At 61.0% G+C, this 172789-nt stretch carries 140 protein-coding genes, 2 tRNA genes, 4 pseudogenes and 1 riboswitch (1 of these 147 running past the window's edge); of the genes and pseudogenes, 88 read left to right on the forward strand and 58 right to left on the reverse strand.

What is annotated here, in order from left to right; translation table 11 throughout:
* A protein-coding gene (locus tag ACI77I_RS03155) for an efflux RND transporter periplasmic adaptor subunit (protein ID WP_406996949.1) crosses the window boundary here: on the reverse strand, positions 1-907 show its 5' portion. Its footprint begins 266 nt before the window's first position; 907 of the gene's 1173 nt are visible here — the first part of the coding sequence; it begins with the start codon at positions 905-907; its stop codon lies off the left edge, out of view.
* 234 nt (positions 908-1141) lie between these two features.
* On the opposite strand from ACI77I_RS03155, the gene hemE reads away from it, so the two are divergent.
* Positions 1142-2209 carry a uroporphyrinogen decarboxylase gene (gene hemE / locus ACI77I_RS03160; protein WP_094949284.1) on the forward strand — a complete coding sequence of 356 codons (1068 nt, stop codon included), beginning with the start codon at positions 1142-1144 and terminating at the stop codon, positions 2207-2209.
* Positions 2210-2352: 143 nt separating this feature from the next.
* Here the strand turns inward: hemE and ACI77I_RS03165 are convergent, their stop codons facing one another.
* Entirely contained in the window at positions 2353-3588 is a 1236-nt protein-coding gene (locus ACI77I_RS03165; protein ID WP_406979634.1) for an MFS transporter, read from the reverse strand.
* Between the two features lie 157 nt (positions 3589-3745).
* Here ACI77I_RS03165 and ACI77I_RS03170 point away from each other — a divergent pair, with 157 nt between their 5' ends.
* On the forward strand, positions 3746-4639 hold the full coding sequence (locus ACI77I_RS03170; protein ID WP_242154008.1) for a LysR family transcriptional regulator: 894 nt from the start codon (positions 3746-3748) through the stop codon (positions 4637-4639).
* 57 nt (positions 4640-4696) lie between these two features.
* On the opposite strand, the gene ACI77I_RS03175 is transcribed toward ACI77I_RS03170, so the two are convergent.
* The 20 genes from ACI77I_RS03175 to ACI77I_RS03270 form a co-directional block, all read right to left on the reverse strand.
* The gene (locus ACI77I_RS03175) at positions 4697-5146 is read right to left on the reverse strand and encodes a hypothetical protein (RefSeq protein ID WP_094949281.1); all 450 of its coding nucleotides are present in this window, start codon (positions 5144-5146) and stop codon (positions 4697-4699) included.
* Positions 5147-5172: 26 nt separating this feature from the next.
* Entirely contained in the window at positions 5173-6399 is a 1227-nt protein-coding gene (locus ACI77I_RS03180; RefSeq protein WP_406996950.1) for a beta-ketoacyl-ACP synthase, read from the reverse strand.
* Entirely contained in the window at positions 6399-7127 is a 729-nt protein-coding gene (fabG, locus tag ACI77I_RS03185; RefSeq protein ID WP_242154013.1) for a 3-oxoacyl-ACP reductase FabG, read from the reverse strand. Before fabG ends, ACI77I_RS03180 begins: the two co-directional genes overlap by 1 nt.
* Entirely contained in the window at positions 7124-7585 is a 462-nt protein-coding gene (locus ACI77I_RS03190; RefSeq protein WP_083355642.1) for a hotdog family protein, read from the reverse strand. The genes fabG and ACI77I_RS03190 overlap by 4 nt, the downstream gene beginning before the upstream one ends.
* Entirely contained in the window at positions 7582-8748 is a 1167-nt protein-coding gene (locus tag ACI77I_RS03195; protein ID WP_094949278.1) for a beta-ketoacyl-[acyl-carrier-protein] synthase family protein, read from the reverse strand. Before ACI77I_RS03195 ends, ACI77I_RS03190 begins: the two co-directional genes overlap by 4 nt.
* A complete protein-coding gene (locus ACI77I_RS03200; protein ID WP_406996951.1) occupies positions 8745-9227 on the reverse strand; it encodes a hypothetical protein in 483 nt (160 codons plus the stop codon). Before ACI77I_RS03200 ends, ACI77I_RS03195 begins: the two co-directional genes overlap by 4 nt.
* A complete protein-coding gene (locus ACI77I_RS03205) occupies positions 9224-9958 on the reverse strand; it encodes a class I SAM-dependent methyltransferase (protein ID WP_094949276.1) in 735 nt (244 codons plus the stop codon). The genes ACI77I_RS03200 and ACI77I_RS03205 overlap by 4 nt, the downstream gene beginning before the upstream one ends.
* Positions 9955-11202 (reverse strand): NAD(P)/FAD-dependent oxidoreductase, encoded by a 1248-nt coding sequence (locus ACI77I_RS03210; protein WP_406996952.1) that lies wholly within the window; start codon positions 11200-11202, stop codon positions 9955-9957. The genes ACI77I_RS03205 and ACI77I_RS03210 overlap by 4 nt, the downstream gene beginning before the upstream one ends.
* Before the next feature lie 33 nt (positions 11203-11235).
* Complete coding sequence (locus ACI77I_RS03215) at positions 11236-13548, reverse strand: MMPL family transporter (protein WP_406996953.1); 2313 nt, start codon at positions 13546-13548, stop codon at positions 11236-11238.
* The gene (locus ACI77I_RS03220) at positions 13538-14128 is read right to left on the reverse strand and encodes an outer membrane lipoprotein carrier protein LolA (protein WP_263274395.1); all 591 of its coding nucleotides are present in this window, start codon (positions 14126-14128) and stop codon (positions 13538-13540) included. Before ACI77I_RS03220 ends, ACI77I_RS03215 begins: the two co-directional genes overlap by 11 nt.
* Positions 14125-14550: a thioesterase family protein gene (locus tag ACI77I_RS03225; RefSeq protein WP_094949272.1), complete on the reverse strand. Its 426-nt coding sequence runs from the start codon at positions 14548-14550 to the stop codon at positions 14125-14127. Before ACI77I_RS03225 ends, ACI77I_RS03220 begins: the two co-directional genes overlap by 4 nt.
* On the reverse strand, positions 14543-16084 hold the full coding sequence (gene hutH, locus ACI77I_RS03230) for a histidine ammonia-lyase (RefSeq protein ID WP_242154024.1): 1542 nt from the start codon (positions 16082-16084) through the stop codon (positions 14543-14545). The genes ACI77I_RS03225 and hutH overlap by 8 nt, the downstream gene beginning before the upstream one ends.
* A complete protein-coding gene (locus tag ACI77I_RS03235; protein WP_094949270.1) occupies positions 16068-17003 on the reverse strand; it encodes a glycosyl transferase in 936 nt (311 codons plus the stop codon). Before ACI77I_RS03235 ends, hutH begins: the two co-directional genes overlap by 17 nt.
* Entirely contained in the window at positions 17000-17734 is a 735-nt protein-coding gene (locus ACI77I_RS03240) for a glycosyltransferase family 2 protein (protein ID WP_406996954.1), read from the reverse strand. The genes ACI77I_RS03235 and ACI77I_RS03240 overlap by 4 nt, the downstream gene beginning before the upstream one ends.
* A 188-nt stretch (positions 17735-17922) precedes the next feature.
* A complete protein-coding gene (locus ACI77I_RS03245; RefSeq protein ID WP_094949268.1) occupies positions 17923-19593 on the reverse strand; it encodes an acyl-CoA synthetase family protein in 1671 nt (556 codons plus the stop codon).
* On the reverse strand, positions 19590-20135 hold the full coding sequence (locus tag ACI77I_RS03250) for a hypothetical protein (RefSeq protein ID WP_094949267.1): 546 nt from the start codon (positions 20133-20135) through the stop codon (positions 19590-19592). The genes ACI77I_RS03245 and ACI77I_RS03250 overlap by 4 nt, the downstream gene beginning before the upstream one ends.
* Positions 20132-20386, reverse strand: coding sequence for an acyl carrier protein (locus ACI77I_RS03255; protein WP_094949266.1), 255 nt, complete (start codon positions 20384-20386; stop codon positions 20132-20134). The genes ACI77I_RS03250 and ACI77I_RS03255 overlap by 4 nt, the downstream gene beginning before the upstream one ends.
* A 9-nt stretch (positions 20387-20395) precedes the next feature.
* A complete protein-coding gene (locus ACI77I_RS03260) occupies positions 20396-20665 on the reverse strand; it encodes a phosphopantetheine-binding protein (protein WP_032904077.1) in 270 nt (89 codons plus the stop codon).
* Positions 20643-21455, reverse strand: a complete 813-nt coding sequence (locus ACI77I_RS03265; RefSeq protein ID WP_094949265.1) for a 1-acyl-sn-glycerol-3-phosphate acyltransferase — start codon at positions 21453-21455, stop codon at positions 20643-20645. The genes ACI77I_RS03260 and ACI77I_RS03265 overlap by 23 nt, the downstream gene beginning before the upstream one ends.
* Complete coding sequence (locus tag ACI77I_RS03270; RefSeq protein ID WP_094949264.1) at positions 21431-22150, reverse strand: beta-ketoacyl synthase chain length factor; 720 nt, start codon at positions 22148-22150, stop codon at positions 21431-21433. Before ACI77I_RS03270 ends, ACI77I_RS03265 begins: the two co-directional genes overlap by 25 nt.
* A 348-nt stretch (positions 22151-22498) precedes the next feature.
* Here ACI77I_RS03270 and ACI77I_RS03275 point away from each other — a divergent pair, with 348 nt between their 5' ends.
* On the forward strand, positions 22499-23269 hold the full coding sequence (locus tag ACI77I_RS03275) for a ParA family protein (protein WP_012721840.1): 771 nt from the start codon (positions 22499-22501) through the stop codon (positions 23267-23269).
* Positions 23270-23740: 471 nt separating this feature from the next.
* Entirely contained in the window at positions 23741-23962 is a 222-nt protein-coding gene (locus ACI77I_RS03280) for a DUF6124 family protein (RefSeq protein ID WP_242154052.1), read from the forward strand.
* Between the two features lie 126 nt (positions 23963-24088).
* Here ACI77I_RS03280 and trxC read toward each other — a convergent pair whose 3' ends face one another.
* Entirely contained in the window at positions 24089-24523 is a 435-nt protein-coding gene (gene trxC / locus ACI77I_RS03285; protein ID WP_017138537.1) for a thioredoxin TrxC, read from the reverse strand.
* A 234-nt stretch (positions 24524-24757) separates the two neighbouring features.
* Between trxC and ACI77I_RS03290 the strand changes: the two genes are divergently transcribed.
* Both ACI77I_RS03290 and ACI77I_RS03295 read left to right on the forward strand, forming a co-directional pair.
* Positions 24758-25054, forward strand: a complete 297-nt coding sequence (locus ACI77I_RS03290; protein WP_406996955.1) for a type II toxin-antitoxin system HigB family toxin — start codon at positions 24758-24760, stop codon at positions 25052-25054.
* On the forward strand, positions 25051-25452 hold the full coding sequence (locus ACI77I_RS03295; RefSeq protein ID WP_406996956.1) for a type II toxin-antitoxin system HigA family antitoxin: 402 nt from the start codon (positions 25051-25053) through the stop codon (positions 25450-25452). The genes ACI77I_RS03290 and ACI77I_RS03295 overlap by 4 nt, the downstream gene beginning before the upstream one ends.
* A gap of 5 nt (positions 25453-25457) precedes the next feature.
* Here ACI77I_RS03295 and selO read toward each other — a convergent pair whose 3' ends face one another.
* The 5 genes and pseudogenes from selO to ACI77I_RS03320 all read right to left on the reverse strand — a co-directional run.
* Positions 25458-26921 carry a protein adenylyltransferase SelO gene (gene selO / locus ACI77I_RS03300; RefSeq protein ID WP_406996957.1) on the reverse strand — a complete coding sequence of 488 codons (1464 nt, stop codon included), beginning with the start codon at positions 26919-26921 and terminating at the stop codon, positions 25458-25460.
* 48 nt (positions 26922-26969) lie between these two features.
* Positions 26970-30308, reverse strand: a complete 3339-nt coding sequence (gene mscK, locus ACI77I_RS03305) for a mechanosensitive channel MscK (protein WP_406996958.1) — start codon at positions 30306-30308, stop codon at positions 26970-26972.
* Between the two features lie 58 nt (positions 30309-30366).
* Positions 30367-32109 carry a potassium/proton antiporter gene (locus ACI77I_RS03310; protein WP_094949258.1) on the reverse strand — a complete coding sequence of 581 codons (1743 nt, stop codon included), beginning with the start codon at positions 32107-32109 and terminating at the stop codon, positions 30367-30369.
* A gap of 229 nt (positions 32110-32338) precedes the next feature.
* Entirely contained in the window at positions 32339-33211 is an 873-nt protein-coding gene (locus ACI77I_RS03315) for a methyl-accepting chemotaxis protein (protein WP_371923444.1), read from the reverse strand.
* A gap of 30 nt (positions 33212-33241) precedes the next feature.
* Positions 33242-34018 (reverse strand): annotated as a pseudogene (locus tag ACI77I_RS03320) (MCP four helix bundle domain-containing protein); the annotation flags it as partial.
* Positions 34019-34243: 225 nt separating this feature from the next.
* On the opposite strand from ACI77I_RS03320, the gene ACI77I_RS03325 reads away from it, so the two are divergent.
* Positions 34244-34474, forward strand: a complete 231-nt coding sequence (locus ACI77I_RS03325) for a hypothetical protein (RefSeq protein WP_263274399.1) — start codon at positions 34244-34246, stop codon at positions 34472-34474.
* Complete coding sequence (locus ACI77I_RS03330; protein ID WP_094949256.1) at positions 34471-34764, forward strand: cell division protein ZapA; 294 nt, start codon at positions 34471-34473, stop codon at positions 34762-34764. Before ACI77I_RS03325 ends, ACI77I_RS03330 begins: the two co-directional genes overlap by 4 nt.
* Before the next feature lie 3 nt (positions 34765-34767).
* On the opposite strand, the gene ACI77I_RS03335 is transcribed toward ACI77I_RS03330, so the two are convergent.
* Both ACI77I_RS03335 and putA read right to left on the reverse strand, forming a co-directional pair.
* Positions 34768-36570: an acyl-CoA dehydrogenase gene (locus ACI77I_RS03335; RefSeq protein WP_263274400.1), complete on the reverse strand. Its 1803-nt coding sequence runs from the start codon at positions 36568-36570 to the stop codon at positions 34768-34770.
* Positions 36571-36783: 213 nt separating this feature from the next.
* Positions 36784-40737, reverse strand: a complete 3954-nt coding sequence (gene putA / locus ACI77I_RS03340; RefSeq protein ID WP_094949254.1) for a trifunctional transcriptional regulator/proline dehydrogenase/L-glutamate gamma-semialdehyde dehydrogenase — start codon at positions 40735-40737, stop codon at positions 36784-36786.
* Positions 40738-40818: 81 nt separating this feature from the next.
* Between putA and ACI77I_RS03345 the strand changes: the two genes are divergently transcribed.
* Both ACI77I_RS03345 and putP read left to right on the forward strand, forming a co-directional pair.
* Positions 40819-41055 carry a hypothetical protein gene (locus ACI77I_RS03345; RefSeq protein WP_242154062.1) on the forward strand — a complete coding sequence of 79 codons (237 nt, stop codon included), beginning with the start codon at positions 40819-40821 and terminating at the stop codon, positions 41053-41055.
* Between the two features lie 143 nt (positions 41056-41198).
* Positions 41199-42683: a sodium/proline symporter PutP gene (gene putP / locus ACI77I_RS03350; protein WP_406996959.1), complete on the forward strand. Its 1485-nt coding sequence runs from the start codon at positions 41199-41201 to the stop codon at positions 42681-42683.
* Between the two features lie 77 nt (positions 42684-42760).
* Here putP and ACI77I_RS03355 read toward each other — a convergent pair whose 3' ends face one another.
* On the reverse strand, positions 42761-43249 hold the full coding sequence (locus tag ACI77I_RS03355; protein WP_242154064.1) for a DUF2165 family protein: 489 nt from the start codon (positions 43247-43249) through the stop codon (positions 42761-42763).
* Positions 43250-43436: 187 nt separating this feature from the next.
* Here ACI77I_RS03355 and ACI77I_RS03360 point away from each other — a divergent pair, with 187 nt between their 5' ends.
* Both ACI77I_RS03360 and ACI77I_RS03365 read left to right on the forward strand, forming a co-directional pair.
* Positions 43437-45455, forward strand: coding sequence for a type VI secretion system tip protein VgrG (locus tag ACI77I_RS03360; protein ID WP_406996960.1), 2019 nt, complete (start codon positions 43437-43439; stop codon positions 45453-45455).
* A 15-nt stretch (positions 45456-45470) separates the two neighbouring features.
* A complete protein-coding gene (locus ACI77I_RS03365) occupies positions 45471-46196 on the forward strand; it encodes a DUF4123 domain-containing protein (RefSeq protein WP_406996961.1) in 726 nt (241 codons plus the stop codon).
* Here ACI77I_RS03365 and ACI77I_RS03370 read toward each other — a convergent pair.
* Positions 46182-47459 carry an O-acetylhomoserine aminocarboxypropyltransferase/cysteine synthase family protein gene (locus ACI77I_RS03370; protein WP_242154066.1) on the reverse strand — a complete coding sequence of 426 codons (1278 nt, stop codon included), beginning with the start codon at positions 47457-47459 and terminating at the stop codon, positions 46182-46184. The genes ACI77I_RS03365 and ACI77I_RS03370 overlap by 15 nt on opposite strands.
* A gap of 250 nt (positions 47460-47709) precedes the next feature.
* On the opposite strand from ACI77I_RS03370, the gene ACI77I_RS03375 reads away from it, so the two are divergent.
* Positions 47710-48546: a 23S rRNA (adenine(2030)-N(6))-methyltransferase RlmJ gene (locus tag ACI77I_RS03375; protein WP_034117387.1), complete on the forward strand. Its 837-nt coding sequence runs from the start codon at positions 47710-47712 to the stop codon at positions 48544-48546.
* A gap of 96 nt (positions 48547-48642) precedes the next feature.
* Here the strand turns inward: ACI77I_RS03375 and msrA are convergent, their stop codons facing one another.
* The 4 genes from msrA to aceE all read right to left on the reverse strand — a co-directional run bounded on the left by msrA (position 48643) and on the right by aceE (position 56679).
* On the reverse strand, positions 48643-49290 hold the full coding sequence (msrA, locus tag ACI77I_RS03380) for a peptide-methionine (S)-S-oxide reductase MsrA (RefSeq protein ID WP_094949247.1): 648 nt from the start codon (positions 49288-49290) through the stop codon (positions 48643-48645).
* A 71-nt stretch (positions 49291-49361) separates the two neighbouring features.
* A complete protein-coding gene (locus tag ACI77I_RS03385) occupies positions 49362-52055 on the reverse strand; it encodes a bifunctional diguanylate cyclase/phosphodiesterase (protein WP_094949246.1) in 2694 nt (897 codons plus the stop codon).
* Positions 52056-52372: 317 nt separating this feature from the next.
* The gene (gene aceF / locus ACI77I_RS03390) at positions 52373-54022 is read right to left on the reverse strand and encodes a dihydrolipoyllysine-residue acetyltransferase (RefSeq protein WP_406996962.1); all 1650 of its coding nucleotides are present in this window, start codon (positions 54020-54022) and stop codon (positions 52373-52375) included.
* Between the two features lie 11 nt (positions 54023-54033).
* Complete coding sequence (aceE, locus tag ACI77I_RS03395) at positions 54034-56679, reverse strand: pyruvate dehydrogenase (acetyl-transferring), homodimeric type (protein ID WP_094949244.1); 2646 nt, start codon at positions 56677-56679, stop codon at positions 54034-54036.
* A gap of 382 nt (positions 56680-57061) precedes the next feature.
* Between aceE and glnE the strand changes: the two genes are divergently transcribed.
* From glnE to ACI77I_RS03435, 8 genes are all read left to right on the forward strand, one after another.
* Positions 57062-60001 carry a bifunctional [glutamate--ammonia ligase]-adenylyl-L-tyrosine phosphorylase/[glutamate--ammonia-ligase] adenylyltransferase gene (gene glnE, locus ACI77I_RS03400; protein WP_263274404.1) on the forward strand — a complete coding sequence of 980 codons (2940 nt, stop codon included), beginning with the start codon at positions 57062-57064 and terminating at the stop codon, positions 59999-60001.
* A gap of 204 nt (positions 60002-60205) precedes the next feature.
* Positions 60206-61240 carry a lipopolysaccharide heptosyltransferase II gene (waaF, locus tag ACI77I_RS03405; protein ID WP_094949242.1) on the forward strand — a complete coding sequence of 345 codons (1035 nt, stop codon included), beginning with the start codon at positions 60206-60208 and terminating at the stop codon, positions 61238-61240.
* A 1-nt stretch (position 61241) separates the two neighbouring features.
* Complete coding sequence (waaC, locus tag ACI77I_RS03410) at positions 61242-62303, forward strand: lipopolysaccharide heptosyltransferase I (RefSeq protein ID WP_094949241.1); 1062 nt, start codon at positions 61242-61244, stop codon at positions 62301-62303.
* Positions 62303-63427, forward strand: coding sequence for a glycosyltransferase family 4 protein (locus tag ACI77I_RS03415; RefSeq protein ID WP_094949240.1), 1125 nt, complete (start codon positions 62303-62305; stop codon positions 63425-63427). The genes waaC and ACI77I_RS03415 overlap by 1 nt, the downstream gene beginning before the upstream one ends.
* Positions 63424-64230: a lipopolysaccharide core heptose(I) kinase RfaP gene (gene rfaP / locus ACI77I_RS03420; RefSeq protein WP_094949239.1), complete on the forward strand. Its 807-nt coding sequence runs from the start codon at positions 63424-63426 to the stop codon at positions 64228-64230. Before ACI77I_RS03415 ends, rfaP begins: the two co-directional genes overlap by 4 nt.
* Positions 64230-64964 (forward strand): lipopolysaccharide kinase InaA family protein, encoded by a 735-nt coding sequence (locus tag ACI77I_RS03425; protein ID WP_242154074.1) that lies wholly within the window; start codon positions 64230-64232, stop codon positions 64962-64964. The genes rfaP and ACI77I_RS03425 overlap by 1 nt, the downstream gene beginning before the upstream one ends.
* Positions 64961-65713 carry a lipopolysaccharide kinase InaA family protein gene (locus tag ACI77I_RS03430; protein ID WP_094949237.1) on the forward strand — a complete coding sequence of 251 codons (753 nt, stop codon included), beginning with the start codon at positions 64961-64963 and terminating at the stop codon, positions 65711-65713. The genes ACI77I_RS03425 and ACI77I_RS03430 overlap by 4 nt, the downstream gene beginning before the upstream one ends.
* The gene (locus ACI77I_RS03435) at positions 65713-67164 is read left to right on the forward strand and encodes a lipopolysaccharide kinase InaA family protein (protein ID WP_406996963.1); all 1452 of its coding nucleotides are present in this window, start codon (positions 65713-65715) and stop codon (positions 67162-67164) included. Before ACI77I_RS03430 ends, ACI77I_RS03435 begins: the two co-directional genes overlap by 1 nt.
* A gap of 1185 nt (positions 67165-68349) precedes the next feature.
* Here the strand turns inward: ACI77I_RS03435 and ACI77I_RS03440 are convergent.
* Positions 68350-70437: a TonB-dependent receptor family protein gene (locus ACI77I_RS03440; protein WP_406996964.1), complete on the reverse strand. Its 2088-nt coding sequence runs from the start codon at positions 70435-70437 to the stop codon at positions 68350-68352.
* 162 nt (positions 70438-70599) lie between these two features.
* Between ACI77I_RS03440 and ACI77I_RS03445 the strand changes: the two genes are divergently transcribed.
* The 8 genes from ACI77I_RS03445 to ACI77I_RS03480 all read left to right on the forward strand — a co-directional run bounded on the left by ACI77I_RS03445 (position 70600) and on the right by ACI77I_RS03480 (position 79248).
* Positions 70600-70941, forward strand: a complete 342-nt coding sequence (locus ACI77I_RS03445; RefSeq protein WP_094952900.1) for a YceK/YidQ family lipoprotein — start codon at positions 70600-70602, stop codon at positions 70939-70941.
* A gap of 153 nt (positions 70942-71094) precedes the next feature.
* Positions 71095-72852, forward strand: a complete 1758-nt coding sequence (locus ACI77I_RS03450; protein WP_094952899.1) for a carbamoyltransferase — start codon at positions 71095-71097, stop codon at positions 72850-72852.
* Positions 72836-73966 (forward strand): glycosyltransferase, encoded by a 1131-nt coding sequence (locus ACI77I_RS03455; protein WP_406996965.1) that lies wholly within the window; start codon positions 72836-72838, stop codon positions 73964-73966. Before ACI77I_RS03450 ends, ACI77I_RS03455 begins: the two co-directional genes overlap by 17 nt.
* The gene (locus tag ACI77I_RS03460) at positions 73966-74862 is read left to right on the forward strand and encodes an antimicrobial resistance protein Mig-14 (RefSeq protein ID WP_094952897.1); all 897 of its coding nucleotides are present in this window, start codon (positions 73966-73968) and stop codon (positions 74860-74862) included. The genes ACI77I_RS03455 and ACI77I_RS03460 overlap by 1 nt, the downstream gene beginning before the upstream one ends.
* Positions 74859-76274 carry a PIG-L deacetylase family protein gene (locus tag ACI77I_RS03465; RefSeq protein WP_094952896.1) on the forward strand — a complete coding sequence of 472 codons (1416 nt, stop codon included), beginning with the start codon at positions 74859-74861 and terminating at the stop codon, positions 76272-76274. The genes ACI77I_RS03460 and ACI77I_RS03465 overlap by 4 nt, the downstream gene beginning before the upstream one ends.
* A gap of 57 nt (positions 76275-76331) precedes the next feature.
* Positions 76332-77216: a DUF6625 family protein gene (locus tag ACI77I_RS03470; RefSeq protein ID WP_406996966.1), complete on the forward strand. Its 885-nt coding sequence runs from the start codon at positions 76332-76334 to the stop codon at positions 77214-77216.
* On the forward strand, positions 77213-78367 hold the full coding sequence (locus ACI77I_RS03475) for a glycosyltransferase (RefSeq protein ID WP_094952894.1): 1155 nt from the start codon (positions 77213-77215) through the stop codon (positions 78365-78367). The genes ACI77I_RS03470 and ACI77I_RS03475 overlap by 4 nt, the downstream gene beginning before the upstream one ends.
* A complete protein-coding gene (locus ACI77I_RS03480) occupies positions 78364-79248 on the forward strand; it encodes a glycosyltransferase (RefSeq protein ID WP_094952893.1) in 885 nt (294 codons plus the stop codon). The genes ACI77I_RS03475 and ACI77I_RS03480 overlap by 4 nt, the downstream gene beginning before the upstream one ends.
* Before the next feature lie 43 nt (positions 79249-79291).
* On the opposite strand, the gene ACI77I_RS03485 is transcribed toward ACI77I_RS03480, so the two are convergent.
* Positions 79292-81151, reverse strand: coding sequence for an O-antigen ligase family protein (locus ACI77I_RS03485; RefSeq protein ID WP_406996967.1), 1860 nt, complete (start codon positions 81149-81151; stop codon positions 79292-79294).
* Positions 81152-81310: 159 nt separating this feature from the next.
* Here ACI77I_RS03485 and msbA point away from each other — a divergent pair, with 159 nt between their 5' ends.
* The 3 genes from msbA to ACI77I_RS03500 all read left to right on the forward strand — a co-directional run bounded on the left by msbA (position 81311) and on the right by ACI77I_RS03500 (position 85687).
* Positions 81311-83116 carry a lipid A export permease/ATP-binding protein MsbA gene (gene msbA, locus ACI77I_RS03490; RefSeq protein ID WP_094952891.1) on the forward strand — a complete coding sequence of 602 codons (1806 nt, stop codon included), beginning with the start codon at positions 81311-81313 and terminating at the stop codon, positions 83114-83116.
* 218 nt (positions 83117-83334) lie between these two features.
* Positions 83335-84759 carry a bifunctional D-glycero-beta-D-manno-heptose-7-phosphate kinase/D-glycero-beta-D-manno-heptose 1-phosphate adenylyltransferase HldE gene (gene hldE / locus ACI77I_RS03495; protein ID WP_242154081.1) on the forward strand — a complete coding sequence of 475 codons (1425 nt, stop codon included), beginning with the start codon at positions 83335-83337 and terminating at the stop codon, positions 84757-84759.
* Complete coding sequence (locus ACI77I_RS03500) at positions 84752-85687, forward strand: NAD-dependent epimerase/dehydratase family protein (RefSeq protein ID WP_094952888.1); 936 nt, start codon at positions 84752-84754, stop codon at positions 85685-85687. Before hldE ends, ACI77I_RS03500 begins: the two co-directional genes overlap by 8 nt.
* A 136-nt stretch (positions 85688-85823) precedes the next feature.
* Here the strand turns inward: ACI77I_RS03500 and ACI77I_RS03505 are convergent, their stop codons facing one another.
* Genes ACI77I_RS03505 through ACI77I_RS03520 form a run of 4 tightly spaced genes read right to left on the reverse strand, consistent with a single transcriptional unit; the run spans position 85824 to position 89209 of the window.
* Complete coding sequence (locus tag ACI77I_RS03505; protein WP_094952887.1) at positions 85824-86792, reverse strand: metal ABC transporter ATPase; 969 nt, start codon at positions 86790-86792, stop codon at positions 85824-85826.
* 41 nt (positions 86793-86833) lie between these two features.
* Complete coding sequence (locus ACI77I_RS03510) at positions 86834-87646, reverse strand: aldo/keto reductase (RefSeq protein WP_406996968.1); 813 nt, start codon at positions 87644-87646, stop codon at positions 86834-86836.
* Positions 87643-88818, reverse strand: coding sequence for an NAD(P)/FAD-dependent oxidoreductase (locus ACI77I_RS03515; protein ID WP_406996969.1), 1176 nt, complete (start codon positions 88816-88818; stop codon positions 87643-87645). Before ACI77I_RS03515 ends, ACI77I_RS03510 begins: the two co-directional genes overlap by 4 nt.
* A gap of 55 nt (positions 88819-88873) precedes the next feature.
* A complete protein-coding gene (locus ACI77I_RS03520) occupies positions 88874-89209 on the reverse strand; it encodes a multidrug efflux SMR transporter (protein WP_094952884.1) in 336 nt (111 codons plus the stop codon).
* 103 nt (positions 89210-89312) lie between these two features.
* Between ACI77I_RS03520 and ACI77I_RS03525 the strand changes: the two genes are divergently transcribed.
* Both ACI77I_RS03525 and waaA read left to right on the forward strand, forming a co-directional pair.
* Entirely contained in the window at positions 89313-90203 is an 891-nt protein-coding gene (locus ACI77I_RS03525; protein WP_094952883.1) for a LysR family transcriptional regulator, read from the forward strand.
* Between the two features lie 23 nt (positions 90204-90226).
* Positions 90227-91504, forward strand: coding sequence for a lipid IV(A) 3-deoxy-D-manno-octulosonic acid transferase (gene waaA / locus ACI77I_RS03530; protein ID WP_406996970.1), 1278 nt, complete (start codon positions 90227-90229; stop codon positions 91502-91504).
* Between the two features lie 120 nt (positions 91505-91624).
* On the opposite strand, the gene ACI77I_RS03535 is transcribed toward waaA, so the two are convergent.
* On the reverse strand, positions 91625-93064 hold the full coding sequence (locus tag ACI77I_RS03535; RefSeq protein ID WP_094953735.1) for a TolC family outer membrane protein: 1440 nt from the start codon (positions 93062-93064) through the stop codon (positions 91625-91627).
* 196 nt (positions 93065-93260) lie between these two features.
* Positions 93261-93366, forward strand: a riboswitch (TPP riboswitch).
* Between the two features lie 148 nt (positions 93367-93514).
* Here ACI77I_RS03535 and thiC point away from each other — a divergent pair.
* Together thiC and cytX are read left to right on the forward strand one after the other, a co-directional pair.
* Positions 93515-95419 (forward strand): phosphomethylpyrimidine synthase ThiC, encoded by a 1905-nt coding sequence (gene thiC / locus ACI77I_RS03540; protein WP_406996971.1) that lies wholly within the window; start codon positions 93515-93517, stop codon positions 95417-95419.
* 136 nt (positions 95420-95555) lie between these two features.
* Positions 95556-96845, forward strand: a complete 1290-nt coding sequence (gene cytX, locus ACI77I_RS03545) for a putative hydroxymethylpyrimidine transporter CytX (RefSeq protein ID WP_242154084.1) — start codon at positions 95556-95558, stop codon at positions 96843-96845.
* Here the strand turns inward: cytX and ACI77I_RS03550 are convergent.
* Positions 96814-97560: an RsiV family protein gene (locus tag ACI77I_RS03550; RefSeq protein ID WP_406996972.1), complete on the reverse strand. Its 747-nt coding sequence runs from the start codon at positions 97558-97560 to the stop codon at positions 96814-96816. The genes cytX and ACI77I_RS03550 overlap by 32 nt on opposite strands.
* A gap of 194 nt (positions 97561-97754) precedes the next feature.
* On the opposite strand from ACI77I_RS03550, the gene ACI77I_RS03555 reads away from it, so the two are divergent.
* From ACI77I_RS03555 to ACI77I_RS03595, 9 genes are all read left to right on the forward strand, one after another.
* Entirely contained in the window at positions 97755-98372 is a 618-nt protein-coding gene (locus ACI77I_RS03555) for an NUDIX domain-containing protein (protein ID WP_094953739.1), read from the forward strand.
* A complete protein-coding gene (locus ACI77I_RS03560) occupies positions 98363-98812 on the forward strand; it encodes a DUF1249 domain-containing protein (protein WP_094953740.1) in 450 nt (149 codons plus the stop codon). The genes ACI77I_RS03555 and ACI77I_RS03560 overlap by 10 nt, the downstream gene beginning before the upstream one ends.
* Before the next feature lie 99 nt (positions 98813-98911).
* On the forward strand, positions 98912-99727 hold the full coding sequence (gene cpdA / locus ACI77I_RS03565; protein ID WP_094953741.1) for a 3',5'-cyclic-AMP phosphodiesterase: 816 nt from the start codon (positions 98912-98914) through the stop codon (positions 99725-99727).
* Between the two features lie 204 nt (positions 99728-99931).
* On the forward strand, positions 99932-100540 hold the full coding sequence (locus ACI77I_RS03570; RefSeq protein WP_094950989.1) for a YqiA/YcfP family alpha/beta fold hydrolase: 609 nt from the start codon (positions 99932-99934) through the stop codon (positions 100538-100540).
* A gap of 45 nt (positions 100541-100585) precedes the next feature.
* Positions 100586-102490, forward strand: a complete 1905-nt coding sequence (parE, locus tag ACI77I_RS03575) for a DNA topoisomerase IV subunit B (protein ID WP_094950988.1) — start codon at positions 100586-100588, stop codon at positions 102488-102490.
* Positions 102490-103485, forward strand: a complete 996-nt coding sequence (locus tag ACI77I_RS03580; RefSeq protein ID WP_263274414.1) for an esterase-like activity of phytase family protein — start codon at positions 102490-102492, stop codon at positions 103483-103485. Before parE ends, ACI77I_RS03580 begins: the two co-directional genes overlap by 1 nt.
* Positions 103482-104000 carry a TIGR02281 family clan AA aspartic protease gene (locus ACI77I_RS03585; protein ID WP_094950986.1) on the forward strand — a complete coding sequence of 173 codons (519 nt, stop codon included), beginning with the start codon at positions 103482-103484 and terminating at the stop codon, positions 103998-104000. The genes ACI77I_RS03580 and ACI77I_RS03585 overlap by 4 nt, the downstream gene beginning before the upstream one ends.
* A gap of 13 nt (positions 104001-104013) precedes the next feature.
* Positions 104014-106278, forward strand: a complete 2265-nt coding sequence (parC, locus tag ACI77I_RS03590; protein WP_094950985.1) for a DNA topoisomerase IV subunit A — start codon at positions 104014-104016, stop codon at positions 106276-106278.
* A gap of 173 nt (positions 106279-106451) precedes the next feature.
* Positions 106452-107162 carry a membrane integrity-associated transporter subunit PqiC gene (locus ACI77I_RS03595; protein WP_094950984.1) on the forward strand — a complete coding sequence of 237 codons (711 nt, stop codon included), beginning with the start codon at positions 106452-106454 and terminating at the stop codon, positions 107160-107162.
* Positions 107163-107353: 191 nt separating this feature from the next.
* Here ACI77I_RS03595 and ACI77I_RS03600 read toward each other — a convergent pair whose 3' ends face one another.
* A complete protein-coding gene (locus ACI77I_RS03600) occupies positions 107354-108889 on the reverse strand; it encodes an AhpA/YtjB family protein (protein ID WP_094950983.1) in 1536 nt (511 codons plus the stop codon).
* 134 nt (positions 108890-109023) lie between these two features.
* Here ACI77I_RS03600 and serB point away from each other — a divergent pair, with 134 nt between their 5' ends.
* Positions 109024-110238, forward strand: a complete 1215-nt coding sequence (gene serB, locus ACI77I_RS03605; RefSeq protein WP_406996973.1) for a phosphoserine phosphatase SerB — start codon at positions 109024-109026, stop codon at positions 110236-110238.
* A 144-nt stretch (positions 110239-110382) separates the two neighbouring features.
* Here serB and asd read toward each other — a convergent pair whose 3' ends face one another.
* The 3 genes from asd to ACI77I_RS03620 are packed head-to-tail and all read right to left on the reverse strand — an operon-like array spanning position 110383 to position 113668.
* Positions 110383-111243 carry an archaetidylserine decarboxylase gene (gene asd, locus ACI77I_RS03610; protein ID WP_406996974.1) on the reverse strand — a complete coding sequence of 287 codons (861 nt, stop codon included), beginning with the start codon at positions 111241-111243 and terminating at the stop codon, positions 110383-110385.
* A gap of 16 nt (positions 111244-111259) precedes the next feature.
* Positions 111260-112075: a rhodanese-like domain-containing protein gene (locus ACI77I_RS03615; RefSeq protein WP_406996975.1), complete on the reverse strand. Its 816-nt coding sequence runs from the start codon at positions 112073-112075 to the stop codon at positions 111260-111262.
* 57 nt (positions 112076-112132) lie between these two features.
* Positions 112133-113668: an HDOD domain-containing protein gene (locus tag ACI77I_RS03620; RefSeq protein WP_406996976.1), complete on the reverse strand. Its 1536-nt coding sequence runs from the start codon at positions 113666-113668 to the stop codon at positions 112133-112135.
* Positions 113669-113834: 166 nt separating this feature from the next.
* On the opposite strand from ACI77I_RS03620, the gene motA reads away from it, so the two are divergent.
* Together motA and motB are read left to right on the forward strand one after the other, a co-directional pair.
* Entirely contained in the window at positions 113835-114686 is an 852-nt protein-coding gene (gene motA, locus ACI77I_RS03625) for a flagellar motor stator protein MotA (protein WP_053254041.1), read from the forward strand.
* 3 nt (positions 114687-114689) lie between these two features.
* Positions 114690-115718: a flagellar motor protein MotB gene (gene motB, locus ACI77I_RS03630; protein WP_094950978.1), complete on the forward strand. Its 1029-nt coding sequence runs from the start codon at positions 114690-114692 to the stop codon at positions 115716-115718.
* Between the two features lie 49 nt (positions 115719-115767).
* On the opposite strand, the gene rsgA is transcribed toward motB, so the two are convergent.
* On the reverse strand, positions 115768-116799 hold the full coding sequence (gene rsgA / locus ACI77I_RS03635; protein ID WP_003171340.1) for a small ribosomal subunit biogenesis GTPase RsgA: 1032 nt from the start codon (positions 116797-116799) through the stop codon (positions 115768-115770).
* Between the two features lie 108 nt (positions 116800-116907).
* Here rsgA and orn point away from each other — a divergent pair, with 108 nt between their 5' ends.
* Entirely contained in the window at positions 116908-117450 is a 543-nt protein-coding gene (gene orn / locus ACI77I_RS03640) for an oligoribonuclease (RefSeq protein ID WP_003188046.1), read from the forward strand.
* A gap of 191 nt (positions 117451-117641) precedes the next feature.
* The gene (locus ACI77I_RS03645) at positions 117642-118259 is read left to right on the forward strand and encodes a trimeric intracellular cation channel family protein (protein WP_169875734.1); all 618 of its coding nucleotides are present in this window, start codon (positions 117642-117644) and stop codon (positions 118257-118259) included.
* On the opposite strand, the gene queG is transcribed toward ACI77I_RS03645, so the two are convergent.
* A complete protein-coding gene (gene queG / locus ACI77I_RS03650; protein ID WP_094950976.1) occupies positions 118256-119320 on the reverse strand; it encodes a tRNA epoxyqueuosine(34) reductase QueG in 1065 nt (354 codons plus the stop codon). The two genes, ACI77I_RS03645 and queG, sit on opposite strands and share 4 nt — an antisense overlap.
* Before the next feature lie 63 nt (positions 119321-119383).
* On the opposite strand from queG, the gene ACI77I_RS03655 reads away from it, so the two are divergent.
* The 13 genes and pseudogenes from ACI77I_RS03655 to ACI77I_RS03715 form a co-directional block, all read left to right on the forward strand.
* The gene (locus ACI77I_RS03655) at positions 119384-120244 is read left to right on the forward strand and encodes an NAD(P)H-hydrate dehydratase (RefSeq protein WP_406996977.1); all 861 of its coding nucleotides are present in this window, start codon (positions 119384-119386) and stop codon (positions 120242-120244) included.
* Positions 120232-120702 (forward strand): tRNA (adenosine(37)-N6)-threonylcarbamoyltransferase complex ATPase subunit type 1 TsaE, encoded by a 471-nt coding sequence (gene tsaE / locus ACI77I_RS03660; RefSeq protein WP_406996978.1) that lies wholly within the window; start codon positions 120232-120234, stop codon positions 120700-120702. Before ACI77I_RS03655 ends, tsaE begins: the two co-directional genes overlap by 13 nt.
* Positions 120703-120719: 17 nt before the next feature.
* Positions 120720-122141, forward strand: coding sequence for an N-acetylmuramoyl-L-alanine amidase (locus ACI77I_RS03665; protein ID WP_406996979.1), 1422 nt, complete (start codon positions 120720-120722; stop codon positions 122139-122141).
* A complete protein-coding gene (gene mutL / locus ACI77I_RS03670) occupies positions 122141-124054 on the forward strand; it encodes a DNA mismatch repair endonuclease MutL (protein ID WP_094950972.1) in 1914 nt (637 codons plus the stop codon). Before ACI77I_RS03665 ends, mutL begins: the two co-directional genes overlap by 1 nt.
* Positions 124054-125025 carry a tRNA (adenosine(37)-N6)-dimethylallyltransferase MiaA gene (gene miaA, locus ACI77I_RS03675; protein ID WP_242154100.1) on the forward strand — a complete coding sequence of 324 codons (972 nt, stop codon included), beginning with the start codon at positions 124054-124056 and terminating at the stop codon, positions 125023-125025. Before mutL ends, miaA begins: the two co-directional genes overlap by 1 nt.
* 93 nt (positions 125026-125118) lie before the next feature.
* Entirely contained in the window at positions 125119-125379 is a 261-nt protein-coding gene (gene hfq, locus ACI77I_RS03680; RefSeq protein ID WP_094950970.1) for an RNA chaperone Hfq, read from the forward strand.
* A 12-nt stretch (positions 125380-125391) separates the two neighbouring features.
* A complete protein-coding gene (gene hflX / locus ACI77I_RS03685; RefSeq protein WP_242154102.1) occupies positions 125392-126693 on the forward strand; it encodes a ribosome rescue GTPase HflX in 1302 nt (433 codons plus the stop codon).
* 96 nt (positions 126694-126789) lie between these two features.
* Positions 126790-127965: an FtsH protease activity modulator HflK gene (gene hflK, locus ACI77I_RS03690; RefSeq protein ID WP_094950968.1), complete on the forward strand. Its 1176-nt coding sequence runs from the start codon at positions 126790-126792 to the stop codon at positions 127963-127965.
* Positions 127965-128831 carry a protease modulator HflC gene (gene hflC, locus ACI77I_RS03695; protein WP_094950967.1) on the forward strand — a complete coding sequence of 289 codons (867 nt, stop codon included), beginning with the start codon at positions 127965-127967 and terminating at the stop codon, positions 128829-128831. Before hflK ends, hflC begins: the two co-directional genes overlap by 1 nt.
* 293 nt (positions 128832-129124) lie before the next feature.
* On the forward strand, positions 129125-130312 hold the full coding sequence (locus tag ACI77I_RS03700) for an ATP phosphoribosyltransferase regulatory subunit (RefSeq protein WP_094950966.1): 1188 nt from the start codon (positions 129125-129127) through the stop codon (positions 130310-130312).
* A 54-nt stretch (positions 130313-130366) separates the two neighbouring features.
* A complete protein-coding gene (locus ACI77I_RS03705) occupies positions 130367-131656 on the forward strand; it encodes an adenylosuccinate synthase (RefSeq protein WP_242154105.1) in 1290 nt (429 codons plus the stop codon).
* Between the two features lie 1114 nt (positions 131657-132770).
* Positions 132771-132824: pseudogene (locus ACI77I_RS03710) on the forward strand (hypothetical protein); the annotation flags it as partial.
* Between the two features lie 390 nt (positions 132825-133214).
* Positions 133215-133730 (forward strand): annotated as a pseudogene (locus ACI77I_RS03715) (methyl-accepting chemotaxis protein); the annotation flags it as partial.
* A 108-nt stretch (positions 133731-133838) separates the two neighbouring features.
* On the opposite strand, the gene ACI77I_RS03720 reads toward ACI77I_RS03715, so the two are convergent.
* The 4 genes from ACI77I_RS03720 to ACI77I_RS03735 form a co-directional block, all read right to left on the reverse strand.
* A complete protein-coding gene (locus ACI77I_RS03720; RefSeq protein WP_406996980.1) occupies positions 133839-135404 on the reverse strand; it encodes an ABC transporter permease in 1566 nt (521 codons plus the stop codon).
* The gene (locus ACI77I_RS03725) at positions 135404-136429 is read right to left on the reverse strand and encodes an iron ABC transporter substrate-binding protein (protein WP_094950962.1); all 1026 of its coding nucleotides are present in this window, start codon (positions 136427-136429) and stop codon (positions 135404-135406) included. The genes ACI77I_RS03720 and ACI77I_RS03725 overlap by 1 nt, the downstream gene beginning before the upstream one ends.
* A 158-nt stretch (positions 136430-136587) precedes the next feature.
* A tRNA-Leu gene (locus ACI77I_RS03730) sits at positions 136588-136674 on the reverse strand.
* A 176-nt stretch (positions 136675-136850) separates the two neighbouring features.
* Positions 136851-136937: transfer RNA gene (locus ACI77I_RS03735), tRNA-Leu, on the reverse strand.
* A gap of 224 nt (positions 136938-137161) precedes the next feature.
* On the opposite strand from ACI77I_RS03735, the gene rnr reads away from it, so the two are divergent.
* The 16 genes and pseudogenes from rnr (at position 137162) to ACI77I_RS03815 (ending at position 157320) form a co-directional block, all read left to right on the forward strand.
* On the forward strand, positions 137162-139795 hold the full coding sequence (gene rnr / locus ACI77I_RS03740) for a ribonuclease R (RefSeq protein WP_094950961.1): 2634 nt from the start codon (positions 137162-137164) through the stop codon (positions 139793-139795).
* The gene (gene rlmB / locus ACI77I_RS03745; protein WP_094950960.1) at positions 139792-140547 is read left to right on the forward strand and encodes a 23S rRNA (guanosine(2251)-2'-O)-methyltransferase RlmB; all 756 of its coding nucleotides are present in this window, start codon (positions 139792-139794) and stop codon (positions 140545-140547) included. The genes rnr and rlmB overlap by 4 nt, the downstream gene beginning before the upstream one ends.
* Positions 140548-140858: 311 nt before the next feature.
* Positions 140859-141281 (forward strand): 30S ribosomal protein S6, encoded by a 423-nt coding sequence (gene rpsF, locus ACI77I_RS03750; protein WP_003217491.1) that lies wholly within the window; start codon positions 140859-140861, stop codon positions 141279-141281.
* A 28-nt stretch (positions 141282-141309) separates the two neighbouring features.
* The gene (gene rpsR / locus ACI77I_RS03755; RefSeq protein WP_003171373.1) at positions 141310-141540 is read left to right on the forward strand and encodes a 30S ribosomal protein S18; all 231 of its coding nucleotides are present in this window, start codon (positions 141310-141312) and stop codon (positions 141538-141540) included.
* 36 nt (positions 141541-141576) lie between these two features.
* Entirely contained in the window at positions 141577-142470 is an 894-nt protein-coding gene (locus ACI77I_RS03760) for a hypothetical protein (protein WP_406996981.1), read from the forward strand.
* Between the two features lie 18 nt (positions 142471-142488).
* Complete coding sequence (rplI, locus tag ACI77I_RS03765) at positions 142489-142935, forward strand: 50S ribosomal protein L9 (protein WP_003171376.1); 447 nt, start codon at positions 142489-142491, stop codon at positions 142933-142935.
* 110 nt (positions 142936-143045) lie between these two features.
* The gene (gene dnaB / locus ACI77I_RS03770; RefSeq protein ID WP_064450415.1) at positions 143046-144440 is read left to right on the forward strand and encodes a replicative DNA helicase; all 1395 of its coding nucleotides are present in this window, start codon (positions 143046-143048) and stop codon (positions 144438-144440) included.
* Between the two features lie 99 nt (positions 144441-144539).
* A complete protein-coding gene (locus ACI77I_RS03775) occupies positions 144540-146843 on the forward strand; it encodes a YgiQ family radical SAM protein (RefSeq protein ID WP_094950958.1) in 2304 nt (767 codons plus the stop codon).
* A 220-nt stretch (positions 146844-147063) separates the two neighbouring features.
* Entirely contained in the window at positions 147064-147996 is a 933-nt protein-coding gene (locus ACI77I_RS03780; RefSeq protein WP_242154109.1) for an NAD synthetase, read from the forward strand.
* Complete coding sequence (locus ACI77I_RS03785) at positions 147993-148442, forward strand: hypothetical protein (RefSeq protein WP_263274419.1); 450 nt, start codon at positions 147993-147995, stop codon at positions 148440-148442. The genes ACI77I_RS03780 and ACI77I_RS03785 overlap by 4 nt, the downstream gene beginning before the upstream one ends.
* 86 nt (positions 148443-148528) lie before the next feature.
* Positions 148529-148726, forward strand: a pseudogene (locus ACI77I_RS03790) (hypothetical protein); the annotation flags it as partial.
* 220 nt (positions 148727-148946) lie between these two features.
* Positions 148947-149864 (forward strand): NAD synthetase, encoded by a 918-nt coding sequence (locus ACI77I_RS03795; protein WP_263274420.1) that lies wholly within the window; start codon positions 148947-148949, stop codon positions 149862-149864.
* Positions 149864-150307, forward strand: a complete 444-nt coding sequence (locus tag ACI77I_RS03800; RefSeq protein WP_263274421.1) for a hypothetical protein — start codon at positions 149864-149866, stop codon at positions 150305-150307. Before ACI77I_RS03795 ends, ACI77I_RS03800 begins: the two co-directional genes overlap by 1 nt.
* A gap of 187 nt (positions 150308-150494) precedes the next feature.
* Positions 150495-153785, forward strand: coding sequence for a DUF2126 domain-containing protein (locus ACI77I_RS03805; RefSeq protein ID WP_406996982.1), 3291 nt, complete (start codon positions 150495-150497; stop codon positions 153783-153785).
* A gap of 158 nt (positions 153786-153943) precedes the next feature.
* Entirely contained in the window at positions 153944-156430 is a 2487-nt protein-coding gene (locus ACI77I_RS03810) for a circularly permuted type 2 ATP-grasp protein (protein ID WP_406996983.1), read from the forward strand.
* Positions 156430-157320 (forward strand): transglutaminase family protein, encoded by an 891-nt coding sequence (locus ACI77I_RS03815; RefSeq protein ID WP_094950953.1) that lies wholly within the window; start codon positions 156430-156432, stop codon positions 157318-157320. The genes ACI77I_RS03810 and ACI77I_RS03815 overlap by 1 nt, the downstream gene beginning before the upstream one ends.
* Positions 157321-157366: 46 nt before the next feature.
* Here ACI77I_RS03815 and ACI77I_RS03820 read toward each other — a convergent pair whose 3' ends face one another.
* Entirely contained in the window at positions 157367-157549 is a 183-nt protein-coding gene (locus ACI77I_RS03820) for a hypothetical protein (protein ID WP_064450422.1), read from the reverse strand.
* A 333-nt stretch (positions 157550-157882) separates the two neighbouring features.
* Between ACI77I_RS03820 and azu the strand changes: the two genes are divergently transcribed.
* A complete protein-coding gene (gene azu / locus ACI77I_RS03825) occupies positions 157883-158329 on the forward strand; it encodes an azurin (protein WP_094950952.1) in 447 nt (148 codons plus the stop codon).
* Positions 158330-158463: 134 nt separating this feature from the next.
* Here the strand turns inward: azu and nadE are convergent, their stop codons facing one another.
* The 3 genes from nadE to ACI77I_RS03840 all read right to left on the reverse strand — a co-directional run bounded on the left by nadE (position 158464) and on the right by ACI77I_RS03840 (position 162610).
* Positions 158464-159291, reverse strand: a complete 828-nt coding sequence (gene nadE / locus ACI77I_RS03830) for an ammonia-dependent NAD(+) synthetase (RefSeq protein ID WP_263274423.1) — start codon at positions 159289-159291, stop codon at positions 158464-158466.
* 3 nt (positions 159292-159294) lie between these two features.
* Entirely contained in the window at positions 159295-160509 is a 1215-nt protein-coding gene (gene pncB / locus ACI77I_RS03835) for a nicotinate phosphoribosyltransferase (RefSeq protein WP_094950950.1), read from the reverse strand.
* Between the two features lie 1210 nt (positions 160510-161719).
* Positions 161720-162610 (reverse strand): LysR family transcriptional regulator, encoded by an 891-nt coding sequence (locus ACI77I_RS03840; protein WP_094949737.1) that lies wholly within the window; start codon positions 162608-162610, stop codon positions 161720-161722.
* Between the two features lie 154 nt (positions 162611-162764).
* On the opposite strand from ACI77I_RS03840, the gene ACI77I_RS03845 reads away from it, so the two are divergent.
* The 8 genes from ACI77I_RS03845 to ACI77I_RS03880 all read left to right on the forward strand — a co-directional run bounded on the left by ACI77I_RS03845 (position 162765) and on the right by ACI77I_RS03880 (position 172728).
* Complete coding sequence (locus ACI77I_RS03845) at positions 162765-164255, forward strand: aldehyde dehydrogenase family protein (protein WP_242154122.1); 1491 nt, start codon at positions 162765-162767, stop codon at positions 164253-164255.
* Between the two features lie 174 nt (positions 164256-164429).
* Positions 164430-165713, forward strand: a complete 1284-nt coding sequence (locus ACI77I_RS03850) for an NAD(P)/FAD-dependent oxidoreductase (RefSeq protein WP_406996984.1) — start codon at positions 164430-164432, stop codon at positions 165711-165713.
* 401 nt (positions 165714-166114) lie between these two features.
* A complete protein-coding gene (locus ACI77I_RS03855; RefSeq protein WP_094949740.1) occupies positions 166115-167251 on the forward strand; it encodes a branched-chain amino acid ABC transporter substrate-binding protein in 1137 nt (378 codons plus the stop codon).
* A gap of 191 nt (positions 167252-167442) precedes the next feature.
* Positions 167443-168357: an ABC transporter permease subunit gene (locus tag ACI77I_RS03860; RefSeq protein ID WP_094949741.1), complete on the forward strand. Its 915-nt coding sequence runs from the start codon at positions 167443-167445 to the stop codon at positions 168355-168357.
* A gap of 2 nt (positions 168358-168359) precedes the next feature.
* Positions 168360-169637, forward strand: a complete 1278-nt coding sequence (gene livM / locus ACI77I_RS03865; RefSeq protein WP_242154126.1) for a high-affinity branched-chain amino acid ABC transporter permease LivM — start codon at positions 168360-168362, stop codon at positions 169635-169637.
* Positions 169634-170509, forward strand: coding sequence for an ABC transporter ATP-binding protein (locus ACI77I_RS03870; RefSeq protein ID WP_406996985.1), 876 nt, complete (start codon positions 169634-169636; stop codon positions 170507-170509). The genes livM and ACI77I_RS03870 overlap by 4 nt, the downstream gene beginning before the upstream one ends.
* Positions 170506-171222, forward strand: coding sequence for an ABC transporter ATP-binding protein (locus tag ACI77I_RS03875; RefSeq protein WP_094949744.1), 717 nt, complete (start codon positions 170506-170508; stop codon positions 171220-171222). The genes ACI77I_RS03870 and ACI77I_RS03875 overlap by 4 nt, the downstream gene beginning before the upstream one ends.
* A 738-nt stretch (positions 171223-171960) precedes the next feature.
* Positions 171961-172728, forward strand: a complete 768-nt coding sequence (locus ACI77I_RS03880; protein WP_094949745.1) for an SDR family oxidoreductase — start codon at positions 171961-171963, stop codon at positions 172726-172728.
* The last annotated feature ends 61 nt before the right edge of the window (positions 172729-172789 follow it).

Genomic DNA, 172789 nt, shown 5'->3' on the forward strand with positions numbered 1-172789 from the left:
CTTGTTGGTCGATGGCGTGCTCCAGCCGCACACGCACAAAGCTGCCGGGCAGCAAATCGAGGTCGGGGTTGGGAAATTCGCTGCGCAGGATGATCTGGCCGGTGCCGGGGTCGACGGCGATGTCGCTGAACAGCAGCTTGCCGGGCAACGGGTACGCGCTGCCGTCGTCCTGGAGCAAGGTGGCTTTGGCCTGGCCTGGGCTCAATTGCTGCAACTGGCCGGAGCGGAATGCGCGGCGCAGTTCGTTGAGTTCACGGGTCGATTGCGTGAGGTCGACATGGACCGGGTCCAGTTGCTGGATCAGCGCCAGCGGGGTTGATTCGTTCTGGCCGACCAAGGCGCCTTCGGTCACCAAGGCGCGCCCGATACGCCCGGAGATGGGCGCGGTAACGGTGGCGTAACCCAAATTAAGACGCGCGCGTTGTACCAAGGCCTCATTGGCCGCGACGTCAGCCTCGGCCTGCCGTGCGCCCGCCCGTGCGTTGTCATATTCCTGAGCACTGATCGCATTGCCTGAGATCAACTGGCGGTAGCGCTGTTCTTGCTGGCGCGCGCGTGAAGCATCGGCTTGAGACCTTTTGAGTCCGGCCAGCGCGCTATCCAAGTCAGCTTGGAGCGGCGCCGGGTCGATGTAGAACAGCACGTCGCCCTGTTTTACGTCAGCGCCTTGCGCGAACACACTTTTGAGCACCACCCCAGCTACCCGAGCGTTTACCTGGGCCGTTCGTGGTGCCGCAATGCGCCCACTGAGCTCGCTGGTGATAGACAGGGGTTTGGCTTGCAGGGTTTCGGTGCTCACCTTTACGGGGGCGGATGCCTGCGGCTCGGTTGCCGGAGTGCAGCCGCTCACAGCAATCGCCAACACCAGTGAACCTGATGCGAAACGCAGTTCTCTATACATCGACATGCCTCCATAAAGAGGCATGGATGCTAGGAACGAGCAGTTAATTTGCTGTTAAGTCGACGTTGCAAGAGTGCGAGCAAATGTGACGCTTAGTTTCAAGTTATTGCAGCGAAGAGGCTCAAGTGCGAGGTCCAATCACCGCGACAAATTGACCCGATAGACAAAAGGCACGGCTCACTCCGTGCCTTTTGCGTCGCGCTCTGAGAAAATGCCCGTACTTTTTTTGCGGATGCCGACATGACTGCCCTCAAGAACGACCGTTTCCTTCGTGCCCTGCTCAAGCAACCCGTAGATGTCACGCCCGTGTGGATGATGCGTCAGGCCGGTCGCTACCTGCCGGAATACCGCGCCAGTCGCGCCAATGCCGGCGACTTCATGAGCTTGTGCATGAACCCGGAGTTCGCCTGCGAAGTCACGATGCAGCCGCTGGACCGCTACCCACAACTGGACGCGGCCATCCTTTTCTCCGATATCCTCACCATCCCTGACGCCATGGGCCAAGGCCTGTACTTTGAAACCGGCGAAGGCCCGCGTTTCAAGAAAGTCGTCAGCACCCTGGCCGACATCGAAGCCCTGCCGATCCCTGATCCGCACAAAGACCTCGGTTACGTGATGGACGCCGTCAGCACCATCCGCCGCGAGCTGAATGGCCGTGTGCCGCTGATTGGCTTCTCCGGCAGCCCATGGACCCTGGCCACCTACATGGTCGAAGGCGGCTCGTCGAAAGACTTCCGCAAGACCAAGGCCATGCTCTATGACAACCCACAAGCCATGCACCTGCTGTTGGACAAACTGGCCCAGTCGGTGACCAGCTACCTCAACGGCCAGATCATGGCCGGCGCGCAAGCGGTGCAGATCTTCGACACCTGGGGCGGCAACCTGTCGTCGGCGGCGTACCAGGAATTCTCCCTGGCCTACATGCGCAAAATCGTCAGCGGCCTGATCCGCGAACACGAAGGCCGCAAAGTACCGGTGATCATGTTCACCAAAGGCGGTGGCCTGTGGCTGGAAAGCATCGCCGACGCCGGTGCCGATGCACTCGGCCTGGACTGGACCTGCGACCTCGGTGACGCGCGCAGCCGCGTTGGCAACCGGGTGGCGCTGCAAGGCAACATGGACCCCACCGTGCTCTACGCCAAGCCGGAAGCGATCCGCACCGAAGTCGGCCGCATCCTGGCCAGCTACGGCAAGGGCAGCGGGCACGTGTTCAACCTCGGCCATGGCATCACGCCGGAAGTGAACCCGGAACATGCCGGCGCGTTCCTGCGCGCGGTGCATGAGCTGTCGGCGCAGTACCACGAGTAATGAAAAAGCCCGGCAGTGCCGGGCTTTTTATTAGGGTGTACACAAAACAAATGTAGGAGCTGGCGTGCCTGCGATAGCGGTGGTGAATTCACTACCGCTATCGCAGGCAAGCCAGCTCCCACATACAGCAAATCGCGTCAGGCCTATACATTCCCCAGCGGCGCCAGCTTCGCCAGCTTCAACGCCACCAACAGCGCGCCAATCAACAGCGCCACGATAAACCCACCAATCCCATTCCACCCGGCAAAATGCCAGAAGAACCCACCCGCCGTACCCGCAATACTCGAGCCCACGTAGTAGCAGAACAAGTACAGCGACGACGCCTGCCCCTTGGCCTTGACTGCGCGGCGTCCGATCCAGCTGCTGGCCACCGAGTGGGCGCCGAAGAAGCCGAAGGTAAAGATCAGCATGCCCGGCACCACCAGCCATAGCGGGGTGAACAGTGTCAGTAACATCCCCGAAAGCATCAGCACGATGGTGCCCCACAACACACGACGACGGCCGAGCCGATCAGCCAATGAACCGATTTTCGCCGAGCTGTAGATGCCCGAGAGGTACACCAGCGACAGCAGGCCGACCAGGGCTTGGCTTAATTCGTAAGGCGAAGCCAGCAGGCGATAGCCGATGTAGTTGAACATCGTCACGAACGCACCCATCAGCAGGAACGCTTCGAGGAACAACCAGGGCAGGCCCGCGTCCTTGAAGTGCATGACAAAGCCATCCAGCAGGTTGCGTGGCTTGAGGCTGCTGGCGCGGAAGTTGCGCGACTCGGGGAGGATCTTCCAGAACACCGTGGCCGCGATCAGCGCCAGGGCGCCGATGATCAGCGTGGCGGTGTGCCAACTGACGAAGTCGATCAGCACGCCCATGATCAGGCGCCCGCTCATGCCGCCAATCGCGTTGCCGCCAATGTAGAGCCCCATGGCCAGGCCGATGTGTTGCGGGTGAATCTCTTCGCTCAGGTAGGTCATCGCTACAGCGGCCAGACCGCTCAGTGACAAACCCACCAACGCGCGCATCAGCAGAATCCCTTCCCACGTCGGCATCAAGCCACTGGCGATGGTCGCCAGCGCGGCACAGAACAACGCGGACACCATCACGGGCTTGCGCCCCAGCCGGTCGGAAATCGGCCCGGTGATCAGCAATCCCAAGGCAAGCATCGCCGTGGCAACCGATAGGATCAGGCTGCTTTGCGCCGCATTGATGGAAAACTCGTGGGACAGCGCCGGCATCATCGGCTGCACGCAATACAGCAGCGCAAAGGTCGCAAACCCACCGGAGAACAGCGCCAGCACGGTGCGCATGAACATCGGCGTGCCTTTTTCGATGAACTGCTCGTTGAGCTGTGCCACCACCTCATCTAAGGCGGTAGGCGGGATGTCTTGAGCAGATGGAGCGACAGCAGATTTCACGGGGACCTCGGCGAGGGAAAGCCTGCCAGGACTGGCAATGCAAAAAAGAATATAGCTGCCTAATGATTCTTTCCAATATATTATTCGACCTGTTTGATAGCTTTAACGACCTAATGAGGTTTGCATGGAATTGCGTCACCTGCGGTACTTCATCGCCGTCGCCGAAGAGCTGCATTTTGGCCGTGCCGCGCAGGTACTGGGCATCTCGCAACCGCCGCTGAGCCAGCAGATTCAGGCGCTGGAGCAAGAGGTGGGCGCGCGCTTGTTTGAGCGGACCAATCGTCGGGTCGAGCTGAGTGAGGCGGGGCGGTTGTTCCTGCACGAGGCGCGGTTAGTGCTGGCGCAGGTCGACAAGGCGGCGGACGTGGCCCGGCGCGCGCAGTTGGGCGAACTGGGGGAGTTGAAGATTGGCTTCACCTCGTCGGCGCCGTTCAATTCCAGCATTCCGCAGGCGATCTTTGCGTTTCGTCAGGCGTTCCCGGCGGTGCACCTGAACCTGCAAGAGATGAGCAGCACCGAAGTGGCCGAGTCGCTGGTGGATGAGTCGATCCAGGTCGGGCTTATGCGGCCGCTGCCGTTGCCCGACTCGCTTAGCGTCATCGAACTGATGCGTGAGCCTCTGGTCGCCGTACTGAATGCCGGCCACCCGCTGGTGGAAGGCAGCGAGCGCGGTTTGCACCTGGCGCAACTGGCGCAGGAGCCGTTTGTATTCTTTCCGCGCACCTATGGCAGTGGCCTGTATGCGCAACTGCTCAACCTGGCCCGTGACGCCGGCTTCAGCCCGCACTTCGCCCAGGAAGCCGGAGAGGCGATGACCATCATCGGTTTGGTGGCGGCGGGGTTGGGTGTGTCGGTGCTGCCGGCGTCTTACCAGCGCATACGCATTGATGGCGTGGTGTATCGCACGTTGCTCGATCAGGAAGCGGTGACGGCCGTGTGGCTGGTGCAACGCAAAGGCGCGCAAACCCCGATGGCCAAGGCGTTTGTGGAACTTCTAACCCGTAAGGCGTTGGTATGACGGGCGAATAACCTGTGGCGAGGGAGCTTGCTCCCTCGCCACAGGAAAGCGGGTGTATCAGTTCTGCTTCGACGTCCCCGTCTGCTCAAACAACTGCGCCGCCGACCCCGGCTCATTCGCGCCATTGCTGCGCAAACCCGCCATGATGTCGCTGTCCAAGTTGTTCACCCAGCGGTTGTAGTTGCGATGGATCTTGCCGTCCTTGTAGCCCAGGTCGCGGCTGTCGCGGTAGGTGATGGCGTAGCTGTTGCGGGTGTAACGGATGTCGATGGCGGCGTAGTACTGGTTACGCACGGTGATTTCGGCCTGCACCAGTTGTGGGCTCAGGCGTTGCACGGTCCACTCGCGTTTTTGCAGGGCGTTGACGATGACCTGCTTCATTTTGTCTTCGCTGACCTGGGTGTCGGCCGGCAGCGCGTGCTGGGTGTTGAGCACCGGTTTGTTGGTGCAGCCGGCGGTGGTCAGCAACGCCAGGGTGATCAGGGTGGCGCGTAGCAAGGAAGACATTCCGTTTTCTCCAATCGATTAAAAATTCAGGACCAGCGGCGGAAGATCAGCGAGGTGTTGACGCCGCCAAACGCAAAGTTGTTGTTCATCACGTAATCGTTGTGCATTTCGCGAAAGCCACCTTGCAGGTAATCCAGCTCGCCGCATTGCGGGTCGACCGAATCGAGGTTGAAGGTGTGCACGTACTGGTCGCGGTTCATCATTTCAATGCTGAACCAGGACTCCAGTGCGCCGCACGCGCCCAAGGTGTGGCCGAGGAAACTTTTCTGCGAGCTGATGGGCATGCGGCTGCCGAACAGGCTGCTGGTCGCCAATGTCTCGGCAATATCGCCTTGATCAGTGGCAGTGCCATGGCCGTTCACGTAGCCGATGGCCGAAGGCTCAAGCCCGGCATCTTCCAGGGCCAGTTCCATCGCGCGGCGCATGGTTTTCTGCTCCGGGCGGGTGGTGTGCTGGCCGTCGGCGTTGCTGCCGAAACCCACCAGCTCGGCGTGGATGTGCGCCCCGCGTGCCAACGCGTGTTCGAGTTCTTCGAGCACCAACATGCCGCCGCCTTCGCCGATCACCAGGCCATCGCGGCCGCTGTCGTAAGGGCGTGGGCTGGTCTGTGGCGCATCGTTTTTCAGGCTGGTGGCGTACAGCGCGTCGAACACCATCGCTTCGGTAGGGCACAATTCTTCCGCGCCGCCGGCGAGCATCAACGGCAGGCGACCGAACTTGATCGCCTCGTAGGCATAGCCGATGCCTTGGCTGCCACTGGTGCAGGCGCTGGACGTCGGGATCAGCCGCCCGGTGAGGCCAAAGAAGATGCTGATATTCGCCGCCGTGGTGTGCGGCATCATGCGCACATAGGAGTTGGCATTCAGCCCCTCGGCCACGGAGTTCAGCAGCATATTGCCGAACGCCTTGATCTCATCGGTGCTACCGGTGGACGAGCCACAGGCCACGCCCATACGCCCGTCCTTGATCGACTCGTCGCCGAGCAAGCCGGCGTCCTGCAACGCCTGCTCTGCCGCCCACACGGCCAGGCGCGAGACGCGGCCCATGCTGCGCAGTTGCTTGCGCGTCCAATGGGCAGGCACCACGAAATCGTCGATGGGCCCGGCCAGTCGCGTGTTCAGTTCGGTGAAACGGTCCCACTCGTCCATGCGCCGAATGCCGCTGTGGTTGGCGCGAAAGTTGGCGGCGATGGTGTCCCAGTCGCAGCCCAGGGAGGTCATGCCGGCCATGCCGGTGACGACGACGCGCTTCATCAGCACAGGCCTCCGTTCACGGCCAACACCTGGCGCGTGATGTAGCCAGCCTCGGCCGACATCAGGAAATTCACTGCACCGGCGACTTCTTCCGGCGTGCCCATGCGCTGTGCCGGGATCATTTTCATCAGCTCTTCTACCGGCACGTTTTCATCCAGCATCGCAGTGTCGATCAAGCCGGGCGCCACACAGTTGACGGTGATTTTGCGCTTGCCCAATTCAATAGCGAGGGCCTTGGCCGCGCCGATCAAGCCGGCTTTCGACGCGCTGTAGTTGACCTGCCCACGGTTGCCGATCAGCCCCGACACCGAGGTGATGCACACGATACGGCCGGCGGCGCGACGACGAATCATCGGCATCATTACCGGGTGCAGCACATTGTAGAAACCGTCGAGGTTGGTGCGCATCACCACGTCCCAATCGTCTTCGGACAAGGCTGGGAACGCACCGTCGCGGGTCAGGCCGGCATTGAGCACCACGCCGTAGTAGGCGCCATGTTGCTCCACGTCGGCCTCAAGGATTGCCTTGCAGCTGGCGCGATCCGCCACATCGAATTGCAGCACGCGAGCCTTGCGGCCCAAGGCTTCAATTTCGACCTGCACCGCGTCCGCTTCAACGCGGCCACTGCGGCAATGCAGCACGATGTCATGCCCGGCCTGCGCCAGGCGTAGTGCAATGGCGCGGCCGATGCCACGGCTGGAGCCGGTGACCAGTACGGATTCAGTCATGGCGTTTCGTCCTTCGGTTCATCTAAATAATTGGCCGCCTGTGGCGGTCGAAATACGTTCAAGCGTGCGCTGGCCTGGATACCGTCGCCGGTGAGGTGGCATTCGAACACACCCATGCCGTTGTCGTCTTCCAGCGAGCGCAGGCCGTGGATGCGCAACTCGGCGCCTGCCGGGAAGTGTTCCACGTTGCACTCGAACTTGCGGGTGCCGAGCAGGAAGCCCAATTCCACCGCATCGCCTTTCTGGCGCGCGCGGCACCCGGCATAGGCGGCGACGCTTTGCGCCATCAGCTCGATGCCGACCCAGGCCGGCAGGCTGCCGTCCGCGCGGTTGAACAGGCCGCCGGGCTTGACGGTGAGGCGGGTGTGAATCTGCTCTTCATCGAACGACAACACCTGGTCGATCAGGATCATGTCGCCCGCATGGGGCAGCAGTTCGGCGAGTGGCCAATCGATCATGGGGCCTCTGCGATTATCAGGCTGACGTTATTACCGCCGAAAGCAAACGAGTTGCTCATCAGGCAGCGCTTTTTCAGGGTGTCGCCGGCCTGCGCCCATTGCAAGGCCGGCAGCGCCGGGTCGGCGTGGCCGTCCCACACATGCGGTGGTACCAAGCCGTGTGTCAGGCTCAGCCAGCAGAACGCCGCTTCCAGCGCGCCGGCTGCACCGAGCGTGTGGCCAGTCATGGGCTTGGTCGAAGAACAGGCCACGCCTTCGGGAAACAGGCTGGCGACAGCCAGGCTTTCCATGGCGTCATTGTGTTGGGTGGCGGTGCCATGCAGGTTCAGGTAACCGATGTGCTCGGGCGCAAGCTTCGCGCTGGCCAAAGCCTTGCGCATCGCCTGCAACGCGCCCTTGCCGGTGGGCTCGGGCGCGGAGATATGGTGCGCGTCGCAACTGGCGCCACTGCCCAGCAAAGCAATGGGTGCAGGTGTTTTAGTCATCAGAAACAGCACCGCCGCTTCGCCGATATTGATGCCATTGCGGTTCACTGAAAAGGGATTGCAGCGCTCGCTGGAGACGGCTTCCAGCGAGGTAAAACCGTTCAGCGTCAGCTTGCACAGGCTGTCGACACCGCCGCAGATCACCGCGTCACACATGCCCAGGTCCAGCAGGCGTTGAGCACTCATCAACGCGCGGGCGCTGGAGGTGCAGGCGGTGGAAATCACATAGGCCGGGCCGCTCAGTTGCAGCCAGTCGGCAAGGAAATTCGCCGGGGCGCTGAGTTCCTGTTGTTGGTAGTCGTAGTCGCCGGGGAATTGCTGGTCGCGCAGGTAATTGGCGATGCCACGGCTGGCTTCGTCAATGCCCGAAGTGCTGGTGCCCAAAACCACGCCGACTCGCGATGCGCCGTAATCGTGGATTGCCTGGCGGATCTCGCTTTCAATCTGCAACGCCGCTTCCAGCAGCAACTGGTTGTTGCGGCTGCTTTGTTGGTTCAGTTCGACAGGGATAGTCGCTAGCTCGCTGCGCACGCCACCCACCGGCAACACACGTTCCGGCACCCAGCCGCTCTCGGCGCGCATACCGGAGCAGTCGCCGGCGAACAGGCTGCGGCTGACCTCGGCCTGGCCGCGCCCCAAGGCACAGATCACGCCCAGCGCATTTAGATAAGCCGTCATCGGGCAACCCCAAGCGGCGTGATGCGGTAGCTCAACGGCTGGCCCGTCATGTTCACGCTAAACACCTCGGAAGACTGATACACGATTTGCCAATGGCCTGGCAGCGTGCGCGTGAGGTCCATGGCTTGGGCGCTGGGGTACAGCGCACGCACGTCATCCGCCGAGGTCAGGGCAAACAGCAGTGCGGCGAACAACTCGCGGGCTTGAGGGTTGGGCGGCAGCAAGCCATCGGCCTGCCACTGGCCATCTACCAGCTTTTGCCGGGCCAGGGGAATGCCCAGCGGGTCCATCATCGACCAGCGAATGGCTGCGCCTTCGCGCTGGATCACCAGCAGCCAATCCTGGCTCTGGCTGCCTGCCAGGCGCTGCACATGCAGTTGCATCGGCAAGGCCAGGGCTGGGGGTTTTTCCGGCAATGGCGGCTGGCTGACGCAGGCGCTCAGCAGCAACAGGCAGCCGATCAACAGCAGGCGGATCATGGTGCGGCGCTCACTAAAGGCTTACGCGCCACGCAGTTCACCAAGGTCTCTTCACGCTGGCCCACCGGTGGCGGGTTGCGCAGGCCCCAGCGCTCGAGCAAGCCGAAATCGCTGGAACGGCTCCACCATAAGTACGGATACGAGACGTTCTGCGGGCCGAATTCAAAGCCCTGCTCGCGCAGCATTTGCAAATACTCTTCGGCGCTTTTCTGCACGTGCATCGGGTGGCGGAACAGCCAGCGAATCACCCAGGTGTCGATGTAGGCTTCGGTGGACTCGGCAAACAGCAAGTAGCCGCCCGGTTTGAGCACGCGGTAGAACTCTTTCAAGGCGCGATGCTGTTCCACCAGGTGGTGGAAGGTCTGGTGGCAGAACAGGATATCGACGCTTTCATCCGGCACTTGCAGGGTGGCGCAGTCGCTGCCGATCAGCTCGATGGTCAGGCCCTGGCGCGCGGCTTCGGCCTTGCTCAGTTCCAGGCTGTGAGGGTCGGCGTCCAGGCCGATCAGGCGCTGCGGCGCGAACACGTGCTGTAAATACTGGAACGATTTGCCCTGGCCGCAACCGGCGTCCAGCAACACCGGCGCTACCGGTAGTGGCTCGGTGAACAAGCTGCGCAGGTCGTTGATCGCCACGCGCAACACGTGATGCTGCCAGGTGTGGCTGCGCAGGAACCAGAAGCCGAACTTGGTTTCTTCGACGTAGTTTTTACTCAGGTATTGAGTGCTCATACTGTTTCGCCCGCACAAATCTCCGACAACATCCGCAACCGCCGCTTGGGTTCGCTGACAAACGGGTTGCGCTCATCCCACGCATAGCCGGCGAGGATCGAGCTGATCATCCGGCGAATCTCCGGCGAGCTGCTCGGGTGGAAAATCACATCCTGGAAGGTGCCGGCGTACCAGCCTTCGACGTAGCAACGGAAGGTATCGACGCCGCGCTTCAACGGCTCGGCAAACTCGGTTTGCCAATCCACTGTTTCGCCCTTGAGTTGGCGATGCAGCAGCCCCGCGGCCATGCTTGCCGAGCGCATGGCGATGGTCACACCGGAAGAAAACACCGGGTCGAGGAATTCCGCCGCGTTGCCCAGCAGCGCAAAGCCCGGGCCGTGCAGGGTTTTGACGTTGGCGGAGTAGCCACCGATGGTGCGCGCGGGCGTGTCCCACACGGCGTTTTGCAGCACGCCGGCAAGGCTTGGGGTTTCTGCGATAAAGCCGCGCAGGCAGGCGTCGAGGTCGCTGTCGCGGCCGTCGAAATGCTCCTTGGCCGCAACCACGCCCACCGAGCAGCGACCGTTGCTGAACGGGATGGTCCAGAACCAGATGTCACGCTGGGTGGGGTGGGTGGTGATCAGGATCTTGGTGCGGTCGAAGCCTGGGTGGTCGATGTGGTCTTCAACGTGGGTGAACACCGCCTGGCGCAGCGGGAAATTTGACGGTGCTTCCAGGTCCAGCAGGCGCGGCAGCACGCGGCCGTAGCCGCTGGCGTCGAGCACGAACTTGGCCTTGAGGTGGTACTCGCTGCCATTCTCGCGGCGCACGTGCAGGTAGCGGCTTTCGCCGGCGAAGTCCACGCCGACAATGGTTTCGCCGTAGCGAATGTCCACGCCTTGCACGGCGGCCTGGTCGGCCAGCAATTTGTCGAATTCGCCGCGCTGCACCTGGAAGGTGGTGGGCTTGCCGTTGCTGAACGTGTCACCAAAATCAAACGCGCTGTAGCGCTCGCCCCAGGCAAACGCGGCGCCGGTTTTCAACTGAAAGCCTGCCGCCTGGACGGCCTCGAGCATGCCGGCTTCTTCGATAAAATCGATGCAGTGCGACAGCAGGCTTTCGCCAATCGAGAAATGTGGGAAATGCTGACGCTCGATAATCAATACATCATGCCCGTTGCGCTTTAACAGCGCGGCAGCGATCGCACCGGACGGGCCGGCACCAATCACCACCACCTGGCGACGTTCCATTTCAACTGTGGGCACGATGGCTCCTTGCCATTTTGGCGGTAATCACATTCATAAGGCGTGCTTCTGTTGGCCGGCCCAAGGCGCCAGCATAAAGCTGAACGCCAGGCCCAAACTGACCGACAGGCCGAAATTACTCACGGCCGGCGTACTCGACACTGCCAGCAGGCCAAACGACAACCAAGTCGTCAGCGCTGCCAGTAGCGTACCTAAAAGACTCACGGCAGGGCCGCCGATTTGCTCGCGCATCAAGATCGCGTAGTCGACGCTGATGGCCGTGACCAGCAGCAGGCCGAACAGGCTGAACAGGGTCAGCGGTTGGCCCAACCAACCCAGGCTGGCCAGGCTGCACAGCGCCGCGAGCAGCGGCAGCGCGACGATGCGCAAGGCGCCGCCGAAGCCGAACGGCAGGATCAGCAACAGCACGATCAGCACGCACGACATCAATTTCAATTCAGCGGCGCTGATCTGCGTGTCGGCGAACACGCGGTTCAAGTCGCCCAGGCGATCGACCAATTGCACGCCGGGCAGGTCCAGCGCCTGCACCCGTAGCAACGCAGGGTTGTTTAAGCCTTGCAGGCTGACCATCGCCGCCACGCCGCCGTTTACCGGGCCCAGCCACAATGTGCGCCAAGGCTCGGCCAACGGGCCTGCCAGCGCGGCATCGATGTCTTCGGTGGGCAGCGCTTGCAGCTGCGCGACTTCGGCTTGCAGCGCGCTGGCGGGCACGCCAAGGTCCAGCAGCGGCTGCCAGTGTTGCGGCAGTTGGTTCAGCGCATCGCGCAGCTGTTGTTGCTCGGCGGGCAGGCTGACCAACTGGTTGAGCGCCAGGTAGCCCTGCAACTTGTCCATATTCACCAGTTGGTCCAGGCGTTGGCCCAAGGCCGCCTGACGCTCCAGCAACTGCTGCTGATTGTCGGCCCGTACCAGGAAGAACTGGCTGGTGGGCTGGAACCCGGTGATGCGCGCCACGGCCTGGGCTTCCTGCAGCAAGTGCGGCGGGGCGCCGATCCATTGGCGGATATCGTTTTTGCTGTTCAGGTGCCACAGGCCACCGGCGCAAAACACCAGCACCAGCGCCAGCAGCACCGGGCTTGGTACGCGTTTGATCAAGGCTGCACGCAGCAGCCACAGGCCTTCAGCGATGCGCAGCGGCCATTGCGCCGGGCGCAGCTCCACGCCTTTGAGCAGCGCGGGCAACAGGCACACGGCCGACAGGTAGGCGCCGACTAAACCGGCGGCGGAGAACACCGCGATTTGCGTCAGCGCCGGGAAGGGCGTCCAGGCCAGCGCCAAGTAGCCGATGCAACTGGTGGCCAGGCTCAGGCTCAGCCCTGGTAGCGTCAGGCGCAACGCCGGCCAACTGCGCCACGGCTGCAGGCTCCAGCTTTTGGACAGGTAGTGCAGCGGGTAATCCACCGCCACGCCGATCAGGCTGGAGCCCAGCACCAAGGTCATCACATGCATATGGCCGAACAGCGCCACACAGGCCACCGCGCCAAACAGCATGCCCACCAGCACCGGCACAAAGGCAAGCAGCACGCGCCAGCGGCGGAACGCCAACAACAGCAATAACAGAATGCCCAGGGTGGCGCCGCCGCCGACCCAGGTGATTTCGCGGGTCGCCTGCTGCTGACCATTGGCCGCGTAGAGCAACCCGCTGGCGGCGAGCAATTGCGCGTCTTGTTCGCTGGCCTGCGCGCGGCTGGCCTGCAGCAGATCCGCCACTTGCAGCGGCAGTTTCATATCGAAGGCATTGCCGGTGGTACGCGCGCGCAGCAGCACCCAGCTTTTGCCGTCGGCATCGGCGATCAACGCGCCGCTGCCGATATCCAGTTGCACCGAACCGTGCTGCGGCTGGCTGTTCTGGATACGTCCGGTGAGGCCCAGCCAGTCGTCCTGGCTTGGCACCAGGCTGAACCCGGTGAACGGGTCGAACAACGCTTGCACACGCTGCTGAATGAAGGCGTCGGGGTGCTCGATCAGTTGTTCGCGGTCTTTGGCTGAGAGCATCGCCAGTCGCCCGCGCAGCAGTTGTTCGCGCAACGCCGGCAAGTCGGCTTGCAGGTTCCACTGCACTTTTTCAAACAGCCCGCTGGCTTGCCAGCGCTCGCCCAATTGCTGCGCGAGCGCCACGGCTTTTTGCCGATCGGCATGCCCCACCAACACCAGCATTTCGCGGTTCAGCGGTTCCTGCATGCGCTGTTCGGCTTTGAGCTCCAGTGCATCCGGCGTGCTGCCCGGCACCAGCTCCATCAGGTTGGCCGACAGCGGTGCACCCTGGCGCCACTGCCAGCCGGCCAGGGCCAGTACAGCCACCAGCAGGATCAGGAACAGGCGCGGTAACAGGCGCTCACTGGGCAAAGTCGTGGCTCTCCGCTTCACTCAACGGTTGGCCGGCCGTGCTGTCCTGCATGCGCAGCACGGTGCTGTCGCCTTGGGTTTCCAGCAGTTGGATGGTTTGGACCAGCTCGCCGCCGTCGATATTGATCTGGGTGAACACTTGCTTGAGCAGCAATGAGCGTGGGGTCAGCGTCAGCTTCCATTGCTTGGCCTCGCCTTGCAGTTGCAGGTCGAAGTCGCGCTGCAGGCCGCTGCTGTCGCCTTGGAGCACGGCGAGGAACAGACGGTTCTGCTCGGCACCGGCGCTCTTGTTCGGCAGCAGCTGCCAGCCGTTGGCGTCGCGGCGCGCGATGCCTTGGGTGCTGATGCGGTAGTCCTGTTGCAACGGCGTTTTCAACAGCCACAGCAGGCCGTGGTCTTTGGCGAGCACGAAGGTGCCTTTGCTGACCAAGGGTTGCGGCAGGGCGCGCAGGTGTTTTTCCTGGGTGAAGGTGCCGTGGATCACTGAGGGTTTAGCCAACTGGTCGCTCAGCTGTTGCAGGTCAAAAGCATGAGCGCTGAGGCTCAGCATCACGCTTGCAAACAGGATTAAAACTCTCATGCCAAGGCCCTTTCGACGGCGTCGGTGAATATTTTCGGCGAGGCCAACTGCATCTCGCGGCTGGCAATCTCTACCGCCACTTGCACGGTGCTGGCGCGGGTCAGGCGTTCGCCGCTGGCCAGATCAGTGATCAGGTAATTCACCTTCAAACGGTTCTCCCATTCCACCAGGCTGGCGCGCACATTGATCGTTTGGCCAAAGGTGGCGCCGCGCACGTAGCGCAGCTGCATGTCGATCACCGGCCAGGCGTAGCCGGATTCGAGCATCGCGGTGTAGTTATGGCCGAGCTTGTCCAGCAGCGCGCAGCGCGCCACTTCCAGGTACTTCACGTAATGCCCGTGCCACACCACGTTCATGGTGTCGATGTCGAAAAACGGCACGCGGATTTCAGTGTCGCAATGCAACACGCCTTGGCTACGCATGCAGCCTCCAGTGTTGCTCGGCGATACGCTTGAGGCACAGGCGCAGTTCGCCTTCCAGCGCACGGTCTTCGATGACCGGCGGGAAGTCTTTGGCGAGTGCTTCATGCATGGCTGCCAAGGCCGGCGGCAGTGGCCGCGCATCCTCAGCCTGGGCACGCAGCCACACACCTTGGTTGGCCGCGAGCAGGGTGGCGGCGGCCACCTGTTCGGTCAGTTCCAGCACGCGGATCGCATCGCGGGCGGCGATGGTGCCCATGCTCACTTTGTCCTGGTTATGGCACTCGGTGGAGCGCGAGAACACGCTGGCCGGCATGGTGTTTTTCAGCGCTTCGGCGGTCCAGGCACTGGTGCCGATCTGCACGGCCTTGAAGCCGTGGTTGATCATCGCGCGGTCGGCCGGCGCGCCGGACAGGTTGCTCGGCAAGCCGTGGTTGTAACGCACATCCACCAGCAGCGCGAGCTGGCGGTCGAGCAGGTCGGCGACGTTGGCCACCAAGGTCTTGAGGCTGTCCATCGCGAAGGCGATGTGCCCGCCGTAGAAGTGCCCGCCGTGCAGTACGCGTTCTTCTTCGGCGTCGATAATCGGGTTGTCGTTGGCGCTGTTCAGTTCGATCTCGATAAATGAGCGCAGCCAGTTCAGGCTGTCGGCCAGCACGCCGAGCACGTGGGGCGCACAGCGCAGCGAGTAGCGATCCTGCAGGCGGTGCAGCGGTGCGGTTGGCGCATCAATCGCCAGGTCTTTGCGCAGCCACGCGGCGACTTGCATCTGCCCCGGGTGCGGCTTGGCGGCGAACAGGCGCTCGTCAAAGTGTTCCGGGTTGCCTTGCAGCGCCACCACGTTCAGCGCGGTGATGCGCGTGGCCAGTTGCAGCAGGTAGTCGGCGCGGGCGAAGGCCAGGCAGGCGAGGCCGGTCATCACGGCGGTACCGTTCATCAAGGCCAGGGCTTCTTTGGGGCGTAGCACCAGCGGCTCCCAGCCGAGTTCGCGGTGCACATCGGCGGCCTGGCGACGTTCGCCACCGAACATCACTTCGCGCTCGCCGGACAAGGTCGCGGCCACGTAGGACAGCGGCGTCAAATCCCCGCTGGCGCCCACCGAGCCTTCTTCCGGGATCAGCGGCAGCACGTCGTGCGCCAGGAATGCGTGCAGACGCTCCAGCAACTCCACACGCACCCCGGAAACGCCGTGGCACAACGACTGCAAGCGCGCCGCCAGCACCGCGCGGGTGGCTTGTGCGTCGAGCAACTTGCCCAGGCCGCAGCCGTGGAAGGTGTACAGGTGACGTGGCAACGCCTCGACGTGCTGCAACGGCACCGCCACCACGCACGAGTCGCCGTAGCCGGTGGTCACGCCGTAGATCACGCCTTCCTTGTCCAGCAGCGAGTCGAGGAACTGCGCGCCTTTGGCAATGCGCTGGCGATACGCCGCGTCGCCCTGCAACTGCGTGGGCGCCTGACGGTTGGCCAAGGCCAGCACGTCTTCAATGCGCAAAGCGCGTTCGCCAAAGGTTACCGGCTCAAGATGCGTCGTCATCGGTCTTCCAGAAAGGGTAAAAGTTGAACCATTGTTGGGGCGCTTCCAGGCAGAACTGGCCCAGGCGTGCGGCGTAGCGCGCGGTCCACAGGGCGATGACCTGCTCGCGGGTGCTGCGCTTCCATTCGATCAATTGCGCGAAGGGCTCGATGGTCAAGCGATAGCGGCCCTGGTGTTTCAGGCACATCAGCAGGTTCACCGGGCATTTGAGCAGCCCGGCCAGCAGCCACGGGCCTTGGGGGAATGCTGCGTCAAAACCGAGGAAATCCACACGCACCTTGCGCCCGCCGTGCAGGGGTACGCGGTCGCCGGCAATTGCCAGCCATTCGCCGTCGTCCAGGCGCTGGCTGAGCAGCAGCATGGTCGCCGGGTCCAGTTCGCTGACTTGGATCAGGCGCAAATGCGTGGCCCCGGCTTCGCCCAGCAGGCGGTTGAAACGCTCGGCGTGCTTGGTGTGCACCAGCACGTTCATGGTGACTTGTTCACCCATTTCGGCCAGCGCGCGGCACACTTCAAGGTTGCCCAAATGCGCGCCGACCAGCATCTGCCCGCGTTCACCGCGCAGTTGCCCGCGCAATTGCGCCGGGTCGTTGATTTCGATCTGTTCCAGGTGCAGCTTGCCGTTCCACACGTCGAGCTTGTCGAGCAATGAGTCGGCAAACGCCATGAACTGGCCGAAGACTTTTTTATGCGTAGGCCGCAGCTCATCGCGCCCGCTCCAGTCGGCCAGGCGCTGCTGGTATTCCCAGGCGCTGTGGCGTGCTGTGCGGCCGAACAGGAAAAAGTACAGCACGATGCCGTACAGCAACGGGCTCAGCAGGCGGCGGCCAAGGACTTTAGCGGCGACGGCGGTGAGTTTCATCAGCCAGAAACTGCCGCGCTCTTCGCGGTCGGCCCAGTGCTTGGTGTTGTCGCTCATGCCTGCCACCGTCGCCACAGGATCATCGGCGCACGCACCAGCATGCCGAAGAACAACCGCGTGTGCATGGCCGAGATGCGCACGTTGTCGCGCAGCAGGCGGAAGTGCGACACGCCGTCGGCGGGGTAGTGCACCTTGGTCGGCAGCCAGCGCATTGGCTGGTTACGCCAAGCCAGGCGCACCAGGATGTCGGAGTCGAAATCCATGCGCGTGCCGATGTAGGCCGAGTCCATCAGGGCCAGCGTAGGCGCCAGCGGGTACACGCGAAAGCCGCACATCGAGTCGCGAATCTGCAGCGACAGGGTGTTGATCCACACCCACACGTGGGTCAGGTAGCGTGCGTAGAGGCGGCCCTTGGGCACGCTGTCGTCGTATTCGGGGTAGCCGCAGATTACGGCGTCGGGGTGCCTGCGTGAGGTATCGAGGAAACTCTCGACTTCGCGCAGGTCGTGCTGGCCGTCGGCGTCTACTTGCAGGGCATGCGTGAAGCCCAGGCGCGCGGCTTCGCGGAAACCGGCCATCACTGCGCCGCCTTTGCCTTGGTTGTTGGGCAAGGTCAGCAGGGTGACGTTTTTGAGTGTGGCCAATTGCGCCAAGACCGCCGCGCAGGCCGGGCTGCTGCCGTCGTCGACCAACAGGCACGGCAGGCCGCTGTTCAGCAGGCTGTGGACCACGGCGGGTACGGCGGCTTCATGGTTGTAGACCGGGATCAGGGCGCAGGGGTTATGCATGGCTCACCCAACCGACTGGTGGCGGACTTCCTGTGGTGAGCAGGCTTGCCCCGCGTTGGGCTGCGAAGCAGCCCCAAAACCTGCCCACTCGGTATGTCTGACACAGCTCGGTTACCTTACTGGGGCCGCTTCGCAGCCCAATGCGAGGCAAGCCCGCTCGCCACAACAATCCCGCCTGCCACAAAAGCTTATGCATGCGCGTTTACCAGTTGGATCCGGCCGCTGGAGCAGGCCGCGACGCCGTTGCGGTAGGCGAAGTACAGCTTGGCGCGTTCCTGGTCGAAGCGCAGGTGCAGTTCAACGTGGTCGCCGGGGCGTACCAGTTGCTGGAACTTGAGCACTTCCATGCCGGCAAAGGTTGTGGGCAAATCCAGCAACTGCTGGCCGAGGTTGAAGGCCCATTCCACCTGCACCACGCCTGGCAAAACCGGCGTGACCGGGAAGTGGCCGCTGAAATAGGCCAGGTCCGGCGGGATGCTCAGTTGCACGGTCCATTCACCGTTGGCTTCGACTTGCTCCAGCACTTCGGGCGCTTTTGGCCGTGGTGCGAGCAGCAGCGCCGCCACATCCGCCTGGGGCAGTTTGCCTTGAGCATTCAGTGGCAACTGGCGCAGCAACCGCCAGCGACGCGGTAGGGCCAGTGCTTCGCAGTGTTGGCTCAGGTGCTGGCGCAAGGTTTGGGTGACGGTGCGGCGGCCCTGATTGCGCAGCGCATGCAGGCCATCGGCGCTCAGCACCACCAGCGCGCCGAGGGAGGCGCGGTTTTCCTGCACCACGCCCAGGCGGGTTTCGGCGACCCAGGCGTGGGCCATCAGCGCCTGCTCCAACATGGGCAGGGAGATGCGTTTTTCTTCCAGCTTGACGATGCGGTCCAGGCGGCCCAGCAGCTCAAAGCGGCCATCGGAATGAATGCGGGCGGCGTCGGCGGTCTGTTCGATATGCCCCTCGGGCAGGTAAGGCGACGCAATGCGCAGGGCGCCGTCGGCATCCTGGCTCAGCGCTACGTCGGCGAACGGCTGCCACGGCTGCGCGCCTTGGCGCCAGGCGATGCCGCCGGTTTCCGAGCTACCGAGGATTTCCGTCGGCCATTGCTGCAAACGGTCATAAAGGCTGCCGGCGGCCTCGATAGGCAACGCGCCACCGGAGGAAAACACCCGTGCCACCTGGCTCAGCGCGGGCCAGTCGAGGTTGTCGCCCATGCGCTTGAGCAGCGCGGGGCTGGCGACCCAGGCGAATTGTGGGTGTTCGCGGCTGGCGCGCTGCATGTCTTCGGGGAAGGCCAGTTGTTTGCGCACAAAGGTGCGACCGGCGCACAACGGCCACAACACCCGGAACAACAAACCGTAGATGTGTTGGGTGGCAACGCTGCCGATGATGCACGCGTCTTTAAGGTCCGCACCCCACAGGGTTTCCAGCGCCTGAACTTCGTTAGCCAGTTGGCGCAGGGTCTTGTCGATGCGCTTGGGTTCGCCACTGGAGCCGGAGGTACACAGGCTCAGTTGGCAGGTATCCAGGTCGAGTGCGGCGGCGCTCAACGGCGGCTGATACAGCGCGTCAAGATCGGCGGCCTCAATCAGCCAGGCATCCACGGCGTCGTCCCAGCGCTGGCGCGTTTGGGGCTGCAGGTCGGCGGGCAGCAACACGCTGGCGCCGGCACGCCAGGCGCCGAGCAGGGCAATCGCCAGCAGGCCTGCGTCTTCCAGGTGCACGGCCAAACGCTGGATACCGCGCGCCTGCAAGCCTGCCGCCAGGCTCAGGGATTGCGCCCACAGCTGGGCGTGATTCATCGCAGGTTCGGTGGTGACCAAACGCTGTTCCAGCGGCTCAAGCAGCAGGTGCTCAAGTTTCAACCCATTCATACGCGGCCTCGAACCCTTTGTCGTACCAGCCATTCCACGGCAAACAACAACCCCATCAGCCCGTAGGCGATCAGGCCGTTGTACAACGTCCACCAGCTCAGCGGCGCCCATAAGGTGAGGGCGGCGGCGAGTAGGCCATTACACAGAAAAAACACACTCCACACCACGGTGACCTGGCGTGTATAGATAATTGCCTTGGGCGGCAGGTGCGGGTCGGTCATGCGCGCCAGGCGCTCGACCATTGGCGGGCCGTATTTCAGGCTCAGGCCGAACAGTGCCAGCATGAAGGCGCTGACCAGGCTGGGGTACCAGCGCAGCAGTTGCGGGTTGTCGAACCAGGCCAGCAACAGGCAAAACACAATCACCGCCACCGCCATCCAGCGGCTGCCGGGGCGTCGTGCGCCGGTCAGCGCACGCAGCAGCCACAGGCTGCCCAGCAGCAAGCCGAATTGCCACGGCGCAAAGTGCTCGGTGCCGTAATACACCGCAAACGGATACAGCAGCCCCGCCAGCAACAGGCCAAGGCCGATCAGCCGGCTCATGCGGCAGGTGTGACCAGACGGTACACCGCCTCAACCACGTCGTTTACGGTGCGCACAGCCTTGAATTCTTCGGCGGCGATCTTCTTGCCGGTTTGGCGTTTGATGTGGTCGATCAGGTCCACGGCGTCAATGCTGTCGATCTCCAGGTCCTGGTACAGGTTGGCATCGAGGGTGACGCGCGAAGGCTCCAGTTCAAACAGTTCCACCAAGGCGTCGCGCAAGGTGTTGAAAATATCGTCACGAGTTTGCATGGTCCGGTCTCAAGCTGCCTGTCTGGCCGTGACGAACGCCGCAAGGCTGGCCACATTGGTGAAGTGATTGCGCGTGTCTTTGGCGTCGGCATCGATTTTGATGCCGTACTTTTTCTGGATCGCCAGGCCCAATTCCAGGGCGTCTACCGAATCCAGGCCCAAGCCTTCGCCGAACAGGGTCTGGTCGCTGCCGATGTCGTCGACGCTGATGTCTTCCAGGCCCAGGGCCTCGATGATCAGCGTCTTTATGTCGTGCTCAAGGCGGTGTTGGTCGCTCATCTTCGGCGAGCTCCTTAATAAAATAGTGGTGCAGGTAATCGTTGAGCTTGCGTGAAGCCTGGGGCGCGGGCCCGAGTGCGGCAAAGGCGTGTGGTTCTATATCGGCACCCACGCGCAAACTGAAATGAAATCGACGTTTAGGAATGCGGTACCAGGGTTCTGCCTTGGTCAAGGTGGTGGGGCTGACCTTGATCACCACCGGGGTGATGATTGTCGCACCGCGCAGCGCAATGGCGGCGCCACCGCGATGAAAGGCGGGCGCCGCGCCAGGTGTGGTGCGGGTGCCTTCCGGAAAGATGATCAGGGTCTGGCCTTGGCGCAGTGCCTCGGCGGCGGCATCGAGCATTTCGGCGCTGCCGTCATTGCTGATATAGCCTGCATCACGCACCGGCCCACGGGTGAACGGGTTCTGGAACAGGCTCTGCTTGACCACGCAATTGGTCTGGCGCATCAGGCCGATCAAAAACACCACGTCGATCAGCGACGGGTGGTTGGCGACGATCATCTGGCCCGGGCGGCCGAGTTTTTCTGCGCCTTCGACGCTGTAGGTCAGCACGCCGGCGCGCTGCATCATGCGGATGAAGAACCAGAACAGTTTGCTGATGGTGTGGCGAGCGCGACGCTGGTGTTGTTCAGCGCTGCCCGGCAGGCAACTGAGCAACGGGAATACCAGCAAACGCAGGCACAGCCCGCCCACGCCGAACATGAAGAAGCTGGCGGCGGTGGCGAACAGGCGCCAGTAATAGGCGTCCCGTGGTTTGTCGGTCAAGGCTTGCGTTGCCAGTTCCATACACGGTTCTTCCAAGCATGTTGGCAGGCGACCTGTTCAGTGAGCAGGGTGCGCAGCAGGTTCAGGGCGTGGGGCCACTGGGTTTGACTGAGTTGGACAGCGCCGCTGTTTAGTTCCATTTGCCACTCGTCGCCCGGTGTCAGCAGCAGGCCGACGGCGTAGGGAAAGGGCACGTCATGGATCCAGCTGGCATAGGCCTCGGGCGGTTGTTCTTCGGTGATTACCAGCAACACCGCGGGGGCGCCCTCGTTGAGCAGCGCGGCGGCTTCGAGCATGCCGTGCTCCAGGCCATCGCCGGCGGCGGCTAGGGCAGTCATTTCGCTGGTTTCATTGCGCAGGATCGACCACAGGCCGATCACCGCGTTGTGCACCGACAGGCTGAACTGGGTCGGCGATAGGGGCTGATCATTGGCCAGGTCGCTGAGAATATCGAGGGTGCGCGGGGTTTCGCCGTGCCGTGAAATAAACACGAGTGGCAGGTCTTGCAGGCCTTCGGCCAGCGGCCAACCCACGCTAAAGGCCATGCGCGCCAGTCGGCTCAGGCGGCGGCGCTGCATGGCCGGCAGGAAGGATACGTCCGGCGAAGCATCGCTGGCAGGCAGCAACACCGGGGCTTGGCACCAGGCGTGCCAGTCGTGCGCACTTTCCAGGCCGGGAGCCCAGGCGCGCCATTGGGCGATGTTGAAAGTGATCACTGAGAAGTTATCCCGCCCCTGCGGGCTTCCATGTGCGGCCGTTGGCCCCGAATACCGGGACAGGGAGCAATAGCCGAGTGGCGCGCATTATCCCGGTGCTGCGGGGTTCTAGCAAACGTTGGTAAAGAATTGTTCATGGCTAATTACAATTTGGTAGTAAAGATTTACCGATTGTCCTTTACCCGATGCCGGACTGGCTTGTAGGAATATTCCTTTTTGCGTATCGGCTACGTATGGCAGTCGAGGTGAGACACGCGGTTGATGCAGCAGTGCATGAATGAACGAGGTAGCTAACAGGCGCTTTTGCCCTCTACACTCGGACATTCATTGATACACGGAGGTTTTTCCATGCGGCGTGTGGTGTTCAATCAGAAAGGCGGCGTTGGCAAGTCCAGCATTGCCTGCAACCTGGCGGCGGTCAGCGCCAGTGAAGGCTATCGAACCCTGTTGGTGGACCTCGATGCACAAGCCAACTCAACCCAGTACCTCACCGGGCTGACCGGCGACGATATCCCGATGGGCATTGCCGAGTTCTTCAAGCAAACCCTGTCTTCCGGGCCGTTTTCCAAGAAGAACCGCGTGGATATCTACGAAACGCCGTTCGACAACCTGCACGTCATCACCGCGACCGCCGAGCTCGCGGACCTGCAGCCCAAACTTGAAGCCAAGCACAAGATCAACAAGCTGCGAAAGCTGCTGGACGAGTTGAGCGAAGATTACGACCGGATTTACCTTGATACGCCGCCGGCGCTGAATTTCTATGCGGTATCGGCGCTGATTGCCGCTGATCGCGTGTTGATCCCTTTCGATTGCGACAGCTTCTCGCGCCAGGCGCTGTATGGCCTGCTGGCAGAAATCGAAGAATTGAAGGAAGACCACAACGAAGGCCTGGAAGTGGAAGGCATCGTGGTCAACCAGTTCCAGGCCCGCGCAAGCCTGCCTCAGCAGATGCTCGATGAGTTGATTGCCGAGGGCCTGCCGGTGCTGCCGGTGTACCTGGCCAGCTCCGTGCGCATGCGCGAGTCGCATCAGGAGAACAAGCCACTGATCCACCTGGACCCACGGCATAAGCTGACGCAGCAGTTTGTGGAGTTGCATAACTTGCTGGAAAACGCGTGACTCTTGCCAGCACCACAATAACCCTGTGGGAGCTGGCTTGCCTGCGATGCAGGCAACTCGGTCTGCCAGTTAGACCGAGGTGATGCCATCGCAGGCAAGCCAGCTCCCACATTTGGTTTTGCATTCCTGCAAGGGGATTTGGATTGTTCCCACAGGGGCTGTAGGAAGCCTCTGGCAAGCGGGGTTGCGCCTTGTCTCGCTGCCTACAGATAAGCCAGAATCGCCCGGCTTGTGCGTCTGGATGGGCGTCTTTAAGGTTCTTCGGTCACTGAATGTTCAGTGATCGGGTTTAGTAGCCCGTGGTGAGACGTACAGCAACTCTTCGGTCAGGACCTTCCTGAACGTGATGGTGGCTGTACGGAGGGCGCTTTCGAGCGCGCCGGTTTGCGTCTCCCCGGTCTACTAACCTGCGTACAGCTACCACCCTCCGTTTAGTAGCGGCTGGTTGCGGCTTCTACTAGGAGACGTTCCATGGTTAACCTTTATACCGTTGCACCCAACCTCCCCACCGAAACCCTCGTGCTTAACAGCTACGAAACCTTCTCGTCCGTGCGCACGCTGCTACTCAAGCTATCCAACGACCTCACCGGCGAACACCGCGACGTCGCCCTAGTCATCCACCAATTAAGCGAACTCGGCGTACAACTCGTAGGCCAGATGATGGACCGCGAAACCCCCGTACCCCAAGCTTAAAACGCGGTCAAACTGTGGGAGCTGGCTTGCCTGCGATGCAGGCAACTTGGTCTTCAGTTAGACCGAGGTGATGCCATCGCAGGCAAGCCAGCTCCCACATTTGACCGAGTTGATATTGGGTTTGGGTTACACGCCCTGGCTGCGCAACCAACTCATCAACTGCGGCAACGGAAACGCCCCGCTCTGGCGCGCCACTTCGCGGCCGTTCTTGAACAGAATCAAACTGGGAATCGAGCGAATCCCCAACTGCGCCGACAGCTGCTGATTAGCCTCGCTGTCCAGCTTGGCCAACCGACACTTACCCTCCAACTGCCCAGCCGCCTGCTCAAACACCGGCGCAAACGACTTGCACGGCCCGCACCATTCGGCCCACACATCCACCAGCAACGGCAGGTCGCCTTTTATTTGGCTCGCGTAGTCGCCTTGTTTCAGCTCAAAGGGCTTGTTCAGCAACACCGGTTGCTTACAGCGCCCGCATTTCGGCGCATCACCCAGGCGCTCGCCGGGGATGCGGTTGAGGCCGTTGCAATGAGGGCAGGGGATGACGAGAGGTTCGGACATGGTGGGCTCCTTGGAATTGGCCATGGAGTGAATTTGGAGTCAGCGACCGGGTTTATCAAGGTGTGGAGCAAATGACTCATCCACTCACAGTTTGCCCAAGCTGGTGTGAGGCGGTCTATCTAAGCTGTCAGCGCTTGTTCTGTTTTACGCCATCTGTCTGTTTGCAAATATAGCAAATTGCGATAATTCGGATTCGGGTTTAACCTTCATAGCAAGATGCGATAAGGATGTTGCATGCGAGTGATCAGCGAGAAAAGGATCTGGGAAGCAAAGGAAAAGTGGCCACGTTCAGCAACGGCTTTGGATCAGTGGTATCGGGTAATGAAGCAAAACGCCCCCAAAGACTTCGCGGCGATGAAAGCCATGTTTCCCGCCACGGATAAGGTCGGGGAGTTTCATGTATTCGATATTGGAGGCAACAAGCTGCGGCTTATTGCTGGCGTGGAGTATCGGGCGCAGCGCGTTTACATCCAGCACCTGCTTGATCACCGCGATTATGAGAAAGATAAATGGAAGGAAAAAATAAGATGAGTGCGCTTATGCGAGTAGCGGCCGAACACTGGCAATTTGTTTCGCCAGTGATGCGCAAACCAGAAAACGAGGCGGACTACGACGCGCTGGTGTGTGGTTTGGACGAGTTGTTAAGCCTGGTCGGCGAAAACGAGAACAGCCCGCTGATGAGCTTGGTAGATATCCTCAGTGACTGGATCGAAGCCTACGATCATGAGCATCGCCCAATGCCCGTCGCCAGTGGCGTCGACGTGCTGCGCTACATGATGCGCGAGCACGGTTTAAACCAGAGTGATCTGCCAGGTGTAGGTACACAGTCGGTTGTTTCAGAAATCCTGAGCGGAAAGCGCCAGCTCAACGTGCGGCAAATACGTTGGCTGGCGGAACGTTTCAGGGTGTCAGTGGAAACGTTTATCTAAAGGTTTTATGAAGAACAACTAATCTCCAAATGCTTACCCCAATCCGGCGGCCGTTGGGCGTATTGCTCCATCCCAGCCTGCTCGTCAAACGGCTTGCTCAGCACTTCATGCAGGCGCCGTACTTCGCTGTAATCGCCTGACTCGGCGGCGGCGATGGCGTTTTGCGCCAGATAGTTGCGCAGGATGTACAGCGGGTTTACCGCGTGCATGCGCTCGCGGCGTTGTGCTTCGCTGTAGTCGCCGTCCCGCGCAACGCGGGCCTTGTACTGCTCGGCCCAGGCATCGAACCCGGCGAGGTCGACAAAGTCATCACGCAGCCGCGCCACGGCCAGCGCCGCCGACTCATCGCCCAGGCGGCGGAAGAACAGCGTGTAGTCCACGCCGCTGTTTTGCATCAGTTTGAGCAACTGCTCCACCAGTTTCTGGTCATCCTCTTCGGCGATGGTCAGCCCTAGCCGGCGGCGCATCAGGTCCAGGTAATGGGCCTGATACAGCGGCAGGTACAGCCCGAGGGCTTCCTTCAAGGCGTCGACGCTGATAAACGGCGTGAGCGCCTGGGCCAGCGCGCTGAGGTTCCACTGCCCAATCGGCACCTGATTGCTGAAGGAATAACGGCCTTCGTGATCGGAGTGGTTGCAGATGAAGTGCGCGTCAAAGTCATCGAGAAACGCAAACGGCCCGAAGTCGAAGGTGATGCCGAGGATCGACATATTGTCGGTGTTCATCACGCCGTGGCAGAAGCCGTAGGCCTGCCATTTGGCGATCATTTCGGCATTGCGCTCGACGATTTCGCTGAACATCGCCAGGTACGGCTCGGGTTGCTCCATGCACTCGGGGTAGTGCAATGAAAGCACGTGTTCGGCCAATTCCTTCTGCTGCTCGGGCTTTTTGGTGTAGTAGAAATACTCGAAATGCCCGAAGCGAATATGGCTGTGCGCCAGGCGCAACACCATCGCGCCACGTTCCTGTTTCTCACGCCAAACCGGCGTGTTGGAGCCGATTACGCACAAGGCGCGGCTGCTGGGGATGCCCAAGGCGTGCAGGGCTTCGGAAGCGAGAAACTCACGAATCGAAGAGCGCAGCACCGCGCGGCCATCGCCCATGCGCGAGTAAGGCGTCAGCCCGGCGCCTTTGAGGTGCAGGTCCCAATGCTCGCCGGCTTGGTTGTACACCTCGCCGAGCAACAACCCGCGGCCATCGCCCAATTGCGGGGAGTAGCCGCCGAACTGATGCCCGGAATAGACCATCGCCCTAGGCTCCGCTTCGGCCCACAGCTTATGCCCGCTGAACAGCTCGGCAAATACTGGCGTTTCGGCCACCACCGGGTCGAGGTCGAGCAGGGCCATGGCCGCATTACTCGCCACCACCAGGCGCGGTTCGTCGAGGGGGTCAGGCAGTACGTGGGTCGAGAACGCGTCGCCCAGGCGTGCGAAGCGGTTGTCGAAGGTCAGTTCGTCGAGGGCTTTCACCGGCCATCTCCAGCAGAATGTCCGAGCATTCTGCTGGGGATAGGCGCGTTAGTCGAGTTTGCTCGGCGGCGGTTCTTGCGCGCCGCCGTCATTGGCGGGCTTGGCCGGGGTGTCGACTTCCACCAGTTTGTATTCCTGGCCGTGGAGGTTCTTGAGGTAGACCTCCATCTGGCGGAACGAGATGTTGATGTGGTGGGTCTTGAACTCGCGGTTGATAAAGCGGTTCACCTCGTCGATCACCGGGTTACGGTCACCGAGGTCGCGCACGTGCATACGCAGTTCGTGGTCGAGGGTGCTTTCGCCGAAGTTGAGGAAGTACACATGGGGTTCCGGCTCTTTCAGCACGCGTGGGTTTTCTCGCGCGGCCTTGAGTAGCAATTCCTTCACCAGGTCCAGGTCGGAGCCGTAGTCCACGCCCAGTTTCAGGGTGACCCGGGTGATGGTGTCGGTCAGCGACCAGTTGATCAACTGGCCGGTGATGAAGGTCTTGTTCGGGACAATGATGTCCTTGCGGTCGAAGTCGGTGATGGTGGTGGCGCGGATGCGGATCTTGCTGACCGTGCCCGACAGGTTGCCGATGGTGATGGTGTCGCCGATACGCACCGGGCGTTCGAACAGGATCATGATGCCGGAGATAAAGTTGGCAAAGATCTCCTGCAATCCGAAGCCCAACCCCACCGTCAAGCCTGCCGCCAGCCATTGCAATTTGTCCCAGCTCACGCCGAGCGTGGACAAGGCGGACACGAAGCCGATGCCGGCAATCATGTACGACAGCAAGGTGGTGGTTGCATACGCGCTGCCTTGGGCCAAATCCAGCTTGGACAACACCAGTACTTCGAGCAAGCCGGGCAAGTTGCGCGCCAGGGCAACGGTTATGCCGACGATGATCGACGCTCCCAGCAAGTCGCCGATACTGATCGGCACCATGCTGATATTGGCGCCGGTGCCGCTGGAGTATTCGTAAAGGGTGATGTTGTCCAGGTAGGAGAACACGGTGATCAGGTCTTTCCACACCCAATACAGCGCCGCGATGAAACCGCCGAGCAAGGCCAGGCGGATCAGGCGCATGGACTGTTCGTTGACCTGCTCGATGTCCAGGGTCGGCTCTTCGATCACCGCTTCGCCATCACCGGCTTCCTTGGCCGCCTGGCGCTTGGCCAGGGCGCGCGCGTAGGCCAGGCGCCGTGCGGCAACGCCCAGGCCACGCACGAAGGTGGCTTCGATTACCAGCCAGAACATCAGCAGGTACAGGGTGTTGATCAAGCGGTCGCTGAGTTTGAGCGCGGTGTAGTAGTAGCCAAAGCACACCGCGATGAACAGGGCGACGGGCAGGGCGGTAAACACCAGGCCCATGGCTTTACGAAACAGAGAGGCTTTTTCGTGGGTCGGGCTGTGCAGCAGCAGGCGGCCCAGCAGCCAGGCCATCAGTGCGTAGCAGGTCAGCACCACGGCGATGCCCAGCACGTCGTCGGCCAGCGCCGCCGGTTGGTGCTCGGCGATTGCCACCACGGCCACCAGGGCCAGTACCACCAGCCCGAGCTTGCGCACCCAGCCTTGGAGGAATTGGACCTGGGTTTTTTCCCAGCGGAAGTGCAGTTCCGCCACGCCGCCCTGCGCGAGGATGCGGTAAGCGGTGTAGAACACCAACCATGCCTGGGCGATTTGCAGCAGGGCCGAGCCCAGGTTGGCGTTTTGCCCACGGGCGTCGATTTGCAACGCGTAACCGCACAGCGCCAGGCCCAGGGAGACCGGCATCGCCAGCAAGATATTGATCAGGATAGCCTGCGGCGTGTGCCATTGGCTGTCGCGCTTGAAGTGGCCGATGTCCAGATGGACCTTGTTCAGCCGTTGGTACAGCGCTTTGCGCCGCCACAACAGGGCACCGATCAACAGCAGCAATGGCAGGAACAGCAGCGGGCGCTGGGTCAGGCCGTCATACAGTTCGCTGACGCTGGAGGCCCATGGCAGGGTGGTGACTTGCTTGCTCAGGTGCGCCGGTACGGTTTCCAGCCACTCGGTGTCCAGCGGCTTGTTGCTGGGGATCCAGAACATTTGCTCGTCGAGTGTCGCGCGCAGGGTGGTGGTGGTGCTGAGCAGTTGTTTTTGGTTCAGTTGCAGGGTGATGGATTCGTTCAGCAGCGCGCTCAGTTCACGGCTCAGGCGCTCCAGCAGGTCGCTACGGGTGATCGCCAGTTCCAGCAGGGTGCGGCGTAGTTGCGGGGTGACGTCATCCGGTGGCTGATTGGCCAGCAAGTTATCCACATAGGCGCTGGGGGTGTTGATTTTCTCGCGTTCCTGGTTGATCTCGAACTGGTACAGGCGAATGTTGGCGATATCGTCCGCCAGGTCGCGATCGACCCTGAGGCTTGGCAGTGCTTGTTTCTGCTTATAGAGAATCTTGGAGAGCAGCAGGCTGCCCTTGAGCACGTTGATCTGCTCGTCCAGCGCCGAGTCGCTTTGGGTCACGGTGTCCAGTTGCTGCTTGGTCTGCAGGTTTTTCTGGGTCAGGTCGTTGAGGCGGTCGGTGCTTCTGAGCAGGTAGTCGGACAGCTTCAGGTTGGCTGCGCTTTCGGTGGCCAGCAGGCTGCTGCCGCCAGCTTTCTGCGCTTCGATGGACTGTTGGGTAACGGTCTGCTGGGACTGGGCCAAGCGTTTCTGGTTGATCAGGGTTTGCAGGTCCTGGATTTCCTGCTCCAGGCGGCTGGTTTTCTCCGTCGCCAGGTCGCGCTGGCTGTTGCCTAGATCTTGCAGTTGGCTGTTGCCCGCCAGTTCCTGGCGGCGCAGAGGAATCAAGGCGTTGAGGGCGGCCAGTTCGGCGTTCAATACGTTGCGCTGGTCGCCAGTGAGGGGCTTGCCGTTATCTTTGCCCGCCTTGAGGATCGAATTGATCTGCTGGATGCGGGTCTGGCTGCTGCTGATTTCAGTCTGGGCGCGTTCGGGGCGGGTCTGGGCGGCGATAGACATGCTGTTGGCGTCAGACATGTATTTTTGCAGGTCGCCTTGCTGTGTCGTGCGCTGCACCAGTAATTGCTCAAGCTGCGGCACCGGCAGGGTGGCATAGCGTTGCGTCACTGGGATGATTTTAGTGGCCTTGAGCCTTGCCAATTCACGCTGGTTGTCGGTTGTCTGACGCGGGGCGTCTTCCAGCTGGCGCTTGAGGTCGATGAGGCGCTGTTCGTAATCCTGTTTGTTGCCCAGGTAAATCAGGGTCTGTTGCAGGATGGTTTGCAGCGCCTTCATGTCGGCGTCAGGCAGCTTGCGGTCGGGCAGCTTGTCCAGGGTTTGCTGGATGGCCTCGGCGCTGGGTGGGTCGGCGGCGTAAACGCTGCCGACACAAAGGGTCAGGCCCAGCAGGGCGGTAGCTAAAAAGGTGCGCAGAGTCGTCATGGATACCGGTCGAACAAGGTAAATAAGGTGGGGGGCGTGGCGCCAATAGCCCCGCAGTTTAGAGGAAGAGTCCAGGGCCTGGACGACTTCCTTCGGGGAATTTGACGCCGACTTTTCCGATTCTGTTCCCGTCCATGACCGCGACGGTCCACAGCGTGTTGTTCCATTCCACTTGGTCGCCCACAACCGGCGCACCGCCGACCTTCTGGGTGATGAAGCGGCTCAGTGGCATATCCGGGTCGATACCTTCGAGTTTGAGGCCGTAAAGGGCCGACACCGCGCCCAGCTGGGCGTCGCCTTCGAGGACGAAGTCGCCGAAGAAGCGCAGGTCGAGGCCGCGTTGCGGGGCCTGGCTGAACAGTTTGCCCAGGGCCGGCAAGTTGTGTTCGTGGCCGATCACGCAGAGCAAATCGTCGACTTCAAGCACCGTACTACCCGACGGATGGAGCAGTTGCTGGCCACGGAACAGCGCGGCGATGCGCGTGCCTTCGGGCATTTTCAGTTCGCGCAGGGCTGCGCCGATGCACCATTTTTCCGCGCCCAAGCGGTAGACGAATAGCTCCCACTCGCTCGTGACGTGGACTTCCAGGGCCGCGCGGGAGATCGGCGCAGGGTCCGGCGGTACGGTCACTTTCAGCAGCTTGGCTACCCACGGCAGGCTCGTGCCCTGCACCAGCAGCGAGACCAGCACGATAAAGAACGCCAGGTTGAAGTACAGCTGCGCGTGGGGCAGGCCGGCCATCAGCGGGAACACCGCCAGAATGATCGGCACCGCGCCGCGCAGGCCTACCCAGGCGATAAAGGCTTTTTCGCGACCGTGGAACGCCTTGAACGGCAGCAGGCCGACCATCACCGACAGCGGCCGCGCAAACAGGATCATCCACAGTGCCAGGCCCAACGCCGGCAGGGCGATGGGCAGCAAGTCATGGGGCGTGACCAGCAGGCCGAGTACCAAGAACATGCCGATCTGTGCCAGCCAGGCCATGCCGTCGAGCATATGCAAAATGCCATGACGGCTGCGCACCGGGCGGTTGCCGATCACCAGGCCGCACAGGTACACGGCGAGGAAGCCGCTGCCGTGCAAGGCGTTGGTCAGGGCGAACACCACCAGGCCGCCGGCGATTACCAGAATCGGATACAGGCCGGTGGCCAGGTTGATGCGGTTGACCATCTGCAGCATCAGCCAGCCGCCGCCCAAGCCGACGATGCCGCCGATGCCGAATTCGCGGATCAGGTGGGTCAGCAGGCTCCAGTGCAGGCCGGTCTGGCCTGTGGCGAGCATGTCGATCAGGGTGACAGTGAGAAACACCGCCATCGGGTCGTTGCTGCCGGATTCGATTTCAAGGCTGGCGGTGACCCGCTCGTTCAGGCCCTTGCCGCCCAGCAGTGAGAACACGGCGGCGGCGTCGGTGGAGCCGACGATGGCGCCGATCAGCAAGCCTTGAATGATATTGAGGTCGAACAGCCAAGCGGCGGCCATGCCGGTGAGGCCGGTGGTAATCAACACCCCCACCGTGGCCAGCGACAACGCCGGCCAGAGTGCCACGCGGAAACTCGCCACCCGTGTGCGCAAACCGCCGTCGAGCAGGATGACTGCCAAGGCGAGGTTGCCCACCAGGTAGGCGGTTGGGTAGTTATCGAAGATGATGCCGCCGCCGTCGACGCCGGCGAGCATGCCCACGGCCAGGATGATCACCAGAATCGGGATACCTAAGCGCGACGAAAGAGAACTCACCAGAATGCTCGCACCCACCAGCAACGCGCCGATCAAGAACAGGCTGTTGATGGTCGTCGCATTCAAAGGCAGTACTCCAGAGCTGGGAAGACGGGGCGCAAACTGACCATGCAGTCTGCGTGCCAGCGATTCTAACCTGTTGAATTGCTGCGCTGTCAAAAAGCTTTTGTGGGAAAACGCTGCTCAATGTGGGAGCTGGCTTGCCTGCGATTGCGGTGTATCAGTCACTGGGGATATTGACTGTTAGATTGCTATCGCAGGCAAGCCAGCTCCCACAAGGGGGCACCGGTGTCAGTTAAAGCCTGAACCGCCCCACCATCCCATTCAAATCCACCGCCAGGCGCGACAGCTCACTGCTCGCCGTACTCGTCTGGCTGGCGCCCGTCGCCGACTGCACCGACAAGTCACGAATATTCACCAGGTTACGGTCCACTTCGCGCGCCACCTGCGCCTGCTCTTCCGCCGCGCTGGCGATGACCAGGTTGCGCTCGTTGATCTCCACAATCGCGGTGTTGATGGTATCCAGTGACATCCCGGCGCCTTTGGCGATGTTCAGCGTCGATTCCGCGCGCTCGGTGCTGTTGCGCATCGAATCCACCGCATGCTCGGTGCCGGTCTGAATGCTGCCGATCATCCGCTCGATCTCGCTGGTCGACTGCTGGGTGCGATGGGCCAACGCCCGCACTTCATCGGCTACCACGGCAAACCCACGGCCGGCTTCACCGGCCCGCGCGGCTTCAATTGCGGCGTTCAGGGCCAACAGGTTGGTCTGGTCGGCCAAGCCGCGAATCACGTCCAGCACTTTGCCGATGTCGCGCGATTCATTCGCCAGGTCGCCAATCAGCGTAGCGGTGGCTTGCACGTCGCCGCTCATGCGTTCGATGGCGCTGACGGTTTCCTGCACCAAGTCACGGCCGTCACCGGCGGAGGTGGTGGCGGCGCGCGAGGCTTCGGAGGTGCTTACCGCATTGCGCGCAACTTCCTCGACGGCGCTGGTCATCTCGTTGACGGCGGTGGCGGCTTGTTCGATTTCGTTGTTTTGCTGGGTCAGGCCACGGGCGCTTTCGTCGGTGACGGCGTTCAGCTCTTCGGCGGCCGAAGCTAGCTGGGTAGCGGAACCGGCAATGCGTTGCAGGGTGTCGCGCAGCTTGTCCTGCATCTTGGCCATGGCAGCCAGCAGGCGGCCGGCTTCGTCGTTGCCGTCGACCTTGATCGGGCGCGTCAGGTTGCCCTCGGCGACTTCTTCAGCCGCTTCCAGGGCTTGGGCGATCGGCAAGGTGATGCTGCGGGTCAGCAACCAGGCGAACAGCAACGTCAGCGCCGTGGCAACGATCAGCAGGCCCACCACCAGCTTAAAGGCCATGTCGTATTGGTCTTTGGCTTGCTGGTTGCTGGCGTTGGCCATCGCGTTATTGATGTCCAGCAGGCGCGTCAGCACCGCGTTGACTTGCTCGGAGTTGCTCAGCAGCTCGGTGTTGAGCATGGTGCGCAGCTCGTCGATCTGGTTGGCGCGAGACAAGCTCTTCATGCGCTCTTCGATCTGGTGGTACTGGCCGAGCAAACGCACGTATTCGTCATAGGCAGCGCGTTCTTCGCTGCTCTCGATGACTTTTTCGTAGACGCCCTGGGCGGTGCGGATCTGCTGGTTGCGCAGTTCGAAGGCTTCCAGGGTCTTTTGCTGCACGTCCGGCTCGCGGTTGGTCAGCAAGCGGTACGACAACACCCGCAGGCGCAGGGTCAGCTGGGTGAATTCGTCGAGGGCGCGAATGCTTGGCACGCTGGACTGGGCGATGTCTTCCGTTGCCGCACGGATCTTGCTCATTTGGTTCAGGGCAAACACACCGAGAAACAACATGAGTGCACCAATAAACGCAAAGCCGAGGAAAGCCCTCGGAGCGATATTCATATTACGAAGAGACATGCTGGAATCCTGGGGAGAAGCGCGATCCGTGCGGCCACGAGACGGGGTGTGCATCTGTTATCGGCCATGCGACTAAAGTCTTAAGGGCGCGCGCGTTTTTATTGCATCTGACGAGGGGTTGGGGGGGGATTCAGGAACCAGATGGGGTAAATGCAGTCACTAAGGGTCGAAAGCGCGGCCCGGCCCTTAAAAATCGGGCTGCCGGCCTGGGATAACCCTGGCTTCCGAGGTGAATTTTCTTTATCGTCACCGCCCTTTTAAAAAGCCCGAGAAATCAAAATGTTAGAAGCATCCCTCAGCCAATTGGAACAACTGGTCAGCGACCTGGTACAGCAAAATCAGGACCTGCTGGGCAGCAACGAATCCCTCAAGGAGGAACTGGCCCGCGCCAAGGACGAAAACGACAGCCTGCAACTGAACCTGATGGAACAGGAAGAAAAGCATGGCGCCACCGCCGCGCGCATCCAGGCACTGGTTGAGCGTGTGAGCGCAGGTCCTGTCGGCGCATGAATGAAGGGATAAAGGTCGTTTCGATTCTCGGAGAGGATTACTCGATCAAGGCGCCGGACGGGGAAGATCAAACCCTGATGCACGCCGTGACCATGCTCAAGGCTTCCCTGGCCACCACCAAGAAAAAGTACCCGACGCTGATCGGTGACAAGTTATTGGTACTGGCCGCGCTGAACCTGTGCGCCGAGCAGATCGAAATGCAAAAGCAGCACCAGCAGGAACTCGACCGTTACCAAGAGCAAGTCAGCGCCACGGTCGACGTCATCGCCAAGGCTATCGGCCAGCCTTAGCGGTTAGAACCACGCATCCTGCATCCCCAGGCACGTGTCATCGCGTGCCTCCAGAATCGCCAGTTCATGATGGCAGCTCGGCACTTCCCAGGTCAGGAAGTACCGAGCGGCCTGGAGCTTGCCTTTATAGAAGGCAACATCGGCCGCGTTGCCCTTGGCCAAGCCTTCCTCAGCGCGAATCGCCTGCTCCAGCCAGCGCCAGCCAATCACCGTGTGCCCGAACACCTTCAAGTACAGTGCCGAATTCGCCAGGCTGCTGTTGACCTTGCCTTGGGCGAGGTCGGTCAGCAGGCCAATCGTCACGCTTTGCAGGCGGTTAACTAACTGTTCCAGGGGTTCGCGCAGCGCCGTGAGTGACGGGTACTGCTGCGCCCGCGCGCCGGTTTCTGCGATCAGGCGGATCAGTTGCTTGAGGCCCGCGCCGCCGTTCTGGGCGAGCTTGCGCCCGAGCAAATCCAGGGACTGGATACCGTGGGTGCCTTCGTGGATCGGGTTCAGGCGGTTGTCGCGGTAGTACTGCTCCACTGGGTATTCGCGGGTGTAGCCGTGGCCGCCGAGGATCTGGATTGCCAGCTCGTTGGCCTTCAAACAGAACTCCGACGGCCAGGATTTGACGATCGGTGTGAGCAAGTCGAGCAGTTCGTGAGCTTGCTTGCGCGCGGTGTCGGTTTCCAGGGTGGTGGTGTCATCGAACAGCCGCGCGGCGTACAGGCCGAGGTCAAAGGCGCCTTCCACATAGGCCTTCTGCGTCAGCAGCATGCGCTTGATATCGGCGTGCTGAATGATCGAGACCGGCGCGGTGCTGGGGTCTTTGCTGTCGGGCAGGCGACCTTGCGGGCGTTCGCGGGCGTATTCCAGTGAGTACAGGTAGCCGGCGTAACCCAGCATCACTGCGCCCATGCCGACGCCGATGCGCGCCTCGTTCATCATCTGGAACATGCAGCTCAGGCCCTGGTGCGGTTTGCCCACCAGATAGCCGACGCAGTTACCGTTATCGCCGAAGTTAAGTGCCGTGGACGTGGTGCCGCGCCAGCCCATCTTATGAAACAGCCCGGCCAGCAGCACGTCGTTGCGCGCGCCCAGGCTGCCATCGTCGTTGACCAGGAACTTGGGCACGATAAACAGCGAAATGCCCTTCACCCCGGCCGGCGCGTCCGGCAACTTGGCCAGCACCATGTGCACGATGTTTTCCGACAGCGGATGGTCGCCACCGGAAATGAAGATTTTGTTGCCCTTGAGGCGATAAGTGCCGTCAGCCGCCGGCTCTGCCCGTGTACGAATATCCGACAGCGACGAGCCTGCGTGTGGCTCGGTCAGGGCCATGGTGCCGAAGAAGCGGCCCTCGATCATCGGCTGCAGGAAGCGCTGTTTCTGCTCCTCGGTGCCGAAGCTTTCAATCAGGTTGGCGGCGCCCATGGTCAGGAACGGATAGGAAGTGGACGCTGCGTTCGCTGACTGGAAATGCGCGAAACAGGCCTGGGACAGCAGGGTGGGCAGTTGCATGCCACCGGCTTCGAAACTGCGCGCGGCGTTGAGAAAGCCGGCTTCGAGGAACGCGTCCACGGCAGGTTTGACGTCTGGGATCAGGATCGCCTTGCCGTCTTCATAGCGCGGTTCGTTTTCGTCGTTCTTGCGGTTATGCGGCGCGAAGTACTTTTCGGCAATGTTGCGCGCCGTGCTGATGGCGGCATCGAAGGTCTCGCGGTTGTGCTCGGCAAACCGCTCGCGCTGAGTCAGGCCCTCGGCATCGAGGACTTCGTAAAGCTCGAAAGCCAGATTGCGGGAACTGAGCAGCGTCTCGGACATGGCGGCTTACCTTTTAGGGAATGGCCTGAGTCTAAGCGTGCGAATAGAGGCTGGATAGCAAGATTGATTTGCGTGATGGAGAGGCAGAACAGCGGCGGGGGATTTGAAATGCGGTCAAATGTGGGGGCGGGCTTGCTCGCGAAAGCGGTGGATCAGTCAATGCATCTGGCGACTGACACTCCGCTTTCGCGAGCAAGCCCGCTCCTACATTAGTTAGCCAATGGTCATCAGGCTGGCGTTACCCCCCGCCGCAGCGGTGTTAACACTCAACGCACGCTCGATCACCAGGCGCTCCAGCGCAATCGCCGTTTCACCCTGCGACAAACCATGCACCCCAACAATCGCTCCGCCACGCTGTGCCACTTGCTGGCACACCGCACGCAGTTGGTCGGAGTCGCCGTGGTGCAGGACTGCGTCGAACACCACTTCGTCCTTGGTCCAATCGGGCACGCGCTTGATCTTCGCCTGAATTTCCTTCGGCAGGCGTGGGAACACTGCCTTGGTCAGGTCAGTTTCCGGCCATACCGCCGAACCGCCGACGGCCAACACTGCTGCCAGTTGCGTCAGCAAGTCACCTTCCACTTCCGCCAGGCACAGCACGTGCTCGCGGGGCAGGATGGCGTAACTGTTGCGCTCGCCGGTCGGGCCGGCCAGTTGGCGGGTGATACCGCTTTGCGATTGTGCGGCGAACTGATTGCACAGGGCGCTCAGGTCGCTGAACTTGTTGCTGTCGGCCCAGGTTTTCAGGGCGGTCAGCGGTTGGCTCATGGCATCACGCAGACGCACGTCCGGTGCGGTCAGCTTGTCGCCACGTACGAAGGATTGCTCGATCGCATCGGTAGGACGAGTCGACAGCAGACGGTACAGGTACAACGGCCCACCGGCTTTCGGGCCAGTGCCCGACAGGCCTTCGCCGCCGAATGGCTGCACGCCGACCACGGCGCCGACGATGTTGCGGTTCACGTAGACGTTACCGGCATGCACGTTGTCGATCACCTTGGCGATGGTCTCATCGATGCGGGTGTGCACGCCCAGGGTCAGGCCGTAACCAGAAGCATTGATCTGCGAAATAAGCTGGTCGATCTCTTTACGCTTGTAACGCACCACGTGCAGCACGGGTCCGAAGATCTCGCGTTGCAGTTCGTCGAAGCTTTCCAGCTCGATCAGGGTTGGCATCACGAAGGTGCCGCGCTTGATCTCTTCGCCGTCGGCAATTGCCACTTGGTACACATTGCGGCCTTTGTCGCGCATGGCCTGGATGTGTTTCTCGATGCCGGCCTTGGCTTCGGCGTCGATTACCGGGCCGATGTCCACCGACAGGCGCTCCGGGTTGCCCAGGCGGCATTCAGCCATGGCGCCTTTGAGCATTTCGATCACGCGGTCTGCCGAATCTTCCTGCAGGCACAGGACGCGCAGGGCCGAGCAGCGTTGGCCGGCGCTGTCGAAAGCCGAGGAGACAACGTCGATCACGACTTGCTCGGTCAGCGCCGAAGAGTCGACGATCATCGCGTTCTGGCCGCCGGTTTCGGCGATCAGCGGAATCGGACGGCCCTGGGCATCCAGACGACCGGCGACGCTGCGTTGCAGCAGGCGCGCGACTTCGGTGGAGCCGGTGAACATCACGCCTTTGACGCGATCATCACCGACCAGGCGCGCACCCACGCTTTCGCCCTGGCCAGGCAGCAGTTGCAGTACGCCTTCCGGAATACCGGCTTCGAGCAAAATGCGTACGGCTTGTGCCGCCACCAGCGGGGTTTGCTCGGCAGGCTTGGCCAATACCGGGTTGCCGGCCGCCAGTGCCGCAGCGACTTGGCCACTGAAAATGGCCAGCGGGAAGTTCCACGGGCTGATGCAGACCACCGGGCCCAGTGGGCGGTGGGCATCGTTGGTGAAGTCGTTGCGTGCCTGCACCGCGTAGTAACGCAGGAAATCCACGGCTTCGCGCACTTCGGCGATGGCGTTGGCGAAGGTCTTGCCGGCTTCGCGGGCCAGCAGGCCCATCAGCGGCTGGATCTCGCCTTCCATCAAGTCGGCGGCGCGCTCCAGGATCGCGGCGCGCTCGGCGGGCGGGGTGGCCTGCCAGATCGGGCCAGCGTTGATGGCGCACTGGATAGCATTGTCGACGTCTTCGACGGTGGCTTCCTGTACGTGGCCGACCACGTCACGCAGGTCGGACGGGTTCAGCACCGGCGCAGCCGCTTCATTGCTGGACGCGCAGCCCAGCATCGGCGCAGCTTTCCAGTCGTTATGGGCGGTGGCCAGCAAGGCGCAGGACAACGACGCCAAGCGGTGTTCGTTAGCCAAGTCGATACCGGCCGAGTTGGCGCGGTCGCTGCCATACAGGTCACGCGGCAGCGGAATACGCGGGTGCGGCAGGCCGAAGCCGCCTTCCAGCGTGGCCATCTGCTCGATGTTGGCCACTGGGTCGGCCACCAGTTCCTGAATCGAGATGGTGTGGTCGGCGATGCGGTTAACGAACGAGGTGTTGGCGCCGTTTTCCAGCAGGCGACGCACCAAGTACGCCAGCAGTGTTTCGTGGGTGCCGACCGGTGCGTACACGCGGCACGGACGGTTCAGCTTGCCATCGGAAACCTTGCCTACAACTTGCTCATACAGCGGTTCACCCATGCCGTGCAGGCATTGGAACTCGTACTGGCCGGGGTAATAGTTCTGGCCGGCGATATGGTAAATGGCCGACAGCGTGTGGGCGTTGTGCGTGGCGAACTGCGGGTAGATGACTTCCGGCACCGACAGCAGTTTGCGTGCACAGGCGATGTAGGAAACGTCGGTGTACACCTTGCGGGTGTAGACCGGGTAGCCTTCCAGGCCTTCGACTTGGGCGCGCTTGATTTCGCTGTCCCAGTACGCGCCTTTTACCAGGCGGATCATCAGGCGATGGCGGCTGCGGCGCGCCAGGTCGATGACGTAGTCGATCACATACGGGCAACGCTTCTGGTAAGCCTGGATCACGAAACCGATGCCGTTCCAGCCGGTCAGTTGTGGCTCGAAGCACAGGCGTTCGAGCAGGTCGAGCGACAGCTCCAGGCGGTCGGCTTCTTCGGCGTCGATGTTCAGGCCGATGTCGTACTGCTTGGCCAGCAAGGTCAGGGACAGCAGGCGCGGGTACAACTCGTCCATCACGCGCTCGTATTGGGCGCGGCTGTAACGCGGGTGCAGTGCCGAGAGCTTGATGGAAATGCCCGGGCCTTCATAAATCCCACGGCCGTGGGAAGCTTTGCCGATGGAGTGAATGGCTTGTTCATACGAGGCCAGGTACTTCTGGGCATCGTGTTCGGTCAGCGCGGCTTCACCGAGCATGTCGTAGGAGTAGCGGAAGCCCTTGGCTTCGAACTTGCTCGCATTGGCCAGGGCTTCGGCGATGGTTTCGCCGGTGACGAACTGCTCGCCCATCAGGCGCATGGCCATGTCGACGCCCTTGCGGATCATCGGTTCGCCGCTCTTGCCGATGATGCGGCTCAGGGACGAGGTCAAGCCCGCTTCGTTGTGGGTGGCGACCAGTTTGCCGGTCAGCAGCAGGCCCCAGGTAGCGGCGTTGACGAACAGCGACGGGCTGTTGCCCAGGTGCGGCTGCCAGTTGCCGGTGCTGATCTTGTCGCGGATCAGCGCGTCGCGGGTGCCTTTGTCCGGGATGCGCAGCAGCGCTTCGGCCAGGCACATCAGTGCCACGCCTTCCTGGGACGACAGGGAAAATTCTTGCAGCAGGCCCTGAACAATCCCGGCACGGCCGCCGGCGCTCTTCTGATTGCGCAGCTTCTCGGCAATCGAGGCGGCCAGCTTGTTGGTGGCCTCGGCCATCTGTTGCGGCAGGCGGGCTTGCTCAATCAGCATCGGCACCACTTCCGGCTCGGGGCGACGGTAGGCGGCGGTGATCGAGGCGCGCAGTACGGATTGCGGCAAGATGCTTTCGGCGAACTCCAGGAAGCACTGGTGGGCGTGGTCCGACTGGACTTCGCCTGCGTCTTCAGCGTCCTTGCTGCCCGAGCCGTTGAGCTCGGTCAGGGTTGCACCACCCTCGAGTTTCTCCAGGTAATTGAAAATCGCCTGCTTGATCAGCCAGTGCGGCGTGCGATCAATGGAGGTCGCGGCCGCCTTGAGGCGTTCGCGGGTCGGGTCGTCGAGTTTGACCCCAAGGGTGGTCGTAGCCATCTTTTTATCCTCATGGGTGCCACTACTGCGTGGCATCTGCTGGCGGCAAGATTAGCTTTGCGCATCCAGAGGTGCAACCGGGTGCAACCCAAATTGTTCAGGAAATTTTCGATCGTGATCGGGAAAAAATTCGGCCTTCGACCGAATCCGCTCCACAGTGGTGCATTTGCTTCTGACATTGGCTGTTCTTGCTCCGAAAAGGAGCAAAAAACCGCTGTTTTAGTCAAAACACACATGGGTGCAACTTATTCTCAAGAAACTGGTTGCACCTTATTTACTTTGTTGAATAGCATTCGTGCCCAAGGTGCAACCACCTGAAGGGTTCGGTTCATCGGCTGGCGGCTTTCCTGGGGAAACGTCAGTCATAAATGCGCGGCACGTCGTTTCGTCTACCCGTTTATCCACGGGTGGCCGTCTGACAGACCGTCGCTACATAAAAACAATGCCAGGGCGTCACTCTTATGAGCGTTAGCAATCCCACCCTGATCACGTTTGTGATCTACATCGCAGCAATGGTGCTGATCGGCTTAATGGCCTATCGCTCCACCAACAACCTCTCCGATTACATCCTCGGCGGTCGCAGCCTTGGTAGCGTGGTCACCGCCTTGTCGGCCGGTGCTTCCGACATGAGCGGCTGGTTGTTGATGGGCCTGCCGGGCGCTATCTACATGTCCGGCCTGTCGGAAAGCTGGATCGCCATCGGCCTGATCGTCGGCGCTTACCTGAACTGGTTGTTCGTGGCCGGCCGCCTGCGGGTGCAGACCGAGCACAACGGCGACGCCCTGACGCTGCCGGATTACTTCTCCAGCCGCTTCGAAGATAAAAGCGGCCTGCTGCGGATTATCTCTGCGGTGGTGATCCTGGTGTTCTTCACCATTTACTGCGCTTCCGGCATCGTCGCCGGCGCCCGTCTGTTTGAAAGCACCTTCGGCATGTCCTACGAGACCGCGCTGTGGGCTGGTGCTGCTGCGACGATTGCCTACACCTTTGTCGGTGGTTTCCTGGCAGTCAGCTGGACAGATACCGTACAAGCCACGCTGATGATCTTCGCGCTGATCCTGACGCCAATCATCGTGCTGCTGGCCACCGGTGGCATTGACACCACCTTCCTGGCGATCGAAGCCAAGAACCCCTACAACTTCAACATGCTGAAAAACACCAGCTTCATCGGCATCATCTCGCTGATGGGCTGGGGCCTGGGCTACTTCGGCCAGCCGCACATCCTCGCGCGTTTCATGGCGGCGGATTCGGTGAAGTCGATCGCCAAGGCACGTCGCATCTCCATGACCTGGATGATCCTGTGCCTGGGCGGCACCGTGGCAGTGGGCTTCTTCGGCATCGCTTACTTCTCGGCGCACCCGGAAGTGGCTGGCCCGGTCAATGAGAACCACGAACGTGTGTTCATCGAGCTGGCCAAGCTGCTGTTCAACCCGTGGATTGCCGGCGTGTTGCTGTCCGCGATCCTGGCAGCGGTGATGAGCACCCTGAGCTGCCAACTGCTGGTGTGCTCCAGCGCGCTGACCGAAGACTTCTACAAAACCTTCCTGCGCAAAAACGCCTCCCAGGTTGAACTGGTGTGGGTCGGCCGCGCGATGGTGCTGTTGGTGGCCCTGATCGCCATCGCCATGGCAGCCAACCCGAACAACCGTGTACTCGGCCTGGTGAGCTACGCCTGGGCCGGTTTCGGCGCTGCGTTCGGTCCTGTGGTGCTGATCTCGGTGATCTGGAAACAGATGACCCGCAACGGCGCCCTGGCCGGCATCCTGGTCGGCGCGGTCACCGTGATCGTGTGGAAGCACTTCGAGTTGCTGGGCTTGTACGAAATCATCCCAGGCTTCATCTTCGCCAGCCTGGCGATCTACTTCGTCAGCAAGCTGGGCGCACCGACTGCCGGTATGGTCGAGCGCTTTGATGCTGCGGAAAAAGACTACAACCTCAACAAGTGATTCGTCGGGTGCTGAGCGCCCGCTGAATTGAAAAAAGGCCCGCGTCCTAAGGATGGCGGGCCTTTTTTATGGGCGGTTCAGTCGGTATCCGGCTGATTAAGAAAAATCAGCACACCCAGAATCGCCATGTAGAACTTGAACGCCGCTTCCTGGCCATTCCACTGATGGGATTGCCACATCAGAAACCATTCGCCGCCCACCACCATAAAACCAAAAAACCACACCAAAAAGCCGAGCGCGAGGCCGGTGGTTGCGCCTGCTTTGGCGCGGTTGAACGCGATAGCCGGCGCGTGCCGAGCGCGCCACAACGACAGCGCACCCCAGGCCAGCAACAGTGCAGTAAGCGCCTCGCCCAGGATGATCAGCGCGTAGGCCGCGTGCCACAGCCCTGGCGTGGTGATTGAGCGGTACATAGCGGCGTTGTCGGGGAACGTGGTGTCCATGCTCAACACGTGTTTGACGAAGGCGAAGTTGGAGCCGTAGTCGGTGATGTTGTTGAACGCAACTAAGCCGGCGAAGGCCGCAAGGACGAGGGTCAGGATGATTTTTGCGTAGCGGGTGGTCATGCTTTTTCCAAAGGGCCGGCGAGGGGAGGAGCATTAACGCTAGCACGGACATGAGCGGCCTTCGACTCGGCTGAGTGAGGAATTTTGTACTCATGACGTAGGACCTTACTGATTTGCCAGCGGCACGCTCAGGTCGGCAAAAAGCTGGTGCAGAATCGGCCGCCTACCCCTCGCAGAGAAACACCGGATGTTCGCTCCTGCCAACGAAAGCGCGTTTACCCTGACCCTTGATGGGCAGCCCAGCGATCTCAAGGTCCGTGGGTTCATGGGTGATGAGTTTATTAGCCTGCCGTTTCGCGTTGACCTTGAACTGGTCAGCGAGCAAGCCGATCTGGACCTCGAGAGCCTGCTGCACCGTCAGGCGTTCCTGGGGTTTGACGCTCAGGGGCATGGCATTCACGGCCAGGTATATCGGGTGGCCCAAGGTGATTCGGGCAAGCGTCTTACCCGTTACCAGGTCACGTTGGTGCCGCAGTTGGCTTATCTGGAACACAGCACTCACCAGCGGATTTTCCAGAAAAAAACCGTGCCCCAGATCATTGCGCTGGTGTTGGAGGCCCAGGCTATCCAGGGGGACTCCTTCGCGTTTCAGCTGAGCGGCAAGTACCCCGAGCGTGAGTACTGTGTTCAGTTCGGTGAAACCGACCTGGAGTTCATTCAGCGCCTGTGTGTCGAGTCTGGCATTCATTATCACTTCCAGCACAGCCCCGAGCGCCACCTGTTGGTGTTTGGCGATGACCAGAGCGTGTTTGCCCAGCCGGCTCAAACCACCCCGTATTCGCCCGGTTCCGGGATGGTCGCTGACACGCCTGCGATCAAGCAATTTAGCCTGCGGCTAAAGGCGCGTACCACCGGTGTGAACCTGCGAGACTACGATTTCAAGAAGCGGAGTCTGGTGTTGGAAAGCTCGGCCTCCAGCGGGCAACGTCCCGCCCTGGTCGAACAGCGCTACCCTGGGCACTTTGCTGATCGTGAGCATGGTAAGTACCTGGCGCAACGCCTGTTGGAGCGTCACCGCAGCGATTATCGCCAGGCCAGCGGTTTTAGCGACCAGCCGGCCTTGGTTACCGGGCAGTTCTTGAAAATGGCCGGGCACCCTCGTCAGGAATGGAATGATTTGTGGTTGGTAACCCAATTGCACCATTCAGGGCATCAGCCTCAAGTGTTGGAGGAGTCTGTCCCCGAAGACGATGGCGATGAATCACCTCCGGGCTACAGAAATGAATTTGTTATCACCCCTTGGGACGTGCCATTTCGAACGCCCCTGATCCTGTCGCGGCCGCAAATATCCGGTTACCAAAGCGCGGTGGTCACAGGGCCTGCCGACAGTGAGATCCATTGCGACGAATACGGCCGGGTCAAAGTACAGATGGCCTGGGACCGCGACGGCGAGCACAACGACCATTCCAGTTGTTGGCTGCGAGTCGCCAGCGCTTGGGCCCATGACCGTTATGGTTCGGTGCTGATCCCCAGGGTCGGCATGGAGGTGCTGGTAGGCTTCGTGAATGGCGACATAGACATGCCGTTGGTGATGGGCTGCCTGCCCAACGCGGCGAACCCTGTGCCCCTCGACCTGCCGGCAGACAAGACCCGCAGCATCTTGCGCAGCCACAGCAGCCCGGGGGGTGGTGGCTACAACGAGCTGCGCATTGAAGACCGCAAGGGCGCTGAGGAAATCTACCTGCGCGCCCAGCGGGATTGGACCCAGCACGTCTTGAATGACCAACAGGTGCAGGTCGATAACCAGCGCCGGGTGACGGTGGGCGGCGAGTCGCACCATGAGCTTCAAGGCGAAGAGCAACGCATTACCCACGGCAACCGCCTGACCGAGCTCAAGCAGGATGATCATCTGGTGGTCGGTGGTTCGCAGCAGGTGCGGGCAGGGCGGGCCATTCAGATCGGAGCAGGGCAAAGCATTGTTATCGACGCCGGCGCCAGCGTGACGATCCAGGCGGGAGGGCAGTCGATCACGCTTTCGGCGAGCGGCATATTCAGCAGCGTGCCGATTCAGCTTGGCGGCGTGCCGGCTGCCGCCGCTGCGCCGTTAATGCCGGGCATCAAGGAAAAGCTGCTGGCGGTTATTCCCGCCCTGCTCAGCCGCGTGCAAGTGGCCAGCCTGAAACGCAGTGCACCGTTTTGCGAAGAGTGTGAGCGCTGCAAGAACGGTCAGTGTGATATTGCCGAACATCTCCAGGCTCGACCTTAAAAGGAGTTAACCCTTATGCCTCAGCCTTTGGAACCTCATGCCTGGCTGGACCAATACCCTTTGCTCGCCAATGAGCAGATTTTCGCCGTGCTGGGCAGTGCCAGCGACGCCAAGCCGTTTACCGCTTGGCAAGCGAAGACCGGTGCAATGCCGCCCCAGCCAATCTGGGCAGGCACGGCCTATGCGCAGTGGAATGAGGTGATGCCTTACGTTGGCATCATCGAGCCAGGCAGCCCCTTCCTCGACTGGATCGCAACCACCGAAGCAACGGATTGGGGGTGGTTGGCAGTGTCGTCCAGCCCGCTGGAAACAGTGGTCGCGCATCTGCAAAGCCTGACCAAGGTGTTGCTGCCTGAGGACCAGGACGTGTTTTTGCGCTTTTGGGATGGCGGCCAATTTCTGCCGATTGTGCAGAAATTGGGCGACGAGGCGGGGAAGGTGTTGCCGGTATTTCAGCGTTACCTGATCAACCGCCAACCGCTGACAGTTGCGACAGGCCCGGTGGTTGCCGCCAAAACCAGCCCATGGTGGCGCGTGCCCGCTGTGGTGTTGGAGCATCTGGCCGCGCAATCACCCCAGGTGTTGATCAATAACCTGCTGCAATGGCTCGAAGAACAACGCCCCGACCTGTACACCGCCTTCAAGCCTGTGACCTTGCAGCACAAGGTCGCCTACTTCGTGCGCGGGGCGGATGTCAGTCATGGGGCGCTGGCCGACTATTTGACCTCAGAGTTGAGTTGAACCCAGCGCCTGCTGCAGATCCTCGATCAAGTCTTCAATTGCCTCGATGCCTACCGACAGGCGAATCATTTCGGGCTTCACGCCGGCCTTGGCCTGCTCCTGCTCATTCATCTGCCGATGGGTGGTGGACGCCGGATGGCAGGCCAGGGATTTGGCATCACCAATGTTCACCAGGCGTTTGAAGATTTGCAGGGCGTCGTAGAAGCGTACTCCGGCGTCGTAACCACCCTTGAGGCCAAAGGACAGAATCGCTGACGGTTTGCCCTGCATGTATTTCTGTGCCAATGCGTGGTGCGGGTGATCCGGCAGCCCGGCATAGCTGACCCATTCCACCTCGACGTGGCCTTGCAGAAACTGCGCAACCTTCAGCGCGTTTTCAGTATGGCGCTCCATGCGCAGGGCCAGGGTTTCCAGGCCTTGCAGCAATAGGAAGGCATTCATCGGTGCGAGGGCTGCGCCGGTGTTGCGCAGTGGCACGGTGCGGGCACGGGCGATAAAGGCGGCGGGGCCGAATTTCTCGGTGTAGACCACGCCGTGATAGGCCGGCTCGGGGGTGTTGAGACCGGGGAATTTCTCTGGGTACTTCGTCCAGGGGAAGGTGCCGCTGTCGACGATGACGCCGCCCAGGGAGTTGCCGTGGCCGCCGACGTATTTGGTCACGGAGTGCACCACAATGTCGGCGCCGAACTGGATAGGTTTGCACAGGATTGGCGTTGCCACGGTGTTGTCTACCATCAGTGGTACGCCGCGTGCGTGGGCGACATCGGCCAGGGCTTCGATGTCGATGATGTTGCCTGCGGGGTTACCGATGCTTTCGCAGTAGACCAGCTTGGTGTTGTCATCGATCAATTCGGCGATGGCCTCGGCGCAGTCGTCGCGGGCGAAGCGCACATCGACGCCAAAGCTTGGCAACAGGTGCGCGAACAGGGTGTAGGTGCCGCCGTAGAGCTGCGGCGTGGTGACGATATTGTCACCCGCGCGGGTCAGCGTCTGGATCGCGTAATGGATCGCGGCGCTGCCAGCTGATACGGCTAGGGCGGCGATACCGCCTTCAAGGGCGGCAATGCGCTGCTCCAGCACGTCGTTGGTGGGGTTCATGATGCGTGTGTAGATATTACCGGGCACGTCCAGGTTGAACAGGTCGGCGCCGTGCTGGGCGTTGTCGAATTCGAAGGCGACGTTCTGGTAGATCGGCACGGCGACGGCCTTGGTGGTCGGGTCGGATTTGAAGCCATGGTGCAGTGCAATGGTGGCGTCTTTCATGATTGTTATTGACCTCCTTGGATTCCTTGAGCGCCCCGTACGCGGTGGGCGCTGGCTTGCCTGCGATAGCATCACCGCGGTGCAAGGGTAATACCGCGTCGCCTGCCTCGCGGGCAAGCCCGTTCCCACAAGCGCGATTAGACTGTTTTCGGCGGTGTGCCTGCGGTTATGACATAAGCACCGGCCGACACGCAGCCCTGCACCTTTGCCCCGGTAGAAGGTAAACTTCGCCCCCTGCGCAGGAGCAACCATGAATTATCGTCACGCCTTTCACGCCGGCAACCACGCCGATGTCTTCAAACACCTGACCTTGACCCGCCTCATCGCCCTGATGTCGCGCAAGGAGCAGCCGTTCGCCTACCTCGACACCCACGCCGGGATCGGGCTGTACGACTTACAAGGTGATCAGGCCAACCGCACCGGTGAATACCTGGAAGGCATCGCCCGCCTGTGGGGCGCGAGCGACTTGCCGCCGTTGACCGCCGACTACATGCGCGTGCTGCACGAGATGAACCCGGACGGCCAGTTGCGCTATTACCCGGGCTCGCCGGAACTGGCGCGCCGCCTCACGCGGCCCCAGGACCGTGTGTTGCTCAACGAAAAGCACCCGGAAGATGGTGTGCTGCTCAAGGACAACATGAAGGGTGATCGCCGGGTCAAAGTGCACCTGGGCGAAGGCTGGCATGTGCCGCGCGCCCTGCTACCAGTGCCGGAAAAACGCGCGCTGATGCTGATCGATCCGCCGTTTGAGCAACTGGACGAGATGCAGCGCTGCGCAGCGTCCCTCAAGGAAGCCGTCAGCCGCATGCGCCAGACAGTCGCGGCGATTTGGTACCCGGTGAAAGACCAGCGCATGTTGCGCCGCTTCTATCAGGACCTGGCCGGCACCGGTGCGCCGAAGTTGTTGCGGGTGGAGTTGCTGGTGCATCCGCTGGACACGCCCAACACCCTGACCGGCTCGGGCCTGGCGATTGCCAACCCGCCGTGGGGGCTGGAGGAGGAGTTGCGTGAGCTGCTGCCGTGGTTGTCCAAGAAGCTTGGGCAGACCCAGGGTGGGTGGCAGATGGATTGGCTCATCGCTGAGTAATTAGTCGCCTGTCAGGACGCCATCGCGGGCAAACCTGCTCCCACATTTGGAATGCATTCCAAGGTGGGAACGGGCTTGCCCGCGATGCTGTTTGCGTCAGATCGGGCAGGTCACGCCCGTGCCGCCGATCCCGCAGTACCCCTGCGGGTTCTTCGCCAGGTACTGCTGGTGATACGCCTCGGCGAAGTACACCGTCGGTGCTTCTTCAATTTCTGTGGTGATGGTGCCCAGGCCAGCCTTGGTCAGCTCACCCTGATACGCCTCGGCGCTGGCCTTGGCCGCCTCCAGATGCTCAGGTTTCACCGCGTAAATCACCGAACGGTACTGGCTGCCGATGTCGTTGCCCTGGCGCATGCCCTGGGTCGGGTTGTGCAACTCCCAAAACATTTTCAGCAGCTCTTCGTAGCTGATCTTGTCTTGGTCAAACACTACCAGTACCACTTCGCTATGGCCGGTCAGGCCCGAGCAAACTTCTTCGTAGGTCGGGTTCGGCGTGTAGCCGCCGGCATAACCGACCACGGTGCTGACTACGCCGTCGCGCTGCCAAAACTTGCGCTCCGCGCCCCAGAAGCAACCCAGGCCGAATATCGCGAACTCTACGTTGTCGACAAAGGGGCCGAGCAGCGGGTTGCCGTTGACGAAATGCGTTTGCGGCAGATTCATCGGGGTTTCACGGCCAGGCAAAGCTTGTTCTTGAGTAGGCAACACGTTTTTGTTCACCAGAATTTCCGAGCGCAAGACCATGATCAGTCCTCTCAGTCAGATTGAGTTATGTATTAAGAAGACACTCAGTGTGCCCGAGTGTTACAGCGCTGTCAGGCGATTGGCCCGCGCGGGTAGCGTTTAAGCTTCTCGAGCAGCTCTGCACCGGGGATCGGCCGGTCGAACAAATAGCCCTGGCCCACATCACAACGATGTCGACGCAGGAAGGCTAACTGTTCGGCGGTCTCGACGCCTTCGGCCACCACCTTGAGCTTGAGGTTGTGAGCCATGGCGATCACCGCCGAGGTGATTTCCATGTCGTCCTGGTTGTCCGGGATTTCGTGGATAAAGCTGCGGTCGATCTTGATGATGTCGATGGGGAATTTTTTCAAGTAACTCAGCGACGAGTAACCGGTGCCGAAGTCGTCCATGGCCAGGGTCAGGCCAAAGCTTTTGAGCTGGTCGAGCTGCAAGCGCGTGTCTTCGGTGGCTTCCAGCAGCAAGCCTTCGGTCAATTCCAGCTCCAGCAGGTTGGCCGGCAGCTGTTCTTCCTTGAGGATGGTGGCAATTGAGGCCACCAGATCCGGGTCGGAAAACTGCTTGGGCGACAGGTTGATCGCCACCTGCAAGTTGCCCATGCCCGCGGCGGTCAACTGCCGGCTCATGCGGCAGGCCTGGCGCGCGATCCACTTACCGATAGGGATGATCAGCCCAGTCTCTTCCGCCACGCTGATGAACTGGTCGGGGCGAATCATGCCCTTTTCCGGGTGGTTCCAACGCAACAACGCTTCCATGCCCAGCAGGCGGCCGCTGCGCAGGCACAGTTTGGGCTGGTAGAACACGTCCAGCTCGTTCTGGGTCAGGGCGCGGCGCAGGTTGTTTTCCACGAACAGTTTGTAACTGGCCTCGGCGTTCAGGGCTTCGGTGAACACCTGCACTTGGTGTTTGCCGTTGGCCTTGGCTTTGTGCAGTGCCAGCCCGGCGTTACGCATCAGGGTTTGCGGGTCGCGGCCGTGTAATGGCGCGCACGCCAAGCCCACGGAGCCGGTGACGCTGATTAGCTGGTTATCGACGAACATCGGCTTGTCGAGGGTCGCCAGCAGCTGGCTGGCAACCTGCTGGCCAGTCTCAAGATCAGTGTCGTCGAGCAACACCGCGAACTCGTTACTGGCAAACCGCGCCAAGCTGCCACTGGCGCTCAGGCTGTTGCGCAGGCGGCGTGCCAGGCTGATCAGCAGCTTGTCGCCGGTCTGGTGGCCGAGGCTGTCGTTGATCCGCTTGAAGTTGTCGATGTCCACCAGCAACAGGCTGATCGGGCTGTCGCTGTCGCGGGCAAAGCGCTCATCCAGGTTGCGGATAAACGCCGGGCGGTTGCCCAGGTTGGTCAGGTTGTCGGTGTAGGCCAGGCGCTCGATGCGCTGCTGGGCCAGCTTGGTCTGGGTAATGTCTTCGTAGATGCCGATGTAGTGGGTCAACTCACGGTTGTCGCCATACACCTTGGAAATCGACAGCTGGCCCCAGTAGGGTTCGAGGTTCTTGCGCCGGCTCTTGAACTCGCCCTGCCAGCTATTGCTCTTGGCCAGGCTCGACGGCGCATCGAAGAGCAACTCGCTGAGGTTCTCCAGCGCCGGCAGTTGCGCCAGGCGGTGGCCGTGGACTTCTTCGGCGCTGTATTGGGTGATCGCGGTAAAGCTGGGGTTGACGTACTCCACCACGCCGTCGCAATTGACCAGCAAAAAGGCGTTGGCACTTTGCTCCACGGCACGCTGAAACAGGTGCAGGGCGCTGGTGGCGGTGCGCCGGTTGTGGTTGTTGATCACTTGCGCGAATTGGTCCGCCAGCTCACCGGCAAAGGCGATTTCATCGGTCTGCCATGCGCGGGGGCTGCCGCTTTGTTCCAGGCACAACACGCCAATGACCTGGCCATCGACGCGGATGCTCGCGTCGAGCATCGCGTATATATCCTTAGCGCGCAGGCTCTCGGCCATTTCCCGGGTGCGCGGGTCGCGCATCGCATGGGTGGCGTCGATGGCGCGGCTCGAGTGCAGGGCTTCCAGGTAGTCCGGGAAGCCGCTGGCGTCGATCGCTTCCGGCAAATGGTGTTGTTGGTCGGCGCGGTGGTAGGCCGAGATCGGCACCAGGCGCTGGCCTTCGAGGTTCCAGATGCTCGCGCAATCGATCTGGTAGATGTCGCACGCGCTGCGGGTGATCAGCTCGGCGGCTTCCTGCAGCGAGTTAGGCGTGGTGTAGCGCTGGCGCGCGAGCAGCAGAATCAGCTCCTGTTGGGCGCGCACGCGTTCCAGGTGCTGCAACTGTTCCAGCTGGGCGCGCTGGTTGAGCTCCAGGGCGATCTGCAGGCGGCTGTTCTGGTTTTCCAGGTCTGCGGTCGGGGCGGCGGCGGGGATTTCGCTGAACAGCCCGTCGACCACCATCAGGTAGCCGCGCAGCAGGTGGCGATTGTGTTGTTTGTAGGCCTCGCCCATTTCCAGCAGGCTCAGGGGGCCGTCGTTGGTGTGCAAGGTGTAGCGCACCAGGTAATGCGGGCTCTGGGTCAGTTGTTGCTGGATGGCGTCGTGCAGTTGGTAGCGCGCCTGCGGTTCCATCAGGCTGGCGTAGGGTGTGCCGAGCAAGGCACACAGCTCAACCGCCGGCAGGCCGAATTGGCGCTCGCAATTGGGGTCGAGGTACAAGAGGGCCCAGCTTGCCTCATTAAGCCGCTCGAAACGCAGCATGCCGAGGCGCGAGGGCACCGGTAACTGCGTCACTACCTCGGCCGCCATACGGGCGACATCGGGTTGGCTTTTCATGGGGGAACTCGCTTGGAAAAATGCGCACGGCGCCGGGCTCACGCCCTCTTTACTGTCACCTGCGGCAAGGTTGCATCATGCAGCACGCACTGACAAGAGAGGATGAAGGCTAAGTGCTATATGGCTGTTATCGGCCGCGGGAGCGGTTTCTACAATCGAGGTGATGGGTGGCGCATTGACGCAGGCACGGCGGGCCTAGCTCCTACAAACCGGCAGGCCAAAAAAAGCCCCGCCAAATGGCGGGGTTGAGGTACGAGCGTGGCGCTCGGAAATCGGTGCAGCCAGGCCTCCCTGGTGAAAGGGAGGCCCGTTGAGGCTTACAGCAGGATGGTGCGGATGTCGTTCAGCAGTTGGCTCAGGCGCTGCGTGAAGCGTGCAGCGGCTGCACCGTTGATCACACGGTGATCGTAGGACAACGACAGCGGCAGCATCAGCTTAGGCTGGAACGCTTTACCGTCCCACACAGGCTGGATAGTGGCCTTGGAAACACCCAGGATTGCCACTTCCGGGGCGTTGACGATTGGCGTGAAGCCAGTGCCGCCAATGTGACCGAGGCTGGAGATGGTGAAGCACGCGCCCTGCATATCGTCTGCGGTGAGCTTCTTGTCGCGGGCCTTGGCAGCCAGCGCAGCCGCTTCGGCAGCGAGTTGCAGCAGGCTCTTCTGGTCGACGTTCTTGATGACCGGTACCAGCAGGCCGTCAGGCGTGTCGACTGCAAAGCCGATGTTCACGTATTTCTTGCGAATGATCGCCTTGCCGCTTGGTGCCAGCGAACTGTTGAAGTCCGGCAGTTCCTTGAGCAGGTGCGCGCAGGCCTTGAGCAGCAGTGGCAGCACGGTCAGTTTCACGCCGGCCTTCTCGGCCACGGCTTTCTGCGCAACGCGGAAAGCTTCCAGGTCGGTGATGTCGGCTTGGTCAAACTGAGTCACGTGCGGAATGTTCAGCCAGCTGCGGTGCAGGCTCGACGCGCCGATTTGCATCAGGCGAGTCATCGGCACTTCTTCGGTTTCGCCGAAGCGGCTGAAGTCCACGACCGGAATCGGCGGAATGCCCGAACCACCAGTAGCAGCGCCGGCAGCCGGAGCTTCCTTGGCTTTCTGCATCATGGCTTTGACGTAAACCTGCACGTCTTCTTTCAGCACGCGACCGTGAGGGCCAGTGGCCGACACAGCGTTGAGCTCAACGCCGAATTCACGGGCCAGCTGACGCACGGCAGGGCCGGCGTGAACCTTGGCACCGCTTGGCGCAGGTGCGGCAGCCGCTGGGGCCGGTGCGGCCTCAGCTTTTGCAGCCGGTGCCGGGGCGGCAGCGGCCGGAGCCGCTTCAGCCTTGGCCGCCGGGGCATCAGCGGCTGGCGCGGGTGCCGCAGCAGGCGCAGCGCCTTGTACTTTGAGCTTGAGGATGAAATCGCCAGTGCCGACTTCGTCTTCCAGCTTGACCGCGATGCTTTCCACCACGCCGGCAGCCGGCGAAGGGATTTCCATGGAGGCCTTGTCGGACTCCAGGGTGATCAGCGACTGATCGGCTTCGACGGTGTCGCCGACCTTGACCAGCAGCTCGATGATCTTGGCCTTGCCCGACGAACCGATGTCCGGAACATGAATGTCCTGGACGGTGGCGGCGGCAGGTGCAGCGGCCGGGGCTGCTGGAGCTTCGGCGGCGGCAGGCTTTTCAGCAGCAGGGGCGGGTGCAGCAGCGGCAGCAGGGGCTGGCGCAGGGGCCGCATCAGCGGCACCTTCGATTTCCAGCTCCAGCAGTTCGTCGCCTTCTTTCAGGCGGTCGCCCAGCTTCACTTTCAGGCTCTTGACCACGCCGGCTTTGGGAGCAGGGATTTCCATGCTCGCCTTGTCCGATTCCAGGGTCAGGATGCTCTGGTCGGCTTCGACTTTGTCGCCGACCTTCACAAACAGCTCGATTACTTCACCTTCACCGCTGCCGATGTCAGGTACGCGAATGAGTTCGCTCACAAAAAATCTCCTCAGCAGTCCAGTGGGTTGCGTTTTTCCGGGTTGATCCCGAACTTGACGATAGCGTCAGCCACCACCTTAGGTTCGATCTCACCACGGTCAGCCAAGGCTTCCAAGGCTGCCAACACCACGAAGTGACGGTCAACTTCGAAGAAGTGACGCAGCTTCTTGCGGCTGTCACTGCGGCCGAAACCGTCGGTGCCCAGGACTTTGAATTCCTTGGACGGGACCCACTGGCGAATCTGTTCAGCAAACAGCTTCATGTAGTCGGTAGAGGCAATGACTGGACCTTTACGGCCGGCCAAGCACTCTTCAACGTAGCTCAATGCAGGCTTCTGACCTGGGTGCAGGCGGTTGTTACGCTCCACCGCCAGGCCGTCGCGACGCAGTTCGTTGAAGCTGGTAACGCTCCACACGTCAGCGCCGACGTTGAACTCTTCACGCAGGATCTTCGCCGCTTCACGGACTTCACGCAGGATGGTGCCGGAGCCCATCAGCTGTACGTGGTGCGCCGCTTCCTTGGTGTCTTCTTCGAGCAGGTACATGCCCTTGATGATGCCTTCTTCCACGCCGGCCGGCATAGCTGGCTGCTGGTAGGACTCGTTCATCACGGTGATGTAGTAGAAAACGTCCTGCTGCTGTTCGGTCATCTTCTTCATGCCGTCCTGGATGATCACCGCCAGCTCATAGCCGTAGGTTGGATCAAAGGTGCGGCAGTTCGGGATGGTGGCAGCCAGAATGTGGCTGTGACCGTCTTCGTGTTGCAGGCCTTCGCCGTTCAGCGTGGTCCGCCCGGCAGTACCGCCGATCAGGAAGCCACGGGTACGGCTATCGCCTGCTGCCCAGGCCAGGTCGCCAATACGCTGGAAGCCGAACATCGAGTAGAAGATGTAGAACGGCAGCATCGGCTGGTTGTGGCTGGAGTACGAAGTACCGGCAGCGATGAAGGAGCTCATGGCGCCCGCTTCGTTGATGCCTTCTTCGAGGATCTGGCCCTTCTTGTCTTCCTTGTAGAACATCACCTGGTCTTTATCGACTGGCTCGTAGAGCTGGCCGACGGAGGAGTAGATGCCCAACTGACGGAACATGCCTTCCATACCAAAGGTACGGGCTTCGTCCGGGATGATCGGGACGATACGCGAACCGATTTCCTTGTCCTTGACCAACTGCGCGAGGATCCGCACGAAGGCCATGGTGGTGGAGATTTCACGGTCGCCCGAGCCGTCCAGGATAGCCTTGAGGGTATCGAGTGGCGGTGTCGGAATGTCGAAGGACTTGGCGCGGCGCTGTGGCACGAAACCGCCCAGTGCAGTACGGCGCTCGCTCAGGTAACGGGCTTCGGCGCTGTTTGGCTCTGGCTTGAAGAACGGCAGGTTTTCCAGCTCTTCGTCTTTGACGGGGATGTCGAAGCGATCGCGGAACAGCTTCAGGCTTTCAACATCAACCTTCTTGGTGTTGTGCGCGGTGTTTTTCGCTTCGCCGGCACCGGTGCCATAACCCTTGATGGTCTTGGCCAGGATGACGGTCGGTTGTTCTTTGTGGTTGACCGCTTCATGGTACGCCGCGTAGACCTTGTACGGGTCGTGGCCACCACGGTTGAGCTTCCAGATCTCGTCGTCGGACAGGTCTGCAACCATCGCCTTGAGTTCAGGCGTGTTGAAGAAGTGCTCACGTACGAACGCGCCGTCTTTGGCCTTGTAGTTCTGGTACTCGCCGTCGATGACTTCGTCCATGCGACGTTGCAGGATACCGTCGACGTCTTTGGCCAACAGTGGGTCCCAGAAACGGCCCCAGATGACTTTGGTCACGTTCCACTGAGCACCGCGGAACACGCCTTCGAGTTCTTGGATGATCTTGCCGTTGCCGCGAACCGGGCCGTCGAGGCGCTGCAGGTTGCAGTTGATGACGAAGATCAGGTTGTCGAGCTTCTCGCGGCCAGCCAGGGAGATGGCGCCCAGGGATTCCGGCTCGTCACACTCGCCGTCGCCCAGGAAGCACCAGACTTTCTGCTTGCCTTCAGGGATGAAGCCACGGGCTTCCAGGTACTTCATGAAGCGTGCCTGGTAGATCGCCTGGATCGGGCCAAGGCCCATGGATACAGTCGGGAACTGCCAGAAATCAGGCATCAGCCAAGGGTGCGGGTACGACGACAGGCCGCCACCGTCCACTTCCTGACGGAAGTTGTTCATCTGGTCTTCGGTGATGCGGCCTTCCATGAACGCACGGGCGTAAACGCCTGGAGAGGTGTGGCCCTGGAAGTAGATCAGGTCGCCGCCGTGTTCGTCGGTCGGGGCCTGGAAGAAGTAGTTGAAGCCGATGTCATACAGGGTTGCGCTGGAAGCGAAGCTGGAGATGTGACCGCCCAGGTCAGAATCTTTCAAGTTCGTGCGCATTACCATCGCCATGGCGTTCCAACGTACCAGCGAGCGAATGCGGCGTTCCATGAACAGGTCGCCAGGCATGCGTGCTTCGTGGGTAACGGGGATGGTGTTGCGGTATGGCGTAGTGATGGCGTAGGGCAGTTGCGAGCCGCTGCGGGTCGCGAGTTCGCCCATACGGGTCATCAGGTAGTGAGCACGGTCTTCGCCTTCTTTGTCGAGAACCGATTCCAGGGCGTCCAGCCATTCCTGGGTTTCGACGGGATCGAGGTCTTGCATGGCTTGCTCCAGGGCGGAAAGGCTACCAGAATCGGTTGCCTGAGTTTGCGACTGGCCTTGTGGGCAGACGACATAAATTCTTGGATGGCCGAAGGTTGCTTCGGCGTCCTGTAGTTTTACTACAAATCGTCGGCCATTTCAGCCTTTCGAATGTATATACGAGTAGTAAAACTACACAAGACTGAGCGTATGGCTCGGTCTGGCTGGTGAGCATAATCGTTATTGTTGATCTTTTGCGAACAAGAAAAGGTGAAAGTTTGATGTTGCCTGCCAAGATTAATTTAATTTCAGCTATTTATAACCTTTGTTCGACAGTCCTTCACCGAGCGTGGTTCTTGCGTTCACAGCTACAAGCCATTCACGCGCCGATCAAGGATAGACCATGAGCCTTCCAACGCTGGCCCCATTACCGGCCATTCTCTTGCCTTACGCCCAGCGGGCCGAGCAGTCATTTCGTGACGCAGTGGCCGCGCTGGACGCCGATCATGGCCTTTCTGAGTGGTCGCCGCAACGGTGGGCTGACTTCGCCCGCGTGTGCGCCGCCAGTGATTTCGTCATTGAACAGAGCCTGCGTGACCCTTTGATGTTGCTTGAACTGGTGGCCTGGGGCGAGCTGGACCGTGGCTTTGCGCCCGGCGAGCTGTGCGGCCAGATCGCCGGTGCCGTGCAACAGGCCGAAACAGAAGATGAGCTGGGCCGCGTACTGCGCCGCCAGCGCACGCGTCAACAAGTGCGCATCATTTGGCGCGACCTGACCCGCCAGGCCGACCTGGTGCAAACCTGTCGCGACCTGTCCGACATGGCCGACGCCAGCATCGACCAAGCCTACCAGTGGCTGTACCAGCGCCACTGTGTGCAATTCGGCACACCCACTGGCCGGCGCAGCGGTGAAGCTCAGCACATGGTCATCCTCGGCATGGGCAAGCTCGGCGCCGTGGAGCTGAACCTGTCTTCGGATATCGACCTGATTTTCGCCTACCCCGAAGGCGGCGAGACGGTGGGCGTGAAGCGCGCCCTGGATAACCAGGAGTTTTTCATCCGCCTTGGTCAAAAATTGATCAAGGCCCTCGACCCGATGACCGTCGACGGCTTTGTGTTCCGCGTCGACATGCGCCTGCGCCCTTACGGTTCGGCCGGGGCTCTGGTGCTCAGCTTCAATGCGCTGGAACAGTACTATCAGGATCAGGGCCGCGACTGGGAGCGCTACGCCATGATTAAGGCGCGCGTGGTCGCCGGTGATCAGGTGGCCGGTGCGCAACTGCTGGATATGCTGCGCCCGTTCGTCTACCGGCGTTACCTGGATTTTTCCGCCATCGAAGCGCTGCGCACCATGAAGCAGCTGATCCAGCAGGAAGTGCGGCGCAAGGGCATGGCCGAGAACATCAAGCTGGGCTCGGGCGGCATTCGTGAAGTGGAGTTTATCGCCCAGGCGTTCCAGCTGATCCACGGTGGCCGAGACCTGAGCCTGCAACAGCGACCTTTGCTCAAGGTGCTCGGCACTCTGGAAGGTCAGGGCTACTTGCCGGCGGCGGTCATTGCCGAATTGCGCAATGGTTACGAATTCTTGCGTTACACCGAGCACGCGATCCAGGCAATTGCCGACCGCCAGACGCAAATGCTCCCGGACAGCCCGGAAGACCAGGCACGCATTGCCTTTATGCTTGGCTTTGCCGACTGGGCCGCCTTCCATGAACGCCTGATGTACTGGCGTGGCCGGGTGGCCTGGCACTTCCGCCAAGTGATTGCCGACCCTGATGAAGCGGAGGGCGAAGAAAGCGAATTGGTCGTGGGCGGTGAGTGGTTGCCGCTGTGGGAAGAGTCCCAGGACGAAGACGCCGCGTGCCGCCAATTGCAGGAAGGTGGCTTTACCGACGCGCCCAAAGCCCTGAAAACCTTGGCCGGCCTACGCGGCAGCCCGCAGCTACGTGCCATGCAGCGCCTGGGCCGCGAGCGGCTCGATGCCTTTATCCCGCGCCTGCTGGCTCAGGCCGTCGAACACGCCAACCCGGACCTGGTGCTGGAGCGTGTGTTGCCATTGGTCGAAGCCGTCGCCCGCCGTTCCGCTTATCTGGTGCTGCTCACGGAAAATCCCGACGCTCTGCGCCGCCTGTTGACCCTGTGCGCCGCCAGCCCGTGGATCGCCGAACAGATCACGCGTTTCCCGCTGTTGCTCGACGAATTGCTCAACGAAGGCCGCCTGTTCAAGCCACCGTTGGCGCCGGAACTGGCTGCCGAGCTGCGTGAACGCCTCACGCGTATCCCCGAGGATGACCTTGAGCAGCAGATGGAAGCCCTGCGCCACTTCAAGCTGGCCCACCGCCTGCGCGTGGCCGCTTCGGAAATCGCTGGCAGCTTGCCGTTGATGAAAGTCAGCGATTACCTGACCTGGCTTGCCGAAGCCATCCTTGAACAAGTGCTGGCCCTGGCCTGGCGCCAGACCGTGGCGCGCCACGGCTCGCCGCAGCGGCTCGACGGCACCTTGTGCGACCCGGGGTTCGTCATTGTCGGCTATGGCAAAGTCGGCGGCATCGAGCTGGGCCATGGTTCCGACCTTGACCTGGTGTTTATCCACGACGGCGACCCGCAGGCCGAAACCGACGGCGCCAAGCCGATCGACGGTGCGCAGTTCTTCACGCGGCTGGGCCAGCGGATCATCCACCTGCTGACCACCCAGACCAACTCCGGCCAGCTGTATGAAGTGGACATGCGCCTGCGGCCTTCCGGCGCGTCCGGTTTGCTGGTGAGTTCGCTCGGTGCGTTTGAGCGCTATCAAGAAAATGAAGCCTGGACCTGGGAACATCAGGCCCTGATCCGCGCGCGAGTGCTGGTGGGCAGCCAGGACGTAGGCCATGCGTTCGAGCAGGTACGCGCTAAAGTACTGGGGCGCGAACGCGACTTGGCCAAGCTGCGCCAGGAGGTCGGCGAGATGCGCGCCAAGATGCGCGGCAACCTGGGCACCAAGTCTACGGCGGCCGGTACCGGCGCCAATGCCTTCGAGCCCACGGTGGCGTTCGACCTCAAGCAGGACGCCGGTGGTATCGTCGATATTGAATTTATGGTGCAATACGCGGCTTTGGCGTGGTCTGCGCAACATCCATCGTTGCTGCGCTACACCGACAATATCCGCATTCTGGAGGGCCTGGAGCAGGTGGGGTTGATGCCCGCCGCCGATGCTCATTTGCTGCGCGAGGTGTATAAGGCCTACCGTTCCGCCGCGCACCGCCAGGCCTTGCAAAACGAGGCCGGTACGGTGGCCGGGGATCAGTTCGCCGACGAACGGCGTCAGGTGATGCGAATCTGGAATGAACTGGGTTTAAGCTGAAACCCGATGAATTGAGCGATGCCAATCTAATGTGGAAACCGGCTTTATGTGGGAGCGGGCTTGCCCGCGATGCAGACGCTTCGGTGTATCAGGTATACCGAGGCGATGCTATCGCAGGCAAGCCCGCTCCCACAAAAAGCGCGATCTGCAGTAATTATCGATGCGGGGAGGCATAAGCCTCCCCGCATCGTTTGTGGAAACTACATGAATATTCTGATCGTTGGGCCCAGTTGGGTCGGTGACATGGTGATGGCACAGACACTGTTCCAGTGTCTGAAACAGCGCCATCCCGACTGCCAAATCGACGTGCTCGCCCCCGAGTGGAGCCGGCCGATCCTTGAGCGCATGCCCGAGGTGCGCAAGGCCTTGAGCTTCCCGCTCGGCCACGGAGCTCTCGAACTGGCAACGCGCCGTCGCATCGGCAAATCCCTGGCCGGCCAGTACGATCAGGCGATCCTGCTGCCCAACTCGCTGAAGTCGGCGCTGGTGCCGTATTTTGCCGGCATCCCTAAACGCACCGGCTGGCGCGGCGAGTTTCGCTACGTGTTGCTCAACGACGTGCGCACCCTCGACAAGGCGCGCTACCCGCTGATGATCGAGCGTTTCATGGCCCTGGCCTACGAGCCCGGTGCTGAGTTGCCGACGCCGTACCCGCGCCCAAGCCTGCAGATCGACCCGGTGACCCGCGATGCGGCCCTGGCCAAATTTGGCCTGATGCTCGACCGTCCGGTGTTGGCGCTGTGCCCAGGCGCGGAGTTTGGTGAGTCCAAGCGCTGGCCGTCGGAGCATTACGCCAAAGTCGCCGAGATGAAGATTCGCGAAGGTTGGCAGGTGTGGCTGTTCGGTTCGAAAAATGATCACTCGGTGGGCGAAGACATCCGCCAGCGCCTGATTCCTGGCCTGCGCGAAGAGGCGGTGAACCTCAGCGGCGACACGTCCCTGGCCGAAGCCATCGACCTGCTGTCCTGCGCCGATGCGGTGGTGTCCAACGACTCCGGCCTGATGCACGTGGCCGCCGCGCTGAACCGCCCGCTGGTGGCGGTGTACGGCTCGACCTCACCAGGGTTTACCCCGCCATTGGCCGACAAAGTCGAAGTGGTGCGCCTGGGCCTGGATTGCAGCCCGTGTTTCGACCGCACCTGCCGTTTCGGTCACTACAATTGCCTGCGCCAGTTGCTGCCGCAACCGGTCAGCGATGCCTTGCAGCGGTTGCAGGGCTCTGTGGTCGAGGTTCGTTAGTTTGCGAGTATTGGTAATCAAGACCTCATCCCTGGGCGACGTGATCCACGCCTTGCCGGCACTGACCGACGCGGCGCGGGCGATCCCTGGCATTCGCTTTGATTGGGTGGTGGAAGAAGGCTTCGCCGAAATCCCCACCTGGCACCCGGCGGTGGACAAGGTCATCCCGGTGGCGATTCGCCGCTGGCGCAAAAACATCTGGCAAACCATCAAGAGTGGCGAGTGGCGGCGCTTCAAACAGCGTATCCAGGCGACTAAATACGACTTGGTGATCGACGCTCAAGGCCTGCTGAAAAGCGCCTGGCTGACGCGCTACGTGCGTGCCCCAGTGGCCGGTTTCGACAAACACTCGGCCCGCGAGCCAATGGCCTCGCGCTTCTACTCGCGGCGCCTGGCTGTAGCCCGTGGGCAGCATGCGGTGGAGCGTTTGCGCCAGCTGTTCGCCGTGGCGCTGGGTTATGACTTGCCCAAAGGGCTGGGCGACTACGGCCTGAGCGTCGACAAACTGCTCGGCCTGCCGCCGAAGAAACCTTTTGTACTGCTGCTGCACGGCACCACCTGGGACACCAAACACTGGCCCGAAGCCTATTGGCGCGAGTTGGCTGAGCGCATGGGCCGCCTGGGTGTGGACGTGAAGTTGCCGTGGGGCAATGCCGACGAAAAAGCCCGCGCCGAACGCCTGGCCCAAGGCCTGCCAAACGCCGAAGTGCTGCCCAAGCTGAACCTGGCCGGTGTGGCCCGCGTCCTGGCCGGCGCCCGCGCTTGCGTGGCGGTCGACACCGGCCTTGGCCACTTGGCCGCTGCGTTGGACGTGCCGACCATTTCCCTGTTCGGCCCCACCAACCCTGGCCTGACCGGCGCCTACGGCAAGGGCCAGATTCACCTGGCCAGCGACTTCCCGTGCGCGCCGTGCCTGCAAAAACACTGTACCTATCAACCAACGGCCGACGACCTGCGTCGGTTCGACATCAAGCGCGAGTCGCCCCTGTGCTTCACGCGCTTGAACCCTGAGCGTGTGGCAAGCCGACTGAGCACGTTGTTACTGGCTGAGGAGCTGCACTGATGCAACTGGCTTTTGTTCTGTACAAATATTTCCCCTTCGGTGGCCTGCAGCGCGACTTCATGCGCATCGCCCTGGAGTGCCAGCAGCGCGGCCACCAGATTCGTGTCTACACGCTGATCTGGGAGGGCGATATACCGCCGGGCTTCGAAGTGCTGGTGGCGCCGGTCAAGGCGTTCTTCAATCACCGTCGCAATGAAAAGCTCAGCGCCTGGATGGAAGCCGACTTGGCCAAGCGCCCGGTGGACCGCCTGATCGGCTTCAATAAAATGCCCGGCCTGGACGTGTACTACGCCGCCGACGGCTGCTTTGAAGACAAGGCGCAAAACCTGCGTCATTCGCTGTACAAAAGCTTTGGCCGTTACAAGCACTTTGCCGAGTACGAGCGCGCGGTGTTCGCCAGGGGCGCCAAGACTGAAATCCTGATGATCTCGCAAGTGCAGCAGCCGCTCTTCATCAAGCATTACGACACCCCGCTGGAACGCTTCCACCTGCTGCCGCCGGGCATCGCCCAGGACCGCCGCGCACCGCCGAATGCCGCCGAAATCCGCGAAGGCTTCCGCAAGGAATTCAACCTCGCCGACGACGACTTGCTGCTGGTGCAAATCGGTTCCGGCTTCAAGACCAAGGGCGTCGACCGCAGCCTCAAGGCCGTGGCCGCGCTACCGGCGGAACTGAAAAAACGCACCCGACTGTTTGTAATTGGCCAGGACGACCCCAAAGTATTCCAATTGCAGAGTGCGACATTGGGGCTGGGCGATAACGTGCAGTTCCTCAAGGGCCGCAGCGATATCCCTCGTTTCCTGCTGGGCGCCGACCTGTTGATCCACCCGGCGTACAACGAAAACACCGGTACTGTGTTGCTCGAAGCCCTGGTGGCCGGGTTGCCGGTGCTGGTCTCGGCGGTGTGTGGTTATGCCCACTACATCCGCGAAGCCGACAGTGGTCTGGTGCTGGATGAGCCGTTTGAACAAACGCAGCTCAACCACTACCTGACCCAAATGCTCACCGACACTGCACAGCGCGCGGCCTGGGGCCGCAATGGGTTGGCGTTCGCCGAGACGGCCGACCTCTATAGCATGCCGCAGCACGCGGCCGATGTGATTCTGGCGGAGCCAAAGCGATGAAGTTGATGCTTGCCGAACCGTTCAAGACCCTCTGGGCTGGGCGTGATGCCTTTGCCGAAGTCGAGCGGCTGGAAGGCGAGGTGTACCGTGAACTCGAAGCCCGCCGTACCTTGCGTACCGAGGTGGATGGTCGTGGCTATTTTGTGAAGATCCACCGTGGCATCGGCTGGGGCGAGATCGTCAAGAACCTGGTCACCGCCAAGCTGCCAGTGCTCGGCGCAGGCCAGGAGTGGCAGGCCATCCAACGCCTGCAGGAAATCGGCGTGCCGACCATGACCGCCGTGGCTTACGGCGAGCGCGGCAGTAACCCGGCCGACCAGCACTCGTTCATCATCACTGAAGAGTTGGCGCCCACCGTCAGCCTGGAAGATTTCAGCATCGACTGGGTCAAGCAGCCGCCGGAGCCACGCCTCAAGCGCGCGCTGATCGCTGAAGTGGCCCGCATGACCGGCATGATGCATCGCGGTGGGGTCAATCACCGCGACTGCTACATCTGCCACTTCCTGCTGCACACCGATAAGCCGGTGACCTTCGATGACTTCAAGCTGTCGCTGATCGACCTGCACCGCGCCCAGACCCGCGACAGGATCAGCCATCGCTGGCGCGACAAAGACTTGGCCGCGCTGTACTTCTCGGCGCTGGATATCGGCCTCACGCGTCGCGACAAGTTGCGCTTCCTCAAGGGCTACTTCCAGCAACCGCTGCGCCAGATCCTCGCCGAAGAAAACGCCTTGTTGCAATGGCTGCAAACCAAGGCTGACAAGCTTTACGCGCGTAAACAACGCTACGGGGATGCGCTCTGATGGCGGGTTGGAACCTGGAGCCCGCTTACGCCGCCCTGGCGGATGATTTCGGCAGCCTTGAGGCGGTATTTGCTCTGGAAGGCGAGCAACTGACCCACGACCCGCTGTCGGAAGTGGTTCGGGTAGAGCGCGGCGGGGTCAATTACTACGTCAAGCGCTACGTCGGTGCCGGCAAAGGCCTGCGTCGCTACCTGGGCAAACCACGGGTGAAGTCCGAGTGGCAGAACCTCAAGCGCTTCGCCAAATGGGGTATTCCCACTGCTGACGTAGTGGCCTGGGGCCTGGAGCGCAAGGGCCTGGCCTACGCCCGTGGTGCGATGATCACCCGCGAGTTGCCGAAAACCGAAGACCTGTCGGTGCTGGCTGATCGCAACGATCCGTGTTTGAAAGATCCCAAGTGGGTCAGCGCGATCAGCCGCCAGCTCGCCGAATATACGCGCACCATGCACGAGCACCGCTTCACCCATAACGATTTGAAGTGGCGCAACCTGTTGGTCGATGACCAGCAAACCCTGTACCTGATCGATTGCCCCAACGGCGACTTCTGGCGTGGCTTCTGGCTCAAGTACCGTATCACCAAGGACTTGGCCTGCTTGGACAAGGTCGCCAAGTATCACTTGTCGGCCACCCAGCGCCTGCGCTTCTACATGCAATACCGCCAACGCACGCACCTGACGGCGTCGGACAAACAGCGAATTCGCCACGTGGTGAAGTTTTTCGAGGGACGCGAATGAGTGATTTCCTGGCGGCCGAAGACCGCGCCTTACTTGAGCGCAACGGCCTCGCTACCTTCGATGCCCTGTGGGCCAGGCAACTGGACGCGGTGGATGAACCCAATACCAGCAAAGGCGGCTGGAGCAGCGTGTTTCGCCTGGAGCTCGAAGGCCAGGGTTACTACCTTAAGCGCCAAAGCGACTACTTGACGCGCACACTGCACAAGCCGTTTGGCGAGCCCACCTTCGCGCGTGAATTCCGCAATATCAGCCGTTATCAGAAGCTCGGTATTCCGGCATTGCAGGCGGCGTTTTTCGGTGAGCGCAAGGTTAATGGCGAGCACCGCGCGATGTTGCTGACCCGCGCCCTGGACGGTTGGAACGACCTGGATTCGTTGCTGGAGCAATGGCCGCAACTCACGGACGCCCAGCACTGCGCGATCCTGCTGGCGTGCGGCCAACTGGCTCGTCATCTGCACAGCGTCGGCCAGGTGCATGGCTGTTTTTATCCCAAGCATATTTTTTTGCAGGCTCTCGGCGACGGCTATGCCGCGCAGTTGATTGACCTTGAGAAAACTCGCCCGCTGTTGTTCGGCCAGCGTGATCGGGTCAAGGACCTGGAGCCGCTGTTGCGCCGCGCGCCGCAATGGTCGGACGCGCAAGTGCGCCAACTGCTGGCCGCCTATCTGCAACAGCCTGAAGACAGCGCACCGGTGGCCGCCTGGTTCCAACGCCTGACGGCGCGCCGCAGCCATAAGGAGAACCGCTGATGCGTTTGTCCGAGCTGAAGAAAGCCGGCCGCACGCCTGATCTGCCGCTGACTATCGAGCTGGCGGACGCCGCAGGCCCAGGGCAGTTGCAACTGCTCAGCCTGTTGCGCGTGTTACCGGGCGAGCGCTACGTGGGTGCTGGCGTCTGGCGCGGGCGCACGGTGCTGGCCAAGTTATTGGTCGGCAGCAAGGCGGCACGCCACTTTCAGCGCGAACTCAGCGGTGTGCGCCTGCTCGCCGAGCAAGGCCTGACCACGCCATTGCTGCTTGCCGATGGCCTGCAAGAAGGCGAGGGCGGCTGGCTGCTGTTTGAATTTATTGAAGGCGCCCAAAGCCTTGCCGATGCCTGGCAGGCCGTCGAAGGCTTGCCGCCGCTGGCTGACGAACAAACCGCCGTGCTCGCTGAGGCCCTGGCGGCGATTGCCCAGATGCACGCCAAAGGCCTGTGGCAGGAAGACCTGCACCTGGACAACCTGCTGCGCCAGAACGGCAAGCTGTACCTGATTGACGGTGCCGGGATTCGTGTCGAAGAGGCGGGCAAACCGCTGTCGCGCAACCGCGTCCTGGAAAACCTCGGGGTGTTTTTTGCGCAGTTGCCGAAAAATGTTGAGCCGTTCACCGAAGAGCTGCTGGTGTACTACCTGCTGAGCAATGGCGAACATGCTGTGCCGCTGGAGGCCCTGGAAAAACAGGTGCGCAAAGTCAGCGCCTGGCGCTTGAGGGACTTTTTGAACAAGGTTGGCCGCGAATGCACGCTGTTCAGCGTGGTGCGTGGCGCCTTTGCCTTGCGCGCGATTCGTCGCGAGGAAGAGGTCGCGATGCTGCCGGTATTGGAGCGGGCTGATGCATTGCTGGATCAGGGCCACCTGTACAAAACCGGTGGTGCGGCCAGTGTGGGCAAGGTCGAGGTGGCCGGTCGGCCGCTGGTGATCAAGCGCTACAACATCAAGGGCTTTGCCCATTGGCTCAAGCGCTTCTGGCGCCCGAGCCGTGCCTGGCATTCGTGGCGCGAAGGCAACCGCCTGGCGTTTCTGGGGATTGCTACGCCCAAGCCGCTGGCGGTGTTGGAGAAGCGGTTCTTCTGGCTGCGCAGCCGTGCGTATCTGGTGACTGAGTTTTTGCCGGGGCCGGACATCATCGAGCGTTTCGCGCCTTACGTTGAGCACGGCGATGCGCCTGAAAGCGAGCTGCTGGCGCTGGATCATCTGTTTGCCGAGCTGATTCGTGAGCGCATCAGTCACGGCGACTTCAAGGGCCATAACCTGTTCTGGCACGCAGACCGCTGGGCGTTGATTGACTTGGACGCCATGTGTCAGCACAGCTCAGTCGCCAGCTTTGCGCCGGCGTATGCCAAGGATCGCGCGCGGTTTATGCGCAACTGGCCGCAGAGCAGTGCGCTGTACCAACTGATCGATCAGCGTTTGCCCAAAGAGATCGGCGTCGCCGGTTAAAGCGGGCTTTCGGCCCTATCGCGGGCATAGGTATCTACGCAACTTTTTATGGGTTGAGTTCTTTGGTTGTCGCGGGGGGGCGCTGGGTACATATCCGTTGCTGCGGTAACGGCTGATATGGGTTCCGCTCTTACAGCGGGTCACTTTTGGAAAAGAGCCCCAAAAGTAACCAAAAGGGCTCTTGCCCCACCACTCGGCACCTCGCCTAGGCTCGGTGTGCCCTCACTCCGGCTTTGGAGCGGGGGCCGCCGCGATGGGCCATCCTTGGCCCATCGCGGCTAAACCGGCGTCCTGCCGGTTTACCCCCGCTCCAAAGCCTGCGTTCGGCCAGCGTGGTTTAACGGGGCGCCTCAGATCAAGATCAAAAGCACGGCGGCCTAGTAGCCGACCTGAGTGGTTAAATCAAAAGCAAAACCGAGGCGGCCTGACAGCCGACCTGATATTTGAAACTGAACTCAATCTAATGTGGGAGCTGGCTTGCCTGCGATGGCATCAACTGGCTATGCCTGATACACCGAGGTGCCTGCATCGCAGGCAAGCCAGCTCCCACAGAAAAACAGAGTGCCACGGTGCAGGCAGCTAAACTCGGTCAAAATTGTGGGAGCGGGCTTGCTCGCGAAGGCGGTGGGTCAGTTACACATGAGCTGGCTGACCCACCGCCTTCGCGAGCAAGCCCGCTCGCACATTGGGATCTCATTACATCAGCTAGATAGGGTGGTGCTCTGCTCTGCTCTGCTCTGCTTCTGCCTTGCTTTTGCTTCTACCACTCAGGTCGGCTACTAGGCCGCCGTGCTCTTGCTTTTGATCTTGATCTTGATCTGAGGCGCCCCGTTAACCACGATGGCCGAACGCAGGCTTGAATCCGTGGGTAACCCGGCAGGACGCCGGGTTAGCCGCGATGGGCCAAGGATGGCCCATGGCGGCGGCCCACGGATTCAAGCCGGAGTGAGGGCATGCCGAGCCTAGGCGAGGCACCGAGTGGTGGGGCAAGAGCCCTTTTGGTTACTTTTGGGGCTCTTTTCCAAAAGTGACCCGCCGTAAGGGCGGAACCCATATCAGCCGTTACCGCAGCAACGGATATGTACTCATATCTACCTAAAAGCCCCGCCAAAAGCCTAGCGCAACACAAAAAATCGCGTAGATACCCATGCCGCAATAGGGCCCCCTAGGCGCCGCGTGGCCTGATCAGAACTGATATTCAGCCCCAGCCCCCGCATACCATGACCTTCCCGGTGCCGCTTCGTAATAGCGGAAGTTGCCGTCCCCGACAATCACCGAACCCACGTACTGGCGATCCAGCAAGTTATCCAAACGCAAGGTCTGGTGAAAGGTCCAGTGCTCGACCTTCTGCTCAAAGCGCGCACGCCAGTTGAATACGCTGTAGCCCGGCGCGGCGCGTTGCTGGTTGGTGTCTTCGACGTAGACCTTGCTGCGGTAAATGCCTTCGATGGCGGTGCTGACCCAGTCGCGGGGCTTCCAGTTCAGCTCGGCGAAAAGGGTGGTTTGGGGCACGCCCGGGAGGTAGTTGCCTTTGTCGATGGCTTTCCCGTTCCCGATGAAGTCACTGTCGTAGGTGGCTTGCAGTCGGGTGTAGGCGAGGCTTGTGCTCCAGTGGTCGCTGAGCTGGCTTTCAAGGCCCAGTTCGAAGCCACGGCGCAGGGTGCGGCCGGCATTTTGATAAGTGGTGCGCCCGTCCTTGGATTGCGCCACTACCAATTCATCCTCGGTGGTGATCTGGAAAAGGGCGGCGTTGAGGCGCGTGTCTTGGCCAATGCGTGCTTTCAGGCCGACCTCGTATTGTTTGCTGACGGAAGGCTTGAGCGCGAAATTGAAGCCGTTTGAGGTGCTGGAATACGCCGACTCCGCCTGAGTCGGCGTTTCGAAGCCTTTGCCCGCGCTCACGTAACCATGCAGGTCTGGCGTGAAGGCGTACATCACGCTCACTGACGGCGTGTTCTTCTGGTAGGTCTTGCTGCCGCTGTCGTTGCCGTCGCTGAGAAAGTGGTCGTCCACGTCCATCTTCAGGGTGCTGTGGCGCAGGCCTGCTTGCAGGGTCCAGTCGCCCAGCAGCCAGTTGGCTTGCACGAACGGGTCGAGGCTGGTGGCAGTGTCGATTTCGTCGCGGCCCAAGGCGCCTTTGACGCCGTGCACGCCGTTGAGGGTGTTGGAATAGCCTTGGCGATCATCCTGGCTGCGGTCGTAGTCGAGGCCGGTGATCAGGGTCAGGTCGCCGGGGGCGCTGGTGATCGGTTGCAGCCAGTGGATGGAGCCGCCGTAGAACTTGCGGTCGAAGTCCACGACGCCGCCGCGCTTGTCTGACGGCGTACCGCCGGGAATCGACAAATACTGAATCACACTCCGCCGCCCTGTATACGCGTTCACCTGCAACGTCGCATCGCCGATGTAGCGCTCGTAATTCATACCCAATTGCTGATGATCGATGCTTTTTCGCGTGTTGTACTGCAGCGCGGCGGGATCCGCAGAGCGCGGATCTGCTTTATAGGCTGCCCATTTCTGCCCCAGCGGGTCCTGCGTGCCGTTCTGCTCCAGGCTGCTGTAAATCAGCGCCAGTTTGCTGTCGTCATCCGGCTCGAAGTTCAGCTTGGCAAAGGTCTGGTCGCGACGGGCGCTGCTGTGGTCGCGGTAGCCGTCGGTGTCCATGCGCGAGGCGTCGAGCACGAAACCCGCGCCGTTGGCTGCGCCTTCGGCCGTCAGGTGGTGCTTGCTCAGGCCGTCGCTGCCCACCAGGGTTTCGGCGCCGATGCGCGGCGAGCCTTCGCCGTTGCGGGAAAACATCTGGATCACCCCGCCGGCGTTGCTGCCGTACAAAGTGGCTGCCGGGCCGCGCAGGACTTCGATGCGCTCGGCGGTGTCGAGGTTGAAGGTGGCGGCCTGACCCTGGCCGTCCGGGGTGCTAGCGGGAATGCCATCAGCCATCAGCTTGATGCCGCGCACGCCAAACGCCGAACGGGCACCGAAGCCGCGCGAGGAAATCTGCAGGTCCTGCGCGTAGTTCTGGCGGTTTTGCACCACCAGGCCGGGCACGCGCGAAAGGGCTTCGGAGGCGTTGATGCCGAGTTGGCCGTCGCTGATTTGCTCGTGGCTGATGCTGTCCACCGAGTACGGCAGGTCGAAGGTCGGGCTGGCGCTGCGTGAACCGGTGACCACGCTGGGGTCGAGGATCAGTGGGGGCTCGTCGGCCCTGACGCTGTAGCTCACCCCCAAAAGGCCAGCAAGCAACATCGTGAAACAGATGGGGGTGACAACGTTCATAAGCAAGCCGACATCCATAGCGCGCAGCGCTGGCGCGCAAAAGTGCGCAAGTTTAACGGCTCGGCAGGCGTTTGCCGACTGACTCATCGGTGGTTTGTCGATCTATCTGGAGTTCGCAACCCTAGGTTAAGCTGCCGTTTTCTACTCAAGAAGATGCTACTGATGAAGCTTGTAAAGAATGCCTTTCTTGCTGCGATTGCACTTTCGACTGCCGGTTGCGGCACGATCAATACGGTATTTAGAGAAGACGCGGTGACGAGCCGCAACCTTAAAGAACTGCGCAGTCACTGTGAGAATGTGCCGCGTGTTTACAGTGGCGTGGTGTATGACTTCTGCTCCCTCAATGGCGAGCCCAACAGTCACGGGAATATGGCGGACCAGCAGGTTAACTCGATTCCTTGGATGGCCATTGATTTTGTCGCATCAGGCGTTCTGGATACGTTGGTGCTGCCTTACACGGTCTATCGGCAGAGCAAGGACGGCAGTATTGAGATCTTTCGCTAGGGCGCAGTGACAACGGGTCGCCATAAACGCTAGATCATCACCGGACGTCTTTACGCTATAATCCCGCCCTTTAGCTGTTTCTCGTCCAGGCGAGAGGCACACTTTTTTCAGGCGCAACCCGCCTGTATGCAGACTAAAAGAGGCTAGACCCCTGTGGCATTGACGATTCTTGGCCTGTCCGGCGCCCTTAGCCATGATCCTTCCGCAGCCTTGTATATCGACGGCAAGCTGATCGCGGCCGCCGAAGAAGAGCGCTTCGTACGCGACAAACATGCAAAGAACCGCATGCCCTACGAGTCGGCGAAGTTCTGCCTGGAGCAGGCCGGCATCAAACCTTCCGACGTTGATGTGGTGGCGATCCCGTTCGCCCCGATCAGCCTGTTCGGCGAGGCGCGCTGGCACTATGCCAAGCGTTACTGGTACGCCCCGGACCGCGCCCTCGACGCGATCCTGATGGGCAACCGTCGCTACAAGCGCTATCGCAACAAGATCGTCTGGTGCCTGGAACAACTGGGCTTTGATCCGAAGAAAATCAAGATCGAACCGGTTGAACACCACTTGGCTCACGCCTCCAGCGCCTACCACTGCTCCGGCTTCCAGGAAAAAACCGCGATCCTGGGCATCGACGGCAAGGGTGAGTACGCCACCACGTTCTTCGGCTACGGCGAAAACGGCAAGATCCACAAGATCAAAGAATTCTACGACCCGGATTCCCTGGGCGGCCTGTACGGCGCGATCACCGAGTTCCTCGGTTTCGAGATGCTCGACGGCGAGTTCAAGGTCATGGGCATGGCGCCGTATGGCGACGCCAGCAAGTACGATTTCTCGCGTCTGGCCTCGTTTGAGAATGGCGAGTTGGTGATCAACACCGACTACGCCAACGTCATCGGCCTGCGCCGCTACAAAGAGAAGGGCAAGGGTTTCTACTTCTCGCCAAAGCTGATCGAGTGGCTGGGCCCCAAGCGCGAAGGCGACATCGCCGACGAGCCGTACATCCACTACGCCGCCAGCATGCAAGCGCTGTTCGAAAAGCTGGCCTTGCAGATGATCGACCACTACCTGGGTGACATCCTCAAGGACACCGGCAAGCTGGCCTTCGCCGGCGGCTGCGCGCTGAACGTTAAGTTGAACCAGAAGATCATTGCCCGCGATGACGTCAAGGAGCTGTTCGTGCAGCCGGCGTCCGGCGATGCCGGCACCGCCGTCGGTGCGGCGGCCTACGTGTCCCACGCCCGTGGTGTACCGGTTGAGAAGATGGAACACGTCTATCTCGGCCCGTCCTACAGCAACGAAGACGTGATCGCCGCGTGCGCCAAGCACGCGAGCAAGCCGGTGTGGCGCAAGATCGAGAACATGCCTAAGCGCATCGCCAAGATCATGGTCGACGGCAACCCGGTGGCCTGGTTCCAGGGCCGCATGGAGTTTGGCCCGCGTGCGTTGGGCGGTCGTTCGATCATCGGTTGCCCGAGCGCGACCGGCGTGGCGGATCGCATCAACCACCAGATCAAGTTCCGCGAGCGCTGGAGGCCTTTCTGCCCGTCGATGCTCGACACTGTGGCCCCGCAGATGATCAAGGTCGATCACCCGGCGCCGTTCATGACCTTCACCTTTGAAGTGTCGGACGAGTGGAAAACCCGCGTGCCGGAAGTGGTGCATGAAGATGGCACGTCCCGCGCCCAGGTGCTCAAACGCGAATACAACCCGCGCTACTACGACATGATGAAAGAGCTGGAAGTGCTGACCGGCAACGGCGTGTCGCTGAACACCTCGCTCAACCGTCGTGGCGAAGCGATGATCTGCTCGCCGACCGACGCGCTGAACATGTTCTTCGGCTCCGACCTGCAGTACCTGATCATGGAAGACATCCTGGTCGTCAAAGACGGCGTGGACCCTTATGACTCGGTCGGCTGAGCGCCACGTCCTGCAGTTCTGCCACGGCTATGACGGGCCGTTCCTGGATTGCGCGCGGCAGTACGCGAGCCTGTTCGCAGGCTCGGGCTATAAAGTGACCACGGTGTTTCTCACCGGGGTCGCTGACCCCGAGGTCGCCGCCGGTTGCGCCTCTGATGAAGTGTTGTTCATGGAATTCAGCTCCAAGGCCATTCGTGGCCTGAAGCTGGGCGCCATCCGTGAGCTGCGCAAGATCGCAGCGTCGCGCAACTTCAGTTTCTGCATCGCTCACCGGTTCAAGCCGATCTATATCGCCTTGCTTGGCACGCGCTTGCCGGTGATCGGTGTGCATCACGCGTTCGGTGACTATGAGCGCCGCACCCGCAAGCTGTTTGCCTCGATTTTCCGCAAACGCCTGAGCCTGCTCGGTGTGTCCGATGCGGTGCGCGATGACATGCGCCGTTGCCTGCCGACCTGGCCGGCGGCGCGTATTCAGACGCTGTACAACCGCATCGATGTTGACGCCCTGCAGGCCCAGCAGGTGTCGGCCGAGGCGGCGCGGGATGCCTTGGGGCTGTCGCCGGACGAGTGGGTGGTCGGCAACGTCGGCCGTCTGCACCCGGACAAAGACCAAGCCACCTTGCTTAAGGGTTTTGCCCTGGCGTTGCCACATTTGCCTGCGCAGAGTCGCCTGGCGATCCTCGGTACCGGTCGGCTGGAACAAGACCTCAAGGCTTTGGCCCGCGAGTTGGGCATTGCCGAGCAGGTACTGTTCCTCGGCCAGGTGCCGGAGGCGCGCCGTTACTTCCGAGCGTTCGACGCCTTTGCCCTGAGTTCCGATCACGAGCCGTTCGGCATGGTGCTGTTGGAAGCCATGGCCGCTGGCGTGCCGCTGTTGGCAACTGCGTGTGGCGGCGCCCGGGAAGTGGTCGAGGGCGTGGGTATTCTGTTTCCGTTCGGTGACGCCGAACGCCTGGGCCAAGGGCTTCGGCACCTGGCGGCGATGGATCGTCAACAGCACCAACAGTGTGCCGAGATGATGCTCGAGCGCCTGCACGAGCGGTTTTCGGATCAGGCGGTACGCGATACGTTCTGGCTGTTGCCGCCTGTCATTGCACTGACCGCGAGGGCCTGATGCTCAATCGATTCCAAGGCTGGCGTGAGCGTGGCTGGGCGGTCGTTGACGCGCCCACTTACAGTGACGCCTGGCAGCGTTACGGTGGCAGTGTCGCCACCCATCCGCAGGTGGTTGAACGTCTGGCCGGGCTGGCCGACATTCCTGTGCGCTACTTGGCGTGGGAACAAGGCGGTGAGCTCAAGGCGTGCATTGCGACCTGGGGGCGCGACTTGGCCCTGTCCAAGGATGTGCTCAAGCGCCATGGCAAGAAGGGCTTGTTCGACTTGGGCAATGCCGAGTTGATCCTGCCTGCCGCCGCCGATGCCCAGGCGCCGTTGCGCCATCGCGGGCGCTACCTCTCGGCCCTGAATGAAGGCCGGTTTGCTGGCCTCAAGCTCCAGGCCGAGCAGTTGGCCATGGCGCGTACGCCGGAAGAACTGTCGAAGAAGTTTCGCTATAACCAGCGCCGTGAGTTGCGTTTGCTGGAAGAGGCGGGCGGCGTGGTGCGTGCGGTCCAGGAATTCTCCAGTGCAGAGCTGGCAGCGATTTACTGCGACCTGTTCCAGCGCCGCTGGGGTTTTGCCGCCACCGGTGCCGAGCGCATGGCGCAGGTGATCGAGTTGCTGCGTGAATGGCTGATCGGTTCGGTGATTTTCCTCAACGATGCGCCGATTGCCATTCAATTGGTCTACCGCGTTGAAGCGCCCGAATGGATCAGCGTCGAGTACATCAATGGCGGCGTAGACCCTGAAACGCGCGCGTTCAGCCCGGGCAGCGTACTGAGCTTTCTCAACACGCAAAGTGCCTGGGAGCAGGCGCGTGAAGCCGGCAAGCCGCTGCGGTTCTCATTCGGCCGGGCTGACCGCGAATACAAGGACCGTTGGTGCAACCCTGTACCGGTATTCAACGTATGAGCGAGTCGACGAGCCGTAAGCAGGCGCTGCTCAAGCGCCACCGCCGTAATAAACGCATCAGCCTGCTGATCGGCCTGCTGCTGTTGATTGGCGTGGGTGTGCTGGTGGCCTGGTGGCTGCCGCTGGTGCTTGCAGTGCTGGCCTGGGTGGCCCATGAAGCCTGGTTTGCCGACCACCTGTTTTACTCGCCCAAGGACGACTACCAGTATCAGTTTGCAGCGGATACCGAGCAGCCCAAGGTCACGCTGATCAACGGCCGGTTGGTGTTAGGCGAGGCGCTGGAGCTGGCGGGCAATGAGACCCTGATCCTCGCGCTGCGCCTCAAGAGCAGCGCGTTGGGCCGCTTTATCGACCCGTTTATTACCTTGCCTGGCGCTGATCGCCAAGTGTTCGAGCGCGGCGTCAATGGCCTGCGCTACCTGAACCTCACCGGCCAAACGCAAGCGCTGCTCGATGGGCAACTGCTGCTGGGGGCTCGGTGCTGCCGCGTGCTGGGTACGCCAGTGCTGTCGGTATTCCGTCAGCCTGATGTGCGCGAGCAACGGGTGATGGTCATTGCGCCGCACGCCGATGATGCCGAGTTGGCGGCCTTTGGCCTGTACAGCCAGGCGACTCAACCCTGGATCGTGACGTTGACGGCGGGCGAGATCGAAGCCGAGCACTATCAGCACATGGGCCTGGGCAAGCCTGAGGCGGCACGCCTCAAGGGCCGTTTGCGTGCTTGGGACAGTGTCGCCGTACCGCGTTGGGCTGGGGTGGCGCAGGAACATTGCGTTCAGCTGGGGTATTTCTGCCTGCAATTAGCGGCGATGAAAGCCGAGCCGGATCGCGCCGTGGCTTCGCGAGAGGCCGAGTTGAGCGACATTCGCCTGTTCCGCCAATTCAATCCGTTCCCTTTGCCGGCGGATGCCGATGGCCGGCCGACCTGGAACAACCTGCTGGCCGACCTGCGCGCGTTGCTGCTCATGGCCCGCCCGGAAGTCATCGTGTTGCCCCATCCGGTGCTCGATCCGCATCCTGATCATATCTGCGCGCAGCAAGCCGTATTGGAAGCCTTACAGGGGCTTGAATGGCAGCCGACGACGTTGCTCGGTTACGCCAATCACCTGCATGACAATGACCGCTGGCCGATGGGCGATTCGGGCGCCGGTATCGCTTTGCCACCATGTTTTGATTCCACGTACACTTTGCGTCCTTATTGCCTGCCGGTGTCCGAAGGCCGGCAGTGTGACAAGGCCATGTCGCTGGGCATGATGCATGACTTGCAGCCCAGGATGCCGTTCAAGCGGCGTGTGCGGCGTGTCATACAGCGCTGGCTGGCGGGAAGGGCTGTCTCGCCCTGGGGTGAGAACGAGTTTTTCCGCAAGGCCATTCGGCGGCATGAGCTTTTTTGGTTCATCAAGCACAAGTAACGTTAAGCAACGTGTTGGAGCGCTGAGCGCTCCCGTAAAACTGACAGTGAGTCCCCAGTGATCAATCCGTGCCCCCGCATCCTCTTCCTCATCCCATACTTTGGCCATTGGCCTTTCTGGATGCCGTTTTTTCTCGAAAGCTGCCGGCGCAATGCGGATATTGACTGGCTGTTGTTCAGCGACTGCCCGATACCGGACAACGTCCCGGACAATGTCAGGATTGAAAGCATCAGCTTTGCTGATTACTGCGCGTTGGTTTCACAGCGTTTGTACATCAATTTTGCGCCGCAGGCCGCCTACAAGTTGTGCGACATCAAGCCTGCGTTGGGGCACATCCATGCCGATCGCCTAGAGGGGTACGATTTCTGGGCGTTTGGCGACCTGGACCTGATCTATGGCGACCTGCGCCGGTATTTCACGGCTGACCGCCTGGCCGGTTATGACTTGTTTTCGACCCATGAACGGCGGGTTGCCGGCCATTTGTGCCTGATGCGTAACACTGCCAGAAAGCGCCAGGTGTTTATGCGGATCAAGGATTGGGAAGCGCGTTTCACCGATCAGGAGCATCATGCGCTGGACGAAGGCGCGTTCAGCCGTATTTTCCTGTGGCGCAAGAATTTTCCCAAGCCGTTGTTCAATCTGGTGGGCAAACTCAACCCGTGGCGCCGTCGCAGTGAGTTCACCGAGGCGTTCAGTACGCCGGGTGGTGTGATCAAGTGGCATGACGGCACTGATCGCTTCCCGCACCAATGGTTTTGGAACAATGGTCATTTGACCAACGACAGAGATGGCGACCGGGAATTTCCGTATTTCCATTTTGTCTGCTGGAAGCGTAATCAGTGGCCATTGGTGCCCGCGCCAAGCGCTGAGTACACCGAGGCACTGGCCGCTGAGTCATCCTGGGTTGTTGATGCCACAGGTTTCCATCGAGGAGAGTTATGAGTCGGCCTTTCAAGGTCCTGCAATTGCAGCCTGACTACAATGTTAAATCCCATGATTTTGCCGACTTGGCCGAACAGATCGTCAAGGCATTGCCTGCGGACCGCTATGAAGTCACCGCCGCGTTCCTGCGTGGCCAGCCGGAGCCTGGGGGGCCGGTCAGTCGCGCGGCGACCTCCGTCTACTTCGAGTTTTCCGACGCGTCACTCAAGGGCTTGAGGCTGCGCGCCATGTGGCAGTTGTATAAGTTCTGCCGCAGGGAAAAGTTTGACGTCGTGGTGTGCAACCGCTTCAAACCGGTCAACATGATGTTGCAGCTGAACCGCTGGCTGAAGATCCCGTTGTGTATCGGCATCTCCCACGGCTTCGGCGAGTATGACCGTCTGTACCGACGCAAGCAGGCGCAGCGCTGGGTCGACGAGCACTGGCGTTTTGTCGGTGTGTCGCCGGCGGTCAAGCAGTACCTGCTGGACTGCAACTGCGGGTTTACCGATAGCAATACCTACGCCATCACCAATGCCATCGACATCGAGCAGGCCGAAGCCTTGCAGCATTCGCGTGAACGCGCGCGTGAGTTGCTGGGCATCGACCCTTCGGTGCGTTTGATCGGCGCCTTGGGGCGCCTGGTGCCGGTCAAGGGGCACACCTATTTGTTGCAGGCGTTCGCCGCACTCAAAGACAAATACCCCACAGCGCAGCTCGCCATCATTGGCGCGGGGCGTGAGGAGTCCAACCTCGCCGCGCAAATCCAGAGCCTTGGCTTGGCTGGGCGTGTGCACTTGTTGGGCTTCAAGGAAAATGCCCTGCAGTACGTTCGCGCCTTTGATATCTGGGCGATGCCTTCCCTGGCCGAAGGCCTGGGCCTGGCGCTGCTGGAAGGCATGAGCGGGCGCCTGCCGGTGATCGCGTCAAGCGTGCCGGCCATGCTGCCGCTGATTGAAGGGGCGGGCGGCCTGGCGGTTGAGCCGGCCAACGTCCCCGAGTTGACCCAGGCGCTGGATACCTACCTGGCGCTGCCCGATGAAACGCTCGTGCAAAAAGGCGAGCGGGCCTACCAGTACCTCCAGGCGGAGCACGACATTGAAGTGTTCCGTCAGCAATACCTCGAACTGATTGATTCAGGATTGGCTCAAGCCCGCAGGAACAATGTATGAACCAGAGTCAGCCCTTGGTCACGGTGATCATCGCGTCCTATAACCATGCGCCGTACATCGAGCAAAGCATCCTCAGTGCCCTGAACCAGACGTATCCAAACATCGAGTTGTTGGTGATTGATGATGGGTCGACAGACGACAGTGTCGAGCGTATTCGTCGGTTGCAGGAACACCACACCTTCGACTTTCGCGTCCAGCAGAACCAAGGCCTGACCAACACGCTCAATGGCGCGATTGCACGCTCCCAAGGCCCGTTGGTTGTGCCGTTCGGTTCCGACGACATCATGTTGCCAGAGCGGATTGCGACCCAAGTGGCCTATATGGATGGCAAGCCGGAGGTGGGGATCTGCGCGGGTAACATCGAACTGATCGACGCCCAAGGCGAGCTGTTTCCTGAAAAGCGCCAGCGTCGCGACGTGCCGTTTCGGCGCCTGGACTTCGACGATATGTTCTTGGAGCGCAAACCGTACCCGCCCGCACCCACGCTGATGATCCGGCGCGAGGCGCTGGAGAAGGTCGGTGGGTTTGATCCGAAGATTCGTCTGGAAGACTTGTTGATCGAGTTGAAAATTACCCACGCCGGGTACTTCATCGATGGCTTGAACGTGGTCATGGCCCGCTATCGCAAGCACGCCACCAACTCGTACAAGAACCATCGATTCATGATCGACAATATCTTGCGTTCCTACGCGTTGTTCAGCGACCACCCGCTCTATGACGAGGTGCGTTACAAGTTCCTCAGCTCCATGTTCCTCAAGACCGCCAACCGTGATCGTAAGTTGGCGCGCGAGCTGCTGGCGCAGATCCCGTTCCGGGCCTGGAATAAGAAAACCTGGCGCGGCTTGAGCCGGTTGTATTTTTCCCCGCTGGAGAAAGACTGACAGCGCATTGTGCGCCCCAGCCCTGGGGCGCACAGGCTTGCTGTTAGGCGCCGGGGCGCGCGAGTGTCAGCACTTGCTCACGCAGCTTAACCGTGGCTTGCGGCGAGGCTACTGACGCATAGCCCTTGGCCAACTGTTCAAAATGGGTTTCGAACAACCAGCTGCGGTCCTGCGGGTAACGCTGCATGTGCTTCAGGTTGCGCTGGCGCAGCGTGTTGCGCAGTGCTGACGGGTAAATGCGCATGTCGGCCACGTCGATCAGCCCGAACTCACCATCTTCCAGAAGCAGGACATTGCCCAAGTGCAGCGAGCGGAAGTACACGCCGCGTTCGTGCAGCTGTGCCATGAACCGGCCAAAACGTTCGATCAGCGACTCTCGCAGGCTGGCGTCCAGGCTTTGCAGCGCCTGGCGCAGGGTCAGGCCCGGCAGCGGCCGATAACGCACGGCGCTGCTGCCATCTTGCAAGCTGTACAGGTCGAGGATAGGCGGCGAAGCAATACTCAATTGCTGCAGCTGTTCGCTGTTGCTGGCGAAGCGCTCCGAATAGGGATTAAACCGGCCGGAGGTGTACCAGCGGCGCGCCCTGAACAGTTTGAGGAAGCTGCCGTCCTCCAGGCGTAGCACCTTCGGGCCCAGACCATCCTCCTCGATGACGTGGGCACCGTTGCACAACGCTTCAAAGGCCTGTGGCTTGGGCGTTGCTACTGGCATGCGCAGCAGGCTGCGGCGGCGTTGGGCGATGCTCAGGCCGGCGATCAGTGCCAGTGGAACCCACAGCAAAAACCAGTGCTCCTTGGGCCGCGACAGAATGCCACCGCCTTCGGTCAGGCCGGCGCCGATGCCGTAGGCCAGCAGTGACGATGCCAGGATAAACAGTGGCTGCGCCCGCTCTTTGAGGCTTTTGTACAAGCCCCAGCCGAGCATGAAGAGCCATGGGATAAAGCCGATGATGCCGACGTAATACAGCACGCCCAAGGCAAAGCTGTGGGGCTCGCGAAGTGTCCCGTCGTAGTTCGCAGGCTGCACGTAGAGTTCGGAGTCGTAGCTGTGGCCGATCCATGGATGATCAGCGATACGGCCCAGAATGATGCGCCAGATCTCCAGGCGGAATGAGCTGCCGCGTTCGGTAATCAGTTGTGGGTAAAACAGCAGCAATGCGGCGGCCGCCGCTATCAGGCCTGCAACCATCAGCACCGAACGACGATTGCGGCTGAGCAAGCCCATCCAGAGCACCGCCAGAACCAGCGCAACCAACGGCGTCCTGGAGCCTGTGGCCAGCACTGCCAGGGTCATGATTGCCAGGGCGGGAACGCTGAGCCAGAGCATGTGCAAGCGTTTGGTGGTTACACAGACGTACAGCCAGTACACGCAGAAAAAGCCGAACAGGTGCGAACTGAGCAGCGGGTTGTCGAGGGCGCCCAGGCCGCCGATCATGCGCATGCCCGGCTCAAAACCTTTGGCGAACGCCACAAGGTTGCCCAGGCACACCACCAGTGCAATCACCGCGGCACTGAAGAAGACCGGCTTGAACAGCTCGTTGCGGTAATGCAGCAGCAACCCGCAGCCAGCAAACAACATGAACGTTTGCAGCGGTACCTTGAACAGGTTGGAGTCGCCGGTAGGTTCAGGGCTCCACAGCACGGTGGTCAGCGCCCAGGCGCAAAATGCCAGGAGGGCGACCACTAAGGGCTCACGCAGCAACTCTTTGAGTTCCTGGGGGCGCAAGCACAGCAGCAGCAAGGTCGGGACACTGAAGAAACCGTAGTAGAACCGGTGCATTACATTGCGATTAGTGACGTAGAACAGCGAGCTCAGCAGCAACAATAAGCCAATGGGCAAAATCCATAGGACCACGAAGTCGAAAACGCGATTTGAGCCATAAGTAAGGCGCTTGGAGTGCATACAGAAAAGCCATTCCAGAATAGAGAAAGCCGACCATCTTAAAGTAGTGGCTATATAATGTCGTCGGTTGGATCCAACCGGGCCGAGGGTCATGCCGGGTGCAAGTACAACAGAGAAGCTGTGCTAAAGTCAGCCTCCTTTTTCAAAACGCCGCGTGATATGACCGACTCCAGTCCGAGCGCAAGCCCTTCGAGCTTGAAAATATACTTCCGCCTGCTCATGTACGTTAAGCCCTACGCTGGCTTGTTCGCGTTGAGTATCGTCGGATTTCTGATTTTCGCGTCGACCCAGCCCATGCTGGGGTACATCCTCAAGTACTTCGTCGACGGTCTGTCCAACCCTGAAGCGGTGCTGTTCCCCAACGTACCGTTCCTGCGTGACCTGCAATTGCTGCAAGCCGTGCCGTTGTTGATCATTCTGATCGCAGCCTGGCAGGGCCTGGGTTCGTTCCTGGGCAACTACTTGCTGGCCAAGGTCTCTTTGGGCCTGGTCCACGACCTGCGGGTGCAGTTGTTCAACAACCTGCTGACGCTGCCCAACCGCTACTTCGACAACCACAACTCCGGGCACCTGATTTCGCGCATCACCTTCAACGTGACCATGGTCACGGGGGCGGCGACCGATGCTATCAAGGTGGTGATCCGCGAAGGCATGACGGTGATCTTCCTGTTTGCCTCGCTGCTGTACATGAATTGGCGCCTGACGCTGGTGATGATCGCTATCCTGCCGTTGATTGCAGTGATGGTCAGCACGGCCAGTAAGAAATTCCGCAAGCAGAGCAAGAAGATCCAGGTGGCCATGGGCGACGTGACCCACGTGGCTTCGGAAACCATCCAGGGTTATCGCGTGGTGCGCAGCTTCGGCGGTGAAGTCTACGAGGAGAAGCGCTTCCTCAAAGCCAGCCAAGGCAACACCGACAAGCAACTGCGCATGACCCGCACCGGGGCGATCTATACCCCGTTGCTGCAACTGGTGATCTACACTGCCATGGCGGTGCTGATGTTCCTGGTGCTTTACCTTCGCGGCGACGCTTCGGCCGGTGACATGGTGGCTTACATCACCTTGGCCGGCTTGCTGCCCAAGCCGATCCGCCAATTGTCGGAAGTCAGCTCGACCATCCAGAAGGGTGTGGCCGGCGCTGAAAGCATTTTCGAGCAGTTGGACGAAGAGCAGGAAGTCGACGGCGGCACCCTCGAGCGCGACAAGGTCAGTGGCCGGCTGGAAGTGCGCAACCTGAACTTCACCTACCCTGGCACCGAACGCCATGTGCTCAAGGACATCAGCTTTACCGCTGAGCCTGGGCAGATGATCGCCCTGGTGGGCCGTTCCGGCAGCGGCAAGTCGACTCTCGCCAGTCTGATCCCGCGCTTCTACCACCATGAAAGCGGCGAAATCCTGCTGGACGGCGTAGAGGTTGAGGATTACAAGCTGCTCAACCTGCGCAAACACATTGCCCAGGTAACGCAGCATGTGACCTTGTTCAGCGACACCGTGACCAACAACATCGCCTACGGCGACCTGGCCGGCGCGCCGCGTGCGGACGTTGAAGCGGCGGCGGCGGATGCCTATGCCAAGGACTTCATTGACCAGTTGCCAAAAGGCTTCGACACCCAGGTCGGTGAAAACGGCGTGCTGCTTTCCGGTGGCCAGCGACAGCGCCTGGCAATCGCCCGGGCCTTGCTGAAGAACGCGCCGCTGTTGATTCTCGACGAGGCCACCTCGGCCCTCGACACCGAATCCGAGCGGCACATTCAGGCGGCCTTGGACAAAGTCATGCAGGGCCGCACTACCCTGGTAATCGCGCATCGCCTGTCCACCATCGAGAAGGCCGACTTGATCCTGGTGATGGACGACGGTCGAATTGTCGAGCGCGGCACCCACGGCGAGCTGCTGGCGCAGAACGGCTATTACGCCCGCCTGCATGCCATGGGCCTGGATGCCCCCGTAGCGGCCGATATTACTTAAAGGCCTTTGTGGGAACGGGCTTGCCCGCGATAACGGAGTGTCAGTCACCGAATGTTTCGACTGATTCAGCGCTATCGCGGGCAAGCCCGCTCCCACAGGTGTTCATCAGCGGATTCACTCCCGTGTCTGCCGCGACATCTTCTGTCACGCCCTCCACAAGCCTCCTGTAACCCTGTGCTAATATCGCGCCCCTGTTCATTTTGTATGTGGGTTGCTCCATGAAGTTGTCCATGCCGCGATTCGATCAAGCCCCTGTCTTGGTGGTGGGCGATGTCATGCTCGACCGTTACTGGCATGGCGGTACCTCACGGATTTCCCCTGAGGCACCGGTACCGGTAGTCAAGGTCGAGCAAATCGAAGACCGTCCAGGTGGCGCTGCCAACGTTGCCCTTAATATTGCCGCCCTCGGTGCCCCGGCCTCCTTGGTGGGTGTGACCGGCGACGACGAAGCCGCCGACAGCCTGGCTAACAGCCTGCGCGGTGCCGGCGTGCGTGCGCTGTTCCAGCGCATTGCCCATCAGCCGACCATCGTCAAGCTGCGGGTCATGAGCCGTCACCAGCAATTGCTGCGTATCGATTTTGAAGAACCCTTCGCCACCGACGCCCTGGCCCTCAGCGACCAGGTCGACAGTTTGCTCGAAGGCATCAAGGTGCTGGTTTTGTCCGACTACGGCAAAGGCGCCCTGAAGAACCACCAGATGCTCATCCAGGCCGCCAAGGCCCGCAACATCCCGGTACTGGCTGATCCCAAGGGCAAGGACTTTTCGATTTATCGGGGCGCCAGCCTGATCACGCCAAACCTCAGTGAGTTCGAAGCCATCGTCGGTGGTTGCGCCGATGAGCACGAACTGGTGACCAAAGGCGCCACGTTGATGGCCGACCTCGACCTGGGCGCCTTGCTGGTGACCCGTGGCGAGCACGGCATGACCCTGTTGCGCCCGGGCCATCCGGCGATGCACCTGCCGGCGCGTGCCCGTGAAGTGTTCGACGTCACCGGCGCCGGTGACACCGTGATTTCCACCCTGGCCGCCTCGATCGCCGCCGGTGAGGAATTGCCCCACGCCGTGGCCCTGGCCAATCTGGCCGCGGGCATCGTGGTCGGCAAACTGGGTACTGCGGCCATCAGTGCACCTGAGCTGCGGCGCGCTATCCAGCGTTCCGAAGGTTCCGAGCGTGGAGTGCTGACTATCGAGCAGTTGCTGCTGGCGATTGACGATGCGCGCGCACATAACGAAAGCATTGTGTTCACCAATGGCTGTTTCGACATCCTGCATGCCGGTCATGTGACGTACCTGGAACAGGCGCGCGCCCAAGGCGATCGCCTGATCGTTGCGGTCAATGACGATGCTTCGGTCAGCCGGTTGAAAGGCCCGGGCCGCCCGATCAACAGTGTCGACCGACGCATGGCAGTCTTGGCAGGTTTGGGCGCGGTGGACTGGGTGATCAGCTTCTCTGAAGGCACCCCGGAAAACCTGCTGGCCCAGGTCAAGCCGGACGTGCTGGTCAAGGGCGGCGACTACGCCGTCGACCAGGTCGTGGGTGCCGATCTCGTCGGCGCCTACGGTGGTAAGGTCAAAGTGCTGGGGCTGGTTGAAAACAGCTCGACCACGGCCATCGTCGAGAAGATCCGCAACAATGAGTAACGCTGATAAGTGGGTCCTGATCACCGGCGGTGCCGGCTTTATCGGTTCGCACCTGGTTGATGCCTTGCTCGCCAGCGGCTACGCCGTGCGGGTGTTGGATGACCTGTCCACCGGCAAGCGCAGCAATCTGCCGCTGGGCAACCCGCGCGTACAACTGATCGAAGGCAACGTGGCCAATGCCGAGCTGGTGGCGCAAGCCGCCGTTGGCGTGACCGCCGTGGTGCACTTGGCGGCAGTGGCCTCGGTACAGGCGTCGGTGGATGACCCGGTGAGTACTCACCAAAGCAATTTCGTCGGCACCCTGAATGTCTGCGAGGCCATGCGCAAGGCAGGGGTCAAGCGGGTGGTGTATGCCTCCAGTGCGGCGGTGTATGGCAACAACGGCGAGGGCGATTCGATTGACGAAGCGACCACCAAGGCGCCGCTGACACCCTACGCCTCCGACAAGTTGGCCGGTGAGCACTACTTTGACTTCTACCGCCGCCAGCATGGCCTGGAGCCGGTGGTTTTCCGCTTCTTCAACATCTTCGGGCCACGCCAGGATCCGTCATCGCCGTATTCCGGGGTGATCAGTATCTTCAGTGAGCGCGTGCAGCAGGGTGTGCCGATTGCCGTGTTTGGCGATGGTGAGCAGACCCGAGACTTCATGTACGTGGAAGACTTGGTGGATGTGCTGGTGCAGGCCATTGAGGCACCTGAAGCACCGCTGGGTGCGATCAACGTCGGCTGGAACCGTACCACCACGCTTAAGCAGGTGTTGCAGGCGCTGGAAGAGGTGGTGGGTCAGTTGCCCGCGATCACTTACGGGCCGGCGCGCTCGGGGGATATCCGGCATTCGCGGGCGAACAATCAGCGGCTGCTGGCGAGTTTCAAGTTGCCTGAGCCTACTCCGTTGAAGGTTGGGCTGGAGCGGTTGCTCAACGGCTGAGCACCAGATCATTCCCACGCTCTGCGTGGGAATGCATCCTGTGACGCTCGGCGTCACATTGCACAAGCGCTGACATCAGGGCGCGGAGCTTCCGGGGCGGCGTTCCCACGCAGAGCGTGGGAACGATCGACGGGTATCAGCCCTTGGCTTTTTTCTTCGGCACAATCTTGCGCAACATCAGCCGCGCCTTGCCAGTCAGGCGCTTGAGCTTCGACTCCTTCTCAGGCTCAGCCAGCCCTTGCTGCCTCAGCCAATCCTTCCAACGAATCCGCTCATCGCGCACTAACCAGCCTTCCTGTTGGGCAAAACTTTCGGCCAGGTACAGGCCGCGGGTACTGGCCGGATACAGCTGGTCTTTCTTCACCGTGTACAGCTCAGCCAACGGTTGGCCGTCTTTTAGCGGCATCAGATACAGGTCCGGGCGCTGACGGTTCAGGCGCGCCACCAACTGGTCGCCTTCGAGCCGCTCATCCACGTGAAACAGGCTGAGGGATTTGGCTTCCTTAGGCACCTCAAGACGCAAGTCATAAATCAATTGCAGCGACGCGGTCGGCAGGTGCACATAAGCCCGTGGGCGTTCGATCAATTGCATGGTCGCGCAGCGCACCGGGCGTGCGGCGCCCGACAACGGGCTCAGGCGAAATGGCAGGGCTTCGCGGTAATGCAGGGCGGCGGAGTAGGGCGCCGGTAGCCACGTGTCGTTGAAGCGCCCGCCCAGCCAGCCTTCTGGCGTTTCCAGCAAGCATTCTTCGGCAATTTCCTGGATGGCGGTGTGCAGCGGCAGGTTCAGCTCATGGGCGGGGACGTAGCCGGAGATCAGCTTGAGCACCACATCGCCACGGTCCTGGCGGCGTTGGCGCACCAGCACCCAGTAATCCTTGTTTTGCCAATGCAGGGTCAGGCGCACCGACACGCCGAGGTTCGCCAGTTCCAGGGCGAAACGCTCGGGGTCTGCCACCTCCACCGGCTTGCGCCGTTGCAGGGTCTGGGCAAAGTTGAGCGGCATGCCCACGCTCTGGTAACTCAGGCCTTCGGGGGTGGCTTCGACGTGCAGCGGCAGTGTTTTAAAGTTGCTGGGGTTTTTTCTAATGAGCGTGCGCGGCATGTCGGCTCCTTCTTGCGACGGGGTCGGCCGCGTGGGCGGCATCAGAGTTGACGAATGACCTTGGCAGCGGTCGCCACGTTATGGGCCAGGTGCAGCGGATTAATGGTCCCGACAATAGCACTGGCGACGCCCGTTTGCGCAAACAACAAGATGAAACTGGCTTGAATTGGATCCATTCCTGGCTCCAGGCACACGTGGCCGCTGGCCAGGGCCTTTTTCACCAAAATACCCTTGCCGTGTGCGGCTGCATAATCAATGACGGCTTTCTCGCACCGTGAGTTCAGATTGTAGGTGACCATGGCGCAATCGCCTTGTTCCAGAGCCTTCACGCCGCCTTCGACGGTTTTACCGGAGAAGCCGAAACCGCGAATCTTGCCCTCTTTTTTCAGCTCCGCCAGGGTCTGGTACACCTCGCAATCGTTGAGGATATGCAAATCGTTGCCGTCGGAGTGCACCAGCACCAGGTCGATAAAATCAGTTTCAAGTCGTTTCAAGCTGCGCTCGATCGACATGCGGGTATGGGCGGCACTGAAATCGTGATGGGACACGCCATCGGCAAACTCTTCGCCGACCTTGCTGACGATCACCCAGTGCTTGCGTTGGCCGCGTAGCAGCGGCCCCAGGCGTTCTTCGCTGCGGCCATAAGCCGGTGCGGTGTCGATCAGGTTGATGCCCAGCTGGCGGGCCTGGCGCAGCAACATTCGTGCTTCATCGTCATCCGGAATCTGGAAGCCGCTGGGGTATTTCACCCCTTGATCGCGGCCCAGCTTCACGGTGCCCAGGCCCAGTGGCGACACCAGCAAGCCGGTGCTGCCCAGCGGGCGATGCAGGTCGTGCAGGGTAGGCAGGCTCATGGCAACAGTTGCTCCCAGGCAGGTTGGCCCAGGGCCGGTTTTGGCAGTTCGGGCAGGGCTTCGGTAGCACGTGGGCGGATGCCGTCGCGTTCCAGGGCGCTGAGCACGCGGTCAGCGAAGTCCGGCGCCAGCGCCAGTTTGGTCGGCCAACCCACCAACAGGCGGCCCTGCTCGGCGAGGAAGGCGTTGTCGGGGCGGGACAGACCTGATTGCAGCGGCTCGGCACGGTCGACGCGCAGGGTTGCCCACTGGGTTTGGCTCATGTCGATCCACGGCAGCAAGTGCGCCAGCTCTTTTTGCGCAGTGGCGATCTGTTCTTCAGGTGTGCGTGCCACGCCATCGGCTTCAGCGATGTCGCCGCCCATGTACCACACCCAGTTGCCATCGGCGGCCGGGTGGGTGGTGATGGTGAGGCGCGGCTTGGTGCCGCCGCCCAGGCAGTGCGCGTACAGCGGTTTGAGGCCCGGGCCTTTGGCGATGATCATATGCAGCGGGCGCTTTTGCATGGCTGGCTGGCTGAGGCCCAGTGCACTCAGCAGATCAGCCGTGCCGCCACCGGCGCTGAATACGATGCGCTGGGCGCGGATCTCGCGGCCATCCACCTTCAAGCCGACCAAGGTGTCGCCTTCCAGCAGCGGTTCGATGTGTTGCCCGGCGAGCAAACCGTCACCGGCCAATTGCGCCAGGCGTTCGATCAGGCTGGGCACATCCACGACCAACTCCGCCAGGCGATAGACCTTGCCCTTGAAGCGGCGGTCTTGCAGGGCCGGCGGCAACTCATCACCTTTGACTTGGTCGACACGGCCACGCACGGCTTTGCTGGCGAAGAAGCTGGTGAGGTTGCCGGCGAGGGTGCCGGGCGACCACAGGTAGTGGGCCTCGGACAGCAGGCGCACGCCGGACAGGTCCAGCTCGCCGTTACCGGCCAGGGCTTCGCGCCAGCGGCGCGGCATGTCGGCAATCGCTTCGGAGGCGCCGGTGAGGGCGCCGTGCAGGGCGTATTTCGCACCGCCGTGAATAATCCCTTGGGACTTCACGCTTTGCCCGCCACCCAAGGTGGCGCTTTCCACCAACACCGTGGAAAACCCCTGGCTGCGCAGGCGCGCATTGAGCCAGAGGCCGGCAACCCCGGCGCCGACAATCAGAACGTCGGTGGACATAACGGATGGCATGGGCGACCTCAGTGTTCAAGACAAGAGGCGCAGTATACAGGCTGTTGAGCGGTGATCAGTGCCCGGCGGTTTTCGAGAACAGCTGAATCACCACCACGCCCAGCACAATCAGGCCCATCCCCAGCATCGCCGGGATATCCAGCTTCTGGCCGTAGATAAACAGCGCGGCGACACTGACCATCACAATCCCCAGTCCTGCCCAGACCGCGTAGGCGATGCCCACCGGCACCGTGCGCACCACTAGGGTGAGCATCCAGAACGCTATGGCATACCCCACAATCATCAGAAGCAATGGGATCGGCGTGTTCAAGCCCTTGACGGCTTTCATGGAAACGGTCGCGACCACTTCCGAGCAAATGGCAATGGCCAAATAGAGGTAAGCGACATTCATGGGGTAATCCTCGGTGCGATGCGTGCTTGATAAGGTCGGCATTCTAACGCTTGGAAAGATGGGGTAAAGTCATTACCTATCCGATTTAAAGATGGGTTGAGCCATGAGCGTGCAGTGGAACCTGGAACAGATGCGCCTGTTTGTCAGTGTCGCCGAACAGCGTTCATTTTCGGCGGTGGCACGCGACCAGCGCAAGGCGCAATCGGCGGTGAGCAATGGCATTGCCCTGCTCGAGGCCGACCTTGGGCTGAGCCTGTTCGACCGTAGCAGTGGCCGCCAGCCGCGCCTGACCGAAGCCGGCAGTGTGTTGTTGGAAGAAGCCCGCGAAGTGTTGCGCCAGTGTGAGCGGCTCAATGGCCGCGCGTTGTCGCTGACGCGCGGCGAGGAAGCCTGCCTGCGTCTGGCCCAGGACGAAGCCATGCTGTTCCAACCGGTGCTCGACAGCCTTGAGGCGCTGGCCGGGCGATATCCACTGCTGGAAGTGCAGCTGTCCAGCGCCGCTCAGGGCGATGTGGCGCGCAAGTTGGTGGAGCGTAAGGCTGACCTGGGCTTGCTGTTCTATCACGACCAAATCCCCGAAGCCCTTGAGCGGCGTGTGGTGGGCAGCGTGGAAATGGTCACGGTGTGCGGCGTGAATCACCCGCTGGCCAAGGAGAAGTACGTGACGTGCCAGCACTTGGCGCAGTTCCGCCAGTTGCTGATGTCGACCCAGACCAGTGTCTACCCCGGCAGTGAAGCCGCCAGCCCGCTGGTGTGGCGCGCCGACAGTTTCTACGTGTTGGCCGAATGGCTGATGAGTGGGCTGGGCTGGGCATGGCTGCCGCGGCATATCGTGCAGTACCCCACTTATCAACAACAAATGGTTGAACTGGACAGCGAATGGACGCCGCCTGCGCTAGTCGTGGAGCTGGTCTGGCGCCGTGACGAACACCTGGGCCCCGCTGCGCGCTTCCTGGCCGAACGATTTGCCGAGTGCTTGCAGGCGATTGACTGAAAAAGCCGATAAACTCCGCCGCCATGAATAGAACTCTCTACAGCTGTCTGTTTTACCTGGCGCTGCCGCTGGTGGCTTTACGTTTGTGGCTGCGTGCGCGCAAGGCGCCGGCCTATGCCAAACGCATCGGCGAACGCTTTTCCTACGGCCTGCCGGTCATGCAACCCGGTGGGATCTGGGTGCATGCCGTGTCGGTGGGCGAAAGCATCGCCGCCGCGCCGATGATTCGCGGGCTGCTGGCGCGCCATCCGACGTTGCCGATTACCGTCACCTGCATGACGCCCACCGGGTCCGAGCGCATCCAGGCGCTGTTCGCCAATGAGCCGCGCATTCAGCACTGCTACTTGCCGTACGATTTGCCCTGCGCCGCCAAGCGTTTTCTCGATCGCGTGCAACCCAAGCTGGCGGTGATCATGGAAACCGAGCTGTGGCCTAACCACATCCACGCTTGCGCCCAGCGCGGCATTCCGGTGGCGCTGGCCAACGCGCGGTTGTCGGCGCGTTCGGCCAAAGGCTATGCGCGGTTCGCCAAACTCACCGCGCCCATGCTGTCTGAAATGAGCCTGTTCGCGGTACAGACGCACACCGAAGCCCAGCGTTTCCTGAGCCTGGGCGCGCGCCCGGAAACCGTCGAAGTCACCGGTTCGATCAAGTTCGACCTGACCATCGACCCCGAGCTTGCGGTGCGCGCCGCCGCGTTGCGTGAGCAATGGGGCGCCAGCGAGCGCCCGGTGTGGATCGCGGCCAGCACCCATCAAGGCGAAGACGACGTGGTGCTGGCTGCCCATCGCCAGCTGCTCGACAGCTATCCCAATGCGCTATTGATTCTGGTGCCGCGCCATCAGGAACGTTTCGGCCCGATGTTTGAATTATGCGCGCACCAAGGATTTGCCACGGTGCGCCGTTCCAGTGGTGAGCCCGTGACCGCGTACACCTCGGTGCTGCTCGGCGACACCATGGGTGAGTTGCTGTTTCTCTACGCCCTGGCCGACAGCGCCTTTGTCGGCGGCAGCCTGGTGCCCACCGGCGGGCACAACCCGCTGGAGCCGGCAGCGCTGGCCAAGCCTGTGATCATGGGGCCGCACCTGTTCAACTTCCTCGAAATCAGCGCGATGATGCGCGAGGCGGGGGCGTTGCGTGAGGTGGATGATGCAGACGGTTTGGCCGAGGCCGTGCGGCAACTGTTCGAGCTGCCGCAGGATGCGCGCAAGATGGCAGAGGCGGGGCTTGCGGTGATGCAGGCCAACCAGGGCGCGCTCAAGCGCTTGCTGGATGGCTTGGACAGGCTGATCAATCACTGACCCAACCTGATCCAAATGTGGGAGCTGGCTTGCCTGCGATAGCATCACCCAGGTGTAACTGATACACCGCGGTGCCTGCATCGCAGCCAAGCCAGCTCCCACATTGGTTTTGCGCTGTGCTTAGTAGCCGGGGCGGGCCTTTAGCTGCTCGGCGGCCGCTTTGGCCAGGTCAGGCGGCAGGAAGTCCTTGTCCGGGTTGTAATCCGCCTTGAGGTAGCGCGACAGGTCCTGCAAATCCCCTGGGTTCAACGTGCCCGCGGCCTGCTTCAAGCGCAGGTTGTCGAGGATGTAGTCGTAGCGGCTGTTGTTGTAGTTGCGCACCGACGAGTAGAGCTGGCGCTGCGAGTCCAGCACGTCGACGATGTTGCGCGTGCCCACCTGATAACCGATCTCCGTGGCTTCCACCGCGCTCTGGTTCGAGATGATTGACTGGCGGCGTGCCTGTACCTGTTCCACATCGGTGTTCACCGCGCGGTGCAGGTTGCGGGTGTTTTCCACCACTTGGCGGCGCAGGCCTTCGCGTTGCTGCTCGCTCTGATCGAGGCGCGAATAGGATTCGCGCACTTGCGAGCTGGTGAGGCCGCCGCTGTAGATCGGGATGTTCAGGCGCAGGCCGATGGTGCGTTGCGATACATCACCGCCGTAAGGGATCGGCAGTTGGTTGGGGTTGCTGAAACCCAGCGCGTCGTTGTCACCCTTTTCGTATTGCGCCACGGCGTCGAGGGTCGGCAAATGGCCAGCCTTGCGCTGGCGCAGGGTTTCTTCGGCGGCGGTGACCGCGTAGTTGCTGGCCAGCAGGTTGAGGTTCTGGCGGCCGGCGGTTTCGACCCAGGCCTTGGCGTCATTCGGCGCCGGCGGCAGCACCGGCAGCGTGTGCACGATGCCCTGGATGGCGTTGTACTCGCGGTTGGTCAGGGTGATCAGCGCTTCGAAGGCGTCGTCCACCTGGCGCTGGGCGACGATGCGGTTGGCGCGCGCGGTGTCGTAGCTGGCCTGGGATTGCAGCACGTCGGTCTTGTCCGACAGGCCCACGTCAAAGCGTTCGTTGGACTGGTCGAGCTGGCGCTTGAAGGCGTTTTCTTCGGCCTTGGTCGAGGCCAGGTTGTCCTGGGCGCGCAGCACGGCGAAGTAGTTCTCGGCGCTTTGCAGGATCAGGTTCTGTTCGGTAGCCGACAGTTGCAGGGAGGCTTGTTCGTTGACGGCTTCGGCGGCTTGCAGCTGGAACCAGCGGTCGGCGCGGAACAGCGGCTGGCTCAAGGTCGCACGCCAGGAGTGGGCGTCACGGTTGGCGGTGGCCGCCGGTTGGTTGATCTGGGTGCGCACGTTGTTGCTGTCGGCGCCGGCCGACAGGTTCGGCAGCAAGCCGGCGCGGGCCTGGGGCACCACTTCTTTTTGCGCGCCATATTGGGCGCGGGCGGCGGCCAGGTCGGCGTTGTTGTTCACCGCTTCTTGGTAGACGCTGACCAAATCGGTGTTGGCGGACAAGGGCGCTTCAGCTGCCCAGACCATTCCATTGGTCGCACAAGACACGGCAAGAGCCAGTGAGAGTTTGCGCAGCATGAGGCGATCCCTAGTGTGAATATTACGGCGATAATTTAGCGCCCAAGGCTAAGGCTGGCCATTCCTGGCGTCAAGCATTGTGGCAGTGCCCGAGTGTAGTGGCGCTGACCCGGCGCAACAATCCCGCAATCACGCCATTCATCACGCTGAATGCACCGCTATTGGCAATTTGCCCACGCCATGGTCTAGACTGGCCGCGTTCTTGTCGGGGTGCCTTGTTGGAAGGCTGAGATCGGTAAATACCGGATCCCGTTGAACCTGATCAGGTTAGCGCCTGCGTAGGGAACAAGATTTCTCGTCACCCGGCGAGTCCTCTTGTGCTTCGTCCGGGATGTTGTTCGACAATCGAACAGCTCTTGTGCGTCAAGCACAGCACTGGTTTCAGTGCGTCCATCCGTCACAGGTTCGCTCCGACAAAAATCCACCACCTGGATAGTTGGAGAGCCCGTGATGAGCACAGAAATAAAAAGTACAAAACTGAAAAACACCGTGCACTTGAGTGAGTCGGCCAAGGTCGATTCCGGTTCCGTGCAGCCGTTTACCCGCTCGCAAAAAATCTATGTGCAAGGCACTCGGCCAGACATCCGCGTACCGATGCGGGAAATCAGTCTTGACGTGACACCCACCGATCTCGGTGGCGAAATCAACGCCCCCGTGGTGGTCTACGATACCTCCGGCCCTTATACCGACCCGAACGTCATCATTGATGTGCGCAAAGGCTTGGCCGATATCCGTTCGCCATGGATTGAGGAGCGCGGTGACACCGAGCGCCTGGCAGGCCTGAGCTCCCACTACGGTCGGGAGCGCCTCAACGATCCGGAGCTGGCGTCGCTGCGTTTTGCCCACTTGCAAAACCCTCGCCGAGCCAAGGCCGGCGCCAACGTCAGCCAGATGCACTACGCGCGCAAAGGCATCATCACGCCGGAGATGGAATTCGTCGCCATCCGCGAAAACATGAAGCTTGAAGAAGCTCGCGCCAACGGCCTGCTTGAGCAGCAACACCCTGGCCACAGCTTCGGCGCCAGCGTGCCGAAAATTATCACGCCCGAATTTGTACGCGAAGAAATCGCCCGTGGCCGCGCAATCATCCCGGCCAACATCAACCACACCGAATTGGAACCGATGATCATTGGCCGTAACTTCCTGGTGAAGATCAACGGCAACATCGGCAACAGCGCCCTGGGTTCGTCCATTGAAGAAGAAGTGGCGAAAATGACCTGGGGGATTCGCTGGGGTTCGGACAACATCATGGACTTGTCCACCGGCAAGCACATCCACGAAACCCGCGAGTGGATCATCCGCAACTCGCCAGTGCCGATCGGTACTGTGCCGATCTACCAGGCCCTGGAAAAAGTCGGCGGCGCCGCCGAAGACCTGACCTGGGAGTTGTTCCGCGACACCCTGATCGAACAGGCCGAGCAGGGCGTTGACTACTTCACCATCCACGCCGGCGTGTTGCTGCGCTACGTGCCGCTGACCGCGAAACGCGTCACTGGCATCGTGTCCCGTGGCGGTTCGATCATGGCCAAGTGGTGCCTGGCGCACCACAAAGAGAACTTTGCCTACACGCATTTCGAAGAAATCTGCGAAATCATGAAGGCCTATGACGTTAGCTTCTCCCTCGGCGACGGCCTGCGCCCTGGCTCGATTGCCGACGCCAACGACGCCGCGCAATTCGGTGAGCTGGAAACTCTGGGCGAACTGACCAAGATCGCCTGGAAGCACGACGTGCAAACCATGATCGAAGGCCCCGGCCACGTGCCGATGCAACTGATCAAGGAGAACATGGACAAGCAGTTGGAATGCTGCGACGAGGCGCCGTTCTACACCCTCGGCCCGTTGACCACCGACATTGCGCCGGGCTACGACCACATCACCTCGGGCATCGGCGCGGCGATGATCGGCTGGTTCGGTTGCGCCATGCTCTGCTACGTCACGCCTAAGGAACACCTGGGCTTGCCGAACAAGGATGACGTGAAGACCGGGATTATCACCTACAAGATCGCCGCACATGCGGCCGACTTGGCCAAGGGGCACCCGGGTGCGCAGATTCGCGATAACGCCTTGAGCAAGGCGCGCTTCGAGTTCCGCTGGGAAGACCAGTTCAATCTCGGCCTGGACCCGGACACGGCGCGGTCGTACCACGATGAAACCTTGCCGAAGGACTCGGCCAAGGTCGCGCATTTCTGCTCGATGTGTGGGCCGAAATTCTGCTCGATGAAAATCACCCAGGAAGTGCGTGAGTACGCGGCCAACCAGCGTATTGAAGCGGTGGATGTGGACGTGGCCAAGGGCTTGGCCGAGCAGGCGCAGCGGTTCAAGCAGGAAGGTAGCCAGTTGTACAAGAAGGTCTGACACCCACGATCGTTCCCACGCTCTGCGTGGGAATGCATCCCGTGACGCTCCGCGTCACAAAGGCGGACGCAGAGCGTCCATAGCGGCATTCCCACGCAGAGCGTGGGAACGATCATGCCCCTCAGAGATAACACCCTTGAGCATTCAACCGAGTACCTACTCTCCTGATATAGCGGTGCCGAGCGACAAACGCGTGTTCGGCGCCCGCGACCTGTTTTCCCTGTGGTTTTCCCTCGGCATCGGCCTGATGGTCCTGCAAACCGGCGCCTTGCTTGCACCGGGCCTGGGCTTGTCCGGTTCATTGCTGGCGATTTTCCTCGGCACCCTGGTCGGTGTGCTGTTGCTGGCCGCCGTCGGCGTGATTGGCAGCGACACCGGCCTGTCGGCCATGGCCGCGCTCAAGCTTAGCCTGGGTGCCAAGGGCGCCAGCCTGCCGGCGCTGCTGAACTTACTGCAACTGATCGGCTGGGGCTCGTTCGAAATCATCGTGATGCGCGACGCCGCCAGCGTGTTGGGCACACGAGCCTTCAGCGAAGGCAGCCTATTGGCCAGCCCTTTACTGTGGACGCTGTTTTTCGGCGGCTTGGCGACGTTGCTCGCCGTCAGTGGCCCGCTGACGTTTGTGCGCCAGATCCTGCGCAAATGGGGCATATGGCTGTTGCTGGCCGCCTGCCTGTGGCTGACCTGGAACCTGTTCGCCAAGGCCGACCTGGCTGCACTGTGGGCCACGGCCGGTGACGGCTCGATGCCGTTTGCGGTGGGGTTTGATATCGCCATCGCCATGCCGCTGTCGTGGTTGCCGCTGATCGCCGACTACTCGCGCTTCGGCAAGCGCGCCAAAAATGTCTTCGGCGGCACCGCCCTTGGCTTCTTTATCGGCAATTTCTGGCTGATGAGCCTGGGCGTGGCTTACACGCTGGCGTTTGCGCCAAGTGGCGAGGTGAATGCGTTGTTGCTGGCGCTGGCGGGTGCGGGCCTGGGCATTCCGCTGTTGCTGATCCTGTTGGACGAGTCGGAAAATGCCTTTGCCGATATTCACTCGGCGGCGGTGTCCAGCGGGATTTTGCTGCGTTGGAAGGTCGAGCACCTGGCGCTGGCCATCGGTGTGATTTGCACCCTGATCGCCTGCTTTGCACCGTTGGCGCAGTACCAGAACTTCCTGCTGCTGATTGGCTCAGTGTTTGCGCCGTTGTTCGGCGTGGTGCTGGTGGATCACTTTATCCTGCGCCGCCGTGGCCAGGGCGCGGTCGCCCACCTGCAAAGGCCAGCGCTGGTGGCTTGGCTGGGTGGCATCGCTACGTATCACGTGCTGGCAAACCTGTATCCGGACATCGGCGCAACCCTGCCGGCGCTGGTGCTGGCAGGGCTGTTGCAACTGATCTTGGGCCGGGCCTTCAGTGGCGCGCGGGCGCCAGTTCAGGCTTGAGTACGCCGGTGAGGCGCGCATAGGGGATGGTCATTTCGATCAGCCCCAATGCGTAAGGCGCAATGGTCGACACGTTGTACTTGAGCACCACGCCGCTGCTGGTCAGGGCGATGTTCGGGGTTTTCTGGAACGGCCAGTTCTTCACGAACGCCGGGTCACGGTCCATCTGCGAGTTGATCAGCCAGCTGTTGTGGGCGACTTTGGCGGCGTTCCAGAACGCTTGCTCCTGGCCCGGCAACAGCATGTCGTTCAGGCTTAGCGCTTTGTGCAGCACGCGTGAGTAGTTGATGAAACCACGGCCGGGCTGGCCTTGGGCGACACCCGTGTCGAGGTAGCTGGACACTTCAATGATCACCAGTCCGTCATGCTGCTCACGTACCTTGGCCTGCAAGTACATGCTGTGGCGGTCGGCAGACTCGCGCAGGAACGTGTCCCGGTAAGCGTTCAGGGTCGGCGGCACGCTGGCGCCGGGGGTGGTTCGGGTCATCTGCAGCAGGCGTTGTTCCACCAGGCTGTCGAGCTGCGGCTCGCTGGGGAAGTGCACGGTATCAATGTTCACTAACGGGCAGTCAGGGCTGCCGCAGCCAGGCTTGATCTGCTCAGAGGCATCTTGTTGGGTGTCCAGCGGCTTGAGGTAGCTTGGCTGGAACAGGCTCTGGCAAGCACCCAGGGTCAAGGCAATACAGGCCATGGAGGCGATTTTTAAAAGCGACATGTGCGTCCTTCGGAAATCGATGGAAAGCGAAAAAGAGTAGCGCTTCGACTGCGAACAAAGCCGTCAGTTCGCCACTAAGCTGATTAGAGTGAGTTTGACGCCCGCCGTCTATCTCGGCAACTGCAAAGGGGCTGCACCAACCGGCATGGGCGCGTTAGGATGGCGCCAATTGCACGGCCTTAACGAGGAAGAATATGACGGACATTGCCAAATCGACGCCGAACACCATCGAGATTGTTCAGCGCGACAATGCCTACAAGGGCTTCTACAAGCTCGATCGCGTGCAGCTGCGCCACGAAAAATTCGATGGCGGCATGAGCCGGGTGATCAATCGCGAAGTCTTCGTTCGTCATGACGCAGTGTGCGTGCTGCCTTATGATCCGCAGCGCGATGAAGTGGTGCTGATCGAGCAATTCCGTGTCGGCGCTATGGGCCGTACCGACAACCCTTGGTTGATAGAAATGGTCGCCGGCCTGATCGACAAGGATGAAGAGCCGGAGGAGGTTGCGCACCGCGAAGCCGAGGAGGAAGCTGGGCTGACATTCTCCGCGCTGTGGCCGATCACTAAATATTTCCCGTCGCCCGGTGGCAGTACTGAATTCGTGCACTTGTACCTGGGCCGCTGCGACAGCGCCGGGGCGGGTGGCGTCCATGGACTGGAAGAAGAGGCAGAAGATATCCGCGTCACCACCTGGGCCTTCGAAGATGCCCTGCAGGCGGTGCGTGACGGCAAAATTTCCAACGCAGCCAGCATTATCGCCCTGCAATGGCTTGCGCTTAATCGCGCGGAAGTGAGGGGGTTATGGCAGTAAAGGCACGGGAACGTTATCGAGTCGACCTGATCGGGTTGCAAGCCGCCTGCGAGGCCAACTATGCGCGGCTGATGCGCTTGCTCCCCGACATGCGCCACACGCCCGAGGCGCGGCGCATTGCGGTGACCCACGGCGACCAGATGCTCGGCGTGCTGAACCTGGAGGTCATCGTCAACTGCCCGTACACCACCACCTTGCGCGTGCGCCAGGAGCACAGCCTGCCGTGGCTGCCGGTGCCGCAACTGGAAGTGCAGGTGTACCACGATGCGCGCATGGCCGAAGTGATCAGCGCCGAACATGCGCGACGCTTTCGCAGCATCTATCCTTACCCAAACGTGTTCATGCACCAGCCCGATGAGAAAGCACAGCTCAATGTGTTCCTCGGTGAATGGTTGAGCCACTGCCTGGCCTTGGGTCATGAGTTCGAAGTCGTGCGGTAGATGTGAACTGCATCTGCTTCCTTGGGTTTCCTCTTTGTGTCCTGCCCCAGCATAATCGCGCCAAACGTCCATTTCCTGTGATTGCCTTGGGAGAGCGCCTTGTCCCGCGTATCCACCGTGAACCCTGATGCGCCGGCGCTGCTGGTGCAATTGTCCGACAGCCACCTGTTTGCCGAGGCCGATGGCACGCTGCTGGGCATGAACACCCGCGAAAGCCTGCAGCGGGTGATCGAGTTGGTGCGCGAGCAGCAGCCGCACATCGATTTAGTGCTGGCCACGGGGGACTTGTCCCAGGACGGCACGCTTGAGTCCTATCAACAGTTTCGCGACCTGACCCGGCAGATCGACGCCCCGGCGCGCTGGATCCCCGGTAACCACGATGAGCCGCAGATCATGGCGCATGCCGCTGTGCACAGTGATCTGCTGGAGCCGGTGGTCGACATCGGTAACTGGCGCGTCACCCTGCTCGACTCCGCCGTGCCCGGCTCGGTGCCGGGCTACCTGCAAGACCAGCAACTGCAATTGCTTGCCCAAGCCTTGAGCGAAGCGCCGGGCCAGCACCATCTGGTGTGCTTTCACCATCACCCAGTGCCCATCGGGTCTGCGTGGATGGAGCCGATCGGGCTGCGTAACCCCGAGGCCTTGTTTGCCGTGCTCGACCGCTTCCCACAGGTGAAGGCGGTGCTCTGGGGCCATGTGCACCAGGAGATCGACCGCGACCGCAACGGCGTGCGCCTGCTGGCGTCGCCGTCTACCTGTATCCAGTTCGCGCCGGGCAGCGAGGATTTCAAGGTCAGCGAGCAAGCGCCGGGTTACCGGTGGCTGCGCCTGCATGCCGACGGACGGTTAGAGACCGGGGTAGAGCGGGTCAAAGGCTTTGCGTTCACCATCGATTACGGCAGCAACGGCTATTAAACGCTGCAAACACAGATCAAAATGTGGGAGCTGGCTTGCCTGCGATTGCGGTATGCCGGTTAACCAATGTGTGACTGATACACCGCCATCGCAGGCCAGCCAGCTCCCACAGTGGATCTTCTGTGTCCTTTAGATAGAGGGCCTCACACACCCCTGCGATCCCTGTAAACTGCGCCTCTTTGGCTGACGCACGGAGAGCCCGGCATGTCTGCTTCGATCTTGTATATCCACGGTTTCAACAGCGCGCCTGCGTCCAACAAGGCCAGCCAGTTGAGCACCGTGATGGACAGCCTCGGCCTGGCCGACCAATTACGCGTGCCGGCCCTGCATCACCATCCGCGTCAGGCGATTCCTCAATTGGAGGAAGCCATTGAGCAACTGGGGCGGCCACTGCTGGTAGGTAGCTCACTCGGCGGCTACTATGCAACCCATCTTGCCGAACGCCATGGCCTCAAGGCGCTGCTGGTCAACCCGGCGGTCAGCCCGCATCGGATGTTTGACGGTTACCTGGGCACCCAGAAGAACCTCTACACCGATGAAACCTGGGAACTGACCCACGACCACGTCGAGGCCCTGGCCGAACTGGAAGTGCCGGCTCCGCAGGACGCCTCGCGTTACCAGGTATGGTTGCAAACCGGGGATGAAACCCTGGACTATCGCCTCGCCCAGCAGTATTACCGGGCCTGTGCTTTACGCATCCAGGCCGGTGGCGACCACGGTTACCAGGGCTTCGCCCAGCAAATACCGGCCATGTTGAGCTTTGCCGGCATTGGCGCAGATCAGTATCAATCCTTCGATTTTTCTTCACTGTAAGAATCGCAGGTTACTTTTTAATCGAACGACTCACGACGAGACCCCATGGCCACTCCCAGCGCTAGCTCTTATAACGCCGACGCCATCGAAGTCCTCTCGGGCCTCGACCCGGTGCGTAAACGCCCAGGCATGTACACCGACACCAGCCGGCCGAACCACCTTGCCCAGGAAGTCATCGACAACAGCGTCGACGAAGCCTTGGCCGGGCACGCCAAGTCGGTACAAGTCATCCTTCACGCCGACCATTCCCTGGAAGTGTCCGACGACGGTCGCGGCATGCCGGTGGACATCCACCCCGAAGAGGGTGTGTCGGGCGTCGAGCTGATCCTCACCAAGCTGCACGCCGGCGGCAAGTTCTCCAACAAGAACTACCAGTTCTCCGGTGGCTTGCACGGTGTGGGTATTTCCGTGGTCAACGCCCTGTCGAACCATGTGCGGGTCAAGGTCAAGCGCGACGGCAACGAGTACCAGATGACCTTCGCCGATGGCTACAAAGCCACCGACCTGGAAGTGATCGGCACCGTTGGCAAGCGCAACACCGGCACCAGCGTGTACTTCGCGCCGGACCCGAAATACTTCGATTCCCCCAAATTCTCCATCAGCCGCCTCAAGCACGTGCTCAAGGCCAAGGCTGTGTTGTGCCCGGGCTTGCTGGTCAGCTTTGAAGACAAAGGCACCGGCGAGAAGGTCGAGTGGCATTACGAAGACGGCCTGCGCTCCTACCTGGAAGACTCCGTCAGCGACTTCGAGCGCCTGCCCAACGAGCCGTTCTGCGGCAGCCTGGCCGGCAATAAAGAAGCCGTCGACTGGGCGCTGCTGTGGTTGCCCGAAGGTGGCGACAGCGTGCAGGAAAGCTACGTCAACTTGATCCCCACCGCCCAGGGCGGCACCCACGTCAACGGTTTGCGCCAAGGCTTGCTGGATGCCATGCGCGAATTTTGCGAATACCGCAGCCTGTTGCCACGCGGCGTGAAGCTGGCGCCGGAAGACGTGTGGGAGCGCATCGCGTTCGTGCTGTCGATGAAAATGCAGGAGCCGCAATTCTCCGGCCAGACCAAAGAACGCCTGTCGTCCCGCGAGGCCGCAGCGTTTGTCTCCGGTGTGGTCAAGGATGCGTTCAGCCTGTGGCTCAACGAGCACCCGGAACTGGGCCTGGCCCTGGCGGAACTGGCGATCAACAACGCCGGCCGTCGCCTCAAAGCCAGCAAAAAGGTCGAGCGCAAGCGCATTACGGCTGGCCCGGCACTGCCGGGCAAACTGGCCGATTGCGCCGGGCAAGACCCGATGCGTTCCGAGCTGTTCTTGGTGGAAGGTGACTCCGCCGGTGGTTCCGCCAAGCAAGCGCGGGACAAGGAATTCCAGGCGATCCTGCCGTTGCGCGGCAAGATCCTCAACACTTGGGAAGTCGATGGCAGCGAAGTCCTGGCCAGCCAGGAAGTGCACAATATCGCGGTGGCCATCGGTGTCGATCCAGGCTCGGCTGATATTGCCCAACTGCGCTACGGCAAGATCTGCATCCTCGCCGACGCCGACTCCGACGGTTTGCACATTGCCACCTTGCTATGTGCGCTGTTCGTCCAGCACTTCCGCCCATTGGTGGATGCCGGTCACGTCTACGTCGCCATGCCGCCGCTGTACCGTATCGACCTGGGCAAAGAGATTTTCTACGCCCTGGACGAAGCCGAGCGCGATGGCATCCTCGACCGCCTGGTCGCCGAAAAAAAACGCGGCAAGCCACAGGTCACGCGATTTAAAGGCCTGGGTGAGATGAACCCGCCGCAGTTGCGCGAAACCACCATGGACCCGAACACGCGGCGCCTGGTGCAGTTGACCCTGGAAGACTTCGCCGGCACCTCGGAAATGATGGACATGTTGCTGGCGAAGAAGCGTGCACCGGATCGCAAAGCCTGGCTGGAATCCAAAGGTAACCTGGCCGAGGTTCTAGGCTGATGCGCACAGGTTTCGCCCTGGCGATCCTGATGTTGAGCGGGTTGGCGGCCACCGAGGTGGTTGCCGCGCCCGTGGCAGAACTCAAACTCGTGTCCGAGCACCCGGTGGACGGCATGCGCGGCGGTAACCTCTCGGGCCTGGCCTTGTGTGGCAAGGACCTGTGGACGGTTTCCGACCGCGATGACGACCAGATCTACCGCCTTGATATCAGCGCGCCGACCTGGCAAGCCGAAGCGGTGAAGATCGACGTGCCGCCGGTGCCCGAGTCCGGCTTGCCCTGGGGTTTGCGTTCGCGCACCAAGGCTGCTTCGTTTATTCGCGGTGGCGACCTGGATTTTGAAGGCATCACCTGTGATGCCGTCGGCAACCGTTACATCGTCAGCGAAGCCCACGCGGCCGTGCTGCAGGTACCGGTGAGTGGTGCGCCTGAGTGGTTGAAAATCGCCCCTGGCATGGTGCGTGAAGCCCGTGCCAGCGGCATGTTGCTGCATTTTAATGCGTTGTTTGAAGGCCTGACAGTGAACCCGCAAGGCACTCAGATTTGGTTGGCGGCAGAGCGTGAGCGGCGTGGCTTGATCTCGATCAAGCGCGGGCAGAGCGTCTGGGATTGTGAGGGCCCCTGTGTGTTGTTGAGCGAGGCCGGCCAGGAAGTGCAGCCGGCGCAGTTCACCAACGCCAAGGCGGTGTCCAAGGACTTTGCCGACCTGGCGCTGTTCAACGGCAAGCTGTTTACCCTGGAGCGCAATGCGTTCCAGATTTGCCGGCGCGATGCGGTCACAGCCAAAGTCGAGCTGTGCTGGTCGTTTGCCGACGAAACCCTGACGCCGAACCGGCGCTATCCCCAGCCCTACGGCCTGGCCGAAGCCCTGGTGGTGGATGCTGACGGTGCGTGGTTGGGCATCGACAATAATTTTGGCCCACGTGCCGATGGTGAAAAACGGCCTGTGGTCTATCGTTTCGCCGCCCCTGCCGGTGGCTGGAGCGCCCAGCCATGAGTGCACAACCGCCCGGCAAGCGTGCCGGACGTGTATTGATGTTTTTGGCATGGGGGGCCGGACTGTTTTTGGCCACACGTTTTTTTGGGCAATGGGAAGCGCGTCAGGAAAACCCCAATGCCGTGGTGACCTCGGAGCAACACGAGGGTTACATCGAAGTGAAATTGCTGGGCAACGGCCAAGGGCATTTTGTTGCCAGCGGCCAGATCAACGGGCAGCCGGTGGAGTTTATGCTCGACACCGGCGCGACCGATGTGGCGGTTCCGGCCGAATTGGCTGACCGCCTCGGACTTAAACGTGGCTTGCCGGTGACCTTGAGCACCGCCAACGGGCGTAGCCAGGGCTACCGTACCCACCTCGATCGCCTGAAACTGGGCGATATCGTCCTGCAGGACGTCCGCGCACTAGTGGCGCCGGGCTTGGACGGGGAACAGGTGTTGCTGGGCATGAGTGCATTGAAACAACTTGAATTTACCCAGCGCAGCGGCACATTGCTGCTGCGCCAGACCAAATAATGATGAGGCCCGCATGAGTGACATCCTCGCAGACAGCTTAGATGGCGTAGAACGCCGGTCGCTGGCTGACTTCACCGAAAGTGCCTACCTCAACTACTCCATGTACGTGATCATGGACCGTGCCTTGCCGCATATCGGCGACGGCCTGAAGCCCGTACAACGGCGCATTATCTACGCCATGAGTGAGTTGGGCCTGGACGCTGATTCCAAGCACAAGAAGTCGGCGCGTACCGTCGGTGACGTGCTCGGTAAGTTCCACCCGCACGGCGACTCGGCGTGCTACGAAGCCATGGTGCTGATGGCCCAGCCGTTCAGCTACCGCTACACGCTGGTAGACGGCCAGGGTAACTGGGGTGCGCCGGATGATCCCAAGTCTTTCGCCGCCATGCGTTACACCGAAGCGCGCTTGTCGCGGTATTCGGAAGTGCTGCTCAGCGAATTGGGCCAGGGCACCGCGAACTGGGGCCCGAACTTCGACGGCACGTTGGAGGAGCCTTTGGTGTTGCCGGCACGTTTGCCGAATATCCTGCTCAATGGCACCACCGGCATTGCGGTCGGCATGGCCACCGACGTGCCGCCGCATAACCTGCGCGAAGTCGCCGCCGCCTGCGTGCGCTTGCTGGATGAGCCCAAGGCCACGGTCGAGCAGCTCTGCGAGCATATCCAGGGCCCGGACTACCCGACCGAAGCGGAAATCATCACGCCGCGCGCCGACTTGCTGAAGATGTACGAAACCGGCAAGGGCTCGGTGCGTATGCGCGCCGTGTACCACATCGAAGACGGCGACATAATCGTCACCGCGCTGCCGCACCAGGTGTCTGGCGCCAAGGTGTTGGAGCAAATCGCCGCGCTGATGCAGGCCAAACCGTCGAAACTGCCGCAAGTTGCCGACCTGCGTGACGAGTCCGACCACGAAAACCCATGCCGTATCGTGATCATCCCGACCAACAGCCGGGTCGACCACGAAGTACTGATGCAGCACCTGTTTGCCAGCACCGACCTGGAGTCCAGCTACCGGGTCAACGTCAATATCATCGGCCTGGACGGCAAGCCGCAGCTGAAAAACCTGCGCAACTTGCTGGTGGAGTGGCTGGAATTTCGCGTACAGACCGTGCGCCGCCGCCTGCAATTCCGCCTCGACAAGGTCGAGCGTCGCCTGCACCTGTTGGACGGTTTGCTGATTGCTTACCTCAACCTGGACGAAGTGATCCATATCATTCGTACCGCCGAGCACCCGAAAGCCGAGCTGATCGCGCGTTTCGAGCTGAGCGAGATCCAGGCCGACTACATCCTCGATACCCGCTTGCGTCAGTTGGCGCGACTGGAAGAGATGAAGTTGCGTGACGAGCAGGATGCACTGCTCAAGGAACAAGCCAAGCTGCAAGCCCTGCTGGGCAGCGAAGCCAAGCTCAAGAAGCTGGTGCGCACCGAGCTGATCAAAGACGCAGAGACCTATGGTGATGACCGTCGGTCGCCAATCGTTCAGCGCGCTGAAGCGAAAGCTCTGACAGAAACCGAACTGTTGCCTAACGAAAAAATTACCGTCGTTCTGTCGGAAAAGGGTTGGGTTCGTTCCGCCAAAGGGCATGATATTGACGCCACTGGCCTCTCGTACAAGGCCGGTGATGGCTTCAAGACCGCTGCCGCCGGGCGTTCCAACCAGTTTGCGGTGTTTATCGACTCCACCGGGCGGAGCTATTCGGTGCCGGCGCATACCTTGCCGTCGGCCCGTGGCCAGGGCGAGCCGCTGACCGGGCGGCTCACACCGCCACCGGGGGCGAGTTTCGAGTGCGTGCTGCTGCCGGACGACGATTCGCTGTATGTGATCGCCTCCGACGCGGGTTACGGGTTTGTGGTCAAGGGTGAAGACCTGCAGGCCAAGAACAAGGCGGGCAAGGCGTTGTTGAGCCTGCCGAACAACGCCAAGGTGATCCTGCCGCGTACGGTGGAAGACCGTGAGAGCAACTGGCTGGCGTCGGTGACCACCGAAGGGCGTTTGCTGGTGTTCAAGATCAGTGACCTGCCGCAGTTGGGCAAAGGCAAGGGCAACAAGATTATTGGGATTGCTGGGGATCGAGTTGCCAGTCGCGAAGAGTACGTGACCGACATCGCCGTGATCCCGGAAGGCTCAACCTTGGTGCTCCAGGCCGGTAAACGCACACTGTCGCTGCGCCCCGACGACCTGGAACATTACAAGGGTGAACGTGGTCGTCGCGGTAACAAATTACCGCGTGGCTTCCAGCGAGTGGATGCGTTACTGGTGGAAACACCCGTTTGAAGCGAATTAGAGCCCTCGATCTACGATTTAACGCGTAGATCGACGCTTTCGCGCTGGAGTCATGGCGAATATTCACGGATGATATGCCCTTTCCAGCGCCGGCGTGGCCGAGCGTGTTTAGGTTATTTTTAGTATTACATTGTGGTTCGCCTTGTGGCAGCCACCTGGATGGGATGATGACTGCTCCACGCCTTCCTCTATTTTTGATGCTCGCTGGCCTTTTGGGGCTGGCGGGTTGCAGCACGCACCAACCGGTGTCGCTGTACCAGCTGGACAGCGGAAGTCCGGCTCAGCCAGCACAAACCGCTGGCATGGCTGTATTGTTGGGCCCGGTAGTCGTTGCTGACTACCTGCAACGCGAAACCCTGCTGCAACGTCAGAACGACGGCAGCCTGCAAGGTTCCACCGATGGTCGTTGGGCGGGCAGCTTGTCGTCCGATATCAACCAACTGATGTTGCGCCAGGTGGCGGGCCAGTTGGACAGCCAGCGTGTGGTGCTCGCGCCTGCGCCGACCGGCTTCACGCCGGATGTGCAGGTATTGCTGACGATTACCCGACTCGACTCGGGTACTTCGCAGCCGGCGATCCTAGATGCACAGTGGCGCTTGATCGACCGCCGTGGCCAAGTGCGCGATAACCGCATTGTGCACCTGCAGGAAGAGCACGCTGGCACCACCGCGTCTCAGGTCCAGGCCCAGGGCGTGTTGTTGCAGCATCTGGCTCAGCAGTTGTCGGTGGCGCTCAAACCGTTGGCCAACCAGCCTTCGGTCGCCGAGGCGCCGCGCAAACAGGCTCCAGCACAGTCCAAACCGGCAGCGCCGGAAAAGCCGAAGATGCCGATGGCTACGCCGATTCGTACGGATATGGAAGTGTTCAGGTTTTGATCTGAAACCGACTCACAAAAAAGGCCCGCTTACTCAGCGGGCCTTTTTGTTTGATCGTTCCCACGCTCTGCGTGGGAATGCAGCCCGTGGCGCTCTGCGTCACCCTTGTACATGGCTTGGGCCTGGCAGGACGCGAGCGTCCCAAGAGGCGTCCCACGCAGAGCGTGGGAGCGATCATTGGTCTAGCAGTGTTATTCAGGCTTGTTGCGGGTCTCATGCATGCGTGCCAACTGCCGCTCCAGCATCGACGGATACGGCTCCATCAGCCGCTCCACGCAGCTCGCGCCTTCAGGGCTGGCAATCGGGCGGATACGCGCGCGTTGACGGATCAATGTGTCTTCGCTGATCTTGCGCTCCACCAGCAGCAGGTTGCGACTGTGTTGCGACAAGGCCAGCGCGTCCTGGGCGATTTCGGTGAGCAGTAGGTCGATCTGGCTCATGCCGAACAGATCATCGCCCACCGTCAGGCCGAGCTGCAGTTGCAAGGTGATGCCGCTGTCGGCCACTTCAATCTGCAGGGCGTGGCCCAAGGCGCGCAACAACTCGCCGCAGCAGATTGCATTGGTCAGATAATCTTCGCCGCTGTCTTCGCTGTGGAACAGCATCAACGTGCTGCCATCGTTCAGGGTGTGCAGCTCGCTCTGATACAGCGAAGCAGCCTGGTCCAGGCAGTCGCGGTAGCGTTCCAGCAACTCCGTCAGGCGGGCGCGGGGCAGGCGACGCAGTTGGTCCTGGGCACCCAGTTGCACGGCCAAGACGGCGCTGTGCTGGGGTTCGCTGCTCTTCACTGGCGCAGGCTTGGGGGCGACGGCAGGGGCGGCGGCCGACGTGTCGCGCAAATCGGAGAACGGGTCTTCATCGTCCAGTTCATCTTCTTCGGCCCTGATCGCCTGGCGTGTCGCGGGCTTGAGGCCGGCCACCGGCGCGCTTTCGTCAAAGCCCGGGTCGCGCAGGTCGCGCACTTCAAACTCGGGTTCGTCGTCGTAATCGGTGTCGTCGTACTCAGGCTCGGGTTCAACCTCGGGCACCACCGGTTCCGGGGCGAAGCTGGCGTGGAGCTGGCGGGCGAGGTCGCCGATTTCATCCTGACGATCAGTGGCCGGGGTGTGTTCGTCGATATCGCGCAGCCAGATGCGCAGTTGCATCAGCGGCGTGGAGATATGCCGACCCAGGCGCAAGCTCAAGGCCAGGGCCAATGCCAGCAAAATGGCGCTGAGGATGCCCATGCTCTGCAGGCTGATGGTCATCGGCTGCTGGAACTGCTGCATGTCGAGGCTGATGCGCAGTTGGCCGGCTTTCACATCCTGAAACGTGATATTGCTCTGATACAGGCCTTCGGCTTCACCCAGCAGGCCGTTTTTCGGGCGCTGCCCGGCTTCGGCCATGATCCGGTTGTCCACGCTATAGATAGCCGCGTGGGCCACCAGCGGGTTCTTGGTCAGGTTGTTGAGCAGCACGTTGAGGCTGAGGATGTCATTGGACACCAGCAGCTCAGTCGCCGAGGTGGCGGTCTGAGTGGTCAAGCTCTCGCCCAGGGCGTCGGCTTGCTCGTGCATGGCCTGCTTGAATTGCAAACCCATCACGCAGGCGTAAATCACCAGGGCCAGAGCGACCAGGATCACGTTATGGCTGGCGATGCGTAATGCGATCGGTACACGGCGGTGGCGCAGTGCCCGGAAGATCAGCAGGAAGAAGTTGTCGGTTTTTATTGGCGTAGGCCGGTTCACTTGAGCTCGGCTCTTTAGTCCGTGAAGTTGACGCGCAGTATAGCGACAGGCCTAGGACCGGCAAAGCGCTGGCTGTGCCCGATGGTCACTGAAAGTGGGTAGAATGCGGTTTTTTTCCAGCCTGGGGGTGCGCTTTGCGCGAAATTGTCCTGATAAACATCACTGGCGAAGACCGCCCGGGTCTTACGGCAGCCATTACCGGTGTTCTGGCCCAGGGTGGTGTGAACATTCTCGATATCGGCCAGGCAGTGATCCACGACACCCTGTCGTTCGGCATCCTCGTGGAAATCCCGAGCACCGAACAGGCCTCGTCGGTGCTAAAGGACATCCTGTTTACGGCGTATAAGCTGGGTCAACAGGTGCGTTTCACCCCGGTCTCCGAAGCCGATTATCAGCATTGGGTGGAAGGCCAGGGCAAAAAACGCCACATCGTCACTTTGCTGACCCGCAAGGTAACCGCCGAGCAATTGCAGCGCGTCAGCTCGATCACGGCCCAGTACGGTTTGAATATCGATCATATTGACCGTCTGTCGGGACGCATGCCGTTGGACACGCCTGCCGACAAGGGCAAGGGCTGCATCGAGTTCTCCGTGCGCGGCGAGCCGGCGGACCCTCAAGCCCTGCGCGCCGAGTTCTTGAGCGTGGCCCAAGAGCTGAATGTCGATATCGCCTTCCAGGAAGATTCGCTGTTCCGCCGTAACCGCCGCCTGGCGGTGTTCGACATGGACTCCACGCTGATCGAAGCCGAAGTCATCGACGAATTGGCCAAGGCCGCCGGTGTGGGCGAGCAGGTGTCCGAAATCACTGAGCGCGCCATGGCCGGTGAGCTGGATTTTCGTGCCAGCTTCAAGGAGCGCCTGGCCTTGCTCAAAGGCCTGGATGTGAGCGTGCTGGACTCGATCGGTGCCTCGCTGCGCCTGACCGAAGGCGCTGAAACCCTGTTCGCCGAACTCAAGCGCCTGGGCTACAAAACCGCAATCCTGTCGGGTGGCTTCACCTACTTCGCCAAGCAGTTGCAGGCCAAGCTGGGCATCGACTACGTGTTCGCCAACGAGCTGGAAGTGGTGGATGGCAAGGTGACCGGCGTGGCGGTGGAGCCGATTGTCGACGCGCAGCGCAAGGCGGACTTGCTGAAGGAGTTGGCCCACAAGGAAGGTTTGCGTCTGGAGCAGACCATCGCGGTCGGCGACGGCGCGAATGATTTGCCGATGCTGGCGATTGCCGGGCTGGGTGTGGCGTTCCGCGCCAAGCCACTGGTCAAGCAGTCAGCCAAGCAGGCGATTTCGACGTTGGGGTTGGATGGTGTGTTGTATCTGCTGGGCTTTCGCGACCGCGACGGTCAGCTGTAACTGTAGATACGCGGACCGATCGTTCCCACGCTCTGCGTGGGAATGCCGGCCTTGACGCTCTGCGTCAGCCTTAAGGTCGCGACGCGGAGCGTCACAGGATGCATTCCCACGCAGAGCGTGGGAATGATCAGTATCAGCTTCGAATCAGGCTTTAGGCGATGCGATGCCTTGGCCCATCTGCACTGGCGTACCCGCCACCAGTTCTTCAGCCCACTTAACCTGATCCGGCCCAAACAGCACAATTGCCGTCGAACCCAGCTTGAAGCGGCCCAGTTCAGCACCCTTCTCCAAGTGAATCGGCGCGCGCGCGGCTTCGTCGTAGCGGAAGGTTTTCAGCTCGCGCTTGGGCGGAGTGACCAGCCCGGCCCACACGGTTTCAATCGACGCGACGATCATCGCACCCACCAACACCACCGCCATCGGGCCGCGTTCGGTGTCGAACAGGCAGACAACACGCTCGTTACGTGCAAACAGCTCAGGCACGTTTTCAGCGGTGGTCTGGTTTACCGAGAAAATCCGACCCGGCACGTAGACCATTTCACGCAGCGTACCGGCCAATGGCATGTGCACGCGGTGGTAGTCCTTCGGTGACAGGTAGATGGTGGCGAAATCACCACCCATGAAGGGGGCCGCCAACGCTGCATCGCCGCCCAGCAGTTCCAGCACGCTGAAGCTGTGGCCCTTGGCCTGGAACACCCGGCCGTGTTCAATCGGGCCGAGCTGGCTGACAGCACCGTCGGCCGGGCTCAAGACCGCGCCTGGGGTCTGATCCAGCGGGCGCGCACCGTCTTTCAAGGCGCGGGTGAAGAAGGCGTTGAAGTGCTCGTAGGCGGTCAGGTCTTCAACCAGGGCTTGGGACATGTCCACTTGGTAGCGCTTGGCGAACCAGGCGGTGAAGGCATTCTTGAACCAGCGTACGCGGCACTCGGCAATGCAGCCGGCCAGACGCGAGAGCAAGTGGTGCGGCAGCAAGTACTGGCTGAGGATAAACAACTGCTTTTTCATTAACTGTCCTTAAACCTTAAATCTCAACGGGGGTGTCGGGGTGGTTGCCCCATTCGCCCCAGGAACCGGCATAACCTTTGACTCGCGGATAACCGAGCGCCTTGGCCACCAGGTAGGTGAAGCCAGAGCGGTGGTGGGTCTGGCAGTGGGTGATGATTTCTTTATCTTTGGTCAGGCCGAGGTCTTCGAGGATCTGCGGCATGTCGCGGCGGATACGCAGGTTGCGTGCCTTGTCCATGCCGGCGGTCCATTCGAAGTTCACAGCGCCAGGGATGTGACCACCCTTGGCCGCGAGGACCTTCTCGCCGGAATATTCCAACGGGCCGCGTGCGTCCCAGATGCCCAGGTCGGCCGCGCCGAGTCGGCTTTGCAAGTACTCGCGCGTGGCGGTGGGGCCGTCGTGCAAGGTCAGGCCGACTGGGCCGCCGACCGGGGCGGGCACCTCGGTGGACACTGGGTGTTTACCGTCCAGCCAGGCCAGCAGGCCGCCGTCCAGGTAGTGGTATTTCTGGTGGCCGATCACGTCGAGCATCCAGATGAAGCGCCCGGCCCAGCCGCCGCCCTCGTCGTCGTAGACCACGTAGGTGGCATCTGGGGTGTGGCCCAGTTCGCCGAAGAGTTTTTCCAGCTCGGCCTTGTGCGGCAGCAGGCCGGGCGCGGGCGCCTGGCCGAGTTGGGTGCGCTTGGGGTCAACGAAATGCGCGCCGGGGATATGCCCTTCGGCGTAGCGGGCGGCACTGGTGAGGTCCACCAGAATCAGGTGTTCGGCATCCAGTTGACCGAGCAGGTCGCTGGACTCGATCACCAGCGGCAAGCCAGAGAAGTCAGGCATGTGAGGTCTCCTGGGCACAAATGTTGGCGATAAAAGAGGGCGATTGTAGCGCAAGCATCAAGCGCTGCGGTTGGTAAAGCAGTGCAGGGCTTTCTCGATGCATTGAGCGGTTTTGCCGAAGGCTTGCACGGTGGTTTCCGAGAACGGCCCGCCGCCCTGGTCGGCGACCATCAGCATCACCACCTTGCCGTTGCAACTCAAGGAGCGTAGCAACAGGTGTTCGCCGGTGAACAGGCGGCGCAGGGTCGGCGGCAGCAGTGCCGAGAACTGCGCGTGATTGTCTGGCGTGAGGCGCACCTGGGCGGACTTTTCCAGCAGGCGCTGCAGCAGCGTGCTGTTGACCACGTCCAGGCTCAGGTTGGCGGCGTCCTTAGGCAAACCGTCTGCTTGATGCGCACGCAAGGTGCTCAGGGTGCGGTCGGCCATAAACAGCAACACTCGCTGCATGCCACTGGCGACCAAGGCTTCCTTGGCGCAGGTGGTCAGGTGCATGGCATTGGCAAAACGGCTCGGTTCTACCAGTAGCTCAGTGCAGCGATTGCGCCACACGGCCAATGATTCGGCAGTGGGCGGCGGCGCCGGCAACAGGCCGCGATGGACTTTCTGCACATGCCACGGCCAGATCAGCGATAACGCCGGGTGCCAGAGGTCCGGCATCAAGGTGGTGCGTGCGCTGGTCACCGCTTGCTGGTGAACCTGTTGCTGCACGTCGCTCAACGGTTCTTGCAGGTACAGCGCGGTGAGGTATTGCCAGCGCTCGGTGTGCGGGCAGGTCCAGGATTCCTGTGCCGACATCGCCAGGCCGTTGGCCAGCAGCACGGTGTTGGCCGGCTGGTTCAGCCAGCGGCGCAGGTTGGGGGCGGCATCGAGCAATTGCTGGTGGCGCAGGGCGTCGTCTTCGCGGGCGATGTGCAGCGCCTTGACCAGCAAGCGTTGCTCGGTGAGCAGCAAGTTGTAGCCTTGGGAGACCCAGATCGGCAGGTGCCAGGCCTCGGTCAAGCCGAGGCACACGTCCAGAAGGCGCACGCCAAACAATTCCTGCTCGACTTTGCGCGCCGACTGGCCTTTGTGGATAACGCGCAGTTCCCATTCTTCCAGGAGCTTGGGGTAGACGACGGCCATCGGCCACAGCGGCGACAGAAACAGCAGGCTGCCCCAATGAATGTCTTGCCATAGCCGCGCCAGGCGGCTGGCGAACAAACCGTTGGCCTGCTGGGACGCGTGTTGGCTCACCAGCAGCAGTTGGCGAAGGGCCACGGGGATGTCTTTTTCCGGCACCGAAGGCAGGCGCGCCAACAATTCCTCGGCGCGTTTAAGGCCCAGGCGGTTGAGCGCCACTTCGAGGTTTTCCGCCGGCCCCGACAGGCTGCCGTGGGCCTGGCTATTGGCCTCGCGTATCACGCTGAGCACGAGCGCGGGGCTGTGTTGCATCAGCTCGGCAATATCTCGCAATGAGCTGCGGCTATCGCGAATGGCTTTGCACACACGCTCGTGACTGGCTTGGGGAACAGGCAGCAGCACGTCGTCCAGGCGCTTGATCCAAGCGGCGAGTGTGGTGGGTTTTGCAGTGGGTACTGTCGTTTCATTAGCCATGAGTGGGGCGCGATCATCACTTGCGTTCTACATGCCCGGAACGGGCCGAATTGGCTTTTCGCCTTAACGGGCTATAGTCTGGCGCAGTTTTGCCGATAAGTAGAACAAGAGTTTTCGGCTGCACCCAATATGTCCATGAACCCGACGGCGCAAGTACCAATCCCCTATGGCTAAAATTATCGGCATCATCGTCGTCTTCGCAAGCGTGCTCGGTGGGTACGTCCTTTCCCACGGTAAAATCGCTGCGTTGATCCAGCCCTTCGAAGTGATGATTATCGGCGGTGCGGCCTTAGGTGCATTCTTGCAGGCCAACCCCGGTTACATGACCATGCATGTGATCAAAAAGTCGCTGGGCATGTTCAGTTCGCGCTTCTCCCACACCTTCTACTTGGAGGTTCTGGGCCTGGTCTACGAGATCCTCAACAAGAGCCGCCGTGAAGGCATGATGGCCATCGAAGGCGACATCGAAGACGCCGCGGCTAGCCCGATTTTCGCCAAGTACCCGGCCGTGCTCAAAGATGAGCGCATGACCGCCTACATTTGTGATTACCTGCGCATCATGTCCTCCGGCAACATGGCGCCGCACGAGCTCGAAGGCTTGTTCGACATGGAGCTGTTCAGCCTTAAAGAAGAGTTGGAGCACCCTTCGCATGCCGTGACCGGCGTTGCCGACGCCATGCCCGGCTTTGGTATCGTCGCGGCGGTACTCGGTATTGTGGTGACCATGGCGTCCCTGGGCGAAGGCGACCAGAAGGCCATTGGTATGCACGTGGGTGCGGCCCTCGTGGGTACCTTCTTCGGTATTCTTGCGGCCTATGGCTTCTTCGGCCCACTCGCTACCTGCCTGGCCCACGATGCCAAGGAAGAGGTCAACCTCTACGAAGCGATTAAGGCGTGCCTGGTGGCTTCGGCGTCCGGTATGCCGCCATCGCTGGCGGTGGAGTTCGGGCGCAAGGTGCTGTACCCGAAACATCGCCCAAGTTTTTCCGAGCTGGAACAAGCGGTTCGCGGTCGCTAAACCATGGAAAACAACCAGCCGATAATCATCAAGCGCGTCAAGCGCTTCGCTGCGGGGCACCATGGTGGTGCCTGGAAAATCGCCTTCGCCGACTTTGCGACGGCGATGATGGCGTTCTTCCTGGTGCTGTGGCTGATGTCGACCGCCACGCCCGAACAGAAAATCGCCATCGCCGGTTATTTCAAAGACCCGATTGGCTTCTCGGAAAGCGGTACGCCGTTTGTGATCGACCTGGGCGGCTCGCCGCAGTTGGCGCCTGAGCGCACCATCAACCCCGAGGTCAAGACCGAATCGCCGCAGGAAAACATCCCGATTGAGCGCGAAACTGTCGAGAGCATGGCCGATCAGGTCGAGAAAGAGCGCCTCGAGTTGTTGCTGCAGGAACTGCAGACCAAGGTTGAAGAGAACCCGCAGCTACTGAAATTCAAGGACCAGATTTCCTTCGAAATCACGCCTGAAGGTCTGCGCATCCAGATCACCGACGCTGCCAACCGGCCGATGTTCGACTCCGGCAGCGCGCGCCTGAAGCCCTACTTTGAAGACATCTTGCTGGCCATGGCCGACACCATCAAGGCGGTGCCGAACAAGATCAGCATCAGCGGTCACACCGACGCCAAGCCGTATTCGGGCCAGGGCGACTTCGGCAACTGGGAACTCTCGGCCAACCGCGCGAACGCCGCGCGCCGCGCGTTGGTGGCAGGCAGCTATCCCGACCCGCAAGTGGCGCGCGTGGTGGGTTTTGCTTCCTCGCAGCTGTTTGATCCTAAAGACCCGTTCAACCCGATCAACCGTCGGATTGATATCGTCGTGCTGACCAAAAAGGCCCAGCGCGCGATTGAAGGCGATCAAGGCGCAGCGCCGCCGGTACCGACCCAAGGCGAAGGTGCGCCAGGCGAAGTGCCGGCCGACCCGAACGCCATTCCGCCGGGGCAGGAGCCGTTGCCGGCGCATGAGCTGCGCCAGAAGCTGAACCTGTTTGATGATGGCGGGGTGAAAGACCCGACGGCGCCTGCGCCGGCGCCCGGGTCGTAATCCACATGCAAAAAGGCCGCGATGATCGCGGCCTTTTTGTCAGTGCGGTTTAGTAACTGCTCTCAGGCAAGCTCGCAATAATCGACCGATAGCTGTTCATCCGCTGCTGCTGCACGCGGCCGTCTTCCAGGGCCTTGAGCAACGCACAGCCCGGCTCGCGGTCGTGTTTGCAGTCGCGGAAGCGGCAGGTACCGATCAAGTCGTTGAACTCGATGAAGCCCGCTTCCACATCGCTGCGGCTGACGTGGCCGAGGCCGAATTCGCGGATGCCTGGGGAGTCGATCAGCTCACCGCCGCCGGGGAAGTGGAACAACCGCGCGGTGGTGGTGGTGTGAGTGCCCTGGCCGGACAGCTCTGAGAGTGGGCCGACGCGGGTGTCGACTTCCGGTAGCAGGCTGTTGACCAGCGACGACTTGCCCACGCCCGACTGGCCGACGAACACGCTGATGCGCCCGTCCAACTGCTGTTGCAGCTGTTCCATGCCGTTGCCGTGATGCGCCGAGACTTCCAGCACCGGGTAACCCAGAGTGCGGTAGACCGCCAGCAACGCGTTGAGCGCCGGGGCGTTCTGCTCGTCGATCAGGTCGAATTTGTTCAGCAGCAACAGCGGGCGAATACCGGCATGCTCGGCTGCGACCAGATAGCGGTCGATCAGGTTGGCATGCGGCTCGGGCAGCGGCGCGAACACGATCACGATCATGTCGACGTTAGCGGCCACCGGCTTGAGCTGGCCACGGCTGTCGGGGCGGCGCAGTTCGGTGGTGCGTGGCAACTGGGCGACGATCACGCCGATACCCTGGTTGCCGGCACGCCACACAACCTTGTCGCCGGTCACCAGCGCAGGCAGGTTGGCGCGCAAGTGGCAACGGGAAACAGAGCCTGCGAGTTCGCCTTCGAGCGCCTCGACTTCGACCTGCACACCAAAGTGCGCGATCACCAAGCCCGTTTGTTCAGGGCCTAGGTCGCCGCCCTCGAGCGCTTCCACGGCGGAGGATTCACGTTTGGCGGCGCGAGCGGCGCGTTCACCTTGAATCTTTTCGATGCGCCAGTTTTGGCGACGATTGAGCTGGCGTTTGGCCATTGGTGTTCCGTGTCGATAATACAAAGGTTAGGTAAAACGGTCGCGAGTCTAGCACGGCCCCGCCTGCTAAACTGCGCAGCTACGCCAAGGTGCAAAGAGAATCAAGCCATGCAAAACCCACAGAACCTGATTTGGATCGATCTGGAAATGACCGGTCTGAACCCCGACACTGACGTCATCATCGAGATGGCGACGATTGTCACCGACAGCAACCTCAACACCTTGGCCGAAGGTCCGGTGATCGCCATTCACCACAGCGACGCCGTCCTCGCCACCATGGACGAGTGGAACACCCGCACCCACGGCAACTCCGGGCTGACCCAGCGCGTGCGTGACAGCCGTATCAGCATGGCTGAAGCTGAGGCTCAAACCATCGCTTTCCTGGAGAAGTGGGTGCCCAAGGGCAAGTCGCCGATCTGTGGCAACAGCATCTGCCAGGACCGCCGCTTCCTTTATACGCATATGAAAGGGCTGGAAAGCTACTTCCATTATCGCAACCTGGATGTGTCCACCTTGAAAGAACTGGCCGCGCGCTGGGCGCCGGAAGTTAAAGATAGCTTCCATAAAGGCAGCACGCATTTGGCGTTGGATGACATTCGCGAATCGATCGCTGAGCTGCAGCATTACCGTAAGCATTTCATCAAGGCTTGAAGATGTAGTGCCAGGCCTGGCGCCTTCGCGAGCAAGCCCGCTCCCACATTCGACTGCATTCCAAAGGTGGAACTCGGTCAAATGTGGGAGCGCGCTTGCTCGCGAAGGGCGCGCCTCGGTCTTTCGCCAAGCGCCCCCTTTTGGTGCCATCACCAAATGATTAGACTGCGCGCCTCTTTGCAAGGATCGCCATCATGCTGTTGATGCTCTACCTCATCGCCATCACCGCCGAAGCCATGACCGGCGCGCTGTCTGCCGGGCGGCGCGGCATGGATTGGTTTGGCGTGGTGCTGATCGCCTGCGTCACCGCCCTGGGCGGCGGCTCGGTGCGCGATGTGCTGTTGGGGCATTACCCGCTGACGTGGGTCAAACACCCGGAATACCTGGTGCTGACTTCCATCGCTGCCTTGGTGACGATCTTTATCGCGCCGCTGATGCGTCACCTGCGTTCGCTGTTCCTGGCGCTGGATGCCGTGGGGCTGGTGGCGTTCACCCTGATCGGCTGCATGACCGCCCTGGAAATGGGCCACGGTATGTTGGTGGCGTCGGTCAGCGGCGTAATCACCGGGGTGTTCGGCGGCATCCTGCGGGATATCTTCTGTAACGACATTCCGCTGATCTTCCGTCGGGAGCTGTACGCCAGCGTGTCGTTCCTGGCCGCCTGGTTCTACATGCTCTGCCTTTATCTGGAACTGCCCAGCGAGCAGGCGATTCTGCTGACCCTGTTCAGCGGCTTTCTATTGCGCCTGCTGGCGATTCGTTTTCACTGGGAAATGCCCAAGTTCGTCTACAACGACGACGTGCACTAGCGCGTAGCGTGTTGGTTGAGCGCCCACTCCACGTGTTCGCGCACCAGCTCCGAGGGGTAATCCCGGCGCGCCTTCAAGGCCTCCAGTACTGGAATGCTCGAGGGCGCATTGCCCAGGCCCACGGCCAGGTTGCGCAGCCAGCGCTCGTAACCGGCGCGGCGTAGCGGCGAACCTTCAGTGCTGCTGAGGAATTTGTCCTCGTCCCACATAAACAGTTCGGCCAGCTCGGCGTTATCCAGATTGTGCCGCGGCTTGAAATCGCTTTCGGCGGTCGGGCGAGCGAAACGATTCCACGGGCAAACGATCTGACAGTCATCGCAACCGAACACGCGATTGCCGATCAATGGGCGCAAGTCTTCCGGGATTGCGCTCTTGAGTTCGATAGTGAGGTAGGAAATGCAGCGTCGCGCGTCCAGTACATAGGGGCCGACGAAGGCATTGGTAGGGCAGATGTCCAGGCACGCCGTGCAGCGGCCGCAATGTTCGGTGGAGTGGGGTGGGTCTACCGGCAGCGGCAAATCGACAAACAGCTCGCTCAAGAAGAAATAGCTGCCGGCCTTGCGATTGAGCACCAGGGTGTTTTTGCCGATCCAGCCGAGGCCGGCTTGTTCGGCGATGGCTTTTTCGAGCACCGGCGCGCTGTCAACAAACGCGCGAAAGCCGAACGGGCCGATTTGCGCCTGGATACGGTCAGCCAGTTGCTGCACGCGTTTGCGGATCAGCTTGTGGTAATCGCGGCCTAGGGCGTATCGGGAAATGTAGGCTTTTTCTGGCTTGGCCAGCAGCTGCGCCATTTGGGTGTCGCCTGGCAGATAATCCATGCGCAGCGACACCACGCGCAAAGTGCCGGGCACCAGCTCATCGGGGTGCGAGCGTTTGCTGCCATGGGCGGCCATGTAGTCCATCTCGCCGTGGTAGCCCGCGTCGAGCCAGCGTTGCAGGTGCTGTTCATGCTCGGCCAGGTCCAGGCCGCTGATGCCGACTTGTTGAAAGCCCAGCTCACGGCCCCAGTCTTTGATCGATTGGGCGAGGGCGGGCAGATCGGTGGTGATGGCAGGCATGAGACAAGGGAAACCGCAGGTTAGATAGGTATAATTCTGCCAGACATCGGAGCTTGAAGACGCATGCCGCAGACAAAACACGCAATAACCGACGTACAGCCCCTGTTGCACGGCCATTTGCCGCAACTGGCTGCACGTTCCCCGGAGGCCCATAAAGGCCAATTCGGCCACCTCTTGGTCATCGGCGGCGACCGCGGCTTTGGCGGGGCCGCGCTATTGAGCGCAGAAAGTGCCTTGCGCAGTGGCGCGGGCATGGTCTCGCTGGCGACCCGCCCCGAACACATCCCCGCCGCTCTGGCGCGCTTGCCGGAAGTCATGACCGTTGGCGTGAGTTCGGCCAACCAGTTGATGGGGTTGCTGGAAAAAATCTCGGTCATCGTCATCGGCCCGGGCCTTGGAGAGGCTTCCTGGGGCAAAAGCCTGTTGTCCGTTGCCGCCAATGCCAAGCAGCCGCAGGTCTGGGACGCCGATGCCTTGAATCAATTGTCTATCGGCAGCGTGAGCCTGCCGGCGAACTCGGTGATCACGCCACATACGGGTGAAGCTGCGCGTTTGATGGGGATCTCGACAGCCGAGGTTCAGGCCGATCGCTCTAAGGTTGCGCGCGCGTTGAGCCAGAAATTCAATGCAGTGGCTATTCTCAAGGGGGCTGGCAGTTTGATTGCCAGCCCGGACGGACGTGTTTCGCGCTGTGACCAGGGCCACCCGGCGATGGCCGCGGCAGGGTTGGGTGATGTATTGAGCGGTCTGGTGGGCGCGTTGCTGGCCCAGGGCATGCCAGCCTATGAGGCAAGCTGCCTGGCCGTGTGGTTGCACGCCACGGCCGGGGATCGCCAAGGCACCTTTGGTCGCGGCCTGGCTGCCAGCGACCTGATACCTGCCATTCGTCAATTGCTGGAGGAGCAGTCGCCGTGTCTGAAGTAACTCTTTTTCTGGCCGATGAAGAAGCGACAGTCGCGTTGGGTCATCGTATCGCCCAGGTTGCGGCCGGTGCAGGGCTGATCTTTCTTGAGGGCGACCTTGGGGCGGGCAAGACCACGCTGTCGCGCGGGATTATTCGCGGGTTGGGCCATACGGGCGCGGTCAAAAGCCCGACGTTCACCTTGGTCGAACCCTACGAGATTGGCGAGATTCGCGCCTTTCACTTCGACCTCTATCGCCTGGTAGACCCCGAAGAGCTGGAGTACATGGGCATCCGTGATTATTTCGACGAAGACGCGCTGTGCCTGATTGAATGGCCAGATAAAGGCACAGGCTTTTTGCCAAAGCCGGACCTGACCATTACCATTACGCCGCGTGATCACGGACGTCAGCTGAAGTTGTTGCCCCAGAGTGCGCGAGGCCAGTCGTGGTGCGCCGCTCTGGCACTGGAATTCAAATAAAATTGGTGGGGTTAGGTATGCGCTTTCGCGCGATGGTTGCTGTCGTAGGGGTGTTGCTTGCGGCAATGACTTTCAATGCTCTGGCTGCTTCACAGGTGAAAAGTGTTCGCCTGTGGCGAGCGCCGGATAACACGCGACTGGTGTTCGACCTGTCTGGCCCGGTCCAGCACAGCGTCTTTACCCTGACGGCGCCTGATCGCCTGGTGATCGACATCAACGGTGCGACCCTGGCCGCGCCGCTGAAAGTCTCCACCGCCAACACGCCGATTACTGCGATGCGCTCCGCCCAGCGCACGCCGACCGACCTGCGTGTGGTGATCGACCTGAAAAAGGTCGTAACCCCGAAAAGTTTTGTGCTTCCCCCGAACGCCCAATACGGCAACCGGTTGGTGGTCGACCTGTTCGACAATGCCGCCGATGCCGCGCCGCCGCCTGCGCCGACGCCAAGTGTGGCCACTGTGCCGGCCGTGCCAGTCAGCCCGGCGCAGCCACAGGTCAAGCTGCCGCCGCCACCACCGGCGCCTGCGGGCAAGCGCGACATTATCGTGGTGATCGACGCCGGCCACGGCGGTGAAGACCCGGGCGCCTCCGGCTCGCGCGGCCAGCATGAGAAAGACGTGGTACTGGCTATCGCCCGTGAGCTGCAGCGTCAGGTCAATGGCATGAAAGGCTATCGCGCCGAGCTGACCCGTACTGGCGACTATTTCATCCCGTTGCGCGGCCGTACCGAAATCGCGCGTAAGAAGGGCGCCGACCTGTTCGTGTCGATCCACGCCGACGCCGCACCTTCTACCGCCGCCTTCGGCGCCTCGGTGTTTGCCCTGTCCGATCGCGGCGCCACGTCCGAGACCGCGCGTTGGCTGGCCGACAGCGAAAACCGTTCCGACTTGATCGGCGGGGCCGGCAACGTGTCCCTCGATGACAAAGACAAAATGCTCGCCGGCGTGCTGCTCGATCTGTCGATGACGGCGTCGTTGACCTCCAGCCTGAACGTGGGCCAGAAGGTCTTGAGCAATATCGGCCGCGTCACTTCCTTGCATAAGCAACGTGTGGAACAGGCCGGGTTCATGGTGTTGAAGTCGCCGGACATCCCATCGATCCTGGTGGAAACCGGGTTTATCTCCAACGCCAACGAAGCCTCGAAGCTGGCCAGCGCCAGCCACCAGCAGGCGCTGGCGCGTTCGATCAGTGCCGGTATTCGCCAGTTCTTCCAGCAGAACCCACCGCCGGGCACTTACATCGCCTGGCTGCGTGACTCTGGGAAAATCGCTCAGGGCCCACGTGACCATCGCGTGCAGCCCGGCGAAACCCTGGCCATGCTGGCCGTGCGTTTCCAGGTGTCGGCCGCTACCTTGCGCAGCGCCAACAACCTGAAAACCGATGAATTGAAAGTTGGCCAGGTGTTGACCATCCCTGGCACCGAATTGGCGGCGCAGTAATGAGCGAATCTGTCCTCAACAGCGGTTCGCGCATCGAACTGCTCAGCCCACGCCTCGCCAACCAGATTGCCGCGGGCGAAGTAGTTGAGCGCCCGGCGTCGGTGATCAAGGAGCTGCTGGAAAACAGCATCGATTCCGGCGCCAAGCGCATTGATGTCGACGTGGAGCAGGGCGGCGTCAAGCTGCTGCGCGTGCGCGATGACGGCAGCGGCATCTCCTCCGATGACCTGCCGCTGGCCCTGGCGCGTCATGCCACCAGCAAGATTCGTGACCTGGAAGACCTTGAACGGGTGATGAGCCTGGGCTTTCGCGGTGAGGCCCTGGCGTCTATCAGCTCGGTGGCGCGCCTGACCCTGACCTCGCGCACCCGCAGCGCCGAGCAAGCCTGGCAAGTGGAAACCGAAGGCCGCGACATGGCACCTCGGGTTCAGCCGGCTGCGCACCCGGTGGGCACGTCGGTGGAAGTGCGCGACCTGTTCTTCAATACCCCGGCGCGGCGTAAATTCCTCAAGGCCGAAAAAACCGAATTCGATCACTTGCAAGAAGTCATCAAACGCCTGGCCTTGGCGCGCTTTGACGTGGCGTTTCACCTGCGTCACAACGGCAAGACCATCCTCAGCCTGCATGAAGCCCATGACGACGCCGCGCGTGCTCGACGTGTATCGGCCATCTGTGGCGCGGGGTTCCTGGAGCAGGCGTTGCCGATTGAAATCGAGCGCAACGGCCTGCGTCTGTGGGGTTGGGTCGGGTTGCCGACCTTCTCCCGTAGCCAGGCGGATTTGCAGTACTTCTTTGTGAATGGCCGTGCGGTGCGCGACAAACTGGTGGCCCACGCGGTGCGCCAGGCTTACCGCGATGTGTTGTTCAACGGGCGGCATCCGACTTTTGTACTGTTTTTTGAGGTCGACCCATCGGTGGTTGACGTCAACGTGCACCCGACCAAGCACGAAGTGCGATTCCGTGACGGGCGCATGGTGCATGACTTCCTTTATGGCACCTTGCACCGTGCCCTCGGCGATGTGCGCCCGGATGATCAGCTGTCGGCGCCGATCGTGACGGCGGTGGTGCGGCCGAGTGGCCCGGAGGCCGGTGAGTTTGGCCCGCAAGGCGAAATGAGCCTGGCGGCCAATTTGCTGCAATCGCCGCAGCCACAGCCTGCTTATACGGCGCCGGGTTCCGGGTCGGGTGCGGGTTACCAGTATCAATACACGCCGCGTCCGCAATCGGCGGTGCCCGTGGCCGAAGCCCAGGCGGCCTATCGCGAGTTTTTCGCGCCGCTGCCGGGTGCCGAGCCCGGCGCTGTCGCGTTGCCGGAGGGCGGTGGGGATATCCCGCCGCTGGGCTATGCGTTGGCACAGCTCAAGGGCATCTACATCCTGGCGGAAAACGCCCATGGCCTGGTGCTGGTGGACATGCACGCCGCCCATGAGCGCATCATGTACGAGCGCCTGAAGATCGCCATGGCCAGCGAAGGCCTCAGCGGCCAGCCGCTCTTGGTGCCGGAATCCCTGGCCGTCAGCCAGCGTGAAGCCGATTGCGCAGAGGAGCACCACAGCGTGTTCCAGAAGCTCGGCTTTGAACTGCAGCGCCTGGGCCCGGAAACTCTGGCAATCCGCCAGATTCCCGCGCTGCTCAAGCAAGCCGAAGCCAACCGATTGGTCGCCGACGTGCTGGCGGACCTGATGGAATACGGCACCAGTGACCGTATCCAGGCGCACATCAACGAGCTGCTCGGCACCATGGCCTGCCACGGTGCCATTCGCGCCAACCGCCGCCTGGCCTTGCCGGAAATGAACGGCTTGCTGCGCGACATGGAAAACACTGAGCGCAGCGGGCAATGCAACCATGGCCGACCGACTTGGACCCAAATGGGCCTGGACGATCTGGACAAACTGTTCTTGCGCGGCCGTTGATGAGTGCCTTGCCCCCCGCGATCTTCCTGATGGGCCCCACGGCCGCCGGCAAGACCGACCTGGCCATCGAGCTGACCAAGGTGTTGCCGTGCGAGCTGATCAGTGTCGACTCTGCCCTGGTTTACCGGGACATGGACATCGGCACCGCCAAGCCTTCAAAAGCGCTGCTGGCCGAGTATCCGCATAAGCTGATCGACATTATCGACCCGGCGCAGAGCTATTCCGCAGCGGATTTTCGCACTGATGCACTGGCCGCCATGGCCGAGATCACCGCACGGGGTAATATTCCGCTGCTGGTGGGCGGTACGATGCTCTACTACAAGGCTCTGCAGGAAGGCTTGGCGGATATGCCGCCGGCCGACGCCCAGGTGCGCGCCGAACTTGAAGAAGAGGCTGTACGCCTTGGCTGGCAAGCCCTGCACGACCAGTTGGCGGCGATTGACCCGGTGTCTGCCGCGCGCATTCACCCCAATGACCCTCAGCGCCTCACGCGCGCTCTGGAAGTTTGGCGGGTCAGCGGGCAGACCATGACTGAACACCGGCTGAAACAAACTGCGCAAAGTGCTGATGCAGGCGCGTCTGGACAGGCACAATTGCCCTATACTGTGGCGAATCTGGCCATCGCTCCGGCAAATCGTCAGGTGCTGCATGAACGAATTGCACAAAGATTCACAATTATGTTGGAACAGGGGTTTGTGGATGAGGTCGTAGCACTGCGTTCACGAGGAGACCTGCACGCTGGGTTGCCTTCGATACGTGCTGTTGGCTACCGCCAAGTCTGGGATCATCTGGATGGCAAGCTGACGTCAGCCGAAATGCAGGAGCGCGGCATCATTGCCACGCGCCAATTGGCGAAACGCCAGTTCACCTGGTTGCGCAGCTGGAGCGATTTGCACTGGCTGGACAGCCTGGACAGCGACAATCTGTCACGCGCCTTGAAATACTTGGGAACGGTCTCCATATTGAGCTGAGTCCTTGCAATTGCCGTCTATCCTTGGGGGTGTGACGGCCATAAGCTATCTATTTTCCGAATTTTATTATTGATCCTTAAAGGAGTGCGGCACATGTCAAAAGGGCATTCGCTACAAGACCCTTACTTGAATACTTTACGTAAAGAGAAAGTGGGGGTTTCCATCTACCTGGTCAACGGGATCAAGCTGCAAGGCACGATCGAGTCGTTCGACCAGTTCGTAATCCTGCTGAAAAACACCGTCAGCCAGATGGTTTACAAGCACGCTATCTCGACAGTAGTTCCAGTTCGTCCTATCCGTCTGCCTAGCGCAACTGATGCCGAACAGGGTGACGCTGAGCCAGGTAACGCCTGATAGGAGTCTCCTTTGTTCTTTGAGCGCCACGGTGGTGGTGAACGAGTAATCCTCGTTCACTTGGATGGACAGGACCCTGAGGCGCGCGAAGATCCGCAGGAGTTTCAGGAGTTGGCAAATTCGGCCGGCGCCGAGACCGTTGCGTTTTTTAACGTGCCGCGTCATCGGCCAACCGCCAAATTCCTGATCGGCAGCGGCAAGGTCGAGGAACTGCGCGACCTGGTCCATGCTGAAGAAGCCGATCTAGTGATCTTCAATCACACCCTCACGCCCAGTCAGGAACGTAACCTCGAACGTGTTTTCGAGTGTCGCGTGATCGACCGCACCGGTCTGATTCTCGATATTTTCGCCCAACGCGCCCGTACCCATGAAGGCAAGCTCCAGGTAGAACTGGCTCAGCTTGACCACATGAGCACCCGGCTGGTTCGCGGCTGGACTCACCTTGAGCGCCAAGGTGGCGGTATCGGCATGCGCGGTCCGGGTGAAACCCAGCTGGAAACCGACCGCCGTCTGTTGCGAGTTCGCCTGCGCCAGATCAAGGGCCGCCTGGAAAAAGTGCGCAGCCAGCGCGAACAATCGCGTCGTGGTCGTATGCGTGCGGATATCCCTACCGTGTCTTTGGTGGGCTATACCAACGCCGGCAAATCCACGCTGTTCAATAACGTGACGAAATCGGACGTGTACGCGGCCGACCAACTGTTCGCCACCCTCGACCCGACCTTGCGCCGTCTGGAACTGGACGACCTGGGGCCGATTGTCCTGGCCGACACCGTGGGTTTCATTCGTCACCTGCCTCACAAGCTGGTCGAGGCGTTTCGGTCTACGCTCGAAGAGTCGAGCAACTCCGACCTGCTGTTGCACGTGATCGATGCGGCTGAACCGGATCGCATGTTGCAGATTGAACAGGTGATGGTGGTGCTGGGCGAGATTGGTGCACAGGACTTGCCGATCCTTGAGGTGTATAACAAACTCGATTTGCTTGAAGGCGTTGAGCCACAAATCCAGCGCGACGAAGACGGCAAGCCCCAGCGGGTTTGGCTGTCGGCGCGTGATGGCAGTGGTTTGGAGTTGCTTGAACAAGCCATTGCCGAGTTGCTGGGCGGCGATTTGTTTGTCGGCACCTTGCGCTTGCCTCAGCGTTTTGCTCGACTGCGTGCACAGTTTTTTGAGTTGGGCGCGGTACAGAAAGAAGAATACGACGAAGAAGGTGTCAGCTTGCTGACCGTTCGATTGCCGCGCTCGGAGCTGAATCGGCTGGTTAGCCGTGAAGGTGTGGTGCCGACGGAGTTTATCGAGCAACACACTTTGCAATAAAAGCCTCCTAAAGCGGTTGTGCCGCGGCAGCAGGCATTCTGTAGCATTGGTCGGCGCGCCGTGGGTGCGTCTTTGCTTTATCAGATGGAGAGCGCTATGGCTTGGAATGAGCCGGGTGGCAACTCGAATAATCAGGATCCTTGGGGTGGTAAACGCCGCAATAATGGCGACCGCAAGGGGCCACCAGATCTCGACGAGGCCTTCCGAAAGCTGCAGGAAAGCCTGAATGGGTTGTTCGGTGGTGGGAAAAAACGTGGTGGTGACGACGGCGGTCGCACAAGCAAGGGCGGTGGCTATGGCCTGCTGGGCCTGGGTCTTGTCGTGCTCGCAGCCGTGTGGCTGTACAGCGCGGTTTACGTAGTCGACGAGCAGGAGCAAGCCGTAGTGCTGCGCTTCGGCAAGTACTACGAGACTGTCGGCCCGGGTCTGAACATCTACTTCCCCCCGATCGACAAAAAGTACATGGAGAACGTCACGCGTGAGCGTGCCTACACCAAGCAGGGCCAGATGCTGACCGAAGACGAGAATATCGTCGAAGTGCCGCTGACCGTGCAGTACAAGATCAGCAATCTTCAGGATTTCGTGCTGAACGTCGATCAACCTGAAATCAGTCTGCAGCAGGCGACTGAAAGTGCCCTGCGCCACGTGGTGGGTTCCACCGCCATGGACCAGGTGCTGACTGAAGGTCGTGAGTTGATGGCCAGCGAGATCAAGGAACGTCTGCAACGGTTCCTCGACACCTATCGCACCGGTATCACTGTTACTCAGGTCAACATACAGAGCGCAGCCGCACCGCGTGAAGTGCAGGAAGCCTTTGACGACGTGATCCGCGCCCGTGAAGACGAGCAGCGTTCGCGCAACCAGGCTGAAACCTACGCCAACGGTGTTGTGCCGGAAGCCCGTGGTCAGGCCCAGCGTATCCTTGAGGATGCCAACGGTTACCGCGATGAAGTGGTCTCCCGCGCCAAGGGTGAGGCGGATCGCTTCACCAAGCTGGTTGCCGAGTACCGCAAGGCTCCGGAAGTCACGCGTGAGCGTCTGTACCTGGACACCATGCAGGAAGTCTTCAGCAACACCAGCAAGGTTCTCGTGACCGGCAGCAAAGGTGGGCAGAACAACCTGCTGTACCTGCCGCTGGACAAGATGATCGAAGGTGGTCGTAGCAGCACCAGCGCACCGGCCTCCGGTTCAACGGCTGCGGCCAACGAAGCGAGCGCCCGTGCGGCCGCTGACTTGCTGCAACAGCAAACACGTACCAGGGAGAGTCGTTGATGAGCAATAAATCGCTGACCGCCCTGATTGTGGGCGTCGTCGTGGTCATCGCTGCCTGGAACTGCTTCTACATCGTGGCTCAGACCGAGCGCGCGGTGTTGCTGCAATTCGGTCGTGTGGTCCAGGCGGATGTCCAGCCGGGCCTGCATGTGAAAGTCCCCTACGTGAACCAGGTGCGCAAGTTCGACGGCCGCCTGATGACCCTGGATGCACCGACACAGCGCTTCCTGACCCTGGAAAAGAAAGCCGTGATGGTTGACGCCTACGCCAAGTGGCGCGTCAAGGATGCCGAGCGCTTCTACACCGCGACTTCCGGCCTCAAGCAGATTGCCGACGAGCGTTTGTCGCGCCGTCTGGAATCGGGCCTGCGTGACCAGTTTGGTAAACGCACCCTGCACGAGGTGGTATCCGGTGAGCGTGATGCGCTGATGGCTGACATCACGCGTTCGTTGAACACCATGGCTGAAAAAGAGCTGGGCATCGAAGTTGTCGATGTTCGGGTCAAGGCGATCGACCTGCCCAAGGAAGTGAACCGCAGCGTGTTCGAGCGTATGAGCACCGAGCGTGAGCGTGAAGCCCGTGAGCATCGCGCCAAGGGTAACGAGTTGGCTGAAGGTATCCGTGCGGATGCCGACCGTCAGCGCCGTGTACTGCTGGCAGAAGCCTATCGTGAGTCTGAAGAGGCCCGTGGTGATGGTGATGCTCAAGCGGCGTCGATCTACTCCAAGGCTTATGGCCAGGACCAGGAGTTCTACGCGTTCTACCGTAGCCTGCGTGCCTACCGTGAAAGCTTCGCGAACAAAACCGACGTCATGGTGCTGGACCCAAGCAGCGACTTCTTCCGCTACCTGGAAAAGTCCAAGTAACCAGCCGGTGATTCTGTAGGACCCACTCCGTCGGGCGGCTAAAATGCCTGGCGGGGTGATCCTTTCAGAAAACGGGTGTATGATGCGGCAGCCGGGAAATTCCCGGCTTTTTTGCGTCTGCATGTTTGATTCGGCAGGCGTGACAGGTTTTTCGAGGAAAGTGCCCGACGAGGCCGTTTGCAGGCCATTCGTCACGTCGTTCTTGCGCGTTGTTTATGCAGGGGCCGGGCATTTTCTGCTTCACTCAGGGCTCGGCCGAAGGCTGGTCGCCCGGATCATAGGGGAATGGCGTAATGGCAACGGTAGACCGCTGGCTGCTGCCAGATGGCATCGAAGAAGTACTGCCACCAGAAGCTGCGCGCATTGAAGTAGCGCGTCGTCAGGTGTTGGATCTGTTCCAGAGCTGGGGTTACGAGTTTGTCGTGACTCCCCATATCGAGTACCTGGAATCCCTGCTGACCGGCGCGGGCCAGGACCTGGATCTGCGCACCTTCAAGGTCATCGACCCGCAATCGGGCCGGCAAATGGGCTTTCGTGCCGACATCACGCCGCAAGTGGCGCGCATCGATGCGCACACCTTGCGCCGCGAAGGCCCGAGCCGCCTGTGCTACGCCGGCAGCGTGCTGCATGCGCAACCGCGAGCCTTGTCGTCGTCCCGTAGCCCGATTCAGCTGGGCGCCGAGTTGTACGGCGATGCCAGCCCGAGCAGCGACGTTGAAGTGATCAGCTTGATGCTGGCCATGCTGCAACTGGCTGACGTGCCGGATGTGCACATGGACCTGGGTCACGTCGGTATCTACCGTGGCCTGGCGCGAGCGGCCGGTTTGTCCGGTGAAGTGGAGCAGCAGTTATTTGATGCCCTGCAACGCAAGGCTATCGATGAAGTGATCGCCCTCACCGAAGGTGTGCCGGCAGACCTCGCCGAAATGCTGCGCGCACTGGTCAACCTGTGCGGCGGCCCTGAAGTGTTGGTGGCTGCGCGTGAGCGCCTGGCGAATGCGCCTGCGCCTGTATTGGCGGCGTTGGATGACGTGCTGGCGATTGCCGAGCGCTTGTCGGCGCGGTTCCCGCAGTTGCCGCTGTATTTTGACCTGGGTGAGTTGCGCGGCTACCACTACCACACCGGTGTGGTGTTCGCCGTATTTGTACCGGGTGTTGGCCAAGCCATTGCCCAAGGCGGTCGTTATGACGATATCGGCGCTGACTTCGGTCGCGCGCGTCCGGCGACTGGCTTTTCCACCGATTTGAAAACCCTGGTGACCCTGGGGCGTGCTGAGGTCGAGCTGCCGTCTGGTGGCGTCTGGATGCCCGACAGTACGGACGCAGCACTCTGGCAGCAGGTTTGCCAGTTGCGCAGTGAGGGTCAGCGTGTCGTCCAGGCTCTGCCTGGGCAGCCATTGGCCGCCGCCCGTGAAGCGGACTGCGACCGGCAATTGATTCTGCAGAACGGGCTTTGGCAAGTTTCGCCACTGGCTTCTTGAGTTTTCCTGCCGGCCATCGCCGGCACCAAGTTTGCGCGAATGAGGACAAGTGTTATGGGTAAGAATGTCGTAGTCCTGGGCACCCAATGGGGTGATGAGGGCAAAGGCAAGATCGTTGATCTGCTGACCGAACATGCTGCCGCCGTAGTGCGCTACCAAGGTGGCCACAACGCTGGCCACACCCTGGTCATCGATGGCGAAAAAACCGTCTTGCACCTGATCCCGTCGGGCGTGCTGCGCGAAGGCGTGCAGTGCCTGATCGGCAACGGCGTGGTGGTTGCACCTGACGCTCTGCTGCGTGAGATCACCAAACTGGAAGAGAAAGGCGTACCGGTGCGCAAGCGCCTGCGTATCAGCCCGTCCTGCCCGCTGATCCTGTCCTTCCACGTTGCGCTGGACCAGGCCCGTGAAAAGGCCCGTGGCGAGCTGAAGATCGGTACTACCGGTCGCGGCATCGGCCCGGCGTACGAAGACAAGGTTGCACGTCGTGGCCTGCGTGTGGGCGACCTGCTCAACATGCCGCGCTTTGAAGACAAGCTGCGTGAGCTGGTGGATTACCACAACTTCATGCTCGTTGGTTACTACAAAGAGCCAGCCATCGAGTTTGAAAAGACCCTGGCTGAGTGCAAAGAATACGCTGAGCTGCTCAAGCCGCTGATGCTGGACGTGACGGCCGAGCTGCACGACCTGCGTCGCGCCGGCAAAGACATCATGTTCGAAGGCGCCCAGGGTTCGTTGCTGGACATCGACCACGGTACCTACCCGTACGTGACCAGCTCCAACACCACCGCTGGCGGCGTAGCCACCGGTTCCGGTGTTGGCCCGATGTTCCTGGACTACATCCTGGGCATCACCAAGGCTTACACCACGCGCGTAGGTTCGGGCCCGTTCCCGACTGAGCTGTTCGACGAAGTCGGCGCACACCTGGCCAAGCAAGGTCACGAGTTCGGCGCTACCACCGGCCGTGCACGTCGTTGCGGCTGGTTCGACGCCGTTATCTTGCGTCGCGCTATCGATGTGAACAGCATCTCGGGCATCTGCCTGACCAAGCTGGACGTACTCGACGGTCTGGAAACCATCAACATCTGCGTCGGCTACAAAGATGCAGACGGTAAGGACGTTGCTCCGACCGACGCTGACAGCTACGTGGGCCTGCAGCCTGTGTACGAAGAAGTGCCGGGCTGGACCGAATCGACCGTGGGCGCCAAAACCCTGGAAGAACTGCCGGCCAACGCCCGTGCTTACATCAAGCGCGTTGAAGAGCTGATCGGCGCGCCAATCGACATTATTTCGACGGGCCCGGACCGCAACGAGACCATCGTTCTGCGTCACCCGTTCGCTTAATAAGCTGTTGATGTAAAAAGCAAAGGGCTCCTTCGGGAGCCCTTTGTCGTATCTGTCTGGCAAACGGCACGACCCTTGCTATGGTTCTTTCTTTCGCGGTGCTATCAAATTAATGGCACCCGTGGTGGAGGGATTCCCAGTGTCTGCCGTTCTCTCATTGTTACAAAGCCGGCTGTTGCGGCCGGTGTTCGTTACCCTAGGTATCGCTCTTTTGGTGCAAGTGCTGGTGGCTGTCGCTCTGACGAGGAGCACGGTCACTGCATTGGAAGCTGATTTGGGCAATCGCCTGGGTATCGACAGCCAGAAACTCTCCGGTGAACTGGCGCAAGCCGGCAAGGAAGTCACGTCGAGTCTGGACAGCCTGTCTTCCAGTACCCGTCAGCGTCTGACCGCAGGGCTTTCCACGCGTCTGCAGGAGGAGCAGAAGCAACTGCGTGCGACCCTGGAAAAAGACCTGCAAGACTCGGCCAACGACATGGCGCAACTGCTGGCCTCGGTGGCGCCGCGCGCCATGTGGGACAGCGACGTGCCGACGCTGTCGGAGTTTGCCCGGCGTGCCCAGCGCAATCCCAACGTGTTGTTCGTGGTCTACGACGATGCGGCCGGGGAGCATCTGACCCGTTATCTGAACCGTGACAACCCGATCAACCAGGCATTGCTGGCCAAAGGTCAGGGCGACCGGGCCCTGGATAAAGTCTTGGATGCGGCGAAAAATGATCCTTCCGTGTTCTACGTCGAAGCGTCCATCAGCCCCAACGGCGTAGAGATTGGCAAGGTCCGCATGGGTGTCTCAACCACGGCGGTAGAGGCGGACCTGGCTGCGCTGGACAAGCGTTTTGCCGCGCTGATCGCCAGCAGTGATCAACTGGTAGGCGACAGCCTCAAGGGCGCTGCCGCAGACAGCGCCGCCGCCATGGGCGCGCGCCTGCAATCGGCGCAAGCCACCGCCACCCAGATGACCGCCAACACCACGAGTGCCGTACAAGATGCCGCAGGCACTTTGCGCTGGCGCATCGGCATGGGGCTCGCAGTGGTGGGGTTCGGCGTATTGCTGCTGATCGCTATCGTGCTGGGGCGGCGTGTGGTCAATCGCCTGAAGTTGCTGATCGCAGCCATGGATGACTTGGCGGCGGGCGAGGGCGACCTCACCAAGCGCGTGCAGATCAGCAGCAAGGATGAAATCGGCGACATGGCTTCGGCGGTCAATCGCTTTGTGGATAAGTTGCAGCCGATCGTGCGTGAGGCGGGGGATGTGGCTCAGCGTACCGGTGTGGAAATCGGCGCCATGACCTTGCGCAATGCCGGTGCCGACAAGGCGGCCGGTTTGCAGCGTGATGAAGTGGCCGAGAGCTTGCGCGCGCTGTCGCAAATGGCAGACGAGGCCCAGGCTGAAAGTCATGCGATGCAAGCGGCGTTGCAACAGGTGGTGGAAATCCGCCGGGCGACGGATGAAAACTCGCGCACTTCAGCAGAGGTCGGCAGCTTGATCGAAGCGTTAGCGGGGCAGGTGCAGGCAGGTTCTCAGGTTATTGAGCGCCTGGCTCAGCAAAGCGAACAAATTGAAGTGGTGCTGACGGTGATTCACGGCATTGCCGAGCAGACCAACTTGCTGGCACTTAACGCAGCGATTGAAGCCGCGCGTGCCGGTGAGACCGGGCGTGGCTTCGCGGTAGTGGCCGACGAGGTGCGTGCCCTGGCCAGCAAAACCCAGAGTTCCACGGGTGATATCCAGGCGCATATCGTGGCGTTGCAGCAGGGCGCACGTGAGGCGGTGGAAACCATCGGCAAGGCGGGTCGTCAGGCGAGCGAAGGCTTGCTGGTGCTGCGCGACAGCGTGCGCCTGCAGCAGACGGTGCAGGCTTCGGTGGAGCAGGTGCATGCAGCGATTGGCTTGGCGACGCGTGCGGCTGAGCATCAGGCCCAGGGCGCGCATGCGGTGCGTGGGCGGGTCGAGGTGATTCACGCCCAGGCCGAGCGTGCTGCGCAGGCGGTGGTGGAAACCACGGCCAGTGGCAAGGTGCTGGATGGGTTGGCAGCGCAGTTGAAGGCGAGCCTGGGGCAGTTTCGGGCTTAGCGTCGCCTGTTCCGGCGCAATCGCAGGCAGGCCAGCTCCCACATTCAACTGCATTCCAACGTTGGAACTCTGCCAACTGTGGGAGCTGGCTTGCCTGCGATTGCGGTCTCAGCGGCTCAGATACATCCGAGTCGTAAGCAGATACACCGGCAACCCCGACACCAGAATCAACAGCGCCGCGTAAGGCGCTGCCGCTGCAAACTCCACATTCGAGGTATGCGCCCAAACGGCGGTTGCCAGGGTATTCAGCCCGGTCGGGCTGAGCAGCAACGTCGCCGTCAACTCCTTCATCGCATCCAGAAACACCAAGGCGAACGCCGCGCCCAGTGCCGGGAAGATAATCGGTAAGGTCACCCGGCAAAATGCGCTGAACGACGATGCGCCCAACGTGCGCGCGGCCTCTTCCAGCTGCGGCGCCGCCTTGTTCAAGGCCGTACGAATCGGCGCCTGGGCCAGCGGCAGGAACAACAGCGCATAAGCGATCAGCAGCAGCGCCGACGTCTGATACAGCGCTGGCACGTAATGCAGGGCGAAATACACCAGCGTCAGTGCGATCACCAGGCCGGGCAGGGCATGCAACAGGTACGGCAGGCGCTCGGCCCAGATCGCCAGTTGGCCTTTGTAGCGCACCACCAGCAACCCAACCGGCACTGCCAGCACCAAGCACAGCGCCGCGCCACCTAACGACAGTGCCAGCGAAGACAACAGTGCCTCACCAATTTCGGCCACGGGAAATGCCGCCGACGAACCCACCGCCAGCCAGTACCCGAGCATCCCCAAAGGAATGCCGCTGCCAATGATCGCCAGCGCCAGGCAATAGAGTTGACCGAGCGGCGCCCATTTGCCCAATTGAACCTGTTCAGCATGCCGCGCCGCGCCCTGGCCGATGCGCACATGCCGGCCCTTGCCGCGTACGCGCAGCTCCAGCCACAGCAGCGTCAGGCACATCACCAGCAACACCGCCGAGAGCATCGCGGCATTGGCATTGCTGAATTCCAGTTCGAACTGTTGGTAGATCGCGGTGGTAAAGGTCTGCAGGCCGATGATCGACAGCGCACCGAACTCCACCAGCATATGCAAGGCAATCAGCAGTGCCCCGGCCAGTAGCGAAGGCCACAGCAAGGGCAGTGTGGTGCGAAAAAATACGCCCCAGCGATTCAGCCCCAAGGTGCGGGCCGATTCTTCCAGGGACGGGTCGAGGTTGCGCAGGGTCGCCGCCACCGGCAGAAACACCAGCGGGTATTTGGACAGGGTCATCACCAGGATCGCACCGCCCAGCCCTTCGAAGTTGGCGCTCAGCGACACCCAGGTAAAGCTGCTGACAAACGCCGGCACCGCAAACGGCAGGCACAGGATCACGCCCCAGATACGCCGACCCGGCAGGTTGCTGCGCTCCAGCAGCCAGGCCAGGGACAGGCCGATCACGCCGCAGGCCACTGTCACGCCAATCATCAGCGCCAGGGTGTTGCGCAGCAGCCCGAATACATACGGCCGCCATAGCAGATGCACCGCTTGCGCCCAGCCCGCCTGCCAGGCTTTGGTCCCGACATACACCAACGGCAGCAGACTCAGGCCAACCAGGAATAGGACGGGGATCAGCAGCCAGATTGACGGGCGCTTGCGTCGCGGGCTGAAACCCCCGCGCAAGGCGGGGGCGGGGAGCGATGGGTTCATCAGTTCAAGCCAACGTCACGTTCCAGGTCCAGGGCTTCTTCGGCGTTGCCGAGGTCCGCAGGGGTGACTTTCGGCGGTTGCAGCTCGCTGAAAGGCTTGAGGCCGCGGTTCGATTCCATGCCCTTGCGCAGCGGGTATTCGGCCGAGGTGTTGGTGATCACACGCTGGCCTTCTTCGCTGGTCATGAAGGCGAGTAATTGCTGGGCCTCTTTCGGGTGCTTGCTGGATTTCAGCGCGGCAGCCGAAGACACGGTGATCAGGCCGCCGGCATCGCCATTGGTGAAGTAATGCAGCTGCGAATCCAGGTTGGTTTTTTCTTTCTTGAGCGCAAACCAGTAGTAGTTGTTCACCAGCACGGTGGCCACTTCGCCGTTTTCCACGGCCTTAAGGGCGACCATGTTGTTGCTGTAGACCTTGCCGAAGGCGCGCAGGCCAGTCAGCCACTCTTCAGCGGCTTCGCGACCGTGCAGCTTGATGATTGCCACGGCTTGTTCCTGGAACGCGCCGCTGGTGGGTACGAAACCGACTTTGCCTTGCCACTCGGGGCCGGCGAAATCCAGTACCGATTTGGGCAGGTCTTTTTCGGCGATCAGTTTGGGGTTGAACGCTACAACGCGCGTGCGTGCGGTGACGCCCATCCAGTCGCCGTTGCTGCCGACATAATCCTTGGGCAATACGTCGAGGGTGCTGGCATCGATCTTGGCCAGCAGGCCTTGTTCACCGAGCTTGTTTAGCGGCGGCGATTCTTCGGTGTAGATCACGTCGGCGGGGGAGCGGTCGCCTTCTTCGACGACTTGGCTGGCCAGCTGGTTGCTGCTGCCTTTGCGCACGTTGACGTGAATGCCGGTCTTGGCTTCGAAGGCCTTGGCGAGTTCATCGCCGACTTCTTTGTGTTGGCCGTTGTACAGGGTCAGTGACACCTTGTCGGCGGAATAGGCGGCGGGCGAGAGCAGGGTCAGGCTGAGCAGAGTGAGGGTCAGGCCACGCAGAAGGGATGTCTTGAGACGGGTATTGCTAATCATCATCCGAAGTTTTCCTCGTTTAAATGCAACAAATCGTTGCCGATTTATACGGGCAGGATAAACGATAAAACTTCTCAAGTGCGCACGGGAGGGGAAATCGCCGAGGATGTTTTCAAACCCCGGAAACGAAAAAACCCGCTTTCGCGGGTTTGATCTGAATTTGGTGCCCAGGAGAAGACTCGAACTTCCACGACCTTGCGATCACCAGCACCTGAAGCTGGCGTGTCTACCAATTTCACCACCTGGGCATTATCAACAACGCTTGCGCCGTTGATGGAGCGAACTATACGGAGGGCTTTTTGATCTGTAAACCCCTGATTCAAAAATATAAATCAGGATTCTTGTTAAAAATCAAAGGCCTGAAACGCAAAAACCCGCTTTCGCGGGTTTTTGGAGACTCGAGGCGTAACCTTGAGTTTGAAATTGGTGCCCAGGAGAAGACTCGAACTTCCACGACCTTGCGATCACCAGCACCTGAAGCTGGCGTGTCTACCAATTTCACCACCTGGGCAGCATCAACAACGTTGCCGTCGTCGATGGCGCGCACTATACGGAGGCGATTTTGAGCTGTAAAGCCCTGGTATGAAAAAATCCTGGAAAATTTCGCCAATGGTCGTGCAAGGTGTGTTCCGGGGGCGACAAAAGCCTTTTAAACGCTTGTTGATGCCTGAAATTTCCCGTTTCAATACGCGTATGCCAAACTAACCCGCATATAGACAAGGTGAAAACTCTCTAATGGCCGATTGGCAGTCCCTCGATCCCGAGGCCGCTCGTGAAGCGGAAAAATATGAAAACCCTATTCCTAGCCGCGAACTGATCCTGGCGCACCTCGCCGATCGTGGTTCGCCTGCTAGCCGCGAGCAGCTGGTTGAGGAATTCGGTCTGACCACCGAAGACCAGCTCGAAGCCCTGCGCCGCCGTTTGCGTGCCATGGAGCGCGATGCTCAACTGATCTACACCCGCCGTGGCACTTACGCGCCCGTGGATAAGCTCGACCTGATCCTTGGCCGCATCGCCGGCCATCGTGATGGCTTCGGCTTCCTGATCCCGGATGACGGCAGCGACGATCTGTTCATGAGCCCGGCACAAATGCGCCTGGTGTTCGATGGCGACCGTGCCCTGGCGCGCGTTTCCGGCCTGGACCGTCGTGGTCGCCGTGAAGGCGTGATCGTCGAAGTGGTGTCGCGTGCCCACGAGTCCATCGTCGGCCGCTACTTCGAAGAAGGCGGTATCGGCTTTGTTGTGCCAGATAACCCGAAGGTCCAGCAGGAAGTGCTGATTACCCCGGGCCGCAACGGCGCCGCCAAGGTCGGCCAGTTCGTGGAGGTGAAAATCACCCACTGGCCAACCGCGCGCTTCCAGCCGCAAGGCGATATCGTTGAAGTGGTCGGCAACTACATGGCGCCGGGCATGGAAATCGACGTTGCGCTGCGCACCTACGATATCCCTCACGTCTGGCCTGAGGCTGTGCTCAAAGAAGCCGCCAAGCTCAAGCCGGAAGTGGAAGATAAAGACAAAGAAAAACGCATCGACTTGCGCCATCTGCCGTTCGTCACCATTGACGGCGAAGATGCTCGCGACTTCGACGATGCGGTTTACTGCGAAGCCAAGCCTGGCAAACTGCGCCTGTTCTCCGGCGGCTGGAAGTTGTTCGTCGCGATTGCCGACGTGTCCAGCTATGTGAAGATCGGTTCGGCCCTGGATAACGAAGCCCAGGTGCGCGGTAACTCCGTGTACTTCCCTGAGCGCGTGATCCCGATGCTGCCTGAGCAGCTGTCCAACGGCCTGTGCTCCCTGAACCCGAAAGTCGACCGTTTGGCCATGGTGTGCGAGATGACTATCTCGAAAACCGGCGAAATGACCGACTACCAGTTTTACGAAGCGGTGATCCACTCCCAGGCGCGCCTGACCTACAACAAGGTCAGCACCATCCTGGAACAGCCGAAAACCAGCGAAGCCAAAGCCCTGCGCGGTGAGTACGGCCATGTCGTGCCGCACCTCAAGCAGCTGTATTCGCTGTACAAAGTATTGCTGGGCGCTCGTCATGTACGTGGCGCGATCGACTTTGAAACCCAGGAAACCCGAATTGTCTTCGGCTCCGAGCGCAAGATCGCTGCGATCACCCCGACCACGCGTAACGATGCTCACAAGCTGATCGAGGAATGCATGCTGGCGGCCAACGTGGCCACTGCCGAGTTCCTGAAAAAGCACGAGATTCCTGCCCTGTACCGGGTGCACGACGGCCCGCCGCCGGAACGTCTGGAGAAGTTGCGCGCGTTTCTCGGCGAGCTCGGTCTGTCCCTGCACAAAGGCAAGGACGGCCCGACGCCGAAGGACTACCAGGCACTGCTCGCGAGCATCAAGGACCGTCCGGATTACCACGTGATCCAGACCGTGATGCTGCGTTCTTTGAGCCAGGCGGTGTACAGCGCCGACAACCAAGGCCACTTCGGCTTGAATTACGAGGCGTACACCCACTTCACTTCGCCGATTCGCCGTTACCCGGACCTGCTCACGCACCGCGCAATCCGCAGCGTGATCCACTCCAAGCAGAACACCCCGCACGTCAAGCGCGCCGGTGCCATGACCATTCCGAAGGCACGGATCTATCCGTACGACGAAGCGGCCCTGGAACAGCTGGGCGAGCAGTGCTCCATGAGCGAGCGCCGTGCCGACGAAGCCACACGCGATGTGGTGAACTGGCTCAAGTGCGAGTTCATGAAAGACCGTGTGGGCGAGTCGTTCCCGGGCGTGATCACCGCCGTGACCGGTTTTGGTCTGTTCGTCGAGCTGACCGACATCTACGTCGAAGGCCTGGTGCACGTCACCGCCTTGCCGGGTGACTACTACCACTTCGACCCTGTGCATCACCGCCTGGCGGGCGAGCGCACCGGTCGCAGCTTCCGTTTGGGCGATACCGTGGAAGTGCAGGTCATGCGCGTCGACCTCGACGAGCGCAAGATCGACTTCGGCATGCCTGACAAGCCAGTCGAACCGTCTGGCCGCAAAAAACGTGGCAGCGAAACCGCCGCACCGGCCGCCAAAGGCAAAGGCGCTCCTGCCAAAGCAGCGGCTGCCGAGCCTGCGCCAGCCAAGGCCGGTCGTCGTTCGTCGGCCAAGGACAAAGCCCCTGAAGCCTACCGCCCAAGCGACGCTGCGGCGAAAAACGCCGAGCTGCGCAAGAGCCGCGAGTTGAAGCAGCAGTTGCTCAGCGAAGCCAAAAGCGGTGGTAAAGCGGCGTCAGGGGGAAAGTCCCAGGGGGCGGAAAAGCCGTCGAGCAAGCCGAGCAAACATCGTAAAGGCCCGCCAAAAGCGGGTTCGGCTCCCGCGAAAAGCGGCGGGTCGCGCAAACCTAAGGCCAAGTCATGAGTCTGGAAAAAATCTACGGCGTGCACGCCGTAGAAGCACTACTGCGTCACCACCCTAAGCGCGTCAAGCAAGTGTGGTTGGCCGAAGGTCGCAGCGAGCCGCGCGTACAAGCGCTGGTCGAGCTGGCGACCCAGAATAAAGTCGCCATCGGCCAAGCCGAGCGTCGTGAGATGGACGTGTGGGTAGAAGGCGTTCACCAGGGCGTGGTGGCGGACGTGAGCCCGAGCCAGGTCTGGGGCGAGGCGATGCTCGACGAGCTGCTCGATCGCACCGAAGGCGCGCCGCTGCTGCTGGTGCTGGACGGCGTGACCGACCCGCACAACCTCGGCGCTTGCCTGCGTTCGGCGGATGCTGCCGGTGCGCTGGCAGTGATCGTGCCTAAAGACAAGTCGGCCACCCTGACGCCGGTTGTGCGTAAAGTGGCCTGCGGCGCGGCGGAAGTGATTCCGCTGGTGGCGGTGACCAACCTGGCGCGCACTCTGGAGAAGCTCCAGCAGCGCGGCCTCTGGGTTGTGGGCACGGCGGGCGAGGCTGAGGTCAGCATTTATGACCAAGACCTCACCGGCCCGACCATCCTGATCATGGGCGCCGAAGGCAAAGGCATGCGTCGCCTGACCCGTGAGCATTGCGATTACCTGGTGAACCTGCCGATGGCCGGTAGCGTCAGCAGCCTCAATGTGTCGGTTGCGACGGGCGTGTGCCTGTTCGAAGCCCGGCGTCAGCGTGGTGTCAAGGCTAAAGCCAAGAAGTAAGCCTGTCAGTGATCGTTCCCACGCTCTGCGTGGGAATGCCTCTTGTGACGCTCCGCGTCATGCTTTTGATGCGCACGCGAAGCATCCAGGGCGGCGTTCCATCGCAGAGCGTGGAAACGATCGCCTGAGCGCGTGGTGATTGTTCAAATAATCACCAATCACCTTGCGCGGTTTCTCCCCCTTCTCTACAATTGCGCCCCTTGCCTTCCTGGCAGGCACCTATGTGCCTCCCTGCGGCAAGATCCATAAGTGTCATTCACTCCTTGTCTGACCGTTTTTGAGCGGCAGGCTACAACCCGTAAGGAGCATTCATGCGTCATTACGAAATCATCTTTTTGGTCCACCCGGATCAAAGCGAGCAAGTCGGCGGCATGGTTGAGCGTTACACCAAGCTGATCGAAGAAGACGGCGGCAAAATCCACCGTCTGGAAGATTGGGGCCGTCGTCAACTGGCCTACGCAATCAACAATGTTCACAAGGCTCACTACGTGATGCTGAACGTTGAGTGCACTGGCAAGGCCCTGGCCGAGCTGGAAGACAACTTCCGCTACAACGATGCAGTGATCCGTAACCTGGTCATCCGTCGCGAAGAAGCCGTTACCGGCCAATCCGAGATGCTCAAGGCTGAAGAAAACCGCAGTGAGCGCCGTGAGCGTCGCGACCGTCCTGAGCACGAAGGCGCTGAAAGCGCTGATAGTGATGACAGCGACAACAGCGACAACGCTGACGAGTAATCCACGGACCTTTTAAGGAGCCTATCAAATGGCACGTTTCTTCCGTCGTCGTAAATTCTGCCGCTTCACCGCTGAAGAAGTGAAGGAGATCGATTACAAAGATCTCAACACTCTGAAAGCCTACGTATCCGAGACCGGCAAAATCGTTCCAAGCCGTATCACCGGTACTAAAGCACGTTATCAGCGTCAGCTGGCCACCGCTATCAAGCGCGCCCGCTTCCTGGCCCTGCTGGCCTACACCGACAGCCACGGCCGCTGAGACCGGGCAGTCGACAAGTAGTAAGGGATTGAATGCATGCGCGCCTTAGCTGAGTTCATCATGCGCGGTCGCGTGCAGGCCACTCTGGTAGTGGCTGGATGTGCGGCATTGCCGTTGCTTTATTGGTTGGGTGCTGCCGCGGGTTGCCTTGTGCTGCTGCGGCGCGGTTTGAAGGACGCCCTTGGCGTTCTTGCCCTGGGTTTGTTGCCGGCCTTGATCTGGTGGCTGCAAATGGGTGATCCACGGGTACTTCTGGTACTGCTGGGGTCATCGAGCCTTGCGTTGGTTTTACGCGCAAGTGAGTCCTGGGCCCGCACGCTGCTGGTCAGCGTGGCATTAGGGTTGGTGTACTCAGTGATGCTTGGCGCGGCTTTCCGCCCGCAAATCGAGGCGCTGTCGCAGGAAATCGTCAAGATCCTGCCGCTGGCCCTCGGGGATCTCTACCAGCAATTGTCGGTAGATGAGCGAGCGCGGTTTGCGTCACTGATTGCCCCGGTCCTGACCGGCCTGATTGCGGCATTGTTGCAGATCGTCAGCATGCTGAGCCTGATTCTTGGGCGTTATTGGCAGGCGTTGTTGTACAACCCGGGTGGTTTTGGTCGCGAGTTTCGCAGTATCAGAATCCCCGCGGGGCCGGCGATGTTGCTGCTGGCGTGCATGGTTGTCGGGCCGAACTTCGGCCCACAGATGGCCGTGCTGGCGCCGATTTGCAGTGTACCGCTGGTGTTTGCCGGGCTGGCCCTGATTCATGGGCTGGTGGCGCGAAAGCGCCTGGCCAAGTTTTGGCTGGTGGGGTTGTACGTGACGCTGTTGCTGTTCATGCAGCTGATCTATCCGTTACTCGTGGTTTTGGCCATTGTCGACGGCCTGATTGATTTTCGCGGTCGTCTGGCGTCGAAAGACGCCGATAACGCGAACGGTGAAGGTTAAAAGTTAGAGGATTTTCACATGCAACTGATCCTTCTGGAAAAAGTCGCCAACCTGGGCAACCTGGGCGACAAAGTGAACGTTAAGGCCGGCTACGGTCGTAACTACCTGCTGCCATACGGCAAAGCCACCGCTGCAACCGCTGCCAACCTGGCTGCGTTTGAAGAGCGTCGTGCTGAGCTGGAAAAAGCAGCAGCAGACAAAAAAGCTTCGGCCGAAACTCGCGCTGCCCAACTGGCTGAGCTGGAAGTGACTATCACTGCCACCGCCGGTGACGAAGGCAAGCTGTTCGGTTCGATCGGCACCCACGACATCGCTGATGCACTGACCGCCTCCGGCGTTGAAGTGCAGAAGAGCGAAGTTCGTCTGCCGAACGGCACCATCCGCAACGTAGGCGAATTCGACGTAGCCGTGCACCTGCACGCCGAAGTTGAAGCCACCGTACGCGTTGTAGTGGTAGCAGCTTAAGCCGCACCTAACTGACTGGCACCTCGCGTGTCAGCCGGTTAACATCGGGCACGATCCTGTTTACAGGTCGTGCCTTTTGTTTTTCTACGATTCCCCAATTCCAAGTGGCCATGAACGATATTTCAGCTCCTGAGCAATATGATCTGCAAACCGCTGCCCTGAAGGTGCCGCCGCATTCCATCGAGGCCGAACAGGCCGTGCTCGGTGGCTTGATGCTGGACAACAACGCCTGGGAACGCGTGCTGGATCAAGTCTCGGACGGTGATTTCTATCGCCATGACCACCGCCTGATTTTCCGCGCCATCGCCAAGCTGGCCGACCAGAACTCGCCAATCGACGTGGTGACCCTGGCCGAGCAGTTGGACAAGGAAGGCCAGACCTCCCAAGTCGGCGGCCTGGGCTACCTGGGCGAACTGGCGAAAAACACGCCATCGGTCGCCAACATCAAGGCTTATGCGCAGATCGTTCGTGCGCGGGCCACGTTGCGCCAGTTGATCGGCATCGCCACCGAGATTGCAGACAGCGCGTTCAACCCGGAAGGCCGCACCGCTGAAGAGATTCTTGATGAGGCCGAGCGGCAGATCTTCCAGATCGCCGAGGCTCGGCCAAAAACCGGCGGCCCGGTCAGCGTCAACGACCTGCTGACCAAGGCGATCGACCGTATCGATACCCTGTTCAATACCGACAACGCCATCACCGGCCTGTCCACCGGCTACACCGACCTCGACGGCATGACCAGCGGCCTGCAGCCGTCTGACCTGATCATCGTCGCTGGCCGTCCATCCATGGGTAAAACCACCTTCGCGATGAACCTGGTGGAGAACGCCGTGTTGCGCAGCGACAAGGCCGTACTGGTTTACTCCTTGGAGATGCCAGGTGAATCGCTGATCATGCGTATGTTGTCGTCCCTGGGCCGCATCGACCAGACCAAGGTGCGTGCCGGTCGCCTGGAAGACGACGATTGGCCGCGGCTTACCTCGGCGGTCAACCTGCTCAACGACCGCAAGCTGTTTATCGACGACACTGCGGGCATCAGCCCCTCGGAAATGCGCGCGCGTACCCGACGCCTGGTGCGCGAGCACGGCGACATTGCCCTGATCATGATCGACTACCTGCAGTTGATGCAGATCCCGGGTTCCAGCGGTGACAGCCGAACCAACGAGATCTCCGAGATTTCCCGCTCGTTGAAGGCCCTGGCCAAGGAATTCAACTGCCCGGTGGTTGCCCTGTCGCAGCTCAACCGATCCTTGGAGCAGCGCCCGAACAAGCGCCCGATCAACTCCGACTTGCGGGAATCCGGAGCGATCGAGCAGGATGCTGACGTGATCATGTTCGTATACCGGGACGAGGTGTATCACCCGGAGACCGAGCATAAAGGCATCGCTGAAATCATTATCGGTAAACAGCGTAACGGCCCGATCGGCACCACGCGCCTGGCCTTTATCGGCAAATACACCCGCTTCGAGAACCTCGCGCCGGGTAGCTATAACTTCGACGACGAGTAAAAAGTCGTCCCGCCAATTCCGACTGCAAAGGTCGGAATTGATCAAGATTTGTGCTATATTCCGCGCCCGCGATTTTTCATCTCAACACCGGTCATCGTCATGCAAACAGCCAAGCCGTTATTTGACTATCCCAAGTACTGGGCCGAATGTTTCGGTCCTGCGCCATTCCTGCCGATGAGCAGGGAGGAGATGGATCAGCTTGGCTGGGATTCCTGCGACATCATCATCGTCACCGGTGATGCGTATGTGGATCACCCGTCTTTCGGCATGGCCATCATCGGCCGGCTGCTGGAGGCCCAGGGCTTTCGCGTCGGGATCATCGCCCAGCCGAACTGGCAGTCCAAAGACGACTTCATGAAGCTCGGCGAGCCGAACCTGTTCTTTGGCGTCGCGGCCGGCAACATGGACTCGATGATCAACCGCTACACCGCCGACAAGAAAATCCGTTCCGACGACGCCTACACCCCAGGCGGCATGGCCGGCAAACGCCCGGACCGCGCGAGCTTGGTGTACAGCCAGCGTTGCAAGGAAGCCTACAAGAACGTGCCGATCGTGCTCGGCGGCATCGAAGCCTCCCTGCGCCGTATCGCCCACTACGACTACTGGCAGGACCGTGTGCGTAACTCGATCCTGATCGACGCCACCGCCGATATCCTGCTGTACGGCAACGCCGAGCGGGCTATCGTCGAAGTCGCCCAGCGCCTGTCGTGGGGCCACAAGATCGAAGACATCACCGACGTGCGCGGCACCGCGTTCATTCGCCGTGACACGCCGGCGGGCTGGTACGAAGTGGACTCCACGCGTATCGACCGCCCGGGCAAGGTCGACAAGATCATCAACCCGTACGTGAATACCCAGGACACCCAGGCCTGCGCCATCGAGCAGGAAAAGGGCCCGGTGGATGATCCTGAGGAAGCCAAGGTCGTACAGATCCTGGCCAGCCCGCGCATGACCCGCGACAAGACCGTGATCCGCTTGCCATCGGTAGAAAAAGTCCGTGGCGACGCGGTGCTCTACGCTCACGCCAACCGCGTGTTGCACCTGGAAACCAACCCAGGCAACGCCCGCGCCCTGGTGCAGAAGCACGGTGAAGTGGACGTGTGGTTCAACCCGCCGCCCATTCCGATGACCACCGAAGAAATGGACTACGTGTTCGGCATGCCTTACGCACGTGTTCCGCACCCTGTGTACGGCAAGGAAAAAATCCCGGCCTACGACATGATCCGTTTCTCGGTGAACATCATGCGAGGCTGCTTCGGCGGCTGCACCTTCTGCTCGATCACCGAGCACGAAGGCCGGATCATCCAGAACCGTTCCGAAGAGTCGATCATTCGCGAGATCGAAGAGATCCGCGACAAAGTGCCAGGCTTCACCGGCGTGATCTCCGACCTCGGCGGCCCGACCGCGAACATGTACCGCATCGCCTGCAAGAGCCCGGAAATCGAATCCGCGTGCCGCAAGCCATCGTGCGTGTTCCCGGGCATCTGCCCGAACCTGAACACCGACCACTCGTCGTTGATCCAGCTGTACCGCAGCGCCCGTGCGTTGCCGGGTGTGAAGAAGATTCTGATTGCCTCCGGCCTGCGCTACGACCTCGCGGTCGAGTCGCCGGAATACGTCAAAGAGCTGGTGACCCACCACGTCGGTGGCTACCTCAAGATCGCCCCGGAACACACCGAGGAAGGTCCGCTCAACCAGATGATGAAGCCGGGCATCGGCAGCTATGACAAGTTCAAGCGCATGTTCGAGAAGTACACCAAGGAAGCGGGCAAAGAGCAGTACCTGATTCCTTACTTCATCGCCGCCCACCCGGGCACCACCGATGAAGACATGATGAACCTGGCCCTGTGGCTCAAGGGCAACGGCTTCCGTGCCGACCAAGTGCAGGCGTTCTACCCGTCGCCGATGGCCACCGCCACCGCGATGTACCACTCGGGCAAGAACCCGCTGCGCAAGGTCACCTACAAGAGCGACTCGGTGACCATCGTCAAGAGCGAAGAGCAGCGCCGTTTGCACAAGGCCTTCCTGCGCTACCACGACCCGAAAGGCTGGCCGATGCTGCGTGAAGCATTGACCCGCATGGGCCGTGCCGACCTGATCGGGCCGGGCAAAGACCAGTTGATCCCGCTGCACCAGCCGGCCACCGACAGCTACCAGAGCGCCCGTCGCAAGAACTCGACGCCAGCCGGCAGCCACAAGGTCGCCAAGGAAACCACCACCAAGATCCTCACCCAGCACACCGGCCTGCCGCCACGTGGCAGCGACGGCAGCAACCCGTGGGACAAGCGCGAACAAGCCAAGGCTGCGGCCATGGTGCGCAACAAGCAGGCGGCCAAGGAGCGCGCCGACGCGGCTAAGGGCAAGGGCGGCAAGCCTGCGCGCAAGCCGGTCGTGCCGCGTTGATCGCAGCCTGAACATGCAAAACGCCAGCCTCGTGCTGGCGTTTTGCTTTCTAGCGGGTGGGTAGGCTGTTTGTTAAGGTGGCGCGCATTAGATTGCTATCGCAGGCAAGCCAGCTCCCACAGTGGACCGCATTGCAACGTTGAAACCCGGTCAACTGTGGGAGCTGGCTTGCCTGCGATGGGGCCGGCCCGGCCACCGTCACTTTCAAGGAAGAACACTTATGAGCAACCCCCTGCTCAGCATCGGCATGGACTCCAACCGCTCCCAATTCATGGCGCGCCAGCGCATTGAAAGCCAGATCAACCTGCCACGGTTGTTTGCGGCCATCGACGCTGACCCCGGCATCGTCGGCGCTGGTGTCGTGTACATCGACGCCGACTTCAATGTCGTGACCCTGCGCGAATTCAAGCCCATCTGCAGCATCAAGCCCAAGCGCATCATTCTGCGTGAGGCGCAGAAGTACATTTCGCCTGCACAGTTTGTGGAGCAAGTGAAGACCGACCCTCGGGAAGGTCGCCTCAGGAAAGAGGCGTTTGATATGGGGTTGTCTTGTACCGCCGCTATTATCGGTTGGATTGTTGTGTTCAGTGGCAGCGTGGCCGTGCCCTTTACGGCGGGTGCAAGTGCGTTTGTGGTGGGCATTGGCGTGACGGCGGCATTGGCCAGTAGTGCGCAGTGCGGGTTCGGCGTGGCACGTACCTACAACGAGATCCTTGACCCTGATGCAAACGACCGCATGGATGACGCCGAATGGTATGGCGCTGTCTCACCCATCCTCGATGCAGCGTCTTTGGTGGGAATTGGAACCGGCGCCTTGACCACGGTAAAACTTTTGAAAGCCAACAAAGCCGCCGCGCTGGGCAAAAGCTGGTATGAACTGCTCAAGGGCCTGAGCCGTCAGGAACGCAAAAAGCTGACCAAGGAACTGCTGAGCCTGCGGGATCCGAGCCTCACGTCCAAGCTGCTTAAGTTGCAGCAACGTGCCGGAAAACTGACTAAGAGCTACAGTTCCACCGAAATCCGGCATGCGACGTTGACTCAACTCAAAGACGCGCTAGGCGGACTATTGGGCATCTGGGGTAGCTACCGAAGCGGCAGTGTGGGCAGCGCCAGTACTATTGCAATCGGCTTGTATGAGGACCTGACGCAATGAACGGCTTCCCCGACATGGGCAGCTTCCTCGCCCGCTATTTTCCGGTGTTTATGGGCACGATCTTCATGGCGATCTTTTCCGGGGCGTCCGCTGTATCGCTCGCGGGCGTGACGTACTTGCGTGGCGTGGATCCGGCGCTCAAAGCCGACTACTCCGGCCTGGCGATTTTGGTGCTGGTGGCGGTGCTGGTGTTTGGCAACGTAATGATTGCGCGCGGACGCTCATGGGCCACGTGGCTGGTGGCAGGTTACCTGGGATGTTGCCTGCTGTTCGTACTGCCGATGATTCAGTACCCCCCTCATATGCTGGTCTATGGCTCAGCTGTGCTCTTCCCGTTATTGGGATTGCTCCTGCTCAACAGCAAACGCCACCGCGAAATGCGCCAAAAGCTGCTCGAAGTTCGCCACCTGCGCGAAGCCATGATCGCCAAGCACAAAGCCCGCTGACTGGGTAGATTCACCACCCAGCCTCACACGCACGCCACAAATAGGTGCAGCGCATGCACCATTGCACTGACGACGGCGCCGTTTAGAACTCGACGCCAGCCGGCAGCCACAAGGTCGCCAAGGAAACCACCACCAAGATCCTCACTCAGTACACCGGCCTGCCGCCACGTGGCAGCGACGGCAGCAACCCGTGGGACAAGCGCGAACAAGCCAAGGTTGCGGCCCTGGCGCGCAACAAGCAGGCGGCCAAGGGCAAGGGCGGCAAGCCTGTCGTGCCGCGTTGATCGCAGCCTGAACATGCAAAACGCCAGCCTCGTGCTGGCGTTTTGCTTTCTAGCGGGTGGGTAGGCCGTTTGTTAAGGTGGCGCGCATTAGATTGCTATCGCAGGCAAGCCAGCTCCCACAGTGGACCGCATTGCAACGTTGAAACCCGGTCAACTGTGGGAGCTGGCTTGCCTGCGATGGGGCCGGCCCGGCCACCGTCACTTTCAAGGAAGAACACTTATGAGCAACCCCCTGCTCAGCATCGGCATGGACTCCAACCGCTCCCAATTCATGGCGCGCCAGCGCATCGAAAGCCAGATCAACCTGCCACGGCTGTTTGCGGCCATCGATGCCGATCCTGCTATCGTCGGCGCTGGCGTGGTGTTCATCGACGCTGACTTCAATGTCGTGACCCTGCGCGAATTCAAGCCCATCTGCAGCATCAAGCCCAAACGCATCATTCTGCGTGAGGCGCAGAAGTACATTTCGCCTGCACAGTTTGCCGATCAGGTGACCAACAATCCGCGTGAGTCTCGACTCGTGGGGGAGGCCGTCAATACGACCTTGTCTTGTGCCGGTGCGATTCTGGGCTGGATTGTGGTGTTCAGCGGCACTGTCGCCGTACCGTTCACGGGGGGAGCGAGCTTGGTGGTGGCGGGCCTCGGCGCCACCGCTGCGGCGGCCAGTACCGCGCAGTGTGTGGTTGGAGGCATGAGAACGTTCAACGAACTCAACGACCCGACCGCCAACGACGATATGGACAACGAGGAATGGTATCGCTATGCAATGCCGGTATTGGACGCGGCTTCGCTGTTGGGCGCAGGCGCCTCTACCCTGACGACTGTTCGACTGTTGCAGGCTCGAAAAGCAACGACGGGTAGAAGCTGGTACGAGTTGTCTAAAGGCTTGACCCGGCAGCAACGTAAGGCGCTCACCAAAGAGTTGCTAAGCCTGAAAGACCCAAGCCTGAGCAATAAGCTGTTGAAGTTGCGCCAGCGCTCCCGTGAGTTGGTGAAGCGCTATTCGGCGACCGAGATCAATCATGCTACCGTTACGCAGATCAGGGATTCCCTCGGTGCCGCCATTGGTTTCACCGGGAGTGCCTTGTCCGGCAACATTCGAACCATTGCAGTAGGGTTATACGAGGAGCTTGAGTGATGGTGCGCCAAGTCTCGTTAAAATCTTTTTTGGCTGAGTACTTCCCTGCGTTTATTTGCGCATTTTTCCTTGCCTGTTTTTCCCTGTCCGCTGCTATTTCATTGGCATCGAGTACCTTTTTTCGCGGTGAACCAGAGCGAGCGCGTTATTCCTTTGTGGCGGCGGTTGTCTTGGGGCTGCTCTTGGCATTCAGCCACTTCGTCATGATCAGGGGGAGAACCTGGGGCGTTTGGGCCATCGTCGCCTTCTACGTGGCGTGCTTTTTGATCGTATTACCAACCTATGGCTATCGGCCGCATATGGCCGCCTATGTCATAGGGTTGCTGTTTCCAATGCTTGGACTGTTGTTGCTGAACAGTAAACGCCATCGGGAAATGCGCCGTCAGCTACTGGAAATCCGCCACCTGCGCGAAGCCATGATCGCCAAGCACAAAGCCCGCTGACTGGGTAGATTCACCACCCAGCCTCGCACGCACGCCACAAATATGTGCAACCCTTGCACCACGGCCCCCACGTTGGCGCCGTTTTGGTGCTGTACTGCACCGGGTCTTACGATAAAGCGCAATGACGGCCGCTCTGGCATAAGTCTTGCGCGCTTTGTTTCCATGCCCTGGCTCGCAGGAGGCCGCCGTGTCGATTCATGTCGCGTTGCACCACGTTACGCATTACCGCTATGACCGCGCTGTCGAACTCGGCCCACAGATTGTGCGTTTGCGCCCGGCGGCCCATAGCCGCACGCGGATTTTGTCCTACGCACTCAACGTGCTGCCCGAGCAGCACTTCATCAATTGGCAGCAGGACCCGCAGGGTAATTACCTGGCACGCCTGGTGTTCCCGGAAAAGACCGATGAACTGCGCATCGAAGTCGACCTGGTCGCCGAGATGGCGGTGTTCAACCCGTTCGACTTTTTCCTCGAACCCTACGCCGAAAAAATCCCCTTCAGCTACGCCACCGATGAGCAGCGCGAGCTGGCGCCGTACCTGGAAACCCTGCCGCTGACGCCGAAGTTTGCTGCCTACCTGGCCGGTATCGACCGCACACCCTTGCCGGCCGTGGATTTCCTGGTCGGGCTCAACCAGCGCTTGGCCGCTGATATCGGCTACCTGATCCGCATGGAACCGGGTGTGCAAACCCCGGAATTCACCCTGGAAAACGCTTCCGGCTCCTGCCGCGACTCGGCCTGGCTGCTGGTGCAATTGCTGCGCAACCTGGGGCTGGCGGCGCGCTTTGTGTCGGGCTACCTGATCCAACTGACCGCCGACGTCAAAGCCCTCGACGGCCCGTCTGGCACGGAGGTGGACTTCACCGACCTGCACGCCTGGTGCGAGGTGTACTTGCCCGGCGCCGGCTGGATCGGCCTGGATGCCACTTCCGGGTTGTTCGCCGGTGAGGGTCATATTCCGTTGGCCTGTAGTCCCGAACCATCTTCCGCCGCCCCGATTAGTGGGCTGGTGGAACCCTGCGAGTGCGAATTTACTCACGAAATGTCGGTGGAGCGCATCTGGGAGGCACCTCGGGTTACCAAGCCCTACACCGAGGAGCAATGGTTGGCGATCCAGGCCCTCGGCCGGCAGATCGATGCCGACCTGCTCAAGGACGATGTGCGCCTGACCATGGGCGGCGAGCCCACTTTCGTCTCCATCGACGACCCCGACGGCGCCGAGTGGAACACCGCTGCGCTGGGGCCGGACAAGCGCCGCCTGTCCGCCGAGCTGTTCCAACGCATGCGCAAGCACTACGCACCCAAGGGGCTGGTGCATTTCGGCCAGGGCAAGTGGTACCCCGGCGAGCAACTGCCGCGCTGGTCGCTCAACTGCTACTGGCGCCGCGACGGCGTGCCGATCTGGCACAACAGCGCGCTGATCGCCGATGAGCAAGAGGATTACGGCGCCGACGGTGTAATGGCCGGGCGCTTCCTGGCCAGCGTCGCCGAGCGCCTGAAACTGCCGGCGCGCTTTGTGTTTCCGGCTTTCGAAGACAACTTTTACTACTTGTGGCGCGAAGGTGCGCTGCCGCAAAACGTCACCGCCCAGGACCCGCGCCTGAGCGACGACCTGGAGCGCGAACGCCTGCGCAGAGTGTTCAGCCAGGGCCTGGATAAAGTCATCGGCCAAGTGCTGCCACTGGCGCGTACGGCGGCCAATGATCGCTGGCAGAGCGGGCGTTGGTACCTGCGCGACAACCACTGCCGCCTGGTGCCGGGGGATTCACCGTTGGGTTATCGCCTGCCGTTGGCCTCGCAGCCTTGGGTGACGGCGGCGGAGTATCCGTTTGTGCATCCAACCGACCCGAACCAGGATCAACCGCAGTTGCCCTCCACCGGTCAGCTGCAAAGCCACGGCGAGCCCGCGCCGAGCGATGAGCGCGTACCGAAAGTCGATGAGTCCGCTGACTGGCTGACCCGCACCGCCTTGTGCGCCGAAGCGCGGGAAGGGCGGCTGTATCTGTTCATGCCGCCGCTGGAGCGCGTCGAGGATTACCTGGAGCTGGTGGCCGCCATCGAAGCGACCGCCGAGGAACTGCACTGCCCGGTATTGCTGGAAGGCTACGAGCCACCGTTCGACACCCGCTTGAGTAACTTCCGGGTGACGCCGGACCCGGGTGTGATTGAGGTGAACGTGCAGCCGTCCGCCACCTGGGACGAGTTGGTCGAGCGCACTGAATTCCTCTACGAAGAGGCGCGGCAAACTCGCCTCACCACGGAAAAATTCATGATCGACGGCCGCCACACCGGCACCGGCGGCGGTAATCACTTTGTGCTCGGCGGCGCTACGCCCAAGGATTCACCGTTCCTGCGTCGCCCGGACCTGCTGCGCAGTTTGATCAGTTACTGGCATAACCACCCCTCGCTGTCGTACCTGTTTTCTGGCCTGTTTATCGGCCCGACCTCCCAGGCGCCACGGGTGGATGAGGCGCGTAACGACGCGCTGTATGAGCTGGAAATCGCCTTCGCGCAAATGCCCGAACCCGGCGAGGAATGCCCGCCGTGGTTGGTGGACCGCCTGCTGCGCAACCTGCTGATCGACGTGACGGGCAACACCCACCGCGCCGAATTTTGCATCGACAAACTCTATTCGCCGGACGGCGCCACCGGCCGCCTGGGCCTGTTGGAGTTGCGCGCCTTTGAAATGCCGCCCCATGCGCGCATGAGCCTCACCCAGCAATTGCTGCTGCGCGCGTTGGTCGCACGCTTCTGGCGTGAGCCGTATGCGCCGCCGAAACTGGCGCGCTGGGGCACCGAGCTGCATGACCGCTTCGTGTTGCCGCACTTTATCGAGCAGGATTTCGCCGACGTGATTGTCGAGTTGAATGCCGCCGGTTACCCGCTGCGAGCCGAGTGGTTTGCTGCGCACCTGGAGTTCCGTTTCCCCAAGGTCGGCGACTACGCCGTCAGCGGTATCGAACTGGAACTGCGCCAGGCCCTGGAGCCTTGGCACGTGCTGGGCGAGGAGGGCGCAGTGGGCGGCACGGTGCGTTATGTGGATTCGTCGCTCGAGCGCTTGCAGGTGAAGTTGAGCGGGTTGGCGCCGCAACGGTATCTGCTGACCTGCAACGGCATCCCGGTGCCGCTGCAACCGACCGGGCGTATCGGTGAGTTTGTCGCCGGTGTGCGTTACCGCGCCTGGCAACCGGCCAACTGCCTGCAGCCGACCATCGCGGTACACGCGCCGCTGGTGTTCGACTTGCTCGACACTTGGATGCAGCGCTCGTTGGGCGGCTGTCAGTATCATGTGGCCCACCCGGGCGGGCGCAACTACGACAGCTTGCCGGTGAATGCCAACGAAGCCGAGAGCCGGCGCATGGCGCGGTTTTTCCGCTTGGGGCATAGCCCGGGTAAGCTGGCGGTGCCGACCGTAGTGATCAACGACGAATTGCCCATGACTCTGGATCTGCGGCGTTTCCCCAATAAAAATGACTGAACCCAATCCAAATGTGGGAGCTGGCTTGCCTGCGATAGCGGTGTATCAGCCAGCCAATCAAGTGCCTGGAAAACCGCCATCGCAGGCAAGCCAGCTCCCACATTAGATTGCAGTGAATTTGAGTTAATCTGACTTCCCTTGCCCCTGCCGAGCGTTCCATGCCCGACTTGCTCGACCGTTACCCGCTGACCGCGGGCACCTATCACGAACTGCTGGACGACAGTGGCGCGGTGCGTGCCCATTGGCAGCGCTTGCTCGATCACCTGCAACGCAGCACGCCCGCGCAGTTGGCCCAGCGCCAGGCGCTGCTGACCCGGCAGATCCAGGAAAACGGCGTGACCTACAACGTCTACGCCGACCCCAAGGGCGCCGATCGCCCGTGGGAACTGGACCTGCTGCCGCATGTGCTGGCCTTTGACGAGTGGCAGCACCTGTCGGCCGGCATCGCCCAGCGTGCGCGCCTGCTCAATGCGGTGTTAGCCGATTTGTACGGCCCGCAGCGCCTGATCAAAGAGGGTTTGTTGCCGGCGGAGTTGGTATTCGGTCACAACAACTTCCTGTGGCCGTGCCAGGGCATTCAGCCGCCCGACGGTGCGTTTCTGCACCTGTATGCCGTGGACCTGGCGCGCACCCCGGATGGCCGTTGGTGGGTCACCGCCGACCGCACTCAGGCGCCGTCGGGCGCTGGTTATGCGTTGGAAAACCGCACCATCGTGTCCCGCGCCTTCCCGGACTTGTACCGCGACTTGCAAGTGCAGCACCTCACCGGTTTCTTCCGCACGTTGCAGGAGACCCTGGCCCGTCAGGCGCCTAGCGACGACCAGCCGCCGCTGATCGTGCTGCTCACGCCAGGGCGTTTCAACGAAAGCTATTTCGAACACCTCTACCTCGCACGCCAGCTCGGTTACCCGTTGGTGGAAGGCGGCGACCTCACCGTGCGCGACAGCACAGTGTTCCTGAAAACCCTCAGCGGCCTGCGCCGGGTGCACGCGATCATGCGCCGCCTGGACGACGACTTCTGCGACCCGCTGGAGCTGCGCACCGACTCGGCCCTCGGCGTGCCCGGCCTGCTCGATGCGGTGCGCCAAGGTAATGTACTGGTGGCCAACGCCCTCGGCAGTGGCGTGTTGGAGTCCCCAGGTTTGCTCGGCTTTTTGCCGAAGATCAACCAGTTCCTGTTTGGCGAAGAATTGATCCTGCCGTCCATCGCCACCTGGTGGTGCGGTGAGGCGCCAGTGCTGGCTGAGGCTTTGGAGAAACTGCCCGAGCTGCTGATCAAACCCGCGTTTCCGTCGCAAAGCTTCACGCCGGTATTTGGCCGCGACTTGAACGACGAACAACGCCAGGCCCTGGCCGAACGCATGCGTGCGCGGCCTTACGCGTATGTCGCCCAGGAGCTGGCGCAACTGTCCCAGGCACCGGTGTGGCACACCGTCGATGACCATTTGCAACACCGCGCCATCGGCATGCGTGTGTACGCGGTGGCCAGCGATGAAGGCTACCGTGTACTGCCCGGTGGCCTGACCCGCGTGGCCGCCGAGGCCGATGCCGAAGTGGTGTCGATGCAACGCGGCGGCGCGAGCAAAGACACCTGGGTGCTCGGCGAGCGCGCTGCCGGCGGCGAGCAATGGCGCGCGCAACGGCCGATTGGTGCCCACGATTTGGTGCGCCGCGATCCGTACCTGCCGTCACGTGTGGTGGAGAACTTGTTCTGGTTTGGCCGTTACTGCGAACGCTGCGATGACAGTGCGCGCTGGCTGCGCATCGTGCTGGCGCGTTATGTCGACGGCGACGACCCACTGGCGTTGCAGGCGGCGGTCGAGCTAGGTGAGACCCTGCGCTTGCTGCCGGAAGAGGGCGAATTGCCCGAGCGCCTGCTCGCCGCCTTGCTCGGCGATGATTGGCCGTCGAGCCTGCGCGCCAACCTGCAACGCCTGCAGTGGGCCGCGTCTCAGGTACGCGGCAAGTTGTCCCGGGAAAACTGGCAGGCCTTGGTCGAGCTGCAACGCGAAGCCATGGAGCTGGAAAGCGAAACGCCGGACTTCGGTGAGCTGCTGGATTTTCTCAACCGTCTGGTGATGTCCCTGGCGGCGCTCTCCGGGTTTGCCCTGGACGACATGACCCGCGACGAAGGCTGGCGCTTCTTGATGATGGGGCGGCGCATCGAGCGTCTGCAATTCCTGAGCAGCAGCCTTGCGGCGTTCCTGCGCGGCGTGGCGGTGTTTGATCAGGCCGGGCTTGAGTGGCTGTTGGAGTTGGGCAACAGCAGCATCACTTATCGCTCGCGCTACTTGGCGGTGCCGCAGTTGATCCCGGTGCTCGACTTGTTGCTGCTGGATGAGCAGAACCCGCATGCGGTGCTGTTCCAGCTGAAACTGGTCAGTCGCACCTTGAGTCGCCTCAACGATGACTTTGGCGTGCCTCGGGAAACTGGCCTGGCGCCGTTGGTGGAGCGCTTGGCGCGTTTCGACCTGGGCTGCCTGGAGAACCCGTTGTTCGGCGAGTCCAGCGTGCGTGCCGCGTTGGATGGCCTGGCTGACCTGCTGCAAGCGGTGGCCGATGAGAGTGGGCAAGTGTCGGATCGCCTGGCCTTGCGCCATTTTGCCCATGTGGATGATGTCAGTCAGCAAACGGTGTCGGTGTGATGAGTGCGCGCTACCAGATTTTCCACGATACCCATTACCACTACGACAGCCCGGTGTCCCTGGCCCAGCAGCTGGCGCACCTGTGGCCACGGCCGTGTGCCTGGCAGCGTTGCAGTTCGCAGCAATTGGAGATCAGCCCGGAGCCGACAGCGCGGCGTGATGAGCTGGACGTGTTCGGCAACCCGATCACGCGCCTGGCGTTCGAACGGCCCCACGATGAGCTGCTGGTGAATGCCGGGCTGACCGTCGAAGTGCTGGCGCGGCCTGCGCTGGATTTCCAGCAGTCGCCGGCCTGGGACCAGACCCGCGACAGCCTGACCTACAGCAGCCAGCCACTCTCAGCCGAACTGATCGAAGCCTGCCGCTATCGCTTCGAATCGCCCTACGTGCACCTGAAAAAAACCTTCGTCGAGTTTTCCGAAAGCTGTTTTCCACCCGGCGAGCCATTGCTGCTGGGCGTGCAGGCATTGATGCAGAAGATTTTCAGCGAGTTCACCTTCGATGCCGAAGCCACCCAGGTCGCCACGCCGTTGGTGGAGGTGCTGGAGCGCCGACGCGGCGTGTGCCAGGACTTCGCCCACCTGATGCTCGCCTGCCTGCGCTCGCGAGGCCTGGCGGCGCGGTACATCAGCGGCTACCTGCTCACACAGCCACCGCCCGGCCAGCCACGGCTGATCGGCGCCGATGCGTCCCATGCGTGGGTCTCGGTGTATTGCCCGGTGTTGGGCTGGGTAGATTTTGATCCGACCAACAATGTGCAGCCAGCCCTGGAGCACATCACCCTGGCCTGGGGCCGTGATTTCTCTGATGTGTCGCCGTTGCGGGGGGTGATTCTGGGAGGTGGGAGCCATGACCCGGAGGTGCGGGTGACGGTGATGCCGCTGGAATAGGGGTGGGTTGGGGTGAGCAGGGAGGGCCTGCTCACCTCAACAGAATTTATTCCGCCGGGTCTTTCGGTGTCTCAGTCTCATCAGTCGCCACTTCACCTTCAGCATCCGGGTTCAGTGCGCCAGCTTCTTCATCTGCAGTGGCTTTCTTGCGTTGCAGCTTTTCCTCTTTCTTCTGCTCCTTGGCCAAGTCTCTCTGACGTTTGGCGAAGGAGTAATTAGGTTTGGCCATGGGCGATCCTCTAGGGTCGAAGGTGAGGGTGGGGCGGCGCGCAGCTGCCTTGGGTCGCTATGGTAGCAGCTTAGCACCTCGCTTGGCCTTCACTTACCGCAGGCGTACGCGGCCAGCAGGCCGTTGAACAGTTGGTTGAGGTGCATGGCGCAGGCTCCAAGGGGGGTGAGCCGATCATAAACCGCGGGCCGAAGGTTGGCTGGTAGATTGTGTTGATCAGTCTGATAGCCTAAAGTTGTATACAATCTGTTGATTCAGATCATAAGAATTTAAGCCTGCTTGAGGCACCCTTGTCGCAATATGCGTTTATTAAACCCTGCCTTGGAGATTCACATGTTTGCCAAACTCGTTGCTGTTTCCCTGCTGACTCTGGCGAGCGGCCAGTTGCTTGCTGCAGAGTGCAAGGTCACCGTCGACTCTACCGACCAAATGTCCTTTAACACCAAGGCCATTGAAATCGATAAAAGCTGCAAGACGTTCACCGTTGAGCTGACTCACTCCGGTAGCTTGCCGAAAAACGTCATGGGCCATAACTGGGTGCTGAGCTCCGCCGCCGACATGCCTGGCGTCGCCAGCGACGGCATGGCTGCCGGTATCGACAAGAACTACCTGAAAGAAGGCGACACCCGCATCATCGCCCACACCAAGATCATCGGTGCCGGCGAAAAAGACGCCGTGACCTTCGATGTGTCGAAGCTGGCAGCGGGTACGGATTACGCGTTCTTCTGCTCGTTCCCAGGCCACATCTCGATGATGAAAGGCACTGTGACCGTCAAATAAGCCAACCCTGGTCGAAAAAAAAGCGCCTTGCGGGGCGCTTTTTTGTGGGCGTTGAATACCTTGTGGCGAGCCAGCCCCCACAGGGGAGTGCATTCCAACTGTGGGCGCTGGCTTGCCTGCGATAGCGATCTACCTCACGGCGCGAATGGCATGACCCGCTTGTGCTCAGTCTTGCGATACGTGTCGCAGATGATCTTGAACGCTTCCGCGCGCACCGGTTCGCCCTGCAGGAAGGCATCGATTTCGGCGTAGGTCACGCCGTGGGACGCTTCGTCCGGCTTGCCTGGCGACAGGTCTTCAAGGTCGGCAGTCGGGATCTTCTCAACCAACGACTCCGGTGCACCAAAGTGCCGGGCAATGGCGCGTACTTGGTTTTTCACCAGCCCGCTCAACGGCGCCAAGTCGCACGCGCCATCACCGAACTTGGTGAAAAAGCCCATCACCGCTTCCGCCGCATGGTCGGTGCCGATCACCAGGCCGCCGGCCGCGCCGGCGATGGTGTACTGCGCCACCATGCGCATGCGCGCCTTGGTGTTGCCCAGTACGAAGTCACGCGACACCGCCGCCTTGCCTTCAAACGCCGCCACTTCATTGGCCAGGGATTTCACCGCCGGGCCGATGTTCACGGTGTGGCGCTCGTCCGGTTCGATAAAGTCCACCGATGCCTGGGCGTCGATTTCGTCGAACTGGGTTTCGTAAGGCAGGCGTACCGCGATAAAACGGTAGGCCTCATCACCGCTGCTGGCGCGCAGTTCCTGTATCGCCCGTTGGGCCAGCAGGCCTGCGGTCAGGGAGTCAACGCCGCCGCTGATGCCCAACACCAATGCTTTGAGCCCGGAATTACGCAGGCAATCCTGGATAAAAGCCACGCGTCGGGCAACGTCGGCCTCAAGGGCGGCCTGGTCGTTGAAGGGCGCTTGGACCTTGAGCTGCTGCGCAATCTCACGCTGTACGGCTTGCATGATTCACTCCTTGCTAGGTAGGGCAGGTACTTTAAAAACGTGGCGCAAATAGGCGACGAAATTCGGGTCGGTGCAGTGGGTCTTGCCCGCTTCATCGGAGATCTTCGCGACGGGCTGGCCATTGCAGGCGGTCATTTTAAGCACGATGCTCATCGGCTCAACCCCTGGAATGTCACAGGTCAGGTTGGTGCCTATGCCGAAGCTGACATTAATGCGACCGCGCAACGCGCGGAAAATCTCCAGAGCCTTGGGCAGCGACAGGCTGTCGGAGAACACCAGCGTTTTGCTCATCGGCTCGATGCCGAGTTTGTGGTAGTGGGCGATGGCTTTTTCGGCCCACTGTATCGGGTCACCGGAGTCATGGCGCAGGCCGTCGAACAGCTTGGCGAAGTACAAATCGAAGTCGCCGAGGAAGGCGTCGGTGGTGATGCAGTCGGTCAGGGCGATGCCCAGCAGGCCACGGTATTCGCGTACCCAGCAGTCGAGGGCGGCAATCTGGCTGTCGATCAGGCGTGGGCCGAGTTGCTGGTGGGCCATGATCCATTCGTGGGCCATGGTGCCGAGCGGCTTCATATCGAACTCGCGGGCCAGGTGCACGTTGCTGGTGCCGACAAAGCGCCCGGGGAAATCGTGCTTTAGCACGCTCACCACTTCTTCCTGCACTCGGTACGAGAAGCGTCGGCGCGTGCCGAAGTCAGCCACTTGCAGCTCCGACAGCTCGTCGCTGCTGGCGTTGGCGGTCAGCCAATCGAACTTGCGGTACAGCTGCTCGCGGGCCTGCTCGAGGATCACGGTCTGGTAGCGGTAGCGGTTACGCACTTCGCTGACGATGGCCAGCATTGGCACTTCAAACAGGATCACATGCAGCCATGGCCCGCGCAGGCGGATAAACAGCTCGCCGTTTTCAATGCCGGTTTGCACATAGCGCAGGTTGAAGCGGAACAGCCCGAGGAAGCGCAAGAAGTCCGGCTTCATAAAGCTGATGCGCTCAAGAAAACCAAGCTGGTCGGGGCTCAGGCTCAGTTCGGCGAGGCGCTCGATCTGGTAGCGGATTTCCGCCAGGTACGGGCGCAGGTCTTCACTGTTGCGGCAACGAAACTCCCATTCAACTTCCACGTTCGGGTAGTTGTGCAGCACCGCCTGCATCATGGTCAGCTTGTAGAAGTCGGTGTCGAGCAGGTTCTGCACGATGCGATCGGCAAACACACTCTCGCTCATAACGGGAATCTCCAGACGGGTCGGCGATGGGCGCCGACCTTTACGCACAATTAAGGAATGGCGCTAGTGGCGCATAGACCTGTGGGGTTTTGCCAGTGATTTTTTTGGGAGTGGCCACTGGCGCCATCGCAGCATAGGTATCTACACATCTTTTTATGGGTTGAATTCTTTGGTTGTCTCGGGGGTGCTGGGTACATATCCGTTATTTGGGTAACGGCTGCTATGGGTTCCGCTCTTACAGCGGGTCACTTTTGAAAGAGCCCAAAAGTAACCAAAAGGCTCTTGCCCCACCACTCGGCACCTCGCCTAGGCTCGGTGTGCCCTCACGCAGGCTTTGGACCGTGGGCCGCCGCCATGGGCCATCCTTGGCCCATCGCGGCTAAACCGGCGTCCTGCCGGTTTACCCACGCTCCAAAGCCTGCGTTCGGCCAGCGTGGTTTAACGGGGCGCCTCAGATCAAAATCAAGAGCAAGAGCACGGCGGCCTAGTAGCCGACCTGAGTGGTTGAAGCAAATCAAAAGCGAAGCCGAGGCGGCCTGACAGCCGACCTGATCTCTGAAACTGAACATCAATCTAATGTGGGAGCTGGCTTGCCTGCGATGGCATCAACTCGGTGTACTTGATGGACCGAGGTGTCTGCATCGCAGGCAAGCCAGCTCCCACAGAAAAGCAGATCTGCTTTTGCTGTGCTTTTGCCCTGCTTTTGCTTCAACCACTCAGGTCGGCTACTAGGCCGCCGTGCTCTTGCTTTTGATCTTGATCTTGATCTGAGGCACACCGAGCCTAAGCGAGGTGCCGAGTGGTGGGGCGAGGACTTTTTGGTTACTTTTGGGTCCTTCCAAAAGTGACCCGCTGTAAGAGCCAGCCCTTTCAAGGTCTTTGCCTAAATCGCGTCCTACGCCAATTCCAGGCTGAAATTAAGAAAAAAACGAGTTGAATTTGGTTCAGTCAGCCTCTCTCTTGGTCAAAAAATGATCATTTTTTGAGGCTTTTTCCAAAGACCTTGAAAGGGCTGGCTGTAAGAGCGGAACCCTACGAAGCCGTTACCGCAGCAATGGATATATACCCAGCGGCCCCGCGACAACCAAAGAATTCAACCCATAAAAAGATGTGTAGATACCGATGGCCATCGCAGGCAAGCCAGCTCCCACACTTGAAATGCATTCAAAATGTGGGAGCTGGCTTGCCTGCAATGGCGGTATTCCTGGCGCTAAACCACTTGCTCCATCATCCACTTCACAAAATCCCGCACTTTGGGCACTTCCGCCGAATGCTCCGGATACGCCAGGTAATACGCATCCTGGCTCGGCAACGCATGCTGCCAAGGGATCACCAGCTTGCCGTCCGCCAGTTCTTCTTCCACCAGAAAGCGCGGCAGCAGCGCCACACCGCAGCCCACCTGCGCTGCCCGAATACACATATAGAAGGTGTCAAAGCGCGGCCCGTGGTAGCTGTGCTCGGTGTGGAAGCCCTGGCTGGCAAACCAGTCATGCCAGCCCTGCGGCCGCGAGGCATTTTGCAGCAGCACCAGGTCGCTCAGCTGCGTGGGATCGGTGAACGGCTGCGCGGGCAGGCTTTCCGGCGCGCACACTGGCACCAACTCCTCGCTGAACAGTTTCAGGCTCTCGGTGCCGGGGCGTGAGCCTTGGCCGAAGTAGAAGGCCATGTCGGCCTTGCCTTGCAGCAGTTCGTCGGGCTCCTGCTCGTTGCACAGGTCCAAATGGATTTGCGGGTGACGCAGGCGCCAGCCCTTGAGGCGAGGCACCAGCCAGCGTGCGCCAAAGGTGTAGGGTGTGGACACGCGCAGTACTTCGGTCTCGCCGCCGTAGGAGCGCAAGTAGTGAGTGGACATCTCCACCTGGGTGAGGATCTTGCGCACTTCCACCAGGTACAAATCGCCCGCCGGGGTCATCTGCAAGCGGCGGCGCACGCGGCGAAACAGCAGGTGCTGGAGCAATTCTTCCAACTGCGCCACCTGTTTGCTCACCGCGCTTTGCGTCAGGTTCAGCTCCTCGGCGGCGCGGGTGAAGCTCAGGTGGCGGGTGGCGGCTTCGAAACACTGCAGGGCGGTGATCGAGGGCAAATGTCTTTTGTTCAGCACGGCACGCCTCTTTTTATTCTATGCATGAATAAACGGAATGATATCTCGCCTAATCGTCGTTTGTTGGCAAGTCTTGGGCCAGCTACAAATAAGGTCTGGATCGCCGTGCGGGCCGCGGCGCAATTTTTCTGTTTGTGGATTGAAGGAGTGACCCATGGTTGCCGCATTGCTTGATCGTCTCGGGGTAAACCCGGCGCTGTACCAGTCGGGTAAACAACCCGTGCATTCGCCGATTGATGGCAGCCGTATCGCCAGCGTGCACTGGGAAGGTGCCGCCGAGGTGGAGCAGCAGGTCAGTCGCGCCGAGCATGCATTCGACGCCTGGCGCAAGGTGCCGGCACCGCGTCGCGGCGAGCTGGTGCGCCAATTTGGCGATGTATTGCGCGAATACAAGGCCGACCTGGGCGAGCTGGTGTCCTGGGAAGCCGGCAAGATCACCCAGGAAGGCCTGGGCGAAGTGCAGGAGATGATCGACATCTGCGACTTCGCCGTCGGCCTGTCCCGCCAGCTGTACGGCTTGACCATCGCCTCCGAGCGCCCGGGCCACCACATGCGTGAAACCTGGCACCCGCTGGGCGTGGTCGGCGTGATCAGCGCCTTTAACTTCCCGGTGGCGGTGTGGGCGTGGAACACCACGCTGGCGCTGGTGTGCGGCAACGCCGTGATCTGGAAACCGTCGGAAAAGACCCCGCTCACCGCTTTGGCGTGCCAGGCGCTCTTTGAGCGCGTGCTGAAGAAATTCACCGATGCCCCCGAGTACCTGAGCCAAGTGATCATCGGCGGCCGTGACGCCGGCGCTGCCCTGGTGGATGACCCGCGCGTGGCGCTGATCAGCGCCACCGGCAGTACGCGCATGGGCCGCGAAGTGGCGCCGAAAGTCGCCGCCCGTTTTGCCCGCAGCATCCTCGAGCTGGGCGGCAACAACGCGATGATCCTCGGCCCAAGCGCCGACCTGGACATGGCCGTGCGCGCCATCCTGTTCAGCGCCGTCGGCACTGCCGGCCAGCGTTGCACCAGCCTGCGCCGGTTGATCGCGCATGAATCGGTCAAAGAAGAAATCGTCACCCGCCTCAAGGCGGCCTATTCCAAAGTGCGCATCGGCCACCCGTTGGAAGGCAACCTGATCGGCCCGCTGATCGACAAGCACAGCTTCGAAAACATGCAGGACGCCCTGGAGCAAGCCTTGAGCGAAGGCGGCAAGGTGTTCGGCGGTAAGCGTCAGTTGGAAGATACATTCCCGAATGCCTACTACGTGTCACCGGCGATTGTGGAAATGCCCGAGCAAAGCGACGTGGTGTGCACCGAAACGTTCGCGCCGATTCTGTATGTGATTGGCTACAGCGACTTCAACGAAGCCCTGCGCCTGAACAACGCCGTGCCACAAGGCCTGTCGTCGTGCATCTTCACCACCGATGTGCGTGAAGCCGAGCAGTTTATGTCGGCGGTGGGCAGTGACTGCGGCATTGCCAACGTCAACATCGGCCCGAGCGGCGCGGAGATTGGTGGCGCGTTTGGTGGTGAGAAAGAGACCGGTGGCGGGCGTGAATCGGGTTCGGACGCGTGGCGCGGGTACATGCGCCGCCAGACCAATACCGTGAACTACTCGCTGGAGTTGCCGCTGGCGCAGGGTATTACTTTCGACTGATCCCTCAAGTCGCAGTGAGATCAAAATGTGGGAGCTGGCTTGCCTGCGATAGCATCACCTGGGTGTACCTGATGTATCGAGGTGCCTGCATCGCAGGCAAGCCAGCCCCCACAGTTGGTTGGGTTTGCAATTCAAAATAATAGTTGTTTGTTAGGTCCTCTCCGGAGTCTGGCAATGCCATTACGCGAAACATGTTTATGGGAACACCTCACCCCCGGCCGCCCGGACCGCGCCGCGCTCAAGGGCGAGGTCAAGGTGGATGTGTGCGTGATCGGCGCCGGGATCACCGGGTTGTCGGCGGCTATTCACTTGCTGGAACAGGGTAAAAGCGTCGCCGTGCTTGAGGCCCATCGCACCGGCCATGGTGGTTCGGGGCGTAACGTGGGGCTGGTCAACGCCGGCATGTGGATCCCGCCGGATGAGATCGAAGCCGGTTTTGGCGAGGCGGTGGGCAGCCAGCTCAACCGCATGTTGGGCGCGGCGCCGTCGCTGGTGTTCAGCCTGATCGACAAATACAGCATCGATTGCCAATTACGCCGCGAGGGCACTTTGCACATGGCGCATAACGCCCGTGGCGAGGCGGATTTGCGCAGTCGAGAAGAACAATGGAAGCGCCGTGGCGCGCCGGTTGAACTGCTGACCGGGCAGGCGTGCGAGCAAGCCACGGGCACTAAGAAGATTGCCGCCGCCCTACTGGATCGGCGCGCCGGCACCTTGAACCCAATGGCCTACACCAGTGGCTTGGCCAATGCGGCGGTCGGCCTGGGCGGGCAGCTTTTCGACCATTCCCCTGTCACCCAGCTGGAACGTCAGGGTTCACACTGGTCGGTGCAGACCGCGCAGGGTTCTGTGCAGGCTGCACAGGTGGTGATCGCCTCCAATGCTTACACCGAAGGCGAGTGGACCGAGCTGCGGCGCAATTTCTTCCCTGGCTATTACTACCAAGTCGCGTCGGCCCCGCTGACCGACGACGCCGCCAAACAGATCCTTTCCGGCGGGCAAGGCTCGTGGGACACACGCCAGGTACTCAGCAGCATCCGCCGCGATGCTGACGGCCGACTGTTGCTTGGCAGCCTGGGCAACGGCAACCAGAAACCGGCATGGTTCCTCAAGGCGTGGGCCGACCGGGTGCAGCAGCACTACTTTCCGTACCTCAAATCGGTGCAGTGGGAATTCACCTGGACCGGCTGCATCGCGTTCACCCCAGACCACCTGATGCGCCTGTTCGAGCCGGCGCCCGGCTTGGTGGCGGTCACGGGCTACAACGGGCGTGGCGTGACTACTGGCAGCGTAGTGGGCAAGGCATTTGCCGACTACTTGTGTCACCAGGACCCCAAGGCTTTGCCGATTCCCTTTGCACCGATGCAGCCGCTGGCCGGAGTGGGCCTGCGCAGTTGCTTGTATGAGGCTGGATTTTCGCTGTATCACGCGGGCCAATGTCTGCGGATCGTGATCTGATCAGCGAAATACATGGCAAAAGCCTGCATTTTCTTAGCAGGCTACTAATCTGTATTGGTGCAAGTCGTAGCAATCACGCACTGTAAATGTGCAGTTCCGTTACGCACATTGTTACAGGTGCAGGAACTGTCGTTTATCCGACTGGTTGCAGGTGCGACCTGCCAGGGTTGTACTTTTTAGGCTCATTGGTTGCACCTCCCGATGCTAGACGGTTGCACGTCCTGGCAGAAGGAGGCGAAACGCCTGTAATAACAATGACACCGTGTCTTTTTGAAGAATAAAAAAGTAATGGCACGCGCCTTGCTCTGGGCTTTCCCTGAAAGTTTTGGTTGAAAGTCCGCAGTGAATTCGCTCTTTATTTATGAAGAATGCCAACAAACAAAAACCTCGGAGCACCACTCATGTCCCAGACGTTTTACAAGAAAGGCTTTCTGGCCCTCGCCGTTGCAGCGGCGCTGGGTGTTTCTGCGTTTGTTCAAGCTGATGTGAAGATTGGCGTAGCGGGGCCGATGACTGGCGCCAACGCAGCTTTCGGTGAGCAGTACATGAAGGGGGCCCAAGCGGCGGCCGACGTCATCAACAAAGCGGGTGGGCTTAACGGCGAACAGATCAAGCTGGTGGCCGGCGACGACGCCTGTGAGCCCAAGCAAGCTGTAGCGGTAGCCAACCGCCTGGCGGACCAAGACAAAGTGATCGGCGTGGTCGGGCACTTCTGCTCGTCCAACACCATCCCGGCCTCCGAGGTGTACGACGAAGCGGGGATCATCATGATCACCCCGGGCTCCACCAACCCTCAGGTGACCGAACGTGGCCTGGGCGCCGTGTTCCGTATGTGCGGGCGTGACGACCAGCAAGGTATCGTCGCCGGCGACTACATCGTCGACGTGCTCAAGGGCAAAAAAGTCGCGGTTATCAACGACAAAGACACCTACGGCAAGGGCCTGGCTGACGCCACCGCTCAGCAGTTGACTAAACGTGGCGTCAAGCCGGTGCTGGAAGAAGGCCTGACCCGCGGCGAGAAAGACTTCAGCGCCCTGGTCACCAAAATCCGCTCCACCGGTGCCGACGTCGTTTACTTCGGCGGGCTGCACCCGGAAGCCGGTCCACTGGTTCGCCAAATTCGTGAAGCCGGCCTCAAAGACGTCAAGTTCATGTCCGATGACGGCATTGTCACCGACGAATTGGTCGCCACCGCAGGCGGCGCGCAATACGTAGACGGCGTCTACATGACCTTCGGCGCCGACCCGCGCCTGCTGCCAGACAGCAAGACCGTGGTGGAAGAGTTCCGCAAAAATGGCACCGAGCCTGAAGGCTACACCCTGTACGCCTATGCCTCGATCCAGGCCCTGGCTGCCGGCTTCAACGGCGCCAAGTCCAACAAAGGTGAAGACGCTGCCAAGTGGCTCAAGGCTAACCCGGTAAAAACCGTAATGGGCGAAAAAGCCTGGGACGGCAAGGGCGACCTGAAAGTCTCTGACTACGTGGTTTACCAGTGGGATAAAGACGGCAAATACCACCAGCTGGAAAAGCAGAAGTAATCACGCGATCTACCCGGCACCCCTGAACCTTGTGGGCGCCGGGCTTGTGTGGGAGCCAGCTCCCACACAAGGCCAGCTCCCACAGGGAACTTGGTTGCCTGCCCCATCGTGACCGGCAACAGATCTGTCTTTTCCTCCAGAAGCGCCGCACACCCACGGGTGTGCAGGTGCTCACCGCGTGAGATTGCGTTATGGATGGTATTTTCCTGCAGCAACTGGTCAACGGTCTGACTCTCGGGTCGGTCTATGGCCTGATCGCCATCGGCTACACAATGGTCTATGGCATCATTGGCATGATCAACTTCGCCCACGGCGAGGTTTATATGATTTCCGCTTACCTCGCGGCGATCAGTCTGGCACTGCTGGCTTATTTCGGCATCGAATCCTTCCCGCTGCTCATTCTCGGTACCCTGATATTCACCGTGGTCGTCACCGGCGTTTACGGTTGGGTCATCGAGCGTGTCGCCTACAAACCGCTGCGCAACTCCACCCGACTGGCACCGCTGATCAGCGCCATCGGTATCTCCCTGATCCTGCAGAACTACGCGCAGATCGCCCAGGGTGCGAAACAACAAGGGATTCCTACCCTGCTGGCCGGCGCCTGGCGCGTCGATATCGGCAGCGGGTTCGTGCAGTTGACCTACACCAAGGTGTTCATCCTGGTGGCCGCGTTTCTCGGCATGGGGCTGCTGACCTACATCATCAAATACACCAAGTTGGGCCGCATGTGCCGTGCCACCCAGCAAGACCGCAAGATGGCGTCGATCCTGGGTATCAACACCGACCGGGTGATCTCCTACGTGTTCGTGATTGGTGCAGCCATGGCGGCCCTGGCCGGCGTGCTGATTACCCTGAACTACGGCACGTTCGACTTCTATGCCGGCTTCATCATCGGCATCAAGGCATTTACCGCAGCGGTACTCGGCGGCATCGGTTCCCTGCCTGGGGCCATGCTCGGCGGGATCATCCTGGGTATCTCCGAGTCGCTGTTCGCAGGGTTGATCAACTCTGACTACAAAGACGTGTTCAGTTTCTCTCTGCTGGTGGTGATTCTGATTTTCCGTCCTCAGGGCCTGCTTGGTCGTCCGCTCGTGGCGAAGGTGTAAACATGTCTGCTGCCAAATCTATCGATATCAAGAAAAGTGTGGTCGATACGGTCCTCGCCGGGCTGATTTCGTTGATCGTGTTCGGTCCGATCGTCGGCGTGGTACTCGACGGCTACAGCTTCAACCTGCAACCGGCGCGCGTGGCCATTCTGGTCGCCATCGTGATGGCCGGCCGTTTTGCCTTAAGCCTGTTCCTGCAAACCCCCAAGGGCGTGAAGATTCTGCAGGGGTTCGAGAGCAGTAGCTCCGGCGTGCACGTGCTGCCGCCGGACTACAAGTCGCGACTGCGCTGGATCATCCCGGCGCTGATCGTGATCGCCATCGTGTTCCCGATCTTCGCCAACAAGTACTTGCTCACCGTGGTCATCCTCGGGCTGATCTACGTGTTGCTCGGCCTGGGCCTGAACATCGTGGTCGGCTTGGCCGGCTTGCTCGACCTGGGTTACGTGGCGTTCTACGCCATCGGCGCCTACGGCTTGGCGTTGGGTTATCAATACCTGGGCCTGGGCTTCTGGAGCGTACTGCCACTGGCGGCCATCGCAGCGGCGTTAGCGGGGTGCATACTCGGCTTCCCGGTGCTACGAATGCACGGTGACTATTTGGCCATCGTGACCTTGGGCTTCGGTGAAATCATCCGGCTGGTGCTGAATAACTGGCTGTCGTTTACCGGTGGCCCGAACGGTATGCCGGTGCCTTCGCCGACGTTCCTGGGCCTTGAGTTCGGGCGTAAAGCCAAGGAGGGTGGGATTCCGTTCCACGAGTTCTTCGGCCTCGATTACAACCCCAACATCAAGTTCATGTTTATCTACATCGTGCTGTTCCTGGTGGTCCTGGCCGTGCTGTACATCAAGCATCGCCTGACCCGCATGCCGGTCGGCCGCGCCTGGGAAGCCTTGCGCGAAGATGAAATCGCCTGCCGTTCCATGGGCCTGAACCACGTACTGGTCAAGCTCTCGGCCTTCACCATCGGCGCGTCGACGGCGGGTCTTGCCGGGGTGTTTTTTGCCAGCTATCAAGGCTTCGTCAACCCGTCGTCGTTCACCTTCTTCGAGTCGGCGCTGATTCTGGCCATCGTGGTATTGGGCGGTATGGGCTCGACGGTCGGCGTGGTGATTGCGGCCTTCGTATTGACCGTGGCGCCGGAACTGCTGCGCAGCTTCTCCGAGTACCGCGTGCTGCTGTTTGGCGTATTGATGGTGGTGATGATGATCTGGCGGCCACGCGGCCTGATCCGGATCAGCCGTACCGGTGTGACACCACGTAAAGGAGTGGCGCCATGAGCAAAGAAGTCGTGCTCTCCGTCGAACATTTGATGATGCACTTCGGTGGCATCAAGGCCTTGAGCGATGTGAGCCTCAAGGTCGAACGCAACTCGATCTTCGCCTTGATCGGCCCCAACGGCGCCGGCAAGACCACGGTGTTCAACTGCCTCACCGGCTTCTACAAAGCCAGTGGCGGCAAGATCGAACTCAGCATACGCGGCAAGCAGACCAACGTGATTCAGTTGCTCGGCGAATGCTTCAAAGCTGTCGACTTCGTGTCGCCCAAAAGCTTCTTCAGCCGCGTGTACTACAAGATGTTCGGCGGCACCCACCTGGTGAACCGTGCAGGCTTGGCGCGGACCTTCCAGAACATTCGCCTGTTCAAGGAAATGTCGGTGCTGGAAAACCTGCTGGTGGCCCAGCACATGTGGGTCAACCGCAACATGCTCGCCGGCATCCTCAATACCAAGGGCTACCGCAAGGCCGAAAGCGATGCTCTCGACCACGCCTTCTACTGGTTGGAAGTGGTGGACCTGGTGGACTGCGCCAACCGCCTGGCCGGCGAGCTTTCCTACGGCCAGCAGCGCCGCCTGGAAATCGCCCGTGCCATGTGCACTCGGCCGCAGATCATCTGCCTGGACGAACCGGCAGCCGGCCTTAACCCGCAGGAAACCGAAGCGCTCAGCGCGATGATTCGCCTGCTGCGCGACGAACACGACCTCACGGTGGTGCTGATCGAACACGACATGGGCATGGTGATGAGCATTTCCGACCACATCGTGGTGCTCGACCACGGCAACGTGATCGCCGAAGGTGGCCCGGAAGCGATCCGCAACGACCCGAAAGTGATTGCCGCCTACCTGGGCGCAGACGAAGAGGAGCTGGTATGAGTGCACCTATCCTCGAAATGAAGGACCTGGACGTGTTTTACGGCCCGATCCAGGCCCTGAAAAAAGTCTCGCTGCACATCAACGAAGGCGAAACCGTCAGCCTGATCGGCTCCAACGGCGCGGGTAAATCCACGCTGCTGATGTCGATCTTCGGCCAGCCTCGCGCTGAGTCCGGGCAGATTCTCTATAACGGCGTCGACATTACCCACAAGTCGTCCCACTACATCGCCTCCAACGGCATTGCGCAGTCGCCGGAAGGGCGGCGGGTGTTCCCCGACATGACCGTCGAGGAAAACCTGTTGATGGGCACCATTCCGATTGGTGACAAATTCGCCCAGGAAGATATGCAGCGTATGTTCGAGCTGTTCCCTCGGCTCAAGGAGCGGCGCACCCAGCGCGCCATGACCATGTCTGGCGGTGAGCAGCAAATGCTCGCCATCGCTCGCGCGCTGATGAGCCGGCCCAAGCTGTTGCTGCTGGACGAACCGAGCCTGGGCTTAGCGCCGATTGTGGTGAAGCAGATCTTCGCCACCCTGCGTGAACTGGCGGCCACTGGCATGACCATCTTCCTGGTGGAGCAGAACGCGAACCATGCGTTGCGCTTGTCTGACCGGGCTTACGTGATGGTTAACGGCGAGATTCGCCTGACGGGCACGGGTAAGGAGTTGCTGGTGAACGAGGAAGTGCGCAACGCCTACCTCGGCGGGCACTGATCTGAAGGCTTGATGCAATAACCCATGTGGGAACCGGCTGCCACATAAAGCCGGTTCCCACACTTGTTTTTAGGGGTGTCCACAGGCTCCCCGGCAAATTGTGGAAAACAAATCCAGCCGCCCTCCAAAGCGCGACATATAGCCGCCGCAAATCCCTGTTTTGTCACAGTTTTGACTTGTCCCCATTCGCTGTGGAACCGGCTGTGGGTAACGTGGGAGTAGCTGGCTGAAAGCCTTTAACCACGTGGCTTGTGGCGTGGTGGTTGTTTTATGATCAGCTGGTTTTTCGAGACCGATCAAGGGTTTTGTCAACCTGTTTAAAGACACAGGTATATGACCGATTTATGTCCCCTCAGCCTGTGGATAAGTCTGTGACTAAACTCTGGAAAGACTGCCACAGAGGCCGGAATGACTGGCCTGGAGCCATCGCTCAGATTTTCCCTCTTTACAAGGGGCTACATACGCCCCGCCCAAGGTCAAGCAAAAAACTTTCTAAAACTGCCTACAGGCCTTGCACACAGCGGCTTTTGGCTTTTTACACTTGCCCCCAAAGACTGTGGGCGCAGCTGTGGATAACCTGCGCGCATATGGCTGCAGGCCACGGTGTATAAGGCTCTGCTCGGCGTGGTTAAAAAATGATCAGCTGTACATGAAGTTGTGTGCTTAGCGGTTGCCGCAATCGCGGCGTAAGGGCATTCTGCTGGCAACTTTTTTTCCGATGCCCGCAAGGAGAACACCATGTCCGACACGCTGTTTATTACTGGCGCCACCTCAGGTTTCGGCGAAGCCTGCGCCCGTCGTTTTGCCGACGCCGGTTGGAAACTGGTGCTTACCGGCCGGCGTGCCGAGCGTTTGAATGCCTTGGTCGAAGAGCTTTCCAAGCAGACCGAAGTACACGGCCTGGTTGTGGACGTGCGTGACCGCAAGGGCATGGAAGACGCCATCGCCAACCTGCCGCCTTCTTTTGCCAAATTGCGTGGCCTGATCAACAACGCCGGCCTGGCCGTGGGCACTGACCCTGCGCCTAAGTGCAGCCTCGACGATTGGGAAACCATGGTCGACACCAACATCAAAGGCCTGCTGACCACCACCAGCCTGTTGCTGCCGCGCCTGATTGCCCACGGCCGTGGCGCCGGGATCATCAACCTCGGTTCCATCGCTGGCAGCTACCCGTACCCAGGCAGCCACGTGTATGGCGGCTCCAAGGCGTTCGTGAAGCAATTCTCGCTGAACCTGCGCTGCGACCTGCAAGGCACTGGCGTGCGCGTGACCAACATCGAGCCAGGCCTGTGCGAGAGCGAGTTTTCACTGGTGCGCTTCGGCGGTGACCAGGCGCGTTACGACGCGACCTACGCCGGTGCCGAGCCGATCCAGCCACAGGACATCGCCGACACCATCTTCTGGGTGCTCAACACGCCGGCGCACGTGAATATCAACCGGTTGGAGCTGATGCCGGTGAGCCAGACGTGGGCTGGGTTTGCGATTGAGCGTGGGGCTAAAGGTTAAGACCGAGTTGCGGCCATCGCGGGCAAGCCCGGCTCCCACATTTTGACCGTGTGAACCCGAT

Source organism: Pseudomonas sp. D47, from assembly GCF_045447305.1.
GTDB lineage: Bacteria > Pseudomonadota > Gammaproteobacteria > Pseudomonadales > Pseudomonadaceae > Aquipseudomonas.

Excerpts from the sequence above, each read along its gene's own strand:
- hemE (WP_094949284.1), top strand. The coding sequence starts at position 1,142 with ATGACTGCCCTCAAGAACGACCGTTTCCTTCGTGCCCTGCTCAAGCAA.
- ACI77I_RS03170 (WP_242154008.1), top strand. The coding sequence starts at position 3,746 with ATGGAATTGCGTCACCTGCGGTACTTCATCGCCGTCGCCGAAGAGCTG.
- ACI77I_RS03175 (WP_094949281.1), bottom strand. The coding sequence starts at position 5,146 with ATGTCTTCCTTGCTACGCGCCACCCTGATCACCCTGGCGTTGCTGACC.
- ACI77I_RS03180 (WP_406996950.1), bottom strand. The coding sequence starts at position 6,399 with ATGAAGCGCGTCGTCGTCACCGGCATGGCCGGCATGACCTCCCTGGGC.
- fabG (WP_242154013.1), bottom strand. The coding sequence starts at position 7,127 with ATGACTGAATCCGTACTGGTCACCGGCTCCAGCCGTGGCATCGGCCGC.
- ACI77I_RS03190 (WP_083355642.1), bottom strand. The coding sequence starts at position 7,585 with ATGATCGATTGGCCACTCGCCGAACTGCTGCCCCATGCGGGCGACATG.
- ACI77I_RS03195 (WP_094949278.1), bottom strand. The coding sequence starts at position 8,748 with ATGACGGCTTATCTAAATGCGCTGGGCGTGATCTGTGCCTTGGGGCGC.
- ACI77I_RS03200 (WP_406996951.1), bottom strand. The coding sequence starts at position 9,227 with ATGATCCGCCTGCTGTTGATCGGCTGCCTGTTGCTGCTGAGCGCCTGC.
- ACI77I_RS03205 (WP_094949276.1), bottom strand. The coding sequence starts at position 9,958 with ATGAGCACTCAATACCTGAGTAAAAACTACGTCGAAGAAACCAAGTTC.
- ACI77I_RS03220 (WP_263274395.1), bottom strand. The coding sequence starts at position 14,128 with ATGAGAGTTTTAATCCTGTTTGCAAGCGTGATGCTGAGCCTCAGCGCT.
- ACI77I_RS03225 (WP_094949272.1), bottom strand. The coding sequence starts at position 14,550 with ATGCGTAGCCAAGGCGTGTTGCATTGCGACACTGAAATCCGCGTGCCG.
- hutH (WP_242154024.1), bottom strand. The coding sequence starts at position 16,084 with ATGACGACGCATCTTGAGCCGGTAACCTTTGGCGAACGCGCTTTGCGC.
- ACI77I_RS03235 (WP_094949270.1), bottom strand. The coding sequence starts at position 17,003 with ATGAGCGACAACACCAAGCACTGGGCCGACCGCGAAGAGCGCGGCAGT.
- ACI77I_RS03240 (WP_406996954.1), bottom strand. The coding sequence starts at position 17,734 with ATGCATAACCCCTGCGCCCTGATCCCGGTCTACAACCATGAAGCCGCC.
- ACI77I_RS03245 (WP_094949268.1), bottom strand. The coding sequence starts at position 19,593 with ATGAATGGGTTGAAACTTGAGCACCTGCTGCTTGAGCCGCTGGAACAG.
- ACI77I_RS03250 (WP_094949267.1), bottom strand. The coding sequence starts at position 20,135 with ATGAGCCGGCTGATCGGCCTTGGCCTGTTGCTGGCGGGGCTGCTGTAT.
- ACI77I_RS03255 (WP_094949266.1), bottom strand. The coding sequence starts at position 20,386 with ATGCAAACTCGTGACGATATTTTCAACACCTTGCGCGACGCCTTGGTG.
- ACI77I_RS03260 (WP_032904077.1), bottom strand. The coding sequence starts at position 20,665 with ATGAGCGACCAACACCGCCTTGAGCACGACATAAAGACGCTGATCATC.
- ACI77I_RS03265 (WP_094949265.1), bottom strand. The coding sequence starts at position 21,455 with ATGGAACTGGCAACGCAAGCCTTGACCGACAAACCACGGGACGCCTAT.
- ACI77I_RS03275 (WP_012721840.1), top strand. The coding sequence starts at position 22,499 with ATGCGGCGTGTGGTGTTCAATCAGAAAGGCGGCGTTGGCAAGTCCAGC.
- ACI77I_RS03280 (WP_242154052.1), top strand. The coding sequence starts at position 23,741 with ATGGTTAACCTTTATACCGTTGCACCCAACCTCCCCACCGAAACCCTC.
- trxC (WP_017138537.1), bottom strand. The coding sequence starts at position 24,523 with ATGTCCGAACCTCTCGTCATCCCCTGCCCTCATTGCAACGGCCTCAAC.
- ACI77I_RS03290 (WP_406996955.1), top strand. The coding sequence starts at position 24,758 with ATGCGAGTGATCAGCGAGAAAAGGATCTGGGAAGCAAAGGAAAAGTGG.
- ACI77I_RS03295 (WP_406996956.1), top strand. The coding sequence starts at position 25,051 with ATGAGTGCGCTTATGCGAGTAGCGGCCGAACACTGGCAATTTGTTTCG.
- mscK (WP_406996958.1), bottom strand. The coding sequence starts at position 30,308 with ATGACGACTCTGCGCACCTTTTTAGCTACCGCCCTGCTGGGCCTGACC.
- ACI77I_RS03315 (WP_371923444.1), bottom strand. The coding sequence starts at position 33,211 with ATGGCCAAGATGCAGGACAAGCTGCGCGACACCCTGCAACGCATTGCC.
- ACI77I_RS03325 (WP_263274399.1), top strand. The coding sequence starts at position 34,244 with ATGTTAGAAGCATCCCTCAGCCAATTGGAACAACTGGTCAGCGACCTG.
- ACI77I_RS03330 (WP_094949256.1), top strand. The coding sequence starts at position 34,471 with ATGAATGAAGGGATAAAGGTCGTTTCGATTCTCGGAGAGGATTACTCG.
- ACI77I_RS03335 (WP_263274400.1), bottom strand. The coding sequence starts at position 36,570 with ATGTCCGAGACGCTGCTCAGTTCCCGCAATCTGGCTTTCGAGCTTTAC.
- putA (WP_094949254.1), bottom strand. The coding sequence starts at position 40,737 with ATGGCTACGACCACCCTTGGGGTCAAACTCGACGACCCGACCCGCGAA.
- putP (WP_406996959.1), top strand. The coding sequence starts at position 41,199 with ATGAGCGTTAGCAATCCCACCCTGATCACGTTTGTGATCTACATCGCA.
- ACI77I_RS03355 (WP_242154064.1), bottom strand. The coding sequence starts at position 43,249 with ATGACCACCCGCTACGCAAAAATCATCCTGACCCTCGTCCTTGCGGCC.
- ACI77I_RS03360 (WP_406996960.1), top strand. The coding sequence starts at position 43,437 with ATGTTCGCTCCTGCCAACGAAAGCGCGTTTACCCTGACCCTTGATGGG.
- ACI77I_RS03365 (WP_406996961.1), top strand. The coding sequence starts at position 45,471 with ATGCCTCAGCCTTTGGAACCTCATGCCTGGCTGGACCAATACCCTTTG.
- ACI77I_RS03370 (WP_242154066.1), bottom strand. The coding sequence starts at position 47,459 with ATGAAAGACGCCACCATTGCACTGCACCATGGCTTCAAATCCGACCCG.
- ACI77I_RS03375 (WP_034117387.1), top strand. The coding sequence starts at position 47,710 with ATGAATTATCGTCACGCCTTTCACGCCGGCAACCACGCCGATGTCTTC.
- msrA (WP_094949247.1), bottom strand. The coding sequence starts at position 49,290 with ATGGTCTTGCGCTCGGAAATTCTGGTGAACAAAAACGTGTTGCCTACT.
- ACI77I_RS03385 (WP_094949246.1), bottom strand. The coding sequence starts at position 52,055 with ATGAAAAGCCAACCCGATGTCGCCCGTATGGCGGCCGAGGTAGTGACG.
- aceE (WP_094949244.1), bottom strand. The coding sequence starts at position 56,679 with ATGCAAGACCTCGATCCCGTCGAAACCCAGGAATGGCTGGACGCCCTG.
- glnE (WP_263274404.1), top strand. The coding sequence starts at position 57,062 with ATGAGCCTTCCAACGCTGGCCCCATTACCGGCCATTCTCTTGCCTTAC.
- waaF (WP_094949242.1), top strand. The coding sequence starts at position 60,206 with ATGAATATTCTGATCGTTGGGCCCAGTTGGGTCGGTGACATGGTGATG.
- ACI77I_RS03415 (WP_094949240.1), top strand. The coding sequence starts at position 62,303 with ATGCAACTGGCTTTTGTTCTGTACAAATATTTCCCCTTCGGTGGCCTG.
- rfaP (WP_094949239.1), top strand. The coding sequence starts at position 63,424 with ATGAAGTTGATGCTTGCCGAACCGTTCAAGACCCTCTGGGCTGGGCGT.
- ACI77I_RS03425 (WP_242154074.1), top strand. The coding sequence starts at position 64,230 with ATGGCGGGTTGGAACCTGGAGCCCGCTTACGCCGCCCTGGCGGATGAT.
- ACI77I_RS03430 (WP_094949237.1), top strand. The coding sequence starts at position 64,961 with ATGAGTGATTTCCTGGCGGCCGAAGACCGCGCCTTACTTGAGCGCAAC.
- ACI77I_RS03435 (WP_406996963.1), top strand. The coding sequence starts at position 65,713 with ATGCGTTTGTCCGAGCTGAAGAAAGCCGGCCGCACGCCTGATCTGCCG.
- ACI77I_RS03440 (WP_406996964.1), bottom strand. The coding sequence starts at position 70,437 with ATGAACGTTGTCACCCCCATCTGTTTCACGATGTTGCTTGCTGGCCTT.
- ACI77I_RS03445 (WP_094952900.1), top strand. The coding sequence starts at position 70,600 with ATGAAGCTTGTAAAGAATGCCTTTCTTGCTGCGATTGCACTTTCGACT.
- ACI77I_RS03455 (WP_406996965.1), top strand. The coding sequence starts at position 72,836 with ATGACTCGGTCGGCTGAGCGCCACGTCCTGCAGTTCTGCCACGGCTAT.
- ACI77I_RS03460 (WP_094952897.1), top strand. The coding sequence starts at position 73,966 with ATGCTCAATCGATTCCAAGGCTGGCGTGAGCGTGGCTGGGCGGTCGTT.
- ACI77I_RS03465 (WP_094952896.1), top strand. The coding sequence starts at position 74,859 with ATGAGCGAGTCGACGAGCCGTAAGCAGGCGCTGCTCAAGCGCCACCGC.
- ACI77I_RS03475 (WP_094952894.1), top strand. The coding sequence starts at position 77,213 with ATGAGTCGGCCTTTCAAGGTCCTGCAATTGCAGCCTGACTACAATGTT.
- ACI77I_RS03480 (WP_094952893.1), top strand. The coding sequence starts at position 78,364 with ATGAACCAGAGTCAGCCCTTGGTCACGGTGATCATCGCGTCCTATAAC.
- ACI77I_RS03485 (WP_406996967.1), bottom strand. The coding sequence starts at position 81,151 with ATGCACTCCAAGCGCCTTACTTATGGCTCAAATCGCGTTTTCGACTTC.
- msbA (WP_094952891.1), top strand. The coding sequence starts at position 81,311 with ATGACCGACTCCAGTCCGAGCGCAAGCCCTTCGAGCTTGAAAATATAC.
- hldE (WP_242154081.1), top strand. The coding sequence starts at position 83,335 with ATGAAGTTGTCCATGCCGCGATTCGATCAAGCCCCTGTCTTGGTGGTG.
- ACI77I_RS03500 (WP_094952888.1), top strand. The coding sequence starts at position 84,752 with ATGAGTAACGCTGATAAGTGGGTCCTGATCACCGGCGGTGCCGGCTTT.
- ACI77I_RS03505 (WP_094952887.1), bottom strand. The coding sequence starts at position 86,792 with ATGCCGCGCACGCTCATTAGAAAAAACCCCAGCAACTTTAAAACACTG.
- ACI77I_RS03510 (WP_406996968.1), bottom strand. The coding sequence starts at position 87,646 with ATGAGCCTGCCTACCCTGCACGACCTGCATCGCCCGCTGGGCAGCACC.
- ACI77I_RS03515 (WP_406996969.1), bottom strand. The coding sequence starts at position 88,818 with ATGCCATCCGTTATGTCCACCGACGTTCTGATTGTCGGCGCCGGGGTT.
- ACI77I_RS03520 (WP_094952884.1), bottom strand. The coding sequence starts at position 89,209 with ATGAATGTCGCTTACCTCTATTTGGCCATTGCCATTTGCTCGGAAGTG.
- ACI77I_RS03525 (WP_094952883.1), top strand. The coding sequence starts at position 89,313 with ATGAGCGTGCAGTGGAACCTGGAACAGATGCGCCTGTTTGTCAGTGTC.
- waaA (WP_406996970.1), top strand. The coding sequence starts at position 90,227 with ATGAATAGAACTCTCTACAGCTGTCTGTTTTACCTGGCGCTGCCGCTG.
- ACI77I_RS03535 (WP_094953735.1), bottom strand. The coding sequence starts at position 93,064 with ATGCTGCGCAAACTCTCACTGGCTCTTGCCGTGTCTTGTGCGACCAAT.
- thiC (WP_406996971.1), top strand. The coding sequence starts at position 93,515 with ATGAGCACAGAAATAAAAAGTACAAAACTGAAAAACACCGTGCACTTG.
- ACI77I_RS03550 (WP_406996972.1), bottom strand. The coding sequence starts at position 97,560 with ATGTCGCTTTTAAAAATCGCCTCCATGGCCTGTATTGCCTTGACCCTG.
- ACI77I_RS03555 (WP_094953739.1), top strand. The coding sequence starts at position 97,755 with ATGACGGACATTGCCAAATCGACGCCGAACACCATCGAGATTGTTCAG.
- ACI77I_RS03560 (WP_094953740.1), top strand. The coding sequence starts at position 98,363 with ATGGCAGTAAAGGCACGGGAACGTTATCGAGTCGACCTGATCGGGTTG.
- ACI77I_RS03570 (WP_094950989.1), top strand. The coding sequence starts at position 99,932 with ATGTCTGCTTCGATCTTGTATATCCACGGTTTCAACAGCGCGCCTGCG.
- parE (WP_094950988.1), top strand. The coding sequence starts at position 100,586 with ATGGCCACTCCCAGCGCTAGCTCTTATAACGCCGACGCCATCGAAGTC.
- ACI77I_RS03580 (WP_263274414.1), top strand. The coding sequence starts at position 102,490 with ATGCGCACAGGTTTCGCCCTGGCGATCCTGATGTTGAGCGGGTTGGCG.
- ACI77I_RS03585 (WP_094950986.1), top strand. The coding sequence starts at position 103,482 with ATGAGTGCACAACCGCCCGGCAAGCGTGCCGGACGTGTATTGATGTTT.
- parC (WP_094950985.1), top strand. The coding sequence starts at position 104,014 with ATGAGTGACATCCTCGCAGACAGCTTAGATGGCGTAGAACGCCGGTCG.
- ACI77I_RS03595 (WP_094950984.1), top strand. The coding sequence starts at position 106,452 with ATGATGACTGCTCCACGCCTTCCTCTATTTTTGATGCTCGCTGGCCTT.
- asd (WP_406996974.1), bottom strand. The coding sequence starts at position 111,243 with ATGAAAAAGCAGTTGTTTATCCTCAGCCAGTACTTGCTGCCGCACCAC.
- ACI77I_RS03615 (WP_406996975.1), bottom strand. The coding sequence starts at position 112,075 with ATGCCTGACTTCTCTGGCTTGCCGCTGGTGATCGAGTCCAGCGACCTG.
- ACI77I_RS03620 (WP_406996976.1), bottom strand. The coding sequence starts at position 113,668 with ATGGCTAATGAAACGACAGTACCCACTGCAAAACCCACCACACTCGCC.
- motA (WP_053254041.1), top strand. The coding sequence starts at position 113,835 with ATGGCTAAAATTATCGGCATCATCGTCGTCTTCGCAAGCGTGCTCGGT.
- motB (WP_094950978.1), top strand. The coding sequence starts at position 114,690 with ATGGAAAACAACCAGCCGATAATCATCAAGCGCGTCAAGCGCTTCGCT.
- rsgA (WP_003171340.1), bottom strand. The coding sequence starts at position 116,799 with ATGGCCAAACGCCAGCTCAATCGTCGCCAAAACTGGCGCATCGAAAAG.
- orn (WP_003188046.1), top strand. The coding sequence starts at position 116,908 with ATGCAAAACCCACAGAACCTGATTTGGATCGATCTGGAAATGACCGGT.
- queG (WP_094950976.1), bottom strand. The coding sequence starts at position 119,320 with ATGCCTGCCATCACCACCGATCTGCCCGCCCTCGCCCAATCGATCAAA.
- ACI77I_RS03655 (WP_406996977.1), top strand. The coding sequence starts at position 119,384 with ATGCCGCAGACAAAACACGCAATAACCGACGTACAGCCCCTGTTGCAC.
- ACI77I_RS03665 (WP_406996979.1), top strand. The coding sequence starts at position 120,720 with ATGCGCTTTCGCGCGATGGTTGCTGTCGTAGGGGTGTTGCTTGCGGCA.
- mutL (WP_094950972.1), top strand. The coding sequence starts at position 122,141 with ATGAGCGAATCTGTCCTCAACAGCGGTTCGCGCATCGAACTGCTCAGC.
- miaA (WP_242154100.1), top strand. The coding sequence starts at position 124,054 with ATGAGTGCCTTGCCCCCCGCGATCTTCCTGATGGGCCCCACGGCCGCC.
- hfq (WP_094950970.1), top strand. The coding sequence starts at position 125,119 with ATGTCAAAAGGGCATTCGCTACAAGACCCTTACTTGAATACTTTACGT.
- hflK (WP_094950968.1), top strand. The coding sequence starts at position 126,790 with ATGGCTTGGAATGAGCCGGGTGGCAACTCGAATAATCAGGATCCTTGG.
- hflC (WP_094950967.1), top strand. The coding sequence starts at position 127,965 with ATGAGCAATAAATCGCTGACCGCCCTGATTGTGGGCGTCGTCGTGGTC.
- ACI77I_RS03700 (WP_094950966.1), top strand. The coding sequence starts at position 129,125 with ATGGCAACGGTAGACCGCTGGCTGCTGCCAGATGGCATCGAAGAAGTA.
- ACI77I_RS03705 (WP_242154105.1), top strand. The coding sequence starts at position 130,367 with ATGGGTAAGAATGTCGTAGTCCTGGGCACCCAATGGGGTGATGAGGGC.
- ACI77I_RS03720 (WP_406996980.1), bottom strand. The coding sequence starts at position 135,404 with ATGAACCCATCGCTCCCCGCCCCCGCCTTGCGCGGGGGTTTCAGCCCG.
- ACI77I_RS03725 (WP_094950962.1), bottom strand. The coding sequence starts at position 136,429 with ATGATGATTAGCAATACCCGTCTCAAGACATCCCTTCTGCGTGGCCTG.
- rnr (WP_094950961.1), top strand. The coding sequence starts at position 137,162 with ATGGCCGATTGGCAGTCCCTCGATCCCGAGGCCGCTCGTGAAGCGGAA.
- rlmB (WP_094950960.1), top strand. The coding sequence starts at position 139,792 with ATGAGTCTGGAAAAAATCTACGGCGTGCACGCCGTAGAAGCACTACTG.
- rpsF (WP_003217491.1), top strand. The coding sequence starts at position 140,859 with ATGCGTCATTACGAAATCATCTTTTTGGTCCACCCGGATCAAAGCGAG.
- rpsR (WP_003171373.1), top strand. The coding sequence starts at position 141,310 with ATGGCACGTTTCTTCCGTCGTCGTAAATTCTGCCGCTTCACCGCTGAA.
- ACI77I_RS03760 (WP_406996981.1), top strand. The coding sequence starts at position 141,577 with ATGCGCGCCTTAGCTGAGTTCATCATGCGCGGTCGCGTGCAGGCCACT.
- rplI (WP_003171376.1), top strand. The coding sequence starts at position 142,489 with ATGCAACTGATCCTTCTGGAAAAAGTCGCCAACCTGGGCAACCTGGGC.
- dnaB (WP_064450415.1), top strand. The coding sequence starts at position 143,046 with ATGAACGATATTTCAGCTCCTGAGCAATATGATCTGCAAACCGCTGCC.
- ACI77I_RS03775 (WP_094950958.1), top strand. The coding sequence starts at position 144,540 with ATGCAAACAGCCAAGCCGTTATTTGACTATCCCAAGTACTGGGCCGAA.
- ACI77I_RS03780 (WP_242154109.1), top strand. The coding sequence starts at position 147,064 with ATGAGCAACCCCCTGCTCAGCATCGGCATGGACTCCAACCGCTCCCAA.
- ACI77I_RS03785 (WP_263274419.1), top strand. The coding sequence starts at position 147,993 with ATGAACGGCTTCCCCGACATGGGCAGCTTCCTCGCCCGCTATTTTCCG.
- ACI77I_RS03795 (WP_263274420.1), top strand. The coding sequence starts at position 148,947 with ATGAGCAACCCCCTGCTCAGCATCGGCATGGACTCCAACCGCTCCCAA.
- ACI77I_RS03800 (WP_263274421.1), top strand. The coding sequence starts at position 149,864 with ATGGTGCGCCAAGTCTCGTTAAAATCTTTTTTGGCTGAGTACTTCCCT.
- ACI77I_RS03810 (WP_406996983.1), top strand. The coding sequence starts at position 153,944 with ATGCCCGACTTGCTCGACCGTTACCCGCTGACCGCGGGCACCTATCAC.
- ACI77I_RS03815 (WP_094950953.1), top strand. The coding sequence starts at position 156,430 with ATGAGTGCGCGCTACCAGATTTTCCACGATACCCATTACCACTACGAC.
- ACI77I_RS03820 (WP_064450422.1), bottom strand. The coding sequence starts at position 157,549 with ATGGCCAAACCTAATTACTCCTTCGCCAAACGTCAGAGAGACTTGGCC.
- azu (WP_094950952.1), top strand. The coding sequence starts at position 157,883 with ATGTTTGCCAAACTCGTTGCTGTTTCCCTGCTGACTCTGGCGAGCGGC.
- nadE (WP_263274423.1), bottom strand. The coding sequence starts at position 159,291 with ATGCAAGCCGTACAGCGTGAGATTGCGCAGCAGCTCAAGGTCCAAGCG.
- pncB (WP_094950950.1), bottom strand. The coding sequence starts at position 160,509 with ATGAGCGAGAGTGTGTTTGCCGATCGCATCGTGCAGAACCTGCTCGAC.
- ACI77I_RS03845 (WP_242154122.1), top strand. The coding sequence starts at position 162,765 with ATGGTTGCCGCATTGCTTGATCGTCTCGGGGTAAACCCGGCGCTGTAC.
- ACI77I_RS03850 (WP_406996984.1), top strand. The coding sequence starts at position 164,430 with ATGCCATTACGCGAAACATGTTTATGGGAACACCTCACCCCCGGCCGC.
- ACI77I_RS03855 (WP_094949740.1), top strand. The coding sequence starts at position 166,115 with ATGTCCCAGACGTTTTACAAGAAAGGCTTTCTGGCCCTCGCCGTTGCA.
- ACI77I_RS03860 (WP_094949741.1), top strand. The coding sequence starts at position 167,443 with ATGGATGGTATTTTCCTGCAGCAACTGGTCAACGGTCTGACTCTCGGG.
- livM (WP_242154126.1), top strand. The coding sequence starts at position 168,360 with ATGTCTGCTGCCAAATCTATCGATATCAAGAAAAGTGTGGTCGATACG.
- ACI77I_RS03870 (WP_406996985.1), top strand. The coding sequence starts at position 169,634 with ATGAGCAAAGAAGTCGTGCTCTCCGTCGAACATTTGATGATGCACTTC.
- ACI77I_RS03875 (WP_094949744.1), top strand. The coding sequence starts at position 170,506 with ATGAGTGCACCTATCCTCGAAATGAAGGACCTGGACGTGTTTTACGGC.
- ACI77I_RS03880 (WP_094949745.1), top strand. The coding sequence starts at position 171,961 with ATGTCCGACACGCTGTTTATTACTGGCGCCACCTCAGGTTTCGGCGAA.